This is a genomic window from Enterobacter quasiroggenkampii (assembly GCF_043972695.1).
Classification (GTDB): domain Bacteria; phylum Pseudomonadota; class Gammaproteobacteria; order Enterobacterales; family Enterobacteriaceae; genus Enterobacter; species Enterobacter quasiroggenkampii.
Map to the genome: position 1 here is coordinate 169,741 of NZ_CP143745.1, position 229,891 is coordinate 399,631.

Sequence of the window (229,891 nt, forward strand, 5' to 3'; positions counted from 1 at the left end):
TTCTACAGTTGGGCGAACGTTGTCGAGAGCGACTTCGAAAGCTTCCAGTTCATTTTTACCAGAACGCTGAGCCAGGGTCTCAAGCGCGCTGTATACGATTGCTTCTGCAGTAGATTTTTTACCATCTACCATCAGGATGTTGACAAATTTTGCCAGCAGTTCTGATCCGAATTTCGGATCTGGAAGAATTTTACGCTGACCAATGACGCGACGACGTGGCATGGGAATACTCCGTTGTTAATTCAGGATTGTCCAAAACTCAAAGAGTTTAGTGTGACATTAAGATAAATCAGTTTGGCCTTACTTAACGGAGAACCATTAAGCCTTAGGACGCTTCACGCCGTACTTGGAGCGAGCCTGCTTACGGTCTTTAACACCTGAGCAGTCCAGCGCACCACGAACGGTGTGGTAACGAACACCCGGAAGGTCTTTAACACGACCGCCACGGATCAGGATCACGGAGTGCTCCTGCAGGTTGTGACCTTCACCACCGATGTAGGAAGTCACTTCGAAACCGTTAGTCAAACGCACACGGCATACTTTACGCAGTGCGGAGTTTGGTTTTTTAGGAGTGGTGGTATATACACGAGTACATACGCCACGTTTCTGCGGGCAGGCTTCCAGCGCAGGCACGTTGCTTTTCGCAACTTTGCGTGCACGTGGTTTGCGTACCAGCTGGTTAACTGTTGCCATTAAATAGCTCCTGGTTTTAGCTTTTGCTTCGTAAACACGTAATAAAACGACCTCATACAATATGAGGACGCGAAATTTTAGGGCTACGTCGAAAAGGTGTCAAGAAATATACAGCGATCTCAAATCACCAGTTCATTTGACTGGCGTGCGTCACAGTAAGATTGACGAAATCAGTATAGCCAACCACGTCAATTTTGGCTGAAATTTGACCAGAAAGACCCCGCGCATCCAGATCGTCTTTCAGCGCAGAGACTGTTATGGGGGCATTCGTGAGAATTTCAACGAAACGACTGCCTTCAAGTGCGGCAAGCACGCCGTCCTGAATCAGCAGCAGATCATCACCGTCGCGCAGCATACTCAGTAACGCGTCGATGTCACATTGCCATGGTGAATGGCTCAGAGTATGGAGCATGGCAGCCTCAGAAAGTCAGAACGGTGTCGTAGTGGGAAAGGTGTTCGCGCAATGCCGCAGAAGACACGACGGTCACATCCAGCACGAAAGGCGTCTTCTCATCCAAACCGCGAGCGGCCAGCGAATCGGCGCAGACATACAGGGTTTCAATGTCGTACAGCGGCAGCACTTTGAAGGTCGCGATGTAATCCCGCGCCAGAATGGCCTGTGGCTGCTGATCCGCCAGAAGCTGAAACACCCCGTCCCCCAAAAAGAAGACGCCGATATCTTCGGTCAGCGCGGACGTCGCAAGTAACGCATCCAGCCCTTCTCGGCCTGAAGCGCTACCGTGCGGCGCAGACGTAAACACAAATGCCACGCGCTTCATCAGAATTGCACCACTCTGTCGCAGGTTAACGCCGCCTGTGCCAGCGCGCCCAGGCCACTTAACGAAAAACCGGGCTGCAGGTTAGAACCCGATAGACCAAGACGCGCGGCTTCGGTTGCATCTGTCACGCCGCGGCGCAGTGCCGCCGCGACGCAGATATGCAGTTCTACGCCCTGCTTTTCGTTTAGTGCCTGCCAGCCGCGCACCACGTCAAACTCATCGCTCGCCGGTGACGTAAACTGGTTCGCGTTATACACCCCTTCCCGATAGAAGAAGACGCTCGCCAGCTCATGTCCGGCTGCCAGCAGCGCATGCGCAAACTGCAGCGCGCTGCTGGCCTGCTGAGTCCCGTACGCCGGGCCGGTCACCATTAACGCAAAACGCATTACTTGTCTTGTCCCAGGAAATCACCGCTTTTGAACTGGCGAATATAGAGATAGACCGTGTGCTTGGAGATGTTCAGACGATCGGCCACCTGGTTGATGGCGTCTTTAATATCAAAAATCCCTTTTTCATAGAGATTGAGCACGATCTGACGATTCTTGGCGTTGTTCGAGACGTTGCGGTCAGCATTCACCTCTTCAATGGTGAACTCCAGCGTCTGCGTCACAAGATCTTCGACGGAAGAGGCAAAGTTAACAGAAGAGCCAACATCCGGCGTTTCGGGTGGAATAAAGGTGCTCATGATCTGCGAGAATGGCACATCAAGGTTCATGTTGATGCACAGCAGCCCAATCACGCGATGCTCGCGGTTTCGAATCGCGATGGTTTCTGACTTCATCAGCACGCCGCTTTTGGCGCGGGTGAAATAGCATTTGGAGACGCTGCTGTCCGCGCCGGTCATGTCATGCAACATACGCAATGCAAGGTCGGTAATTGGCGAACCAATTTTACGGCCAGTATGCTCACCATTCGCAATGCGGATGGCGGAACACTTCAGATCTTGCAGGGAGTGCAAGACGATTTCGCAGTGGGAGCCAATGAGCATCGCTAACCCGTCCACTACCGCTTCATAGGATTTCAGAATATCGAAGTCGGTCTGATCGAAAGGACGTTGATCCAGTAAATCAAGTTCACTGGTTTCGTTGGTTAAAAGCGACCTGGACATGAAAAAAACACTCCTTTTCAGGAGCCTGTCGTTAGGTTTTCAGGGCAGGCTCATTATCTACACGGACAACTAAATTAATACAGCGTGCCTAACGCTTTCCAGTGTTAATTATACCTGCCCCACAATAAAAAACCGCCGCCTTAAAGGCGGCGGTTTTTTTTCAGCATTACTTCTTAGCGGCAGCGGCTTTATCGTCAGCCGGTGCGTCTGCCTTGGCATCCGCTTTCGGTGCCGGTTTGATGTCCAGCAGCTCTACGTCAAAGACCAGGGTAGAGTTGGCAGGGATACCTGGAACGCCGGTTTTGCCATAGGCCAGATCCGGTGGAATAACCATCTTGATCTTGCCGCCTTTCTTGATGTTTTTCAGGCCTTCAGTCCAGCCAGGGATCACACCATCCAGACGGAAGGAGAGTGGCTCACCACGGGTGTAAGAGTTATCAAACTCTTTACCGTCGATCAGCGTACCTTTGTAGTTCACAACAACCGTATCGCTGTCTTTAGGCGCATCGCCGGTGCCTTCTTTCTCAACTTTGTACACCAGGCCAGTCGAAGAGGTTTTCACACCCTTCTCTTTAGCAAAGGCATCGCGGTAGGCTTTGCCTTTCGCTTCGTTGTCTTTAGCGTCCGCGTCCATCTTGGTCTGCGCGGCGCCCTTCACACGCGCTTCGAACGCCTGCAGAGTCTGTTCAATTTCCTGGTCAGACAGCTTGCTCTTATCGGCAAATGCGTCCTGAACGCCCGCGATAAGCTGAGCTTTATCCAGTTTGATGCCCAGTTTCTCTTGTTCTTTCAGAGAGTTTTCCATGTAACGACCCAGAGATGCGCCCAGTGCGTAGGCGGATTTCTGGTCGTCATTTTTGAACGCCGCTTTGCTGTCTGCAGTGGCAGCAGGCTTCGCAGCAGTATCAGCAGCGAATGACAGCGGCGCGTTCAGCGCAACAGCCATCGTCGTCGCCAGCAGCGTTACTTTAAACAGTGATTTCATCCATATCTCCAGGGCCTGGGGACTCTCACCCCAGCGTTAAACGTAAATGAGTGACGTACTATAAAACGTTGCAGAAGAAATCTACAGACAGACACGTCCAATTCTCGCCACTTTTCAGACTATTTTTGTTTAAATAAGTTTCTTGCCAGAGGGATGCGAACTGTACTTAAGGATAAACTCAGTTAAACTGCGCCGCCGCTGGGCCATTATGGCGAATCTGAAATAAACGAGGTGAATGATGAAGGATACAACGATAGAAGCGAGAATGGCTGAGCTGGAAAGCCGCCTGGCTTTTCAGGACATCACCATCGAAGAGCTAAACCAGACCGTGACCGCACATGAGCTCGAAATGGCGAAACTGCGGGATCATATGCGCCTGCTGACGGAAAAGCTGAAGGCTACGCAGCCGTCGAACATTGCCTCTCAGTCGGAAGAGACGCCACCTCCTCATTATTGAGGCGTAAAAAAAGCGGGATTATCCCGCTTTTTTATTTTCCGCATGACGGAATTAGTGGCAGCCGCAACCGCCGTTACCGCAACCACCTTTACCGTGGCCGTGGTCATGACCATGGTCGTGGCCGTGACCACCGCAGCAGCCATCGTGGCCGTGATCGTGGTCATGGTCGTGACCGTGCGCACCGTGAACGTGGCCATGAGCCAGCTCTTCTTCGGTCGCTTCACGGATCGCAACAACTTCTACGTTGAACTTCAGGTTCTGGCCAGCCAGCATATGGTTGCCGTCAACCACGACGTGGTCGTCTTCCACTTCGGTGATTTCAACCGGAACCGGGCCCTGGTCGGTTTCTGCCAGGAAGCGCATGCCAACCTGCAGTTCGTCAACGCCCATGAACACGTCTTTAGGAACGCGCTGAACCAGGTTGTCGTCATACTGACCGTAAGCGTCGTTCGCGCCTACAGCAACGTCAAATTTGTCGCCAACTTCATGACCTTCCAGCGCGTTTTCCAGGCCGGAAATCAGGGAACCGTGACCATGCAGGTAGTCAAGCGGCGCACTCACCGGAGACTCATCAACCAACACACCGTCTTCTGTACGTACCTGATAGGCCAGGCTGACCACCAGGTCTTTTGCTACTTTCATGATATCTCCTGAGCGTGGGAAAATTGCTGGCGCAGATTGTAGCGGAAATCTGCACCTGTGTACCCTTTAGCTTAAAAAAACTCAGGGCATATCGCTAGTCCGGATGAAAAATCCCGATAACTTGCTCTTCTTTGCGAACGTGATCGCGGGCCTCTTTGTCGGCCTCACGCATCTGGTGACCGCACTTAACACACTCAACAACATCAATATTATTTTCCCGCCACATCGCCAGGGTATCTTGTGCCTGGCAGGTCGGGCATTTTGCACCCGCGATAAAGCGTTTACGTACAACCATTTTTCGTTACCCTTTATTCAAATTCATCCCAGCCATCGAGCTGGCGTCGTTCCTGCTGCATCTCACGCTGGAAGATCTCCTCCAGCTCGCGACGCGCTTCCCGCACGCGGGAGATCTGCGCCGTATCGGTATGTACCGGCATCAGCTCGCGCAGCATCCGCATATCCAGCCGGCGGAAGTGCATCTGGGCACGCTGCGCCTGATGCGGATGCATGCCAAGCGAGATCAGCGCCTTGCGCCCCAGCTCCAGCGCACTGGAGAACGTCTCACGGGAGAAGTGTTTCACACCCGCCTGCAATAATTCGTGAGCTTCAACACGTCCCCGCGCACGCGCCAGAATATGCAGATGCGGGAAATGCTGCTGGCAGAGATCCACCAGCTTCATCGTGTCTTCCGGGTCGTTACAGGTAATGACGATGGACTCTGCCGCCTCTGCCCCCGCCGAGCGCAGTAGCTCGAGCTGGGTCGCATCGCCGTAGTAAACCTTGTAGCCGTATTTGCGCATCAGGTTGACCGCGCTGATATCCCGCTCCAGCACCGTAATGCGCATTTTGTTCGCCATCAGCAAACGCCCGATCACCTGTCCAAAGCGGCCAAAGCCCACCACGATCACCTGGGGCTTATCATCCTCCACCCACGGCGCTTCGTCTTCATCGTCTGTCGGGTTCAGGCGGCGCGACAGCAGTTTATCCACCAGCTTCATCAACAGCGGCGTGGTCATCATTGACAGCGTGACCGTCACCAGCAAAAGCGCCATCTGATCGTCTTTAAACAGCTTCTGGGAGGAGGCGGTAGAGAACAGCACAAACGCGAACTCGCCTCCCTGACTCAACACGCTCGCAAACTGCATGCGTTCCGAACTGCGCAAGCCGTAAATGCGCGCCATGACGTACAGCACCAGCGTTTTCACCGCCACCAGGATGGCCACGCTCACCACAACCCACAGCAGATGTGTATAGAGCACGCCAAGGTTGAGCGCCATCCCCACCGAAATAAAGAACAGGCCTAACAGCAGCCCTTTAAAGGGATCGATGGCAATTTCCAGCTCGTGCCGGTATTCACTTTCCGCCAGCAGCACCCCGGCGATAAAGGTCCCGAGCGCCATCGACAGCCCCAGCGCATCCATAAACAATGCCGACCCCAGCACCAACAGCAGCGTCGCGGCGGTAAACACCTCGCGCACGCCGGATGCGGCAATAAAGCGGAACACCGGACGTAACAGGAAACGTCCGCCAATCAGCATCCCCGCGAAGGCCAGCACCTTCATCGCGATTTTCGCCCAGTCGAAGTGGTCGTCGCCGGAGCCCGCCAGCAGCGGCACCAGCGCCAGCGCCGGGATGACCGCCAAATCCTGGAACAGCAGCACCGAAAAACCCAGTTGACCGGCTTCGTTGCGGTTCATCCCCTTGTCGCGCATTAGCTGCAGGGCCATCGCCGTCGACGACATCGCAAGGCCTATCCCGCCTATCACCGCCGCCTGCCAGGAGAAATTCGTCAGCATTAACAGGCCACCCAGAATCGCGGCGCTGAACACCACCTGCGCGGCACCCACGCCAAAGATGGAGCGTCGGAGCTGCCACAATTTAGAAGGGTTGAGCTCAAGGCCGATGATGAACATCAGGAACACCACGCCCAGTTCGGAGAAGTGAAGAATTTCATCTACATCGCTGATGAATCCCAGTCCCCAGGGGCCAATCGCGATCCCCGCCAGCAGATACCCCAGTACTGCACCGATACCAATACGCGCAGCAAGCGGCACCGCGACGACGGCCGCAAATAAAAACAGCACCCCGGCGAGGAGCAAATTCGATCCTTCCATTAACGACCTCCTGCCGGAATCGGTGACGCCAGCCATTCACCATAGGCTCTGGCGTGGCTGGCCAGTTCTTTCGGATCCTGACGTCGGGCCCAGTAGACAATAATCGGGCTCATCCAGTGCATACGGCACATCGCCGCCGTCAGCTCGAAAGGCCGCAGAATGTCGCTCATCGGATAGCGGTTCAGCCCGTCGTGGCGGTAAGCGCTTTCGGGTTCACCGGTCGTAATCACGCTACGCCAGTACTTTCCCGCCAGCTGGTTGCCCCCTACCCCGCTGGAGAAGCCCCGGCTCAGCACGCGGTCCAGCCACTCTTTGAGCAGCGCCGGACAGCTGTAGGTATAAAGCGGATGCTGGAACACAATCACGTCATGCTGACGCAGCAGTTCCTGCTCGTAAGGAATATCAATAAAGAAATCAGGATAGTGCGCGTAGAGATCGTGCACCGTCACGTTACTGAGCTGTGTGGCCGGCTTAAGCAGCACCCGGTTTGCCACCGAGTCCTGAGATTCCGGATGGGCATACAGCAGCAGCACTTTTGCTGTCTGAGACATCATTCCCCTCCCGGTCTTGTTTCTGTTTTTGTGTATCGTTGTTGTTTTGGGCTACCATGGCGGCCCGGTGCGGAAAATGGCCCACACCTTACATTATCATAATGACAAATTAACATAGTCGGAACATACGGCGCTTCTATGATTGTTTTCTCCTCGTTACAAATTCGTCGCGGCGTGCGCGTCCTGCTGGATAACGCCACTGCTACCATCAACCCAGGCCAAAAAGTGGGTCTGGTCGGCAAAAACGGCTGTGGTAAATCCACGCTGCTGGCGTTGCTGAAAAACGAGATTAGCGCGGATGGCGGTAACTTCACCTTCCCGGGGAACTGGCAGCTCGCCTGGGTGAACCAGGAGACGCCAGCCCTGAGCGAACCGGCACTCGACTATGTTATCGACGGCGACCGGGAATACCGTAAGCTCGAGGCGGAACTTAACGCCGCTAACGAGCGCAACGACGGTCACGCCATCGCCACCGTTCACGGCAAGCTGGACGCCATTGACGCGTGGACCATTCGCTCCCGCGCCTCCAGCCTGCTTCACGGCCTGGGCTTCAGCAATGAACAGCTGGAACGCCCGGTCAGCGACTTCTCCGGTGGCTGGCGCATGCGCCTCAACCTGGCGCAGGCGCTGATCTGCCGCTCTGACCTGCTGCTGCTCGATGAACCGACTAACCACCTCGATCTCGATGCAGTTATTTGGCTGGAGAAGTGGCTCAAGAGCTATCAGGGCACTCTGATTCTGATCTCCCACGACCGAGACTTCCTCGACCCGGTGGTGGATAAAATCATTCATATCGAACAGCAAACGATGTTCGAGTACACCGGCAACTACAGCTCCTTCGAGCGCCAGCGCGCGACGCGTCTTGCCCAGCAGCAGTCCATGTACGAAAGCCAGCAGCAGCGCGTGGCGCACCTGCAGAGCTTTGTGGATCGCTTCAAGGCCAAAGCGTCAAAAGCAAAGCAGGCCCAGAGCCGCATCAAGATGCTGGAGCGCATGGAGATGATCGCCCCGGCGCACGTCGACAATCCGTTCCACTTCAGCTTCCGCGCCCCGGAAAGCCTGCCAAATCCGCTGCTGAAAATGGAAAAAGTCAGCGCGGGCTATGCCGACCGCATTATTCTCGACTCCATCAAGCTCAACCTGGTGCCGGGTTCACGTATTGGTCTGCTGGGACGCAACGGTGCCGGTAAATCGACGCTGATCAAACTGCTGGCGGGCGAGCTTAACCCGGTCAAGGGTGAAATCGGCCTGGCGAAGGGCATCAAGCTGGGTTACTTCGCCCAGCATCAGCTGGAATTTTTACGCGCGGATGAATCCCCGATTCAGCACCTCGCGCGTCTGGCGCCGCAGGAGATGGAGCAGAAGCTGCGCGACTACCTCGGCGGCTTCGGCTTCCAGGGCGATAAGGTCACCGAAAACACCGAGCGTTTCTCGGGCGGTGAAAAAGCCCGTCTGGTGCTGGCGCTGATCGTCTGGCAGCGCCCGAACCTGCTGCTGCTCGATGAACCGACCAACCACCTGGATCTCGATATGCGTCAGGCGCTGACCGAAGCGCTGATTGAGTTCGAAGGCGCACTGGTGGTGGTTTCGCACGACCGTCACCTGATCCGTTCCACCACGGACGATCTCTACTTAGTGCACGATGGCAAAGTCGAACCGTTCGACGGCGATCTGGAAGACTACCAGCAGTGGCTGACGGACGTGCAGAAGCAGGAGAACCAGCCGGAGGAGTCGGCGAAAGACAACGCCAACAGCGCGCAGGCACGTAAAGACCAGAAGCGCCGTGAAGCGGAGCTGCGCACTCAGACGCAGCCGCTGCGTAAAGAGATTGCCCGTCTCGAAAAAGAGATGGAAAAGCTCAACGCCACGCTTGCCGCTGTTGAAGAGAAGCTCGGTGACAGCGGTCTGTATGACCAGAGCCGTAAAGCCGAACTGACGGACTGCCTGCAAACGCAGGCGAAGACCAAATCCAGCCTCGAAGAGTGCGAGATGGCGTGGCTGGACGCGCAGGAACAGCTGGAAGCGATGCTGCAGGCTGACTGATCCACCGGGAGGGCTATGAGTTTCGATAACACGAGCGAGATTACATTCCGCAAACTCAGCATCTTCATGACGTTTATGGAGAAGGGGAATATCGCGCGTACCGCCGAAACTCTGGGCCTGAGCGGCGTCAGCGTTCACCGTGCGCTGCACACGCTGGAAGAGAACGTGCGCTGCCCGCTCTTTACCCACAAGGGGCGCAACCTGATTGCTCTCCCTTCCGCCTGGACCTTGCTGGAATATTGTCAGGAAGTGATGCAGGTGATGGAGCGCGGGCTGGAAGCGTCGCGCAAAATTGCCGGGATCGGCCAGGGGCGGCTGCGCGTGGGCACGCTCTACTCGCTCACCCTGGAAACCGTGCCGCGCCTGATTATGGGCATGAAGCTGCGCCGTCCGGATCTGGAAATGGATCTGACGATGGGCTCCAACGAAACCCTGCTGCACATGCTGGATGAAGGCTCGCTGGACGCCATTCTTATCTCCATTTCCGAGAGCGATATCGACCGTAACAGCCTCGAAGTGCTCCCCCTGTTCCACGACGATATTTTCCTTGCCGCACCGGCCTCCGCGACGCTCAATACCCGCGGCCCGGCCGATCTGCGCGACTATAAAGATCGGAAATTTGTCTCTCTTGCGGAAGGGTTCGCCACCTATGCAGGCTTCCAGGAGGCGTTTCATATCGCCGGGTTCGAGCCGGAGATTGTTACCCGTGTGAATGACATTTTCTCCATGCTCAGTCTGGTGCAGGCGGGAGTGGGCTTTACGCTGATGCCGGGCAGGATGAAAAAGGTCTATGAGAATTCCGTGCAGCTCCTGAAGCTTGCCGAGCCATACCAGATGCAACAGCTGATCGCCATCGTCTTTGCCCGCAACCGCGAGCAGGATCCAAGCCTGCGGGCGCTGGCCGCCGAAGGGCGGATGTATGCCCGCAGTTTGCAGGACGGAGCCTGAGGTCGTGCCGGGTGACGACGCGTCGCGTCTTACCCGGCCTACGTTCGTGCAGTTGTAGGCCCGGTAAGGCGCAGCCGCCACCGGGCTAAACCATCACGCACGGAGTCGCTTAGCCAGATGTACTGCCACGTCCACCCCGCTGCGCTCCAGCGAAATGGTCTCTCCTTCCCACGGTGCCTGACGCGTCAGGCAGGTCAGTACGCCGCCGGGGGGCATCTCGATCGCCAGCCGGGCTTCGCGTTCATTCGCTGAAATCATCGCCTCCTGCCAGCGCACCGTGCGCGCCATGTTCATCGCCAGATCGTCGGCGATCTTTTCCGGCTGCCACAGCACGCGCCCGGTGCTGCCACTCAGGTAGGCGCAGCGTGGGCGTGAAAGCGTGACCGATTCGAACGCCGTTGCCAGCTTTTGCGCGGGTGCTGTCAGCAGTTCGCAATGCGACGGCACGCTGATCGCCAGCCGTTTGGCCTTGCTCGCCCCTTTCGCCAGCGCGCGCGACGCCGCCTCCGCCATCCCTTCATCGGTTCCGGCAATCACGATCTGCGTTTCGGCATTCAGGTTGGCAATGTAGGTCCCGGTGCCCTGGATAAGGTCTTCCACCTGCGGCAGAGTGAGCCCCATAATTGCCGTCAGGCCGTAGCCGTGCGGATACGCCTGCTCCATCAGATCGCCACGCAGCGCCACCAGCTTCAGCGCATCCGTGAAGTCCAGCGCGCCTGCGATGACCGCCGCCGGATAAGCGCCGATGGACAGCCCGCTGACGATATCCGGCGCCACGCCGCGCCGTTCCAGCTCGCGCGCCCAGGCCACGCCTGCAATTAGCAGGCAAAGCTGAACCGCGCGGGTATGGCTTAACGCGTCTGCGCTATCCAGCGTATCCACTTCGGTGCCAAGCACCTCACGCGCCTGAGCCAGTTCCGTTCCCGGCAGGTTTTGCAGCATGCCTTCGTGCTGCGTGCCCTGCCCCGGAAAGGTAAACACTATTTTCATCACTCCTCCCTGCGCCACGGATCCGCCACCAGGCGCGGTCCACGGCGGGTTTTCAGCAGCGTTTTGCCGTCACGCAGCCACTCCGCCAGCGCGAAACCGCCCTCGGGCGTATCCACCTGCGTATCGGCACGACACAGCGCACGGCTTAACCGGGACTGCCACGTCGTCAGGGCGTCCGGTGAGATTGGCAGTGGAGCGCGGATAAGCAGATCGAGATCGCTGTCGGCATGGATCACCGGGATACCGGTCGCCAGCGCGTAGCCGGTACTGCCGGTAATGCCCCATGTCCACGGCCACGCCTGCTGAGAAAGCTGAAGCGCCACCTGAACGGGTGGCTGAGTCACAAAGGGCGAGCGCAGCAGTTCGGCCGCAACGCTCAGGTCTTCCGGTGAAACCACGCGTAACACGTTTTCGGGCTTCACCCATCCGGCCGCCCGCTGGTCGCGACGTAAACCGCGTACGCCAACGGGGATCCGGCCTTCGCTATCCACATCACGCCGCACCACCACCGGCAGGCCGGTATGCCAGGCGGCCTCCACCCAGGATTCAGTGATGCCTTCCAGCGCATCGCGGGCAGTAAGCCAGATAAGGTCGTGCGGGCGTAATGGGGTAGTCATGGTTACATTCCTGAAGTCAGCGAGATAAACAGCGGCAGCGACAGGATACACAGGACGGAGCTTAACAGCAGCACGGCTTCTGCATCCGGCGACTGCACGCCAAAGCGGTTACCGAACACAACGCCGAAGAAGCCCGCAGACAGCGCAATCATCAGGATAGCGGTGATCGCCACGGAGCCGTGCAGACCGAAGAGTAAGACGATACCCCAGGCAATGGCTGGCTGAATCAGCAGCTTAGCGATCGTGGAGGTGATGACCATGGTATTAATCTGCAGCTTACGGGCAGAGAGGATCACCCCGGTCAGGAACAGCGCCGCAGCGGTCGCGGACAGTCCCAGCGGTTTGATCGCCGCCAGCACCAGCTCCGGCATTTTGATGCCAATGGCGGACAAAATCACGCCCAGCAGCGGGCCCATCACGATCGGTTTTTTAATGGAGCGCCACATCAGCACCGGCAGCATTGAGAGCGTTGAGCCGGAGCTATTGCCCTCAGCGCGCGCTTTTTCACGCTCCAGAATGAGCAGGCAGAACGGGGTCATCAGCACCGAACCGCAGGCGATGGAGACCGCGACGGAGAGCGACGTAGAGGAGCCTTCGCCCAGCACGCTGCCCAGAATCGGCAGACCCAGCGCTGCATAGTTGGGCAGCGCGACGGTGAGCGTCAGCACGGCCGCATCCTGTGGCGATTTCTTAAAGACGCCGGTGGCAAGGAAGTAGATGACCGCATAGGTGATCCACATCGCCAGCGTCAGCACCAGGATCAGCGGCGACTGGGCAACGATGCCGGTCCACGGGGTTTGCACGGTGGCACTGAACAGCGCGGCAGGCAGTGCAAAATCCATTACGAAGATATTAAGCAGGGAAACATTTTTGTTATCGACCATCTTTGCCTTGCCGGCCCAGAATCCCAGCAGCATGATGACGAAAATCGGTGCAAGAGCATGAACAATTACGTAAGTCATAAATCACCTGTAGTAAAAAAGTTTTAGCACTGGCGCGATGATTATTATTTTCAGGATGCAGGTTCCCGCGTGGGCGCTGTCACGCGCCCACGGGTTGATGCATCTGGCAGGTCTCTTTTTACTTACCAGCTGGCTCGCATACGTTCGCGTACGAGCGCCGAGCTGCGGCGATTGTCAGCACCCAGACGGTTTTTCAACGTGGTGTCCTGACGAGCGTCACTGATGGCCTGTTGCAGGGTGGATTTCACCAGCGTCAGATCGTTATCGGAGGGGGCATCCGGGTTGCTGATATCCAGCAGGTTAGAGAGCAGCCCCAGCGTGGCGTAGTTGCTGATGTCGTACGCCATGGGCGGAATGGTCGCCGCCAGTTTTTCCAGCGCCTCGACGGTACGCAGCGTGATGCGCGCCGCAGACTCTTTGCCCATCGCGTGGATCAGCACGCCTTTATCGTTAAAGGCGATCAGGCGGTTGGCCTGGTAGCCGTGCGCCAGGAACGCGCCGGACATCGCCTTGCCGACGATAAGCCCAATCACCGGGTGACCGGCCAGGCGGGCATTCGCATAGGCTGCTGCCGCACCGGCCAGCGCCTGATGAATCCCAAACGCCTCTTCGCGTCGGCCATAGGCCTGGCTTGGGACGTCGATCACCGCCACAATCGGGCGCTTCACGGCTTTATCGGCATCCGCCGCGACGGTTTCACTGACCACTTTCGCCAGGGTCCAGCCTTCCAGCAGACCGACTTCCCCTTTCGCCGCGCGCGGGAAGTGGTTGTTGGCATCCGGCACCACGGCAACAAAACGTACCGCCTCGCCGTTTAGCTCACCGTCTGCCGCCTGGACGGACGGGCATAGCCCCTCGATACGTTTGGCGTTCGGGGCGAGGATGTCCAGCCAGCGTTCGCCACGGCTTATTGCGTTACTCATCATTTCACCTCCCGGGCAAAAAGCGCGTTAATTTGTTCGGCATCAGCCTGTTTGCGGGTGTCGAAATTCGTCAGACGGTTCAGGTAATCGTCGTAGTTATCGGTGCGATGTTTTGCCGGCACGCCTTTGGCGATCGCCTCGTTCATCGCGGCTTTCACCGCGTTGATGCCATCACCCACCAGGGCATCCACCAGCCCGCTTTGATAGCGCACTTCACCGCCGGTCATGCTCCAGATAAACGGACGATCGCGGGAGTCGTACTCCTCAATACCCGCTTCCTGTTCGATAACCTGCGGGCCGTTGAGGCCAAGACGCGCTTCGCGGGTCACGATCAGGTAGCTGCACAGCGCCGCCGCGATGGACATCCCGCCGAAGCAGCCCACGGTTCCGGCCACAATGCCAATAACCGGCGTGTAGCGACGCAGGTCCACAATCGCCGCGTGAATATCGGCAATCGCCGCCAGGCCGAGGTTCGCCTCCTGCAGACGCACGCCGCCGGTTTCGAGGCACAGCACCGCCTGAGTCGGAATGCCGTTGCGGTTATCTTCCGCCGCCAGCTCCAGCGCCGCCGCCATTTTGGCGCCGGACACTTCGCCCATGCTGCCGCCCTGGAACGCGCCTTCAATCGCCACGACGACGGCAGGCTTACCGTTGATGGTGCCCTTCGCCACCACCATGCCGTCGTCCGCCTGCGGCACAATGCCCTGTGGCCCAAGCCACGGAGAAATAATGCCTTCAAACGGATCCTGCAGTTCGCGGTAGCTGCCCTCGTCGAGCAGGGCCTGCGCGCGCTGGCGCGCTTTCAGTTCGATAAAGCTGTTGTCATCACGCATGGCTCACCCCCTCAAAAACCTGTTCGATGCGAATGCGCGCCACGCCCGGCGTCGCGCCGAAGTCGTGGATGGTCAGCTTCCCTGCGGGCAGGCTGCTGACGGTTTGCAGACGGTTGAACAGCGCCTCCCAGCGCCCCCGGCTGTTGTCCACGGAGGTGGTGATATCAATGGTTAACGTCTGACCCGGTTCGGCGGTGAAGAGCACCTCCATATCCCCGGAACCGACTACCCCTGCCAGCGCCCTGCCGCTTAACGTGCGGCTGGCTGGCACGGTCAATGTGATTTTTTCCATAACATCCTCTTAATGCTTTGAATTTGGCGTTTCGACGCGGTCGAGAAACAGCGTGGCGGCAAGCAGGTCGGCAGCGCCGCCCGGTGAGGCGTTGAGCGCCAGCATCTGACGGTCTAACCTCGCCAGCGCCTGCTGGCCCGCAGGCGTTGCGCTGCCGCCGGCATTCAGCACCGCACGGGCGCCGTCCTGCATAGCATCAAGCCCTTCCATTCCGGCACGTGACAGCACGCAGGTGTCGGTGAGTGAGGTCATGATGGCCATCAGCGCGTCGAGCCTGGCGTGCGTTTCGCTGCTGCCGTTGAGGCGGCTCAGACGAAGCTGCGGCAGCGCGCGCTGCATAACGTGCGGGAACGCCTGCTGCGCCTCTTCACGCGCGCCCGGCACGCGGTAACGGTGCGTGGCGCGCAGGCCTTTACTGAACACCTTCGGCGCCGCGTCGTCCGGCAGTCTCGCCAGCTGCGCGGCAGTGCGGGCGACGTCTTGCGCCCTCGCATCACCGCCGAGCATCGCCACCGCGCTGACCAGCAGCCCCAGCGCCCAAATCGCGCCGCGATGGGTGTTTACGCCACCGGTTGCGACCATCATCTGCTGCTCGCCTTCGCGACCGAGTCGCCCGACGGTTTGCCGAAGTGCGATATCTGCCGGGCGCTGCCAGCTTTGCAGCGCCAGCGCCTGAAACGTGGAGGTCAGGCTGTGCGCAGAGCGCTCCATCAGCGCAAGGGATAAATCGTGATGCGCGCCGTTCCCCCGACTGTCCACCAGACCGGGTTTCGGGCTTAAACGTGCTTCGTCAATCAGACACTGCGTGGCGGTTCGCGCCAGCCATTCGGCACCGCCTTCAACCTGAACCTGGGGGAGAAGTTTCATTACCAGCTCCGGAATTTCGCAGGTGGGTTATAGAGACCGCCGGACCATTCCACGAGATCAGACACGCTGCCTGCCGCCAGCAGAGAGCGGGTGGCATCAGTGCGGCGAATCCCCATATCTTCCGGATAGAGCACCTTGCCGCTCTGACGCAGTTCCGCCACGCGTTTGGCATCCACGCCCAGACCGATGTCGGTGATCCCCGCGACGGCAGCGACCATGGCGCGACGCTCTTCCAGATCTTTCGCCCGATAGAGGTAGGCAATCCCCTCTTCCGTCAGCACGTGGGTGACGTCATCGCCGTAGATCATCACCGGTGCCAGCGGCATACCGGAGGCTTTCGCCACGTCAACGGCATCGAGTTTTTCCACGAAGGTCGGCTTCACGCCCGCCTGGAAGGTTTCCACCATCTGCACGACCAGTTTTTTGCCGCGCTGCATTGGGTCAGGTTCGGTGATCATGTTCAGCCAGGCTGGCGTGGCGTGGCGACGACCGTGCGGGTCGTGACCCATGTTTGGCGCACCGCCGAAGCCGGACAGACGACCACGGGTCACGGTTGAGGAGTTGGCGTAGCCGTCCACCTGCAGCGTAGAGCCGATGAACATATCCACCGCGTACTGACCTGCCAGCTGGCAGAACGCGCGGTTGGAGCGCATGGAGCCGTCGGCACCGGTAAAGAAGACGTCCGGACGCGCGCGGATGTACTCTTCCATCCCCAGCTCGCCGCCGAAGCAGTGCACGCTCTCGACCCAGCCGCTTTCGATGGCCGGGATCAGCGTTGGATGCGGGTTCAGCGTCCAGTGTTTACAGATTTTGCCTTTGAGCCCGAGCTGTTCACCGTAGGTAGGCAGCAGCAGCTCGATCGCCGCAGTGTTAAAGCCGATCCCGTGGTTCAGGGACTGCACCTGGTGTTCCGCATAAATACCCTTGATGGCCATCATTGCCATCAGGATGTGTTCCTGTTTAATCAGGCGCGGGTCGCGGGTAAACAGCGGTTCGATAAAGAACGGCTTATCGGCAACCACCACGAAGTCAATCCACGAGCCCGGAATATCCACGCGCGGCAGGTCACACTCGTCATCCACCAGCTCGTTCACCTGCGCGATGACGATGCCGTCATGGAACGCGGCGGCTTCCACCAGCGCCGGGGTATCTTCGGTGCTCGCCCCGGTATAGAGGTTGCCTTTGCGGTCAGCTTTAAAGCCGGCAATCAGCGCCACGTTGGGCGACAGGTCGACGTAGAGACGAGAATAGAGTTCGATATAGGTATGAATCGCGCCGATTTCGAGCTGACCATCCTCGAGCAGTTGGGAGATGCGCAGGCTCTGCGTCCCGGAGAAGGAGAAATCCAGCTTGCGGGCGATGCCTTTCTCAAAGATATCCAGATGTTCGCTACGGCCAACGCTTGGCATGATCATATGCAGGTCGTGGACGATCTGCGGGTTCACTTCGGCCAGCGAGCGGGAAAGGAAATCGGCCTGCTTCTGGTTGTTACCTTCCAGCACGACCTTGTCGCCTGGCGCGATCAGTTTTTCCAGCATGGCGACGAGATCGCCGGTTGGCAGTACCTTGCCCTGCACCGGTACGGAGGCCAGACGACGCGCTTTTTCGCTGCGTCGCGTGTTCCATTGCCGGGTGGGTGTTTGCCCAGATAACATTATTAACCTCCTGATTCAGCTAATCATTTTGATTTGCTTAACGTTGAGTAAAGTGTGCGCTCTGGTGAGAAAGGCATCAATTAAGCGTAGAGCTGAATCATTAGCCTGAGAGTAATAATCAAGGTAAATATTTGTGATCGGGATCAGTTCATGTTTCGGAAAACCAGGCTAAACGGGGTACAATTCGGAAAGTATCGTTAATTTCTGACAAGAATCAGCATCGCGCTTATGACCCAAATCATTCCATCAGGCTTCGGGATTGCAGCCGAAGACAGCACTGAGTTCGTGCCTATGCGCGGCGTCGCCAATCGCCATTTGCAGACCATGCTGCCGCGACTGATCCGCCGCAAGGTGCAATTCACCCCACACTGGCAGCGGCTAGACCTGCCAGACGGTGACTTTCTGGATCTCGCCTGGAGCGAAGCACCGGATCAGGCTCGCCATAAGCCGCGGCTGGTGGTTTTTCACGGTCTGGAAGGCAGCCTTCACAGCCCGTATGCGCACGGGTTAATTGAGGCGGCCAAAGCGCGCGGCTGGCTCGGCGTGGTGATGCATTTTCGCGGCTGCAGCGGCGAACCGAATCGTCAGAAACGCATCTATCACTCGGGTGAAACCGAAGACGGCACGTGGTTTTTACACTGGCTGCGGGACAACTTCGGCACCGTGCCCACCGCGGCCGTAGGCTACTCGCTGGGCGGCAATATGCTGGCCTGCCTGCTGGCTAAAGAGGGGGAAAGCGTCCCGCTGGATGCCGCCGTCATCGTCTCCGCCCCGTTCATGCTGGAGCAGTGCAGCTACCACATGGATAAAGGCTTTTCCCGCGTCTATCAGCGCTACCTGCTCAACCTGCTGAAGGCCAACGCGGCGCGTAAACTGAAGGCCTACCCGGACACCCTCCCGGTCAGCCTGCGCCAGTTGAAAAAAGTGCGCCGCATTCGCGAATTCGACGATCTGATCACCGCGAAAATTCACGGCTTCGCCGATGCGATTGACTATTATCGTCAGTGCAGCGCCATGCCGCTGCTCAGCAAGATCACGCAGCCGACGCTGATCATTCATGCCAAAGATGACCCGTTTATGGATCATCACTCGATTCCCGCTCAGGAATTCCTGCCCGACAACGTTCACTATCAGTTGACCGAGCACGGCGGCCACGTCGGGTTTATCGGCGGCACGCTGCGCCGCCCGAAAATGTGGCTTGAGACGCGTATTCCTGACTGGCTAACCCCTTATCTGGACGGTGCAACATGATTATTCCCTGGCAGGATCTGGCTCCCGAAACGCTCGATAATCTGATTGAAAGCTTTGTATTACGCGAAGGCACCGATTATGGTGAACAGGAACGCTCGCTTGAGCAAAAGGTCAACGATGTAAAGCGCCAGCTGAAAAGCGGCGACGTGGTGCTGGTGTGGTCAGAACTGCATGAGACGGTCAATATCATGCCCCGCAACGCGTTTCACGGCTGATCTTCCACCCTTTTCAGTCAGGGAGTTGCTATGTCTGCCAGACATCCGGTTATTGCCGTTACGGGGTCGAGTGGTGCGGGAACCACCACCACCAGCCTCGCATTTCGCAAGATTTTCGCCCAGCTGAATCTCCGTGCGGCGGAGGTCGAAGGCGACAGCTTTCACCGCTACACGCGTCCGGAGATGGACATGGCCATCCGTAAGGCGCGCGATCTGGGAAAACATATCAGCTACTTCGGTCCGGAAGCCAATGACTTCGGCCTGCTGGAACAAACCTTTATTGAGTACGGTCAGAGCGGCAAAGGGCAGTCTCGCAAGTATCTGCATACCTATGATGAAGCCGTTCCCTGGAATCAGGTGCCGGGTACCTTTACCCCCTGGCAGCCCCTGCCGGAACCCACCGACGTGCTGTTTTACGAAGGATTACACGGCGGCGTGGTCACGCCGCAACACGACGTGGCGCGCCAAGTGGACCTGCTGGTTGGCGTGGTGCCTATCGTTAACCTGGAGTGGATCCAGAAGCTGACGCGTGACATGAGCGAACGCGGCCATTCGCGAGAGGCGGTGATGGACTCGGTGGTGCGCTCCATGGAAGATTACATCAACTTCCTGACGCCGCAGTTCTCCCGCACCCATATCAACTTCCAGCGCGTGCCGACGGTGGACACCTCCAACCCGTTCGCGGCCAAAAGTATCCCATCCCTGGATGAGAGCTTTGTGGTGATCCATTTCCGCAATCTCGAAGGCATTGATTACCCCTGGCTGCTGGCGATGCTACAGGGCTCGTTTATTTCTCACATGAATACATTGGTCGTGCCGGGCGGAAAAATGGGGCTGGCGATGGAGCTCATCATGACGCCGCTTGTGGAGCGGTTGATGGAAGGAAAGCAGATTGCGTGACGTCTGTTGCCGGATGACGCTTCGCTTATCCGGCCTACGTTCGTGCAGTTGTAGCTTTTGTAGGGCGGGTTAGCGAAGCGCCACCCGCCAAAAGATTAAGCCTCGATCACTTCATACGAATGGGTAATTTTTACCGCTTTTTCCAGCATTAACGCCACAGAGCAGTACTTCTCGGCAGACAGGTCCACCGCACGTGAAACCGCCGCGTCTTTCAGCGCCTTACCGGTAACCACAAAGTGCAGATTAATGTGGGTGAACAGGCGTGGCGCCTCTTCGCGACGTTCTGACGTCAGTTTCACCTCACAATCCGTCACGTCATGACGACCTTTTTGCAGAATCGACACCACGTCAATGGCGCTGCATCCCCCTGCCGCCATCAGCACCATTTCCATTGGGCTGGGCGCTTTATCGCCGGAGTTACCGTCCATCAAAATCTGGTGCCCTGACGCGGATTCGCCCAGGAACGTTAAACCTTCAACCCACTTCACGCGCGCTTGCATATTCTTAAACTCCAACGTTGCATTTTTGGTGACAGATTACGCGTGCGTTACATTTCTCGCAATGGAAGGCGACCTGCATCATGCTGAAGCGAGACACCAGGAGACACGCGGCGAAAGCTATGCTAAAACACTCAGGATGCTACAGTAATACATTGACGTTACACATGTATGCAGAGGACATCAAACTTTACTGGCTGCGAAACGTTACGGTAGCCGACTTCCCAGGGTATGGGTAAGAATTCGATTGCAACCCCAGAGTCCGGATGCATCTGATGACTCTGGTGACAGCTTATAACAGAGGATAACAGCGCATGGTGCTTGGCAAACCGCAAACAGACCCGACTCTCGAATGGTTCTTGTCTCATTGCCACATTCATAAGTACCCATCGAAGAGCACGCTGATTCACCAGGGTGAAAAAGCGGAAACGTTGTATTACATCGTTAAAGGCTCGGTGGCAGTGCTGATCAAAGATGAAGAAGGGAAAGAGATGATCCTTTCTTATCTGAACCAGGGCGATTTCATCGGTGAACTGGGCCTGTTTGAAGAGGGCCAGGAACGTAGCGCCTGGGTTCGTGCAAAGACAGCATGTGAAGTGGCTGAAATTTCTTACAAGAAGTTCCGTCAGCTGATTCAGGTTAACCCTGATATTCTGATGCGTCTCTCTTCCCAGATGGCGCGCCGCCTGCAGGTCACCTCAGAGAAAGTGGGCAACCTCGCCTTCCTGGACGTGACGGGCCGCATCGCACAAACTCTGCTGAACCTGGCGAAACAGCCGGACGCCATGACCCACCCGGACGGCATGCAAATTAAAATTACCCGTCAGGAAATTGGTCAGATCGTTGGTTGCTCCCGTGAAACAGTGGGCCGTATCCTGAAAATGCTGGAAGATCAAAACCTGATTTCCGCCCACGGTAAAACCATCGTGGTCTACGGAACGCGTTAATTCCGCTCAAACGGCGTGCCATCGCAAGGTGTCACGCCGTTTTTGTCTCTACTCCCCATGTGGCGCAGGCTGATTTATCACCCGGAAGTTAACTACGCACTGCGACAAACGCTGGTGTTGTGTCTACCCGTGGCCATAGGCCTGATCCTCGGACACCTTCAGCAAGGCCTGCTGTTTTCCCTCGTGCCCGCCTGCTGCAACATCGCCGGTCTGGACACGCCGCATAAGCGCTTTTTCAAACGCCTGATTATTGGTGGCTGCCTGTTTGCCGGCTGTAGCCTTGCCGTACAGCTGTTACTGGCTCGTGATATCCCGCTGCCGCTGATCCTGACCGTGCTGGCGATGACGCTCGGCGTCACGGCGGAAATCAGTTCGCTGCACGCTCGCCTGCTTCCCGCTTCGCTGATTGCGGCCATCTTTACGCTAAGCCTCGCCGGGAATATGCCGGTGTGGGAGCCGCTGCTGATCTACGCCCTGGGGACACTGTGGTACGGGCTGTTCAACTGGTTCTGGTTCTGGCTGTGGCGGGAACAGCCGCTGCGCGAATCCCTGAGCCTGCTCTATGTGCAGCTAGCAGAGTACTGCGAAGCCAAATACACCCTGCTGACCCAGCATACCGATCCGGAAAAAGCCTTACCGCCGCTGCTGACGCGCCAGCAGAAGGTGGTGGATCTGATAAGCCAGTGCTATCAGCAGCTGCATATGCTCGCCGCCAACAAGAACCACGAGTACAAACGGCTGCTGCGCACCTTCCAGGTCGGGCTGGATCTGCAGGAGCATATCTCCGTGAGCCTGCACCATCCGCAGGAGGTGCAAAAGCTGGTCGAGCGCAGCCACGCCGAAGCGGTGATCCGCTGGAACGCGCAGACCGTTTCGGCACGTCTGCGGGTGCTGGCAGACGATATTCTTTACCACCGCTACCCCATGCGATTTAACATGGAAAAACAGCTCGGCGCGCTGGAGAAAATCGCCCGTCAGCATCCGGATAACCCGGTCGGCCAGTTTGCCGCCTGGCACTTCAGCCGCATCGCCCGCGTGCTGCGCACCCAGCGCCCGCTCTATCCGCGCGACCTGATGGCGGATAAACAAAAACGGCTGCCGTTATTGCCCGCGCTCAGGAGCTATCTGTCGCTTAAATCGTCCGCCCTGCGCAACGCCGCACGAATTAGCGTGATGCTCAGTACCGCCAGCCTGATGGGCATGGCGCTGCATCTGCCGAAACCCTACTGGATCTTAATGACTGTGCTGTTTGTCACCCAGAACGGCTACGGCGCCACGCGGGTACGTATTCTGCATCGGGCGGGCGGCACCATGGCCGGGCTGATCATTGCGGGCGTGACGCTGCACTTCCACGTGCCGGAAGGCTACACCCTGGCAGGGATGCTGGCGATCACGCTGGTGAGTTACCTGATTATCCGCAAAAACTACGGCTGGGCGATGGTGGGCTTCACGGTGACGGCGGTTTACACCCTGCAACTACTCACGCTCAATGGCGAACAGTTTATTGTAGCCAGGCTGATCGATACCCTGATCGGCTGCCTGATTGCCTTCGGCGGTATGGTCTGGCTCTGGCCGCAGTGGCAAAGCGGACTGCTCAGGCAGAACGCCCACGACGCGCTGGAAGCCGACCAGCAGGCCATTCGCCTGATCCTGAGCGACGACCCGCAGCCCTCCCCGCTGGCGTATCAGCGCATGAAGGTTAACCAGGCGCACAACGCCCTGTTTAACTCGCTCAACCAGGCGATGCAGGAGCCGGGCTTTAACTCACACTATCTGGCCGATATGAAGCTCTGGGTGACGCACAGCCAGTTTATCGTCGAGCACATTAACGCTATGACCACGCTGGCGCGCGAGCACACGATGCTCACGCCGGATCTGGCGCAGCGCTATTTGCAGTCGTGTGAAATTGCGTTGCAGCGGTGTCAGCAGCGTCTGGAGTATGACTCGCCGGGTGAGTCGGGGGATTCAAATATTCTGGAAGCGCCGGAAACGCTGACCCACGGCCCAATGAGCACCCTGGAACAGCATTTACAGCGCGTGCTGGGGCATCTGAACACCATGCACACCATTTCGTCGGTGGCATGGCGTCAGCGTCCGCATCATGGGGTTTGGTTAACGCGCGTGTTGAAACGAACGCCGTACTAATTCTGCTGGACGATCTTCGCAACCGCCGCGGCAAAGCGGGTTAATCCGTCTTCAATATCCTTATCTTCCACCACCAGCGACGGCGCAAAGCGCATGACGTCCGGCCCGGCGTTGAGCACCATCACCCCTTCGCGAGCGGCGGCGTGCAGGAAATCACGCGCGCGGCCCTTGTACTGCGGCTTCAGCTCAGCGCCAATCAGCAGCCCCATCCCACGGATCTCGCTGAACACGTCGTACTGCTCATCAATCTTTTTCAGGTGTTTCACAAACAGCTCGCGCTTCGCGCTAACGCCGTTCAACACCTCTGGTGTGTTGATGATGTCGAACGCGGCACCCGCCACGGCGCTCGCCAGCGGGTTACCGCCGTAGGTTGAGCCGTGAGAACCGACGTGGAACGCGGAGGCGATCTCCTGCGTCGTCAGGACCGCACTTACCGGGAATCCACCGCCGAGCGCTTTCGCGCTGGTCAGAATATCCGGCGTCACGCCGTAGTGCATATAGGCAAACAGGTCCCCGGTACGTCCCATTCCGCACTGCACTTCATCAAAGACCAGCAGCGCCTGATGTTCGTCGCACAGCGCTCGCAGCCCTTTCAGGAACTCCTGGGTTGCCGCGGTCACGCCGCCTTCCCCCTGAATAGGTTCCACCACCACCGCGCAGGTGTGGTCGTCCATCACCGCTTTCACCGCGTGCAGATCGTTAAACGGCACGTGGACGATGTCGGCCGGCTTCGGGCCAAACCCGTCGGAATACTTCGGCTGGCCGCCAACGGAGACGGTAAAGAAGGAGCGCCCGTGGAAAGCGTTATGGAAGGCGATGATTTTGGTTTTATACGGGCTGTGGCGCGTAGTCGCGTAGTAGCGCGCCAGCTTAAAGGCGGTTTCGTTGGCTTCGGTGCCGGAGTTCATAAACAGCACGCGCTCGGCAAAGGTCGCCTCAATGATCTTGCGGCCCAGGCGCAGCGCTGGCTCGTTGGTAAAGACGTTGCTGGTGTGCCACAGGGTTTCGCCCTGGGTTTTCAGCGCCTCCACCAGCGCGGGATGGCAATGACCCAGCGCCGTGACCGCAATTCCGCCCGCGAAATCCACATACTCTTTACCCTGCTGATCCCAGACGCGGCTGCCTTTCCCCTTCACCGGGATAAACTCAGCCGGTGCATAAATCGGCAGGATTACTTCATCAAATGTTGCGCGGGTAATTGCTGGTTGTTCAGTTGCCATGTCATGCCCATCCATTTTATGTCACATTAATTGTGAAAATATAATCACAAAATATGCATAAAAAATCACAGCAAGGCAACAGATATTCAGCGATGGAGGAAATTTGCCAGCAGCGCGTGCCCCTGCTCGCTGAGGATACTTTCCGGATGGAACTGCACGCCCTCGAGATCCCATTCGCGATGGCGAATCCCCATGATCTCCTGCGTATCGCTCCAGGCGGTCACCTCAAAGCCGTCAGGCAGCGTCGGCGGGTCAATCACCAGCGAGTGGTAGCGCGTCACGGTTAACGGATTATTGAGCCCCGTGAACACCCCGGTGCCCACGTGCGTGACCGGCGAGGTTTTACCGTGCATCACTTTGGCGGCCCGCACGATGGTAGCACCAAACGCCTGGGCAATCGCCTGATGACCCAGGCAGACGCCCAGGATCGGCAGCCTGCCAGCATAGTGCTGGATAACCTCCAGCGAAATACCCGATTCCGACGGCGTGCAGGGGCCGGGTGAAATCACGATTTTCTGCGGAGCCAGCGTCTCGATATCGGCGAGCTCGATCTCGTCGTTGCGACGAACAACCACCTCTGCACCCAGTTCGCAAAAATACTGGTAAAGGTTCCAGGTGAAGGAATCGTAGTTATCAATCAGCAGAATCATGGCGGCTCCCGAAAAAAATGCCGCCCTATTCTACTCAGATTCCCGCGCTTCGCTCACTACTTTGGCAAAGATAGCGTTTAGCGCGGTTAAATCCCCCGTTGCGCCGCTGCGGTTAGCGGTCACCCACTGCTCAGGATCGATATCGCGCCAGTCCAGCGCGTAACCCGCGTGAAGCGCCAGCTGCTCGAAGAACACCCGTTGGGCAATGCCATTGCCGCGCATAAACGGGTGCAGCATGTTGATTTCGCAGTAATAGTGGCTAACCCGGTCAACAAACGCCGCTTTCTCAAGACCCACAAGATACTTTTCGCTTTCCAGCGCCGCCATCAGTTCATTCCCCATCTTCTCGATGTATTCGAAATGGCAGAAGGGAATATCCCCCTTGAAAATATCGTCGGTACGGAACTCCCCTGCCCGCTTCATCTCTCTGCGGTAGAGATGGCGGTGAATAAGGCACAGATGGGGTAACCCGGGCGCGGAAGGCCCAAGCTCCAGGGTCTCAATGTCGGGATCCGATGGACCATTACCTTTCTCAAGGAGACAACTGGCCTGAAAGTTAACGCTACGCTGCTGCTCCCAGAGACGGGATTTTTGCTTGTCGGTGAGTTTTTTCACTTAACGCCTCCCTGAATAGTCCGTTTGCCACAAGTATAAGCAGCAAAACGCGCTTTCGCAGGGAGGGCGACATCACGCGGGCAGGAGAAGCCCGCGTTCAGAAGAATTACGGCAGAACTTTTGCGGAGAGGATCACGACAGGTTTTGACGGCACATTCTGGTACGGACCGACGTCGTGAGTAGGCACCTGAGAAATCTTGTCGGCGACGTCCATCCCTTTCACAATTTTACCGAAAACGGCATAGCCGAAGTCGCGCTGACCGTGGTCGAGGAAGGCGTTATCCGCCACGTTGAGGAAGAACTGGCTGGTCGCGCTGTCTTTGTCCGCGGTACGCGCCATAGAGATCGTGCCGCGCTTATTCAGCAGGCCGTTATCCGCTTCGTTTTTGATTGGCGGGTTCGGCTGTTTCTGCTGCATCTGCTCGTTGAAGCCGCCGCCCTGAATCATGAAGCCCGGGATCACGCGGTGGAAGGTGGTGTTGTTGTAGAAGCCGCTGTTCACATAGTCGAGGAAGTTTTTCACAGAAACCGGAGCTTTCTGGCTATTCAGTTCCAGCTCAATATTCCCGGCGGAGGTGGTCAGCAGAACGTGAGGGTCCCCTTTTGCTGCCAGCGCAGCAGGGGAAACGGCAGAAAGAGCAAACACAGCTGCGACAGCCGCCAGTGTTGATTTGAGCATGAGAATTCCTTAACAAAGCGCAGTATAAAAAGCGAATGGCTTGATTCTAAAGAGCAGTATGAACGGAGACCAGCCTTTTACCTAATTTTACGAAATTGAAACAGTTGTAACCACGCAAACGATTGGTTTTATCACCTTTTTATGTGATAGAGATCACATAAAAACCTGCAATGAACTTCTAATTTCTCTTAAAAGATATGAATAGATCACTTTAATGTCTAAAATCTGCCCGCTCTCAGCGCCCGATGGGCGCTTTTCTTTTTCTGAACAGGCCAGACATGACTAACAGCAATCGCATCAAGCTCACATGGATCAGCTTCTTCTCCTACGCCCTGACCGGTGCGTTGGTGATCGTCACCGGGATGGTGATGGGAAATATCGCAGACTACTTCCAGCTGCCCGTTTCCAGCATGAGTAACACCTTCACCTTCCTCAACGCGGGGATCCTGATCTCTATCTTCCTGAATGCCTGGCTGATGGAAATCGTGCCGCTGAAAACCCAGCTTCGCTTCGGCTTTGTGCTGATGGTCGCCGCCGTGGCGGGGCTGATGCTGAGCCACAGCATCGCCCTGTTCTCTGCCGCCATGTTCGTGCTCGGCCTGGTTAGCGGGATCACCATGTCGATCGGTACATTCCTGATTACCCATATGTATGAAGGCCGCCAGCGCGGCGCGCGCCTGCTGTTTACCGACTCCTTCTTCAGCATGGCCGGCATGATCTTCCCGATGGTCGCGGCCGTTCTGCTGGCCCGCAGCATTGAATGGTACTGGGTCTATGCCTGCATTGGTCTGGTCTACGTGGCGATCTTTATTCTGACCTTCGGCTGCGAGTTCCCGGTACTGGGCAAGAAAGCGCAAACCACGGCAGAGCCTGTGGCGAAAGAGAAATGGGGTATCGGCGTGCTGTTCCTCTCCATCGCCGCCCTGTGCTACATCCTGGGCCAGCTGGGCTTTATCTCCTGGGTACCGGAATACGCCAAAGGTCTGGGCATGAGCCTGAACGATGCGGGTAAACTGGTGAGCGATTTCTGGATGTCTTACATGTTCGGTATGTGGGCGTTTAGCTTCATCCTGCGCTTCTTCGACCTGCAGCGCATTCTGACCGTGCTGGCAGGTCTGGCGACCGTGCTGATGTATCTGTTCATCAACGGCTCCCCGGAACATATGCCGTGGTTCATTCTGACCCTGGGCTTCTTCTCCAGCGCGATCTACACCTCGATCATCACCCTGGGCTCCCTGCAGACCAAAGTGGCCTCGCCGAAGCTGGTTAACTTCGTTCTGACCTGCGGCACCATCGGCACCATGCTGACCTTCGTGGTGACGGGCCCGATCGTTGCCCACAGCGGCCCGCTGGCCGCGCTGCACACCGCGAACGGTCTGTACGCCGTGGTGTTCATCATGTGCTTCATCCTGGGCTTTGTGACCCGCCACCGCCAGCACAACGCGGCAGCGGCATCGCACTAAACCCTGCGCCCCTTTGCATTATGCAGAGGGGCTGTTTCTGGCGAAACTGACCTCTTCTCCCCCGGTATCCATCTGGATCCAGGTCTGCGCCAGCTGCGTGGTGGCGATAATCCGCCCCTGACGAATCGACCAGCGCACCGGCACCTGACAGCGCACCGCTTCAAACCCGCTCTCCGCAGGCAAAATAATCAGGTTTGCCGGGTTTCCCGTTTCAATACCGTAATCGCTCAGGCCGAAGGTACGGGCGCTGTTATGGGTGATCAGGTTCAGGCCGCTGTCGATATGCGGATAGCCCATCATCTGGCAGACGTGTAGCCCCATATGCAGCACCTGCAGCATGTTGCCGGTGCCGAGCGGGTACCACGGGTCGAAGACGTCGTCGTGACCGAAGCAGACGTTAATGCCCGCCTCCTGCAGTTCTTTCACGCGGGTGATGCCGCGACGCTTCGGATAGTCATCAAAGCGCCCCTGCAGGTGGATGTTGACCAGCGGGTTAGCAACGAAGTTAATCCCCGACATCTTCAGCAGACGGAAAAGCCGCGAGGTGTAAGCGCCGTTGTAGGAGTGCATGGCGGTGGTGTGGCTGGCCGTCACGCGCGGGCCGATGCCGGCCTCATACGCCAGCGTGGCCACCGTCTCGACAAACCGCGACTGTTCGTCGTCAATTTCATCGCAGTGGATATCCAGCGGTCGGTCATACTGCTTCGCCAGTTCAAAAGCGATGTGCAGCGACTGGACGCCATATTCGCGGGTAAATTCGAAGTGCGGTATCGCCCCCACCACGTCGGCTCCCAGTTTTAACGCCTCTTCCAGCAGCGCCGCGCCGTTCGGGTAAGAGAGAATACCTTCCTGCGGAAACGCAACGATTTGCAGCGTTACCCACGGCGCCACCTCCTGCTTCACCTCCAGCATCGCCTTCAGGGCGGTGAGCATCGGGTCAGAGACATCCACATGGGTACGAACAAACTGGATGCCGTTGGCAATTTGCCACTTCAGCGTTTTCCAGGCGCGTGCTTTCACATCCTCATGGCTGAGCAGCGCCTTGCGCTCCGCCCAGCGTTCAATGCCTTCGAACAGCGTGCCGGACTGGTTCCAGTTCGGCTCCCCCGCCGTCTGGGTGGTATCAAGATGAATATGCGGCTCGATGAACGGTGGGAGAGCGAGACCACCGCGCGCGTTCAGTACCTCATAACTTTCGGCGTGGGTATCGTCCATGGGGGTGATGTCACCAAATCGCCCGTTCTCGATGGCAAGTTGCCACAGCCCATCCCGACCCGGTAAACGCACATTCTGAACAAGCCATAACGGTGATGTAGACATACCTTTCCCCTCATAAACGCAGCTGATATTCAGGCGTATCGATTTTTGCAAAATCGCCCCTGAGTTGTACACAAATTCAACGAACACGAAAAGCCTGCGATTTCCGCTACTTATAAAAATCCTGACAAATCAGTCATATACCACCTAAGGAGTAGGCGAAGACGTATTTGATTTGCATCAATAAGCGCCCCTGCTGAATCGTTAAGGTAGGCAATAATAGAAAAGAAATCGAGGCAATAATGAGCAAAGTCAGACTCGCTATCATCGGTAACGGTATGGTCGGCCACCGCTTTATTGAGGATCTTCTCGATAAGGCCGATGCTGAGCAGTTCGATATTACCGTGTTCTGTGAAGAACCCCGCAAGGCGTACGATCGTGTGCACTTGTCTTCCTACTTCTCCCATCATACCGCCGAAGAGCTCTCTCTGGTGCGCGAAGGTTTCTACGAGAAGCATGGCGTAAAAGTGCTGGTGGGCGAACGCGCTATCACCATCAACCGTCAGGAAAAAGTGATCCACTCCAGCGCTGGCCGTACGGTTTTTTACGACAAGCTGATCATGGCGACAGGCTCGTACCCGTGGATCCCGCCGATTAAAGGCTCGGAAACACAGGATTGCTTCGTTTACCGTACCATTGAAGATCTCAACGCTATCGAATCCTGTGCGCGTCGCAGCAAACGTGGTGCGGTGGTGGGCGGCGGCCTGCTGGGTCTGGAAGCGGCAGGCGCGCTGAAAAACCTCGGCGTGGAAACCCACGTCATCGAATTTGCCCCGATGCTGATGGCAGAACAGCTCGACCACATGGGTGGTGACCAGCTGCGTCGTAAAATCGAAAGCATGGGCGTGAAGGTTCACACCAGCAAGAACACCAAAGAGATCGTTCAGGAAGGAACTGAAGCGCGCAAAACCATGCGCTTTGCCGACGGCAGCGAGCTGGAGGTGGACTTCATCGTCTTCTCCACCGGTATTCGTCCGCGCGACAAGCTGGCGACCCAGTGCGGTCTGGCCGTCGCGCAGCGCGGCGGGATCATGATTAACGACACCTGCCAGACCTCCGATCCGGATATCTACGCCATCGGCGAATGCGCCAGCTGGAACAACCGCGTATACGGCCTGGTGGCGCCGGGCTACAAAATGGCGCAGGTCGCCGTGGATCATATCCTCGGTAACGAAAACGCCTTCACCGGCGCAGACATGAGCGCCAAGCTGAAGCTGCTGGGCGTGGATGTAGGCGGTATTGGCGATGCGCACGGCCGCACCCCGAATTCCCGCAGCTACGTCTATCTGGACGAAAGCAAAGAGGTCTACAAACGACTCATCGTCAGCCAGGACAACAAAACCCTGCTCGGCGCGGTGCTGGTGGGCGACACCAGCGACTTCGGTAACCTGCTCCAGCTGGTGCTCAACGCCATCGAGCTGCCGGAAAACCCGGACGCGCTGATCCTCCCGGCGCACGCCTCCAGCGGCAAGCCGTCCATCGGCGTGGATAAACTGCCGGACAGCGCGCAGATTTGCTCCTGCTTCGACGTGACCAAAGGCATGCTGATCTCCGCGATCAACAAAGGGTGCCACACCGTTGCGGCGCTGAAAGCGGAAACCAAAGCCGGTACTGGCTGCGGTGGCTGTATTCCGCTGGTCACTCAGGTGCTGAACGCCGAACTGGCGAAACAGGGCATCGAAGTGAACAACAACCTGTGCGAGCACTTCGCGTATTCTCGCCAGGAGCTGTATCACCTGATCCGCGTGGAAGGCATTAAGTCCTTCGACGAACTGCTGGCGAAGCACGGCCAGGGCTACGGCTGTGAAGTGTGTAAACCGACCGTCGGCTCCCTGCTGGCCTCCTGCTGGAACGAGTACGTGCTCAAGCCCGAGCATACGCCGCTGCAGGACACCAACGACAACTTCCTGGCCAACATCCAGAAAGACGGCACCTACTCCGTGATTCCACGCTCGGCGGGTGGTGAAATCACGCCGGAAGGGCTGGTCGCGGTGGGCCGTATCGCACGTGAATTTAACCTCTACACCAAAATTACCGGCTCCCAGCGTATCGGCCTGTTTGGCGCGCAGAAGGACGACCTGCCGGAAATCTGGCGTCAGCTGATTGAAGCGGGCTTCGAAACCGGCCACGCGTACGCCAAAGCGCTGCGCATGGCGAAAACCTGCGTGGGCAGCACCTGGTGTCGCTACGGCGTCGGCGACAGCGTGGGCTTCGGCGTAGAGCTGGAAAACCGCTACAAAGGCATCCGTACCCCGCACAAAATGAAGTTCGGCGTCTCCGGCTGCACCCGCGAATGTGCGGAAGCGCAGGGTAAAGACGTGGGTATTATTGCCACCGAGAAAGGCTGGAACCTGTATGTGTGCGGCAACGGCGGGATGAAACCGCGCCATGCGGACCTGCTGGCGGCGGATCTCGATCGTGACACGCTGATTCAGTATCTCGATCGCTTCATGATGTTCTACATCCGTACCGCCGATAAGCTGACCCGTACCGCCTCCTGGCTCGATAACCTCGAAGGCGGCATCGACTACCTGAAATCGGTCATTATCGACGACAAGCTGGGCCTGAACGAACATCTGGAAGCGGAGATGGCGCGCCTGCGCGAGGCGGTGATCTGCGAGTGGACGGAAACCGTTAACACCCCGGCGGCGCAGACGCGCTTCAAACACTTTATCAACAGCAGCCAGCGCGACCCGAACGTACAGGTTGTACCGGAGCGCGAACAGCATCGTCCGGCGACGCCGTATGAACGTATTCCGGTCACGCTGGTGGAGGAAAACGCATGAGCCAGTGGGTAAACATCTGCAATATTAACGACATTCTCCCCGCCACCGGCGTCTGTGCGCTGCTGGGCAACGAGCAGGTGGCGATTTTCCGCCCTCGCCACGATGAACAGGTTTTTGCCATCAGCAATATCGACCCGTTCTTTGAGGCCAGCGTGCTCTCCCGCGGCCTGATTGCCGAGCACCAGGGTGAACTGTGGGTCGCCAGCCCGTTGAAAAAGCAGCGTTTCCGCTTAACCGACGGACTCTGCATGGAAGATGAAAGCTTCTCGGTCAAACACTACGACGTCCGCGTGAAGGACGGCGAGGTGCAGCTGAAAGCGTAACCCCTCGCCTTTTCAATAGGAAAGGCTTATGACCCCTTATGGGTAACGGCAGGAAAAACCGTATGTTCTGTACGATTCCTGCTGTTATCCTGACGTCAATTCTTCCCCCGCCATGAATGCTGTGAGGTAACGTCGTGGATCACCTGCCGATTTTTTGTCAATTACGCAACCGCGACTGCCTGCTCGTGGGCGGCGGCGACGTGGCCGAGCGCAAAGCGCGCCTGCTGTTAGAGGCTGGCGCCCGCCTGACCGTGAATGCCCTGTCCTTCGCCCCCCAGTTTGAGGTTTGGGCTCAGGAAGGGATGCTCACGCTGGAACAGGGCGCGTTTAATGAATCCCTGCTGGATACCTGCTGGCTGACCATTGCCGCGACGGATGACGATGAAGTGAACCAGCGCGTGAGCGACGCCTGCGAAGCGCGCCGTATCTTCTGCAACGTGGTGGATGCGCCGAAAGAGGCCAGCTTTATCATGCCGTCGATTATCGACCGCTCGCCGCTGATGATTGCGGTCTCGTCCGGGGGACGTTCGCCGGTTCTCGCGCGTCTGCTGCGGGAAAAACTGGAAGCCCTGTTGCCCCAGCATCTTGGCCAGATTGCGCATTATGCCGGGCAGCTGCGTTCACGCGTGAAGCAAACCTTCGCGACCGTGGGCGAGCGCCGTCGCTTCTGGGAAAAATTCTTTGTGAACGACAGGCTGGCGCAGTCGCTGGCGAATCAGGACACCAAAGCCGTTGAAGAAACGACCGAACAGCTGCTGAGCGAACCGCTGGACCATCGCGGCGAAGTGGTGCTGGTGGGCGCAGGCCCCGGTGATGCGGGCTTGCTGACGCTGAAAGGGCTACAGCAGATCCAGCAGGCGGATATCGTGGTGTACGACCGTCTGGTGTCCGATGACATCATGAATCTGGTCCGTCGCGATGCCGACCGCGTCTTCGTGGGCAAACGGGCGGGCTACCACTGCGTGCCGCAGGAAGAGATCAACCAGATCCTGCTGCGCGAGGCGCAGAAAGGTAAACGCGTAGTGCGCCTTAAGGGCGGCGATCCGTTTATCTTTGGGCGCGGCGGCGAGGAGCTGGAAACCCTGTGTGACGCAGGCATTCCGTTCTCTGTCGTGCCCGGCATTACGGCGGCATCCGGCTGTTCAGCGTACTCTGGCATTCCGTTGACCCATCGCGACTACGCCCAGAGCGTGCGTCTGGTGACGGGCCACCTGAAGACCGGCAGCGAGCTGGACTGGCATAACCTGGCCGCCGAAAAGCAGACGCTGGTGTTCTACATGGGGCTCAATCAGGCCGCCACGATTCAGGCGAAGCTGCTGGAGCACGGTATGAATGCGGATATGCCCGTCGCGCTTGTCGAAAACGGCACCGCCATTACGCAGCGCGTGGTGGATGGCGTGCTGACGCAGTTAGGCGAGCTGGCGCAGCAGGTTGAAAGCCCGGCGCTGATTGTGGTGGGCCGCGTGGTTGAACTGCGCGACAGGCTGAACTGGTTCTCGAATCACTAACGCATATTCTTCCTTCCTGGAGTAGTCCTTAAGCGGACTACTCCCCTCTTACGCCTACCGATAACATACCGCCCGCATAGTGGAACTTTTCCATTTATTCCCTCGTATTACATCCATTTTTTAGACAAGGAATGCATATGTTCAAACTGGCAAAAGCCGCCGTTCTGGTTGGCCTGTTATCGACGCTGACGGCCTGCACCGGTCACGTACAGAACACCAAAAATAATTGCAGCTACGATTATCTGCTGCACCCGGCGATCTCCATTTCGAAAATCATCGGTGGTTGCGGCCCGGCAGCGCAGCAGTAAGCGTTTTACAGGCGTAAAAAAACCGGGGTGTCCCGGTTTTTTAGTTTTGGAGAGTGTGTTTTTGTCGGGTGGCGGCTTTGCCTTACCCGACCTACACGATCCTGTAGGCCGGGTAAGCGTTAGCGCCACCCGGCAAGCAGACTCAAGGCTTCGCAACAAACCCAATCGCGTTGTACACCGCTTTCAGGGTTTCGGACGCGCGCGCGCTGGCTTTTTCCGCGCCCTCTTTCATCACTTTCTGCAGGAAAGCTTCGTCGTTACGGTAGCGGTGATAACGCTCCTGCAGCTCGGTCAGCATGCCGGAAACGGCATCTGCCACTTCGCCTTTCAGGTGGCCGTACATCTTGCCTTCGAAGTGTTTTTCCAGCTCAGGGATGCTCTGGCCGGTGACGCCGGAGAGGATATCCAGCAGGTTGGAGACGCCCGCTTTGTTCTGCACGTCGTAGCGCACAACAGGCGGCTCGTCGGAATCGGTCACCGCACGCTTGAGTTTTTTCACCACCGATTTCGGATCTTCCAGCAGGCCGATAACGTTGTTGCGGTTATCGTCAGACTTGGACATCTTCTTGGTCGGCTCCAGCAGCGACATCACGCGCGCGCCGGACTTCGGAATGAAAGGCTCAGGCACTTTAAACACATCGCCGTAGATCGCATTAAAGCGCTGGGCGATATCGCGGCTCAGCTCCAGGTGCTGCTTCTGGTCTTCACCCACCGGGACCTGGTTAGTCTGGTACAGCAGAATGTCTGCCGCCATCAGCACCGGATAGTCAAACAGACCGGCGTTGATGTTTTCAGAGTAGCGCGCGGATTTATCCTTGAACTGCGTCATGCGGCTCAGCTCGCCGAAATAGGTGTAGCAGTTCAGCGCCCAACCCAGCTGCGCGTGCTCCGGCACGTGAGACTGAACGAAGATGGTGCTCTTCTCTGGATCAATACCGCAGGCCAGGTACAGCGCCAGGGTGTCCAGCGTGGCTTTGCGCAGCTTCTCAGGATCCTGACGCGCGGTAATCGCATGGAGATCGACGATGCAGTAAATGCAATGGTAGTCATCCTGCATGCTGACCCACTGACGTAACGCACCCATGTAGTTACCAATGGTCAATTCACCTGAAGGCTGTGCGCCACTAAAAACGATGGGCTTAGTCATTATTCAATTCCTGATGTTCACTGTGCGAAAGCCCGAGTGCGGGCAACAAATCTTTGAAGTGGTCGAAAACGACGTCCGGCTCACTCAGCGTGATGGCTTCACCGTAGTTGTAGCCATAGGTTAACCCCACGGAAGGACACCCGGCCGCGCGGGCAGCCAGAATATCATTGCGTGAATCGCCGACAAAGAGCAGCTCCGCAGGCGTTAAGGATAATTTTCCTGCCACCAGCAGCAGCGGTTCCGGATGAGGCTTTTTGTTTTGCACATCGTCGCCGCCCACAATCACGGAGAAAAACTTCGCGATATCGAGCGCGTCGAGCAGCGGTGCGACAAACGGCGTGGGTTTGTTGGTCACCAGACCCAGCGGGATGCCCTTCGCGTGCAGCGCACTCAGCGTTTCCTGAACGTCCGGGAACAGGAAGCTGCCCTCCTCGACGGTCTCTTCATAGAAACGATCGAACAGTTTGCGCAGAATACGCAGCTGCTCTTCCTGCGGGATGTCCGCGTGATCGACGCTCGGTTTCCCCTGGGCGGAACGCTGTGACGCACGCTCCTGACGCGCCCACGTCAACGCGCGCTCCATCAGAACATCGGCGCCGTTGCCAATCCACGTGACGACACGCTCTTCACCCGCAACGGGGAGTTCAAGTGCATACAGCGCCTGGTCAACGGCGCTCGTTAAGCCCGGCGCGCTGTCAACCAGCGTGCCGTCGAGGTCGAATGCCACACCCCGAATAGCCTGTAATTTATCCATGACTTACCTTCGCCAGCTCGCGGCGCATTTCATCGATGACTTTTTTGTAATCCGGTTGGTCGAAAATGGCTGAACCGGCAACGAACATATCCGCGCCTGCCGCCGCAATTTCACCAATGTTATTCACTTTCACGCCGCCGTCCACTTCCAGACGAATATCGTAGCCTGACTCGTCAATACGACGGCGGACTTCACGCAGCTTATCCAGCGTGTGAGGGATGAATGACTGGCCGCCAAAGCCCGGGTTAACGGACATCAGCAGGATCACGTCCAGCTTGTCCATGACATAGTCGAGATAGCTCAGCGGCGTGGCTGGGTTAAACACCAGACCCGCTTTACAGCCGTTCTCTTTGATCAGCTGCAGCGTGCGATCCACATGTTCAGAGGCTTCCGGATGGAAGGTGATGATGCTGGCACCCGCCGCGGCGAAGTCAGGCACGATGCGATCAACCGGTTTCACCATCAGGTGAACGTCGATCGGGGCGGTAATGCCATAGTTACGCAGCGCCTTGAGCACCATCGGACCGATGGTCAGGTTTGGAACGTAGTGGTTATCCATCACGTCGAAATGGACGACATCCGCGCCAGCCGCCAGTGCGTTGGCAGTGTCTTCACCCAGGCGGGCAAAATCGGCCGACAGAATTGAGGGAGCAATCAAAAACTGTTTCATCCGCTTCTCCTTGAAATGTGTTTACCGGCGGGCAAAACGGCTCAGGGGCGATAAAGAGCCAGGAGTTCGTCCACCTTTTTACGTGTGCCGCCGTTGCTGCTAATGCTACGCCGCACCTTAACCTGAAAATGCTTCGCGGCTTTGTACCATTCGCGCGTATCAGGCGTGTCGTGATTCGAAATTAACACCGGAATTCTTTTGCTGACCAGCTTTTCCGCCATCTCCGCCAGGCGCGCCTGCTCGGCAGGGCTAAAGCTGTTAGTGTGATAGGCGGTGAAGTTCGCCGTCGCAGACAGCGGCGCGTATGGCGGGTCACAGTAAACCACCGAATTTACGCCAGCCAGTTCCATACACTCTTCATAGGAGAGGCAATGGAACTCCGCGTTCTGCGCTTTTTCGGCAAAGTGATACAGCTCGTCCTGTGGGAAATACGGGCGCTTATAGCGGCCAAACGGCACGTTAAATTCCCCACGTAGATTATACCGGCACAGGCCGTTGTAACCATGCCGGTTGAGATAGAGGAACAGCAGGGCTCTGCGGAACGGATCCTGGCTTTGGTTAAACTCCGCGCGGAACTGGTAGTAAACGTCCGGATTATTGTTCTCGGGCGTAAACAGTTTGCGCGCCTCGGCGACATACTCATCGGTACGCAGCTTAACGATGTTATAGAGGCTGATAAGGTCGCTGTTGATATCCGCCAGGATATAACGAGAAAAATCGGTGTTGAGAAACACCGACCCCGCACCCACGAAAGGTTCGATAAGGCACTCGCCTTTAGGCAGGTGCTTTTTAATATCATCGAGCAGGGGGTATTTCCCCCCTGCCCATTTCAGAAAAGCGCGATTTTTTTTCATGCTGACTAACTGATTACACCTTCTCCGGCTGTGGAGAAAGCTCCGACAGCATCCTGCGCTTTAAACATTACTTCAGATCGGCCTGAACCTGATGAATCGGCTTCGCCCATGGGTTCTTCGCCTGAACGTCAGCTGGCAGCGCCGCTACGGCACGTTTTGCTTCATCTTTGGACGAATAAACACCGCTCACCAGCACATACCACGGCTGACCGTTACGGGTCGTCTGATAAACAACGTAGTTTTTCAGATTTGATTTCTTCGCCCAACTGTTGAGGTTGTCATAGTTGGACGAACTGCTCAGCTGCAGCGTGTAGTTGCTGGATGGCGCTGATTTCAGCGATCCAACGTTGCCTGCCGTTTTACCTGCCGCGCTGCTGGAGGCTGTTGCCGTCGCTGCTGGCGCCGCTGTGGCAGCCGGTGCCGTGGTGGTCGCCGTGGCTTTCGGCGCAGTCTGCGTGACGGGCGCTTTAGCAGGCTCGCTCACTGCAGCCGTTTCAGTGTGTTTCGGCTGCGCCGGAACAGCTTTCACTTCAGGCGCTTTCACCACTGCCTGAGGTTTGGTTTCACGCTTAGGCTCAATCACCGCCTGCTTACGTTCAGGACGTGTCGCAGTCTGCGTCTGGCGCGGTTTGGTTTCCGTCGCAGCCGTTTGCGGCTGAGCGTTACCACCGCGAACCGGGGCAACGGTTGCAGGTTCAGTTGGCAGCGTAGAGTTAACCACGACGTTATCAACCTGCTGCTGGTTCTGCGGCTGCGTCAGCGCATTATTCAGGTCTCCCTGAACTTCCACACGCTGCTGACCTTCAGGCGCAGCAGATGCCTGACCCTGAGCAGGGGTTGAAGAAACAGGCGGCAGAGAAACATCCTGCGGCGCTGTGGTGTTCCCTGCGGTCTGCTCAGCAGAAGTGGCACCCGGCGCTGGCTGTGCACCATTCGCCTGGTCGGACGCATCGTTACCGGAAAGGTTGATGCTCTTCTCAGCGGAAGCCGTTTGCTCGGTTGTGTTCGTTGACGGTGCTTTAAGCGCGGAGCCAATGCCGACAATCAGCAGCACAAGCACCAGAACGCCAAGGCCCATCATAATATACTGGCGGGAAGCCGGTTTTGGCGCAGCGGCTTTTTTACGTTTACGCGGGCGACGCTCTACAGGCTGTTCGTCCATTGAATCTTCTTCGGACTCATAATCCTCTTCTGCTCGCTCTTCGTGCGCGTTGCGGCTGCGCGAAGGACGACGATCGTCTGCATCCAGATCAACATCGTCAAAGTTGATCTGCGGCTCGTTATCACGTTCTGAAGATTGACGAGAACGACCAGTACGACGATCGCTGGGATCGGGTTTCAGCTCGTCTTCTGGTTTGAATTCATCCATTTAACACCCCACTCAAAGGCTTATGCCAACGACTTTGCATTTCACCTGAAGCTAAACGACCACCTGCGACAGTGGCCTGACCTTTCTAGTTGTTACGCCTGCTGACAGTCAGCGATAGCGCCAAGAACGACATCGTGCGGCACTCCGCCGCGTACTTCACTCTTCCCTATTGCAAGCGGGAGTACAAGACGCATCTCACCTGCCAATACTTTTTTATCGCGCATCATGTGGGGTAAATACGCTTGCGCCGACATCTCCTGCGGCCCGGTCACCGGCAAACCAGCACGCTCAAGCAGCGCAATGATACGTGCCGTCTCTTCCGGTTTGAACTGTCCGAGACGTTCAGAGGTGCGGGCAGCCATCACCATGCCGGCCGCGACGGCTTCACCGTGCAGCCAGTTGCCGTAGCCCATTTCGGCTTCAATCGCGTGACCAAACGTATGCCCAAGATTCAGTAAAGCACGTAAGCCCGTTTCACGCTCGTCTGCGGCAACAACTTCTGCTTTCAGCTCACAGCAACGACGAATGCAGTATGCCAGTTTAGCCTCATCGAGGCCCAGCAACGCATCCATATTCTCTTCAAGCCAGCTAAAGAACTCACCGTCCAGAATAATGCCGTATTTGATCACTTCCGCCAGACCCGAAGCCAGTTCGCGCTTCGGCAGCGTTTTCAGACAGTCGAGATCCACCACCACCGACGCGGGCTGGTAGAACGCGCCAATCATGTTTTTACCGAGCGGATGGTTCACTGCCGTTTTGCCACCGACAGAGGAGTCGACCTGGGACAGCAACGTGGTTGGAATTTGAATAAAACGGACGCCACGCTGATAGCTTGCGGCCGCAAAGCCGGTCAGATCGCCCACAACACCGCCGCCCAGGGCAAGCAGTGTTGTATCGCGACCATGCGGTTTTTGCAGCAATGCGGTAAAGACGGTATCCAGTACCGTCAGGCTTTTATACTGCTCGCCATCGGGGAGAATCACACTGTCGACTTTTACGCCCGCCTGCTCAAGCAGGTGGCGCACACGGTCGAGATAAAGCGGAGCCAGCGTCTCATTGGTGACCAGCATCGCCTGATCACCCGCTTTCAGTGGTAAAAAGGAAGCTGGGTCGTTAAACAAACCAGCCGCGATGGTGATAGGGTAACTACGTTCCCCGAGAGTAACTGTAATCCTCTCCATGACGCGACATCCACCTTTAATGCTTTTACCCGCAGGCGAGTGTATATAAAGCCAGAATCAGTTGCTTTCCAGCATATGAATAATCTGGTTTGCAACCACTTTAGCGCTCTGGTCGTCAGTACGAATGGTCACATCAGCAATCTCTTCATACAGCGGATTGCGTTCATCGGCCAACGCTTCCAGAACTTCGCGTGGTGGCGTTTCAACCTGCAGCAGCGGGCGCTTTTTATCGCGCTGCGTACGTGCCAGCTGTTTCTCAATGGTCGTCTCAAGATAGACCACTACGCCACGGGCGGAGAGACGGTTGCGGGTTTCGCGAGATTTCACAGAGCCGCCGCCTGTTGCCAGAACGATGCCCTGTTTTTCCGTGAGTTCGTTGATCACTTTTTCTTCTCGGTCACGGAAACCTTCTTCGCCTTCTACGTCGAAAACCCAGCCCACATCAGCTCCGGTTCGTTTCTCAATCTCTTGATCAGAATCGTAAAATTCCATATTGAGTTGTTGAGCTAACTGACGCCCAATAGTGCTTTTGCCGGCACCCATAGGCCCAACCAGAAAGATATTGCGTTTCTCTGCCATTTTATCGGTACTACTAAGACTATTCGTTAATGGTAATCCCCGCTTCGCAGACACCCGGCGTAGCAGGACATGAACTGAAACCTCATATGCAATAGAGCGAGAGTCAGACTAAAAATTATCTCAATACTCCGGCTTGTTTGGCAACTGATTAAATCACCGCGCCGGGCGCATAAGGTAATAAGACGTAAGTCCAACTCAAATCGGTACTCCTTGTATGCTAATTCATGCCCCACGTCAAACATCTGCAACAAACTGAATGCAAAATCATTGCGGGGATCGTTACCCGTCAGCGAATACCGACCAGACGTGGTGTAATAAACACCACTAATTCACGCCGTTCGTTGTCTTTCCCGTCATGACGAAAAAGCGACCCAATCCAGGGGATGCTTCCCAGACCGGGTACGCTGTCACTGCCGGTTTTGTTCTTCTGGGAAAAAATTCCGCCCAACGCCAGCGTTTCTCCACTTTTTACCTCCACCTGGGTTTCTATCTCCTGCTTGTCGATAGCCAGCGTTTCGCCATCGGCCTGCTGCAGAACCTGTCCCGGCATATTTTCGCTGATGTGTAGTTTCAGGCGCACGCGTCCCCCCGGTAAGACCACCGGTGTGACCTCCATTCCGAGTACCGCCTCTTTAAACTCAACGGAGGTGGCGCCGCTTTCCCCGCTTGAGACCTGATACGGAATCTCGCTGCCCTGCTTGATACTGGCCGGTTGCCCGTGCGAGGCCAGCAGCCGCGGGCTGGCGATGATATCGACCTGCTGTTTTTGCTCCAGCGCTGAGAGCTCCAGATCCAGCAGCCGACCATTGATCCTCCCGATATTAAAACCCACGTGGCTGGCGGCGCTGGCGACGGAAAGATCGCTGCCCAGCGTCGTGAGCTGTCCAACCTTGCCCGCGTCGGTCGCGTCGGCGAGATTCCACTTCACCCCCAGCTCACGCAGGCTTTTTTCGTTAATGGTCACAATATGCGCCGCCAGCTCGACCTGCTCGATGGGAATATCCATCTGGGCGGCCCAGCGCTGCAGCGTTTCCACCACCGTCTGGTTATCGCGGATCAGCAGACGGTTGGTACGCGTGTCGACAGACAAACTCCCCTTTGGGCTCAGGAGTTTTTCCGCGGCTTTTTGCAGCTCCCCGGCATCGGCATAGGAAAAGGGAATGCCCTGAGTGACCAGCGGGGCATCAAGCTGTCGACGCGCCTGTTCCTGATCTGAACGCTCCCGCTGCTCACGCTGCCAGGCCGCGGTATGCACATAAAAAATGCCGCCTTCCTCGCGCAAGACGAGTCCGGCACTGGTGACAACCGTCCGTAGCGCCTGCCGCCAGGGGACACGCGTCAGGTTTAGCGAAAGCGTGCCGCTGACATCAGGCGATACCACCAGATTACGATTCTCCTGTGCGACCAGGGCCTGTAACACCTGAACCACAGGAACGTCATCCACCACCAGCGTGACCGGTTTTGGCTCGGCGGCCCACAGGGGATGGCTGAACGCCAGCAGCCACAGCATTATCCGTAAATTCATTTTTGTCCGTTCCTTCTCGTTGCCACGTCCATTTTCCCGGGTCACAGGTGTCACCCACATCAACTGCCAGCTCCGCTGCATTGATGGCTGTTATCCTCCAGCCTGACGGGAAGCGCTCATGCGTTTTCAGCCGGTACCAGCGCTTTTGCCCATCCTGTAAAATGCCGATAGTCTCCTGCCCTTCCACCATGCCGCGAAAGTGCCACTGCGCCAGCTCGCCAATGGCGCAAGGATCGTCCGGGGGACGAAACGGATCGCGCATACCGGTTAATAGCAGCACTGAGCAAACCAGCAAAAATCGCGCGCTATTCCGCATGTTCCAGCTCCAGCCGCAGGCGTAACGCCGAACCTTGTGGCGAAATCGTGAAAGCCGCGATCTGCACATCCTGCTGTGCCAGCCGGGAAAAAAGCTCAGGAATGGCCTGCCACTCCGCATCCAGCGCCAGCTCCCCTCCATTTTGCAGCGGCTTCCAGTGAACCAGCGTCGTCTCATCGCCCTGAAAATCGAGGGGGGAGAACGGCGTCAGCGCCCGTGCTTTTACAGCGTCCGGACGAAACGGCACCTTTCTGACGGCAGGCCATAACGCCGCGTTCGTCCTCACATCTTCAATCAGCTGGCGTTGTTGTTCAGCACACTGCTTGTCTACCGGTCTGAGCAACGACCCCCACGCGACCAGTCCTGCAAGGAGACTCCCCAGGCACCAGCAGAGTACCCGATGCCGGGAACGGCTTTCGCACCAGCGTTCTACCAGGGTATCCACGCGTTACTCCTCGCTTTTGAGATGCAGCGTAAACAGCCAGTGCCCCCGACTATCCTGTCGAAGCTCGCCCGCCGTCCCGGACGTAAAGCCCGCGAGTTGTCCCAGCCTATCGCGCAGGGCAGAAAGGGCCGGCAGGGTGATGGCATAACCGGTCAATATCAGCGCAGGCGGCTGATAGCGCAGCTCTGTCAGCCAGACCTGTGCCGGAATGGCGCTGGAAAGGGAGGACAGCACCGGTTGCCATGCGCGTCGTTGCAGGGTCTGCACGGGCATTTGCGCCTGTGCGGTCAGTCTTTGTCGGGCGACAAGCGCGTGCTGCACGGTCTGCATTCCCGTCAGATCCGTTTGCAGCGCGCGCAGCCTCACGAGATGGTTCATCCGCAGACAGAAAAAGACCACGAACAGCAATAGCACTGTGCCGACACACATTGCGCCCCAGAAACGCAGGCATCGCGTGCGCCGCTGCTGTCGCCAGGGCAGAAAGTTCAGGATGCTCATTCGGGCACCTCGCTCATGGCCAACGCCAGCGCAACGGTATAATCAGCGCCGCATTCCGGCAGCGGAGCATGACAGCGCGCCAGGATTTCCCACGGGTCACGTTGGCGATCAAACAGCGCGATGTCATTTGGCCCCAGAGCCAGCAGCGCCGCCAGTTCGGCCACGTTTTCTGCTTCGGTAGTTAAGCGGCGTCCCCACTGGTGGCGCATTGCCCAGAGCCACTGCCGATCGTCCCGCCAGGCGACGCACTGCGCCGGTGCCAGCGCAGGAAGAAGATTCGTCAGCGCGCTGGCATCCGGGGTAATGGTCACCAGCCGCAAACGCAGCGTTTTCGCCAGCGCCAGAAGGGTGTCGACCTCGTTGTTTTGTGCGGCCGTCACCTGAAAGGTATTGCTGAAAGTATCCTGCGCGTAATCGAAACAGAGCGTATCGGCAGACATCTCCAGCTCGCGGGCGAGCGCGGCGCCAAGCCATGAGAGCTGCTCGCTGTCGCGCAGCGCAACGGTTGGACGGGGAAGCGACCGCTGCAGGGTGCGTGCTGCCGGAAAAGAGAGGAACACCCGATGGGCGTGCGGCAGCGTTTTTCGCCAGTCGCGTAACGCATCAACCAGCTGTTCTGGCTGACAAATTTTGCCGTCACGAATGATGTTTTTGGCCAGCGGGATTGCCCACCAGCGCCGCAGGCGCCAGCCGGACTTCTCCCGGGCCAGCGCCACGATCAGCACCCTATCCTGTTGAATATGAACGCCCGTTTGCCATGTTTTGAAGGCCATGCTTCACGATCTCCTTATCGCCCGTCGCCCTGACGGCTATATCAATGAATCAGGCTTGCCTTTATACTACCGCGCGATTGTTTAGAAACTGCCCAAGTGAAACCAAATGGGAAATCTCCGGTGAAGTTCGTAAAGTATTTATTCATCCTTGCAGTCTGTTGCATTCTGCTGGGAGCAGGCTCGATTTACGGTTTGTACAAATATATTGAGCCACAGCTACCTGATGTCGCCACGCTTCGCGATGTGCGACTCCAGATCCCGATGCAGGTCTATAGCGCCGATGGCGAGCTCATGGCGCAGTATGGCGAGAAGCGTCGTATTCCGTTGACCTTAAACCAAATCCCTCCGGTGATGGTGAAAGCCTTTATCGCCACGGAGGACAGCCGTTTTTACGAGCACCACGGTGTCGATCCGGTAGGGATTTTCCGTGCCGCGAGCATTGCGCTGTTCTCAGGTCACGCCTCTCAGGGGGCGAGCACCATTACGCAGCAGCTGGCGCGTAACTTCTTCCTCAGCCCTGAAAAGACGCTGACCCGTAAGATCAAAGAGGTGTTCCTTGCGATCCGTATTGAGCAGCTGCTGAGCAAAGACGAGATCCTTGAGCTGTACCTCAACAAAATCTACCTGGGCTACCGTGCCTATGGCGTGGGGGCGGCCGCGCAGGTGTACTTCGGTAAGCCTGTTGAGCAACTCACCTTAAGCGAAATGGCCACCATCGCCGGTTTGCCAAAAGCGCCGTCCACGTTTAATCCGCTCTACTCGCTCGACCGCGCCACTGCCCGTCGTAACGTCGTCCTGTCACGTATGCTGAGCGAAGGCTATATCAGCCAGAGCGAGTATGACCAGGCACGCAACGACGTCATTGACGCTAACTACCACGCCCCGGAGATCGCCTTCTCAGCGCCTTACCTGACCGAAATGGTTCGCCAGGAGATGGTGAATCGCTATGGCGACAAGGCCTATGAAGATGGCTATCGCGTGTACACCACCGTCACCCGTAAAGTGCAGCAGGCGGCGCAGGAAGCGGTACGCAACAACGTGATGGACTACGATATGCGTCACGGCTATCGCGGCCCGTCAAACGTGCTCTGGAAGGTGGGCGAAAGCGCGTGGGACAGCAAAAAAATCACCAGTACGCTGAGAGCGCTGCCTACCTACGGTCCGCTCCTTCCTGCGGTGGTGACGCAGGCCGATCCTCAGGAAGCCGTTGCAACGCTCGCGGACGGTACGTCCGTCTCCCTGCGCATGGACGGTATCCGTTGGGCGCGTCCGTACCGTTCGGATACCCTTCAGGGCGCCACGCCGCGTAAAGTGACCGATGCGGTACAGACCGGGCAGCAAATCTGGGTGCGCAAGGTCGGCGAATCCTGGTGGCTGGCGCAGGTGCCGGACGTCAACTCGGCCCTGGTTTCTATCAATCCGCAGAACGGCGCTGTACTGGCCCTGGTCGGCGGGTTCGATTTCAACCAGAGTAAATTTAACCGCGCCACCCAGGCGCTGCGTCAGGTCGGTTCCAATATCAAACCGTTCCTCTACACGGCCGCGATGGATAAGGGGCTGACTCTCGCCAGCATCCTCAACGACGTGCCGATCTCCCGCTGGGATGCGGGTGCGGGTTCCGACTGGCAGCCGAAGAACTCCCCTGCGGAGTATGCCGGCCCGATTCGCCTTCGGCAGGGTCTGGGACAGTCGAAAAACGTGGTGATGGTGCGTGCCATGCGCGCGATGGGCGTCGACTATGCCGCAGAGTATCTGCAGCGCTTCGGTTTCCCGGCGCAGAACATCGTTCGCACCGAGTCGCTGGCGTTAGGCTCAGCCTCCTTTACGCCGCTTCAGGTCGCGCGCGGATACTCGGTGATGGCCAACGGCGGCTTCCTGATTGACCCGTACTTCATCAGCAAGATCGAGAACGATCAGGGCGGCGTGCTGTTCGAGGCGAAGCCGAAAATTGCCTGCCCTGACTGCGATATTCCGGTCATTTATGGCAATACGCCGAAATCCGAGGTGCTTGAGAATAAGGACATGGAAGACCCTGCCGTGTCGCAGGAGCAGCAGAACGGCGTGGTGCCGCAGCCGCAGCTCGAGCAGGCGAACCAGGCGCTGGTCGCGCAGACCGGCGCGCAGGAGTACGCCCCGCATGTGATCAACACGCCGCTGTCGTTCCTGATCAAGAGCGCGCTGAACACCAATATCTTCGGTGAGCCAGGCTGGCAGGGTACCGGCTGGCGCGCAGGGCGCGATCTGCAGCGCCATGATATCGGCGGTAAAACGGGGACAACCAACAGCTCGAAAGACGCGTGGTTCTCCGGTTACGGTCCCGGCGTGGTGACCTCGGTCTGGATCGGCTTCGACGATCACCGCCGCGATTTAGGGCGTACCACGGCATCCGGCGCGATTAAAGATCAGATTTCCGGCTACGAAGGCGGCGCGAAGAGCGCGCAACCGGCCTGGGACGCCTACATGAAGTCCGTTCTTGAAGGCGTTCCGGAGCAGCCGCTGACGCCACCGCCGGGCGTGGTGACGGTCAATATCGACCGCAGCACGGGCCAGCTCGCCAACGGCGGTAACAGTCGCGAAGAGTATTTCATTGAGGGCACCCAGCCAACCACACAGGCGGTGCACGAGGTGGGTACAGAGATTATCGATAACGGCGAAACGCACGAGCTGTTCTAAAAATAAAAATGCCCGGTAAAAACCGGGCAAAGCATCGTAGGCCGGGTAAGGCGAAGCCGCCACCCGGCTTTTTTTATGGCCTACAGTCGCCCCTGCCCCTTCAACCACTCCCGTACCAGGAACAGCGCGCTCACGTTGCGAGCCTCATTAAAGTCAGGGTCTTCCAGCAGATCCATCAGGTGCGCCAGCGGCCAGCGAACCTGCGGCAGCGGCTCCGGCTCATCCCCTTCCAGCGATTCAGGATAGAGATCTTCCGCCACCACGATATTCATTTTGCTGGAAAAATAGGACGGCGCCATGCTCAGTTTTTTCAGGAATGAAAGCTCATTCGCCCCGAAGCCCACCTCTTCTTTCAGCTCGCGGTTGGCCGCTTCAAAGACGGTTTCACCCGGGTCAATAAGCCCTTTCGAGAACCCAAGCTCGTAAGATTCCGTTCCCACCGCGTATTCGCGGATCAAAATCAGATGATCGTCGACAATCGGCACAATCATCACCGCTTCGCGCGACGAGGGGCGCATACGTTCATAAACGCGACGCACACCGTTGCTGAACTCCAGATCCACACTTTCGACATTAAACAGGCGCGATTTGGCGACAGTTTCAACATTCAGAATGGTGGGTTTTTGTAGTGGTTTGCTCATCTTGATGGGTCTTAGCAGTGAGAACTGGGGTTATTGTGCGATACGCCGCACGGTTTCGGCAATGTCAATTGTTCTTTATTTACATTTATGCAACTTATTTGGGATCAATCCTCAATTCAAAACAAATGTCAAGAGGTTGAAATGTTTCCAGGAATTTGCTGATATCGCGCCATAACAGGCTTTGCTATCATCACCGGTCACTGGGATGCGCTTCAGAATGCTCAAGTTCGACTCCATACTTGCCGATAGCCAACCACAGACACTCATTCAATGTAAAGGTGCTACTGACTACACCTGTAAGAAGATAAGTAAGATGGGGAAAGCATGAGCACCATTTTGATTGTTCTCGCTGCTATGCTGGCCGGCGCATTGGTTGCAGGGTGGTTGTACAGGCGTCGCGTACAGCGACGTTATCGTCTGCCCTTTTTAAATGCATTTGCGGGCGCGACCACGCGTAAACTCACGCAAGAAGAGCGCGATGCAGTTGAAAACTATCTCGAAATCCTGAACCGTTCTCAGCTCACGCCTGGGCCAACGGGAGCCACCACTGCGCCCGTCGCGCTAAAGCTTAATGCGCAAAGTGACACCGTGCTCTGCGTGACGCGTTCCATCACGCGCTACGGCATTACTACTGATGACCCCAACAAATGGCGCTATTACCTGGATTCCGTCGAAGTGCATCTGCCTCCGTCATGGGAGCAATACATTAATGACGAAAACAGCGTTGAGCTGATTCACACCGATTCGTTGCCTCTGGTTATCTCGCTTAACGGCCACACGCTGAATGAATATCTTCAGGAAGCCCCGCGTTTTGCGCTGGAACGCGCCAGTTCAACGCAGGCCTCCATTCGTGGCGAAGAGACAGAGCAGATTGAACTGCTGAACATTCGCCAGGAAACCCATGAAGAGTACGCCCTGAGCCGACCGGACGGTATTCGTGAAGCTCTGCTGATCGTCGCCGCTTTCCTGCTCTTTTTTATCTGCCTGCTGACGCCGGATGTGTTTGTCCCCTGGCTGGCGGGCGGTGCGGTGCTGCTGCTGGCGGGCGGACTTTGGGGGCTCTTTGCTCCACCGGCCAAAACCTCGTTGCGCGAGATCCACTGCCTGCGCGGTACGCCAAAGCGCTGGGGTCTGTTCGGTGAAAACGATCAGGAACACCTCAACAATATCTCGCTCGGAATTATTGACCTGATCTACCCGCGCCACTGGCAACCGTGGATTGCGCAGGATCTGGGCCAGAAAACCGATATTGATATCTACCTTGACCGCCACGTTGTGCGTCAGGGGCGCTTCTTATCCCTGCATGATGAAGTGAAAAATTTCCCGCTTCAGCACTGGCTTCGCAGCACGGTCATTGCCGGAGGCGCGGCGCTGGTCTTAGTCATGCTGCTGCTTTTCGTGCCGCTGGATATGCCCATCAAATTCACCCTGTCGTGGATCAAAGGGGCGCAAACCATTGAAGCGACCAGCGTCAACAAGCTGGATGAAGCCGGTGTCCGCGTGGGGGACACGCTGCGCCTGAAGGGAACCGGGATGTGTAATATTCACACGCCGGGGGCGTGGAACACGCGCCAGAACTCACCGTTCATGCCGTTTGATTGCTCGCAAATTATCTGGAACGACGCACCGCCGCTGCCGCTGCCGGAATCCGAAGTGGTGAATAAAGCCACGGCCCTTACCCAGACGGTTAACCGCCAGCTGCATCCGAAACCGGACGATGATTCGCGCGTCAGCCCCGCGCTGCGCTCGGCCATTCAAAAATCAGGCATGGTTCTGCTGGATGATTTTGGTGACATTGTTCTGAAAACGCAGGATCTCTGTTCTTCGCAGGATGAGTGCATACGTCTTAAAAATGCCCTGGTAAACCTGGGGAACAGTAAAGACTGGGACTCGCTGGTGAAACGCGCCGAAGCGGGACGGCTGGATGGCGTCAACGTGCTGCTGCGTCCGGTGAGCGCTGAATCGCTGGATAACCTGGTCGCCACTTCCACGTCGCCGTTCATGATGCGCGAGACCACCCGAGCGGCTCAGGCGCTGAACAGCCCGGCACCGGGCGGGTTTGTGATTGTCAGCGATGAGGGCAGCGACCTGGTCGATCAGCCTTACCCGCAGGTTGCGCTTTACGACTACCCGGCGCAGGAGCAGTGGAGTCAATTCCAGCGCCTGGCGCAGATGCTGATGCAAACGCCGTTCAGTGCCGAAGGGATCGTCACAAGCCTCTACACCGACGCCAACGGCACTCGCCATATCGGCCTGCACCGGATGCCGGATAGCGCAGGGCTGTGGCGTTACATCGGCACCTCTCTGCTGATGACCGCAATGCTAATCGCCATTTTCTGGAACGGCTTTATGGCACTGCGCCGCTACCAGCGCTCGCGCACCCGGCTTGCCGAGATCCAGCAATATTACGAAAACTGCCTCAATCCTAAGCTGATCCCCTCCTCTGAGAGCCTGATCTGATAACGTCGTTGCGCGACAAGATGTGCTACCCTGTCGCGCACGTTTCTTCTGGCTGGAGTTCCCCTTATGCATCTTGATATCGCCTGGCAGGAGGTTGATACCGTTCTGCTGGATATGGACGGCACGCTGCTCGATCTCGCCTTTGATAACTATTTCTGGCAAACGCTGGTTCCAGAAACCTATGGCGAGCAGCAGGGGATCTCCCCGGCAGAAGCGCAGGCATTCATTCGTTCGCAATATAGTGCCGTGCAACATACGCTAAACTGGTACTGTCTTGACTACTGGAGCGAGCGCCTCGGTCTGGATATTTGTGCCATGACCACCGCCCAGGGTCCACGCGCCGTGCTGCGCGAGGATACGGTTCCGTTCCTGGACGCGCTGAAAGCAAGCGGCAAGCGCCGCATTTTGCTGACCAACGCGCATCCCCATAACCTGGCCGTGAAGCTGGAGCATACGGGTCTGGCATCACACCTTGATTTATTACTTTCCACCCACACATTTGGTTATCCGAAAGAGGATCAGCGGTTGTGGCATGCGGTGAAGGAAGAGACGGGTTTGCAGCCGGAACGCACGCTGTTCATTGATGACAGTGAACCCATTCTGGATTCCGCGGCTAAGTTTGGCATTCGCTATTGTCTGGGCGTCACCAATCCTGACTCTGGCCTGGCTGAAAAAAGCTATCTGCGCCATCCGGGACTGAACGACTATCGCCAGATGATCCCCTCACTGACCGTGAAGGAGAGGCCATGAAAGAAAAACCCTCTGACGGGGTAAGACTGGATAAATGGCTGTGGGCGGCGCGTTTTTATAAGACGCGCGCCCTTGCCCGCGAGATGATTGACGGCGGAAAAGTGCATTACAACGGCCAGCGCAGCAAACCAAGCAAGCTGGTTGAGCTGAATGCCACCTTAACGCTGCGTCAGGGCAACGATGAACGTACGGTAGTGATTAAAGCCATTACCGAACAACGACGGCCCGCAGCCGAAGCCGTACTGCTTTATGAAGAGACGGCGGAAAGCATAGAAAAGCGCGAGAAGACCGCGCTGGCGCGCAAAATGAATGCGCTGACCATGCCCCACCCGGACCGGCGACCGGACAAAAAAGAGCGCCGCGATCTGATGAAATTTAAACACGGTGAGACCGAGTAACCCTCACCTGCACGAGAGACTATTATGGCCCAACACGACCAATTACACCGCTATCTGTTTGAACAATTCGCCGTGCGCGGCGAGCTGGTCACCGTATCCGAAACCTGGAAACAGATTCTGGAAAACCACAACTACCCGCTGCCGGTGAAGACCCTGTTGGGCGAACTGCTGGTTGCCACCAGCCTGCTGACGGCGACGCTGAAATTTGCCGGTGATATCACCGTGCAGCTGCAGGGTGACGGCCCGATGACGCTGGCGGTCATCAACGGCAATAACCAGCAGCAGATGCGCGGCGTGGCGCGCGTTCAGGGCGACGTGCCTGAGAATGCTGACCTCAAAACGCTGGTGGGTAATGGCTACCTGGTGATCACCATCTCCCCAGAGGAAGGTGAGCGCTATCAGGGCGTGGTGGGTCTGGAAGGCGATACCCTCGCAGCCTGCCTGGAAGATTACTTCATGCGTTCTGAACAGTTGCCGACGCGCCTGTTCATCCGCACCGGTGAAGTGGACGGCCAGCCTGCTGCGGGCGGGATGCTGCTGCAGGTTCTGCCTGCGCAGGACGCGCAGACCAATGATTTTGAGCACCTGGCGACGCTGACCGAAACCATCAAAGCGGAAGAACTGTTCAACCTGTCGGCGACCGACGTGCTGTGGCGTCTGTACCACGAAGAAGAAGTGACCGTCTACGACCCGCAGTCTGTAGAGTTTAAGTGCACCTGCTCCCGCGAGCGCTGCGCTGGCGCACTGAAAACCCTGCCGGATGAAGAGATCGACAGCATCATGGCGGAAGACGGCGAAATTGATATGCACTGTGACTACTGCGGTACGCACTATGTGTTCAATTCGATGGATATCGCTGAGATCCGCAATAACGCCTCCCCGGCGGATCCGCAGGTTCACTAAACCTCTCTTCCCCTCACCTTAACCTTCTCCCCAAAGGGGAGAGGGCTGGGTTGAGGGGCAAAAAAAACCACCCAAGCTGAATCGTTTTCCCAATGTAACTCTTACGTAATTTTCTTACGTGTATGCGATTACATTCACATTCTTTCCGATAAAATCACCAGCCTTTAACCTTTTCGGAACATTTTCCCCAACCAAAAAGCGATTCCTGCGATAATCCGCCTGCGCTGTGACTGGAGTCGCAGCGTTTTCCGTTAGTAAGGGTTTTGTCCAGATGCGTGAATCTATGAGCCCCGTCGCGGTAAACAACCTCAGAAAAACCCTACAATTTCAGGCAGTACATATTGGCTAAGGAGCAGTGATATGCGTGTTACTGGTTTAACCCCGCAAGATCTCAAGGCTTATGGTATTCACGACGTCCAGGAAGTCGTCTACAACCCCGACTACGATACGCTGTATCAGGAAGAGCTCAATCCAGCACTGGAAGGATACGAGCGCGGTGTGTTGACGAATCTTGGTGCTATCGCCGTCGATACCGGTATCTTTACCGGTCGTTCGCCGAAAGATAAGTATATCGTCCGAGACGAAACCACCCGCGATACGCTGTGGTGGGCTGACAAGGGCAAAGGGAAGAACGACAACAAACCGCTCTCTCCGGAAACCTGGCAGCACCTGAAAGGGCTCGTCACCCATCAACTTTCCGGCAAGCGTTTGTTTATTGTCGACGCTTTCTGCGGCGCTAACGCCGACACCCGTCTCTCCGTACGTTTTATCACCGAAGTGGCCTGGCAGGCGCATTTCGTGAAAAACATGTTTATCCGTCCAACCGACGAAGAGCTGCAGAACTTCACCCCTGATTTCATCGTGATGAACGGCGCGAAATGCACCAACCCACAGTGGAAAGAGCAGGGTCTGAACTCCGAAAACTTTATTGCCTTCAACCTGACCGAGCGTATCCAGCTGATCGGCGGTACCTGGTACGGCGGCGAAATGAAGAAAGGGATGTTCTCGGTCATGAACTACCTGCTGCCGCTGCGGGGCATCGCCTCCATGCACTGCTCGGCTAACGTCGGTGAAAAAGGCGACGTGGCGGTCTTCTTCGGCCTTTCCGGCACCGGGAAAACCACCCTGTCTACCGATCCAAAACGTCGTCTGATTGGTGATGACGAACACGGCTGGGATGACGACGGCGTATTCAACTTTGAAGGCGGCTGCTACGCGAAGACCATTCGCCTGTCTGAAGAGGCTGAGCCGGATATCTTCCACGCGATCCGTCGCGATGCGCTGCTGGAAAACGTCACCGTGCGTGCCGACGGCTCCATCGACTTCGACGATGCGTCGAAAACAGAAAACACCCGCGTCTCTTATCCGATTTACCACATCGACAATATCGTGAAGCCGGTGTCGAAAGCGGGTCATGCCACGAAGGTTATTTTCCTGACGGCGGATGCGTTCGGCGTGCTGCCTCCGGTGTCTCGCCTGACGGCCAGCCAGACGCAGTACCACTTCCTTTCCGGTTTCACCGCCAAGCTGGCGGGTACCGAGCGCGGCGTGACGGAGCCAACCCCAACCTTCTCCGCCTGCTTCGGCGCAGCCTTCCTGTCGCTGCACCCGACGCAGTACGCTGAAGTGCTGGTGAAACGCATGCAGGCATCCGGCGCGCAGGCATACCTGGTGAACACCGGCTGGAACGGCACCGGCAAACGTATCTCCATCAAAGATACCCGCGCCATTATCGACGCCATTCTGGATGGTTCTCTGGACGACGCCGAAACCTTCACGCTGCCGATGTTTGATCTGGCGATCCCAACGTCGCTGCCGGGTGTGGATACGCATATCCTCGACCCGCGCAATACGTACGGTTCGCCGGAGCAGTGGCGTGAGAAAGCGGAATCGCTGGCGAAGCTGTTTATCGAGAACTTCGAGAAGTACACCGATACCCCGGCGGGTGCTGCGCTGGTGAGTGCGGGTCCAAAACTGTAGTCCATGTCGGGTGGCGGCTTCGCCTTACCCGACCTGTAAAAAAGGGTGGCTCGTGCCACCCTTTTTTCAACTCTCTTTCACCTGCCCCCGCGTCACCGGAACCGGCAACCAGGCGCGAATGCTCAACCCACCCCGCTCGCTGGTACCAATCTCCAGCAACCCGTTATGGTTATCCACAATACGCTGCACAATCGCCAGGCCTAAGCCTGTACCGCTGGTGCTGCGCGCGCTGTCGCCGCGTACAAACGGCTGGAACAGATGCTTACGCTGCTCGGGCTTGATGCCCGGACCGTCGTCTTCCACCTGGAACCAGGCGCGGTTGAGTTCAGAGCCGCTGCTGACCTTAATCCAGCCGTTGCCGTAGCGCGCCGCGTTAACCACCATGTTGGCCACCGCGCGCTTAATGGAGAGCGGGTGCATGCGTACCTGGATCTCGCCCGCCTGAAGGTCGGTATCAATCTCGCGCTCGTAGCCGCTTTCCGCCGCCACCACTTCGCCCAGCACCGCGTTCAGATCCGCCATCTCCATCGGCATCTCCTGACCGGTGCGCAGGTAGTCGATGAACTGCTCGATGATGGCGTTGCACTCTTCGATATCCTTGTTGATGGACTCGGCGAGATAACCGTCCTCTTCTCCCATCATCTCCGTCGCCAGACGGATACGCGTCAGGGGGGTGCGCAGGTCATGGCTCACGCCCGCCATCAGCAGCGTACGGTCATCCGCCAGCTGCTTCACGCCTGCCGCCATATGGTTAAACGCACGCGTCACCGAGCGGACTTCCGAGGCGCCATACTCGCGCAGCGGAGGAGGAATAATGCCTTTACCGACCTGCAGCGCAGCGTGCTCCAGGTCGACCAGCGGTCGGTTCTGTATACGGATAAACAGCCAGGCCCCACCTATCGCCAGCAGCATGATCGCCAGGGTATAGCGGAACAGCGGCGAGAAATCGCCCTGATGGATTTCGGTCAGCGGGACGCGCACCCAGATGTTGGGTGACAGCCAGGTTTTCAGCCAGACGACGGGCGAGCTTTTGTTGACCTCAACGCGCACTTCCGTCGGGCCACCCAGCTGTTGCGCCATCTGCTGGCTGAGGAATTCATAGTGCTGCGCCCAGCGCAGGCCCGCGTCTTCCGCCGCTTCATTCGAGTAGAGCGAGATGCCCAGTTCACGGTAGATTTCACGACGAAACGCCGGGGGAACGACGAGCTGCGTGCCGTCCTCCAGCTGCAGCTTATCGGTCATCAGCATACGCACTTCGTAGGCCAGGACCTTATTAAACTGCTGGAGGCTCGGCAGGATCGCAAAGTTCAGCACCACCAGGTAGGTCGTCACCAGGCTGACGAACAGCAGGGTGACGATCAGTAACAGGGTGCGGGCAAACGAGCTTCGCGGCGAGAAGCGCATTCGCCTCATGCTTTAGAGCCGTCCGGGACGAACACGTAGCCCAGACCCCATACGGTCTGAATATAACGAGGATGCGCCGGATCTTCTTCTACCATGCGGCGCAGGCGGGAGATCTGCACGTCGATAGAGCGTTCCATTGCGGAGTATTCGCGACCGCGCGCCAGGTTCATGAGCTTGTCACGGGAAAGCGGTTCACGCGGGTGGCTGACCAGCGCTTTCAGGACCGCAAACTCGCCGCTGGTGAGCGGCATCGGCTCGTCTTCACGGAACATTTCGCGCGTGCCGAGGTTCAGCTTGAACTTGCCGAAGGCAATAACGGCTTCTTCCTGCGACGGCGCGCCCGGCAGTTCGTTCGCCTGACGACGCAGTACGGCGCGAATGCGCGCCAGCAGTTCACGCGGGTTAAACGGTTTTGGAATATAGTCGTCGGCGCCGATTTCGAGGCCCACGATACGGTCAACTTCTTCGCCCTTCGCCGTCACCATGATGATCGGCATCGGGTTGCTCTGGCTGCGCAGACGGCGGCAGATAGAAAGCCCATCTTCGCCAGGCAGCATCAGGTCGAGAACCATCAGATGGAAAGATTCACGGGTCAGCAGACGGTCCATCTGCTCAGCGTTCGCGACGCTACGAACCTGGAAGCCCTGCTCGGTCAGATAACGTTCCAGCAGCGCACGCAGGCGCATGTCGTCATCCACGACCAGAATTTTGTAGTTTTCTTGCATTGTGTGTACTCCCAAAGGTTCGGATAGTCTTTGTAACAGCGTATTCTAAAAAAGTGCACGTATTCGACCAGTTAATTCTGGTATAAATTCTAGTCGAAATTGTTACAAAGCATATTTAACAGCAGCTTATCTGTTCATTTCATCACATAAATCATTATTAATCCTGTCTGTTACACTGTGTGGTACGTATTGTGCGCAAAACAGAGAACCGGCAGCAAAGGCAGCACCATGAAAACGCCCCTGATCACCCGCGAAGGGTACGAGAAACTTAAAAAAGAGATGGATTTCCTCTGGCGCGAAGAGCGTCCTGAGGTAACCAAAAAGGTGACCTGGGCCGCGAGCCTGGGCGATCGCAGCGAAAACGCTGACTACCAGTACAACAAGAAGCGGCTGCGCGAAATTGACCGCCGGGTACGCTATCTGACGAAATGCCTCGAAAATCTAAAAATTGTCGATTACTCCCCGCAGCAGGAGGGCAAAGTGTTCTTCGGCGCGTGGGTGGAGATTGAAAACGACGACGGTGACACCCTGCGCTTTCGCATTGTCGGCTACGATGAAATTTTTGGTCGTAAGGATTACATCTCCATCGACTCGCCGATGGCCCGCGCGCTGCTGAAAAAGGAAGTGGGCGATCTGGCCGTCGTGCAGACCCCAGCCGGTGAAGCCAGCTGGTACGTTAATGAGATCGTCTACGTAAAATAGTCCGAGAGCGCCCTCCCCGGCTGGCATTTTGCCGTGTCAGCCCGTATAACTATCCCCTGATTTTTTCGACTCAACAGATGATAAAGCCATGATGAAAGATTCGCTCTGCCGCATTATTGCGGGTGAACTTCAGGCCAGAGCCGAACAGGTAGAAGCTGCCGTTCGCCTGCTTGATGAAGGGAACACCGTGCCGTTTATTGCACGCTATCGTAAGGAAGTCACCGGCGGTCTGGATGACACGCAGCTGCGTAACCTGGAAACCCGTCTCGGTTATCTGCGCGAACTGGAAGAACGTCGTCAGGCGATCCTCAAATCCATCGGCGAACAGGGCAAGCTGACCAGCGAACTGGAAAGCGCTATCAATGGCACCCTGAGCAAAACCGAACTCGAAGACCTCTATCTGCCGTACAAGCCGAAGCGCCGCACGCGCGGACAGATAGCGATTGAAGCGGGTCTTGAGCCGCTGGCCGACCTGCTGTGGAACGAACCGTCCCACGATCCGGATACCGAAGCGGCGAAATTCATCGACGCCGACAAAGGCGTAGCGGACACCAAGGCCGCCCTTGACGGCGCGCGCTATATTCTGATGGAGCGCTTCGCCGAAGACGCTGCCCTGCTCGCCAAAGTGCGTGATTACCTGTGGAAGAACGCCCACATCGTCTCTACCGTCGTCGCGGGTAAAGAGGAAGAAGGCGCGAAATTCCGCGACTACTTCGATCACCACGAACCGATTTCCACCACCCCTTCCCACCGCGCGCTGGCAATGTTCCGCGGCCGCAACGAAGGCGTGCTGCAGCTCTCCCTGAACGCCGACCCGCAGTTTGACGAGCCGCCGAAAGAGAGCCACTGCGAGCAGATCATCATCGACCATCTCGGTCTGCGCCTGAACAACGCCCCGGCTGACAGCTGGCGTAAAGGCGTGGTGAGCTGGACCTGGCGCATCAAGGTGCTGATGCACCTCGAAACCGAGCTGATGGGCACCGTGCGCGAACGTGCTGAAGATGAAGCGATTAACGTCTTCGCCCGCAACCTGCACGACCTGCTGATGGCCGCCCCTGCTGGCCTGCGCGCGACCATGGGTCTCGATCCGGGTCTGCGTACCGGTGTAAAAGTCGCTGTCGTTGACGGCACCGGCAAGCTGGTCGCCACCGACACCATCTATCCGCACACCGGCCAGGCAGCGAAAGCGGCCGTCGTGGTGGCGGCGCTGTGCGAAAAATACAACGTCGAGCTGGTCGCCATCGGCAACGGTACGGCGTCCCGCGAAACCGAGCGTTTCTATCTCGACGTGCAGAAGCAGTTCCCGAAAGTGACGGCACAGAAAGTGATCGTCAGCGAGGCCGGGGCATCCGTCTACTCCGCGTCCGAGCTGGCGGCACAGGAGTTCCCGGACCTGGATGTTTCCCTGCGCGGCGCGGTCTCGATCGCTCGCCGTCTGCAGGATCCGCTGGCGGAACTGGTGAAGATCGATCCGAAATCGATCGGCGTGGGCCAGTATCAGCACGACGTGAGCCAGACTCAGCTGGCGCGCAAGCTGGATGCGGTCGTGGAAGACTGCGTAAACGCCGTTGGCGTTGACCTGAACACCGCCTCCGTTCCTCTGCTGACCCGCGTGGCGGGCTTAACCCGCATGATGGCGCAGAACATCGTCGCCTGGCGCGACGAGAACGGCCAGTTCCAGAACCGTCAGCAGCTGCTGAAGGTAAGCCGTCTGGGGCCAAAAGCGTTTGAGCAGTGCGCGGGCTTCCTGCGCATCAACCACGGCGATAACCCGCTCGATGCCTCCACCGTTCACCCGGAAGCGTATCCGGTGGTGGAACGCATCCTGGCCGCTACCCAGCAGGCGCTGAAAGATCTCATGGGCGACAGCAGCGCCCTGCGCAACCTGAAAGCCGTCGATTTCACCGACGACAAATTTGGTGTGCCAACCGTTACCGACATTATCAAAGAGCTGGAAAAACCGGGCCGCGATCCGCGTCCTGAGTTCAAAACCGCGACCTTTGCTGACGGTATCGAGACCATGAACGACCTGCTGCCAGGCATGGTGCTGGAAGGTGCGGTGACTAACGTCACCAACTTTGGCGCGTTCGTGGATATCGGCGTGCATCAGGATGGCCTGGTCCATATCTCATCCCTTGCCGACAAGTTCGTTGAAGACCCGCACACCGTGGTCAAAGCGGGCGACATCGTGAAGGTCAAAGTGCTGGAAGTGGACCTGCAGCGCAAGCGTATCGCGCTCACCATGCGTCTGGACGAGCAGCCGGGTGACACCAACGCGCGCCGCGGCGGCAACGGTGGGGGCCGCGAGCAGCAGCGTCCGGCCGCGAAAGCGGCAAAACCGCGTGGACGTGATGCCCAGCCTGCAGGCAACAGCGCGATGATGGATGCGCTGGCGGCCGCGATGGGTAAAAAACGCTAAGGTCATAAATGCCCGGTGGCGCTGCGCTTACCGGGCCTACGGTTTTGTAGGCCGGGCAAACGCAGTGCCGCCCGGCAAGCAGGCCGCAGGAAATTAAAATAAATAGTGTGTAGCCATATTTAAACCGCGAATTATCACCCCGTTAACAAATACTCCGCTTTTCGTTTTCCCGGCATTTCAGCAAATATTGAGCAAGGTCAAAAAGGCCGTAAATTAATATCGCAAACAACATTCCGTCACAGTTTTAATATTGCTGATAAAAACTATTCTCATTATCATCGCATAGTAGATAATTTAACCTTTCGTGGAATCAGGCGTTATGCAATTCACTCCAGACAGTGCATGGAAGATTACCGGTTTTACCCGCGAAATTAGCCCGGCCTATCGGCAGAAGCTGCTGTCGCTGGGCATGCTGCCCGGTTCGTCATTCCAGGTCGTACGCGTGGCGCCGTTAGGCGATCCGGTTCATATCGAAACCCGACGCGTGAATCTGGTCCTGCGTAAAAAAGACCTCGCGTTAATAGAAGTCGAAGCCTTATCCCGATAACAAGCCAGCGGTTTCAGTGAGTCTAAAAAAATGAAAAAGTTAACTATTGGCTTAATTGGCAATCCTAATTCCGGCAAGACCACGCTTTTTAACCAGTTGACCGGGGCTCGCCAGCGCGTGGGCAACTGGGCGGGCGTGACGGTTGAACGTAAAGAGGGCCAGTTCACGACGACAGACAACCAGGTGACGCTGGTTGACCTTCCCGGCACCTACTCCTTAACCACCATTTCGTCGCAAACCTCGCTCGATGAGCAAATCGCCTGTCACTATATTCTTGGCGGCGACGCGGATCTGCTGATCAACGTGGTCGACGCCTCAAACCTCGAGCGTAACCTTTATCTGACGCTGCAGCTGCTGGAGCTGGGTATCCCCTGCATCGTGGCGCTCAACATGCTCGATATCGCAGAGAAACAAAAGCTGCGCATCGACGTCGATGCCCTCTCCGCGCGCCTGGGGTGCCCGGTCGTTCCGCTGGTCTCGACGCGCGCGCGCGGTATTGATGCGCTGAAGCTGGCCATTGACCGTCACGCGGGAAATCGCGACGTTGAGCTGGTGCATTACGCGCAGCCTCTCCTGCGTGAAGCCAACGTGCTGGCGCAGGAGATGGATAACGCTATGCCTGCGAAACAGCGTCTGTGGCTTGGCCTGCAGATGCTGGAAGGGGATATCTACAGCCGCGCTTACGCCGGGCATGCGGCCGATAAGCTGGACGTAACGGTGGCCCGTCTTAGCGACGAGCTGGACGACCCGGCGCTGCACATCGCCGATGCCCGTTACCAGGCCATCGCCTCGATTTGCGACGTGGTCAGTAACGCGCTGACGGCGGAACCCAGCCGCTTTACGGCGGCAGTGGATAAGATTGTGCTTAACCGCTTCCTCGGTTTGCCCATCTTCCTGCTGGTGATGTACGTGATGTTCCTGCTTGCCATTAACATCGGTGGTGCACTGCAGCCGATTTTTGACGCCGGTTCCGTCGCGGTCTTCGTCCACGGGATCCAGTGGGTGGGTTACACCCTGCACTTCCCGGAATGGCTCACCATCTTCCTCGCGCAGGGGATCGGCGGCGGTATCAATACCGTTCTGCCGCTGGTGCCGCAGATCGGCATGATGTACCTGTTCCTCTCGTTCCTGGAAGATTCCGGCTACATGGCGCGCGCGGCGTTCGTGATGGATCGTCTGATGCAGGCGCTGGGCCTGCCGGGTAAATCCTTCGTCCCGCTGATCGTCGGCTTCGGCTGTAACGTGCCGTCGGTGATGGGCGCACGTACCCTGGATGCACCGCGTGAACGTCTGATGACCATTATGATGGCGCCGTTTATGTCCTGCGGTGCCCGCCTGGCAATCTTTGCTGTCTTTGCGGCAGCCTTCTTTGGCCAGCAGGGCGCGCTGGCGGTCTTCTCGCTGTATGTCCTGGGCATCGTGATGGCGATCCTGACCGGTTTAATGCTCAAGCACACCATCATGCGCGGTGAGGCGTCACCGTTCGTGATGGAGCTGCCGGTGTACCACGTCCCCCATCTGAAAAGCCTGGCGATCCAGACCTGGCAGCGTCTGAAAGGCTTCGTCCTGCGCGCCGGTAAGGTGATTGTCATCGTCAGCGTTTTCCTGAGCGCCCTGAACAGCTTCACCCTGAGTGGACAGGCAGCGGATAACATTAACGACTCTGCCCTCGCCTCCGTCAGCCGCGTCATCACGCCGGTCTTCAAACCGATTGGCGTGCATGAGGATAACTGGCAGGCAACCGTCGGCCTGTTTACCGGCGCGATGGCAAAAGAGGTGGTTGTCGGTACCCTGAATACGCTCTACACCGCCGAGAACATTCAGGAGCAGGAATTTAACCCGGCTGAGTTTCATCTCGGTGATGAGCTGCTGGGTGCCGTAGAGGAAACCTGGCAGAGCCTGAAAGACACCTTCAGCCTGAGCGTGCTGGCGAACCCGATTGAGGCCAGCAAAGGCGATGGCGAAATGGCGACCGGTGCCATGGGCGTGATGGGCGAGAAATTTGGCAGCGCGTCCGCGGCCTACAGCTATCTCATCTTCGTTCTGCTCTATATTCCGTGCATCTCCGTGATGGGGGCGATTGCCCGCGAGTCCAGCCGCGGCTGGATGGGGTTCTCCATCCTGTGGGGGTTAAACATTGCCTACTCGCTGGCGACGCTGTTCTATCAAACCGTTAACTTCAGCCAGCACCCACGCTACAGCCTGGTCTGCATTCTTGCGGTTGTGCTGTTCAACGTGGTCGTTCTCGGTCTGCTGCGGCGGGCACGCAGCCGCGTCGACATCGACCTGCTGGCAAACCGTAAAACCGCCGCAACCTGCTGCAACAGCCCGGCGGGCGACTGTCACTAAGGAGCACACATCATGGCATCGTTGATTCAGGTTCGTGATCTGCTGGCGCTGCAGGGGCGAATGGAGGCGAAACAGCTGAGCCTCAGCCTGCATACGCCGCAGCCGATGATCGATGCCATGCTGGAAAGACTGGAAGCCATGGGGAAAGCGGTGCGGATTCAGGAAGAGCCGGACGGTTGTCTGTCCGGCAGCTGTAAACATTGCCCGGAAGGAAAAGCCTGCCTCACGGAGTGGTGGTCACTTCGCGAATAAAGACGGTCAGCGCCGAACAAAACTCGTCAGGATGTGAGATAAACGGCGCGTGTGCCGCTTTAGCAACCACCATTGATTGGCTTTTCGGCCACAGATCATCCAGCAGCGGAGCCACTTTGCGCGGCACAATTCCGTCAAGGTAACCATAAATACGAAGATGCGGTATCGTCAGGGAGGCCAGCGGCGCGCGCAGGTCAACCGTTTTCAGCAGCTCAAGACCGCCATTAAGCACCTCCACCTCCGGCATCGGCAGCGACAGCACGGTTTGCTTCAGCGTACGGGCATCCTTACGGGCGGTTTCAGTTCCCATCGTCTGCAGGGCGAGGAACCGCTCTACGGTCCGCTGGAAATCTTCGCTCAGCTGCTGCTGGAAGCCCGCCAGTACCTCGGGTTTTATCCCCGGCCACGCGTCCTGCGCGCTAAAACAGGGCGACGATGCCACCGTCACCAGCGCTTTTACGCGGTCAGGCCGCGACAGCGCAATCTGGCTTGCCACCAGCCCGCCCAGGCTCCAGCCCAGCCAGACAGCGTTTTGTGGCGCAGCGTCCAGAACCTGCTGTGCCATCTCATCAAGCGACATGGCCCCAAAACCGCGGCTGCGGCCAAAGCCGGGTAAGTCCACCAGATGCAGCGTGAAATGCGAGGCAAGTTCCTCACGTATGCAATGCCATATCTCTGCATTCAGGCCCCATCCGTGCAGCAGCACAAGATGGCAATTTCCTGTCCCTACGGTCTGCCACCACAGCGTCTTCATCAGTTACTGTTCTCTTTTTTCACATGGAGGTTGCACATGCTAACAGTACCTGGGTTGTGCTGGCTATGCAGAATGCCGCTGGCACTCAGCGGATGGGGCATCTGCTCCGTCTGCACGCGATCGCTGCAATGGCGTATCGGGACCTGTCCACAATGCGGTTTACCGGCCACCAATCCCTCTTTGCCCTGCGGCCGCTGCCTGAAAAAATCCCCGCCGTGGAGTGCGCTGGTGGCAGTGGATGATTATGTTCCGCCGCTGAGCAGGCTGATTCACGCGCTGAAGTTTTCCGGCCAGAGTGCGCTGGCTCAGCCCCTTGCCCGACTGCTACTGCTGGCGGTTTTGCAGGCGCGGCGCTACCGCGCATTGCCGAAAATCGACAGGTTGGTGAATGTCCCCCTCTACCGACGTCGACACTGGCGGCGGGGCTATAACCAGAGTGACCTGATCTGCCGTCCCCTCGCCCGGTGGCTTGGCTGTCAGTATGATGCCCGCGCGCTGACACGTGTTCATGCCACCGCCATCCAGCATCAGCTCAGCGCCCGGCTTCGCAAAAGAAACCTCAAAAATGCCTTTCGCCTTGAATTGCCGGTCGACGGTCTCCATATCGCGATTGTGGATGATGTCGTCACCACAGGCAGTACCGTTGCTGAACTTTCCCGACTGCTTTTGCAAAGCGGCGCCGCGTCGGTTCAGGTATGGTGTCTGTGCCGTACCTTGTAGCCCTTCTTCAATGGGCGTATGATTATACCCAGGTAATTTAGTCAACTATTAGGCCAAAGCTATGATCCGTATTTCCGATTCTGCACAAGCGCACTTTGCCAAACTGCTGGCAAATCAGGAAGAAGGGACGCAGATCCGCGTGTTTGTGATTAATCCAGGCACTCCGAATGCAGAATGTGGTGTTTCTTATTGTCCTCCGGACGCTGTGGAAGCCACCGACACTGCCCTTAAATTTGAACAGCTCACCGCCTATGTTGATGAGCTGAGCGCACCGTATCTTGAAGATGCGGAGATCGATTTCGTCACCGATCAGCTGGGTTCTCAGCTGACCCTGAAAGCGCCGAACGCGAAAATGCGTAAAGTGTCTGACGATGCCCCGCTGATGGAGCGCGTTGAGTATCTGCTGCAATCCCAGATCAACCCACAGCTGGCTGGCCACGGCGGCCGTGTTTCCCTGATGGAAATCACCGACGAAGGTTTTGCCATTCTGCAGTTTGGCGGCGGTTGTAACGGTTGTTCAATGGTCGATGTCACCCTGAAAGAAGGGATCGAGAAGCAGCTGCTGAACGAGTTCCCGGAACTGAAAGGTGTGCGTGACCTGACCGAACACCAGCGCGGCGAGCACTCCTACTACTGATTCAGTGCCCGTCTGTATTGCCCGGTGGCGCGACGCTTACCGGGCCTACAAAACCCTGCTCCCCCTCTTCGTTCCCCTCTATATGTTGACCTGCGTCTCATAATTCACATTTTGCCTTCCAGGGTGATTCTCAATCACGCCATGTTACCCGTATCATTCTCATGGGCACTAAACACACTCATAACAGCCGACTAAACTTAATCGTTTAAAAGGCATCAGTATTAGTGCCGTTACTTCTCTGTTCCCAGTTGGGACAATCGGAATTTGTCGTTGAAACAATGACGTTACCCATAACAATTCAAAGGCCAGGTAAATCATGCCATTAGTCATCGTTGCTATCGGTGTTGTGTTATTACTGCTCTTGATGATCCGCTTCAAAATGAACGGATTTATCGCTCTGGTTCTGGTGGCGCTTGCAGTCGGTCTGATGCAGGGGATGCCGCTGGTGAAAGTTATCAGCTCGATTAAAGCCGGTGTCGGCGGCACGCTCGGCAGCCTGGCGTTGATCATGGGCTTCGGCGCCATGCTCGGTAAAATGCTGGCGGACTGCGGCGGTGCCCAGCGTATTGCCACCACGCTTATCGACAAATTTGGTAAGAAGAACATTCAGTGGGCAGTGGTGTTAACCGGTTTTACCGTCGGTTTCGCGCTGTTCTATGAAGTAGGCTTCGTATTGATGCTGCCGCTGGTGTTCACCATTGCGGCTGCCGCGAGCATCCCGCTGCTGTATGTCGGTGTGCCTATGGCCGCGGCGCTGTCCGTGACCCACGGCTTCCTGCCGCCGCACCCGGGTCCAACCGCTATCGCGACTATCTTCCACGCGGATATGGGTAAAACCCTGCTGTTCGGTACGATTCTGGCGATCCCGACGGTGATTCTGGCAGGTCCGGTTTATGCCCGCTTCCTGAAAGGGATTGATAAGCCTATCCCGGAAGGTCTGTACAGCGCCAAAACCTTCACCGAAGAAGAGATGCCTGGCTTTGGCGTCAGCGTCTGGACCTCTCTGGTACCGGTGATCCTGATGGCGATGCGCGCCGTGGCAGAGATGATCCTGCCGAAAGGTCATGCGTTCCTGTCCGTGGCGGAATTCCTGGGTGACCCGGTGATGGCAACGCTGATTGCCGTGCTGATCGCGATGTTCACCTTCGGTCTGAACCGTGGCCGCTCCATGGATCAGATCAACGACACGCTGACCTCTTCCATCAAAATCATTGCCATGATGCTCCTGATCATCGGCGGTGGCGGTGCGTTCAAACAGGTTCTGGTCGACAGCGGCGTGGACAAATACATCGCTGCCATGATGCATGAAACCAACGTGTCGCCGCTTCTGATGGCCTGGTCTATTGCCGCAGTTCTGCGTATTGCGCTGGGCTCTGCGACCGTTGCGGCGATCACCGCCGGCGGCATCGTTGCGCCGTTGATTGCCACCACGGGCGTGAGTCCTGAGCTGATGGTTATCGCCGTCGGTTCCGGTAGCGTGATTTTCTCTCACGTTAACGACCCGGGCTTCTGGCTGTTCAAGGAGTACTTCAACCTGACGATCGGTGAAACCATCAAGTCCTGGTCCGCGCTGGAAACCATTATTTCGGTGTGCGGTCTGGTCGGGGTGCTGCTGTTGAATATGGTGGTCTGATGCCCTAAGTCGGGTGGCGGCTACGCCTTACCCGACCTACATGAGCACTACCGGATAATAAAAAACCCGCCACTGGCGGGTTTTTTTATTACTTCTTCCCGGCAGCTTTTCGCCGCTTATCCAAATCCTTAATCAGCCTGTTCACCCCGTCATCGGCAAACATCGCCTCAAGCGTGGTGGACAGCTTGCGACGCCAGTTCTTGTACTGATAGCTGGTGCCCGGGATGTTCACCGGCTCCGCCATATCAATCCAGTCTTCCGGCTGCAGGCCCAGCAGGGCGCTATTGCTGTCGGCAATGTAACGCTGCAAACCACGGTTGAGCGTGGAGGTCATGGACATCAGCGACGCCTTATGCCCGGCACGTTTTGGCAGACAGCCCTGCTTGTGAAGCGCATCCAGCAGCCCCTGTTTGGAGAGTTCGCGATCCTGATACAGGCCGCGTAACACCTCTTCATCAGGATACAGGCCCAGCGTTTTGCCAAGGGTCAGATCGCCGCTTTCCCAATAGCCACGAAGCGTAGGAAGGTCATGCGTCGTCGCGACTGCCATTGACTGTTCAGGGTACGCTTGCGGCGCGCGGAAGGTTTTCTCATGGTCGTTTTCAAAATAGAGCACTTTATAGGAGTAGACGCCGCTGTCGCGAAGCTTGCTGACAATTTCCACCGGCACGGTACCGAGATCTTCACCGATCACCATGCACTGATGACGCTTGCTTTCCAGAGCCAGGATCGACAGCAGATCGTCAACCGGATACTGCACGTACGCCCCATGATCCGCCGTTTCACCGTACGGGATCCACCACAGGCGCAGCACGGACATCACGTGGTCGATACGCAACGCGCCGCAGTTCTGCATGTTCGCGCGCAGCAGGTCGATGAACGGCTCGTAGGCGCGCGCCGCCATGACGTGCGGATCCATCGGCGGTAATCCCCAGTTCTGGCCGAGCGGGCCCAGGATATCCGGTGGTGCCCCCACGGAGGCCTTCAGGCAGTACAGCTCACGGTCGCACCAGGTTTCCGCGCCGCCTTCCGCCACGCCCACGGCCAGGTCACGGTACAGGCCAATCGGCATTTTATAGCCCTGGCTCACCTGCCAGCAGGCGGCAAACTGGCTGTACGCCAGCCACTGCAGCCACAGGTAGAAGTCCACTTCATCGGCATATTTTTTACAGAACGCTTTCACTTCCGGCGTGTCGACGGATTGATACGCTTCAGGCCAGACCGGCCAGCCCCAGCGCATTTCGTCCTCTTTCACCTGATACGCGTGCAGCGCATCAAACGCCGCCTGCCAGTACAGGCTCTCGCCCTCCTGCGTCACAAACTGGCGGAACGCCGCCATCTGCTCGTCATCGCGCTGCGAAAAGCCTTTCCACGCCAGGCGCAGCGCGGCCATTTTCAGCGCCGTGACGGTGGAGTAATCCACCCAGTCGGCTTCGCGCGCCTGCTTCAGCGCCTGCTGCGTGGTGCTGAGTTTCCACCAGGCCTGCGCCTCCTGGCTGTTTTTGAAGTCATCTAAAGCGTTAACGTCGATATAAATCACGTTCAGCCAGCGACGGGACGACGGGCTGTACGGGCTGGCGCTCTCCGGGTTGGCCGGATAGAGCGCGTGGATCGGGTTGAGGCCGATAAACGCGCCGCCGCGCTCGCCCACGGATGCCAGCATGTTCTTCAGATCGCCAAAATCACCGATGCCCCAGTTGCTGTTGGAACGCAGCGTATAGAGCTGCACGCAGGCACCCCACAGCTTTTTGCCTTCAAGCAGCGCCTGCGGCTCGTAGCAGCGTTTAGGCGCGACGATCACCCGGCAGTGGAAACGCCGATCGTCCTGGGTGAGCGTCAGGGTGTGATAGCCCTCCGGCAGCTTCGCCGGAAGGTTTAGCGTTTTGCCGCCGGTGGCGTGGCCTTTGTGCTGATGTCCCTCTTCGGTCGTGAGCAGCCAGCTAAACTCGCCGCGCCCCTCCACCGCGAGCGGCATCTTTTTGCCTGCAGTGAATACCTTCACGTTCGGCACCGGCGCAGCCGACGCTTTCGCGTCGGTTTTGTGCATAGCGTCCAGCAAACGTCTTTTGGTGTCGGCGCCAATAGACTGTGGTTTGCCGTGAGCATTAATGTAACTGAGGCTAATTCCCGCCGCCTGCGCGGCACTGTCCAGACGTTTACTCTCCATCGCGCTTCCTTAGCGTTTTGCCTGCCAGATACGGGCCTGATAATCACGGATTGAGCGGTCAGAGCTGAACATACCGCAGCGCGCGGTGTTCAGGATGCACGCGCGGGTCCACGCTTCCTGGTCGCGATACAGCACGTCGACCTGTTTTTGCGCTTCAACGTAGGCCGTAAAGTCCGCCATCACCAGATACGGGTCACCGCCGTGTTTGTCCATGCTGTGCAGCATCTGGTCAAACGCGTGCTTGTCACCGTCGCTGTATTTGCCGCTCTCCAGCTCCTTCAGCACCGCGTCCAGCACTTTGTCTTTCTTACGCCACTTCACCGGGTCGTAGCCTTTGGCCTTGATAGCTTTCACCTCTTCCACGGTGTGGCCGAAGATAAAGATATTCTCTTCGCCCACCTTCTCGGCGATTTCAACGTTGGCCCCGTCGAGCGTGCCGACGGTCAGCGCGCCGTTCAGCGCCAGCTTCATGTTGCCGGTACCGGAGGCTTCTTTCCCTGCGGTTGAGATCTGCTCGGAGATATCTGCTGCCGGGATCAGCATTTCAGCCGCCGAGACGCAGTAATCCGGCAGGAACACCACCTTCAGCTTGTCGCCCACTTTCGGATCGCTGTTGATCGCCGCCGCCACTTTATTGATGGCGAGGATGATGTTTTTCGCCAGGTAGTAGCCCGGGGCCGCTTTCGCACCGAACAGGAACACGCGCGGGACGCGATCGGCCTGCGGGTTCTCGCGGATCTCTTTGTACAGCGCCAGAATGTGCAGCAGGTTCAGGTGCTGGCGTTTGTACTCGTGCAGACGCTTGATCTGAATATCGAAAATCGCATTCGGGTTGATCTCAATCCCGGTACGCATTTTCACAAACTCCGCCAGGCGAACTTTGTTCTCCAGCTTGATCGCCCGGTACTGCTCGCGGAATTTCGCGTCGTCAGCGTATTTTTCCAGGTTGATGAGCTGGTCCAGATCGTTGGCCCACTCTTTCTTCAGGGTCTTGTCCAGCAGGCCCGCCAGCAGCGGGTTGCACTGCTTGATCCAGCGACGCGGCGTGATGCCGTTGGTCACGTTGTGGAATTTGGTTGGCCACAGCTGGTGGTATTCCGGGAAGAGGTCTTTGACCACCAGATCCGAGTGCAGCGCCGCCACGCCGTTCACCGCAAAGCCGCTCACCACGCACATGTTCGCCATGCGTACCTGCTTATCGTGAACCACCGCCAGCTTCGCCCAGACCGCCTTGTTGCCCGGCCAGGTTTTATCCACGAGCTTTTTAAACTGGTCGTTAATCTTGTTGATGATCTGCATGTGGCGCGGCAGCAGCGTTTTCACCAGCTTCTCATCCCAGCACTCCAGCGCTTCTGGCATCAGCGTGTGGTTGGTGTAGGCAAAGGTACGGCTGGTAATGGCCCAGGCGTCGTCCCAGCTCAGCTGATGCTCGTCGATCAGCACGCGCAGCAGTTCCGGGATGGCAATGGTCGGGTGCGTGTCGTTGAGCTGAATGACTTCGAAGTCCGGCAGCTGCGCCAGCTTGCGGCCCGCCAGGTGATGGCGACGCAGAATGTCCGCCACGGAGCAGGCGCACTGGAAGTATTGCTGCATCAGGCGCAGCTTTTTACCGGCCAGGTGATTGTCGTTCGGATAGAGGACTTTGGTCAGCTTCTCGGCGTCGATGCCCTGCTGCTCGGCCCGCAGGAAATCGCCGTCGTTGAATTTAGTCAGGTTAAACGGGTGAGCGTGTTTCGCCTGCCACAGACGCAGCGGCTGCGCCACGCCGTTACGGTAGCCAAGCACCGGCAGATCCCAGGCTTCGCCGGTGATGGTGAACGCCGGTTCCCAGAGACCTTGTTTCGTCACTTTCCCGCCAATGCCAACCTGCACGTCAAGCTGCGCGTTATGGCGGAACCACGGATAGGTATTGCGATGCCAGTCGTCCGGCGCTTCCATCTGGTGGCCGTCAGCAAACGACTGACGGAACAGGCCGTACTGGTAGTTCAGGCCGTAGCCAATCGCCGACTGGCCGACGGTCGCCATGGAGTCAAGGAAGCAGGCCGCCAGGCGTCCCAGACCGCCGTTGCCCAGCGCCGGATCAATCTCTTCTTCCAGCAGGTCGGTCAGGTTAATGTCGTGTTCTTTAAGGACGTCACCGACCTCCTGATACCAGCCGAGGTTCAACAGGTTGTTGCCCGTCAGACGGCCAATCAGGAATTCCATTGAAATGTAGTTTACATGGCGCTGGCCTTTTACCGGTTTTGCCAGGGGTTGAGCATCCAGCTGCTCTGCGAGCGCACCGCTCACTGCCTGCCACCACTGGTGAGGCGTCATCTCGTTTGCAGCATGAAGGCCAAAACGCTGCCACTGACGCGTCAGGGCAGCCTGGAATTGAGCTTTGTTGAAGGTAGGCTGTGACATAGGGGATCGGCATCCTTTAGAAAGAAAACACAAGTTGGCGCTAGTGTGCCTGGCTCATTTCCCCTCTTCCTCCTCCCGAGGGGGATTAGACAGGGAGGAGTAGCGGGGATGAGCAGAAAAGTGTGATCAAGGCCACTCTCAGAGCATAGTTCGAGTGTGCCCGGAAGATAAAAAAGTAACCGAGGAGAATGTCAAAGAAATGAAATGCGGTTTCGGGTGAAATTAAACCCCGCCGAAATAATTACTTACGTAGAATAATATTGCGGCAATCGGGAAATCGCTAAGGAGATTATTAATCTCCCTTAACTTTACCAGAAGTATATTAAATTCGACGTCACTATCCCTTTCTGAAACCAGTTTCAGCGCAGCCGTAGCACAGCCATACAAGCCAGCATTGACGGGGCATTAAAGACCTTTTCAGAAAGTTCCCTCCTCTGCCTGAATGTTTTGTGACAGAGTGCAAATTCACAGCCACCAAATCCAGACATAACTTGCAATAGTTAACTTATTGGCCGACCTTATAACCATTAATTACGAAGCGCAAAAAAAATAAAATCTCTCGTTCCCCACAGTGAAGTGAAACCTATGTTGATTCCGTCTAAATTAAGTCGCCCGGTTCGTCTTGACCACACAGTGGTCCGCGAGCGTCTGTTGGCTAAACTTTCCGGCGCGCATAATTTCCGACTGGCGCTGGTTACGAGCCCTGCAGGTTATGGAAAAACAACGCTCATTTCGCAATGGGCCGCAGGTAAGAGCGATCTTGGCTGGTACTCTCTTGATGAGGGCGATAACCAGCAGGAGCGCTTTGCCAGCTATCTGATTGCCGCGATACAGCAAGCCACCCATGGACACTGCGTTGCCAGTGAGGTGATGGTGCAAAAGCGCCAGTACGCCAGCCTGTCCTCCCTTTTCTCTCAGCTGTTTATCGAACTGGCTGAATGGCATCGCCCGCTTTACGTGGTGATTGATGATTACCATCTCATCACTAACCCGGTGATTCATGAATCAATGCGTTTCTTCCTGCGCCATCAGCCGGAAAACCTAACGTTAGTGGTGCTGTCACGCAACCTGCCGCAGTTGGGTATTGCCAACCTGCGCGTACGCGATCAGCTTCTGGAAGTGGGTAGCCAGCAGTTGGCCTTTACCCACCAGGAAGCAAAACAGTTCTTTGACTGCCGCCTGACCTCACCCATTGAGGCCGCTGAAAGCAGCCGCCTGTGTGATGACGTCGCGGGCTGGGCCACGGCGCTGCAGCTCATCGCCCTCTCTGCCCGGCAAAACAACAGTCCAGCGCATCAGTCAGCGCGGCGTCTGGCCGGCATCAACGCCAGCCACCTCTCTGATTACCTGGTGGACGAGGTGCTGAACAGTGTCGATCCCTCGACGCGTAATTTCCTGCTGAAAAGCTCGCTGCTGCGCTCCATGAACGATGCCCTCATCGTGCGGGTGACGGGCTGTGAAAACGGTCAGCTGCAGCTCGAAGAAATTGAACGTCAGGGCCTTTTCCTGACGCGCATGGACGATCCCGGCGAGTGGTTTAGCTATCATCCGCTGTTTGGTAGCTTCCTGCGCCAGCGCTGTCAGTGGGAGCTGGCGGTTGAACTGCCGGAGATCCACCGCGCCGCTGCCGAAAGCTGGATGGCACAGGGCTTCCCGAGCGAGGCCATCCACCACGCGCTCGCTGCCGGGGATGCCAGCATGCTGCGCGATATCCTCCTCAATCATGCGTGGGGCCTGTTTAACCACAGCGAGCTGACGCTGCTGGAAGAGTCCCTCAAAGCCCTGCCGTGGGAAAGCCTGCTGGAGAATCCGCGTCTGGTGCTGCTGCAGGCCTGGCTGATGCAGAGCCAGCATCGCTACAGCGAAGTGAACACCCTGCTGGCGCGTGCCGAGCAGGAGATGGAAAGCGAGATGGATACCACCCTGCACGGCGAGTTCAACGCGCTGCGCGCTCAGGTGGCCATTAACGATGGCGACCCGGACGAAGCGGAACGGCTGGCGATGGTCGCACTGGATGAACTGCCGCTGGCCAACTTCTACAGCCGCATCGTGGCGACCTCCGTACACGGCGAAGTGCTGCACTGCAAAGGTGACCTCACGCGTTCGCTTTCACTGATGCAGCAAACCGAACAGATGGCGCGTCGTCATGATGTCTGGCACTACGCGCTGTGGAGCCTGATCCAGCAGAGCGAGATTTTATTCGCGCAGGGGTTCCTGCAGGCTGCCTGGGAAAACCAGGAAAAAGCGTTCCAGCTGATTCGTGAACAGCACCTGGAACAGCTGCCGATGCACGAGTTCCTGTTGCGTATTCGCGCTCAGCTGCTGTGGGCATGGTCGCGTCTGGATGAAGCAGAAAGCTGCGCCCGCCAGGGTGTGGATGTTCTTTCCAGTTTCCAGCCTCAGCAGCAGCTGCAGTGTCTGGCGCTGCTGGTGCAGTGCTCGCTGGCGCGCGGCGATCTCGATAACGCCCGCAACCATCTTAACCGCCTGGAAAACCTGCTCGGCAACGGTCAGTATCATAGCGACTGGGTGTCAAACGCCGATAAGGTCCGGGTGATTTACTGGCAGATGACCGGCGATAAAAAATCCGCCGCCAACTGGCTGCGTCAGACGCCAAAACCGGAATTTGCCAACAACCACTTCCTGCAGAGCCAGTGGCGCAACATTGCCCGCGCGCAGATCCTGCTCGGTGAATTAGAGCCCGCTGAGATTGTACTGGAAGAGCTGAACGAGAACGCGCGCAGCCTGCGCCTGATGAGCGATCTGAACCGCAACCTGCTGCTGCAGAACCAGCTCTACTGGCAGGCGGGTCGTAAAAACGATGCCCAGCGCGTGCTGCTGGAGGCGCTGCAGCTGGCAAACCGCACCGGGTTTATCAGCCACTTTGTGATTGAGGGTGAAGTGATGGCCCAGCAGCTGCGTCAGCTTATTCAGCTTAACACGCTGCCGGAGCTGGATCAGCATCGCGCCCAGCGCATTCTGCGCGAGATTAACCAGCATCATCGGCACAAGTTCGCGCATTTCGATGAGAACTTCGTTGAACGTCTGCTGAACCACCCGGAAGTGCCAGAGCTTATCCGCACCAGCCCGCTCACCCAGCGCGAATGGCAGGTTCTGGGGCTGATCTATTCAGGCTACAGCAACGAGCAGATTGCCGGCGAGCTGGCGGTGGCGGCGACCACCATCAAAACGCATATCCGCAACCTGTACCAGAAGCTGGGCGTGGCGCATCGTCAGGATGCGGTACAGCATGCACAGCAGCTGTTGAAGATGATGGGGTACGGAGTGTAATTCATTGCCCGGCGGCGCTACGCTTGCACGGGCCTACGGGTGTTGTAGGTCGGGTAAGCGCAGCGCCACCCGACACAACCGTTAGCACAATTCCAGCTGCAAATTATTATCTTTAATCACCTGCATGACGCCCGCCGGCGGCATCACGTCGGTATAGACCGCATCCACCATGCTGATGCTGCCCATGTTCACCATCGCGTTTCGGCCAAACTTCGAATGATCCACCACCAGCATCACGTGGCGTGAGTTTTCAATGATCGCGCGCTTGGTGCGTACCTCGTGGTAATCAAACTCCAGCAGCGAGCCGTCGCTGTCGATGCCGCTGATCCCCAGAATGCCGAAGTCGAGGCGGAACTGGGAGATAAAATCGAGTGTGGCTTCGCCGATAATTCCACCGTCGCGGCTGCGCAGCTCCCCGCCCGCGAGGATGATGCGGAAGTCGTCTTTCTGCATCAGGGTGTTAGCCACGTTCAGGTTGTTGGTGACCACGCGCAGGTTCTCATGATCCAGCAGCGCATGGGCGACCGCTTCCGGCGTGGTGCCGATATCAATAAACAGCGTCGCCCCGTTTGGGATCTGGCTGGCGACCTTGCGGGCAATACGCTCTTTCTCCGCCGTCTGCGTGGCTTTACGGTCGTGCCAGGAGGTGTTAACCGAGCTGGATGGCAGCGCCGCGCCACCGTGGTGGCGAAGAATACGGTTCTGATCGGCCAGGTCGTTCAGGTCACGACGGATGGTTTGTGGGCTGACGGCAAACTGCTCCACCAGCTCTTCGGTGCTGACGTATCCCTGTTTTTTTACCAGTTCGATAATGGCGTCATGACGTTGTGTTTGTTTCATCAATTATCCCTGAGAATTATGTTCGTTTTCGCGCATGGAGCGTGTCGGCAAAGGCCATCGCCAGCCCCACGGCCAGCCCGGCGACGTGCGCACCGTTGGCGATAGACATACCAAACAGATCAAACCATCCGGCAATTAGCCATATTAACGCAAAGGTTATTAATCCGCGTTGCAGATAGATGCCACTTTCCGGGTCGCGCTCCCCGCGAAGCCAGACGTAGCCCATCAGGGCATACACGACACCCGACAGCCCGCCGAACCACGGCCCGCTGAACTTGTGCTGCACGTAGCCGCTTAACAGGGCGCTGATGATGGTGATAACGATCAGCTTGCCACTGCCCAGACGCTTTTCAACGGCACCGCCGAGATACCACCACCAGAGCAGGTTAAAGAGGATATGCATCACCGAGAAGTGCATCAGCGCGTGGCTAAAGTAGCGCCAGACGTCAAACTCAAGAGACGGGTCATAGGGCCACGCCAGGGCAATCATTACGCTCTGGTCGCCGACCACGTTCATGATAATGAAGACAATGATGCAGGCCGCCATCAGCAGCAGCGTAAACGGGCCCGCGCGCTCGCGAATGGTGGCGAGGAAGGGAAAGCGGCTGTAGTGCAATCCGCTGCCGGTCTGGCCGGATTGCCAGCTGGCCGCGAGATAGCGCGGGTCGCCAGGGTTCTCAAGAAAACGCGCCAGCTCCTCGTTTACCCGCCCGGCCTGGCTCTCATCGGCCAGCCAGACGTCGGTCTGCGTATGTTGCTGAATAGTCAGAATAACGCCCTGCGTCGCCATATAGTCGACAAACGCCTGGGCGACGCGCGGGTTGGTAAAAGAGGTGATCATCAACATGGGCAGCGGTCGCTTATTTCCACACAAAAGGGGACAGTATAGCGGGATCAGCGCTCAAAAGCGTATTCCACTTCCGCCGGGAAATGACGATGCCAGGCATCGAAACCGCCGTCGACGCTGTAAACCGCGTCGTAACCCTGCTGAAGCAGGTACTGCGCCGCGCCTTTGCTGCTGTTGCCGTGATAGCACATGACCATCACCGGCGTGTCGAAGTCGTTATCGCGCATAAACGCGCCCAGCGTGTCGTTGGTGAGATGGAACGCGCCCGGCGTATGGCCCATCGCAAAACTCTGCGGATCGCGGATGTCCACCAGCACCGCTTTTCCCTGGTGCATCTTCTGGTGGGCTTCTTCTACGTTAATACATTCAAACTGATCCATGGTGTTCTCTTTACAGTGGTCAACGACAAGATTTTACCCCGTAGTGTACGTCCTGGCGGCGGGTAAACGCCATTATGTTATCCATATCACTCTAAATTGTTTTTTTGATGTTACCAAAAGCGCGTTCCTTTGCTATTATGAGCGATATCGAACATTTCTGAGCTTTAACGAAAGTGCAAGAGGGTGTTATGGAAACCAAAGATCTGATTGTGATAGGCGGTGGCATCAACGGTGCCGGTATTGCGGTCGATGCCGCAGGACGCGGTTTATCCGTACTGATGCTGGAAGCTAACGATCTCGCCTGCGCGACGTCGTCCGCCAGTTCCAAACTGATTCACGGTGGCCTGCGCTACCTGGAACACTACGAATTCCGCCTGGTCAGTGAAGCGCTGGCCGAACGTGAAGTGCTGCTGAAAATGGCCCCACATCTGGCGATTCCGATGCGCTTCCGCCTGCCCCATCGCCCGCATCTGCGTCCGGCGTGGATGATCCGAATTGGTCTGTTTATGTACGATCATCTGGGTAAACGCACCAGTCTCCCGGGTTCGAAAGGTTTGCGTTTTGGCTCAGAATCGGTCCTTAAGCCTGAAATCGTGCGCGGATTCGAATATTCCGACTGCTGGGTGGACGATGCCCGTCTGGTGCTGGCGAACGCGCAGATGGTTGAGAAGAAAGGCGGCGAGGTGAAAACCCGCACCCGCGCGACCTCTGCCCGCCGTGAAAACGGCCTGTGGATTGTCGAGGCGGAAGATATCGATACCGGCGAGAAATTCAGCTGGAAAGCGCGCGGCCTGGTGAACGCCACCGGCCCGTGGGTGAAACAGTTCTTTGACGAGGGCATGCATCTGCCTTCCCCGTACGGCATCCGCCTGATCAAAGGCAGCCACATTGTGGTGCCGCGCGTGCATACCCAGAAGCAGGCGTACATTCTACAGAACGAAGACAAGCGCATCGTGTTTGTGATCCCGTGGATGGACGAATTCTCGATCATCGGCACCACCGACGTGGAGTACAAAGGCGATCCGAAGAACGTTGAGATTGATGAGAGCGAAGTGAACTACCTGCTTAAAGTGTATAACGCGCACTTTAAGAAACAGCTGTCGCGCGACGACGTGGTCTGGACTTACTCCGGCGTGCGTCCGCTGTGCGATGACGAATCTGACTCACCGCAGGCCATCACCCGCGACTATACGCTCGATATTCACGACGTAGACGGCCAGGCGCCGCTGCTGTCCGTGTTTGGCGGCAAGCTCACCACCTACCGCAAGCTGGCCGAGCACGCGCTGGAAAAACTGGCGCCGTATTACAAAGGCATTGGCCCGGCATGGACCAAAGGCGCGGTACTGCCCGGCGGTGATATCGGCGATAACCGCGATGATTACGCCGCGAAGCTGCGCCGTCGCTTCCCGTTCATCACCGAAGGGATGGCGCGCCACTATGCCCGCACCTACGGCAGCAATACCGAGCTGTTCCTGGGCGATGCGAAGGACATTGCGGATCTGGGCGAGCATTTCGGCCACGAGCTGTACGAAGCCGAGCTGCGTTACCTGGTTGAGCACGAGTGGGTGCGTCGTCTGGATGATGCTATCTGGCGCCGTACCAAAGAAGGGATGTGGCTCAACGCCGAACAGCAGTCTCGCGTGGCGCAGTGGTTACTGCAACATGCGGGAAAGCGTGAGCTGTCGCTGGCGTCCTGATGTGAAAAAACGCCCGGTGGCGCTACGCTTACCGGGCCTACGGGATCAACCAGGCCGGGTAAGGCGAAGCCGCCACCCGGCTTTGTTTTTACAACCTCACCGGATCAATATGCCAGATCGTCTCGGCATACTCCTTGATGGTCCTGTCTGACGAGAAATAGCCCATATTGGCGATGTTGTACATCGCGGCGCTGGTCCATTTCTCCGGCTGGCGATACAGCTCGTCCACCTTGTCCTGACAGTCCACGTAGCTGCGGTAATCCGCCAGCACCTGGTAGTGATCGCCAAAGTTAATCAGCGAATCCACCAGATCGCGGTAGCGGCTCGGTTCATCAGGGCTAAACACGCCGGTCGCGATCTGCGTCAGCACCTGACGCAACTCTTCATCCTCTTCGTAATATTGACGCGGCGAGTAGCCTTTCCTGCGCAGCGCCTCCACCTCTTCCGTCGTATTACCGAAGATAAAGATATTGTCTTCGCCCACGTGCTCCAGCATCTCGACGTTCGCCCCGTCCAGCGTGCCGATGGTCAGCGCGCCGTTGAGGGCAAACTTCATGTTACTGGTGCCGGATGCCTCCGTCCCCGCCGTGGAAATCTGTTCAGAGAGATCCGCCGCCGGGATGATCAGCTGCGCCAGGCTGACGCTGTAGTTCGGAATGAATACCACCTTCAGCTTGTCGCCAATATCCGGATCCTGGTTAACCACCTTCGCCACGTCGTTGATGAGATGAATAATGTGCTTCGCCATGTAATAGGCCGACGCCGCCTTACCGGCGAAGATCTTCACGCGCGGAACCCATTCGGCCGTCGGATCGGCCTTGATGCGGTTGTAATGGGTGATTACGTGCAGCACGTTCATCAGTTGACGCTTGTATTCATGGATGCGTTTGATCTGAACGTCGAACAGCGCTTTCGGGTTTGCCACCACGTTGAGGTGCATTGCCAGCCAGACCGCCAGACGTTTTTTGTTCAGCAGCTTGGCTTCGCGCACGGCTTTGTTCACCGTCGGAAAATCAATATGCTGTTCCAGCTCGCTCAGCTGGCTCAAATCGGTACGCCAGGTGCGGCCGATATTCTCGTCCAGTACCTCAGAGAGCGGCTGGTTGGCCAGCGCCAGCCAGCGGCGCGGGGTGACGCCGTTGGTCACGTTGCAGAACCGCGTCGGGAAGATCTTCGCGAAGTCCGCAAACAGCGACTGCACCATCAGGTTCGAGTGGAGCTCGGACACGCCGTTGACCTTGTGGCTGATGACAACCGCCAGCCAGGCCATGCGCACGCGGCGACCGTTCGACTCATCAATGATGGACGCGCGGCTCAGCAGGCCGGTATCGTTCGGATACTGCTCCTGCAGCGTCTTGAGGAAGTAGTCGTTAATCTCAAAGATAATCTGCAGATGGCGCGGCAGGATTTTGCCGAGCATGTCCACCGGCCACGTCTCCAGCGCTTCGCTCATCAGCGTGTGGTTGGTGTATGAGAACACCTGACAGGTCACCTCAAAGGCGTCATCCCAACTGAACTTATGTTCGTCGATCAGCAGACGCATCAGCTCCGGAATAGAGAGCACCGGGTGGGTGTCATTAAGGTGGATCGCGGTTTTCTCCGCCAGGTTGGCGTAGGTTTTGTGCAGCTGATGGTGGCGGCTAAGGATGTCCTGAATGGTCGCCGAAACAAGGAAGTACTCCTGACGCAGGCGCAGCTCGCGGCCCGAGTAGGTCGAGTCATCCGGGTACAGCACGCGGGACACGTTCTCGGAGTGGTTTTTATCCTCCACCGCCGCGAAGTAGTCACCCTGGTTAAATTTCCCGAGGTTAATTTCGCTACTGGCCTGGGCACTCCACAGGCGCAGCGTGTTGGTGGCGTCGGTGTCGTAGCCGGGGATAATCTGGTCGTAGGCCACGGCCAGGATCTCTTCCGTTTCCACCCAGCGGGATTTTTTCCCTTCCTGCTGAATACGTCCGCCAAAGCGCACCTTATAGCGCGTGTTGTGGCGCTTAAACTCCCACGGGTTGCCGTACTCCAGCCAGTAGTCCGGGGACTCTTTCTGACGCCCGTCGACGATGTTCTGTTTGAACATGCCGTAATCGTAGCGAATACCGTAGCCGCGGCCCGGCAGCGCCAGCGTCGCCAGCGAGTCGAGGAAGCAGGCGGCGAGACGTCCCAGACCGCCGTTACCGAGGCCCGGGTCGTTCTCTTCGTCGATCAGTTCTTCTAAATCTAACCCCATCTCTTCCAGTGCGGTTTTGACGTCGTCATAAATACCGAGCGACAACAGCGCATTGGACAGCGTGCGGCCAATCAAAAATTCCATCGACAGGTAGTAAACCTGACGCGTCTCCTGCGAGAGCTGGGCGCGGTTTGAGCGCAGCCAGCGTTCAACCAAGCGGTCACGCACGGCAAACAAGGTGGCGTTCAGCCACTCGTGCTTGTTGGCAATAACCGGATCTTTCCCGATGGTGAACATCAGCTTGTAGGCGATGGAGTGCTTTAACGCCTCAACGCTGAGCGTGGGTGAAGAGTAGCTAAATGGAGCGTTCATATCAGTAACTTCGCCTCGTTACATCAAGCGTTGATAGAGATCGCGGTATGACTGCGCCGCGACATGCCAGCTAAAGTCCATGGACATCGCCTGACGTTGTACATAACGCCACAGCGATGGACGGGACCACAAGACGAAAGCACGCCGAATCGCCCGAAGCAGCGACCAGGCATTACTGTCCTCAAAGACAAATCCGCTGGCGATACCGTCCGCCAGGTTTTCCAGAGAGCTGTCGGATACGGTATCCGCCAGTCCGCCCGTGCGGCGTACCAGCGGCAGGGTGCCGTATTTCAGGCCGTACAGCTGCGTCAGGCCGCAGGGTTCGAAACGGCTTGGCACCAGAATGACGTCCGCGCCGCCCATAATGCGGTGCGAGAACGCTTCGTGGTAGCCAATCTGCACGCCTACCTGCCCCGGATGTTCCGCGGCGGCGGCAAGGAAACCTTCCTGCAGCACCGGGTCGCCCGCGCCGAGCAGCGCCAGCTGTCCCCCCTGCTCCAGTAAACCGGGCAGCGCCTCCAGCACCAGATCCAGCCCTTTCTGGCTGGTCAGGCGGCTCACAACGGCGAACAGCGGCACTTTGTCGTTCACCTTCAGGCCCATCGCAATCTGCAGCTGGCGTTTGTTCTCCGCTTTGTCTTCCACGGAATCACGACCGTAGCGCGCCGCCAGCAGGAGATCGGTTTCCGGGCTCCAGATCTGTTCATCCACGCCGTTCAGGATGCCCGACAGGCGGCCTTCGCGATGGCGCTGCTGCAGCAACCCTTCCATGCCGTAGCCAAACGCCGGCTGGGTGATCTCACGCGCGTAGGTTGGGCTCACCGCCGTGATGTGATCGGCGTAGTACAGCCCCGCCTTCAGGAACGAGATCTGCCCGTTAAACTCCAGACCGTGCATGTTAAAGAACGACCATGGCAGATCGATGTCATTCATGTGATGGGCGTAGTACATCCCCTGATACGCCAGGTTATGCACGGTAAAGACCGATTTCGCCGGGTGGCCGCGCGCGGCGAGATACGCCGGGGCAAGCCCGGCGTGCCAGTCGTGCGCGTGCACCACATCCGGCCGCCAGAACGGATCCAGCCCCGTCGCCATTTCGGCACCGACCCAGCCGAGCAGCGCAAAGCGCAGCACGTTGTCGGTGTAGGCGAACAGGTTCGTATCATGATACGGGCTGCCCGGGCGATCGTATAAATGCGGCGCGTCGATCAGGTAAATCCCTACGCCATTGTAATGTCCAAACAGCAGGGTAATGCGTCCGGCAAACGTTTCACGGCGGGTCACCACTTTCGCATCAGGTATACCGCGCCGGATATCCGGAAAGGCGGGCAGCAGGACTCGGGTATCCACGCCTCCGGCGATTTGCGCCGCCGGTAATGCGCCAAGCACATCTGCCAGTCCGCCCGTTTTTAATAACGGGAACATCTCAGAACATACGTGTAAAACCTGCATCATCGCTCCTGTTTGATCTGCAGCTTCCGCAACATTTCCCGTGTGACTAACACGATCCCCTCTTCCGAACGGTAGAAACGACGCGCGTCTTCTTCCGCATTCTCCCCAATAACCATCCCTTCAGGGATGACGCAGGCACGGTCGATCACGCAACGACGCAGACGACACGAGCGCCCTACCCAGACATCCGGCAACAAGACTGCCGAATCGATATTACAGAATGAATTTATCCGCACACGCGGGAACAGCACCGACTGCACCACCACCGAACCGGAGATAATGCACCCGCCGGACACCAGCGAGTTCAGCGTCATACCGTGGCTGCCGGAGCGGTCCTGGACGAACTTGGCCGGCGGCAGCGACTCCATATGGGTACGAATCGGCCAGTTCTGGTCATACATATCCAGTTCAGGCGTAACCGATGCCAGATCGAGGTTCGCTTTCCAGTACGCTTCCAGCGTGCCCACATCGCGCCAGTAGGGTTCCGCATTCGGGTCGGACTGCACGCAGGACAGCGGGAAAGGATGTGCATACGCCATGCCAGCTTTCGTGATTTTCGGAATGATGTCTTTACCGAAGTCGTGGCTGGAGTTTTCGTCTTTGTCGTCTTCTTCCAGCAGCTCATAAAGATAATCTGCGTCAAAGACATAGATCCCCATGCTGGCGAGTGATTTGGTGTCATCGCCCGGCATGGTTGGCGGGTTCGCCGGTTTTTCAACGAAGTCGATAATTTTGTCGTCGGCATCCACGTGCATGACGCCAAACGCCGTCGCTTCAGCAACGGGCACAGGCAGACACGCCACGGTGCAGCGCGCCCCTTTTTCGACGTGGTCGATCAGCATGTGGGAGTAATCTTGCTTGTAGATGTGGTCCCCGGCGAGGATCACAATGTATTCCGCGTTGTAGCGACGAATGATGTCGAGGTTCTGGGTCACCGCATCCGCTGTCCCGCGATACCAGTTTTCGCCGTGGACGCGTTGCTGCGCAGGAAGGAGATCGACAAACTCGTTCATCTCTTCGCTGAAGAATGACCAGCCGCGCTGGATATGCTGAACCAGCGTATGCGACTGATACTGCGTAATGACGCCGATGCGGCGAATGCCCGAGTTCAGGCAGTTGGAGAGCGCAAAGTCGATGATACGGAACTTACCACCAAAGTGAACAGCCGGTTTGGCGCGCTTGATGGTCAAATCTTTCAGACGGGTACCACGCCCGCCCGCAAGTATCAGGGCAACCGTTTTTAATGGTAGCTGGCGTGCCAACATTAAGGGATCGTTCTTCTCTAATCTAACCATGACTAACTCCTTTTTTATCATCTTTGGAATACGCACACTCCGTGCGCAGGCCCGTGCCAGACAGCCATTACTACCGGATTATCCGCTCCGGCAAAGGGAGGAACGGCGCGCCATTCCCCTTCAGGTAAAACAATCTCTGCGACGTCATCCGTCGCGTTCAGCGTGACCAGCCATTTATCCGACAGCAGGATTTGCAGGCGTGGTACGCCGTGTTGCCACTCTTGCGCGCTTAACGGTTGCGCGTCTTTATTCAGCCAGCGAACGTTGCCGTCACCCTCTTCCCACCAGCTGTTGGCAGTCAGCGCGGGGATCTGCTGGCGAAGATGGATCAGCGCAGCGGTAAAATGAATCAGCCCGCTGTTGGCTTCACCCCAGTCGAGCCAGGTTAAGGTGTTGTCCTGGCAATAGGCGTTGTTGTTACCGTGCTGGCTATGACCATGCTCGTCGCCTGCCAGCAGCATCGGCGTGCCCTGCGACAGTAAAAGCGTTGTCAGCAGCGCATGAACGCTGGCGCGTCGCCGCTCTATCACATCCAGACTTCCGCCTAACCCTTCTATACCATGATTGAAGCTATGGTTATTGTTAGTGCCATCGCGATTCTCTTCGCCGTTCGCCTCATTGTGTTTCTGATTGAAACAAACGCAGTCCCTGAGCGTAAAGCCGTCGTGCGCCGTCAACAGATTGACGGTGGCCGACGGGCGTTTGCCGTCGCGCTTAAAGAGATCGCTCGACGCGGCAAAGCGCCCGGCAAATTCCCCCAGCGACAGGTTCCGCTCCAGCCAGAAGCGGCGCACGGCGTCGCGGTAGTGGTCGTTCCACTCGGCAAACAGCGGCGGGAAATTCCCGACCTGATAACCGCCTTCACCGATGTCCCACGGCTCGGCAATGAGCTTCACCTGCGAGAGTACCGGGCAGTTTTTTATCGCCTCAAACAGCGGCGCCTGCTGGCTGAACGCCGGCGTGCGCCCCATCACCGGCGCCAGGTCGAAACGAAAACCGTCGACGTGGTACGTCTCTACCCAGTATTTCAGGCATTCATACGCAAAATGCGTGACCGCCGGATGGCTGAGATTGAGCGTGTTGCCGCAGCCGGTCCAGTTCTCGTAATCGCCATCCTGCCTGATCCAATAATAGCTACGGTTATCAATTCCGCGCATGGAGAGCGTCGGGCCGTCGAGATCGCTTTCTGCGCTGTGGTTCAGTACCACGTCCAGAATGACCTCAATGCCCGCCGCGTGGAGCGCCTTCACCGCATCGCGGAACTCGTCCCGCGCCTTTTCCGGATGGACGGCATAGCGCGGTTCTAGCGCGAACATCGCCAGCGGGTTGTAGCCCCAGTAGTTGCTTAGCCCCAGCCGCTGCAGGCGCGGCTCGCTGGCAAAATGGGCGACGGGGAGCAGTTCCAGAGCGGTGATGCCGAGGTGTTTCAGGTAGGCGATCATGGTGGGATGCCCGAGCGCCTTGTAGGTGCCGCGCATCTCTTTGGGGATCGACGGATGCAGGTAGGTCAGCCCTTTGACGTGGGCTTCATAAATAACCGTATTGCCCCACGGCGTGTGCGGCGGGGCATCGTCTTCCCAGTCATAAAGATCGTTCACCACCACGCTTTTTGGCGCGACGGGCGCGCTGTCGCGGTGGTCAGGCTCGCCGTAGCCCACGTGGAAGAGCGGGTCATCTTTAAATTCGCCGTCCACGCGGTGCGCGCACGGATCAATCAACAGCTTCGCCGGGTTAAACCAGTGCCCCTGCGCGGGATCCCACGGACCGTGAACGCGAAAGCCGTAGTGCATGCCGGGCCGCCCGCCGGACAGGTAGCCGTGCCAGGTATCCCCCGTGCGCGCGGGTAAATCGTAACGGTGCTCGTTACCTTCCCCGTCAAACACGCACAGTTCTACCCGCTCGGCGTGAGCGGAAAAGAGGGTGAAATTGACCCCCTTTCCGTCAAAATGCGCCCCGAGCGGTTCGGGTTTACCTGCCGTAAGCTGCGTCATTCGCCCTCCCGCATCAGCCAGATGGTGCCAAGCGGCGGCAGCGTCAGGCTCAGGGAGTTGGGTCGCCCGTGGCTTTCAATGGCGTCGCTCTGTACCAGCCCACCGTTACCGGCGTTGCTGCCGTGGTAGTGCATTGAGTCGGTATTCAGAATTTCACGCCATTTGCCCGGCTGGTTAATGCCGAAGCGGTAGTGTTCGCGCGGCACCGGGGTGAAGTTGCTGGCGACGATGATCTCGTTACCCGCCTTGTCACGACGCACAAAGACAAACACCGAGCGCTCATGGTCGTCCACCACCAGCCATTCAAAGCCGTACGGATCGAAGTCGAGCTCGTGCAGCGCTTTGTGGTGGCGATAGGTCAGGTTCAGATCGCGTACCAGACGCTGCACCCCGTGGTGCCAGTTGTCGCCGCTTTCCAGCAGATGCCAGTCGAGGCTGGCGTCATGGTTCCACTCGCGCCCCTGGGCGAACTCATTGCCCATGAACAGCAGTTTCTTGCCCGGGAAGGCAAACATCCAGCCGTAATAGGCGCGCAGGTTGGCAAACTTCTGCCACGCGTCGCCCGGCATGCGGTCGAGAATCGATTTTTTACCGTGTACCACCTCATCGTGCGACAGCGGCAGCATGAAGTTTTCGGTGTAGTTGTAGAGCATCCCGAACGTCAGCTTATCGTGATGATACTTACGGTGAACCGGATCCAGCTTCATGTAATCGAGCGTGTCGTGCATCCAGCCCAGGTTCCACTTATACCAGAACCCCAGGCCACCCAATGATGGCGGACGGGAGACACCCGCAAAGTCGGTGGACTCTTCCGCCATGGTCACGGCACCGTCCACCTGCTCGCCGATAATGCGGTTGGTATTACGCAGGAATTCAATCGCTTCCAGGTTTTCGCGGCCGCCAAACTCGTTCGGGATCCACTCCCCCTCTTTGCGGCTGTAGTCGCGGTAGATCATCGACGCCACCGCATCCACGCGCAGGGCATCGATGCCAAACCGCTCGATCCAGTACAGGGCATTCCCGACCAGGTAGTTTGAGACCTCACGGCGACCGTAGTTGTAGATCAGCGTGTTCCAGTCCTGGTGATAGCCTTCGCGCGGATCGCTGTGCTCGTACAGCTTCGTGCCGTCAAACTCTGCCAGCGCGAAATCATCCGCCGGGAAATGACCCGGCACCCAGTCGAGGATCACATTCAGCCCGGCGGCGTGCGCGGCATCAATGAAATAGCGGAAGTCGTCGCGGGTGCCGAAGCGGCGGGTCGGCGCATACAGCCCGGTGGGCTGATAGCCCCAGCTGCCGTCGAACGGGTGCTCGTTGACCGGCAGCAGCTCCAGGTGGGTAAAGCCCATCCATTTGGCGTACGGGACCAACTGGTCGGCAAGCTCCCGGTAGCTGAGCCAGAAGTTGTTATCGGTGTGGCGACGCCAGGAGCCGAGATGGACTTCATAGACGGAGATCGGCGCATCAAAGCGGTTAGCCTGTTTACGCTCCTCCGTCTGAACGACCTTCTCCGGCAGGCCGCAAATCAGCGATGCGGTATCCGGACGCATCTGCGCTTCGAAGGCATACGGGTCGGCTTTAATGCGCAGCTTGCCGTGGGCGTCAATCATCTCGAATTTATAAAGCTGCCCGTGGTGCGCCCCGGGAATAAACAGCTCCCAGATGCCGGTTTCCCGACGCAGGCGCATCGGGTGGCGGCGGCCATCCCAGTAGTTGAACTGTCCGACAACGGAGACACGCTGGGCATTGGGCGCCCACACGGAGAACCGCGTGCCGGTAATGCCGTCCATGGTATCGGCATGGGCACCCAGCGTTTCATAAGGGCGAAGATGCGTCCCTTCGGAGAGCAGCCAGGCATCCATCTCTTTAAGCAGAGGACCAAAGCTGTAGGGATCGTCAATCAGGTTTTGCTGACCGTGCCAGAGAACGGCGAGCTGATAGCGAAAAGGATTTTTACGACGGGGCATCACGCCCGAGAAGAAGCCACGGGAATCGAGGCATTCAAGGTTACCGACCTTGCGGCCGGTTTTGGGTTCAATCACCCAGACTTCTGTGGCATCCGGTAACAGTGCCCGAACTTCCAGACCGGCCTCAGTACGGTGCATCCCAAGCACAGAAAAGGGGTCAGCGAAATGACCCGCAATAAGCGCATTAATCACGTCTCTATCCACACGATCGGACATGGTATTCATCCTGTTTTTTATGTCGTCCTTTTTAAGCGCTCCGGGACGACTTTTAATGTGACCTGAACGGGACAGCACAAAAATGTGCATCCATTCTGCTCCGCTCGAACCTCAGGTAAGAAATGACTCTTCCTTAAAGCATAGCCAACGCTCTAGATGACTCCTGATAAAAAATAAGACATACGCGTGTTACTCCATGTAGTACGCAAAAAAAAGGGGTGAAAATCACCCCTGGTATTTAACAAATTATTACGCCAGCTGGCGCAGCATGCGGCGCAGCGGTTCGGCGGCGCCCCACAGGAGCTGGTCACCGACGGTGAACGCGGAGAGATACTCCGGCCCCATGTTCAGCTTACGCAGACGGCCAACCGGCGTGGTCAACGTGCCGGTTACCGCTGCCGGGGTCAGCTCGCGCATAGTGATATCGCGATCGTTTGGTACCACTTTCGCCCACGGGTTGTGCGCGGCCAGCAGCTCTTCCACGGTCGGAATAGACACATCTTTTTTCAGTTTAATGGTGAAGGCCTGGCTGTGGCAGCGCAGTGCGCCGATACGTACGCACAGACCGTCAACCGGAATGGTGTTCGCGGTATTGAGGATTTTGTTGGTCTCAGCCTGGCCTTTCCACTCTTCGCGGGTCTGGCCGTTATCCAACTGCTTGTCGATCCACGGGATCAGGCCACCGGCCAGCGGTACGCCAAAGTTATCCACCGGCAGTTCGCCGCTGCGGGTCAGTTGGGTCACTTTACGCTCGATATCCAGAATAGCGGATGCCGGGTTTGCCAGCTCGGTCGCAACGCTCTGATGCAGTTGGCCCATCTGGGTCAGCAGCTCGCGCATGTGACGCGCACCGCCGCCGGACGCCGCCTGGTAGGTCGCCACGGAGACCCACTCCACCAGATCCTGCGCGAACAGGCCGCCGAGGGACATCAGCATCAGGCTGACGGTGCAGTTACCGCCAACAAAAGTTTTCACGCCGTTGTTCAGGCCATCGGTGATCACGCCCTGGTTAACCGGGTCGAGAATGATGATGGCATCGTCTTTCATGCGCAGCGACGAGGCCGCGTCAATCCAGTAGCCCTGCCAGCCGCTTTCACGCAGCTTTGGATAGATTTCGTTGGTATAATCGCCGCCCTGGCAGGTCACAATAATGTCGAGCGCCTTCAGCGCTTCCAGATCGTAAGCATCCTGCAACGTGCCTGTGGTACCACCAAAGGACGGAGCAGCCTGGCCGAGCTGAGAAGTGGAGAAGAAGACCGGGCGGATAGCGTCGAAATCGCGCTCTTCAACCATGCGTTGCATGAGTACAGAGCCGACCATACCGCGCCAGCCGATAAAACCAACGTTTTTCATAGCATTTTTTTCCTGCTGAGGGTGTGTGCTGATTGTGCAAGCCAGTATTGAACTGGGATATGCTTCACATTACAAAATGCTGCCAAAGTCGCAAGCGAAATTAATCGATGATTGCCCGGCAATCAGAAATACAGCTAATTATCATAATAACCTTAGAGAGTTTCAGGGATAATTTACATGAGTGAAATCATTTCCGCCGCGGTTTTATTGATCCTGATTATGGATCCCCTGGGCAACCTGCCCATCTTCATGTCGGTACTAAAACACACCGAGCCGAAGCGTCGCCGGGCGATCATGATCCGCGAGCTGCTCATCGCCCTGCTGGTGATGTTTATCTTCCTGTTTGCGGGTGAAAAAATTCTCGCATTCCTGAACCTGCGTGCCGAAACCGTGTCGATTTCCGGCGGGATTATTCTGTTCCTGATTGCCATTAAGATGATTTTCCCGAGCGCGGAAGGTAGCAGCAGCGGCCTGCCTGCGGGTGAAGAGCCATTTATTGTGCCGCTGGCGATCCCCCTCGTCGCGGGCCCGACCATTCTGGCCACGCTGATGCTGCTGTCGCATCAGTATCCGAATCAGATGAGCCATCTGGTGATTGCCCTGCTGATTGCCTGGGGCGGAACGTTCATTATCCTGCTGCAGTCGTCCCTGTTCCTGCGCCTGCTGGGCGAAAAAGGGGTAAACGCGCTGGAACGCCTGATGGGGCTGATTCTGGTCATGATGGCAACGCAGATGTTCCTGGACGGGATCCGGGCGTGGATGAAGGGATGACGTTCTCCCTCTCCCTGGGGGCTGAAGGAGCCCCAGTCATTTTTTGACCTGAAGCGATGAACGTTTCTTCGGAAAAATTAATGACTTACAGCGACACCCTGGTCCGGCTGTAAATCGCCGAAGCGTTTCCGTAAGGCCGGGGCGAGGCGCAAGGATGCGCCGAGAGGGCGTGGCCTGCAGGGATGCAGGCTCATGCCCGACCCGATAGCCTGAAGGAATAAGCTGAGGGGACCGCGAAGCGGCGATTTACCGCCGGGAGCCCGGGTCGCCAGGGTGGTGGCGACTGAGCCACCCTGGCACGTTCACCGGTCATGTCGTTACAGAGTAGCAAGGAACATAAAGTGAACGGAATGACCTCCACAGCCGTATGTTCCCCCTCACCCCAGCCCTCTCCCTCAAGGGAGAGGGGGTCGTCCGTGCAGGCATTATTTTGTGGGGAACCCTCGGCCCACAGGGTGAGGGCATCAGGCCGCAGAAGCCGCCTACCTATCCCTTACGAATCAAATACCGGTACGGCAGCGCCTCAGTCTGCTGTGCCACCAGCTCATGCTCCATAAAGGTACAAAAACCGGGAATGTCGCGGGTCGTGGCCGGGTCGTCGGCGATGATCAGCAGCGTTTCACCAGTCTGCATGTTGCGCACGGTTTTACGTACCATCATTACCGGTTCCGGGCAGCGAAGGCCCTGGGCATCAAGGGTGTGGTCTGGGCTGGAAAACAGGTCGGTCATGATCTTCTCGGTCAGGTAAAAACGGCTGTAGTTTACGCCCGGTTGCGATCAATGCAAACCAGGTTAACGATTGCGTAAAAACTAACCATTGCAATGTCCCGCCAAAGCAGTATCATGCTGCGGTTTTTATTGGGTTCCCTCACCCCAACGTATAAAAAGGTCACAATATGACGCAGTTTTCTGAATCTCAGCGCGTAAAAGCGTTGTTCTGGCTTTCGCTTTTCCATTTGCTGGTGATCACCTCCAGCAACTATCTGGTGCAGCTCCCGATCTCTATCTTTGGTTTCCATACCACCTGGGGCGCGTTCAGTTTCCCGTTTATTTTCCTCGCCACCGATCTGACCGTGCGCATCTTTGGCGCACCGCTGGCTCGCCGCATTATTTTTGCGGTCATGCTCCCGGCGCTGTTCATCTCGTACGGGGTTTCGTCTCTGTTTTATATGGGAAGCTGGCAGGGTTTTGAGGCGTTAACCCACTTCAACCTGTTTGTCGCCCGTATCGCCGCAGCAAGCTTTATGGCCTACGCACTGGGGCAGATTCTCGACGTGCACGTGTTTAACCGCCTGCGTCAGAATCATCGCTGGTGGATGGCCCCCACCGCCTCCACGCTGTTCGGTAACGTGAGCGATACGCTGGCCTTCTTCTTCATCGCCTTCTGGCGTAGCCCGGATGCGTTTATGGCCGAACACTGGATGGAAATCGCGCTGGTGGACTACTGCTTTAAGGTGCTCATCAGCATTGTCTTCTTCCTGCCCATGTACGGCGTGCTGCTGAATATGCTGCTGAAAAGGCTGGCAGATAAATCTGAAATCACGGCATTGCAGGCAGGTTAAGGGTTCGCTTTATCAGTTGTGATAAGATGAACGAATGAGCCGTTATGGCCGTTTATCGAAAGGAAGAAGTCAATGCGCAATCTGGTTAAATATGTCGGGATTGGCCTGCTCGTTGTGGGTCTTGCAGCCTGTGATAACAGCGACACGAAAACGCCTGCTCAGGGCGCATCCGCAGAAAGCAATGCGACCGGCCAGCCGGTGAATCTGATGGATGGCAAACTCAGCTTCTCTCTGCCAGCCGATATGACTGACCAGAGCGGCAAGCTGGGCACTCAGGCGAACAACATGCACGTTTACTCCGACGCAACCGGGCAGAAAGCGGTCATTGTGATTGTGGGCGACGACACCAGCGAAGATCTGGCCGTCCTGTCCAAACGTCTGGAAGATCAGCAGCGCGGCCGCGACCCGCAGCTGCAGGTCGTGACCAATAAATCCATCGAGTTGAAAGGCCATAAGCTGCAGCAGCTGGACAGCATCATCTCTGCGAAAGGCCAGACCGCGTACTCCTCTGTCGTGCTGGGCAAGGTCGATAACAAACTCCTGACCCTGCAGATCACCCTGCCAGCGGAAGATCAGCAGAAAGCGCAGACGGCTGCTGAAAACATCATTAACACCATCGTGATCCAGTAACGTTTCACGATGATGACGTGGCCTCCGGTGCCTGCACCGGGGGCCATTTTTTTAGCCGCCACGTCAGCAGCAAGGCCACGATCACCAGACCCGCTGCGGCAAGATAGATCACCGGCACGCCTGCCCAGGCCATCACCAGCCCCGCCAGCGGGCCGGTAATGCCTAACGACATATCCATAAACACCGTATAGGTCGCCAGCGCGGCGCCCTGATTCTGCGGCGGCACGGCTTTTACCGCCACCACGCCCAGCGCCGGGAAGACCAGTGAAAAACCGGCTCCCGCGAGGAAGACGCCCACTTTCGCGACCCAGGGCACCATCGCTATTCCGGTCAGCAGCAGCCCGACAATTTCTATCGCAAAGCAGATCATCGCCACGTTCAGCCCACCCAGACGGTTGATGCCGTTAGGGAAAAGCAGGCGCGCGCCAACAAACGCACAGCTGAACAGGGTTAACGCAAAGGCCGCGCCGTCCCAGCCTTTGGCGTCATAGAACAGGGTAATGAAGGTCGCGATCACACCGAAGCCGGTGGTCGCCAGCGCCAGCGCCATGCCGTACGGCCAGACGCGCCCCAGCACTGCCCGAAACGGCAGCGGCTTGCCCTTGCTGGCCTTCACTTTCGGGCGCGGCAGCGCAAACAGAATCGCCAGCAGCGCGACTGCCATGATGGTGACGGCCAGCCCATACAGCCCGCCAAACGCATAGCAGGCCACGCCGAGCGGCGCACCGAGCGCCATCGCACCGTAGGTGACAATCCCGTTCCAGGAGATCACCCGGCCAATGTGCGGCGCACCGACAACCCCCACGCCCCACAGCGTCGAGCCGGTTCCCGCCAGGCTTTGCCCGATGCCGAGGATGACGCGGCCCAGGCAGAGGAGCGCCAGGCTGACCAGCGGCCAGTGGCTGGTTGTGGCAGCCAGCAGGTAGCTCAGGCCGCTGAGGAAGCAGCCGCACAATCCCACCACCACGATGCTTTTTGGACCGAACGTGTCCGCGTAGCGACCGGCATGCGGTCGGCTCAGGAGTGTCGCGAAATACTGCAGGCTAATCACCAGCCCCGCCCAGAAGGCACTGAAGCCCATCACGTCATGGACATAGCCCGGCAGGACCGCCAGCGGCAGGCCGATGGTGAGATAGCTGGCAAAGTTGAAAATAACAACGGAAACGATGCGCAGATTGAGGCGCAGTCCGCTCAGTGCCGTTTCAGCGGCAGGTTCGGGCATGAGGTTCTACCTGGATTTTTTACAACAGTGTTTCACTATTACCACGCCCCAATAAGAAAATCAGCACCGACTTTCAGATTAACGGTGCCAGACGAAGCGACGCCCGGGCACTACACTTACCGGGTCATCATTTTAAGGAACACGCATGATCGCTAACCCGTCCGACAAAGCAGGACTCCACATCTTATTAAAGCTCGCCTGTCTGGTGGTTATCCTTGCGGGTATCCATGCTGCCGCTGACATTATTGTCCAGCTCCTGCTGGCGCTTTTTTTTGCAATTGTGCTTAATCCTCTGGTCACCTGGTTTCTTCGCCGGGGCGTCAGCCGTCCGGTCGCCATCACCATTGTCGTCATCGTGATGCTGATTGCCCTGACGGCGCTCTTCGGCGTGCTGGCGGCATCGCTGAGCGAATTCTCCACCATGCTGCCGCAGTACAACAAAGAGCTGACGCGTAAGATTGTGGCGCTGCAGGAGATGGTGCCCTTTCTCAATCTGCATATCTCACCTGAACGGATGCTGCGCAGGATGGATTCCGAGAAGGTTATGACCTACGCCACCACGCTGATGACGGGGCTTTCCGGCGCAATGGCCAGCATTCTGCTGCTGGTCATGACGGTGGTGTTTATGCTGTTTGAAGTCCGCCACGTCCCCTATAAGCTGCGCTTTGCGTTGAATAATCCCCAAATTCATATCGCCGGGTTACACCGGGCGCTGAAGGGCGTCTCTAAATATCTGGCGCTGAAAACGCTGCTGAGCGTCTGGACCGGGGTGATTGTCTGGCTGGGGCTGATGCTGATGGACGTGCAGTTCGCGCTGATGTGGGGCGTACTGGCGTTTCTTCTCAACTACGTGCCCAATATTGGCGCTGTGCTTTCCGCCGTGCCGCCGATGATTCAGGCGTTTCTGTTTAACGGTTTTTACGAATGCATGCTGGTTGGCGCGCTGTTCCTCGTGGTGCATATGGTGCTGGGCAATATTCTCGAGCCGCGCATGATGGGGCACCGGCTGGGCATGTCGACGCTGGTCGTATTTTTATCCTTACTGATTTGGGGATGGCTGCTGGGCCCGGTCGGTATGCTGCTCTCGGTCCCCCTGACCAGCGTGTGTAAGATCTGGATGGAAACCACTAAAGGCGGCAGCAAGCTGGCCATTTTGCTCGGGCCGGGAAGGCCGAAAAGCCGGTTGCCCGGGTAGCTGACCTACCTTTATAGGTAGGTTTAAACCGCCAATAATCCGCCTTAAATTACCGCGTTCATAACCTGTCGCGGTATTTTTATTTGCGTTAAGGAAATATTAATTCTGTTTTTGTTTACGTCGGTCGCATTACGTTGAAACGCATATCATGATTTAACGCAAATTAAAAAAAATGAAATTGTTAATTATTTTCCATGTTATTATGCCCGCCTTCGCGTCAACGTAATGCAAACCTTAATATTGATTAAAAAAACATCTGGCACATAAGAAACGCCGGATGAATATTATTTGTAAAAACCACTACCTTTAATTGTTATTATTGATATGGAGTTGTTGATGAAAAAGATCGTTAAATGGTGTGCTGCCGCCGTATTCGTTGGCGCACTGGCAGGCTGTGCGCGTACTGCCCCAATCGCTCAGGTTCACTCTACTGTGAGCGCGGGTCATACCGCCGACCAGGTAAAAACAGCGATTTTGAAAGCAGGACAAAAACGTGACTGGATCATGACGGAAGCCGGTCCGGGCGTTATCAAAGGTCGTCTACAGGCGCGCGACCACTCGGTCGACGTTCGTATTCCTTATTCCGCAACAAGCTATTCCATTAACTACGAAAGCAGTATGAACCTGAAAGCGGCTGACGGTAAAATTCACAAAAATTATAACCGTTGGGTGAATAACCTCGACCACGATATTCAGCTGAACCTCTCCGCGGGCGCCCCACTGTAATATTTTTCTAAAGTCGGGCCGCATTTGGCCCGATAACCCTTATTTCTTGCCCTGAAAGGTTACGCAGCAATGTACGAAAAGGATACGCTCAGCGCACTGGATGCCATTACCGAAGCGCAACGCATCGCTTTTGCTCCGATGTTATTTCAGACCGCGCTTTGTCTGCGTAACTCAGGCATTCTCGCCTGGCTCGATAAACAAGGTAAAGAGGGTGCCAGCCTCGAGGAAATAACCGAACACAGCACGCTCGGCAGCTATGGCGTCAGCGTACTGCTGGATATGGGATTAAGCGGGCGGATCGTTACCCAACAGCATGGACGTTATTTTCTGGCGAAAGTGGGCCACTTTTTACTGCACGATGAAATGACCCGCGTAAATATGGATTTCACTCAGGACGTTTGTTACAAAGGGCTATTTCACCTGGCGGACGCCCTGAAGGAAGAAAAACCTGCGGGATTAGCGGTGTTTGGCAACTGGCCAACCATCTATCCGGCATTATCCCAATTACCGGCTCAGGCGAAAGAGAGCTGGTTCGCCTTTGATCATTACTATTCCGACGCCGCGTTTGACGCCGCTTTGCCATATATATTCGCAAGCTCGCCGACAAAATTGTACGATGTGGGCGGAAATACGGGTAAATGGGCGTTACGCTGCTGCCGCTATGACGAAAATGTTGCCGTGACGATCCTCGACCTGCCGCAGCAGATAGCGCTGGCGCAGGAAAACATCGCAAAAGCAGGTTTTTCTCATCGTATTGGATTCCATGCTGTCGATATGCTTAGCCCAGCAGCCTTGCCGGGTGAGGCCGACGTCTGGTGGATGAGCCAGTTTCTGGATTGTTTCTCTCCGGATCAGATTATCGTCATGCTGACGCGCGTCGCACAGGTCATGAAGCCAGGCGCACGTTTGTGCATCATGGAGCTTTTCTGGGATGCCCAGAAGTTTGAAGCGGCCTCTTTCAGCCTGAATGCCACCTCGCTCTATTTCACCTGTATGGCGAATGGCAATAGCCGGTTTTACAGCATAGAGGCGTTTTATCGTTACCTGGAGAGCGCAGGTTTCAGCGTTGAACAGCGTCTGGATAACCTTGGGGTCGGTCATACCCTGCTGATATGCACCAAACGTGAACAATAGAGCAGCTTAGCTGCCCGGGTGGCCAAGTCTGCCCTTTGAATACGGTTTTTTTTCGCGGACGCGCGTAGATGAAATTTTCACTGAACATTATCGACTGGCAGGCGAGAGCCCCAGGACTCAACGATGCCACAGAGTGGCAGGCGTGGTCACGCCTGCAGCTGCCCGTCGATCCAGCGGCCCCGCTTCCCCGGCTGACCGCTTTACCCATGATGACCGCGCGCCGCCTCAATTCAGGCAGTAAGCTGGCGGTGGACATTGGTCTCGCTATGCTACAACACCACGCCATTGATGCCGTCGTCTATTCCAGCCGCCACGGCGAGCTGGAGCGCAACTACCGTATTCTGCATGCTCTGGCGACGGGGCAATCCGTATCGCCTACCGACTTCGCCATGTCCGTGCACAACTCGGCGGTGGGCAATCTCACGATTACCGCACGCCAGGCTATCGTCTCGTCATCCATTTCTGCCGGGCTGGACACCTTCCAGCAGGCATTATGTGAAGTCCTGAGCCTGCTGCAGGCGGGCTACTCCCGCGTCTTGCTGGTCGATTTTGACGGCGCACTGCCGGAATTTTACCACCCGGCGTTACCGCACCAGATGCCCACCTGGCCCTACGCGCTGGCGCTGGTGATTGAATCCGGCAAGGAATTGCTGTGTGAAACCCGCAGCGGCAGCACAGGGGATGAACCCGCCCTTCCGCAAAGCCTGATGTTCCTGCAACGCTATCTCAGCGAGGCACGCCAGTTTGTGGTACCCGGCGAACGTTTGCTGTGGCAATGGACGCGCGCATGAACCGCCTGACTGCCCGAATTAACTGGTTATGGCGTCTGATGATGACCGGATTCTGCTTCGTGCTGTTTGGCGTGGGCGGGCTGCTGCTGTCACTGGTATGGTTCAACCTGCTGCTGATCGTCCAGCGCGACCGCACCAACCGCCGTCGCCTTGCGCGGCGCAGCATTGCGGCCAACTTCCGCTTCTTCCTGACCGTTGCCCGTGGCCTCGGGGTACTGGACTATCGCATTCACAATCTTGACGCCCTGCGCAACGATCGGGGTTGTCTGGTGGTGGCTAACCACCCCACGTTAATTGACTACGTGATTCTGGCATCGGTGATGCCAGAAACCGACTGTCTGGTGAAAAGCGCGCTGCTGCGCAATCCGTTTGTCAGCGGCGTCATCCGCGCGGCGGATTACCTGATTAACAGCGAAGCCGAGCCTCTGCTGGCTGCAAGCCAGCAGCGTCTGGCACAGGGCGACACGCTTTTAATCTTCCCGGAAGGCACACGTACCCGGTCTGGTGAAGCTATTTCCCTCCAGCGCGGCGCAGCAAATATCGCCGTGCGCTGTAACAGCGATCTGCGGGTGGTGCTGATCCACTGTAGCGAACATCTGCTGGATAAAAAAAGTCGCTGGTATGATGTGCCGCCAGAAAAACCTGTCTTCACCGTGGATGTCCGCGACCGCGTGAACATCGACGAATTTTACGATGCAAATGAACAAGAACCGGCGCTGGCGGCAAGGCAGTTAAACCGGCATCTACAGCATCGATTAACATCAGGCCTTCAATCTTTGTCAGGAATTAATGATGCAAGCGCTTTATCTTGAAATTAAGAATCTCATTATCACCACGCTGAATCTGGACGAGCTTACCGCAGAGGATATTGATACCGATGCCGCGCTGTTTGGCGATGGGCTGGGTCTCGACTCTATCGACGCGCTGGAACTGGGTCTGGCCGTGAAAAACCAGTATGGCGTGGTGCTTTCTGCTGAAAGCGAAGAGATGCGCCAGCACTTCTTTTCCGTCGCCACGCTGGCGTCCTTTATCAACGCTCAACGCGCCTGAGATGTGATCACGATGACCGAACAAGAAACCATTTATCAGGAAGTCTGTGGCCTTCTGACCCGACTGTTTGAAATCGACCCGCAGGATATTACCCCTGAAGCCCGTCTTTACGAAGACCTGGAGCTGGACAGCATTGATGCGGTGGACATGATTGTTCATCTGCAGAAGAAAACGGGCAAGAAAATCAAGCCGGAAACCTTCAAATCGGTTCGTACCGTTCAGGATGTGGTAGACGCCGTCGAACAGCTTCTGCGCGAAGAGTAAGACGTCGTGCGCGGCGGACGGACATTCCCGATCATCCCACTTCTGACGGGGTTGATGCTGCTGGCGTGGCCCTTCCTGGTTGGATTTGGGCTGGCGCATAACAGCCTGCAGTGGCTATTACCCTTGATGGCTCTGGTGTTACTGCTGCGGCTGCGTCAGGCGCAGCGGAACACAAGCCCGATGCGGTATGTGGTGCAGTGCGTGGCGCTGGCGGGGATCGCCCTCTGCACGGCAAGCTACCTGCTGAAAGCCCACCAGTGGCTGCTGCTCTACCCGGTGGTCGTCAACCTTGTCATGCTGGCCGTGTTTGGCGGTTCGCTGTGGACAGCGATGCCGCTTGTCGAACGACTGGCGCGCTTGCGCGAGCCAAACTTGCCCCCGGAGGGCGTGCGCTATACCCGTAAGGTGACCCTCGTCTGGTGCGGTTTTTTCGTCGGCAACGGCACGATGGCGCTGTTTACCGTCCTCCACGGCGACATGCATCTGTGGACGCTATGGAACGGTATGGTGGCTTACATCCTGATGGGGATGCTGATGGCAGCAGAGTGGCTGGTGCGCCAGCGGGTGATAAAAAAAGAGATGCACAATGACTAACCCCCTTCCGCTGGGCCAGTGGTTAAATGCGCCGCGCCCTGACGACACGCCTGTTGCCTGGCTCGACGATCGTACCTGGACGCTGGGCCAGTTGCGCCACGATGTAACCTTACTGGTCGAGACCCTGCGTCAGCAGGAAGGCGAGCGCTGGGCGCTGTGCTTTGAAAACAGCTACCTGTTTATTGTTGCGCTGCTGGCCTCGCTGCACGCCGGTAAAACACCGGTCATTCCCGGCCATAGCCGCGTCTCGCAGCTTGAAGAACAGCAATCTTTGTTTAGCGGCGTTCTGAGCGATCGAACTCTTGGTTTTCATGGGAAACAGATTGTGGTGGCCTCCAGCCACCAGACAGCCAGCCACTGGGTGCCTCTGCCGGCCATTGACGAAAACCGCTTCGTTGAACTGTTCACCTCAGGCTCCACGGGCACGCCGCGCCGGGTGGTTAAGCACATCGTCAGTCTGGATCGCGAAGCCCGCCTGCTGGCTAACCGCTTTGGTGAGCGTCTGGCCGGATGCAGCATTGTGGCCTCGGTCGTACCGCAACATCTGTATGGCCTGACATTCCGTATCGTCTTGCCGATGGCGCTGGGCCTGCCGCTGCATGCCGCGATGCTCTATTACGCAGAACAACTGGCCGCCCTGCCTCCGGACAGGCAATACCTGTTCATCAGCAGCCCGGCGTTCCTGAAGCGCCTGGATACCGAGCTTGCCGCGCCGCCCGTCAGGATGCTGATTTCAGCAGGTGGAATGCTGCCCTGGCGTGACGTCTCGACCACCTCCGGCTGGCTTAACCTTTGGCCGGATGAAATTTATGGCAGTACCGAAACCGGGATCCTCGCCTGGCGCCATCGTCAGGAGGATAACGTGCCCTGGCTACCGTTCCCCGGCGTCATCTTCCATCAGGAAGATGACGCCTGTCGCGTTACGTCGCCACTGATCCATGAGCCAGAAGGGCTCCAGCTCGACGATATCCTGCACTTCGACAGCGAGGGGCTTTTCAGCATCGCCGGTCGCCGCGGGCGGGTGGTCAAAATTGAAGAAAAACGCATCTCGCTTAACGAGATCGAACGCCGCCTGCTGGAGCTCGACGGTATTTGCGAAGCGGCCGCACTGCCGGTCACGCGCGGGGGTCGTCAGGGGATTGGCGCCCTGCTGGTTCTGGATGAAACGGCCCGTCAGCGCGGGTATGTGCAGAATAAAAAAGCGCAGGAGTTCGCCTGGCGTCGCGCCCTGCTGCCGTGGCTTGAACCTGTCGCGGTGCCGCGCTACTGGCGCATAGTTGATGAAATGCCGGTAAACAGTATGAACAAGCGTGTCTATGCGCAGTTAGAGGAGTTATTTCATGAAAATTCATGAAATTGAGCGCCACCAGACACAGCCGGAGAAGCTGGAGATCGTTTTGCATCTCGACGCAACGCTGTTCTGGTTTCAGGGCCATTTCGCCGTACAACCACTGCTGCCCGGCGTTGCGCAGCTTGACTGGGTGATGCACTACGCCACGACGTTACTGGCACCGGGCTATCGCTTTCACAGCATTCAAAACGTGAAGTTTCAGGCACCACTGCTGCCGGAAACCACGGTGACGCTGATGCTTGAGTGGCATGCCGAACGTCAGATGCTGACCTTCAGCTATCAACGCCATGCCGGGGCTGAGCGCCACACCGCCAGCAGCGGGAAAATTCGTCTATGTCAGTAATCTTTCGTCCCTGCGTGCTGATCCCGTGCTACAACCACGGCGCGATGATTGCCCGCGTGCTGTCACGTCTCGCGCCGTTCGGCCTGCCGTGCATGGTAGTGGATGACGGCAGCGACGCAGTCACCCGTCGGGAGCTTGAGCGCCTGGCGGCGGAGCAGCCGCAGATGACGCTGGTTCGTCTGGCGCAAAACGCAGGAAAAGGTGCCGCGGTCATCAGAGGGCTGGAGGAGTGTGCGCGGACGGGCTACACCCACGCCGTGCAGGTGGATGCGGACGGCCAACACGCCATTGAGGATATCCCCAAACTGCTGGCGCTGGCGGAGCGCCACCCGGACGCGCTGATTTCCGGCCAGCCCATTTACGATGACTCTATTCCGCGCTCCCGACTTTACGGGCGCTGGATCACCCACGTTTGGGTGTGGATTGAAACCTTATCGCTGCAGCTTAAAGACAGCATGTGCGGCTTTCGGGTCTATCCGGTTTCACCCACGCTGCGGCTGGCAGCGCGCGAACCGCTCGGCAAGCGGATGGACTTTGACACCGAAGTGATGGTTCGTCTCTACTGGCAGGGCAACACCAGCGTCTTTCTGCCCACGCGCGTGACCTATCCGCAGGACGGTTTGTCCCACTTCGACGCGCTAAAAGATAACGTGCGGATCTCCCTGATGCATACCCGGCTCTTCTTCGGCATGCTGCCCCGCATGCCCGGCCTGCTTTTCCGTCGACGCCGCCAGCACTGGGCGCAGCAGGACGAGGTCAAGGGTCTGTGGGGGATGCGCCTGATGCTGCGCGTCTGGGAACGGCTGGGTCGGCGGGCCTTTACCGTGCTGTTGTGGCCGGTTATCGGCGTGTACTGGCTTATCGCGCGTCCGGCGCGGCAGGCCTCGCGGCAGTGGATGGCGAGAGTGAAGCAAGAACTGCGTCAGCGGAGCATGCCTGTTCCCTCACGGCTTAACAGCTTTTTCCATTTCATGCGCTTCGGCAACGCGATGCTGGATAAAGTCGCCAGCTGGCGCGGCGAGCTGAAGCTTCATCGCGATATTGTCTTTGCCCCCGGCGCGAGCGAAGCGTTAAACATCGCGGCTCCACAGGGCAAACTGCTGCTGGCCTCGCACCTTGGCGACGTAGAGGCCTGCCGGGCCCTGGCTCAGCTGGAAGGCAGTAAAATCATCAACGCCCTGGTTTTCAGCGAGAACGCCCAGCGCTTTAAGCAAATCATGAGCGAAATGGCGCCCGAAGCTGGCGTGAATTTGATGTCGGTCACCGACATCGGCCCGGATACCGCCATTGCCATCAAAGAGAAGCTTGAGCGCGGTGAATGGGTCGCGATTGTGGGGGATCGCATCGCGGTGAATCCGCAGCGCGGCGGCGAATGGCGCGTGATCTGGAGCCGATTCATGGGCCAGCCTGCACCGTTCCCACAGGGGCCGTTTATCCTGGCCTCCATCCTCCGCTGCCCGGTGGTGCTGATTTTCGCCCTGCGCCAGCAGGGTAAGCTCGTCCTGCACTGCGAGCCGTTTGCCGACCCGCTGCGCCTGCCGCGCGGTGAACGCCAGCAGGCACTGCAAGATACCGTCGATCACTATGCGCAGCGGCTGGAACATTACGCCCTCATGTCGCCGCTCGACTGGTTTAATTTTTTCGATTTCTGGCATCTGCCAGAGTCCAGTGAGAAGGAGTAAAGGGTGCTGACCGATCCCCGCTTTACGACTGAAGTCGAGATCACCGTTCCGTTCCACGACGTCGATATGATGGGCGTGGTCTGGCACGGTAACTATTTCCGCTACTTTGAGATCGCCCGCGAGGCGCTGCTCAATCAGTTTGATTATGGCTATCGCCAGATGAAGGCCTCCGGCTACGTCTGGCCCGTCGTCGACACCCGGGTGAAATACCGCGATGCGGTGACCTTTGAGCAGCGTATTCGCGTCCGCGCGCATATTGAAGAGTATGAAAACCGCCTGCGCATTGCCTATCAAATTTTCGATGCGCAGACCGGCAAACGCACGACCACCGGTTACACCATTCAGGTGGCGGTGGAAGAAGCGACCCGCGAAATGTGCTTTGTGAGCCCGGCAATACTGTTTGAACGTATGGGAGTAACACCATGAAATGGTTGCCTTTACTGGCGCTGATCGTCAGCCCGCTGGTCAGTGCCGTGACGCTGGATGAGCTGCAGCAGCGCTTCACCGAGCAGCCTGTGGTGCGCGCGCATTTCGAACAGGTTCGCACGATAAAAGATATGCCGCAGCCGCTGCGTTCGCAGGGCGAAATGCTGATCGCCCGCGACAGCGGCCTGCTGTGGGATCAAAAAGCGCCGTTTCCGATGACGCTCCTGCTGGACGACAAGCGGATGGTGCAGGCGATTAACGGCCAGCCGCCGCAAACCATCACTGCCGACAATAATCCGCAAATGTTCCAGTTCAACCATCTTCTGCGCGCCCTGTTCCAGGCCGACCGTAAGGTGCTGGAAGAGAACTTCCGCATCGATTTTAAGGACCTGGGAGCGGGCCGCTGGTCGCTGGTGCTTACGCCAAAAACGACGCCGCTGGACAAGATTTTCGCCACCCTCGATCTGGGCGGCGCGACCTATCTGGAAACGATTCGCCTCAACGACAAACAGGGCGACCGTACCGATATCGCCCTTTCTCGCCACCAACTGACGCCCGCCAGCCTGACCGATGACGAACGCCAACGCTTTGCCGCACCGTAAATTCCTGCGCCCGGCGCTGCTGTGGGCCACGCTATGCCTGATTCTGCTGGGCGTGTTGCTGTCGCTGCTGCCCGGCGCGCGACTGAACAGCAGCGTGCTGGCCATGCTGCCGAAGCAGACGCTGGGGGCGATCCCGCCGGCGCTCAACGACGGGTTTATGCAGCGTCTCGACCGCCAGCTGGTCTGGCTGGTCAGCCCCGGCAAAGAGCCGGATCCGCGCGTGGCACAGCAGTGGCTGGCGCTGCTGCAAAGCACTGATTCGCTCAGCGAGGTCAAAGGCCCGATGGACGCCGCCGGGCAAAAGGCCTGGGGAGAGTTCTTCTGGCAGCACCGAAATGGCCTGATTGACCCCGCCACCCGCGCCCGCCTGCAAAACGGCGGAGAAGCGCAGGCGCAGTGGATTTTATCTCAGCTCTACTCGGCCTTTTCCGGCGTCAGCGGTAAAGAGCTGCAAAACGATCCCCTGATGCTGATGCGCGGCTCGCAGCTCGCTCTGGCGCAAAACGGCCAGAAGCTGCGGCTGATGGACGGCTGGCTGGTCGCAAAAGATGAGGCGGGAAACTACTGGTATCTGCTCCACGGCGAGCTGGCGGGCTCATCATTTGATATGCAGCAGACCCACCGGCTCGTGACGACGCTTAACGCGCTGCAGGAGACGCTGAAAGCCCGCTACCCTCAGGCACAGCTGCTTTCCCGCGGGACCATGTTCTACAGCGATTACGCCAGCCAGCAGGCCAAACGTGATGTTTCGACGCTGGGTATCGCCACCCTGCTTGGCGTGTTCCTGCTCATCGTGGCGGTGTTCCGCTCTCTGCGCCCGCTGCTGCTGAGCGTGCTCTCCATTGCCATCGGCGCGCTGGCGGGGACGGTGGTGACGCTGCTGCTCTTTGGCGAGCTGCACCTGATGACGCTGGTGATGAGCATGAGCATCATCGGAATTTCGGCAGACTACACGCTTTACTACCTGACTGAACGGATGGTACACGGCGCGGAGCATACTCCCTGGCAAAGCCTGGCCAAAGTTCGCAATGCGCTGCTGCTGGCGCTGCTGACGACCGTCGCCGCCTACCTGATTATGATGCTGGCCCCCTTCCCCGGGATCCGCCAGATGGCGGTGTTCGCTGCCGTGGGACTCAGCGCCTCCTGCCTGACGGTGATTTTCTGGCATCCGTGGTTGTGCCGCGGGTTACCGGTGCGCCCGGTTCCCTTTATGGTCCTGATGCTGCGCTGGCTGGCCGCCTGGCGACGCAGTAAAAAAATGTCAATTGGTCTTCCCGTCGCGCTGGCGCTGCTCTCCGCCGTGGGAATAAGCACGCTGAAGGTGGACGACGACATCGCCCAGTTGCAGGCGCTGCCGAAAGATATTCTGGCGCAGGAGAAGGCCATTACCGCCCTGACCGGACAGAGCGTGGATCAGAAATGGTTTGTGGTTCATGGCGCTTCGCCTCAGCAAACGCTGGAGCGGCTGGAAGCCTTTACCCCGGCGCTGGCAGAGGCGCAGAAAGCGGGAGAAATTACCCGCTGGCGCACCCTGCCGCTGAACTCGCTGGCCCGTCAGAAAAGCGATCTTACGCTGCTGCAAAACGCCGCGCCTGCGGTAACGAACGTGCTGAAAAGCGCAGGGCTCAACGCCGTCTCCCCGAATCTGGACGCCATGCCGGTCAGCGTGGACGCGTGGCTTAAAAGCCCGGCCAGCGAAGGCTGGCGTCTGCTCTGGCTGACCCTGCCCGACGGTCAAAGCGGCGTGCTCGTACCGGTGGACGGCGCAAAAAACAGCGCGGCCCTCGGCGAGCTGGCCGCGCGCCATGACGGTGTCGTCTGGGTCGATCGCAAAGCCAGTTTTGACACCCTGTTTGCCCTCTACCGCACGCTGCTGACGGGGCTTCTGTTTGCCGCGCTGGCGGTGATTGCCTGCGGGGCGATGCTGCGCCTCGGCTGGCGTAAGGGGCTGATAAGCCTGGTGCCGTCCGTGCTGTCGCTGAGCTGCGGACTGGCGGTACTGGCCGCAACGGGCCACCCGGTAAACCTGTTTTCACTGCTGGCGCTGGTGCTGGTGCTCGGCATTGGCATTAACTACACGCTGTTTTTCAGCAACCCGCGCGGCACGCCGCTGACCTCGATGCTGGCGATTACGCTGGCGATGATGACCACGCTGATGACGCTGGGCATGCTCGTCTTCAGCGCCACGCAGGCCATTAGCAGCTTTGGTATCGTGCTGGTGAGCGGTATTTTTACCGCCTTCCTGCTGGCGCCGCTGGCGATGCCGGATAAGAAAGAGAGAAAACGTAAATGAACGCTTTTTACCGCGCCGCCGCGCTGGCTGCGGCGCTGCTGCTGGCAGGCTGCAGCCATTCGACCGATACCCAAGAGACGCGTCCCCAGGCCTGGCTCCAGCCGGGAACCCGCGTTACGCTCCCGCCGCCCGGCATTAGCCCGGCGGTAAGCTCTCAGCAGCTGCTGACCGGCAGCTTTAACGGGCAAACGCAGTCCCTGCTGGTGATGCTCAACGCGGATGCGCATAAAGTGACGCTGGCCGGGCTCTCTTCCGTGGGCATTCGTCTGTTCCTGGCGACGTACGATGAGACCGGTATTCATACCGAGCAGTCGATCGTTGTGCCGCAGTTGCCGCCCGCCAGCCAGGTGCTGGCCGACGTGATGCTCAGCCACTGGCCGATTAGCGCCTGGCAGCCGCAGTTGCCGAAGGGCTGGACGCTGACTGACACGGCCGATCGGCGCGAACTGCGTAACGCCAGCGGCAAGCTGGTGACGGAGATTGTCTATCTGCAGCGTAAAGGCAAGCGCGAGCCGATCAGCATCGAGCAACACGTTTTTAAATACCACATCACCATTCAATATCTGGGTGACTGAGATGATTTATATTTCCGCTGTTGGCATGGTCAACGCGCTGGGCAACTCGCATGATGAAATCGCTGCTAACCTGATGACGGGCGTAGCGCCGGGTATGCATGCCCGAACCGGCTGGTTACAGGATTCACCCGATGCCGTGCTGGGCGGTGTGGAAGGCGAACTGCCGCCCATCCCGGAAACGCTGTCCGCACACCGCACCCGCAACAACCAGCTTCTACTGGCCGCGCTGGCGCAGATTCAGTCGACCGTCGACGAGGCTATCGCCCGCGTCGGCCGCGATCGGGTGGCCGTGGTGCTGGGGACCAGCACCTCTGGGCTGGATGAAGGCGATGAGCACGTGCAGCGCATGACCCATGGCGAAGCGAGCACGCACTGGCAGTACCCGCAGCAGGAGCTCGGCGATCCGTCCCGCTTCCTCGCCAACTGGCTTCAGCTCGAAGGCCCGGCCTATACGATCTCGACAGCCTGCTCTTCCAGCGCGCGGGCGATGATCGGCGGCAAACGTCTGATTGAAGCCGGGCTGGTGGACATCGCCATTGTTGGCGGAGCAGATACCCTGAGCCGGATGCCCGTCAACGGGTTTAACAGCCTTGAATCCTTCTCCCCTACGCTCTGCGAGCCTTTTGGTCGCGACCGTCGGGGGATCACCATCGGTGAAGCCGCCGCGCTGATGGTGCTTAGCCGTGAGTCCGCGGACGTGGCGCTGCTCGGTACGGGGGAATCCAGCGATGCGTACCATATCTCCGCTCCGCATCCGCAGGGCGAAGGGGCGATCAGGGCCATCACGCAGGCGCTCAACGAAGCGGGTATGCAGCCGGAGGATATCGGCTACATCAACCTGCACGGCACGGCCACGCCGCTTAACGATCAGATTGAATCGCAGGTGGTACACGATCTCTTTGGGGAAAGCGTGCCCTGTAGTTCTACCAAACACCTTACCGGCCATACGCTGGGCGCTGCCGGTATCACCGAAGCGGCCCTGAGCTGGCTGATTCTGACGCGCGATCTGCCCTTACCGCCGCAGGACTTCACCCGCTACGCACCGGACGACACGCTGGCGCCGTGCGGTCTGCTGCACCAGCGCACCGCGCTGACAAAGCCGGTCATTCTGTCTAACTCGTTCGCGTTTGGCGGCAACAACGCCAGCATTCTGCTGGGGAGAGCGTCATGAGCTACTTATCACCCGAAGCCTATTTGCCGCACGATGCGCCCATGATGTTGCTGGAGTCCGTTGAGAATGTGACGGACGACATGGCGGTATGCCGCGTCGCGATAGATAGGCAAAGCGTGCTGGCACCATTTCTTAATGCCGATGGCGACCTGCCGGGCTGGTACGCGCTCGAGCTGATGGCGCAGACCGTCGGCGTCTGGTCCGGCTGGCATCGCCAGCAGCAGGGGCAGGAGCATATTGCGCTGGGCATGGTGCTCGGCGCGCGTGAACTGATCTGCGCCAGCGGGCGTTTCGCCGCAGGCTTGACGCTGGACATCACCGTTAAGCTGCTGATGCAGGACGAACGCTTCGGCAGTTTTGAATGCGCAATTTCCGCTAATGAAGAGACGCTGGCCACGGGCCGGGTCAACACCTTCCAGCCAAGCGCAGAAGAATTAACCTCGCTTTTTAATCAGGGATCTAACGCATGAGTCGTTCCGTACTGGTCACCGGGGCCAGCAAAGGCATAGGGCGCGCCATCGCCCGCCAGCTTGCCGCCGACGGGTTTACCGTAGGCGTGCATTACCATCGTGATGCCGCAGGCGCGCAGGAGACGCTGGACGCCATCACGCAGGCGGGTGGCAACGGCCGTTTACTCTCGTTTGATGTGGGCAACCGCGAACAGTGCCGCGAGGTGCTGGAACAGGATATTGAAGCCCATGGCGCATGGTATGGCGTGGTCAGCAACGCGGGTATCACCCGCGATGGCGCCTTTCCGGCATTGAGTGAAGACGACTGGGACAGCGTGATCCACACCAATCTCGACAGTTTTTATAACGTCATTCACCCCTGCATTATGCCGATGATTGGCACCCGTAAAGGGGGACGCATTATCACCCTATCGTCCGTTTCCGGCGTGATGGGTAACCGCGGGCAGGTGAACTACAGCGCGGCAAAAGCGGGCATTATCGGTGCCACCAAAGCGCTGGCGATTGAGCTGGCAAAACGCAAAATCACCGTGAACTGCATTGCGCCGGGGCTGATTGATACCGGAATGATTGAAATGGAAGAGGCCGCGCTGAAAGAAGCGATGTCCATCATTCCAATGAAACGCATGGGCCAGGCTGAGGAGGTCGCCGGGCTGGCAAGCTATCTGATGTCAGATATTGCGGGTTACGTCACCCGCCAGGTCATTTCCATTAACGGAGGAATGCTATGACGCGTCGCGTGGTGATTACGGGCATGGGCGGCGTGACCGCCTTTGGCGAAAACTGGCAATCCGTGTCCAGCAGGCTGCTGGCGTATGAAAACGCGGTGCGTAAAATGCCGGAGTGGCAGGTCTATGATGGCCTGCACACCCTGCTGGGCGCGCCGATTGATGACTTCACGCTGCCGGAACATTATACCCGCAAACGGATCCGCGCCATGGGCCGCGTGTCGCTGATGTCGACCCGCGCCACCGAGCTGGCGCTGGAGCAGGCGGGGCTGATTGGCGAGACGGTGCTCACCAATGGGCAAACGGGTATCGCGTATGGCTCATCCACAGGCAGTACCGGGCCCGTCAGCGAATTCGCCACTATGCTCACCGAAAAGCACACCAATAACATCACCGGCACAACCTACGTGCAGATGATGCCGCACACCACCGCGGTGAATACCGGACTGTTCTTCGGATTACGTGGCCGCGTCATCCCGACCTCAAGCGCCTGTACGTCCGGCAGCCAGGCAATTGGCTACGCGTGGGAGGCGATTCGCCACGGCTATCAGACCGTTATGGTTGCGGGGGGCGCTGAGGAGCTGTGCCCGTCTGAAGCGGCGGTGTTTGACACGCTGTTTGCCACCAGCCAGCGTAACGATGAACCCAAAACCACCCCTTCGCCATTTGATACGCAGCGCGATGGTCTGGTGATTGGGGAAGGCGCGGGCACCCTGATACTCGAAGAGCTGGAGCATGCCAAAGCGCGCGGAGCCACTATCTACGGCGAAATCGTGGGCTTTGCCACTAACTGTGATGCGGCCCATATCACCCAGCCTCAGCGTGAAACCATGCAGATTTGTATGGAGCAGTCGCTGGCCATGGCGGGATTAAGCGCCCTGGATATGGGGTATATATCCGCACACGGTACTGCCACCGATCGCGGTGATATTGCTGAAAGCCAGGCCACTGCCGCTATCTATGGTGACAACGTGCCGATTTCATCGCTGAAGAGCTATTTTGGCCACACGCTCGGAGCCTGCGGCGCGCTGGAAGCATGGATGAGTTTACAGATGATGCGTGAAGGCTGGTTTGCCCCGACGCTCAATTTAACGCACCCGGATGAGCAATGCGGTGCTTTAGATTATATTATGGGGGAAGCCCGCCAGATCGATTGCGAGTATCTGCAGAGCAATAACTTCGCGTTTGGCGGCATCAACACCTCGATTATCATTAAACGCTGGGCGTAACTATGTACCAGTTTGTACTGGGAAAGATCTCCACCCTTAGCGCGGACCCGCTGGCGTCAACGCTCGCAGACAGGGCACCTCAGGGTGCCCGACATGCCTCCTGGCTGGCCGGGAGGATGCTGCTCGCCAGAGCGTTATCCCCTCACCCGCTCCCCGACATCATTTACGGTGAGCAGGGGAAACCAGCCTTTGCGAAGGGGCATCCACTGTGGTTTAACCTGAGCCACAGCGGTGACGATATCGCCTTACTGATGAGCGATGAAGGCGAAGTCGGCTGTGATATCGAAGTGATTCGTCCAAGGAAGAACTGGCAGGCGCTGGCTAATGCGGTATTCAGCGTGACAGAGCATGATGAGCTGGAGCGTGAAGCGCCCGAGGAACGGCTTTCTGCGTTCTGGCGTATCTGGACACGGAAAGAAGCGATTGTGAAACAGCGTGGCGGCAGTGCCTGGCAGATTGTCAGCATCGACAGCACTGCGCAGACACACGCGGTCAGTCAGCTACAGGTCGGCTCGCTGAGCCTTGCCGTCTGCACATCGACCCCTTATACCCTGACCAACGAGTCGATTATTCACGTTGGGACGTTCGGGGCAGAAAAATCACTAACACACCCAGAATAATAAACCCGACCCCCACCAGCCCGTGCCAGGAGAAACGCTCTTCCCAGCCCGGCAGCAGGATCGCAGCGCCCCACACCAGGATATAGCTAAGGCTCAGCAAGGCATACGCTTTGCTGAGCGCCATGCGATGCAGCGCCAGGTACCAGCAGCCCATCGAGGCCACATATCCCATCAACCCCAGCAGCAGCGCCCCCGTGCCGGATGAGAAGTGCCACAGCGCGGAAATAAGCGCCAGAACATCGCTGACCGGCGGCAGTGCCTGCATCGCACTGCGCAGCAACAGCTGCGCGGCGCTGACTAACAGCACGCTGCATAAGGCCCAGAACGCCCCTTTCACAGGCTTCCTCCCAGGATAACAATCCCAATGATGATCAACCCTACCCCCAGCCAGTGATGCGATGCGACGGTTTCACGCCAGAATACCTTCGCCGCCAGCGTCACCCAGACAAAATTGAGGCTCAGCATAGGGTAGGCAATGCCGACAGGCAGGCGCTGCAGCACCACCAGCCAGACCAGCATCCCGCTGCCCAGCGCCAGCAGAGCCAGGCCAAGCCACAGCGCGATATGCACGCCACGCCGCCCGGCTTTCGCCGGACGGGTAGCCTGTTTCTGGCACAGCTGTCCTGCACAGCTGAGCAGGCTTGCCAGTACCAGCCAGATCCAGGTCATCACTTCGGCAGATACTGCAGGTAGGCCAGACGGCCCTGGATATACAGGCTGTCCGGTTCTGGCAGATTAGCCCGCGAAAGGTCATCGCGTTTTGACAGCAGGATAACCAGCGATACGCGTCCCTGCTGACGGTGCTCTGCCAGCCACTGCGCGAAGTCATCTTTACCGACAAAACGATCTTTCACATCAGGATAATCCAGCCCGTAGCGCAGTTCGCCACTCTGACCATACAGCGTGATGTCATTGCGCTTCAGCTCCCACGCCAGGCCAGCGGCCACGCCCACGTTATTGGCCAGCACGTAACGGCTGTCCTGAAGCGGCTCGCGCACGGTGTCGACCAGCGACTGCGGCTGTTTGGAATCCACCACCAGGTTAGGAATGGCGAAACCAATCAGCAGCGCCAGGCCCGCAGGGCAGAACGCCGCCAGCCACCAGCGCTGCTGACTCTGCCTGAACGTAAACCAGCCTACCGCGGCCCAGATGAGGAACGCGACCACCGCGCAGAACACTTTATACAGTTCGACCGAGGTCCAGACCGGATGCTTAGACAGTCCCCACGGGGAGACCACCAGCGCCGCCACCACGCCGATAACGCCAAACGCCAGGTTAATCCCGCCGTTAATGCGCAACGCTCTGGCGCCTTTCTCCGCCGCGAGGCAGGCATAGCGCGCCATCAGGATCGCCAGCGGGGCAAAGCACGGCAGGATATAGGTCGGCAGCTTGCCTTTGGCGATGCTGAAGAACAGCAGCGGCATCACCACCCATCCCAGCAGATAGAACCCGCCGCCCGCGTTTTGTCGGTCATTCCAGCCGAGACGAAACGCGCCGGGCAGCAGTGCCAGCCACGGCAGGCTACCCGCAATCAGGAACGGTATGTAGTACCAGAACGGGGCTTTGTGCTGCGCGTCGCTCTGGGCGAAACGCTGAATATGCTCCACCCAGAAGAAGTAACGCCAGAAGTCAGGCTCACGCTGCGCAATGGCCAGCCCCCATGGCAGAACAATCAGCACGCAGCTCAGGATCGCGAGCCAGCCCAAAATCAGCACCTCTTTCCAGCGCTTCTGGGCGATCACCCACGGCAGCACGCCAATCACCGGTACCGCCAGTGCCAGGAAGCCTTTGGTCATCACCCCCATCCCGCAGGCCAGCCCAAGCAGCACATAGCCGCCCGCTTTTCCGGCAACGGTTTGGGCCTGTGACGCCAGCCAGAAGCTGCACATCGCCGCCACCAGCCACAGGGTGATGATAGGATCCAGCACCGCATACGTGCCGATGCCATACACCAGGAACAGGGTCAGGAAGATCAGGCCGGAGAAAATGGCTGTCCGCTTATCCCGCCAGAGACGCCAGGCCATCCAGATAACCAGCAGCGCGGCTAAACCGGTGGAGAAGATGGACCCGGCGCGCACGGCGAGGTTCGTGTGCCCGAACAGCATCTGCCCGATGCTGTTGATCCAGTAGCCAGCAATTGGCTTTTCAAAGTAACGCAGCCCCAGGAAATGCGGGACAACCCAATCTCCGGAGGCCAGCATTTCGCGGCTGATTTCCGCATAGCGCGTTTCATCAGGCTGCCAAAGCAGGCGGATATCGACCGGAATGAGGTAGTAAACGATAAACAGTGCGAGAAGCGCTAAGCCATAACGGGCTGTTTTCATGGGACCGGACTCACGGTTTGTTGATAACCAAGCCAGCCTTCCCGGCCAGCCAGTTCATTACGGACAACTTTGCCCACGGGCAGGGTGCTGAGGTCGTCTGGCAGCAGCTCGCTCAATGGGCAGAATTCGATGCCCTCCTGAGCGGCCATCGTCAGCAGTTCATCGAAATCATGCTGATACGCAATCCCTTCCACTTCGGCATGGATGGTATACACCGGCGTACCGGTGTCACGATGAATGCGGTCCAGAATGTAGCGATTGAACTCATCCGCCTTTACCTCGCGTCCGACCACTTCATCCCAGGTGGGAAGCGTGACCGGAATTTGCACCGTACCGTAGCGATTTTCGCCTAACAGCGGCAAAAAGGGCCCGGTTCCGCGGCAATCGCTGTTGTAGCGAAACGCGAAGGCCTCTTTGGCCTTCACCACGCGCTGATCCGCACGCCATCCCGCCACGGCGGAGCAGTGCACGGGCTGACCGATAATGGCCTCCAGCTCCAGCATCCCACGCTCGACCTCACGAGACAGGCGCGGGATATCCCAGACGCCCGCCCAGGCTTGCCAGGCATGGTGATCCCAGGCGTGCAGACCCACCTCATGATGCTGCGCCGCCTCGCGGATAACCGCTTCATTACCCGCGCCGATGCGTCTGCCGGGCCAGGCGGTGCCGGCCAGCAAAATATCCCAGCCGTAGAGGGATGCTGCGCGCGAGCGCAGCATTTTGTACAGAAATGCCGGTTTAACCAGACGCCATAAATGGCGTCCCATGTTGTCAGGCCCCACGCTGAAGAAAATGCTGGAGCGCACACCGTGCTTGCTCAGCAGTTCCAGCAGTTTGGGTACGCCGTCACGCGTTCCCCTGAAGGTGTCGACATCAATGCGTAAACCGACTTTTTTCATGAGACCTGTTCCGACAGCTCCACGGTGCGCAGGAAGAAATCAAGCGTTTCATCAATGGTCTGTTCCATCTTCACGGTCGGCGTCCAGTTCAGGCAGCGCTTCGCATTGCGAATGCTTGGCTTACGGTGCTCAACGTCCTGATACCCTTTACCGTAGTAGCTGCTGCTTTCCACTTCGCGGAAACCGGCAAACGGCGGGAATTTATCGCGCAGCGGATGACGCTCAAAGCTGGCCAGCAGCATCTCGGCCAGCTCGCGAATGCTCGCTTCGTTGTCCGGGTTGCCGATGTTGATGATTTCACCGTTGCAGCGGTTATCTTTGTTTTCGATGATGCGGAACAGCGCTTCGATACCGTCGCTGATATCCGTAAAGCAGCGTTTTTGTTTCCCGCCTTCGATAAGCTTAATTGGCGAGCCTTCTACCAGGTTCAGGATCAGTTGGGTGATCGCACGGGAGCTGCCGATACGCGCCGCGTTCAGGTTGTCCAGACGTGGCCCCATCCAGTTGAACGGACGGAACAGGGTAAAGCGCAGGCCCTCTTTCTCACCGTAGGCCCAAATCACGCGGTCCAGCAGCTGTTTGGAGACGGAGTAAATCCAGCGCTGTTTGTTGATCGGCCCGACCACCAGGTTGGAGGTGTCTTCATCGAAGTTCTTATCGGTACACATGCCGTACACTTCAGAGGTGGACGGGAAGATGATGCGCTTGTCGTATTTCACGCAGTCGCGGATGATCTTCAGGTTCTCTTCGAAGTCCAGCTCAAACACGCGCAGCGGGTTACGGGTGTACTCGATTGGCGTGGCAATAGCGACCAGCGGCAGCACCACGTCGCATTTCTTAATGTGGTATTCAATCCACTCGGAATGGATGCTGATGTCCCCTTCCACGAAGTGGAAGCGCGGGTTGTCGAGGAAGCGGCTGATGGCATCAGAGCCGATATCCAGACCGTAAATCTCGTAGTTATCGTCCTTAAGCAGACGTTCGGTCAGGTGGTTACCGATAAAACCGTTCACGCCGAGGATCAGAACGCGGGTGCGGCGTTTGATGGCAACAACCGGTGCGCTGGTGATCAGTGCCCCGGCCACCAGGCCCAGAGACTGCGCCAGCTGTGTGCCCTGAACGTACAGACCGTTGTCGGTTTGTCCGGTAACGATCTCCAGCGCCTGCTCGCCGCAGCTCACAATCAGCGGGGAGACGGAGACGACGGTGCCCGGTTTTGCCGCCGGAATGTCGTCACGCACGCGGGATTTCCAGACGATGAATTTGCTTACGCCCGCAAAGCTGTAGGCGCCCGGCCACGGATCGGTTACGGCGCGCACCAGGTTGTGCAGCTGGCGAGCCGGTTTGTTCCAGTCCAGACGACCATCTTCCGGCGCGCGGCGGCCAAAGCAGCTTGCCTTGCTCTCGTCCTGTGCGGTTTCGCTGAAGGTGCCGCTAAGGATGCCCGGCAGCGCATCACGCAGCAGCGTCTGTGCCGTCGTGTTCAGCTTCTGATGCAGCTGCAGCGCGGTGTCGTCCGCATCAATAGCGACCTTCTGCTGTGCCACGATAGCGCCCGCATCCGCACGGCGCACCATGCGGTGCAGCGTCACGCCCGTTTCCGTTTCACCGTTCACCAGCACCCAGTTCAGCGGGGCGCGGCCACGGTAGGCAGGTAGCAGAGAACCGTGAAGATTAAAGGCGCCTTTTGCGGCCAGGCCTAAGATCTCGTCAGAGAGCAGGCTGCGATAGTAGAACGAGAAAATCACGTCAGGCGCGAGGGCACGGATGCGCTCCACCCACAGCGGGTGGTTAACGTCGTCCGGCGCATAAACCGGGATACCGCGCTCGGCGGCGATACGCGCCACGGAGCCGAAAAAGTTGTTTTCTCCAGCCGTGTCCGGATGGGTAAAGATTGCCGCAATGTCATAGCCCGCGTCCAGCAGGGCCAGCGTGCCCGTGCACCCCATATCGTGATAGGCAAATACAACAGCTTTCATGGGTGAATTTCCTCTTGAGATGCTTTGTGTTCCTGACGGACAACACGTTGAATAAAGTAGCGCGGACGCGCGCGAACATCGTTATAGATACGGCCAATGTATTCACCGAGGAGCCCCATCCCGACAAACTGGGCGCCGATGAACATAAACAGCACGGCAAAGAGCATAAAGACCCCTTCCGCCGCCCACTGCGGGCCAAAGACCAGGCGCAGTACCACCAGCAGGACAGAAATCGCAAAGCCCGCCAGCGCAATAATGCTGCCGAACACGCTCAGCAGACGCAGCGGCGTGGTGGTCAGGCAGGTGATGAGGTCATACATCAGGTTGATGAGACGCATAAAGCTGTACTTCGATTCCCCGTGCTCGCGCTCGGCGTGCAGAACCGGGATTTCCGTTGCCTTACGGGCAAAGGAATTCGCCAGAATCGGAATGAAGGTGCTGCGCTCGTGGCAATGCAGCATGGCGTCGACGATATGGCGGCGGTAGGCGCGCAGCATGCAGCCGTAATCGCCCATCGCTTTACCGGTCGTGCGCTGGATCAGACGGTTGATGGTGCGCGAGGCCAGCTTGCGGAACAGGCTGTCCTGACGGTTCTGACGGACCGTGCCGACCACGTCATAGCCTTCGTCGGCTTTGGCCACCAGGCGTGGGATCTCTTCCGGCGGGTTTTGCAGGTCCGCGTCCAGGGTGATGATCAGATCGCCCGTGACGTGGCTAAACCCCGCCATAATCGCCGAGTGCTGGCCGTAGTTACGGTTGAGCAGCACGGCTACGATGTGGCTGCCTTCAACCTGCGCGGCTTCGGTCAGCATCAGCGCGGAATTATCGCTACTGCCATCATCCACCAGCAGAATTTCGTAGGCCTTGCCCATCGTGTCACAGGCGGCCGTTGTACGGCGGATCAGTTCGGGCAGGCTCTCCTGCTCGTTATAAACCGGGATTACCACGGATACTTTTTGTACAGGCGGTGCACTGAACATATCAATGTCCTGCAAGCTGATGGAGTGCGGTAATGACGCGGGTTGTGTCGTCATGAGTCATGTCCGGGAAAAGAGGGAGAGAACAAATACGCGCGCTATTCCATTCAGAATTCGGGAGCGATACATCAGGAAAACGCTCGCGGTAGTATTTTTGCGTGTGGGCCGCGCGGAAATGGAGGCCGGTACCGATGCCTTTCTCTTTCAACGCCGCCATCAGGTTGTCGCGTGAGATCCCGCAGCGCGCTTCATCAACGCGAATAATAAACAGGTGCCAGGCGTGCACGTGCGGCCATGACGGAATAGTGAGCGGCTGGAACGGCGTATCGGCAAGCTCCCGCAGGTAGCGTTCAGCGATTTCCTGGCGGCGTTTGTTGGCCTCTTTCAGTTTGCCTAACTGCACCAGCGCCAGCGCGGCGTTGATGTCCGCCAGGTTGTATTTATAGCCCGGCGCGATCACTTCCGCCTGCGGCGCGCGGCCGTGCGTCTGGCGATCATAGGCGTCTACGCCCAGGCCATGGAATTTCAGACTGCGGATCCGCTGTGCCAGCTGCGCGTTATCGGTGACCACCAGGCCGCCTTCCGCGCAGGTCATGTTTTTAATGGCGTGGAAGGAGAAAATTGCCGTTCCTTTCCAGCCCACGTGACGGTTTTTGTAGTACGTTCCGGCGGCATGAGCCGCATCTTCAATCACCGGAATACCGTGACGTTCACCGATGGCATGGATAGCGTCGATTTCACACGGCGCGCCGGCATAGTGAACGGGAATAATGGCTTTAGTGCGCGGGGTAATGGCGGCTTCAACGGCTTCTGGCGTCACCATTAATGTGTCTTTATCCACATCAATCATGACTGGCGTGGCGCCCAGCAATACGATCATATTCAGCGTGGACACCCAGGTCTGGGAAGGGGTAATGACTTCATCGCCCGGGCCAATATCCAGCGCCATCAGCGTAACGTGCATGCCCGCGGTGGCGGAACAGACGGCAATCGCATGCTGATTCCCGGTAAGTTGACAGAATGCCTCTTCAAGCTCCTGATTCTTAGGCCCCGTGGTGATCCAGCCCGACATCAAAACGTCCTGAAGCGCCGCAATTTCCTCAGCGCCCATCGACGGTCGCGAAAAAGGCAGAAAATCACTCATTATTAATTTCCTTGCAATCAAAATGGCACGTTTTTGATATTAACCAAATGCTGGCCCGTTTATTTCAACGAACCATAAACTTATATCAAAGTATCTCTCTTTCCTTAGGGAAAAATTAAGACAGCGTTTACAACGCTATAAGACAACTAGCAGCCAATTGAAAAACAACAAGTTAATTTAATATTAAATATTTTTGATGTGATCTTCCGCAACATTTTGAAATGGGATCATTTAAACCATACATCAACAAACAAAAAAAATCCCGGCCATTTCAAAATAATATGAAATAGCCGGGAACTTTTCTTTTTAGTTAATTGTCGCGCTTATTACAGGTTATCTGGAAAGTTTTTCGGTAATTCACTGGCCGCACAGGCGATCACGCTTTCGTTATTGGCGCCGCAGTCACGTACAAAGGTGATAGTGGCAAATTCATCAATCACTTCCGTTGGATACGCCGGGCCCGCATCACGGTAGCTGTTCATCAGTGGAATATGATCGTTCTGGAAGCAGACGGTTTTTTCCGGGTTGTTCATGACCCAGCGCGGGAAGAAGATGGTGCCGTGGAACAGTTTGTCGCCCAGGTTCACAATCAAGCTGACGTCGGTACCGGTTGGCTCGGTCCAGGAAATTTTATAGATGCTCTCCCCTACCCGCACGATGTAAGCCTGCTGATCTTTCACCCAACGGTTTGCCACCAGACCGCTGTGAATACGGTAATCCAGGGTCGTCTCATTTTTGACGTAAATCTCGTAGTTCCAGCCGTTGTCGTAGGTATAAACAAGGTGTTTGCCAACGAAGCCGCTTAAGTCGTGTTTGTCGAAGGTGTTCATAAGATGTCTCCTTTGTTTTGATGAGACGATCGTACCCCTTCAAAAAATGAATGAATAACGCTATGTTTTAATCAAATTCATCCAAATTTTAGATAAATTATGCACAAGACGACGCTTGAACAATGGTCTTTACTGGCGAAAGTGGTCGAAGCGGGCAGCTTTGCCCGAGCGGCGGAAGAAACGCACCGCAGTCAGTCTTCCGTGAGCTATAACCTGTCGCTGCTGCAGGAGCGGCTGGGCGTGGCCCTCCTGGTGCCGGAAGGACGACGGGCGGTGTTGACGCCGGCAGGAGAACTGCTGCTCAACCAGGTTAAACCGCTGCTGAAAGCCTTTTCGTACGTTGAGACGCGCGCAGCGACCCTTCGCAACGGAATGCGCACGCGGCTGGATCTGGTGGTGGATTCCATTTTCCCCCGCCGCCGCCTGTTTGCCATTCTGCGCCAGTTCCAGCAGCAGTATCCGCAAACTCAGGTACGACTCACCGAGGTGCTGGAAAACACCCGGGACGATGCCATTAACGACGAAGCCGATGTGATGGTCCTCACCCGCCGCCAGGACATGACCGGGCTCGGCGAATGGCTGATGAATATCGACTTTGTTGCCGTGGCCCACCATCAGCACCCCCTCTTTGACCTCGACGCACCGCTTAACGACGACATGCTACGCCCGTGGCCGCTCATTCAGATTGCGGACAGCCAGCCCGCCGCGCGCGCGGCCGGTGAGTCATGGACCTTCTCCACCATCGATGCCGCCATTGAGGCCGTCCTCTCTCAGGTCGGCTACGGCTGGCTGCCGGAGGAACGCATCCAGACTCAGCTGGATCAAGGCATCCTGAAACGCCTGCCGCTGAGCCACGGTGCACGCCGAGCGACGCCGCTTCACCTGATTGTTAAGCGCTCCCTCGCCCCGCTTGACGAGCAGGTGGAGACGCTGCTGCGCCTTTTTAGCCAGGAGCCGTCATCCTCACCTGCTACGCTTTAAGGTCCGAACGTTAAAACGATAAGGAGCGGATGATGAAAATCGACTTTACGGGGAAAGTGGCGCTGGTGACCGCCTCAACCGGCGGGATCGGGTTCACCATCGCCAGAGGGCTGGCAGAAAGCGGTGCCGAGGTGATCGTCAATGGCCGCAGCACGGAATCGGTGAACAAAGGCATTCAGCAGCTGCAGCAGGTGGTGCCGGGCGTCCAGGTGCGCGCCGCGATTGCCGATCTCAGCACGGCGGAAGGGGTCGAGTCGCTGCTGAAGGTGGCGAATAACGTCGACATTCTGGTTAACAACGCCGGGATTTACGGCCCGCAGGATTTCTATTCCACCGACGATGAAACCTGGGAGCGTTACTGGCAGACCAACGTGATGTCCGGCGTGCGTCTGTCCCGCGCCTTGCTGCCAGGCATGGTGCAAAAAGGCTGGGGGCGGGTGGTGTTTATCTCCTCCGAGTCGGCCTGCAATATCCCGGCGGATATGATCCACTACGGGGTGACCAAAACGGCGCAGCTCTCGCTGGCGCGCGGGCTGGCGAAGTTCGTGGCGGGAAGCGGCGTGACGGTCAACAGCGTCTTGCCGGGGCCAACGATGTCGGACGGTTTCGCAGAGATGATGAAGGATGAAATCGAAAAAACCGGTAAATCGCTGGAGCAGCTGGCGAAAGAGTTTGTGATGGCCAACCGCCCCAGCTCGGTGATACAGCGCGCGGCCACGGTTGAAGAGGTGGCCAATATGGTGATTTATGTCTGTTCGCCCCAGGCTTCCGCCACCTCGGGCGCGGCGCTGCGCGTCGACGGCGGCGTCGTGGATGACATCATCTGAGGCGGTCAGGCTGCACTGCCTGCAACCCGACGGGCAGTAATGTAGTGCGCCTGCCAGTAAGCATCCGTCAGGGTTGAGACCGTGACGCCCTGGCTGCTTGAGGCATGAATGAACTGGCTATTGCCAATATAAACGCCGACATGCCTGCGGTTCGGACCCGTCTGGAAGAACACCAGATCTCCGGGCCTCAGGCGATATTGCGTCACCTGCACCCCGCGGTGGATCTGCTCGCCGGTCGTGCGCGGTAAATTAAGATGCGCCGCATCGCTGAACAGGTGCTGCATGAGCGCGGAGCAATCCACCCCGCGGCGCGTGGTACCGCCCCACTGATACTGGGTTCCCTTCCACTTTTGGTATTGATCGAGCATGCGCGAGCGCAGCGGGCCCGTATCCTGTTGCATCAGCGCAGATTTCGCTGGCGAGACTGCCAGTTCATGGTTCATCGATAACATCGACGCGGGAAGTTGAAAACTGAATGCAGAAAACGACGCAAAACTTAACGTAAGGATTGAAATAAACGATCTAAGAGTCATATCAAGAAAGAGGTAGTGAGTGAGTTTTTCCTTACCTGTGGGGGCCAAAGGGTTCCCCTAAATATCGTGCGATGTGGCGATAATATAGACAGATTGTTTTTTCACCAATTCTTATCGAGGCCAAAATTGGACTCACTTTGAGATCGCAAGATCGAGAAAAAAATGGTGGTGATGTAAGGACTGTCCTGGTAAAGCAGGTAAACTGATCCACAGAATGTGTATTTCAGCTAAGACGTATTTATGACCAATATGATTGCCGACGAGACGGTGGCGAAATCCAGCGTGCTCTCTGTCTTTGACTTTGATGGGACGTTAACGCACCACGACAGCTTTATCCCTTTCCTGCGCTTTGCCTTCGGGAAACGTTACTTCGCGGGCCGCCTGGTGCGCATGGCGCTGCCCACGCTCCACTGCGTGCGTCGCAAGCTGACGCGCGATGAGCTAAAGGAAGTGCTGATTAAAACGTTCCTGACGGGCGTGGATGAACACTGGTTGCGCCAGCAGGCGGAAGCGTTTTGCGAAAAATACTGGAACAAGCTGATGCGCCCCGAAGGGGTTCTGGCCGTGGCGGCCGAGGTGAATTCCGGTGCGGAGGTGACCATCTGTTCCGCGTCTCCGGCACTGGTGCTTCAGCCGTGGGCTGACAAACTGGGCATTAAGCTGATTGGCACGCAGCTGGAAGTGAAAAACGGCAAGCTGACGGGGCGCATCACGGGCCACAACTGCCGCTGCGCCCAGAAGGTGGCCAGGCTGGAAAAAGTGTATGGCGATCTGAACGCCTATCACCTGCGCGCCTGGGGAGACACCCGCGGCGATCACGAGCTGCTGGCAGCGGCGCAGGATCCGCACTGGCGGCACTTCCACCCGCCGCGCAAGCGCCGGAATTCACCGATTAAGGGTTAGGTGCGGTCTGGTGCCCTCACCCCAGCCCTCTCCCACAGGGAGAGGGAGAAAACCAAACTGTAGGCCCGGTAAGCGAAGCGCCACCGGGCGGAACATCAGGCCTCACGTTTCCCCGGGAACATCACGCTCGCAATAATTCCCAGCGCCAGCACGCCCAATACCACAAACAGGCTGGCCGTCGCGCCAATGCTGTACCCGTGATGCCAGAAGTGATCGGTGGCATTTAACCCCAGCTTAAACGCCACGAAGAACAGCAGCAGCACCACGGCTTTCTCGAGGTGCACCAGATACTGCTTCAGCGCTTCCAGCACGAAGTAAAGCGTACGCAGACCGAGAATAGCGAACATCATGGCGCTGTAGATAATCAACGGCTCGCGGCTCACGGCAATAATGGCCGGCACGGAGTCAAACGCGAACATCACGTCAGAGAGTTCGACCACGGCCACGCACAGCAATAGCGGCGTCGCATAGCGCTTCGCCTTCTTCACGCGTCCGACCATCACGTCCTGGTTTTCCGGCTTTTCAAGCTCCGCATCCACCTCTTTCTGCGTCAGAATAAAGGCATTGCTGCTGATTTTCGGCCAGACCGGATAGAAGCGTTTTACCAGGCGATAGGCGAGATGACCCGAGTAATCTTCCACTTCGTCACTCTCTTCATTACGTCTGAGCATCATCACCGCCGTCCAGCCGACGACCAGCGCGAAAATCACTTCGACGTAGGGCCCCAGGCTTAACAGGCTGGTGCCGATAGCCACGAAAATACCGCGGAAGACAATCGCCCCCAGCACGCCCCAGTAGAGCACGCGGTGACGGTACTTATCCGGTACGCCAAACCAGGCGAAGATCGCCATCATCACGAACAGGTTATCGACGGAGAGCACCTCTTCCAGCGCATAGCCGGTAAGGAACAGGCTCGCCATCTCGGCGCCGTGGTGAACGTACAGGAACCCGGCGAAGGCCATCGCCATCATGACCCAGAAGATGGACCACATTGCGGCGCTTTTCAGCGAGATCGGTTTGTCGTGACGGTGCATAAAGAGGTCGATAAACATCGCCCCAACGGCCATCACCACAAAGACAACAACGGTTTCCGTCGGGAAACCGAGATGAGCAGCAGACATACAAAACCCTTTTGGCAGACAAAACACAGAACCATGCAAACTGGCGTAAACCAGGAACGAAACAGGGCGGGCCGTTAATCAGCCTCTTCACCCTTAAAGCCGCAGCCCAATCGGCTACGCAAGGAGGGGGTACTTTACCTTACCAGGCGGGGATTGCGCATCTGCCGTTTAGGCGCTCATGCCACGCAAACGCTGCAACACCGCGACCAGAACCGCCACAGACCAGCCTACCATCAACGCGCCCACCAGTCCTTCTACCCCGCCGATGAGCCGCCAGTGCTGGGGTAACGTGACGTCGCCGTACCCTACCGTCGCATAGCTCACCAGCGAAAAGTAGAAGCTGGTGTTCCAGTCATTAAACGCGTCGATGACAAAATAAAACGCCGCAAACAGCCCGGCTTCCAGGAGATGGGCGAAAATCATAGAGATCACGATGCCGACATTGCGTAAAACAATGCGTACCGCAGAATCGACCTCTAACGTAATGAATTTTAAAACGCCAAACATCCACAGCGAATGAATCACCACGGTTAGGGTAAGCAAAATAATAATGCTGATTAGCTGCATGGTACGTGCTCTGACCAAAAGGAGTATGGCCCCGCGAACGCGGCAGGGCATCTGGTCGAAGCTTAGTCGAAGGGAGAGGAAAAGTTGGTGCAATAATTGCGTTACGTGATTATTTCTCTGCCAGCACGTCCGGCTTGCGGCAGGTCATCAGCCTTGAGCGATATCCGCAGCGCACTATCTGTGAGTCACCTCTTATTTACATCATTTAAACCTTCCATTAACTGGATAAAAAGAACGCGCCGTCGCTATAGTGGTTTTGTTTAATAAAACTAAGTTGTACCTAATAAAACAAAGAACACACCCTGCGAGGATACAATGACAGAACATTTACGTAACGGCGCGACCGCCACCGAGGACATAGAAAGAGAGACGATGCGGAAGGTGATCTGGCGTATTCTCCCGTTTCTGATTGTCAGTTACCTGGTCTCGATTATCGATCGCGGGAATATCGGCATGGCTTCGCTGCAGATGAATGAGGACCTTGGCCTCAGCAAAGCGGCGTTTGGCTTCGCCAGCAGCCTTTACTTCGTGGCCTATTTTTTGTTTGAGGTTCCCAGTAACCTGGCCATGCAGAAAGTCGGTGCCCGGCTGTGGATACCGCGCATTATGATCAGCTGGGGCATCGTCTCCATGGGCATGGCGCTGGTTCAAAATACCACCTCGCTCTATATCGTCCGCTTTCTCCTCGGGGCAGCGGAAGCAGGCTTCTTCCCGGGCGTCGTGCTGTATCTGACCTGGTGGATCCCTGCCCGCTACCGCGCGCGCATTATTGCGTCCTTTATGGTCGCCATCCCGCTCGCTAACTTCATCGGCTCCCCGCTTTCCGGGTTGATACTGTCGCTGGATGGCTGGCTGGGTCTTCGCGGCTGGCATCTGCTGTTCATTATTGAAGGCTTACCTGCGGTACTGCTGGGTATTGCGGCCTGGTTTATTCTCCGGGATCGCCCTCATCAGGCGAAATGGCTCGGTGATGAACAGAAAAAGTGGCTGGAAACCACGCTTGAGACCGAGCGGAGCCAGCAAAAGAACATTGGACATCAGACGACGTGGCAGTTGCTGAAGCATCGTCAGATCTGGCTGATGGCGCTGATTTACGCGGGCGCATCGTCCGCGGGCACCACGATCAGCGTCTGGTCTCCTCAACTGCTGAAATCCTTCCATCTCGATAATCTTGAGACAGGTCTGTTTAACGCTATCCCTTACGGTCTGGCATCGGTTCTGATGATTGTCTGGGGACGACACTCCGATCGCACCAACGAACGCCGCTGGCATACCGCGCTGACGCTGTTCATGATTGCCGCCGGCGTGTTCGCTGCCTTTGTAAACGTCTCGCTCTTTGCCACTATCGTGATCCTGAGCATTATCCTGACAGGTGCGTATGCTGCGAAAGGGCCTTTCTGGGCGCTGGCATCCGGCTGGATGAGCAGCTCCTCGGCGGCGGCAGGGCTGGCCGCGATTGGCGCCATCGCGAACCTGATTGGCGGGGTGGTCATGGTAAATGCCTACGGCATAATCAGCGAGCAGACGGGCAGCTACACGCTGGCTATGCTTCCGCTGGCCGCGCTGTGCCTGGCCGGGGGTATCGCGGTACTCATTATGGGACGGCAGGCCCGCAACGCTCAGCTACACGAAAAACAGGTCACGCATTCGTGATGACAGAAGCGGGACACGTGTCCCGCTTCTGCGTTTAAAGATTGTCTTCCGCCGCGTCGCTCGTTTCACCAAAGAACTGCTGACAGAAGGGCTTACTGGCTCCCATTTTCTGCGACAGACGGCTGGCCGCCACCTTCATCAAAGGCCCTATCTCCTTCTCACGACGATCTTCCGTCAGCCGTGAGATGGGGCCGGTCAGGGCTAACGCCGCAACCAGCTTGTCGTGAACGCCGAAGACAGGCATTGCAAACGCCGCGGTGTGGGGATCGCGTGCGCCTGACGTGTAGAAAGGGAGTTCAGCGTCTCCCTCCGGCAGGCTCTCATTGAGCCCCCAATGGCGCAAGACCTTACTGATGGCCGAATTATCGAGCGGGAACTGGCTGCCGGGAAGATTGCTGTGTCGCAGGCCGTGCGACGCTTCCGCGCGAAACAGGCAAAGGCGCTGCCCACCCTCCAGCACATACCAGCTGGCACTTTCCTGAGACGCCAGGGAGAGCGCCTGAAGCTCTGGCTGAACCACCCGCGAAAGATGGAAAGATTGTTCATACAGCTTGCCGAGGTAAAGCAGACGTGGGCCAAGCGCATAATTGCCGTCTTCATGCCTGACGACGTAATTCATCCGTTCAAGAGAATTCATCAAGCGGTAAACCGTGGTTTTGTGATAACCCGACAGCTGTGCCAGCGCGGTCAGCGTCAGGCTCTCATCCCCAGGACGGAAGCAATCCAGTAAAGCCAGCGCTTTTTCAACCGCTACAACGCCTTCATTCCCCATCATTATCTCCTTGTTAGCCCGGCAGTGAGTGTACCTCAAATTTTGTGAGTCACTTCGTGTTTACATCACAAACGCCACCTCGGGTCTGGCTAAAAGGAAAGCAACACCGCTATAGTTGTTTTGTTCTGTACACCTGAGTTGTACTAAGTAAAACAATATGGAGGCATTCATGTCCGTTTCTGAAAAAAAACCGATTAATCGCCAGTTCGAACGCGTTTCTGCCGAGGACGTTCGTCGGGCTGCCGAGTATCAGGCAGCCATTCTGGCCGACGTGGCTGGTCGCCGCGGTACGCTTCACGGTCGCATCAAACCGCTGGCTCCTCACATGTCCGTTGCGGGTCCGGCCATCACCGTGGAAGTCCGTCCGGGTGATAATCTGGCGATTCATGCCGCGATGGCGGTTGCGCAACCCGGCGATGTCCTGGTCGTCGATGGCAAAGGCGACCTGAGCTGCGCGCTGCTGGGCGAAATCATGGCCACTCAGGCTCAGGCGAGCGGCATTGCGGGCATCATTATTGACGGCGCTGTACGTGACGCCGATTCCCTGAGCAAAGGTCACTACCCTGTCTTTTCTGCCGGTCTGAACCCCTGCGGCCCGACAAAGTTAATTTCTGGCCGGGTTAATCATCCCATTTCAGTCGCCGGGGCGACGGTTCAGGCCGGGGATCTGGTTGTCGCGGATATCGACGGCGTGGTCGTCATCCCGCGCGATGAGGTTCAGCAGGTTATCGCGCTGGCAAAAGAAAAGCTGGAGATGGAGACCCGGCGTCTTGCCGCCATCCGTGAAGGCGATTTGCGTCCACACTGGCTTGATGACGCGCTTCGTAAGGCAGGTATGTTAGCTGACGGGGAGACGCTGTGATGGGGGGCAAAGACGTAGTTTTGGTTACCGGAAGCGACCTGGCGGAGCAGGCCATGGTGATGCTGCAGGGCTTTGAGGTGGTGTTTGCGGGCCGCCAGCCGACAGAAGATGACCTGATCGCGCTGTGTGAACGACACAATCCCGTGGCGATTCTGGTTCGTTACGGCCGGATCACCGCGAAAGTCATGGATGCCGCCCCGGCTCTGCAGGTTATTTCCAAGCACGGAAGCGGGATCGATGTGATAGACCAGACGGCAGCGGCCGAGCGCAATATCGCCGTCCGCGCGGCCCCAGGCGCAAACGCGGCGGCAGTGGCTGAACATACCTGGGCGCTGATCCTCGCCTGCGCAAAGTCCGTGGTGCCTCTGGACAAGCGGTTACGAGACGGGCACTGGGATAAGGCGACGCATAAATCCATTGAGCTGGAGGGATTAACCCTGGGGCTAATCGGATTGGGCGCTATCGGCTCGCGCGTGGCAACTATTGGTCATGCCTTCGGTATGAAGGTGCTGGCTTACGATCCTTATGCTAAGTCCATGCCCGCCCTGTGCGAACGCGCAGAGACGCTGACCGGACTTCTTTCCCGTTCCGATGTCATCTCTTTGCACTGTCCGCTAACCGATGAGAATCGGGGAATGATCAATAGCGAGACGCTCGCACACTGCAAGCGGAACGCCATTCTGGTCAATACGGCACGCGGTGGACTGATCCACAGTGAATCGTTACTGGCGGCGCTCCGGGATGGCACGCTGCACAGCGCAGCGCTGGACAGCTTTACCCACGAGCCGCTGACGGCGCCGCACCTCTGGCAGTCCGTAGAAAACGTGGTTATTTCACCGCATATCGGCGGCGTTACCGCCGCGTCATACATCAAGATGGGGACCGTGGCCGCGAGCAATATTCTGGCCGTGACTGACGCCACCACCGTCAGCCCGTAAAGCCAAGCGTGACGAGTGGCAGCGCGCTGATGTCACTTGTCTTCTGCCAGCGCCTGAGCACATGCCCAGGCACTTGCCCATGCCCACTGGAAGTTGTATCCGCCGAGCCAGCCGGTCACATCCATCACTTCGCCAATAAAATAGAGCCCCGGCACGTTGCGCGCTTCCATGGTGCGGGAAGAGAGCTCGTTCGTGTCGACCCCGCCCAGCGTGACTTCCGCGGTGCGGTAGCCCTCCGTGCCGTTTGGCTGCACGCGCCAGTTTGTCAGGGTCTCCACCAGCGTCTCCTGTTCGCGGCTGTTAAGCTGCTTAAGCGACACGTCGGGGATCTGCCCCAGCACCTGCAAACACTCCACCAGACGCTTCGGCAGCTGCATTGCCAGCGTGTTTTTCAGGCTTTGATTCGGGTGCGCGGTACGCTGCTCGTTGAGGAACGCATCGAGATCGCAGTCCGGGAGCAGGTTAACCGTGACAAACTCCCCCGGCTGCCAGTAGCTGGAGATTTGCAGTACCGCCGGGCCGGAGAGGCCGCGATGGGTAAAGAGCAGGTTTTCGCGAAACACCGTGCCGTCTTCGGCGGTGATAACGGAGGGAACAGACACGCCAGACAGCGTCTGAAGCTGTTCCAGAAGCGGTTTATGCAGCGTGAACGGCACCAGCCCGGCGCGCGTAGGCAAAACGTTCAGGCCAAACTGTTCGGCAATCTTATAGCCGAACGGGGAAGCGCCCAGCCCCGGCATAGAGAGGCCGCCGCTGGCGATCACCAGATTATCGGCAATGACGGTTTCGCCGTTGAGCTGCAGCGTGTAGCCCTGGTCGTCGCGGGAAACCTCCAGCACCTCTGTGCGCAGGCGCATGACCACGCCGCCCTTCTCGCACTCGGCCACCAGCATATCGACAATCTGCTGCGCGGAGTCGTCGCAGAATAGCTGGCCCAGCGTCTTCTCATGCCATGCGATACCGTGCTTTCCCACCAGGTCGATAAAGTCCCACTGGGTATAACGCGCCAGCGCAGATTTACAAAAATGACGGTTTTGGCTCAAATAGGCCGCGGGTTCAACATACAGGTTAGTAAAGTTGCAGCGCCCGCCGCCGGACATCAGGATCTTACGGCCTGGCTTTTTACCGTTATCCAGCAGCAGCACGCGACGACCCGCCTGTCCGGCCATTGCCGCACAAAACATACCCGCCGCACCGGCGCCAATTACCACGGCATCAAACCTTTCCACGTCAAAACCCTCTTTGTTAACTGCCGCGGATTGTAAAGTTTCCTCTGTGGTCACACCAGCGTAAAAAGATATTACAAAGCCATTCCATTGAAATTTAAAGAATATCCTTTCAGGCACTTTTCTCAATTCAGGTGGTATGTCAAAAAAAGTCTATATTTCACTTTGCCCGTTGCGCATTTGTCCTGGATAATGCGCCGCGTTCATGTCCTCAAAATGGCGTAACGTCCTATGCTACATTTGTTTGCCGGCCTGGATTTACATACCGGGCTTTTACTCTTGCTTGCTCTGGTTTTTGTACTGTTTTACGAAGCGATCAACGGCTTCCACGACACTGCAAACGCAGTAGCGACGGTTATCTACACTCGCGCAATGCGATCGCAGCTTGCGGTTGTTATGGCGGCGGTATTTAACTTTTTTGGTGTCCTCCTGGGCGGACTGAGCGTTGCGTATGCCATTGTGCATATGCTGCCAACAGATCTGCTGCTTAACGTAAGTTCTGGCCATGGCCTCGCTATGGTGTTCTCAATGCTGCTTGCTGCAATTATCTGGAACCTCGGTACCTGGTATTTCGGCCTGCCTGCATCCAGTTCTCACACTCTCATCGGCGCGATTATCGGTATCGGGTTAACCAACGCCCTCATGACCGGTACATCGGTTGTTGATGCGTTAAATATCCCGAAAGTACTGGGGATCTTTGCCTCTCTCATCGTCTCCCCTATCGTGGGTCTGGTGGTGGCAGGCGGGCTGATCTTCATCCTGCGTCGTTACTGGAGCAATACCAAAAAACGCTCCCGTATTCACCTGACGCCAGCAGAGCGTGAAAAGAAAGACGGCAAGAAAAAGCCGCCATTCTGGACGCGTATCGCCCTGATCATTTCCGCTATCGGTGTGGCTTTCTCACACGGCGCGAACGATGGTCAGAAAGGCATTGGTCTGGTGATGCTGGTACTGATCGGCGTTGCTCCGGCAGGCTTCGTGGTTAACATGAACGCCTCCGGCTACGAAATCACCCGGACCCGTGATGCGGTCAACAACGTTGAAACCTATTTCCAGCAGCACCCTGAGCTGCTGAAAAAAGCGACCGGCGTTGACCAGTTGATCCCGTCTCCGGAAGCCGGTGCTACCACCGCGCCTGGCGAATTCCACTGCCATCCGGCAAACGCGATTAACGCGCTGGAACGTGCCAAAGGCATGCTGGGGAATATCGAAAGTTATGACAAACTGACCGTTGAGCAGCGTGGTCAGCTGCGTCGCATTATGCTGTGCATCTCTGATGTAACGGATAAAGTGGCGAAGCTGCCTGACGTGAATGCTGACGACCAGCGTCTCCTGAAGAAACTGAAAGGCGATATGCTCAACACCATTGAGTACGCGCCAATCTGGATCATCATGGCGGTCGCACTGGCACTCGGTATCGGTACGATGATTGGCTGGCGCCGTGTGGCGACCACCATCGGCGAGAAGATCGGTAAGAAAGGCATGACCTATGCGCAGGGTATGTCCGCGCAGATGACGGCGGCAGTATCTATCGGTCTGGCGAGCTACACCGGTATGCCGGTATCCACCACCCACGTACTCTCCTCGTCCGTGGCAGGTACCATGATTGTTGACGGTGGCGGCCTGCAGCGCAAAACCGTGACCAACATTCTGATGGCCTGGGTGTTCACCCTTCCGGCATCCATCCTGCTGTCTGGCGGGCTGTACTGGATTTCGCTGAAGCTGATTTAATCGGTTGAAGGCGACAAAAAAGCGGGTCAGGAAACTGACCCGCTTTTTTTATGCTCAGTGCCAAATCATCAATGCAATCATGCTGACCACGACCAGGCCACACAGGGCGCTGGTTAAAATGAACTGACGACGCAGGCGCTCGCAGCGACGGATAAACTCTTCATCGTGATGATCGCGGTAGCGCTGGTAGTAAATATATCCCACCAGACGCATCTGTTTGCTGGGCTGTCCATGCGAGGTGAAGAACCCTCCACCGTCCACATACTGATAAAGCAACGGATCGCAACCACGAAGTACCACTAACAGCGCACGTAACGATGAGAAGTAGCGCGCCATATTCACTATGCAAACCACGCATAACGCCCAAAACAATGCGACGGTGCTAATCATACATCCTCCCCGGCGTCCGCCCACGAAGCAAGGCTTCTGAGCTACCGCACCCCAATGCCCTGACAGACAGTTCAGTGAAAGAATGACCAAAAGTCGATCCGGTTCGCGTTTTAATATCCGAACGGCTCATTTAATAGTGTAGGAGATCCGTTAATTTTTTTGCCACAAGGTTAATCGTTATCAACACCAAAGCTTGAAAAATATGTTTAACTGGGCCGTAATGAAAGCATCAGACGACGGCTTTCCCATTTAGTCATCGATAACTTAAGGAAGGAGTAACACTATGGCTTACAAACACATTCTCATCGCGGTAGACCTCTCCCCGGAGAGCAAAGTGCTGGTTGATAAAGCGGTATCCATGGCACGTCCCTACAACGCGAAAGTTTCGCTGATTCACGTTGATGTGAATTACTCCGACCTCTACACCGGTCTGATCGACGTCAATCTGGGCGATATGCAGAAGCGTATCTCCGAAGAGACGCACCACGCCCTGAGCGAACTGTCCACTAACGCAGGCTACCCGATTACCGAAACCCTGAGCGGCAGCGGCGACCTGGGCCAGGTACTGGTTGATGCGATCAAGAAATATGACATGGACCTGGTGGTGTGCGGTCACCATCAGGACTTCTGGAGCAAGCTGATGTCTTCCGCGCGCCAGCTGATTAACACCGTTCACGTGGATATGCTGATTGTTCCACTGCGTGACGAAGAAGACGAGTAAGTGCAAAAAAGCCCGGTGGCGCTAACGCTTGCCGGGCCTACAAGCGGCACGAAATGTAGGCCGGGTAAGGCGAAGCCGCCACCCGGCTTTTTTTATTCCGGCGTGCCTGAGTAGATATCAAACCGGTGCCCTTTGGTGGTCACCGCATTGGTCGTGGCAACGTCCGCCAGCGGCGGCGCATAGTCAGGGCGCTTTACCACCACCCGCTTCGTCGCCAGCTGACGAGCCGGCGCCAGCAGGCCATCCGCATCCAGATCAGGCCCCACCAGAGACTGAAACACCCGCATCTCTTTCTTCACCAGCGCGCTTTTCTGCTTGTGCGGAAACATCGGGTCGAGATAGACCACCTGCGGGCGCGGGCTGATATCGGTCAGCGCCGTCAGGCTCGAGGCGTGGATCAGCTGCAATCGTTCCTGCAACCACGGGCCGATTTCCGGGTCCGCGTATCCACGGCTCAGACCGTCGTCGAGCAGGGCCGCCACCACCGGGTTACGTTCCAGCATCCGCACCCGACAGCCGACAGACGCCAGCACAAACGCATCGCGCCCCAGCCCCGCCGTGGCATCGACCACGTCCGGCAGATAGCTTCCTTTAATCCCAACCGCTTTAGCCACCGCTTCGCCGCGACCGCCGCCGAACTTGCGCCGGTGCGCCATGGCCCCACCGACAAAATCGACGAAAATCCCGCCGAGCTTCGGTTCGTCGCGCTTGCGTAACTCCAGATGCGCTGTGGTCATCACCAGCGCCATCGGGTTTTCATCATCGTGCTCCAGCCCCCAGCGGGCGGCCAGAACAGATAAGGCGCCGTCTCCGGCGCCCGTTTCATCCACTAAGCAGATCTTCACGTAACAATCAGCCTTTGATCCCGTAATGCTCAAGCATCGCATCCAGCTGCGGCTCGCGTCCGCGGAAGCGTTTGAACAGCACCATTGGCTCTTCGGAACCGCCGCGGGTCAGGATATTGTCGAGGAACGACTGGCCGGTTTCGCGGTTGAAGATCCCCTCTTCTTCGAAACGAGAGAAGGCATCCGCCGCCAGCACGTCGGCCCACAGGTAGCTGTAGTAACCCGCCGCGTAACCGCCTGCAAAGATATGGCTGAACGCGTGCGGGAAGCGGCCCCAGGTTGGCCCAGGAATAACGGCAACCTGCTTTTTAATCTCGGCCAGGGTTTCAAGAATTTTCGCGCCCTGCTCCGGGCTGAACTCGGCGTGCAGGCGGAAATCGAACAGGCCGAACTCCAGCTGACGCAGGATAAACATCGCCGCCTGGTAGTTTTTCGCTGCCAGCATTTTATCCAGCAGTTCTTTCGGCAGTGGTTCGCCGGTCTCATAGTGACCGGAGATAAACGCCAGCGCGTCCGGCTCCCAGCACCAGTTTTCCATAAACTGGCTCGGCAGTTCGACCGCATCCCACGGCACACCGCTGATGCCTGCCACGCCTGCGGTTTCGATGCGGGTCAGCATATGGTGCAGACCGTGACCGAACTCGTGGAACAGGGTGATCACTTCGTCGTGGGTAAAGAGCGCAGGTTTGCCGTTTACCGGACGGTTGAAGTTACAGGTCAGGTAGGCGACCGGCTTCTGCAGAGAACCGTCTGCTTTACGCATCTGGCCCACGCAGTCGTCCATCCACGCCCCGCCGCGCTTGTTCTCACGCGCGTAGAGATCGAGGTAGAAGCTGCCGCGCAGTTCGTTTTTCTCGTCATACAGTTCGAAGAAGCGCACGTCCGGGTGCCAGACGTCGATATCGGTACGCTCTTTGGCGGTGATGCCATAGATGCGCTTCACTACTTCAAACAGGCCGTTAACGGCTTTGTTTTCCGGGAAATACGGGCGCAGCTGCTCGTCGCTGATGCTGTAGAGGTGCTGCTTCTGTTTTTCGCTGTAGTAAGCAATGTCCCACGGCTGCAGCTCGTCCACGCCGAACTCCGCTTTCGCGAAGGCGCGCAGCTGGGCCAGCTCTTTTTCACCCTGTGGACGGGCGCGTTTCGCCAGATCGGTCAGGAAGTCGAGCACCTGCTGCGGATTTTCCGCCATTTTGGTGGCGAGGGATTTATCGGCGTAGTTTTCGAAGCCCAGCAGTTGGGCCAGCTCGTGGCGCAGGGCGAGGATTTCCGCCATGACCGGGCTGTTGTCCCACTTACCGGCATTCGGCCCCTGATCGGAAGCGCGGGTGCTGTAGGCGCGGTACATCTCTTCGCGAAGCGCCTGGTTGTCGCAGTAGGTCATTACCGGCAGATAGCTCGGGATATCCAGGGTTAGCAGGAAGCCGTCCTGCTCTTTCGCCTCGGCCTGCGCTTTTGCCGCCGCCAGAGCGCTTTCCGGCATGCCGGAAAGCTCCGCTTCGTCGGTGATCAGCTTCGTCCAGCCCATGGTGGCGTCGAGCACGTTGTTGCTGTACTGGTTGCCCAGCTCAGACAGGCGCGCGGCGATTTCACCGTAGCGGGTCTGCTTCTCTTTTGGCAGGCCAATCCCGGACAGCTCAAAATCACGCAGGGCGTTATCGACCGATTTTTTCTGCGCCGTGTTCAGTTCGGCATAATGGTCACCGTCGCGCAGGTCGCGGTAGGCTTTGTAGAGCCCTTCGTGCTGGCCGACCCAGGTGCTGTACTCAGAGAGCAGCGGCAGGGTTTGCTCGTAGGCTTCACGCAGCTCCGGGCTGTTTTTTACCGAGTTCAGGTGGCTTACCGGGGAGAAGATACGCCCCAGCACGTCGTCCACTTCGGCCAGCGGCTGACACAGATTTTCCCAGGTGTACGGCGCGCCCTGCGCTACCACGCTTTCTACCGCCGCGCGGCAGTTGTCCAGGGATTGCGTAACGGCTGGAACCACATGCTCGGGGAGGATTTTAGAAAACGGCGGCAACGAAAAAGGCGTCAGTAATGGATTGGTCATAAACGCTGTCCTGTTGAATAAGATGAATGAAGCGCGCATCCGGCGCTGTGCATATGCGATCTAGAATGGGGTTAAGTGTAGAGGATTTCAATGCCGGACGTTGTCGAAAAGAGCCCGGTGGCGCTGCGCTTACCGGGCCTACGGGTAATCTGCGCCGTTCTGCTGTAAACTGTGGCAAATCGTCAATTCAGCGGAATATCATTACCCATGCTCAGTTATCGCCACAGCTTCCACGCAGGCAACCACGCCGACGTCCTTAAACACACCGTTCAGAGCCTGATCATCGAATCGCTCAAAGAGAAAGAGAAGCCGTTTCTCTATCTGGACACCCACGCGGGCGCGGGCCGTTATCAGCTGAGCGGTGAGCATGCCGAGCGTACCGGTGAATACCTGGAAGGGATCGCCCGCATCTGGCAGCAGGACGACCTGCCTGCCGAGCTGGAGCCGTATATCGGCGTGGTGAATCACTTCAACCGCAACGGCCAGCTGCGCTACTACCCGGGATCCCCGCTGATTGCCCGCCAGCTGCTGCGCGAGCAGGACAGCATCCAGCTGACCGAGCTGCACCCGAGCGACTTCCCGCTGCTGCGCTCTGAATTCCAGAAAGACAGCCGCGCCCGCGTGGAAAAAGCCGACGGCTACCAGCAGCTGAAAGCCAAGCTGCCGCCGGTCTCCCGTCGCGGCCTGGTGCTGATCGACCCGCCGTACGAAATCAAAACCGACTATCAGGCGGTGGTGACCGGCATCCACGAAGGCTACAAACGCTTCGCCACCGGGACATACGCCCTGTGGTATCCGGTGGTGCTGCGTGCGCAAATTAAGCGCATGATCAAGGACCTGGAAGCCACCGGCATCCGCAAAATTCTGCAGATCGAGCTGGCGGTACGTCCGGACAGCGACCAGCGCGGCATGACCGCCTCAGGCATGATCGTCATTAACCCGCCGTGGAAGCTCGAAGCGCAGATGAACAACGTGCTGCCGTGGCTGCATAAAACGCTGGTGCCAGCCGGTACGGGCCATACCTCCGTCAGTTGGATCGTCCCGGAGTAATCGCAGCCATCGGTGGAAACTATTGATTTCAGGTATACAATCGCGGCAATTCACGATTAAGGACAAAAGCTATGACTAAGCATTATGACTACATCGCCATCGGCGGCGGCAGCGGCGGCATCGCCTCCATCAACCGCGCGGCCATGTACGGCCAGAAGTGCGCGCTGATTGAAGCCAAAGCGCTGGGCGGCACCTGTGTGAACGTGGGTTGTGTACCGAAGAAGGTCATGTGGCATGCGGCGCAAATCCGTGAAGCTATCCACATGTATGGCCCGGACTACGGCTTTGACACTACCATCAATCACTTCGACTGGGACAAGCTGATCGCCAGCCGTACCGCCTACATCGACCGTATTCATACCTCGTACGACAACGTGCTGGGCAAAAATAACGTCGACGTTATCCACGGTTTCGCTCGCTTTGTTGATGCGAAAACGATCGAAGTAAACGGTGAGACGATCACCGCCGATCACATCCTGATCGCTACCGGTGGTCGCCCAAGCCACCCGAACATCCCGGGCGTGGAATACGGCATCGACTCCGACGGTTTCTTCGAACTGCCTGCCCTGCCAAAACGCGTTGCCGTGGTGGGCGCGGGTTACATCGCGGTGGAGCTGGCTGGCGTGATTAACGGTCTGGGTGCCGAAGCGCACCTGTTCGTGCGTAAACACGCGCCGCTGCGCAGCTTCGATCCGCTGATTGTTGATACGCTGGTTGAAGTGATGAACACCGAAGGTCCAACCCTGCATACCAACGCCGTGCCAAAAGCGGTCGTGAAAAATGCAGACGGCAGCCTGACGCTGGAGCTGGAAGATGGCCGCAGCCAGACCGTCGATTGCCTGATCTGGGCGATTGGCCGTGAACCGGCTAACGATAACTTCAACCTGGGCGTGACCGGCGTGAAAACCGACGATAAAGGCTATATCGTCGTCGATAAATTCCAGAACACCAGCGTACCGGGCATTTACGCGGTCGGCGACAATACCGGTGCGGTTGAGCTGACCCCGGTGGCCGTTGCGGCGGGTCGTCGTCTTTCCGAGCGCCTGTTTAACAACAAGCCGGACGAGCATCTGGACTACAGCAACATCCCGACCGTGGTCTTCAGCCACCCGCCTATCGGCACCGTCGGCTTAACCGAGCCGCAGGCGCGCGAGCAGTATGGCGACGACCAGGTGAAAGTGTATAAATCGGCCTTCACCGCGATGTATACCGCCGTCACCTCGCACCGTCAGCCGTGCCGCATGAAGCTGGTCTGCGTCGGTCCGGACGAGAAGATTGTCGGTATCCACGGCATCGGCTTCGGCATGGACGAGATCCTGCAGGGCTTCGCCGTGGCGCTGAAGATGGGCGCAACGAAGAAAGATTTCGATAACACCGTGGCAATCCACCCAACGGCGGCGGAAGAGTTTGTGACCATGCGTTAAGGGCTTTTCGCAGGAAAGCACGTCATCAAAACTGGCCTTTGCGGGCCAGTTTTTTTATATGGCTCGATAATTTAAAGACAAAGCATCATCATCCCAGCGAATATAAAATCATCATCACGCTAAAAAGGAATTGAGATGAAAGCGCTTATCGGGTTGACCCTACTTCTTTTTTGCTTTGCTGCCTCCTCATCTGATCAAATCACCTTCTGGGATACCCCTCAGCACGGTGGAAACAGCTTTAACCGCCTGCCGCCCACACAGGAATACTATGATGCGCTGCGTGGCTATGGCGCGACGTGGGTTCGCCTCTCTTATGATAAATGGAAACCTGCCGGGAGAGATTTTCTTCTCGGCAACGCCGACGGTTACCGTGGGCTCGAGGCCGCAGACCTCGCGACGCTCAAAGCCTCCATCAGGAAAGCCCACGCGGCCGGGCTACAGGTCGTTATTGCCCCACTCTCTTTACCCGGCATGCGCTGGGCGCAAAATAACAATAACCAGTTTGATGACCGCATCTGGCAGGATAAAAAATACTGGCAGGAAGCCGCTCAGTTCTGGCGTGATTTGGCCCAGGCCCTGAAGGACGAACCGGGCATTGCGGCCTGGAACCTGGTCAATGAACCCGCGCCTGAAAAAAGAGGCAACATTAGCGAGCAGGCGTCGCCAGAGGCGTTAAGAACCTGGTATCAGCAGCAGCAAAGCACGGCGCGTAACCTTCCCGCTCTCTACAATCAGATTATTGCCGCCATCCGCGAGGTCGATGCCACCACACCGATTATGGTCGATGGAGGCTGGTACGCCTCCGCGCGTGGTTTTTCTGGCTGGCCGTCCGCGCTTGAGGATAAGCGGGTGCTCTACAGCTTCCACATGTACGAGCCCTATGATTTCACCAGTGCGCCAAATGCACGCCGCAAAGTGCCGTTCGACTATCCCGGCATGGTCACGTTCGGCGGTAAAAAGGTGAAATGGGACGCTACGGCCATAGAGAAATGGATGAACGCGCCCTTTGACTGGGCGAAACAGCACGGTATTCCGGCCAACCGGGTTGTCGCGGGAGAGTTTGGCTGCGTTCGCACGCTGCAGGGCTGCAGGCAGTGGCTTAATGATGTCCTGACCGTCCTCGACAAACATCATGCACACTGGGCATTTTATGCGTTTCGTGAAGATGCCTGGGACGCCATGGACTATGAGCTGGGGGAAAAACCGGTGCCGTGGTCCTACTGGAAAGCCATTGAGGATAACGCCCCTGATACGCTCAAGCGCCATTCCACCGAGGAATTTGAACCGATTGCTACGCGGCTAAAACAAGGCCTTTGATCCGGGATACTCGCCTCTTGTTCAGTAGCCTCTCCTGGAGAGGCTACTGTTAACATACATAAATCGTTGCAAAACGAATGCTCCGAAAATAGTGATCTACCGCACATATTCCTCCCCCTCTACCGAAGCGAATGTCTACGCTTATAAGACGCCCGGATAAACCTGTCTTTTGAACACACAACCGGAGGTCCTTATCACCATGTTCAACCAGAAACTACAGGCTACTGAGAACATCGAGTTCGAGATTGCAGAAGAACTGCGCTACGAGACCGATCCCTGCGAGTTGAAACTGGATGAAATGATTGAGGCGGAGCCGGAACCCGAAATGATCGAGGGGCTACCCGCCTCCGATGCGTTGACGCCCGCAGACCGCTATCTTGAACTGTTCGAGCATGTGCAGTCGACGCGGCTGTTTGCGGATAGCAAAACCTTCCCCGACTGCGCGCCGAAAATGGATCCGCTGGATATCCTGATCCGCTACCGCAAGGTCAGACGCCACCGGGACTTCGACCTGCGCCAGTTTGTGGAGAACCACTTCTGGATGCCGGAAACGTTCGGCACCGAGTATGTCTCCGACCCGGGCCTCTCCCTCAAGGAGCACATTGATAACCTGTGGCCGGTGCTGACGCGCGAGCCGCAGGATCATATTCCCTGGTCTTCCCTGCTGGCGCTGCCGCAGGCCTATATCGTTCCCGGCGGACGATTCAGCGAGACCTACTACTGGGATTCCTATTTCTCCATGCTGGGGCTGGCGGAGAGCGGTCGTAACGACCTGCTGAAGTGCATGGCGGACAACTTCGCCTGGCTGATTGAACGCTACGGGCATATCCCCAACGGCAACCGTACCTATTATCTCAGCCGCTCCCAGCCGCCGGTCTTTGCGCTGATGGTTGAGCTGTTTGAGGAGGACGGCGTGCGCGGTGCAAAACGCTATCTGGATCACCTCAAAATGGAGTACGCCTTCTGGATGGACGGCGCGGAGTCGCTGCTGCTTAACCAGGCCTACCGCAGCGCCGTGCGCATGCCGGACGGTTCATTGCTCAACCGCTACTGGGATGACCGTGATACCCCGCGCGACGAATCGTGGATTGAGGACGTGGAAACCGCGCGCCACTCAGGGCGACCGCCAAACGAGGTCTATCGCGACCTGCGGGCGGGGGCAGCGTCCGGCTGGGACTATTCGTCCCGCTGGCTGCGCGATCCGTCGCGGCTCGCCAGCATCCGCACGACGCAGTTTATCCCCATCGACCTGAACGCCTTCCTGTTCAAGCTGGAAAGCGCCATTGCCAACATTTCGGCGTCGAAAGGGGACAAAGAGACGGCCGACCTGTTCCGCCAGAAAGCCAGCGATCGTCGCGAGGCGGTGAACCGCTATCTGTGGGACGAGGAGAGCGGCTGTTACCGCGACTACGACTGGCGACGTGAAGAGCTGGCACTGTTTTCTGCCGCCAGCATCGTGCCGCTGTATGTCGGTATGGCGACCCATGAGCAGGCTGAGCGCCTGTCGGATGCGGTCAAGGCGCGACTGCTCACGCCGGGCGGGATTCTGGCGACCGAGTATGAAACCGGCGAGCAGTGGGATAAACCCAACGGCTGGGCGCCGCTGCAGTGGATGGCGATTCAGGGGTTCAAGCAGTATGGCAACGACTCGCTGGGGGATGAGATCGCCTGGAGCTGGCTGCATACGGTGAACCATTTTTATCAGACGCATCATAAGCTGATTGAGAAGTACCACATCGCCAGCAGCACGCCGCGCGAAGGTGGCGGGGGTGAGTATCCGCTGCAGGACGGTTTTGGCTGGACAAACGGCGTAGTGCGGCGGCTGATTGGGTTGTATGGGGAGCCTTGAATAGGGTGCGGTCTGGTGCCGTCACGCCGGCCCTCTCCCACAGGGAGAGGGAGGAGAAATCAGCGAATCACCTCATAAATGGCACTCTGAATAGACTGCCATTTTTTGGTGGTGGCATCCGGCTGTGACTTCGCACGCCGTGTAGCCATATCGAGATCGTGCTGCTGGCGTTTCACCACCGCAGGCACGGTGCAGAAAGCTTTGAGGTACTCTTTACGTACCGAGGTCAGAGACTCGCCGTTAGACATTGCGTGGCTGAGCGTGTTGATGAAGCGCCGACACGGCTTCTCCTCCACCATGTTTTGCCGGTAGCGTAACATCAGCTCCAGCACGTCGTCATAGCCTGCCGACATCGCCTCTTCGGTCCAGGAGAGCTTCCAGTCCATACCGCCCTGCAAAAAGAGCTGGGTCACGCGGGTGTCGTTGCGGTTAATGGCCGAGCGGAAATTATTCTCGTCCCAGGTCACTCCCATCCGCGTGAGCGTTTCACGCGAGGAAGGTGTTTCACGCATTTCCTGTGGTGGTGCCGCTTCAGCCGCGCTGACGGCTGCAGGCTGCGGTTTACTGCTGGTCACCAGCCAGAATCCCCCGGCCACGATGGCAATCACCATAACGCCAACTGCCCCCCATAACGCACCGGAAATGAGCTGCTCGCGTTGTTCGGGGGTGCGCGGCGCGCGCTGGGTCGGCTTTTCAATGGTGTCGCGGACTTCAAACAGATCCCCGCCGGTGACCCGATCCATTTTCTGCGCCTTTTCCCAGAAGGTATGCAGTTCGCTGGCATCTACCGCCATGAATCCCGCGGGATTGACGCGCGTTCTCCCCTCTTCAAACGCGCGTTGAACGGGCCGCGCGATCTGGGCGTAGTAGTTATCCAGCAGCTGAATTTGCGCCGAGCTCAACGTTTTCTGAACGGTGATGTTATTGCGAATTTGCCGGATGTCATCGAGGAAGGTTTGCAGTGTTTTACGCGGTTCAACCAGCAGCGTCAGCATGGACGGATCGCTGAACAGCGAAGCGTAATAGCGGCTGAACTCCTTTTTATCCACCAGCATCTGTGCCAGCTCGCTGAACATCATGCCGCTCAGCACATCGTTGATCTCGCCCAGCTTCAGCCAGCGCCGTACGCGATCGGCGTTAAACAAAGTCTTAAGATGGTTGTTCAGCTTGACCTGATCGGGCCAGGCCTGCTGGATGAGCCCTTTTATCATCAGCTCTATCGCCCGCACCTGCTTGTGCGCCTGCTGCTGCTGAAGTTCGCTGCCCGGAGACAGCTCTGTGCTGTAGGTCAACAGCGGCTGCTGCAGGCGAAGGTGCTCCAGCGCGGTGACAAAGCGCATCGCCGCAATCAGCTGGTTTTCACTCACATCCTGTCCGCTTTCATACTGCGGCACGCGCTGCTGCAGCAGGCGCAGCTGGAGCGTAAATTCCGACATCTCTGCATCATTCAGGTTGAGTTTTTTCGCCACGGCTCCCCAGCCGCCCAGGGCTAATCGCGCGCTGTCGAGCTGTTCCAGAAACCAGCGTGGATCTTTGCCCTCAGATGCATGTACATTCAGAAGAAGCAAAATTTCCACCGACGCATGGCGAATGACCGCCAGACAGTGTTCGAACTGTTCGCGAATATGATGTGATGTGCTGAGAGTCATTGTTTTCCTTAAGCGACAACGAAGACATCCGGAATGGGCACGAGACGGCCTTTTTTCTTTTTATTTATACGCGGTTAACCATACCTGACTTTCTGTTGAAATAAAGTGACAACCCTAAAATCATTTAAAAAGTGTCAGGAGAATCTGAATGCCCGTTTTAATTACCCCTCGCCTGAACTGCTCACCTTTGCAGGAAGAAGACTGGCCCTTTTTTCTGGCGCTACAGCAACATCCCGACGTCATGCGCTTTGTGGCGGAAGACCGCCCCGTCGCAGTTATTCGCGAGGCGTTCGATGCCCGTCTGACGCCCTGGACGCCAGGCAGCGCGCACTGGCTGTGCCTCGTCGTGCGTGACGCCGCCTCCCGGGCCCCGCTGGGCGTCACCGGGTATATTCATCGGGAGGCGGATTGCGCCGAAGTGGGTTTCCTTTTCGCCCCCGAGGCGCAGGGAAAAGGCTACGGCTTCGAATCCCTGCAGGCGCTTTGCCGCTATGCCTTTGAAGAAGGCGATATACGCCGACTTACCGCCACCGTCACGGCGGGCAATATCGCCTCACGACGTCTGCTGGAAAAAGTCCGCTTTCGCCTGGAGGGCGAATTACGCGAAAGCTATTTCCTTGCGGGGCATTGGCATAATGACTGGTTATTTGGTTTATTGCGGCATGAATATCTGAATAACAAGGCGTGATCAACAGCCATTTGGCGGATATTTCTCGTAAGCCGTTTCCTCTACAGTGTCGCCATTAAGAGGAAACGAATATGAAAGAGCATGGGCTGAAAATATCATCTGCCGCCATCGCGTTAATAAAAAAACATCAGGGTCTTTCTCTGGAAAAATATCGTGACGAACACGGATTATGGGTTATCGGCTATGGCCACGTTATCCGTGACCAGGAGCATTTTCACGGTCCTGTCACACCGCTGGAGGCAGACCATTTGCTGCATGAAGATATACGGCTATGTGAGACGCTGCTGCGGGAAAATCTGACACGTCCATTAACCCAACAGCAGCATGATGCGCTGGTCATGATGATATTCAGTTTCGGAGAGATAACGTCGCTCCCCGACGCGCTTATTCAGGCCGTCGCCCGGGTATAGTACATGGCGGCCTGCGTTCTGTTTTTCACGTCCAGCCGACGGAAAAGCGCCTCGAGGTGCGCTTTTACCGTGGCCGCACTGATGTTGAGATTGCGGCCAATCTCTTTATTTGACTCCCCCGCCGCCAGCAGTTTCAGCACTTCGCGCTGGCGCTCGCTTAAGGATAATAACGCCTGAGGCGACGTCGGCTCTCGGACCCACTCGCCGGGAAAACAGACCATCCCTCGGGCTACCGAATCCAGCACGGCGGAAAACCGTTCGGGACTGGCATTGCGGGGAATAATGGCCATGACGTTTCGCTGCCGCAGTTGCTCCACCCATCTGGCCTCTTTTTTCGCCAAAACCAGAATCACGCGTATCGCCGGAAAGCGATGCACGATCGCTTCCAGCAAAGCGCTCCCTTCGTCCTGAATTAAATTCCCATCAATCATGACGATAGCTGACGGCGAAGCAGAAGCCTGAGCCCATAAATCTTGTGCCTGACAGGTCCCTGTTATAGTTATTTCCGGGATTAGCGCCTGAAGACTGTGTATCGCTCCGTGAATAAAGAGTGACTGCCTGTCAAACATGATTACTCGCATCGTTTTTTCCCCTCTGAGAATAGCGAAGGGGGATTCTACAGAGGCGTTATTTAAGAAAAAACTCAACGAATGGAGCCGTTACAAATCCCCCGTGTTCTTTATATCTGTCAGTATCTGGACACATTCACCTTAAGGATTTCCTTAAGCGCAGATATCACAGGAACATGCCGCCTGAGACTTCAATACGTTGCGCAGTCATCCAGCCCAGTTTGTCGCTGAGCAGTGCCGCAATGGCATCGCCAATATCGTCCGGCAGCCCCACCCGTCCCAGCGCCGTCTGGGATGCCAGCATCTGGTTCAGATCCGCGTTGTCGCGCACGCGTCCGCCGCCAAAGTCGGTTTCGATCGCGCCAGGCGCAATGATATTGACGGAAATACCGCGCGCCCCCAGCTCTTTCGCCTGATAACGCGTCAGCACTTCCATCGCCCCCTTCATCGCCGCGTAGGTTCCCGAGCCCGGCTGGGTAAAACGGGCCAGTCCGCTGGAGACGTTAAGGATCCGTCCGCCGTCGTTAAGCAACGGCAGCAGGCGCTGGGTCAGGAAGAAAGGTCCTTTGAAATGAATGTTCAGCGCCTCATCAAACTGGGCTTCCGTCGTGTCGGTGTAGGGCGCATATAAACCCGTTCCGGCATTGTTCAATAAATAGTCAAAGGTTTCACGCTGCCAGACGGTTCGGAGGGTTTCCTGAAGCTGTCGGGCAAAATGATCAAAACTTGTGACTTCCCCGACGTTAAGCTGTATTGCCGCCGCGTTAACGCCTTTTTGCTGAATTTCATGCACAACCGCCAGCGCTTCCTGCTGGCTACGGTTGTAGGTCAGCACAATTCCCGTGCCGTCTGCCGCCAGCTTTAAGGCCGCGTTTTTACCCAAACCACGGCTACCACCCGTCACTAATGCGATACGTTCAGTCATCATAAACCTCGTTTTGGCTGTTATGGAGATTGAGTAAGAGCTTATTAGGTGATAGAAGATCAATAAAGGTGGGTTAAAACGCTTCACTGTTTCATCGAAAACAACAATGAGCTTCATCTATGGATAAAATTCACGCAATGCAGCTGTTTGTCCGCGTCGCGGAGCTGGAGAGTTTTTCCCGCGCGGCAGAAACTTTAACGCTGCCAAAAGGCAGCGTGTCACGGCAGATTCAGGCCCTCGAAAACCGGCTTGGCACCCAGCTATTGCACCGCACCACGCGTCGCGTCAGCCTGACGCAGGACGGCATGGTCTATTACGAACGGGCAAAAGATCTGCTGGCAAACCTTGATGAACTCGACGGGATGTTTCAGCACGATCCCTCCAGCATCAGCGGACGGCTTCGCGTGGATATGCCCGTCGCCGTTGCTCGAAATTTAGTCATCCCCAAACTCCCTGCGTTTCTGCAGCATTATCCGGGCATTGAGCTGGAACTCAGCAGCAGCGATCGTCTGGTGGATGTGATCCGCGAAGGGTTTGATTGCGTGGTACGCGTCGGCACGCTGAAGGATTCAGGGCTTATCGCCCGACCGTTGGGCAAGCTATCGGTGATTAACTGCGCCAGTCCGGACTATCTGGCGCGGTTTGGCTACCCGGACACGCTGGACGATTTAGGCTCGCACGCCGTCATTCACTACACCGCTATGCTGGGAACCCGTCCGCAGGGCTTTGAGTTTTATAACGGCAGTGCGACGCAGTGGATAAAAACGGGCGGGGTATTGACCGTTAACAGCACCGAAACCTACCAGGCGGCCTGCCTCGCCGGGCTGGGCATCATTCAGGTTCCACGGGTTGGGGTACGAGATTTGCTGCGCGCGAAGAAGCTGGTTGAAATCCTCCCGCAATACCGGGCCGAACCGATGCCTGTTTCCCTGATTTATCCCCACCGGCGCAACCTCTCCCGCCGGGTACATCTGTTCATGGAGTGGCTGACCGAACTCACAAAAGCTTACGTGGACTAGTCGCAAGCTATAATTCAATAACATCCAGCCAAACGAAAAGGAAAAGTCGCGTGACGCCGGAAAACAACCCGCAACGACCCACCCAACATTTAGAGTATGAGCCCGTCAAAAAGATGGAAACCGGGCCTGAAGAGACCAGGTCCCCTGGTACCGCCAGCAAAGCGCTGGGGACCGTCACCGGCATTGTCGCCAGAATTCAGCAGTTTCCCATGATTGCGCATCTGATACGCGCGACCGAACGCTTTAATGACCGCATGGGAAACCAGTTTGGTGCCGCCATCACCTATTTTTCCTTCCTGTCGATGATCCCGATCCTGATGGTGTCGTTTGCGGCGGCCGGTTTTGTGCTCGCCTCGCACCCGACGCTGCTGCAGGATATCTTTAATAAGATCCTGAATAACGTCAGTGACCCAACCCTTGCCAGCACGCTCAAAAGCACCATCAATACCGCCGTGCAGCAGCGTACTACCGTCGGTATCGTCGGCTTGCTGATTGCCCTTTACTCCGGCGTTAACTGGATGGGCAACCTGCGCGAGGCCATTCGCGCCCAGTCGCGCGACGTCTGGGAGCGTAAGCCGCAGGACCAGGAGAAAATCTGGGTTAAGTATCTCCGTGATTTTGTTTCGCTGATTGGCCTGCTCGTCGCGCTCATCGTGACGCTTTCCATTACCTCCGTGGCGGGCTCCGCGCAGCAGATGATCATCTCCGCGCTCTATCTTGATTACATCGAATGGCTGAAGCCCGCCTGGCGCAGCATTGGGCTGGCGATTTCTATCTTCGCCAACTATCTGCTGTTCTTCTGGATCTTCTGGCGCTTGCCCCGTCATCGTCCGCGCAAGAAGGCGCTGATCCGCGGCACGTTGATCGCGGCGATCGGCTTTGAGGTGATCAAAATCGTGATGACGTACACCCTGCCGTCACTGGTGAAATCCCCTTCCGGCGCGGCGTTCGGCTCGGTGCTGGGGTTAATGGCGTTCTTCTATTTCTTCGCACGTTTAACCCTGTTCTGCGCAGCATGGATTGCCACTGCCGAGTACAAAGACGACCCGAGAATGCCGGGTAAAACACACCGGTAACGCCACTCCCGGGCTGAAATTTCAGCCCAATTCATCATTTCAGCATATAAATCCAGTCCGTAACTTTTATTTAACCGAAAACCAGTTTTATTGACTGATATTTAAAATCTGTGAAGCATTTCATAGACGTGTTTTGGCTGGCCTGAAAATTATCCGCTTTTTGTTGCTTTTATCACCAGGTCGCGACTTTGTTACAGATTGAAATGTCGCTTTTGCTGTGCGTAATATGGCCTTTCGTTCGACAAAAATAAGAAAATATTATGCAAGCAACCGCCACCACACTCGACTCAGAAACGGAAAACGTTCCGGTAAATTCGCGCAATAAAGTTGTCGTCGCTTCGCTGATTGGCACCGCCATCGAGTTCTTCGACTTTTATATTTACGCCACCGCGGCGGTCATCGTCTTCCCGCACATTTTCTTCCCGCAGGGCGATCCGACGGCGGCCACGCTGCAGTCCCTGGCGACCTTTGCTATCGCGTTTGTTGCGCGTCCGATTGGCTCCGCGCTGTTTGGACACTTTGGCGATCGCATTGGTCGTAAAGTTACGCTGGTGGCCTCGCTGCTGACGATGGGGATCTCCACCGTGGCCATCGGCCTGCTGCCGACGTATGAGACCATCGGCATTCTGGCGCCGGTCCTGCTGGCGCTGGCGCGTTTTGGTCAGGGTCTGGGCCTGGGTGGTGAATGGGGTGGCGCGGCGCTGCTGGCCACCGAGAACGCCCCGGCGCGCAAGCGCGCGCTGTATGGTTCTTTCCCGCAGCTTGGCGCACCGATTGGCTTCTTCTTTGCCAACGGGACGTTCCTGCTGCTCTCCTGGCTGCTGACGGATGAACAGTTCATGAGCTGGGGCTGGCGTATCCCGTTTGTCTTCTCAGCCGTGCTGGTGCTGATTGGCCTGTACGTGCGTGTTTCTCTGCATGAGACCCCGGTTTTCGCGAAAGTGGCCGCGGCGAACAAGCAGGTGAAAGTGCCGCTGGGCACGCTGCTGACCAAACACGTGCGCGTGACCGTGCTGGGCACGTTTATCATGCTCGCCACCTACACGCTGTTCTACATCATGACCGTTTACTCCATGACCTTCAGCACCGCCGCCGCGCCGGTTGGGCTGGGTCTGCCGCGTAACGAAGTGCTGTGGATGCTGATGATGGCGGTGATCGGGTTTGGCGTGATGGTTCCGATTGCGGGGCTGCTGGCGGATAAGTTCGGTCGTCGCGCGAGCATGATTACCATCACCACGCTGATCATTCTGTTTGCTCTGTTCGTCTTCCCGCCGCTGCTGGGTTCAGGCAGCCCGGCGCTGGTGATGGCCTATCTGCTGATTGGCCTGAGCCTGATGGGGTTGACCTTCGGCCCGATGGGTGCGCTGCTGCCAGAGCTGTTCCCAACGGAAGTGCGTTATACCGGCGCGTCGTTCTCCTATAACGTCTCGTCTATTCTGGGTGCCTCCGTAGCGCCGTATATCGCCACCTGGCTGCAGGCAAACTATGGTCTGTTCTATGTGGGCGTCTATCTGGCGGCCATGGCGGCGCTGACGCTGATTGCGCTGCTGCTGACGCACGAGACGAAGCACCAGGCTCTGTAAGCTAATGCCGGGTGGCGGCTACGCCTTACCCGGCCTACGATTCAAATGTAGGCCGGGTAAGCGCAGCGCCACCCGGCAAAAACAGGCCGCACCTTACTTCTTCATCTGTGACAAAATGGTCCGGCACTGATTCGCCTCGCCCTCTGACGGCGATATCAACGCCAGCAGCGCTGCGGCTGGGGTAACCAGCGTCGCAAGCGCCGCAGCCACCGCACCACGCGCAATCAACGGTCCGGGCTTCACGCCCGCCTGCGGATTTTTGAAGGTCCCGCGGACGTACAGCGGCGAGCGCAGCGTGATAATACGGATCCCCTTACTCTCCGGGTCAATCGTCAGATCAAGCTGCTCGGAGGCCATGCTGGCGGTTCCGGTCACGTTAATCACCGCGTTTTCCGTGTCGAAGGCAAAAATCTGCGGACGCGCCACGCCGTTCACCAGATCCAGATTGGCCGCCGCACAGTTCACCCGTACCTCATCATCGCCGAAGATTTGCCCGATGATGTAGTTCCCGACGTTCAGCCCCAGGATCTCCATCAGGTTGCGGCTCACCAGCCCGTCGTTCATCAGCAGCTTCAGGTTGCCATTACCGCTGCCCAGCAGCGCCGCCACGGAGTTACCCACGCCGCGAATGTCGGCATCGCCGTTCATCTCGCCGAGGGTTTTCTGCATCAGCTCGACGTTCGGCATCAGCGCTTTCAGCTTAAGCCTGCGCGCCTGAATCTCCGCCCGGCCCTGCATCGGCTTTTTATCGCCTTCCAGGTGAATGTTTGAGGAAATCGTCCCGCCTGCCATGCCAAACTTCAGCGGCTGCAGGCGCAGGTCGGCGTTTTTGAGGATGATATGCGTCGAGAGATCGCTCAACGGCAACGTGCTGCCATGCTCAATTTTACGCCCTTTGAAGCGGACGTCCGCATCCATCACGTTCCACTTATCGGTTTCAAAGCGATCGTAAGGCAGCACTTTTCCCGCAGGCTGAATGTCCTTTTTCACCTCTTTTGATTTTGTGCCTTTGCCGGAATCCACGCCGATCAGCGGGCCGAGATCGGCCAGACGCAACTGACGGGACTCAACGTCCCCTTCCAGCTTCGGCCTCGGTTTTCCGGTGGTGTAGGTCAGCGAGCCGTGGATATCGCTGTCGCCGATGCGGCCATTAAAATCACGGTAGTCAAAAACAGACGCTTTTTCGGTATCGATTTTGGCGACCAGATGCCCGTCCGTTTCGAACGGCGGCGTATCCGGCAGCAGCACGCCGGTCAGCTCATACAGCTCGCCCAGCGAATCACCGGCAAATTTAAGCTGAAGATCGACGCCGCCCATGTTCATCGGGTCGTTGACCGTCCCCACAAACGCCACGCGGGTGTTACCGGAGCGGAAGTCCGCCTGCACCGGGAACGGCGTGCCTTCGCTCCGGAGCGCCAGCATGCCGCCTATTTTCCCTTTACCGCTGAGCGGCTGATCGTTGTAGCGTCCTTTTGCCGTCAGGCCGAAGACATAGTCGCCCACGCTTGCCGTGTCACCTTTGGCTTTCGTCCCCGTGACCTCGCTAAACGGCAGCGGCTTGCCCAGCGGATCGACCAGGATCTCCACGTCGGCCTTGCTGACTTTGTCGTCGATGGCGATCCGCCCGCGATCGAAGAGAATATTGTCGAGACGGAATGACCAGGAAGAAGGCTGGGCGTTCGGATCCTTTTCGCCGTCGCTGGCAAGGTTAAAGGTCCAGTTGTTATTTTTTTCTGAGAGGCGGATCAGGCGCGCGTCGGGCTGTTGAAGTTTGATCCACGGCAGATAAACAGTTTTGGTGAACAGCGCGAGCGGGGCCAGCGTGGCCTCAACGCGCGGCAGGTGGATCATGGTGACCGCCGGGATATCCGGCGGGTTGCCGAGAATGATGTCGTCGGCGTGGACGTGTGGCCACGGGATCCAGCTTCGCCAGCCGGGCTCCTCTTTCTGACGCTCCCACACGACCCCTAAATCACCGCGTATGGCGAAGGGGCGGTTCAGTTCGGTTGAGACTTTCTGGTTGATGGTCGGCTTAAGACGGTTCCAGTCAAACGTCGCGATAATGATGGCGACGACCACGATCAACAACAAGAAAATCCCTGCTGTCCAGGAGATTACCCTGGTTGTTCTTGTCATTTTTATCCCCTTTCCTGATGACCTGTCCTGTAAAACTATAGTCCAGACAAAGGGAAGCGGGCTTATCAGAGGGTAGTTATCACGCTATCGAGGCGATCCATGGGTACCGGACGGGAGAGGAAATAGCCTTGCGCCGCCGCGGCAGGCGAGCTTTGCACATCACGCCACTCTTCCAGCGTTTCCACACCTTCAACAATCACGCCCTGGCAATAGCGGTTCATCAGCTGCAATAGCAGCGTAAACAGGTTCCGCCCTTCCGGGGTCTGACGCAGCATAATGAACAGATCGCGGGCCACTTTGATGTAGTCATAACGCACTTCACTCAGGGCAGAAAAGTTCGCCATGCCGGTGCCAAAGTCATCCAGCCACAGCGGGCCGTATTCGCATATGGAGGCAAACGAGGAGTCCTGCGGCAGGCGAACATGCTCCACCAGCTCAAAACGCACCCACGGCAGGGTGGCAATCAGCTCCTGCAATTTCGCGTTCTGACGCAGCGCCAGCAGAGTGGGGCCATCAACATTCACGGAGGCGAGGATATCGTGCTGTTCGAAAAAGGGCTGCTTCGTTGCCAGCATATGGAGCTGCTCTTCCAGCACGTCCAGACGCTGGCGAACGGCAACTTCGGCAAAATAGCGATCCGGTGCGATGCGCTGGGTAGGGTTTGAGGGGTGCGTTACGACGGTCAAAATTTCAATGGCCATCAGTCGACCGTCTGTTCGGTATATCGGCTGATAAGTGTACGCACGCTCACATTGCAGCCAGTAGCGATGCTCCTGCAAGTTCTCAATACTTGCCTCAGGCGTGGTGCTCAGCCGCTGGATAACCTGCTCTGACTTCATTTCAGATGTCCTGTTGTTGGGATGGCCTTTCTGGACTCGTCACAGGATTATCGGCGCGACAATTGAGAACTTTATGTTCAATTCACCGGGAAAATGAAATTAAGATGACAGAAATGCGCAGGAACACGCGTTGGCTCAAATAAAATAATGGAACGTTGTTTTAATATAGTTGACCGGTTAATTCACTCAGCGCACACTGCTGTTAATTCTTCTGTTCAGGTTCACGATTATGTCTAAAAAAATTGCCGTGATTGGCGAATGCATGATTGAGCTGTCACAAAAAGGCGCGGAAGTGAGCCGCGGATTTGGTGGCGATACGTTAAACACGTCGGTTTATATTGCCCGTCAGGTTGCGCCTGAGGCGCTCACCGTGAACTATGTTACCGCTCTGGGCACGGACAGCTTCAGCCAGCAAATGCTGGAGGCCTGGCAGAGTGAACAGGTTGAAACATCGCTGATTCAGCGTATGGAAAACCGCCTCCCGGGGCTTTATTACATCGAAACCGACAGCACTGGCGAACGCACGTTTTATTACTGGCGTAACGAAGCTGCGGCCAAATTCTGGCTGGAGAGCGATGCCGCCGCGGCCATCTGCCAGGCGCTGGCGACCTTCGACTATCTCTATCTGAGCGGGATCAGCCTGGCTATCCTCAGCCCGGCCAGCCGTGAAAAGCTGCTCTCGCTGCTGCGCGCGTGTCGTGCCAACGGCGGTAAGGTTATTTTCGATAACAACTACCGCCCGCGCCTGTGGTCCAGCCGTGAAGAGACGCAGCAGGTCTATCAGCAGATGCTGCAATGCACCGACATCGCCTTCCTGACGCTCGACGATGAAGACGCCCTGTGGGGTGAGAAACCGGCAGAAGACGTGATTGCACGTACGCAGGCGGCTGGCGTGCGTGAAGTGGTGATTAAGCGCGGTGCGGATTCGTGCCTGGTCGCGATTGCGGGTGAAGCGGTAGTTGAGGTCCCGGCGGTGAAGCTGGCCAAAGAGAAAGTGATTGATACCACGGCAGCGGGTGATTCATTCAGCGCGGGCTATCTGGCGGTACGCCTGACGGGTGGAACACCGGAAGCCGCGGCACAGCGTGGGCACCTGACGGCCAGCACCGTCATTCAGTATCGCGGGGCGATTATTCCGCGCGAAGCGATGCCTGTTTAAGCCCTCACCTTTACCCTCTCCCACAGGGAGAGGGAATGTTTCCCCATTACTGCCCTTGCGGGATATCCGTCGCGTCCTGATGTAAATCATCAGCCGTCGCGGACTGCGTTGGCTGCGGCGCGGTGGCCATGATGGAATCCCAGGTCGTCTGAAGTTCCTTCATGTCATACTCCGGCTCGCCCTTCGGTTGCAGGAGAATCAACGCCATCTCCTGCGACAGCTGCTGGCGGAGCTCCTGGTTAAGCATATCGACGGTCAGACCGCTCAGGAAGTCCTGACGAAGCTTCTGGTACTGTTCCGGCGCAATGTCCACCACCTGGTTCTGCAGGGAGCGAATACGCTGGCTGATCAGAATGTCGGTATCGGCGCGCGCGTAGGTCGCGAACAGCTTCTGCAGCTCGAGTTTTTTCTGCGCCACAAGCGCGTTGAACTCCTCTTCAGAGAGCCCCTCTTTACGCACTTTTGCCAGCTCTTTCGCCACGACGCCCAGATTGGCATTCAGCTTATCGCCCGGTGATTCAACGTTAATGGCGCATTGCGCACGCTGGAACAGCACGCGGCAGTCAAAGCCAAGGCCGATATTCTTCACGTTGTTCTTACTGAGCGTCTGCTGAACGTGCCAGAACAGCGCTTCACGCGCCAGGTCGGCACGCCAGTAGCGCAACAGCGCCGCGGACTCACGGATGGGCTGCCAGGCGTTATCCCACATCACGGAGAGTCGGTCCTGACGCACGGTGTCCGTCATAATGCTGACAGGCTCTGCGCGCAGCGGGGAGAGTGTTGGAACAGGGGCAGGCGATTCACGCTTGCCTTTCAGATCGCCAAACGCTTTGTTGATCTGCTCTACCACCGCGCGGCTGTCCACGTTACCCACCACGATCAGCGTCATCGCGTCCGGGGTGTACCATTTCTGATAGAACGTTTTCACCTGCTCAGCATCCACCGGCTGTTTCAGCGGTTCGGCCGGGTCATGCCCCAGTAACGTCGAGCCTTTCAGGCGGTAACGCCACCAGCCCTCTTTGGTATCTCCAGGCCAGGTCGCCACCATGTCGCTGTTGCTCAACGCATAGTTGACGGTATCCGGCGTAATCGCCAGATTGCCAGAGGCATCGGAGAGATACGTCAGGGCTTCTTTAAGCAGATCGTTGCGGTTATTAGGCAGGCTCAGGTTAAACATGGTGTAGTCATACGAGACCACCGCCGGCGGGAGTGGGCGTTTTGGATCGATGGCCTGTTGCCAGAGCGAACGCACCTGAACCGCTTGCAGGCTGCCGCTCTGAGTGAGCGCCAGCCGGGGAATAAAGTGGCTGAAACCGGTTTGCTGGGTGCTTTCCGTGAGGGAACCGGTATTAACAGACAGACGGATTTCAATACGGTCACTGGGACGTTGCGGCGTGGCTAACACCTGCCACTGAAAACCGTTCGCTAATGTCCCTTGTTGCCAGGCCGGGTCTGGCTGGAGCGCATCTGCCTGCACATAACTGGCTGCTGCCATCATCAGCAAACCGCCGGTTAAGAGTCGAATTTTTGTGCCCTGCATGTGAACCCCTGATCAACATTCCTGGTTAAAAAAGAGTGCCTCGCGACGCGCTTCACTCTTAAAGATGACGATGAAAACACGTCGATTAGACCGCGCGTTCGGCAAAACGTCACGGTCCGAAGTGAAATATACCCAAAAAAAATCTTGTCGAATTATGACAGGTATGAACAGTTATTATGCGCAGGAGCCCGCATCCCCACAAGGGAATACGGGCATTTGTGACAAGATTAAGAGGATAAGCCAGGATTTTTGCTGTCAGTTGAACGATTATTCAGAGTATCGTCGAGCTTTTTGTGATCCAGCTCTTTCACCCATTTCGCCACCACCACCGTTGCCACGCCGTTACCCACCAGGTTGGTTAGCGCACGGGCCTCAGACATGAATCGGTCAATACCCAGAATCAACGCCAGACCCGCCACCGGCAGGTGACCCACAGCAGAAATGGTGGCGGCCAGCACGATAAAGCCGCTGCCCGTCACGCCTGCCGCGCCTTTAGAGGAGAGCAGGAGCACCACCAGCAGGGTAATCTGATGGAAAATATCCATATGGCTGTTGGTCGCCTGCGCGATAAACACCGCCGCCATCGTCAGGTATATCGAGGTGCCATCCAGGTTGAAGGAGTAGCCCGTCGGGATCACCAGCCCGACCACCGATTTACGACACCCGAGTTTCTCCATCTTATCGAGCATGCGCGGCAGCGCCGATTCTGACGAGGAGGTTCCCAGAACAATCAGCAGCTCTTCGCGGATGTAACGGATAAATTTGAAGATGCTGAAACCGGTCGCACGGGCGATGGAGCCCAGCACCACCACCACGAAAAGAATACAGGTGATATAGAAGCAGATAATCAGCTGACCCAGCTGGACCAGCGTACCGACGCCATACTTACCGATGGTGAAGGCCATCGCACCGAAGGCACCGATGGGCGCCAGGCGCATGATCATATTGATGATGCCGAAGATGACCTGCGAGAAGCTTTCGATCACGTTAAAGATAAGCTGACCTTTGCTGCCCAAACGGTGCAGGGCAAAGCCAAACATCACGGCGAACAGCAGCACCTGGAGGATGTTTCCGCTGGCGAACGCGCCTATGACGCTACCAGGAATGACGTCCAGCAGGAAGGCGACCACGCCCTGATCCTTCGCCTGCTCGGCATAGACCGCAACCGCTTTGGCATCCAGCGTCGCCGGATCGACGTTCATCCCCGCGCCTGGTTGCACCACGTTGACGATGATCAGACCGATAATCAGCGCAAGGGTACTGACCACTTCAAAATAGAGAAGCGCCACTGCACCGGTACGACCGACCGCCTTCATGCTTTCCATGCCAGCGATGCCCGTGACGACCGTACAGAAGATCACCGGCGCGATGACCATTTTAATGAGCTTAACGAACGCGTCGCCAAGCGGTTTCATTTGCGCGCCCAGTTCAGGGTAATAGTGACCCAGCAGAATACCGATGGCGATGGCTGTCAGGACCTGGAAATAAAGACTTTTGAAGAGTGAGGTTTTCATAAGGTGTCCTTGGGAAGAAAAACCACAGGCTTTGTAAGGTTATGGTTAACCTGCGGCTTTAAAATAACACCCACATAACAGGACAGAAATAAACTCAGTTCAAATTTGAAACACAAATGTTAAGAACTTTGAGCTGGCTCGCACAAGCCAGCAACAAAATTACGCTTTTGCGTGGTGATCGGCGCCAGAAAGGTATCGTTCTTCAAAGACATCCGAAGGGACTGCAGGGGCAAACAGGAAGCCTTGCCCGCTCTCCACGCCCGCCTCTGCCAGCCAGGCGCGTTGCGCGTCGGTTTCAATCCCCTCGGCAATAAGGTGCAGGTTGAGGCTACGCGCCATCTGGATAATCGCCTGCACCATGCTGCTGTCGCCCGGCAGTCCGTCGACAAACGCTTTGTCAATTTTGAGCACATCTACCGGAAGGGTCTTCATGTGCTGAAGCTGACGCAGCCCGGCGTACCCCATGCCAAAATCGTCCAGGGCAATACGAATACCGGCATTACGCAGCGGCTTGAGAATCGCGACCGCCTCATTGGGATCGTCGATGCGTCGGCTCTCCGTCACTTCCAGGGTTAACGTATCAGGCTTGATGCGGTAACGATGGATCAGCTCCAGCATCTCTGAAACCATGGTCGGGTGCATAAGCTGCAGGGCAGACAGGTTGACCGACAGCGGCAGCGTCACGCCACGCTCCTGCCAGGCGGCAAGCTGACGGCAGCACTCCTCCAGCACCCAGTAGCCAACGGTAACCATCAGGCCACAGGACTCGATGCGCTCAATCAGCCCTTCCGGCAGCTCCCATGAGCCATCCGGCTGCTGCAGACGCAGCAGGGCCTCGGCGCTTTTCACCTCTCCCGTCTGCAGGTCCACCTGCGGCTGCAGCCAGAGGGCAAACTGGCGGTTATCCAGCGCGGTCAGGATGTCGCTCTCTTCCGTCAGGCGCTGCTGCGCCTTTTCCATCTGCGCCGGGTCGAAGAACTGGATCTGGTTTTTGCCTTTGCGCCGGGCGGTAAAGGCCGCCGAGAAGGCGCGGCGATAAAGCTGTTCCGCGGTCAGATCGCCATAGAACATGGCAATCCCGATACTGGCGCTCGGGCGAAGCTGGATACCCTGAATCGGTAGCCGCTCATTAATGACAGTGAGTACTTGCTGACCTAACGTAATCGCATGCCAGGGCTCTTTGACGCCGTTGGCAATCACCACCAGGTCATAACCGCTGACCTGAGTCAGCACCATGCGCGGGGCAAGGACAGATTTGATCTTTTCCACCAGGGTGAGCAGCAGCATTTCGCGCTGGCTCTCCTGAAGCACGCCAGCCGTGTCCTGCAGGGTTTCGCAGGCAATGACCATCAGCGCGGTGGTTTGCTGGCGCTCAACGGTTTGCTCCAGCATCGCCATCAGGAAGGCTTTATTGGGGAGCTCCGATACCGGAAAACGGGTGGCGCTACTGTTCAGTTCATCCTGCTGACGCTGGATGCGCTGCTGGTTGAGGTTATAGCTGCGCACCAGCATGCCGATCTCATCGTCATGATGCAGACGCGGCAGCTCAAGCTGGTGTCCCATCTGATCCTGCGGGGCGAGCGTGTTCAGCTCGCGGGCGATACGGCGCAGGGGATGGACAATCAGCCGGTTGATGCACCAGGTGAGCGCCACGCTGAGAATAAGCGTCATAAGTAAGCAAGTGGTCACTAACGTAACCACCCAACTCATGACGAATTTATACATGCGGTAGGAGTCTGCCTGTAACACCAGGTAGGCCAGCGGCTGCGGATTCGCAGGGCGTTCAAGCGAATAGACGGGAAGCGAAATTTGCACCGGCAGTTCAAACAGGCGCATCACCATCATCGGGACGGGACGTTCCGGGATAAAGCTCATCCGCAGCGCCTGAAACTGGTTGGGGAGCACGACGTCCGCCCGGCTCACAACACCAGCCGGCTGAATGCGTTTCAATATGGTTTCCGCCTCGGGGATATCCCCTTTCAGGATGGAGGCAGACAACGGGCCGCGTACCGAGCGGGCGATGCTTTCTAATTGCGAAGCCGTGTTATAGCGATTCTGCTGTACGGAATGAAACAGCAAAATGACGCAGAAGAGCAGGACAAACAGCATGGTGACGGCAGAGACCATCGCCATCTGTTTGATTGTTAAGGAACGGCTGACACGCAAAATGACTCTCCACAAAACTCGAAGCGCAGGGCGCGCCAGGGTGTAAACCTGGCGCGCCTGAGTATACCCGATTGCCGCGCTATTAAGAGAGACTTACAAATGGATTAAGGAAAATCCGATTACCAGTCCGCGTAAGGGATAAGCGGCTGCGGCGGTAAGTCCATATCGCCCTGCCAGCCTGCAGCAGAGTAGCGCACATAGATCAGCGCGTGGCTTGGGGTATAGTCTTTCGCTTGCTGGATATCCACGCCCATGCCGACAAACCAGTTGGACGTGACCCGCCGCTCGATTATGGCCCGTGCGGTATAACCCGTACCAGAAGAACTGCTGCCGGTTTCCATCGCGCCCCGGTCGGTATAGCGGTCTGGCTCATCGGTCGGGATCAGATTCTGAATCGGGTAGCGCAGCTCGTCTTTGGTTTTGGAGTGGGACCAGGAGACCGAGCCCCCCAGCTCCCAGGACCAGTTTTCCGTGCGCTTACGCCATGTCACTGGCAAGGCGAAGGAGACATACTCCTGCGGGCTGTAATAGCCGCCCTGGCCCAGGGTATAACCGCTCAGGTCTTTGTCGTAGTGCCAGAGCATGTTGGACACGCCGACCGTCAGGCGCTCGTTGTTTTTATTAATGAGCTTGTAGTAGTAACCCGTCATCCAGCGGACGCGCCAGTTATCCTCCACATTTTTACCCGTCAGCGTTTCCGCGTTCAGGCTTGACCAGACGCCGTTCGCTTCCCCTTTGTCATAGCTCATACTTACGCCGCCACCGGTGGCGCGTACGCCGCCCCAGGTGGTGCCGGTATTGGTATCTTTTTGCCCGCCGAAGGCCAGGAGAGAGCTGGAGATTGGCCGACGATGGGCGTTAACGGTATAACCGATGGGCCCCAGATCGCTGCTGTAGCTGATGCCGCCCACCACGTCGACGACGTCAAAGCCCATTGGCGTGGTGCCAATATCCATCGCCCAGGTTTTATTCTGCCAGCCGACGGCAACGCTCGCGCCATTGTCTGACTGATGGGTGCTGCCGCTACACGGTGTTTCGTAGCAGGTTCCCCATTTAGGATCGTAAGTCCCGTTCCTGGTATCGAATGACCCGGCATCCATATTGACCAGATCGCTTCTGAAGAACATGCGCCCGTCAGAGAGCGGCGCATCCACCTGCAGCATGGTGGTATGCGCTTTCAGATCGGAATAACCGCCCGTGCCGCTGGAGCCCCAGTAATCGTGCTGCAGCGTGACGTTAACATCCTGCTGGCGGTACAACTCACCGGCATCACTGCGCACGCCGCGCTTCAGCCAGTCGTCTTTTTCATCGTTACGCGTCAGACGGGTGAAACTGTCGTTATCAGCCGGACGCGTCGTGGTGATACCCGTCGATACCATCGCATCTTTGTAGGTTTCCAGCGCCTGCTGAGGCTGGCCGTTCTGCGCCTGGAAACGTGCGGCATCACGCAGCACCAGCGCGTTTTCCATGGAGCCAGGCTGCGATTTAGCCTGCGGAATGATTTTATTGAAGGTCTGCTCTGCGGCAGCGGCATCGCCCAGACCCGCCTGCGCCATCGCGATGCGGCGCTGCATATTGAGCGACAGCGGCTGGCCGTTTTGCGCGGCGGGCAGCTTCGCCAGCTCCGCGCGCGCGGCATCTTTGTTACCCTGCGCGCTGTAAATCTCGGTCAGACCGAGGAGCGCGTCTTCATTCTGCGGCTCACGCTGCAGGACGGCGTTGTACGTCGTTTTCGCCGAGTCAAGATCGCCACGCTGCTGTGCCCAGTCCGCCAACGTGAGGTCGATACGGGTGGAGGTCGGCTGCTGGCGAAGAAGATTCTCTGCGTCCTGCTCTTTGCCGCTGTCGCGCAGGCGGTTGGCGGTTTCCAGCACCTGGTTGCTTTGCAGGCGGTCGGCAAGCTCCTGAATATTGCCGTTCCACTGGCTGCGCGGCAGCGTCTCCAGATGCGCCAGCGCGGCCCGGTCCTGATCGTTTCCGGAAAGGTAGAGCCCGTTAGCATAAACCTGATCCGGGTCGGACGGTTTCTGGTGGGCAAGCTGACGCATCAGGGTGTCCGCCTGGCTGCGCTGACCCGCGCTGTAGAGATCGCGCGAAAGACGATAGGTTATCCACACGTCGCCGGGAGAGAGCGCCAGACGACGACGCTGAATGTCTGCTGCCTGCGCGTATTTCCCCTGGTTCTCAAGCTGTTCGGCCTGGGCGGAGAGCTGTTCGTTGGTCAGGCTACGTTCAATATCGTCTATGCTACGGCGCTGGCTGGCGGAGAGAGACTGGATAAACTGCGAAGCCTTCTCCGGCGACTGCGCGCGGTAAATATTGGCCAGGCCGCGAACCGCATTGCTGTTGCCGCTGTCCATCCGCAGCGCCTGGCGATAGTAACGCTCCGCCGCGTCGTTATCTTTACGTGCCGCGGCGGCGTCGCCGAGCCCCAGCACGGCATAGCTGTCGGTATTGTCGATATTGCGTGCCTGCTGATAGTAACGCTCTGCCTGCGCCGGATTATTCGCCTTCAGCGCCGCATCGCCCTGCTGGATCAGCAGCCAGTAGCGGTTAACCTTCAGAAGACTGTCCCATTTACCCCGATTATCGCTCTGGGGATCGAGGGCAATCGCCTTTTCAAACTGTGCCACCGCGCGGGCGCGGTCGCCCTTCTGGGAATACGCCTGTCCAAGGGCGCCCACCGCTTCACTGTCGGCATGGTTTGCGCTGACGGCTTTTTGCAGCTCTGCCACCGCCTTACTTCCCTGCCCGGCATCCACCGCCGCCAGCCCTTCGGCTTTCGCGCGGAACGCCGGATCGGCGAGCTGTTTTTGCTGCGCTTCAAGCTGGGCACGCGCTGCCGCGACGCTATCCCCGTCGCTGAATACGCTCAGGTATTTTTGCAGCGCGCTGACACTGGCGCTGCTGGCAGGCTGGTCTTTGATTTGGTCATACCACATATCAGACGCCTGGCTGCGGCCATTGGTGGATTTGGCCATCTCCTGCAATACCGCAAAGGCTTCATCACGACGTCCGCTCTGGAACAGAAGCTGGGACAGCGTCGCCTGCAGCTGCGTATTTCCGGGACTGCTGCTGTTTATTTTCTTGAGCTGGTTAATGGCCGCGCCGCGGCGAGCAGGATCTTTTGCCACGACGTTCCAGTATTCCGTCGCCACGTCGCCACCCGGCGGGTTGCCGTCAAACAGCTTGTCATAGGCGGCAATCGCCTCCTGTGTGTGCCCCGTAGTGGCGAGCAGTCGCGCCTGCTGGAGCTGCTGGCGGCCATCCGGAGTAGAAAGCAGCATCGTGTTGCGTGATGACTGGTACGCACTCGAACCCGGCGCAATCCCTTTCAGACGATCCAGCTCTTTTTGCGCGCCGGCGTTATCGCCCTGACGCAGCAGGTAGCGAAAGCGTGCGGCAATCACGTCAGGGTTGTTCGGGTCAATCAGCTCAAGGCGATAGAGCGACTGACGAACCAAATCCTCACGCTGTGTCGATTCGCCCAGCCTCACCTGCTCCAGCAACTGTTTTTGCTGCGGAGAGTTAGCGGCCTGGGCCCACGGCATAAGCGCCAGGCCAAGCGATAAACTGAGTAGATTTACTGTGAACTTGCGCATTCCTGGCCCCAATCCGGTATTAATTCACCTTTTGCGGTGAAGCGAAAACGATGCTGATCCCATCCTTGCCCAAAAAGCGTCAGCACGTAGCTGTAATAGGCATTGTTATCGGGAAAATGGTCCGCAACGCGCTGGCGCTGAATCGCCTGGGCATCACGTTGTTGTAAAAACGGCAGCATAGCGGCAGAGAACCCGACCGGGCCGTCGCCGGTGCGTTTCCCCGTCGCCACATCCACTTTCTCCGGCGGCACACCCCATTTCATGGTCTTTGCCGCCATCGGCTGGAAGCGCGTCAGCAGCCGGGCTTTCTGAGGATCGTTATCACTCATCATGCCCACCCAGAGATACACGCGGATGGCGTCGTAGCCGCCCACCAGCGCTTTCTCCTGCTGTAACCGCCAGCCTCTGTTTTTCTGATACTGCACCCAGTCCGGCGAAAAGCCTTTCGGCGCACTCTCCAGCAGCAGGCGCAGATTGGTTTCACGAAGCTGGGGCCACGGGGAGCCAAACCGCGTGAAATAAGCCGCTAGCTGCGGAGGAAGATAGCTGGGGTTAAAGCGCCAGGCGTGTTCATCGGCAAAGCCGACTTTACCGGGAAGCAGCATTGCGCCAAGCCCCGGGACTTTCACCACCTCCTCGCTGACAATGCGTTTCAGCAGCGCTTTACCCGTGCGGGTATAGTCCGGATGCTTCCACAGCCGACCCGCTTCGAGCAGTGACCAGGCGATCCAGACATCAGCGTCAGAGGCGGAGTTGGTATCAATCACCGCCCACGTCTCTTTATCTTTCTGCCCCCATAGCCAGGCTGGCAGATGGTCGTTGAGATCGCCGCTGGCAAGATTATCGCGCGTCCAGGTCAGTAGCTGGTCAAAGGCCTGGCGATCGTTCGCCGCCAGGGCAAAGAACAGGGCGTAGCTTTGCCCTTCCGAGGTCGTAATTTTGCGCGTGTCACTGGGGTCAATGACACGCCCGCCCTCGCTGATGTAGTCCTTTTTAAACTGCTCCCAGGCAGGCCAGGTACAGGCGGCGCGAAGAGGAAGCGCCGCCAGCATCACCGCTGCTAATACACACCAGCGAAAGGCTTTCATCACATCTTACTCATCCGGGTTCAGACGACGACGGCTGATGATTCGCAGCAGACGCCATAGCACCCATGCCAGCAGGACCACGCTAACCGCAGCCAGGATAGCGAGCAGAACCGGATGGTTAGCCAGCGCATACCACAGGCGTTCAAACCACGGCAGATGGCCTACGTAGTACACATCGCCCACGCGCAGGCTATTGACGCCGGACTCACGGATCACCGACACGGAACCAAACATCGCGGCACGTTTACCGCTGTCGTTCATGGCCGTATTGAGCAGTTCATACCCGCGCGGGCTGTCCGCGAGGAGAGCCACCACGCTACGCTGTTCGTTGTAAGGTGACTGGAAGCCCACCACCGCAGCCATTGCCCCCTGAGACGTTATCGTCGTCTGCGCGCTGGCCTGACGGTCGTTCACATCCGGCATAATGCTCGGGAATTCGGTCTGGCGCAGCGGCGTGTTAACCCAGGACTGGGCCGCTTTCACCAGCAGATCGATACGTTTGTCATCCTTCAGCTTATCCGGAATGGTTCCGATCACCATGATGTCAGCGTCTTTGTTCTGAATCTGGCTGCCATCGTCCGTCAACGTGACGTTAATTGCCGGCAATCCTGTTTGTCCGCCAACGGTCGCCATGGCGTCCAGCAGGGTCGTGACCTGCCCTTCGTTTGGCGATTTTGGCATCACCACAATGGACTCAGAGAGATCGGCCATGCGGCTGAACGGGAAGCCCGCGTTAGCAAACGCGCGCAGGTCCGGCATCGCCAGGAAGTGATAGTACTTCGAGAAGTCGATGGTCGACTCATCGCCAATCACCACGTGGTTCTGCACCGGCTGGAAGGTGATGCAGTTTTCCGCCGAGCCGCCAGGCATTGGGTTCATGTACTGGAAATCAAAGCGCAGCTGGTTTATCGCGCCCAGCTTCAGTGCCGGGATGGAGACATCCGTTTTACCGTCCAGCAGCCCCTGCAGCACCGGCAGGCGAAGCATCAGGCGGTTCGTATCCTGCGTGCTTTGCAGGCTGAAGGATTGCAGGAACTGGTTGTTGAGGCTGATATCCATGCGCGAGCTGTCTTTGGTGGCTGGCGCGGTATAGCGGTAGTTCAGATTGATATCAATGCCGTTGGTGCGCAGCAGGTACAGATCCGGCGGCAAGTTCAGCGACAGGCTAATCGGCGCGGGCTCAAGCCCCGTCGCCTGCAGCTGTTCTTCATAGGTCTTCAGCTCGCCAAAGGTGACCGCACGGTCGGTACGCACCCAGTTTGGCGCATCGTAAGGTTTACGCGCCAGCAGCGGCTTGACCTCATCTATCACCACGCTGTTGCCACGGAACAGGACGTTGCCCTGGGCAATCGCTTTTGCTGCCTGCACCAGATCTTTATCATCACGACCAAAGACCACCAGCAGCTTCACGTACGGGTTTTCCGGGTGGCTTATCATCTCAACGGTCGGCGCGTTGACGTCCGGATGATCGCGCAGGAAAGCCGGGCGTTTCGCGTTGGTGGCAAACACAATGGCATTTCTGTCCGGCAGCTTGTCATACATCGCCGGGAAGCTCTGGCCGCGCCAGCCCGCGCGTGAACCAAACCAGGACGCCACAATGGTGGCCGCCAGCTGCTCGGTCACGTCCGGGGAAGAGGCAAACACCATCGGCAGCGTGAGCGGACGGTTATCACGCGGATCGAAGAACGGAACCGGGAAGGCTGAGAGATCGTTTTTCAGCGCCAGCGACTGGTAGGTCATCTGCAGCGAGGAGTTACGCCCGACGTCCATCCACAGCGTGTTGCTGGCCGGGTTTTCGCAGACATCGCGGTAGTGACCGACAAATTCCAGGCGAATACGGTTAAAGTCGGTGATGAACAGCGGGTTGATCGGCACCTGAGCCTGCGTTTTCTTGCCGAGCTGCTCTTTGGTGACCGGCAGAACGTCCATCAGCTCGTCATTCAGATAGACCTTCAGCTGAGACTGGGTCGGCAGCAGCGACGGTGACGGCGTGTATTCAAGGTTTAGCACCGCATTAGAGACAACCTCATCGCTGCGCATGCCAAATTCAATGCCGCCGTTAGGGTTGATGCCGCGCAGCACCATGCTGCCCGGAGGCGGCGCAATTTGCGCGAAGGTCAGCTTCACGTCACGCGACGGCGCATTGTCCGCAACGACGGGCGCATTCGCCCCGCGGACGCCCGGCATGACCTGCCCGATGACCTGGCCGTCTGCCGGCAGGGTATTCCCCTCCGTTGGCTGGTTCGGCAGGATGTTTTCCGTTTGACCGGGTGCCGCGGTGACAACCGGATCGGTTGCTTGCGCGACGACAGGTACGGTTGGCGCAGGCGTTGCCGCTGCGTTACCCGGGGCCGCGTTAGCCATTGTTGCGGGGAGCGCATTCATCCCCATTGCCACTGCACATAACCAGGAAAGTTTTGTTTTCATCGCGTTATCATCATTGTTGAGCCATAACCGGGTCCGCCTGCTTCGCCTCATCCCGCTCAGGACGACGAGGAATGAACGACACGACCCAGGAAACCAGCGAAGTAAGTGACCGGAAAATTAATTTCACCGACGACGGGGCAAATTCTGCAAGGTGACGATAGCCACGGAACCCCAGCTTCAGAATATCCAGCAGGCTTTCCAGAGGTTTATCTTCCGGGAAGCTGTCCTGCCAGAGAGCCCACGTATCCGCGCGGGCAAACGTACACTGCACAAAATCGATATGTTGCTTTTTAGTCAACGGCATCAGCTGCAGGCCGACTTCATTGCCCACCACGCGAACGACCTGCGTGGGGAAGACATACTCCTGCTGACCGCGCTTAAGCAGCAGGTTAACTTTCTGCCCTTCCAGCACCTTCGCCTGGCCGTTGATTTTGATCCCCAGACCGCCGTCAGAGAAGTCGTGCACGGTACAGGAGAAGAGATGACCATCTTCACGGGCAATCGCCGCTGGCATGCAGATTTCCACGCGATGCGCGCGACGAACCTGTTTGCTCTCCACCGACACCGCCACCGCGCCGCCGAGGATAATCAGGTTGTAGAAGACCCAGGCCATACTGACGAAGACGGTCAGGATTTCGTTTTCCGGACCGTAGAAGTAGCGCCAGATACCCGCAATGACGCCCACGATATTCAGCAGCACCAGGAAGATATACGGCCGGGAGATCACCCAGTCGACGTACTCCTCTTCTACCAGCCCGCCCTTCGCGGTGACGTTGAATTTACCTTTGTGCGGGTTGATCAGCGCCACCATCGTCGGCGGCGCGATGTACCAGGCCAGCACCGTTTCGTAGATTTCACTCCAGAAGGAGTGGCGGTATTTACCCTGTATCTTCGAGTTCGTCAGGCTCGCGTGGATCATGTGCGGCAGAACAAACAGCGCAATCATCAGCGCGGGAGCGTAGATGATATAAGCGTGAAGGAGCAGGAACGCCAGCGGCGCGGTCAGGAAGATCAGCCGCGGGATACCGGACAAGAAGTGGAACATGGCGTTGACGTAGCAGAGACGCTGCGCCAGCTTGAGTCCTTTCCCGATCAGCGGGTTATCGAGACGGAAAATCTGCACCATGCCGCGCGCCCAGCGAATACGCTGGCCAATGTGCGCCGACAGTGACTCCGTTGCGAGGCCAGCAGCCTGCGGAATGCGCATATAGGCTGAGGTATAGCCACGACGGTGCAGGCGCAGCGAGGTGTGCGCATCTTCGGTGACCGTCTCGACGGCGATACCACCAATTTCATCCAGCGGTTTACGGCGGATAACCGCGCATGAGCCGCAGAAGAAGGTGGCGTCCCACATGTCGTTTCCGTCCTGAACCAGGCCATAGAACAGCGTGCCTTCGTTCGGGGTCTTACGGAAACGGCCAAGGTTACGTTCAAACGGGTCCGGCGAGAAGAAGTGGTGCGGCGTCTGCATCATCGCCAGCTCTTTTTCCTTCAGGAACCAGCCCATGGTCATCTGCAGGAACGAGCGCGTCGGCACGTGGTCGCAGTCAAAGATCGAAACAAACTCCCCGGTGGCATACTTCAACGCGTTGTTGATGTTCCCCGCCTTAGCGTGTTCATGCGTCGGACGGGCGATGTATTCGACGCCGACCTCCTCTGCGAACTGGCGGAACGCCGGACGGTTACCGTCATCCAGAATCCAGACCTTAAGCTTATCTTTCGGCCAGTCGATGCCCAGCGCGGCATAGATGGTGTTCTTCACTACGCTCAGGTCTTCGTTGTAGGTCGGCACGAAGAGATCGACGGTTGGCCACTGGGTCGTGTCCTTTGGCAGCGGAACCGGCTGACGGTTGAGCGGCCAAATCACCTGGAAATAGCCCAGCACCAGCACAATCCAGGCATAGGTTTCAGCAAACAGCAGCACCAGGCCGCACACCAGACTCACCGGGTCGTCCCAGTTCAGCGTCGAGGTATAACGCCACCAGATGTAGCGGCAGGAGACAGTCAGCGACAACACGATCAGCATCAGCGCCGAGAAGCGACCCGGAATTCGGCGCACCAGCAGCGCCACGCCCCACAGCAGGATCAGGAAGGTGAACTGCGCCAGAGGGTTGAAAGGCTGCGTAATACAGACCAGCGCCAGAATGAGCGAGAACACAACGATCACGCCGAGGATAAAACGCCGCAAGCCCGGGTGGAGATGCCCGAGCTCTTTATGGTTATCCAGATGGCTGGTCTTATCGCTGACGCTGTTGGGCAGTCTGTCCAGCCACTGATGGTAGCGTTCACGTAACTGCTGCACGCGGGAGAAGCTCCGCCAGTGCGGCGTTTTTATCTCCGCGCGGGATGAGGTCGCCACCAGCCAGATGGCCTGAATGAGATAACGCGCCGGATCCAGTGGACGCGGCCGGTCAGGATTAATATGCGGATACAGTTCACTGTGCCGGGCACGTATGCGCTGCCAGCGCGGGTGTTCGAGTGGAATAAACATCCAGGCCAGAATCATCCAGAAACAGCCGAGCGCGGCGCTGAATGCCGACGCGCCGTGACGGCGAAAATGCCGGTAATGTTCGTTCAAACGCGAACTGACCGGTGGGATGAGTAACCAGCTGGCGAGACGACTCATACATCACTCCCTGCATGCTCCGCCCGGTTGGCGAAGTTCAGCAGACACCAGTTAGCCAGCGTCAGGATCTCTTCTGCCGCCAGTGAATCACTGCGGTATTCGCCTAGCGGCTGCTTCGATGCAAGGCATTCCGCCATGCCCTCATCACGATGGATGACAATGGGAAGCAGGCGGCGCTGGCTCTGCAGCCAGACCTGATACAGATCGTCCTGGATCTGGCTGCCTATGCGCAAATCGTTAATCAGGATATGGCCATTCTGAGGTAGCCCCTGCTGATGCAGGCGGATATGGCAGTTCGCATCGACGTTAACGATCGAGAGGACATGATCGCACTGCGCGATAAGCTGTCGGGTCAGCGTGCCGGCACCGTGCGGCAGATCCAGCAGGATCCACTTGTAGTGCCCCTTTTCTTTCAGGCTCTGCAGCGCCAGCGTAAATTGCGAAAACAGGCGCTGGTATGCGGCTTCATTTTCGCGTTCCGTGGTGGTCAGTTGACCAAACGGCAGCAGATCAAGAAGAGAGGTATAGCGCAAACCTGCATCCTGCCAGTCTTTATCGTCAAGCAGCGCGCGGGCCCAGCCCTCTTCGCGAGTAAAGTCGACGTTAAACGACATACGCAGTAAATTATCGGCGCAGGCGTCAATAACCAGCACCGATTCACCTAAAAGCTGTAATGACCACGCCAGTGCCGCGGTAACAGATGTGGTACCCACACCCCCACGGACACCCTGTAATCCGAGTATGGCCATCAATGGCTCCCTTATTGTTGATGGGCGAATTCAGCTAATAACGGCCAGCGTTTAATAGCCGCGGCCAACTGTTCCCGCTGGGAAATATCGGTGTAATCTATTTCAGGTAAAGAAAAGGCCTGCGTCAGCGCCAGAAAATCGTTTTGGAATGTGTAACCCAGGGTCGAGTCGACTGGGGTACCGGGTTCATTATTATCCATTCTTTTTCCATCCCTTTAAGGAAAATCGCACGCTAAAGAAGTTGCGGGGCTTCCTGCCCTGACAAATTTCATTTACATGCTAAATCTGATGTTCTTTAATTTCAATGTTAGGTTTATTTCTACGCTTTCGCTAGTAAACTGAGATACAGATAAATTAGACGAAAAGAGGGACACCGTGGACTCCATATTTTCTATTGGCATCCAGTCATTATGGGACGAATTGAGCCACATGCCAGTCGGAGGAGTCTGGTGGATTAATACGGACCGGAATGAAGATGCTATCAGTCTGGTAAACCAGACAATTGCTGCCCAGGATAAGGATTCCCGCGTGGCCGTCATTAGCATGGGCGAAGATCCGAAGAAAATTATCACGCTGGAAAACGATCGCGGGCCTCAGACGGTGCGATTATTTTCCATGACATCGGATGCCGATAGTCTATACTTTTTGTCCCGCGACGTTCAGTGCACTATTGATCCGGATCACTATTTGGTGATCCTTAAATGTGCAAATAACGTCCTGCAAAATATCCCTGCTGAAAAACTGCTGCCGTGGCTGGAAAAAATCAATAAATGGGCAAAATTTCAAAATTGCACGCTATTGATAGTCAATCCCGGCAGTAATAATGACAAGTTGTTCTCACTTTTAATGGGTGAATATCGTTCCCTGTTCGGTCTGGCAAGCGTTCGTGACCAGGTAGGCAGCTATCTCTACGATATTGCCTTCTGGTGTAATGAAAAAGGCGTGAGCGCCAGGCAACAACTTACGCTGAAACACATCGAGGGTAAGTGGCACCTGGCACAGCAGGAAGAAACCGTGGTGCAGCCGCGCAGTGATGAAAAACGCATCCTGAGCCATATCGCGGTTTTAGAGGGGGCGCCCGCCCTGTCGGAAAACTGGTCGCTATTTGAATCTAACGAAGACCTTTTCCACGAAGCCCGCACAACCCAGGCGGCAACCCTTATCTTCTCATTGATGCAGAATAACCAGATTGAGACGCTGGCAAGGCAGATCCACACCTTGCGCCGCCAGCGCGGAAGCGCGTTAAAGATCATCGTGCGCGAAAACAATACCAGCCTGCGCGCCACCGATGAGCGTCTGCTTCTGGGCTGTGGTGCAAATATGGTCATTCCCTGGAACGCGCCGCTGTCACGCTGCCTGACGCTGATCGAAAGCGTTCAGGGCCAGCAGTTTAGCCGCCATGTACCGGAAGACATTTCTACGCTGCTCTCTATGACGCAGCCGATGAAGCTGCGTGGATACCAAAAATGGGATACCTTCTGCGACGCCGTCGGCAACATGATGAGCAATACGCTTCTTCCTGCTGACGGAAAAGGGGTTATGGTTGCCCTGCGTCCTGTACCCGGTATCCGCGTTGAACAGGCTCTCACCTTGTGTCGCCCCAATCGTACGGGTGACATCATGACCATTGGCGACAATCGCCTGGTGCTGTTTTTGTCCTTCTGCCGGGTAAACGACCTCGATACGGCGCTTAACCACATCTTCCCCCTGCCTACCGGGGATATTTTCTCGAACCGTATGATTTGGTTCGAAGATAATACGATCAGCGCGGAGCTGGTGCAGATGCGTGCGCTCCAGCCTGAACAATGGGCTAAACCGCTCGCGATCAAGAGCGATGCGAAACCGATCCTCAATGCCAGACATGATGGACATGTCTGGCGTCGGGTTCCGGAGCCCCTTCGCTTATTAACGGACAACGCGGAGAACGCACCATCATGAATATCAGCGATATCATTCAACTGGTTATAGTCTGTGCGCTGATCTTTTTCCCGCTTGGCTACTATGCACGCCATTCCATACGTCGTATCCGTGATACGGCCAGAGTGCTGTTTATAAAACCTCGCTATGTAAAACCAGCCGGAACACTGACACGGGCATCACACGTCAAGGCAGACCGAAAACATGACTAATTCTACCTATACCGCTTCGTCACCCTCGCCGCTCTGGCAATACTGGCGCGGCCTTTCCGGCTGGAACTTCTACTTTCTGGTGAAGTTTGGTCTGCTGTGGGCAGGCTATCTGAATTTCCATCCCCTTCTTAACCTGGTATTTATGGCCTTCCTGCTGATGCCCCTGCCGAATATCAGGCTGCATCGCTTACGTCACTGGATAGCCATCCCTCTCGGCTTTGCGCTGTTCTGGCATGATACCTGGTTACCGGGGCCGGACAGTATTATGAGCCAGGGCTCACAGGTGGCGGGCTTTAGCGCCAGCTATATCCTCGATCTGACCGAGCGGTTTATTAACTGGCAGATGATAGGCGCGGTATTTGTGCTGCTGGTTGCCTGGCTGTTCCTGTCACAGTGGATCCGCGTCACGGTGTTTGTCGTCGCGATTATGATCTGGCTTAACGTGCTGACGCTGGCTGGGCCAAACTTTTCGCTGTGGCCTGCCGGTCAACCGACCACCACGGTGACCACCACCGGGGGAAGCGCGGCGGCCACCGTCACCACGGCAGGCGATACGCCTGTGGTGGGCGATATCCCAACCCAGACCGCACCGCCGACCTCCACAAACCTGAACGCCTGGCTATCCAGTTTCTATACCGCGGAAGACAAGCGACAGACGAAATTCCCGGATGCGCTGCCGGCGGATGCTCAGCCGTTTGAACTGCTGGTGATCAACATCTGCTCGCTCTCCTGGGCAGACGTGGACGCTGCAGGTTTGATGTCTCATCCGCTGTGGTCTCATTTCGACATTCAGTTTAAAGATTTCAACTCTGCCACCTCGTACAGCGGCCCGGCGGCCATCCGCCTGCTGCGTGCAAGCTGCGGTCAGGCATCGCATAAGAATCTGTATCAACCCGCCGGTAACCAGTGTTATCTGTTCGATAACCTCGCCAAACTGGGCTTTACGCAGCATCTGATGCTGGGGCATAACGGCCAGTTCGGCAACTTCCTGAAAGAGGTGCGCGAACAGGGGGGGATGCAGGCACCGCTGATGGATCAAACCGGTCTTCCTGTCTCTCTGCTGGGCTTCGACGGCTCGCCCGTCTATGACGATTCCGCCGTCCTGCAGCGCTGGCTGCAGACCATCGAAAAAGACAGTAATCCACGCAGCGCGACGTTCTTTAACACCCTGCCGCTCCACGACGGTAACCACTTCCCGGGCGTGAGCAAAACGGCGGATTATAAAGTGCGTGCGCAGAAACTCTTCGACGAGCTGGACGCGTTCTTTACGGAGCTGGAAAAATCAGGCCGTAAAGTAATGGTGGTCGTGGTACCTGAGCACGGTGGCGCGCTGAAAGGCGACAGAATGCAGGTGTCAGGTCTGCGTGATATCCCAAGCCCGTCGATTACCAACGTGCCTGCTGGCATTAAGTTCTTTGGGATGAAGGCACCCCATCAGGGCGCACCGATTGAAATCACCCAGCCGACCAGCTATCTGGCAATCTCAGAACTGGTTGCCCGTGCCGTTGACGGGAAGCTGTTTGTGGAAGATAGCGTGAACTGGGATCAGCTCACCAGCAAACTGCCGCAAACGGCAGAAGTCTCCGAGAACGCCAACGCGGTGGTGATTCAGTATCAGAACAAACCGTACGTTCGCCTGAACGGCGGGGATTGGGTACCGTATCCGCAGTAACTGATTTCCCCCTCACCCTAACCCTCTCCCCATCGGGGAGAGGGGATAGCCAGTGCGTTATTATTGCGCTGAAATCCACACCAGCATTTTCAGACTTGCCGAATAGTAGTCGTCTTTAGAGGTGATTTCGGGTTCTCCGGAAGGCTGCCCCATCGTTAAATCGCGTACAGCCAACAGGCCGCCTTCCATCATGTAAGGCGCATATTCGTTAGTGGTGACGTTAACCCAGGCGGGCGTTTGCTCCCGGGGGAATTGCCCAAACCACGCTTTCCACGGCGTCAGGAGCGGGCTTTGCTTATCAGACCAGGCAAGATACAGCGGAATACGAATCGCGTCATAGCTCATCCGCGGCGGCCAGCCTTTGGCCGGTTCCAGCTTGCCATCTGATGCCAGCGAGACCCAGTCAGCGGGCAGATTCGCTTTACCCGAGCCCATTTTCCCCAACAGGCGCTTCCCGTCCTTAATCAAATCGCGCCAGACCGGCAAATGACTGCGTCCGGCGAAGGCCTGCCAGGCCGGAAACACAAAATAGGAAGGATTAAGGACCACTTCACCGTCAAGCTTAAATCCCTGGACGCCGGGCAGCATCACGCGGTAACCCGCATAGCGGATGACGCTATGAGCAACCAGCGCTTTTGTAATGGCATCCGATGCGGCGCTGTAGCGTTTGTCATGCCAGCGGGCATCGGCTTTAAGCAGCGCCCAGGCAATCAGCACATCGCCATCGGCGGCGTTGTTTTTGTCCGCAACCGGGTTGGACTCTGCGGGGTTATAGCGCCAGTAAAACAGACCGTTCTCTTTGTTCTTCAGCTCACGGTTTGTCCATTGCCAGAGCTTATCGAACGTGGCTTTATCGTCGTTGGCGACTGCCATCAGCATGGCAAAGCCCTGACCTTCCGTATGCGACACGCCGCCATTGCCGGTATCGACAATGCGGCCTTCCGGTTTGAAAAAGCGAGCCTTGTAACTCTCCCAGGCCTGTCCAGCCTGAGAGAGGGGTGAGAACAACAAGCTCATCATGACGGCCAGCGTCGCGCAGACGGGTTTTCGCATCATTCACTCCATCCGGTTATTCGGCACTCCGCAGGGAAATCTCACCGCCCACCCAGGGTTTGATCACGCCATCCTGCTCCAGGAGCAGCGCGCCCTGAGCGTCAATACCGCGGGAAGTGCCGTAGATCTCTTTATCACCAATCAGCAATTTCACCGGGCGGTTGATAAAGTTATCCAGCTTTTCCCAACGCGACAGGAACGGTGCCAGCCCTTCCTGCTCAAAAAGCGTGAGCGAGCTGCGCAGCTCTTTAATCATACGTACGGCAAGGGTGTTACGATCGATGACGATCCCCGCCTCCTGGAGGTTAGTCCAGGCCTGATTTACCACGTCATTCTGGACATTGCGCATCACCATATTGAGGCCCGCGCCAATGACGATTTGCGCCGCATCGCCCGTTTTGCCCGTCAGTTCGACCAGAATCCCGGCAAGTTTACGATCGTTGAGGTACAGATCGTTAGGCCATTTAACACGCACTTGATCCGCACCCAGATCGTGCAGCACCTCTGCCATGACGATACCGATGACCAGGCTCAGGCCAATGGCAGCGGCCGGGCCCTGATCGAGTCGCCAGTACATGGACAGATAGAGGTTGGCGCCAAAGGGTGAAAACCACTTGCGGCCACGACGGCCGCGACCGGCCTGTTGATATTCAGCTACACAGGCATCGCCGGATTTGAGCTCAGGCAGACGATCCAGCAGATACTGGTTCGTCGAGTCAATCACCGGCAGCACCGCCACGTTGCCGTGTCCTATCTGGCTGCGGATCGCGTCTTCATTCAGCAACTGAATCGGCTCCGGCAGGCTGTAGCCTTTTCCGGGAACCGTAAATACATCAACACCCCAGTCACGGAGCGTCTGGATATGCTTGTTAATGGCGGCGCGGCTCATGCCCAGCTGCTCACCCAGCTGCTCGCCGGAATGAAATTCACCATCCGCCAGGATACCAATCAGGGTTAACGGGACCGTATTGTCCTTCATGCGATAGTCTCCACAGCGTTGACTTCACCTGTGCGACCAATGAAGCGGACTTCTGGCTCCAGCCAGACGTTAAATTTTTCGCCGACACGCTGGCGAACGTAGTGAGCCAGCTGTACCACATCGTCGCTAGTTGCATCGTGTTGGTTAATCAGCACCAGAGCCTGCTGTCGGTGAACGGCTGCCCCACCGACTGAAGTGCCTTTTAGCTGGCATTGATCGATAAGCCATCCTGCTGCCAGCTTCACGCTGCCATCCGCCTGAGGGTAATGTGGCGCGGTTGGCCACTCCTCCAGAAAACGTCGGGCATTTTCGCCGCTAATCACCGGGTTTTTGAAGAAGCTTCCTGCATTTCCGTTAACTTTGGGATCGGGAAGCTTGGTCATCCGCATATGGCAAACAGAGTCAAAAACGTCGCGTGCGGTAACGGTAGCCGGATCGAGACGCGTTAAATCCCCGTAGGTCAATACGGGCTGCCAGTTCTTCGACAGACGCAAACCCACGGCGACAATCACGTAGCGATCCTGATATTCATGTTTGAAGATACTGTCACGATAGCCAAAACGGCACTGTTCTGCGGTTAAACGCGTCGCCGTTCCGGTCGCCAGCTCGATGCAGTCGACATATTCACAGACATGTTTCAGCTCGATGCCGTAGGCGCCGATGTTCTGAATGGGTGACGATCCGGCGCAGCCTGGAATAAGCGCAAGGTTTTCCAGACCTGCCATCCCTTTTTCGAGGGTAAACTGCACCAGGTGGTGCCAGTTTTCACCGGCACCCACGTGCACGTGCCAGCTGTCGGCACGCTCTTCCACATCAATTCCCATGATGCGGTTAACGATCACCGTTCCCGCAAAATCATCGAGAAACAGGACATTACTTCCTTCGCCCAGAATCAGTACGGGTTCGTTTTTTTCTGTTGCGCTTTGCCATGCATCCAGCAGCTGCTGTGCAGTATCGGCACGTACAATTTGATTAGCATTGCGTTGAATGCCAAAGGTATTCCAGGGCTTAAGGGAGTGGTTCATAGACGCTATCCTGATGCAAAAACGCAGGTAGTTTACCGTATAAGCAGGGTGATGGGGGATCAGTTTGTGCAGCGTATAAACGCAAAAAGGCCATCCTTTCGGATGGCCTCTTCACTTAATTGATGCCTGGCAGTTCCCTACTCTCACATGGGGAGACCCCACACTACCATCGGCGCTACGGCGTTTCACTTCTGAGTTCGGCATGGGGTCAGGTGGGACCACCGCGCTAAAGCCGCCAGGCAAATTCTGTTTAATCTGTATCAGGCTGAAAATCGTGTCTGTCTCGTCGCCAAAACATCTTCGGCGTTGTAAGGTTAAGCCTCACGGTTCATTAGTATCGGTTAGCTCAACGCATCGCTGCGCTTACACACCCGACCTATCAACGTCGTCGTCTTCAACGTTCCTTCAGGAGACTTAAAGTCTCAGGGAGAACTCATCTCGGGGCAAGTTTCGTGCTTAGATGCTTTCAGCACTTATCTTTTCCGCATTTAGCTACCGGGCAGTGCCATTGGCATGACAACCCGAACACCAGTGATGCGTCCACTCCGGTCCTCTCGTACTAGGAGCAGCCCCCCTCAATTCTCCAGCGCCCACGGCAGATAGGGACCGAACTGTCTCACGACGTTCTAAACCCAGCTCGCGTACCACTTTAAATGGCGAACAGCCATACCCTTGGGACCTACTTCAGCCCCAGGATGTGATGAGCCGACATCGAGGTGCCAAACACCGCCGTCGATATGAACTCTTGGGCGGTATCAGCCTGTTATCCCCGGAGTACCTTTTATCCGTTGAGCGATGGCCCTTCCATTCAGAACCACCGGATCACTATGACCTGCTTTCGCACCTGCTCGAGCCGTCACTCTCGCAGTCAAGCTAGCTTATGCCATTGCACTAACCTCCTGATGTCCGACCAGGATTAGCTAACCTTCGTGCTCCTCCGTTACTCTTTGGGAGGAGACCGCCCCAGTCAAACTACCCACCAGACACTGTCCGCAACCCGGATTACGGGTCTACGTTAGAACACCAGCCATTAAAGGGTGGTATTTCAAGGACGGCTCCACGCAGACTGGCGTCCACGCTTCAAAGCCTCCCACCTATCCTACACATCAAGGACCAGTGTTCAGTGTCAAGCTATAGTAAAGGTTCACGGGGTCTTTCCGTCTTGCCGCGGGTACACTGCATCTTCACAGCGAGTTCAATTTCACTGAGTCTCGGGTGGAGACAGCCTGGCCATCATTACGCCATTCGTGCAGGTCGGAACTTACCCGACAAGGAATTTCGCTACCTTAGGACCGTTATAGTTACGGCCGCCGTTTACCGGGGCTTCGATCAAGAGCTTCGCGTTGCCGCTAACCCCATCAATTAACCTTCCGGCACCGGGCAGGCGTCACACCGTATACGTCCACTTTCGTGTTTGCACAGTGCTGTGTTTTTAATAAACAGTTGCAGCCAGCTGGTATCTTCGACTGATTTCAGCTCCACCCGCAGGGGCTTCACCTACATATCAGCGTGCCTTCTCCCGAAGTTACGGCACCATTTTGCCTAGTTCCTTCACCCGAGTTCTCTCAAGCGCCTTGGTATTCTCTACCTGACCACCTGTGTCGGTTTGGGGTACGATTTCGTGTTACCTGATGCTTAGAGGCTTTTCCTGGAAGCAGGGCATTTGTTACTTCAGCACCGTAGTGCCTCGTCATCACACCTCAGCGTTAAAAGGTACCGGATTTACCTGGAACCTCCGCCTACATGCTTAAACCGGGACAACCGTCGCCCGGCTAACATAGCCTTCTCCGTCCCCCCTTCGCAGTAACACCAAGTACAGGAATATTAACCTGTTTCCCATCGACTACGCCTTTCGGCCTCGCCTTAGGGGTCGACTCACCCTGCCCCGATTAACGTTGGACAGGAACCCTTGGTCTTCCGGCGAGCGGGCTTTTCACCCGCTTTATCGTTACTTATGTCAGCATTCGCACTTCTGATACCTCCAGCATGCCTCACAGCACACCTTCAACGGCTTACAGAACGCTCCCCTACCCAACAACACATAGTGTCGCTGCCGCAGCTTCGGTGCATGGTTTAGCCCCGTTACATCTTCCGCGCAGGCCGACTCGACCAGTGAGCTATTACGCTTTCTTTAAATGATGGCTGCTTCTAAGCCAACATCCTGGCTGTCTGTGCCTTCCCACATCGTTTCCCACTTAACCATGACTTTGGGACCTTAGCTGGCGGTCTGGGTTGTTTCCCTCTTCACGACGGACGTTAGCACCCGCCGTGTGTCTCCCGTGATAACATTCTTCGGTATTCGTAGTTTGCATCGGGTTGGTAAGCCGGGATGGCCCCCTAGCCGAAACAGTGCTCTACCCCCGAAGATGAGTTCACGAGGCGCTACCTAAATAGCTTTCGGGGAGAACCAGCTATCTCCCGGTTTGATTGGCCTTTCACCCCCAGCCACAAGTCATCCGCTAATTTTTCAACATTAGTCGGTTCGGTCCTCCAGTTAGTGTTACCCAACCTTCAACCTGCCCATGGCTAGATCACCGGGTTTCGGGTCTATACCCTGCAACTTAACGCCCAGTTAAGACTCGGTTTCCCTTCGGCTCCCCTATACGGTTAACCTTGCTACAGAATATAAGTCGCTGACCCATTATACAAAAGGTACGCAGTCACACCACGAAGGTGCTCCCACTGCTTGTACGTACACGGTTTCAGGTTCTTTTTCACTCCCCTCGCCGGGGTTCTTTTCGCCTTTCCCTCACGGTACTGGTTCACTATCGGTCAGTCAGGAGTATTTAGCCTTGGAGGATGGTCCCCCCATATTCAGACAGGATACCACGTGTCCCGCCCTACTCTTCGAGTTCACAACCTGTGTGTTTTCGTGTACGGGACTGTCACCCTGTACCGTGCGACTTTCCAGACGCTTCCACTAACACACAAGCTGATTCAGACTCTGGGCTGCTCCCCGTTCGCTCGCCGCTACTGGGGGAATCTCGGTTGATTTCTTTTCCTCGGGGTACTTAGATGTTTCAGTTCCCCCGGTTCGCCTCGTTAACCTATGTATTCAGTTAACGATAGTGCAACGAATTGCACTGGGTTTCCCCATTCGGACATCGCCGGGTCAAAGGTTCATATCACCTCGCCGGCGCTTTTCGCAGATTAGCACGTCCTTCATCGCCTCTGACTGCCAGGGCATCCACCGTGTACGCTTAGTCGCTTAACCTCACAACCCGAAGATGTTTCACTTCTGATTGCGAAAATTTGAGAGACTCGAACACACCATTAAAGATGTGTCGTTTCAATTTTCAGCTTGATCCAGATTTTTAAAGAGCAAAACTTCGCAGTGCACCTTTTCAGGTTCACTCTGAAGTTTTCTTGGGTTCGCAGTAAAAGATGGTGGAGCTATGCGGGATCGAACCGCAGACCTCCTGCGTGCAAAGCAGGCGCTCTCCCAGCTGAGCTATAGCCCCATCGTTTTGCAATCTCTGTACCGCTCATCCTTTAAAAGGAGTTTGGTAGGCCTGAGTGGACTTGAACCACCGACCTCACCCTTATCAGGGGTGCGCTCTAACCACCTGAGCTACAAGCCTGCAGAGATTTTTACTGCTGTTTTTTCATCAGACAATCTGTGTGAGCACTACAAAGGCAGGTTCTTTAAGGTAAGGAGGTGATCCAACCGCAGGTTCCCCTACGGTTACCTTGTTACGACTTCACCCCAGTCATGAATCACAAAGTGGTAAGCGCCCTCCCGAAGGTTAAGCTACCTACTTCTTTTGCAACCCACTCCCATGGTGTGACGGGCGGTGTGTACAAGGCCCGGGAACGTATTCACCGTAGCATTCTGATCTACGATTACTAGCGATTCCGACTTCATGGAGTCGAGTTGCAGACTCCAATCCGGACTACGACGCACTTTATGAGGTCCGCTTGCTCTCGCGAGGTCGCTTCTCTTTGTATGCGCCATTGTAGCACGTGTGTAGCCCTACTCGTAAGGGCCATGATGACTTGACGTCATCCCCACCTTCCTCCAGTTTATCACTGGCAGTCTCCTTTGAGTTCCCGGCCTAACCGCTGGCAACAAAGGATAAGGGTTGCGCTCGTTGCGGGACTTAACCCAACATTTCACAACACGAGCTGACGACAGCCATGCAGCACCTGTCTCAGAGTTCCCGAAGGCACCAATCCATCTCTGGAAAGTTCTCTGGATGTCAAGAGTAGGTAAGGTTCTTCGCGTTGCATCGAATTAAACCACATGCTCCACCGCTTGTGCGGGCCCCCGTCAATTCATTTGAGTTTTAACCTTGCGGCCGTACTCCCCAGGCGGTCGACTTAACGCGTTAGCTCCGGAAGCCACGCCTCAAGGGCACAACCTCCAAGTCGACATCGTTTACGGCGTGGACTACCAGGGTATCTAATCCTGTTTGCTCCCCACGCTTTCGCACCTGAGCGTCAGTCTTTGTCCAGGGGGCCGCCTTCGCCACCGGTATTCCTCCAGATCTCTACGCATTTCACCGCTACACCTGGAATTCTACCCCCCTCTACAAGACTCTAGCCTGCCAGTTTCGAATGCAGTTCCCAGGTTGAGCCCGGGGATTTCACATCCGACTTGACAGACCGCCTGCGTGCGCTTTACGCCCAGTAATTCCGATTAACGCTTGCACCCTCCGTATTACCGCGGCTGCTGGCACGGAGTTAGCCGGTGCTTCTTCTGCGGGTAACGTCAATTGCTGAGGTTATTAACCTCAACACCTTCCTCCCCGCTGAAAGTACTTTACAACCCGAAGGCCTTCTTCATACACGCGGCATGGCTGCATCAGGCTTGCGCCCATTGTGCAATATTCCCCACTGCTGCCTCCCGTAGGAGTCTGGACCGTGTCTCAGTTCCAGTGTGGCTGGTCATCCTCTCAGACCAGCTAGGGATCGTCGCCTAGGTGAGCCGTTACCCCACCTACTAGCTAATCCCATCTGGGCACATCTGATGGCAAGAGGCCCGAAGGTCCCCCTCTTTGGTCTTGCGACGTTATGCGGTATTAGCTACCGTTTCCAGTAGTTATCCCCCTCCATCAGGCAGTTTCCCAGACATTACTCACCCGTCCGCCGCTCGCCGGCAAAGTAGCAAGCTACTTTCCGCTGCCGCTCGACTTGCATGTGTTAGGCCTGCCGCCAGCGTTCAATCTGAGCCATGATCAAACTCTTCAATTTAAGTTTGATGCTCGTGAATTAAACTTCGTAATGAATTACGTATGTTCACTCAGAGACTTGGTATTCATTTATTGTCCGAAGACATTAAGAATCCATGTCACTTTGAGTGCCCACACAGATTGTCTGATAAATTGTTAAAGAGCAGTGCCGCTTCGTTTTCGCTGCGGCGCGGGGTGTGCATATTACGCTTTCCCGCTTCAGAGTCAAGCGTTTATTTTCGCTATTCTCTGCTGACCCGGCGGCGTGTGTGCCGTTGTTCCGTGTCAGTGGAGGCGCATTATAGGGAGTTATTCTGAAGTGACAAGCACAAAATACAAAAAACTTTTCGTTCGCTCACTTTTCAAACTTAACGCTTATTTATGTCGCGAATCGCCCGTTAAATGTGCGATTTCTCGCGCAAAACTGGCTACCTGCGACCAGTCGGTATAAACCACTTCTTTACGCGTGTCGGTTTCGCCCCCCGTCATCTTCATAATAAGACGGATCATAAAGCGGTCATACCAGCGGTAGCGAGGGTAGCGCAGCGCGCCGGCAAAGACGGCGCACAGTTCTGGCTGCCACGGCGAGTTGAGTAAAAACTTGCGCGTGTAGCTGTTGGTCTGCGGCGTGCGCTTCTCGGGTTTACGCGCGACCAGATTGACCGAGTAGAACGCGCCGGGCAACGTATTGAGCTTCGCCGTATGCTTTTTCACAAAGCGATCCAGCGCCGGATGGAAATGCCCGTAACGAATAGATGCACCAATCACCACGCGATCGTAATCCTGCCAGGTAATCTGATCCGCACGGTTCAGGTTTACCACATCCGAGTAAATCCCCAGCTCTTTGAGTTCAGATGCCAGATAGGCGGCAATCTCACGCGTTTGCCCGTCTCGCGTAGAGAAAAGAATCAGTGTTTTCATCAACGGCTCCTTACTCGCGCCAGAATGTAGGGGTGAACAGCACCAGCAGCGTAAAGACCTCAAGACGACCAAACAGCATATTGGCGATGAGGATCCATTTCGCGACAGGGTTCATACTGGCAAAGTTATCCGCCACCACGCCCAGGCCAGGCCCGAGGTTATTCAATGTTGCGACGACGGACGCAAAGGCGGAGAAATCATCCACTCCCGTCGCGATAATCGCCAGCATACTGACGATAAAGACCAGCGCATACGCCGAGAAGAATCCCCACACCGCTTCGAGGATACGTTCCGGCAGCGCGCGGTTCCCCAGCTTGATGCTGTAGACCGCGTTCGGGTGGACCAGACGCTTCAGCTCACGGTTGCCCTGCTTAAACAGCAGCAGAATACGAATTACCTTCAGACCACCGCCCGTCGACCCCGCACAGCCGCCGATAAACGCGGAACAGAGCAAAAGCACCGGCAGGAACAGCGGCCAGCGCGCGATGCTGTCCGTGGTAAACCCGGCGGTCGTCGCCATCGACACCACCTGGAAGAAAGCCTGGTTTAGCGTGGTCAACGCGGAGTTATAGACATCATGGAACCAGAGCACCAGGGTGCAGATGATCACCAGCGTCAGCTGGACGCCAATAAACATGCGGAACTCAGGGTCACGCCAGTATACCTTCAGGCTGCGCCCGCTCAGTAAAGAGAAATGCAGACCGTAGTTACAGCCAGAGATCAGCAGGAAAATGGCAATGATAGTGTTAATCGTTGGGCTGTCGAAGTAGCCGACGCTGGCATCGTGGGTGGAGAACCCGCCAATCGCAATCGTCGCAAAACTGTGCCCGATAGCATCAAACGCGGGCATCCCGGCAAACCATAGCGCCAGCGCACAGGCGACAGTCAGCAAGACATAAATCAGCCACAGGGTTTTTGCCGTCTCGGCAATACGCGGCCGCATCTTATTGTCTTTCAGCGGCCCGGGCATTTCGGCACGATAAAGCTGCATCCCCCCGACGCCCAGTATAGGCAGGATAGCTACCGCCAGGACGATGATCCCCATACCGCCGAACCACTGCAGCATCTGACGATAAAAGAGAATCGCGTGCGGCAGCGAATCCAGTCCTACCAGCGTCGTCGCCCCGGTCGTCGTTAAGCCGGAGAAGGATTCAAAGAAGGCATCCGTGATGCTCAGGTTAGGCTGTTCAGAGAAGATAAAGGGCAGCGAACCGACGCTCCCCAGCACCGTCCAGAACAGGACCACAATCAGAAACCCTTCGCGAGATTTCAGTTCACCTTTCTGACGACGGTTCGGCCACCACAGCAGGGAGCCGATCGCCAGCGCGACAAAGAAGGTCTGGGTAAATGCCCGCCCCGCGCCGTCCCGGTAGATAAGCGCCACCAATCCAGGGAGAATCATCGTCCCGGAAAAGAGTATGACCAGCAGTCCAACGATTCGGGTTATGGCACGAAAATGCATCTCTGCCGCTTCCTTTGGTATTCAAAAGTGAGGTGGGGATTATTCTTCAATCGGCAGCAATTGCAACGAACCACGACTAAAATCAGCGAGTTTTGCTGAAAAAGCAGCCAGTTCCGCCTGAGGAAGCGCCACGCGTAATTGCACCATTGCCTGATATTCACTGTGTGCGATGACACCGTTAAACTGCCGCAGCAGCGCTTCAATACCCGATAGCTGGGCGTAATCGCATAATAAAGTATATTCGGTAAGCGGCGTTTTGCGGGTAGTGACCAGCATATTAAGCGCCTGCTGCACGCCCCCGCCATAGGCTTTAACCAGCCCACCGGTGCCTAACAAAATGCCGCCGTAGTAACGCACCACCACAGCGGTTATTTCGCCCACGCCGCTGCCCATTAGCTGGGAGAGCATGGGTTTACCGGCCGTGCCCGCCGGTTCACCGTCATCGGAAAACCCCAGCTGCTGCGAATCGTCCGGCGGCCCTGCTACCCACGCCACGCAGTGGTGACGGGCGTCAGGATGCTCAGCCCGGACGGACTCGACAAACGCTTTTGCCGCCTCTACGCCGTCGGTATGCGCCAGCAGCGTAATAAAGCGACTTTTCTTGATTTCCTCAACAAAGGTGACCGGTTCAGCCGGTATTAGCCAACTTTCCATCAGGCCAGCTTCAGGTCTCGCGTCATATTCTCGATACCGTTTTCGTGAATCACCACGTTATCTTCGATACGAATACCGCCAAACGGCTTCAGCGCGTCAATTTTTTCCCAGTTGAAGTGCTTGCTGAACTGGCCTTCACGCCACGGCGCCAGCAGGGATTCGATAAAGTAGATCCCCGGTTCAATCGTCAGCACCATGCGCGGTTCCAGAATACGGGTGCAGCGCAGGTAAGGATATTTAGACGGTGCCGCCAGGTGCGTACCGGTATCATCCTGCATAAAGCCCGCAACGTCGTGCACCTGCAGGCCCAGCGGGTGACCGATACCGTGCGGCATGAAGGGCCCGGTCAGATCGTTCTCGACCATCGCCTCTTCGCTCATGTCTTTCACAATCTGGTGCTTACGCAGCAGTTTGGCGATGCGCTGATGGAACTGGATGTGGTAATCCACATAGCTGGTGCCCGCCTTCATGGTGGCAATCAGCACCAGCTGTTCATCGTTCACGTCTTTGATCAGCTGCGCGAACTCGGTGTCCGCATTCGCCGCCCAGGTGCGGGTCAGGTCGGCCGCGTAGCCGTTGTACTCTGCCCCTGCGTCCAGCAGGAAGCTGCGCATTTCCGACGGAACCTGGTGATCCAGTTTGGTGTAGTGCAGGACGGACGCGTGCTCGTTGAGCGCGACAATGTTGCTGTACGGCACGTCGGTATCGCGATGACCGGTGGCGGTCAGGTACGCCTGGTTGATATCGAACTCGCTCATGCCGGACTGGAAGGCTTCATGCGCCGCACGGTGACCGTTCACCGCGGTCTTTTGCGCTTCACGCATGCAGTAAAGTTCGTAGTCGGTTTTATACGCGCGGTAATAGTGGAGGTAATCCAGCACCCCTTTCGGGTTGAGTTTGTCTGCCGCAATATCCAGGCCCAATGCACGCTCCGGAACAGGGCCAATATAGGCGATGTTGCCACGTGCGGCAGGCAGCTGGCCGCCAATACCGTCCGCTTTTGGCAGCGCAATGACCTCAATCTCTTCCGTCCAGAAAGAGGTCGGCAGCGGCTCAACGTTGTGCCAGTAATCGACCGGCAGGTAGAACCACAGTTTCGGCTTGTTCACGCCATCCACCAGCAGCCAGCAGTTGGGCACCTGCGTCACCGGCACCCACGCCTTAAACTGTGGGTTCACCTTGAACGGATAAGCGTGGTCATCCAGAAAGGTATTCATCAGCTCGCCGGAGTGGATCAGCAGCGCATCCAGCTTAAAGCGGGCCAGTACATCGCGGGTACGTTCCTGTAGGGTAACGATATGATTTTTATAAAGCGAAGCCAGTGAGTCCATCATTATTCCTTTCGTTTTTTGACCTCAAGTCATCGCATCTTAGCACACCTCACTCCGCCTGCGTGATTTCCACCGACCGTGATCAATGCAGCAATTTCTTAATGAGTAATTTGCATTTTATTAACATAAATCCCACACTCCGATTCATCTGGTATGACCAGATCCAATTGCTGGATTCAGGAGACTGACATGCTCTACAAAGGCGACACCCTGTACCTCAACTGGCTGGAAGATGGCATTGCCGAACTGGTGTTCGATGCCCCCGGCTCAGTGAACAAGCTTGATACCGCGACGGTGGCCAGTCTTGGCCAGGCGCTGGATGTTCTTGAAAAACAACCTGAATTAAAAGGGCTGCTGCTGCGTTCGAACAAAGCGGCCTTTATCGTCGGTGCCGATATCACCGAGTTCCTTTCGCTGTTCCTGGTGCCGGAAGAACAGCTGAGCCAGTGGCTGCACTTTGCCAACAGCGTCTTTAATCGTCTGGAAGATCTGCCTGTCCCGACTATTTCCGCCGTTAACGGCTATGCGCTGGGCGGTGGCTGCGAGTGCGTGCTGGCGACCGACTATCGCCTGGCGACGCCGGACCTGCGCATCGGCCTGCCGGAAACCAAGCTGGGCATTATGCCGGGCTTTGGCGGCTCCGTCCGTATGCCGCGCATGCTCGGTGCCGACAGCGCGCTGGAGATCATTGCCGCGGGTAAAGATGTCGGCGCAGAACAGGCGCAGAAAATTGGTCTGGTCGACGGCGTTGTAAAACCGGAGAAGCTTGTTGAAGGCGCACTCGCCATTCTGCGTCAGGCCATTAACGGCGATCTGGACTGGAAGGCCAAACGCCAGCCGAAGCTGGAGCCGTTAAAACTCAGCAAGATTGAAGCCACCATGAGCTTCACCATCGCCAAAGGCATGGTGATGCAGACGGCGGGTAAACACTACCCGGCGCCAATCACGGCGGTGAAAACCATCGAAGCGGCTGCCCGTCTCGGACGCGATGAAGCGCTGAAGCTCGAAAATCAGAGCTTTGTCCCGCTGGCGCACACCAATGAGGCTCGTGCGCTGGTCGGTATCTTCCTGAACGATCAGTTTGTGAAAGGCAAAGCCAAACAGCTGACCAAAAACGTTGAGACGCCAAAACATGCGGCGGTACTCGGCGCGGGCATTATGGGTGGCGGCATCGCTTACCAGTCAGCCTGGAAAGGCGTGCCGGTGGTGATGAAAGACATCAACGAGAAATCCCTGACGCTGGGCATGACCGAAGCGGCCAAGCTGCTGAATAAACAGCTTGAGCGCGGCAAAATTGACGGTCTGAAGCTTGCAGGCGTGATTTCCACCATTCAGCCCGTGCTGGAATACAGCGGTTTTGATCGTGTCGACGTGGTGGTCGAAGCCGTCGTCGAGAACCCGAAGGTTAAAAAAGCGGTGCTGGCGGAAACGGAAGACAAGGTTCGCCCGGATACCGTGCTGGCCTCTAACACCTCCACTATTCCAATCAGCGAACTGGCGAGCGTGCTGAAGCGTCCGGAAAACTTCTGCGGTATGCACTTCTTCAACCCGGTACACCGTATGCCGCTGGTCGAAGTGATCCGTGGGGAAAAAACCTCTGACGACACCATCGCCAAAGTGGTGGCCTGGGCAAGCAAGATGGGCAAAACGCCGATCGTCGTTAACGATTGTCCGGGCTTCTTTGTCAACCGCGTGCTGTTCCCTTATTTCGCCGGTTTTAGCCAGCTGCTGCGCGACGGCGCGGACTTCCGCAAAATCGACAAAGTGATGGAAAAACAGTTCGGCTGGCCGATGGGACCGGCGTATCTGCTGGACGTTGTGGGCATTGATACCGCCCACCACGCCCAGGCGGTAATGGCGGCAGGCTTCCCGCAGCGCATGCAGAAAGACTATCGCGACGCGATTGACGCGCTGTTCGACGCTAACCGCTTCGGTCAGAAAAACGGTCTGGGCTTCTGGCGCTATAAAGAAGATAGCAAGGGCAAACCGAAGAAAGAAGAAGACGCGGCGGTGGATAGCCTGCTGGCCGATGTCAGTCAGCCGAAACGCGACTTCACCGACGATGAGATCATCGCCCGCATGATGATTCCGATGATCAACGAAGTGGTGCGTTGCCTCGAAGAAGGCATTATCGCCAGCCCGGCGGAAGCGGATATGGCGCTGGTATACGGCCTGGGCTTCCCTCCGTTCCACGGCGGCGCGTTCCGCTGGCTGGACACACTCGGCAGCGCCCGCTACCTCGATATGGCTCAGCAGTATCAGCACCTCGGCCCGCTGTATGAAGTGCCGGAAGGGCTGCGTAACAAAGCGCGCCATAACGAACCCTACTATCCCGCAGTTGAGCCAGCCCGTCCGGTTGGCGAGCTGAAAACGGCTTAAGGAGTCACAATGGAAAAGGTTGTCATTGTTGATGCGATTCGCACCCCGATGGGCCGTTCAAAAGGCGGCGCGTTCCGTAACGTGCGTGCGGAAGACCTCTCCGCGCACCTGATGCGTAGCCTGCTGGCGCGTAACCCGGCGCTGGATCCGGCTGCGCTCGACGATATCTACTGGGGCTGCGTGCAGCAGACCCTGGAGCAGGGCTTCAACATTGCCCGCAACGCGTCGCTGCTGGCGGAGATACCGCATTCGGTTCCAGCCGTCACCGTTAACCGCCTGTGCGGTTCATCAATGCAGGCGCTGCACGACGCGGCCCGCATGATCATGACCGGCGATGCTCAGGCTTGCCTGGTCGGTGGCGTCGAGCATATGGGTCACGTCCCGATGAGTCACGGGGTCGATTTCCACCCGGGGATGAGCCGCAACGTGGCGAAAGCTGCGGGGATGATGGGTCTGACCGCCGAGATGCTCTCCCGCCTGCACGGCATCAGCCGCGAAATGCAGGATGCCTTTGCCGCGCGTTCTCACGCTCGCGCATGGGCCGCCACGCAGTCTGGTGCCTTTAAGAACGAGATCATCCCTACCGGCGGCCATGATGCAGACGGCGTTCTGAAGCAGTTCAGCTACGACGAAGTCATCCGCCCGGAAACCACCGTCGAAGCGCTTTCCACGCTGCGTCCGGCGTTTGACCCCGTCACCGGTACGGTCACGGCAGGGACCTCGTCGGCGTTGTCCGACGGCGCCGCCGCGATGCTGGTAATGAGCGAAAGCCGCGCCCGCGAGCTGGGATTAACGCCTCGCGCTCGGGTACGCTCGATGGCGGTCGTGGGCTGCGATCCGTCGATCATGGGCTACGGCCCGGTTCCGGCTTCAAAGCTGGCGCTGAAAAAAGCGGGCTTAACCGCCAGCGACATCGATCTCTTTGAGATGAACGAAGCGTTCGCCGCGCAGATCCTGCCGTGCATTAAAGATCTGGGGCTGATGGAACAGATCGACGAGAAGATTAACCTCAACGGCGGCGCGATCGCCCTCGGTCACCCGCTGGGCTGCTCCGGGGCGCGTATCAGCACGACGCTGATCAACCTGATGGAACGCAAAGATGCCCAGTTTGGTCTGGCAACGATGTGTATCGGGCTGGGTCAGGGTATCGCGACGGTGTTTGAGAGAGTGTAAGGCTATAACGTAGGCCCGATAAGCATCGCGCCATCGGGCTTTTGCCGGGAGGCGCGGCGCTTTCCTGGCCTACGAGAGGTACCTCGCCGCCAGTCGTGTCACTGGCGAAGAGAAACAGTTTAGTTGCCGTTCTTCCCGCCTGTCAGGGGCGGGTTTTTTATTTAAATGAAGGCAAACGCATCGCCAAACAGGCGGTCTTCACGCGCATCACGTTCGTTACAGAACAGATCGCGGGCGATTTTCGCCATCTCGAAACGCCCTGCAATGTAGATATCATGCCCCGCCAGCGTACCGTGATCCTGCAGCACTGCCGTCAGCACCGTCCCGCTACGCCCGCGCCAGCCCTCTTCCGGCTGCTCAACCACCGGCTCAATGCGCAGGTTAGGATGGGTGACGCTCAGCGCTTCCAGTTCAGACAGGTCATACAGGTGTTTCTCTTCACGGCCACCCCAGTAGATCGTGATATCACGGTCGGGATTACGCGCCAGGGCGGTCAACAGAATGGAGCGTACGTAGGAGAAGCCTGTACCACCGGCAATCAGGATCAGCGGACGGTCTTCGTCATCGCGCAGCCACGCATCACCGTGCGGAATATCCACTACGATCTCGCGCTCTTTCAGAATGCGGTCCATGACGGCCATCGCATACAGGTTAAGCTCTGACGCACCGATATGAAGCTCAATAAATTCCTGCTCCGCTGGCGTGGAGGCCATGGAGAAAGGACGCTTATCACGCTCATCCATCACGACCATCAGATACTGACCCGCGCGGAAAGAGAATGGCGCTTCTGGCACTAAACGGACGCGATATACGGTGTCGGTGATGGCATCTACCGAGGTCACTTTACAGCTTAAGGTTGTCATTCGCTCTCTCTGTCGGGAAGTCTATAGGGCTTAACGGTCAGCTCAGGGTTTACCGTTATTCATTATGGCCAGCTCGTCCCAGATCGCGTCAATGCGCGCGGTCACAGCAGGATCTTTTTTGATCGGGCGACCCCATTCACGGTCGGTTTCGCCAGGCCATTTATTTGTGGCATCCAGTCCCATCTTTGAGCCAAGACCGGAAACCGGCGAGGCAAAATCCAGATAATCAATCGGCGTGTTTTCGACTAACACCGTATCGCGCGCCGGGTCCATTCGCGTGGTAATAGCCCAGATTACGTCATTCCAGTCGCGGGCGTTAACGTCATCATCGCAGACAATAACAAATTTGGTATACATAAACTGGCGCAGGAAAGACCACACGCCCATCATCACGCGTTTAGCATGACCTGGATACTGCTTCTTCATCGTGACCACCGCCATGCGATACGAGCATCCTTCAGGCGGCAGATAAAAATCAACAATTTCCGGGAACTGCTTTTGCAGGATCGGCACAAACACTTCATTCAGCGCCACGCCCAGTACCGCCGGTTCATCCGGTGGACGCCCGGTATACGTGGAGTGATAAATCGCATCTTCACGCTGCGTAATGTGCGTCACGGTAAACACCGGGAAGTTATCCACTTCGTTGTAATAGCCGGTGTGATCGCCGTAAGGGCCTTCCGGCGCCATTTCACCCGATTCAATGTAACCTTCCAGCACAATTTCTGCACTGGCCGGGACTTCAAGATCGTTAGAGATACACTTCACGACTTCGGTTTTCGTTCCGCGCAGCAGGCCAGCAAAGGCATACTCCGAGAGCGTATCCGGTACGGGCGTGACGGCCCCGAGAATGGTGGCCGGATCGGCGCCCAGCGCAACGGACACCGGGAAACGTTCACCCGGATGCGCAGCACACCACTCCTGGAAATCCAGCGCGCCGCCGCGATGCGACAGCCAGCGCATAATGAGCTTATTCTTACCAATCAACTGCTGGCGGTAAATACCGAGATTCTGGCGCTCTTTGTGCGGGCCGCGCGTGACGGTGAGTCCCCAGGTGATCAGCGGCGCGGCATCTTCCGGCCAGCACTGCATGATAGGGATTTTAGTCAAATCAACTGCATCGCCTTCCAGCACCTTCTGCTGGCACGGCGCGCCGCGCAGGCGTTTAGTGGGCATGTTCAGCACCTGCTTAAACTGCGGCAGCTTGTCGAACAGATCGCGGAAGCCTTTCGGCGGCTCCGGCTCTTTCAGGAAGGCCAGCAGCTTACCGACTTCGCGCAGGGCCGTGACGTCTTCCTGCCCCATCCCCAGTGCGACGCGACGCGGGGTACCAAACAGGTTGCACAGCACCGGCATGGCGTACCCTTTCGGATTTTCAAACAGTAACGCGGGGCCACCGGCACGCAGGGTGCGGTCAGCAATTTCTGTCATCTCCAGATAAGGATCAACAGGAAGTGTAATACGTTTGAGTTCACCCTGCTTTTCCAGCAGCGTCAGGAAGTCGCGGAGATCGTGGTATTTCATGCAGTTAATCATGGCCTCTCTGTAAGCGCTTCATTATACGGCGTAAGCCTGCTTGATGCTGTAATTTTGTTAAATTAGCGTGAAGTTATGCGTTCTGCCCCATTTTCGCCCATTATAATCAACTTAGCGATCCCGCCAGGGTTTTGATATGCTTGCGCCCCGAACTAAGGGAAAGAGTGATTATGCAGGCCTGGTATTTACTGTATTGCAAACGCGGGCAACTTCAGCGCGCGCAGGAACATCTTGAACGTCAGTCTGTCAATTGCCTGACGCCCGTGATCACGCTTGAGAAAATGCAGCGCGGGAAGCGCACAACCGTGAGCGAGCCGTTGTTCCCGAACTACCTGTTCGTGGAGTTCGACCCTGAGGTGATCCACACCACCACCATCAGCGCCACGCGCGGCGTCAGCCATTTTGTTCGCTTTGGCGCTCACCCCGCGACGGTTCCCTCATCGGTGATCCACCAGCTGTCGATTTATCAGCAGCCCGAAGGCCTTACCGACCCGGAAACGCCCTACACGGGCGATAGCGTCGTGATTACTGAAGGGGCTTTCGAAGGCCTGCAGGCGATTTTTGCCGAGCCGGACGGGGAAGCGCGCTCCATGCTGTTGCTTAATCTGCTGAACAAACAGGTGTTGCAGAGCGTTAAAAACACCGACTTCCGTAAACTTTAAACGTTTATCCCGAACAGCTTACGCACGTTGTCATCCGTCTGTACGGAAAGCCAGTGCGGATCCTCTCCGCGCCACGTCGCGACGCGCTCAACAATGTGCCCCAGATAAGCGGGCTCATTGCGTCGCGATGCCGGTTTGGGTTTCATATCGCGCGGCAGCAGATAAGGCGCATCCGTTTCAAGGAGCAACCGGTCAGCCGGGATCGCTGGCAACAGTTCCCTAAGCTCAAGCCCGCGGCGCTCATCGCAAACCCAGCCGGTAATCCCCAGATAAAGCCCGCGCTCCAGGCACTCCAGCGCCTCCTGCCGTGAGCCGGTAAAACAGTGCAGCACTGCGCCCGGCAGTTTCTCAAGCCACGGATCCAGCAGAGTCAGGAAACGCTCATGCGCGTCGCGGCAGTGCATAAATACGGGCATTTCAAGCTCTGCCGCCAGCGCAAGCTGGGCAGTGAACGCCTTTTCCTGCTCTTCTGGCGTGGAAAAGTTACGGTTGAAATCGAGGCCGCATTCGCCAATCGCCACCACTTCCGGTGTCTTCGCCAGCCTGCGCAGGATTTCACTGCTTTCCGGGATCCACTGGCTGCTGTCATGTGGGTGTACGCCCGCGGTAGACCAACAGCGTTCGTAGCGTTGCGCCAGCTGCTGCGCCTGCTCGCTCTCATGCAGGTTGGTGCCCGTCAGCAGCAGTCCTTTCACCCCGGCGGCAAACGCGCGCGCAACCACCTCATCGCGATCTTTCGCAAACTGCGAGCTGGTCAGGTTAAGTCCGATATCAAACATGCGAATCCCCATATAACAACCGCCCTGACGGGCGGCTGGTTTTACTCTTCAGTGGTCTTGTCGGACGTCGCGTCTTCGTCATCCGACCGACGCCCTTTACCCACGTAGAACCGTGAGAAGAAGACGCCGACCTCAAACAGGCAGTACATCGGTATGGCCAGCAGCGTCTGGGAGAACACATCCGGCGGTGTCAGCAGCATGCCGACCACAAATGCGCCGACCAGGATATACGGACGCTTCTTACGCAGGTCATCCGGCGTGGTGACCCCTACCCAGCAGAGCAGCACAATGGCCACCGGTACTTCAAAGGCCACGCCGAACGCCATAAACAGCGCCATCACAAAGCTGAGGTAGCTGGCGATATCCGTCGACACCTGGACGCCTTCCGGCGCGGTATGCGTCAGGAAGCCGAAGGCCAGCGGGAAGACAACGAAATAGGCAAACGCCATGCCGATATAGAACAGCAGCGAACTGGACACCAGCAGCGGGATGACCAGCTTACGTTCGTGCTTATACAGTGCTGGCGCCACAAAGGCCCACACCTGGTACAGAATCACGGGCGCAGAGGCAATCAACGACACCCAAAAGGTCAGCTTGATGGGGGTAAAGAACGGAGAAGCAACGTCTGTTGCAATCATCGTTGCGCCCAGCGGCATCTGCTTGATCAGCGGCGCAGAAACCACCTGGTAGATATCGTTGGCGAAATAGACCAGGCATAGAAAAATAACGAGAACCGCAATAATGCAGTTTAACAGGCGCTTACGCAGCTCTATGAGGTGCGTAATCAGCGGTTGAGTATCATCTACAGCCATGTTTACGCTTTATCACTCGACGAGGGGGATGATTCGGAAACGGGCGCGGCGGGTTTTGCCTCGGCAGCGTTAACCACGGGCTTTTCCGGCTGCACCTGCTTTTTCACTTCGGTTTCCTGCGGCGTCTGTTCAGGCGCAGCAGCCTGATGTTCAGCGCTGGCAGGCGTTACGCCTTCACGCTGCTCTTCGCTGCCCTTCACCACCGGGTTATGGATGGTGTTCGCTTCATCGCTCGCTTTTTCAGGATCGTTAATGCTGTAGGAGCGCTTCATGGATTCCGCCGCTTCGCGCAGCTCATCCATTGATGCTTTCAGTTCCGGCGTCAGGTTATCCATGCTCGCCTTCTCAACCTTTTTCAGGCTTTCCTGAAATTCCTGCAGCTTAAGCTCCTGAGCCAGTTCATTCTGAACGGTCGATGCCAGCGATCTCAGCGCACGAACCCAGCCCGCAACGGTTTTCACCGCCACCGGCAGACGCTGAGGCCCCAGCACGATCAGGCCAATCACAAAGACCAGCAGGAGCTCACTAAAACCAATGTCGAACACGACTTACACCTGCTCTTTATCGTGGCGTTTAGCGTCTTCCTTTTTGGCTTCTTCTTGCTTGTCGGAGATGGATTTAGCAGTAAAGTCAGCGTCCTGGCTGGTTTTATCCTGCTTGCTCTCATCATCGCTCATCGCTTTCTTGAAGCCTTTGATAGACGCGCCCAGATCGGAACCAATAGAACCGAGCTTTTTGGTGCCAAACAACAGCACGACGATGACGGCAATGATCAACAATTGCCAGATACTGATACCACCCATACACGTTCCTCAGGGATAGATGATTAATGAGTCAGGTCGCATTATACGTATGCGACCCGTCGATAGCGACGCAAACTCAGCGCGTTTTTCGCCATCCGGCAAGCCAGACAACCACCCCGGCGGCCATCAGCCAGGCGGGCATCATCTGCCACTCCGGGCGGTTGATTAGCAGCAGCGTACCGCTCAGCAGCAGCGTTGCGCCAATCCCAAAGAGATAGCGTGACTGCCCCTGACGAACACGGCTGGACTGAAGTTCGCGAGCGATTTTATCCATGCTGTGCTGAAGGTTCTTGCTCTGACGCAAACTGTCATAAACCAGTTCAGGAATTTCAGGCATTTTTTCTATCCAGAACGGGCCTTTCTCTTTCAGCGAGCGAACCAGCGCCGGAATACCCACCTGATCCTTAATCCAGGATTCAAGGAAAGGTTTCGCGGTCTTCCACAAGTCTAACTGAGGATAGAGCTGTCGGCCTACACCCTCAACGTAAAGTAATGTTTTCTGAAGTAAAACTAGCTGTGGCTGAACTTCCATATTAAAGCGGCGAGCCGTGTTGAACAGATTCAACAGCACATGTCCGAAGGAGATTTCCGCCAGCGGTTTTTCAAAAATCGGTTCGCAAACGGTCCGGATCGCAAACTCGAACTCTTCGACGTTGGTGTCCGGCGGCACCCAGCCGGAATCGACGTGGAGCTCGGCCACCTTACGGTAGTCGCGGTTGAAGAACGCGATGAAATTCTCGGCCAGATAGCGTTTATCTTCTTTATTCAGCGACCCCACAATCCCACAGTCGATACCGATATACTTCGGATCCTCAGGGTGCTCGTAGCTCACGAAGATATTGCCCGGGTGCATGTCCGCATGGAAAAAGCTGTCGCGGAACACCTGGGTGAAGAAGACCTGAACGCCACGCTCGGCCAACAGCTTCATGTTCGTTCCCTGCTTCTCTAGGGCCACCACATCCGAAACCGGAATACCGTAGATACGCTCCATCACCATCATGTTCTGGCTGCAGTAGTCAGAATAGACTTCAGGAACATAGAGCATCGGGCTGTTTTCAAAGTTGCGACGCAGCTGAATGGCGTTTGCCGATTCACGCAGCAGGTTAAGCTCATCAATCAGCGTTTTTTCATATTCCCGCACCACTTCCATTGGACGCAAACGACGTCCGTCCGGAAGCAGACGCGGCACCCAGCGCGCCAGACGATAAATCAGCTTCATGTCTGCTTTGATGATGGGCAGGATGTCCGGACGAATGACCTTAATAACCACTTCCTTGCCATTTTCTTTCAGGCGCGCGGTGTGTACCTGAGCGATAGAGGCCGATGCCAGTGGCTGAATATCGAAATCGTCAAACCAGGTCTCAATGGGAATGTTGCCCATCGCCTCTTCAATTTGCTTTTTCGCGCGCGCACCGTCAAACGGTGCGACGCGGTCCTGCAGCATCGCGAGTTCATCAGCAATCAGCGGCGGGAAGAGATCGCGGCGGGTCGAGAGCATCTGCCCGAACTTAATCCATACCGGACCGAGCTCCTGCAATGCGAGGCGCAGGCGCTCACCCAGCGGCTGACCTTTATGGCGATTAGGCATCCAGAAGAGCATCCGCCGCCAGATGCGAAGCGGCAGCGTGATACGCATTTTGGGGATAAGCTCGTCGAGCCCGTAGCTCAAAAAGGTGCGAATAATGAAATAGAGGCGCCGAATTTCACCAGGCGTCATTTGCCCTCCAGTTTTTCCAGCCGTTTGGTTAAGGCATCAACCGCACGTTCAACAGCCGCGGTCTCTTCCGCAAACCATGCCACTTCCAGTGGACCGGGCGCCATTCGCCACTCCTCCGTCAGCACTTCCGCCGCATAGCGTTGCTGACGTTGCAGGCTTTTACGCGCAAAGGAGGTGCCACCCTGAAGGACTTTCCCGATACCTTCAGCGGCAATGTCGCCGATAAAGGGCGCGAGCAGTTCTGCCGGGTCGAACTCCGCCAGATCGGTGAGCGCAACGAAGTTCTGCACGACCTGAATGTCGCCTTCCACTTCCAGCTCACCGCTGCGGATAAGCGCCGTTAATTGCTGGCGATCGCGCAGTTTTGGCAGCACGCTCATGTGCGTGATGACCGAGCAGTCGGCGTCACCTTCCCACGCCCCCAGAACGTCAAGCTGGCGTTCGCTGAAGACCAGCACAAGCGGCGTCGAGAACTCTTTTAAAACAATACGTAATACCTTCCCGTTTAGCCGCTGACGCGCTGCTTTAAGCGCCGGAGCACGATAGAGAAAAGCATTCAGTACGTTTTCGATACCTGCGGTGACTAAGGGTTTAAAGGGCACGGGACACCTCCACTCAGAACTTGTAACCGCGATGCAGCGCGACGACACCCGCCGTCAGGTTGAAATATTCAACGTTCTCAAATTCTGCATCCTGCATCATGGCTTTTAATGTGTCCTGATCCGGGTGCATACGGATAGATTCCGCCAGATAGCGGTAGCTTTCCGCGTCGTTGGCCACTAGCTCACCGATGCGTGGCAGAACGTGGAAGGAATAGGCGTCGTAAGCTTTGCTCAGCGGCTCAATAATCGGTTTGGAAAATTCGAGCACCAGCAGGCGTCCACCCGGCTTCAGCACGCGATACATGGAGCGCAGCGCTTTTTCTTTGTCGGTCACGTTACGCAGACCGAAGGAGATCGTGATGCAGTCAAAGGTATTGTCCGGGAACGGCAGCGCTTCGGCATTTGCCTGCACATATTCCACATTCCCCACCACGCCGATGTTACGCAGCTTTTCGCGGCCCATTTTCAGCATGGAGTCATTAATATCGGCGAGGACAACGCGCCCGGTTTCGCCCACCAGACGAGAGAATTTCGCGGTTAAATCGCCCGTACCACCGGCTAAATCCAGCACCGTTTGTCCGCGACGTACGCCGCTACAGTCAATGGTGAAGCGCTTCCACAAGCGATGAATGCCGAACGACATCAGGTCATTCATCACATCGTACTTCGCCGCCACGGAATGAAATACGTGGGCCACCATGTCAGCTTTCTGCGCTTTGGCGACAGTCTGAAAGCCAAAGTGCGTTGTGTCTTGTGAATCGTCAGCCATCTTAGAGCCTGCTTATCAGTAAAATGTTCGAGAAGTGTAACAGATTGGGCGCGTTTGCCCTACGTTTCAACCACCGCGAAAGAAACGCGCCGGAGTCTCGTCTGGTGATAAATCCACCGCTAACGTGTTGTCTTCACTGTTTGTCTTTTGTTCGTCCGCCCCTTCACGCAGGCGAAACTCGTCGTCCTGGGCGGTGGCCTGTTCCACCAATTCCGGATTAATCTCGCGTTTAACCTCTACCCCCAGGCTGCGGAATGATTCGGCCTGCGCCAGCAGATTGCCACGTCCCGAGGCGAGTTTTTTCATCGCCTGACGGTAGTTATCCTGCGCACGGTCCAGGCTCTGCCCGACGGAGGACATGTCGTCCACGAAGAGGCGCATTTTGTCGTACAGCTTGCTGGCGCGGTCAGCAATCTGCTGCGCGTTGCGGCTCTGGTGCTCATAGCGCCACAGGTTCGCAATGGTGCGTAAGGCCACCAGCAGCGTGGTGGGGCTGACCAGCATAATGTTATTTTTGAGCGCTTCGGTGATGAGTTCAGGCTGCCTGTCGAGTGCCAGCAGAAACGCGGGCTCTACCGGAATAAACATCAGGACATAGTCTAGCGATCGCAGGCCAGGCAGTTGCTGATAGTCTTTTCTGCCGAGCAGGCGAATATGATTGCGTACGGAGGCAATGTGCTCCTGCAGCGCCGATTCGCGAGTGTAGTCGTCCTCCGCATTGAAGTAACGCTCATACGCCACCAGGGTCATCTTGGCGTCAATCACCACATCTTTGCCCTGGGGCAGCCGCACGATCACATCCGGCTGCATTCGCGAGCGGGCATCATTTTCAATACTCACCTGCGTTTCGTATTCGTACCCTTCCCGAAGGCCTGAAGCTTCCAGGACGCGGGTCAGCACCACTTCTCCCCAGTTGCCCTGGGTTTTGTTATCCCCTTTCAGCGCGCGGGTCAGGTTGACCGCCTCCTGCGCCATCTGGGCATTCAGCTGCTGGAGATTGCGAATCTCATGCGCCAGCGTGTGCCGCTCGCGGGCTTCCTGACCAAAGCTGTCCTGTACCTGACGGCGGAAGCCGTCCAGCTGTTCACGCAGGGGCGTCAGCAGGCTGTTCAGGCTCTGGCGGTTCTGTTCGTCAACGCGGCGGTTGCTGTGCTCAAAAATGCGGTTTGCGAGGTTTTCAAACTGTTCGCTGAGGCGCTGCTCGCTGTTGATCATCTGGCGGATTTTATCTTCCGCATGCAGCTGAGTGGATTCCAGGCGGGTGGTCACTTCACGGAGATCGGCCTCCAGCGAGGTGTTGATATCACGGAGATTGCGCAGCTCGTTGTTGAGCAGTTCACACTCGTCGCGCCAGTGTTCACTCAGGGCAAGCTGCTGCCTGGCCGCGCTTAAATCGGCGACGATCTCTTCGCGTTCAGCCAGCTGATCGGCCTTCTGCTGCGCATGCTGATAGCTTGACATCAGCCAGCCTATCGCCACGCCCGCCAGCGCAATCACCGCATAAATCAGGATTGAGATATCCACAATGCCCCCTGCATCAACGTATTACCCGCACAATCTAAGATTGTGCTGTATAAACGTCCAGTTTGAAAGGGTTTTCCTGCGAGGCGTTACGCAAAAAATAAAGGCCGAACGTGTCGGCCTTTAATTTCGAAGGAAGAGGACTAGATCAGGCGACGCGCCGCTTCCACCACGATTTTCACTGCATGACTTTCGGTCTGCTTCATGGTTTCGGCGTTCGGGATCTCCTGCTGGGTACGGTTGACGATGACGCCAGCCACCATACCGGCACGCAGACCCTGGCTTGCGCACATGGTCAGCAGCGTGGCGGATTCCATTTCGTAGTTCATCACGCCCATCGACTGCCACTCTTCCATGGAGCCTTTGAAGCGGCTTACCACGCGGCCAGAGAAGGTGTCGTAACGCTCCTGGCCCGGGTAGAAGGTATCGGACGAAGCGGTCACGCCCACGTGGGTGGTGGCGCCCACGGATTTCGCGGCTTCAACCAGCGCGGTGGTGCACTCGAAATCTGCCACCGCCGGGAACTCCATCGGTGCAAAGTGGAGGCTTGCGCCATCCAGACGCACAGACGCGGTCGTCACCAGCACGTCGCCGACGTTGATATGCGGCTGAATAGCGCCAGTGGTACCGATACGCAGGAAAGTACGAATGCCCAGCTGTGCCAGCTCTTCAACAGCAATCGAAGTAGACGGGCCACCGATACCGGTAGAACACACGATCACGGCTTTACCATCCAGCTCTGCGCGCCAGGTGGTGAATTCACGATGGGCTGCCAGCTTAACCGGCTTATCCATCAGCGCGGCGATCTTTTCCACACGCTCCGGATCGCCAGGGACGATAGCGAGCGTAGCCCCTTGTAAATCGTTTTTAGTGAGGCCGAGATGAAAAACATCAGACTTAGACATAGGTGACTCCTCTGTGGGTCGGTTAGTCAGAAGAAGTAAAACGGTACTTTACAGAAGCAGTAAGCATAATTTCGTGACGCATCTCACCATGAATGAAAATGATTGCATCGAATTTCCATCAAAAAGTGATTTACATCACATTAACAAGTTATATCGTCAGGTGCTGCACAAAAGATAGACCGTTTAAGGCACTGTGAGTTGTTAACCTGGTGTCTATATTTACCTTTGCGCTAACTGATTGGTACGGAGAATGCCATGACTGAAAAAACCGGTTTTGCACCTGCTGCGGCCCCGCATGCCTCAACCATCGTCTCAACGTCTGAAGATGCCATCACCGCGGGTGAGACCTCTATTCCCACGCAGGGAGAGAACATGCCTGCTTACCACGCACGACCAAAATCGGCAGACGGCCCGCTGCCCATCGTGATCGTGGTTCAGGAAATTTTCGGTGTTCACGAACACATTCGCGACCTCTGCCGCCGGCTGGCGCTGGAAGGCTATCTGGCCGTTGCGCCAGAGCTCTACTTCCGTCAGGGCGATCCGAACGACTACAGCGATATCCCCACCTTGCTCAGCAACCTGGTCAGCAAAGTCCCGGACGCGCAGGTTCTGGCCGACCTCGACCACGTCGCCAGCTGGGCGGCGCGCAACGGGGGCGATCCCCATCGTTTGCTGGTCACCGGTTTCTGCTGGGGCGGACGCATTAGCTGGCTGTATGCCGCGCATAACCCGCAGCTCAAAGCCGCTGTCGCCTGGTACGGCAAACTGGTGGGTGAAAAAACGCTGAATTCACCAAAACATCCGGTTGATATCGCCACCGAGTTAAATGCCCCCGTGTTAGGGCTTTACGGCGGTCAGGACACCGGTATTTCGCTGGATTCGGTAGAAACCATGCGCCATGCGCTCCGCGCGGCAAATGCGAAGGCGGAGATCGTGGTATACCCGGATGCCGGGCATGCGTTTAACGCCGACTATCGTCCGAGCTATCACGCTGAATCGGCTAAAGATGGATGGCAGCGGATGCTTACGTGGTTCCGTCAGTACGGTGGTAAAAAAGGGTAAGCCTTTCCCATCATCATGACGTATAAGGAGTGCGTGTTATGGACAATTCCCTCGCGTTTCCACACGGTTTTTTATGGGGCGGCGCGATTGCCGCCAACCAGGCCGAAGGCGCATGGAACGTGGACGGCAAAGGGCCGTCCGTTGCCGACGCTGTCGCCTGGAAACCCAACCTCTCCGTGAAAGATTACAGCGGCCACATGGCCCTGACGGACGAAAATATTCGCGACGCGTTTGAAGGTAAAAATGATGCGCTGTACCCGAAACGCCGCGGCATCGATTTTTATCACCACTATAAAGACGACATCGCGCTGTTTGCTGAGATGGGTTTTAAGGTGCTGCGCGTATCCATTGCCTGGTCACGTATTTTCCCGACCGGAGAGGACGCCGAGCCAAACGAGGCCGGGCTGCAGTTTTATGAAGAACTGTTTCGCGAGCTGCGTCGTCATAACATCGAGCCGCTGGTCACCCTTTCCCACTACGAAATGCCGCTGGCGCTGAGCGAAAAATATAACGGCTGGGTGCATCGCAATGTGGTTGATGCCTTTGTTCGCTTCAGCAATGTTTGTTTCGACCGCTACAAAGAGCTGGTGCGTTACTGGCTAACCTTCAATGAAATAGACAGTATTCACCGCCATCCCTTTACGACCGCGGGCATTCGCGAAGAGAAAAGCGCACCGGGCAACGCGAAACAGGATATCTATCAGGGTCTGCACCATCAGTTTGTCGCGTCTGCACTGGTTACGCGCGACTGCCACGCCAAAATTCCGGGTAGCCAGGTCGGGTGCATGCTGACCAAACTGACGACCTATCCGCACAGCTGCCGTCCGGAAGACGTTGAAGCCACGCTGAAGAAAAACCTGGAAAACTATTTTTATGCCGACGTGCAGGTATTTGGCGACTATCCCCCGCTGATCCTGCGCGATCTGGAACAACGAAATATCCATATTGAAATGCACCCTGACGATCGGCGTATTTTAAAGGCGCATACCGTCGATTTCGTCTCCTTCAGCTATTACATGTCGATGACCGAATCCACTCAGCCTGACGCCGAACGCATTCCCGGGAATACCGTTCTCGGTGTGAAAAACCCGTATCTGCCTGCGTCCGAATGGGGATGGCAGATTGATCCGCTTGGGTTGAAAATCTCGCTGCTGGAGCTGTATGACCGTTACCGGAAGCCGCTGTTTATCGTTGAAAACGGTCTGGGCGCGAAGGATGTGGTCGAAAACGGCAAGATCCACGATAGCTATCGAATCGACTACTTCCGCGCACACTTCGCGCAAACGCTGGCCGCGATTAATGAAGGCGTCGAGGTGATGGGGTTCACCACGTGGGGCTGTATCGACATCATCAGCGCGGGCACCTCGCAGATGTCCAAACGCTACGGTTTTATCTATGTCGATCAGGACGATGAAGGCAACGGTACGTTGAAACGGCTGAAAAAAGACTCCTTCTGGTGGTACCAAAAAGTGATTGCCAGCAACGGCGCAGATCTGAACTAAGCATGCGCATTCCAGGCCGGGCAGACGCCCGGCCATCGCGCGTCACAATTATGCCTGACGCAAATTCTGTGCTGCCTTCACCATATTCGCCAGCGCGGCGCGGGTTTCCGGCCAGCCGCGGGTTTTCAGGCCGCAGTCCGGGTTCACCCACAGGCGCTCAGCCGGAATGCGCTGGGCCGCTTTTTTCAGCAGGGCTTCAATCCACTCCACGCTCGGCACGTTCGGGGAGTGAATGTCATACACGCCCGGCCCGATTTCGTTCGGGTACTCGAACTCTTCGAACGACTCCAGCAGCTCCATGTCTGAGCGCGACGTCTCAATGGTGATCACGTCAGCGTCCAGCGCGGCAATCGAATCCATGATGTCGTTAAATTCGCAGTAACACATGTGGGTGTGGATCTGCGTGTCGTCCTTCGCCACCGCGGCGTTGATGCGGAATGCCTCCACGCCCCACTTCAGGTAGGCACCCCAGTCGCTGCGGCGCAGCGGCAGACCTTCGCGCAGGGCCGGTTCGTCAATCTGGATGATGCCTATGCCTGCAGCTTCCAGATCTGCCACTTCATCACGCAGCGCCAGCGCGATTTGCTTCGCGATGGTTTCACGGGTTACGTCTTCGCGCGGGAAGGACCAGCAAAGAATGGTCACCGGACCGGTGAGCATACCTTTCACCGGCTTGTCGGTCAGAGACTGCGCGTATTTCGCCCACTCCACGGTGATCGCTTCCGGACGGCTGACGTCGCCGATCACCACCGGCGGCTTCACGCAGCGGGAGCCGTAGCTCTGCACCCAGCCATTCTGGGTAAACACAAAGCCGTCGAGATGCTCACCGAAGTACTCCACCATGTCGTTACGCTCGGCCTCACCGTGCACCAGCACGTCCAGCCCCAGCCGCTCCTGCTCGATAATCGCCTGCTTGATGTGTTCGGCGATACCGGTGCGGTAGTGATTCGCATCCAGGTTGCCCTTTTTGAAGTCCAGACGCAGGCCACGGATTTCGGTGGTTTGTGGGAAGGAACCGATGGTGGTGGTCGGCCACGCAGGCAGGTTGAAGCGGGCACGCTGCGCTTCGGCGCGCACCTCATATGGGCTCTGACGCTGGCTGTCCTGGGCGGTGATGGCCGCCAGGCGTTTTTCCACCGCCGGGTTATGCACGCGCGCAGAGTGACGACGTGCCTGGATCGGCGCGCTCCATGCGCTGATCGCCGCCGTGTCGCCGCTGTTCAGCGCATCGCGCAGCAGCGTCAGCTCTTCACATTTTTGCAGGGCGAAGGCAAACCAGCTTTTGACCTCAGCATCAAGACGGGTTTCCACGCTCAAATCGATCGGGCTGTGCAGCAGGGAGCAGGACGAGGCCACCCACAACTCACGTTTGCCGACGATGTCCTTAATCTGCGCGTATTTCTCGGTCAGATCGGCGCGCCAGACGTTACGACCGTTAACCAGACCCGCGGAGAGCAGCCAGTCTGCAGGCAGTCGCTTGTGCAGTTCCGCGACATCGTCTTTGCCGTGAACCAGGTCAACGTGCAGGCCCTGAACCGGCAACGCGGTAATGGTGTTCAGGTTCGGCGTGACGCCCTCAAAATAGGTGGTCAGCAGCAGCTTCACCTGCCCCACCAGCGCGTCATATGCCGGTTTGAAAGCATCAAGCCAAACCTTGGGCAGTTCGAGCACCAGCGCCGGCTCGTCGATTTGCACCCACTGAATGCCGCGCTTGCCCAACTCAATCAGCACCTGTTTATAGACCGGCAGAATATCCTTCAGCAGGCTGAGCCGGTCAAATTGCTCGCCTTTTACTTTGCCCAGCCACAGGTACGTTACCGGCCCAAGCAGCACGGGTTTCACCTGGTGGCCCAGCGCCAGCGCTTCGTCCACTTCATCCAGAAGCTGCGTCCAGGTCAGCCTGAACTGCTGACCCTTTACGAACTCCGGCACCATATAGTGATAGTTAGTGTTAAACCATTTAGTCATTTCCGCCGCTGCCGCTGGCTCACCCGTTGGCGCACGGCCACGGCCGATGCGGAACAGAGTATCGATATCTACCGATCCATCTTTGTTCTGATGACGAGCCGGCACGTTGCCAAGCAGCAGGCTGGTCGTCAGAACATGGTCGTACCAGGCGAAATCGCCCACCGGCAGCAGGTCAATTCCCGCCTGTTTTTGCTGATCCCAGTGACGGGCGCGCAGCTCGCGTCCCACCGCCAGCAGTTCTTCACGGGTGGCGTTACCCGCCCAGTAGCTTTCTTGCGCTTTTTTCAGCTCGCGACGCAGGCCAACGCGAGGGAAACCGAGTGTGTGATTGCGGATTGTCATGGTGTGCCCCTTATGAAATTCGTTATTTAGACGTCCAGATGTTTACACATCTATAATTGGCAGGTACTGTATATTCCTCAAGCGCAAAATGTTCATGGCGAAGTGAAGGACTTTCATGATCGAGATAAAACACCTGAAAACGCTACAAGCGTTGCGGAACTGCGGCTCGCTCGCGGCGGCGGCGGCCACGCTGCACCAGACCCAGTCCGCCCTTTCTCACCAGTTCAGCGATCTGGAACAACGCCTCGGCTTCCGTCTTTTTGTGCGCAAGAGCCAGCCGCTGCGCTTTACGCCCCAGGGCGAGATCCTGTTGCAGCTGGCGAATCAGGTCCTGCCGCAGATCGCCAGCGCGCTCCAGGCGTGCAACGAACCGCAGCAGACCACGCTGCGTATCGCCATTGAGTGCCATAGCTGTATTCAGTGGCTGACCCCCGCGCTTGAGAACTTCCGCCAGAAATGGCCGCAGGTGGAGATGGACTTTAAATCCGGCGTGACGTTCGACCCGCAGCCCTCGCTGCAGCAGGGCGAGCTGGACCTGGTGATGACGTCCGATATTCTGCCGCGCAGCGGCCTGCACTATTCGCCGATGTTTGATTATGAAGTACGCCTGGTGCTGGCGCCGGATCATCCGCTGGCGGCCAAAACGCGCATCACGCCGGAAGACCTGGCGACGGAAACGCTGCTGATTTACCCGGTTCAGCGCAGTCGTCTGGATATCTGGCGACACTTCCTGCAGCCCGCGGGCATCAGTCCGCAGCTGAAAAGCGTGGATAACACCCTGCTGTTGATTCAGATGGTGGCGGCCAGAATGGGTATCGCGGCGCTGCCGCACTGGGTGGTAGAGAGCTTTGAGCGCCAGGGTCTGGTGGTGACCAAAACCCTGGGTGAAGGACTGTGGAGCCGACTGTACGCCGCCGTGCGCGATGGCGAGCAGCGTCAGCCGATTACGGAGGCGTTTATTCGCTCAGCGCGGAACCACGCGTGCGACCATCTTCCATTTGTGCGGAGCGCGGAGCGACCCAGCGGCGATGGACCCACAGCGAAGCCAGGATCACCGCTCCCCCAATAAGGAAGCTCGGCCAGTGCGGCTGTTGCTGCCAGATGGCAAGGTTGACCAACAACCCAGCCGGGACATGCACGTTGTTCATGATCCCCAGCGTACCGGCGTCGACCTGCGTCGCGCCGTAATTCCACATGAAGTACCCCAACCCGGAAGCCACGACGCCCAGCCAGATCAGCACGCCCCACTGCACGGGGGTAGTCGGCAGCTTTTGCGGGTTACCGAGCATAAACCACGCCGCCACCGCGACCATCGCGGCCCCCAGGTAGAACCACGCGAACGCGTTATGCTGCGGCATCGGACGGGTTTCCATCAGGCGTTTGTAGCCCACCATGCCAATGGCGAAACTGATATTGGCGAGCTGGACGAACATCAGCCCGGTCCAGAAGTGATCGCTCACTTTGTCGTAGCGAATAATCGCCGCGCCGATCACCGCCAGCGCCGCGCTCAGCAGGTATCCCCAGCGCAGACGGCGTTTACTCAGCAGATCGTAAATCAGCGTGATGTAGAGCGGCGTCAGCACGGTAAAGAGCAGGAATTCCGAGACGGACAAATAGACGTAAGCCCGGAAGCTGAACAGGTACATGATGCCGAGCTGCATCGCCCCCACCAGCATGTACAGCACAATCGTTTTCAGCGACTGTCCGCGCGTGCGCAGAAACGGCAGGAACACCAGCGCCGCCAGCCCTACGCGCATCAGCACCGAGAAGTAGCTGTCGACTGAACCGGCAAGGTATTCGCCAATCAGGCTAAAGGAGAAGGCCCACAGGATAGTGGTGATAATGAGTAGCGCCACAATACTTGTCTCTCAGAAAGAAGGACAGGCATTGTAGCGAACTCTTTAGTTGACATCTGAGCAATAAACAATCAAATGAAGATTATTCAAGGAACAGCTTGCGCAGGTATTTCGGTACCGCGTTGTCAGCATTAGAACCAATCACCTCCAGTTCCGGGTGCAGATCTTTCAGACGCTGATGCGCGTTCTGCATGATGCAGCCCTTGCCCGCCATCGACAGCATTTCGGCATCGTTCATGCCGTCACCAAAGGCGATACAGTCTTTCAGCTCGAAGCCCAGACGTTTCGCGACCGCTTCCAGGGCGTGGCCTTTGGAGACACCTCCCGCCATCACTTCCAGACAGGTGAGCGTTGAGAAGCTGACGTTAACGCGATCGCCCCAGCGGGCGTTGATCGCCTGTTCCAGCGGGAGCAGTTCTTCGTGGCTGTCGCAGGTGAAGAACACCTTACTGATCCCCTCTGGCTCAAGAAGGCCCGGCTCGTACAGGGAGTAGTTAAATACCGCTTCTTTAAAGAAACGCATTTCATCCGGACGGTGGCGGTTCATGAACCAGTCGTCGTCACGGTAAACGTTGGTGACGATAGCCGGGTTGTTGTGCACCACGCCAAACAGATCGGCGGCAATATCGCGATCCAGGTTGTGGGTGAAGATCAGGTTGCCGTCGGTATCATGCACGCGCGCACCGTTGGAGGTGATCATGTACGATTTGATCTCAAGATTATCGCGGATCTGCCCCACGTCGACGTGGTGGCGGCCGGTGGCAAACACAAAGTTCACGCCCCGTGCCGTCAGCAGCTTTAGGGTCTCTTTCGCGTAAGGCGACAGGGTGTGGTCAGGGGAAAGCAGCGTGCCATCTAAATCAGATGCAACAACCTGGTACATAGGGATTTCAACCTCTGGTGGAAAACGATAATCAATTATGCCTGTTGAAAAATTCAACAATGGCGTTGAGCGCGACTGAGCGCATAGCGTCCTTTTCGAAAAGGATCTCATGGTAAGCGCCGTTGATGACCAGCGGTTTTCCCCCTTCGCAGGGGTGACCGGCGGCGGCGCGCAGTTCACAATAGCGGTCATGCATGCGGTTATCCACCACACGCTCTTCTTCCGCCTGGATCAGAAGCGTTGGCGTGTCATCATCGCCCACGCCTGCCAGCACCTGCTCACCGGCCAGAATACCTTCCCGCACCCAGTGCCAGGTCGGGCCGCCGACGCGTAAGCGTGGTTCATCGGCATAAAAGCGCAGGTTACGGCGATAACGCTGCCGACTGTGGGTTAAGACGTTGATGGCGAACGGCAGCGCGCGCCAGCGTCCGGTTCCGATGGCATAGCCTTCACGAATGCGCTGATGGCCCTCAGCCCAGTCAAGAAGATGGCGCACCATCCAGTCCGGGAAACGTATGACGATACCGTACATCGGCGCGGTCAGCGCAATCGCATCGCACTGGTGTTCATAACGCTGCAAAAACAGCGTCGATATCGCGCCCCCCATGGAGTGCGCAAGAATGTATCGCTTACGCCAGGGACCGGGCTGAACTTCCTGCTGCCAGAACGCGGCAAAATCGTCGACGTAATCGCTGAAGCGATCGACGTGCCCACGGTGCGTGTCCGGAAGCATGCGCCCGGACAGCCCCTGTCCTCGATGGTCGATGATCAGCACATCGAACCCCATATGGACCAGGTCGTAGGCCAGTTCGGCATATTTAACGTAGCTTTCAATACGCCCCGGGCAGACCACGATGACCCGATCATTTTTTTCATTACGGAAACGAACGAAGCGTACCGGGATGCCGCCGACGCCCGTAAACGCATCTTCCTCACGCTGGCGCCAGAAATCGGTCAGCGGCCCCATGGAGAAAGCAGCAAATGCGTTTTCTCGTGTTTCCCAGTCCTTTTTCTGCTGAAACATCGGGTTTCTACTCACCTAAGCCAAGGAATATCGTTTTTTCGTAACCGGTCACAAAATGACTCAACAATAGCGTATTGTGGCATAAAAACAGACGTTTCGGGAGTTTCAAATGACCTTCGAGTGGTGGTTCGCTTACCTACTGACATCCATCATCCTTAGCCTTTCACCGGGCTCGGGCGCCATTAACACAATGACCACCTCCATCAACCACGGCTATCGCGGTGCGGCGGCATCCATTGCCGGTTTGCAGACCGGGCTGGGCATTCATATCGTGCTGGTCGGGATTGGTCTGGGAACCTTGTTCTCCCGCTCCGTGCTGGCCTTTGAAGTGCTGAAATGGGCCGGGGCGGCGTATCTGATTTGGCTCGGCATCCAGCAGTGGCGCGCGGCAGGCTCCATCAACCTCAACACGCTCGCGCAGACGCAAAACCGCGGCCATCTGTTTAAGCGCGCGGTGTTCGTCAACCTGACCAACCCGAAGAGCATTGTGTTCCTCGCCGCGCTGTTCCCGCAGTTTATCGTGCCGCATCAGCCTCAGGTAATGCAGTACGTGGTGCTGGGCGCGACCACCATTATTGTCGATATCATCGTGATGATTGGTTACGCGACGCTGGCGCAGCGGATTGCGGCGTGGATTAAAGGGCCTAAGCAGATGAAGGCCCTGAATAAAGTCTTTGGTTCGCTGTTTATGCTGGTTGGCGCGCTGCTTGCGTCAGCGCGTCATGCTTAGCGAGAAATAATAAGATGAATGCCGAAGCCGGCGAACAGCGCGCCGGCGAAGCCGTCAATCCACTTCGCGATACGCTGGTAGCCACGGCGCATCGCCGGTAAGGCAAACAGGCTGGCCACGATGGTAAACCAGGCAAAGGTTTCCACAACGATCAGCAGGAAGATGCCCCAGCGTGCGCCCGCACCGACGCTATCCCCCACAAACAGCGAGAACACGGAGCCGAAATAGATAATCGCTTTCGGGTTCGCCAGGTTGGTCAGCAGCCCTTTTACAAAGCTGCGGCCGCCCGTTGCCAGCTCTACCTTTGGCTCTTCCGGTTTTTTCTCTTCTTTCTTCAGCGCCCCGCGCAGCATCTGGTAGCCCATCCAGCACAGGTACAGCCCGCCGCCAACCATAATGATGTTATGCAGCCAGGCCATCTTCGCCAGGATCAGGTTCAGACCAAGCAGCGCAACGGCCGCCCAGACCATAACGCCCATGGTGATACCGAGCACGCCCATCATCGCCTCTTTGCGGGAGCGGCTGACGGCCGTTTGTGACACGAAGAAAAAGTCAGGTCCCGGGCTCATCAGCGCAACAATGTGCACTAACGCCACGGTGAGAAATAGCATCAACATAATTAACTCGCGGGGAAATAATTCAGTGAGTCATCATCCTGGCACTTTTTCGCCCGGCTGACTACTCCTCATCATCACCGTCGGCGTGAGAACGGATGAGCGCCATAAACTCTTTACCGAAGCGCTCCAGCTTGCGCGTGCCGACGCCGTTGACGCTGAGCATTTCGCTGGCGCTGAGCGGCATCTGCTCGGCCATCTCAATCAGGGTCGCGTCGTTAAACACCACGTAAGGCGGGATATTCTCTTCATCGGCGATGGCTTTACGCAGCTTGCGCAGTTTGGCGAACAGCTTGCGGTCGTAGTTGCCGCCGTACGATTTTTGCATCACCCGCGGCTTGAGGGCGACCACGCGCGGCACGGCGAGCTTCAGTTCAACGTCACCGCGCAGGACCGGACGCGCCGCTTCGGTCAGCTGTAGCGCGGAGTGCTGAGCAATGTTCTGTGTGGCAAAGCCGAGGTGGATCAGCTGACGAATAATGCTGACCCAGTGCTCGTGGCTCTGGTCCTTGCCAATACCGTAGACAGGCAGCTTGTCGTGGCCCATATCGCGGATACGCTGGTTGTTGGCACCGCGCAGCACCTCCACCACATAGCCCATCCCGAAGCGCTGGTTCACGCGGTAAATGGTCGAGAGTGCCTTACGTGCGTCCATCAAACCATCGTACTGTTTCGGCGGATCCAGGCAGATATCGCAGTTACCGCACGGCTCCTGTCGCCCTTCGCCAAAGTAGTTGAGCAGCACCAGACGACGGCAGGTTTGCGCTTCGGCAAACGCGCCCATCGCGTTGAGCTTGTGGCGTTCGATATCCTGCAACTGCCCCTGCGGTTTTTCCTCCAGACAGCGGCGCAGCCACGCCATATCGGCCGGATCGTAAAACAGCATCGCTTCCGCAGGCAGGCCGTCACGCCCGGCGCGGCCGGTTTCCTGATAGTAGGATTCGATATTGCGCGGAATGTCGAAGTGCACCACAAAGCGCACGTTCGGCTTGTTGATGCCCATCCCGAACGCCACCGTCGCAACCACAATCTGCAGATCATCGCGCTGGAATTTCTCCTGCACATCGGCGCGGATGTGGTTCTCTAACCCGGCATGATAGGCGGCGGCGCTAAAGCCGCGGTTTTGCAGCCGCGCGGCGGTGTCTTCCACCTTCGCCCGACTGTTGCAGTAGATGATGCCGGACTTGCCGCGCTGCTCCTGGACGTAGCGCAGGAGCTGATCCAGCGGCTTGAATTTTTCCATCAGCATGTAGCGGATGTTGGGGCGGTCGAAGCTGCTGACCTGAATATAGGGGTCGTTCAGCCCCAGCAGACGAACGATGTCCAGACGGGTGGTATCATCTGCCGTGGCGGTAAGCGCCATAAACGGCAGCTCGGGGAAGCGCTGACGCAGCTGGCCGAGGGCGGCGTATTCCGGGCGGAAATCGTGTCCCCACTGGGAAATACAGTGCGCTTCATCCACCGCCAACAGGACCGGATTCCAGTGCGCGAGATGGTCGAGGAAGTTATCCAGCATCAGGCGTTCCGGCGCGATATACAGCAGACGGATCTGCCCGGTGCGACACCCGGCCATCACCTCTTGCTGCTGCTCCCGGGTTTGGGTCGAGTTAAGGCAGGCCGCCGCCACGCCGTTGGCGAGCAGCTGGTCAACCTGGTCTTTCATTAGCGAAATAAGCGGGGATACCACGACCGTCAGGCCGTTAAGCACCAGCGCGGGCACCTGATAACAGAGGGATTTACCGCCGCCGGTCGGCATCACCACCAGGCAGTCACGGCCTTCCAGCACCGTTTCAATAATGGTTTCCTGGCCAGGGCGGAACTGCTGGTAGCCAAAGGTTTCATGCAAAACCTGTTTAGCCAGCGACTCCTGATTCAATACTTCCGCCTGCGCCACATTAACCCCATATGCCTGAAATGAAACAGGCGCTATTTTCAGCGCCTGAGAGAGAAACTTCAACGTTTAACGCAAAAACATTCGAGCAACCTAGAGAATATCGTTCAGCATCACGCCCACGCCGACGCGGGTCTGGTTGAAGTTGTAATCGATAAGCGACTCGCCGTAGCCGCTGTAGACTTGAGTATAAAGGCGAACATGCTTGCTTACCGGATAGCTTAAGCCCACTTCCGCACCGCCGTAGCCGGTGTTCCAGTTGTACTGGCCTTTCGCACTCAGCACGGCATCACCTAGCTGGTAGCCGACTTTAAGCTGGTAGTAGCCCATATATTTGGTGATGTCCGGGTTGTCATCCGTGCTGCCGACCACATACCACGGCTTCACTTCCACCATCCAGTTACCGTTCTGCGCCATCAGGCGCGTATAGGCGCGGTTCCAGCTACGGGATGTCGGATCGGAACGGCCGTTAGAATCATGGTTAAAGCCCACTTCGACGTCGCGCAGCGTCCAGCCGGCAAATTCATAATCCGTTGCGAAGCCGAGGAACAGCTGCGGCTCATAGTTGGTTTCGCGGAACGGTGAGGATTCCCCGCTGTTAGAGAGCTGCCACCAGGACTTCTGCGTATAAGAGGCACCAAACACCGAGTTCGGCCCCAGAATGCCGCGCCAGAACGGGAAGGCGAGGCTGAGCTGGAACTTCACCTCATCTTTACGCGCATTATCAGACCAGTTATAGGAGCTTATCGCCTCTTTGTTGATATCGCTGGTCTGGGTATAAATCACGTAGTTGGTGTCATACGGATAGAGCGTGAACGGATTGTCATGCTCCTGAAGAAGGTTCGCGATAATGCTACCGTGAACGGCAGGCTTATCGTGCACCTCTTTGATTGTCGCTTCCTGCGCATAGGCTGTGAGGGGCAGCGAAACCGCCGCCAGTAACCAGGCCAGATACGTCCGCATCGGTGGTGTTCTCCTGCAAAAGAGTAAAATTGATTGAATAGTTATGTGGCGAACATTCTACAGACTTCTGCGACAACTGCTGCATCCTCGTTTCTGAAAGTGGCATTCCTCGTTGCTGAGGCATAAAATCAACATTTCGTTAACAATAAGGATGTGATGCCTCATGTCAGCCATGCTTACCGCCGAAGAAGTGTTAAAACTCGTGGGCGAGATTTTTGTTTACCATATGCCGTTTAACCGCGCGCTGGGACTGGAGCTGGAGCGTTACGAGAAGGACTTTGCCCAACTGAGCTTCAACAACCAGCCGATGATGGTAGGGAACTGGGCGCAAAGTATTTTGCATGGCGGGGTGATTGCCTCCGCGCTGGACGTGGCGGCAGGTCTGGTCTGCGTGGGCAGTACACTGACACGCCATGACACCATTAATGAAGACGAACTTCGCCAGCGTCTGGCGCGCATGGGCACCATTGATTTGCGCGTCGACTATCTTCGTCCGGGGCGCGGAAATCGCTTTACCTGTACCAGCAGCCTGCTGCGCGCGGGGAATAAAGTTGCCGTGGCGCGCGTTGAGTTACACAACGAAGAACAGGTTTATATCGCCAGCGCAACCGCCACTTATATGGTGGGTTGAGGCGGCAAAATCGGGTAAAATTGATTCACTTTTTTGTAACGGATTTTCCCGATGGATGCTAAACAGACGCGGCAGGGCGTTTTACTCGCCCTTGCCGCTTATTTTATTTGGGGTATCGCCCCAGCGTACTTCAAGCTTATCGCCTACGTTCCGGCTGACGAGATCCTCACTCACCGCGTCATCTGGTCGTTCTTCTTTATGATTGCGCTGATGAGCCTCAGCCGTCAGTGGTCGGGCGTCAAAACGCTGCTGCTGACCCCGAAGAAGATCTTCCTGCTGGCACTCTCTGCCGTGCTGATTGGTGGTAACTGGCTGCTGTTTATCTGGGCAGTGAATAACCATCACATGCTCGAGGCGAGCCTGGGGTACTTTATTAATCCGCTGGTGAATATTGTGCTGGGGATGATTTTCCTCGGCGAACGCTTCCGCCGGATGCAGTGGTTAGCGGTGATTCTGGCCTTCTGCGGCGTACTTGTGCAGCTGTGGACATTCGGCTCGCTGCCAATTATCGCCCTCGGCCTGGCGTTCAGCTTTGCCTTCTACGGCCTGGTACGCAAGAAGATTGCGGTGGAAGCGCAGACGGGGATGCTGTTTGAAACCCTCTGGCTGCTGCCGGTGGCGGCGATTTATCTCTTCGGCATCGCCGACAGCCCAACCAGCCATATGGGCAGCAACCCGTGGTCGCTGAACCTGATGCTGATGGCGGCGGGCGTGGTAACTACCATTCCACTGCTGTGCTTCACCGGTGCAGCGACGCGCCTGCGTCTCTCCACGCTGGGCTTCTTCCAGTACATTGGCCCGACGCTGATGTTCCTGCTGGCAGTGGTGTTCTACGGCGAAGTGCCGGGGGCAGATAAGATGGTGACGTTCGCCTTTATCTGGGTAGCGCTGGCGATTTTCGTTGCGGATGCGATTTATACCCAACGCAGAGTGCGTAAAGGGCTGTAGTGCCTTTTTGCCGGATGGCGGCTGCGCCTTATCCGGCCTACAGGATCTGTAGGCCCGGTAAGCGTAGCGCCACCGGGCGGATTCTTAAAGCCAGTTACGACGCTTAAAGTACAGATACGGCGCCAGGCCCGCGAGGATCATAAAGATAATCGCCCCCGGGTAACCAAAGCTCCATTTCAGCTCCGGCATAAACTCGAAGTTCATCCCGTAGCTGGAGGCCACCAGCGTCGGCGGCAGGAACACCACGGACACCACCGAGAAGATCTTGATGATGCGGTTCTGCTCGATGTTGATAAAGCCCATCGCCGCCTGCATCAGGAAGTTGACCTTCTGGAACAGAGATTCGTTGTGCGGCAGCAGGGACTCGATATCTCGTAAGATCTCACGCGCCTGCTCCAGCTGACCGCCCGGCAGACGCGCCTTGCGCACCAGGAAGTTCAGCGCGCGCTGGGTATCCATCAGACACAAACGCACCTTCCAGCCGATATCTTCCAGCTCTGCCAGCGTGGACAACGCTTCGTCGTACTCATCGCCCTGATGGCCTTCCATGATCACGCGGCTCAGCTTTTCCAGATCGCTGTAGATGTTTTCAATTTCATCCGCCAGCTGTTCAATTTTGGTCTCGAACAGATCGAGCAGCAGCTCGTACGCGTTGCCGTCTACCATCGCCTGGCTACGGGCGCGCATGCGGTAGAGGCGGAATGCCGGTAGCTCACGCTCGCGCAGGGTAAACAAACGGCCGTCGCGAATGGTAAACGCCACGGTGGAGTTGCCCGCGTGGTCTTCGGCATCTTCAAAGAAGAAGAAGGAGTGAATATGCAGACCGTCTTCGTCTTCAAAAAAACGCGCGGATGCTTCGATGTCTTCCAGTTCCGGGCGCGTTGCCAGGCTTTGCCCTAGCTCAGATTGTACGCGAAGGCGCTCATCGTCGTCCGGCTCGACCAGATCCACCCATACGGCATCAATGAGGGGCTGTGACTCTTCGGCTTCAAGCCGAGTCAGTCGGTTATTTTCGAGTTGAAATGCGCTCAACATGACCGGGACTCCCAATGCAAAAAATATCGGACAGTTCGGTGGGCACACAGAAACAAATTGGGTTTCAGACCATTAAACAGCCTGACTCAGCGCGACGGGAATAGAGCAGTCGCTGACAACCACTAAGGCCATCAGCAAGAGGAGATAGCCTTAGGAGTTGTTCCTGGATGACAGGGAATTGAGCCAGTATCTACTGGGTGTGTCCAAGGCGAATGTCCTCTTAGCGTAATCGTGCGCGCATGTTACGCCAGCTATAACTGTGGCGTCAACACGCAACGGAACGCTGAAGGGCATTAATTGACCTTCACTGTATAAGGCTAGCAGATTATTGCAAAATAATGATATTTTTCTGAATGTTAGACTGTTTCCAGCTTCGCGTAGGCCGCCACCAGCCATTTGATCCCCTGCCCCTGGAACGCCACCTGCAGGCGGCTGTGCTCGCCGCTGCCTTCCAGATTCACAATGGTACCTTCGCCAAACTTCGAATGGCGCACGCGCTGGCCCAGCTTGTAGCCGGTGTCGGTTTCCGCAATCGGCGAGCCCATGCGCTGATGGCTGACCGGGCGGCTGATGCTCGCCCGCAGACGTACCTCTTCGACACACTCTTCCGGCAGTTCACCGATAAAGCGCGACGGACGGTGATAGACCTCTTTACCGTACAGACGTCGGGTTTCAGCGTAGGTCAGCGTCAGCTTCTGCATCGCTCGCGTCACGCCCACGTAGGCCAGACGGCGTTCCTCTTCCAGACGTCCGCCTTCATCCAGCGACATCTGGCTCGGGAACATCCCCTCTTCCATGCCGACGATAAACACCTGCGGGAATTCGAGGCCTTTGGCAGAGTGCAGGGTCATGAGCTGAACCGCATCCTGCCAGGTGTCCGCCTGCCCTTCCCCCGCTTCCAGCGCGGCGTGAGAGAGGAACGCCTGCAGCGGCATCAGGTCTTCGTCTTCTTCGTTGTAGCTGAACTGGCGCGTTGCCGTGACCAGTTCCTCTAAGTTCTCAATACGGGTCTGGCCCTTCTCGCCTTTTTCCTGCTCGTACATGGTGCGCAGGCCCGAGTCTTTAATCACCCGGTCGGTCTGCACGTGCAGCGGCATGTCGGCGGTTTCCTGCGCCAGGGCGTCAATCAGCTCAAGGAAGCGCTGCAGGGCGCTGGCCGCGCGTCCGGCAAGGGCCTTTTCCTGCAGCAGCTCGCGGCACGCCTGCCACAGCGTCAGCTGGCGGTCGCGCGAGGCCTGACGCACCACGTCCAGCGTACGGTCGCCAATCCCGCGGGTTGGGGTGTTCACCACGCGTTCAAACGCCGCGTCGTCGTTACGGTTGGCAATCAGACGCAGATACGAGAGCGCATCTTTGATTTCCTGACGTTCGAAGAAGCGCATGCCGCCGTAAATGCGGTACGGCATGCTCACCTGCAGCAGCGCCTCTTCCAGCACGCGCGACTGGGCGTTGCTGCGATAGAGAATAGCGCACTGCTCCAGCGCGCCGCCGTTGTCCTGCCAGGTTTTGATGCGGTTGACCACGAAGCGCGCTTCGTCGAGTTCGTTAAACGCGCAGTAAATCGAAATTGGTTCGCCGTCTACGCCGTCGGTCCACAGCTTTTTACCCAGACGCCCGTTGTTGTTCTCAATCAGGGCGTTGGCCGCGCTCAGAATGTTGCTGGTTGAGCGGTAGTTCTGCTCCAGACGGATGGTCTGTGCACCCGGGAAATCGTTGAGGAAGCGCTGGATGTTCTCCACCTGCGCCCCGCGCCAGCCGTAGATCGACTGGTCGTCATCGCCCACGATCATCACCTTGCCGGTATCACCGGCCAGCAGACGGATCCATGCGTACTGGATATTGTTGGTATCCTGGAATTCGTCCACCAGGATATTGGTAAAGCGTTCACGGTAGTGCTGCAGAATGTGCGGCTTGTTGAGCCACAGCTCGTGGGCGCGCAGCAGCAGCTCGGCAAAATCCACCAGACCGGCGCGATCGCAGGCTTCCTGATAGGCCTTGTAAACATTCTGCCAGGTCTGCTCGACCGGGTTGCCGAAGCTCTGAATGTGGTGCGGGCGCAGCCCTTCGTCTTTCTGGCCGTTGATGTACCACATCGCCTGACGCGGCGGCCACTGCTTCTCATCGAGGTTCATCGCCTTGATCAGGCGCTTCAGCAGACGGAGCTGGTCTTCGCTGTCGAGGATCTGGAAATCCTGCGGCAGGTTGGCGTCCATGTGGTGCGCACGCAACAGGCGGTGCGCCAGACCGTGGAAGGTACCGACCCACATGCCGCCCTGGCTGGTGCCCATCAGCTGCGCGATGCGGTGGCGCATCTCCGCCGCCGCCTTGTTGGTGAACGTGACCGCCATGATGGAGTACGGCGAGCAGTTTTCCACGCTCTGCAGCCAGGCGATACGGTGAACCAGCACGCGCGTCTTACCACTGCCCGCTCCAGCCAGCACCAGCAGGTTGGTGCGCGAGGCGGCAACCGCGTCACGCTGTTTGTCATTAAGGCTGTCGAGCAGGTAAGAAACGTCCATTGGCACCGTCACGTCATGTCGGGCAGGCGAAGAGCATTCGCCAAAACCCTGTTAATTTATACAGAACAATTGATGATTATATCAGCGTCGTGAGGGATGCCAACCGCGAAATTTCCACGTGCGGCAGAAGACGGCTATCGGAGGCGATCATCAGGTCAGCGTTTTCCGGCTTGATCCAGCAGGCCTGCATGCCGCAGCGGATAGCGCCCGCCACGTCTGTGGTCAGGTCATCCCCCACGTGCAGGATCTCACCCAGCGGCAGGTTAAGCTTATCTGCCGCCAGATGGTACATGTCACTGAACGGCTTCGCGCGCCCGTGAGGACCCGCACGCAGCACGAATTCAAAGTAATCGCTCAGGCCAAACAGCTCTGGCTGGGCATTGCCGTTGGTGATGGCTACCAGCGGCCACTTTTCGGCAAGCTTCGCCAGCGTGTCGTGGGTTTCCTGCGGCACGTCGATACGGCTGCGCCATTTGGCGAAGTTTTCCATGGCCGCTTCCGCGCCAATGGCGGCATCCTGCGCGCTCAGGCCCACATTCAGCATCGCCTGCTCAACCGCGCGACGACGCCATTCGGTCACGTCGTGGTAAATGTCCGGCTCGGTCTCCCGCAGGGACTGGCGCAGCTTCTGGAAATCCTTGTTCTGTATCGCCTTCAGCGCGGGATGGTAGTTCTGCACAAACGCCAGGGACTCCTGCTCGGTACGCAGGATCACCTCGCGGTTGTCATAAAGAGTGTCATCAAGGTCAAACGTCAGGGCTGAGATCTGACCGAGTGGGCGGTAAAAACGCATTATTTCCCCCGTTTGGCGCGTGGATGCGCCGCGTCATACACCGAGGCAAGGTGTTGGAAGTCTAAGTGGGTATAAATTTGTGTGGTCGACAGGTTCGCATGGCCGAGCAATTCCTGCACGCCGCGCAGATCGCCGCTCGACTCAAGCATATGTGTTGCAAAGGAGTGGCGCAGCTTGTGCGGATGCACGTGGCTGTTAAGCCCCTGCTTAATGCCCCACTCCGCAAAGCGCTTCTGCACGTTACGCGCCGAGATCCGCTTGCCGAGTTTCGACAGGAACAGCGCATCTTCGTCGGAGCCAAACAGCCCGCGCAGGTCAAGCCAGTGCTCAATCCAGGAGACCGCATTGCGGCCAATCGGCAGGCGGCGCTCTTTGCTGCCCTTACCCATTACCCACACTTCGCCCGATTCCAGATCGAGATGCTTGAGATCAAGGTTGACGAGTTCAGACAGACGCAGCCCGGCACCGTACATCACCTCCAGCATCGCGCGATCGCGCACGGCCAGCGGATCGTTCAGATCGATATCCAGCAGGCGGTTTACGTCGTCAACGTCAATATTTTTAGGCAGATGGCGCGGCGCCTTCGGCGTGGCGATCCCTTTTGCCGGGTTGGCTTTTAAGCCCCCCTGGCTGACTAGCCAGTCGAAGAAGCTGCGCAGCGCTGAGAGCCTGAGCGCCAGGCTCGCCGGGCTGAGGTTTTTTTTACGGCTACGCACAACAAACCCGCGTACCGTCGCAGCATCACATTGTTGCCAGCTTTTCAGGCCGATTTCTTCGGCGATCTGCATGATGGCATCAAGCTGACGCTGATAGTTAAGCAGCGTAATGGGGCTAAGCTGACGCTCCACGCCGAGATAGCGCAGAAAGCGCGAGACGTCAGTGGCGAGCAGTCCGTCCGTCATACGCGCTCAATCCAGCGCTCCAGCAGCTCAGGCAGCATCAGGGCGATCTCCTGCAGCAGGTGCGTGGCTTGCCCCTGCTCATAGTGATGCGCGTCGCGGCTGGTAAATAAGATGACGCCCAGATCGCCATCGCGCCCCATCAGCGACATCGCCACCGAGCCAATCGCTTTTGCCTCCGGCAACACCACCAGCAGCTCAGGTCCATTAAGCGGCCCCAGATAGTGGTGCTCATGGCCCAGACGCTGAATGCGCAGCGGCTCAAACGCCTGACGGCTCAGTGCCAGATGGGTAAATCCCGACGGCGCGCCGATGCGCCAGCGGTCAGGGAAAAGACGAATCGTTGCGCCCGCCAGCCCCAGCTCGCGCGCCCAGCGGTGGAAGCGGCTGAGGAACTCGTCAAGGCTGTGCGCCGACGCCAGACGCGCCTGCAGATGCAGCAGACGATAGAACAGGCTTTCGTTGGTGCTGGCCTGCTCCATCAGCAGCGTCATGTTCTCTTCGAGCTGGTTGATGTGGTTGCGCGCGCGCGCCATGTGCCATTCCACCAGCGACACGGTCCCGCGAACCGGATGCGGCACGCGCATCTCTTCGACGACGCGTGCATTGCGAATAAAAAACTCAGGATTGCGCAGCAGATAATCAACAACAGCCCTGTCGTCCAGTTCCGTCACTGTTTCCTGCAGTTCTTCCCCTGGTTGTTTCATAGATGGATAAACCCGTCATAGACATGTGCCGCCGGGCCAGTCATATACAGTGGATGACCCGGTCCTTTCCAGGCGATATCAAGCCGACCGCCCGGTAATTCCACGCGAACCTCTTCTGCCAGTAGCCCCTGGGAGATGCCCACGGCCACTGCCGCACAGGCTCCGCTTCCGCAGGCCTGCGTCTCGCCCGCGCCGCGCTCATAAACCCGCAGACGAATGTGCTCGCGCTTCACCACCTGCATAAAACCGATGTTCGCGCGCTCCGGGAAACGTTCGTGGCTTTCCAGCACCGGGCCGAGCGTTTCGACCGCCGCGGTTTCCACATCATCAACCTGAATCACGCAGTGTGGGTTACCCATTGAGACGACGCCGCACAATACTGTCTGCTCGGCCGCCCGCATAATATAGGTCTTTTCCGCTTTGTTTGCGCGAAACGGCACGACGGAGGGCTCGAAGTTAGGTTCGCCCATGTTCACGCGCACCAGCTCATCATCGGTGACGCTGAGCACCATGCGACCATTGGCCGTGCTGACGCGAATATCACGCTTGTTGGTCAGCCCTTTCAGACGGACAAAGCGGGCGAAACAGCGCGCGCCGTTGCCGCACTGGTTAACTTCGCTGCCGTCTGCGTTAAAAATACGGTAGTGGAAATCGAGGTCGGGATCGTACGGCGGCTCAACCACCAGCAGCTGATCGAACCCCACGCCCAGATGCCGATCCGCCAGACGACGGATCAGTTCCGGGGAGAAAAACACATTCTGCGTTACCGCGTCGACGACCATAAAATCGTTGCCAAGGCCATGCATTTTAGAGAACTGCATCATTTGCTCCATTGCGCGGGTACAGAACGTTGTCGTCAGAGATTAACCTGAGTCGGGCCGCCGTTGTCGCCACGGTCGTTAGTGTTTGGCGTGGAAGACTCAATGCCGCTGTTAACCGGTTTCGTCGGCGGCGGTGCGGTTTTATCCGCAGGCGGAAAGTACAGTGGTCCCTTCAGTCCGCAGCCAGTCAGGCTAAACAGCGTGATGAGAACGGCAAGCGTTCGGAAAGCGTTTTTCATTATAAAGTTGCCCGTAAGTTCAAATCTGTTTCTATCATCGCAGGAGAAGACACAAAAGCAAGAGTTTGCCGCTTTCCTGCAACGGGAATTATTTAGGGTTATACTGCCGGCATCACGAAAAACAGGAACAAAACCATGAACGACAGTGAATTCCATCGCCTTGCCGACAACCTGTGGATGACCATCGAAGAGCGTATTGACGACTGGGACGGCGACAGCGATATCGATTGTGAAATCAACGGCGGTATTCTGACCCTGAGCTTCGAAAATGGCAGCAAAATTATTATTAACCGCCAGGAGCCGCTTCACCAGGTCTGGCTGGCCGCTAAACAGGGCGGCTATCATTTCGATCTGAAAGACGGGGAATGGGTTTGCGACCGCAGCGGCGTGCCGTTCTGGGATCTGCTGGAACAGGCCGCGACTGCACAGGCGGGTGAGGCGGTGAGTTTCAGGTAGTTTTGTCGCCCGGCAACAGCGACTCGAACCGTAGGCCGGGTAAGCGTAAGCGCCACCCGGCGAAAAGGCTCAGGAGAAATACTGCTGCAACAGCGGCGCGGTGTCCTGATTGGCAGGCGCGGCAGGCGTGACGGCCTGGGTGCGGAACGGAATCACCTGCGTACGACCGTCGACGTTCACAATCTGGTAGAACTGCGGCAGGTTAAAGTTGATAAAGCTTGAGCCGTAGGTAAAGCGGTCATGCGAAGAGGAGTAGAAGCGGCTGACGTCGCGCACCAGCTCCTCTTTACTGCCTTCACAGTGGTGATACACCTCGGCGCGGTTGGTCTCATCCAGAATGTAGATGTTAAACCCGGCGTTATCACCCGACTCTTCAAAGAAGAACTGAATAATCCCTTCACTGGCAAAGCCGTCCACCACCTGCGGAAGCTTAACGTGGTTGGTTTCCACCTGCACCGACAGGCCATGCAGCTTGTTATGCGAAATCGCGCCGTAGAATTCGATGGCGTTTTCCAGCTTCTGTACCGACACGTTGAGGCGTTCAAAGAACAGGCCCCAGGTCTGACCGGAGACGCGCAGCGCCTTAAAGCGCCCGGTTTCCTGACGGGTACTGGAGAGACGCAGTTCGATACATTCCGAGACCAGCTGCTGCACGCGGGTACGAATCAATCCACGCAGGTGCTGGCTGTAGCAGAACACTTCCACGCTGTCCGGCGGCGCGGCATCCTGGTGCATCTTGCCGAGAATGGTTTTCAGCGCCTCGATCATCGCCTGCTCGCCGTTGAAGTGCAGGGTACGCACTTCGTTCCACGAGTTGCGGTAGAGCAGGTCCACGCTGCCGACCAGGCAGTTTTGCTGCTCGCCAAAGCTAAAGACGTCCAGCTTGCGGAAGTCAAAATGGACCACCTGATTGCGGAAGGCCGCCGTCGGGTCATATTCCAGGTTGACGATGATCGCCAGATGGCGAATCTCGCACGGGCTGTAGAGGGCTTTTGGCGTCGGCGCAGGCAGACGCAGCGGGAAGTGGTGCGACACATCCGCGACCATCTCCTGCAGCTTAGCGAGATCGACCACCTCGTTGCCTTTGATGAACAGGCGCGTACGCGAGGTCAGCAGGCCGTTAAACCAGGCCCAGGCCACCAGCTTGTTCAGATAGCGGTTATATTCCAGCGGCTGATGGCTGATGATGGAATCCATGCTTGGCGCACGGTTGTACAGATACCACCCGGTGCGGTTCGCGCGGCCCGGCGGCACGTAGATAAAGGTCAGGTTCGGTTCTGACAGGTCAGGCGAAATCTGCGGGTTAACCAGCGTGACTTTACCCGGCAGCGCTTCAAACGCGGCGTACAGCTTACGGGTCAACACCCCGATGTCCTGCGGACTGGCGGAAACGCTGAGGTTGTTACGGCGCGCAAAGCGGATCAGGTTACGGTAGCTTTGCATCATCGCATCGAGCAGTTCGTTGTGCGCTTCACGCACCTGATCGATTTTCCAGTTGGCCCGGTTGTCGAGCATGGACAGACGCGCTTCGTCCCATCCCCACTCTTTGACTAACTGACTGACCACTTCACGACGCCAGCCCACGCAGGCGCGCTCGCGGCTCAACTTCTCACAGACTTTGAGATAGAAACATCGACGCACCAGGTCAAGACGCGTGGTGTCATCAATGGCTTTCAGATATTCGGTCACGCGTTCCAGCATCATGCAGTAGGCGTCGAGCCCGAAGGAGACAATTTCCCCGTCGTGCAGGCGCTGCTTGATGTCTTTCGCCAGCAGGCGCGGCGTCGGGTATTCCCAGGAATAGGCTTCAAGCAGCAGCGTTTTGAGCACCGCTTTGTACGGCGAGTCGATACTCTTATAGAGCTGCCAGAGGCTTGCGCCGAAGTACTCTTCCGCAGACAGAGAGCTGAGACCGCCGAGGTCCAGCCATTCGTTTGGCGTCAGTACGCCCTGCGCGTAAAGCGACATGACGTAATCGTCGTAATGCTCTTCCTCTTCACACGGGACCATATTCCACAGAATACGCTTCCCGGCCAGACGCACAGCAGTACGGTAGAATTCATCCAGCAACAGGATGTGCTGGGTCGAGCCGCAGTCCTCACCACCCAGACTGCCGCTTTCGTTATGGCGGAAACGGTTTTCATCAATCAGGAAGAAGCTCACTTCCACACCGAGCGATGCCGCCCAGCTCTCCAGCAGGCTGCATTTACGCTGCAGCAGCTGACGCTCTTCGTTATCGAGCCAGGACTGATGGCAGACCCAGATGTCCAGGTCCGAAGAACAGCTTTGCCCTACCGATGAGGTGCTCCCCATTGAGTAAACGCCGGTAATCGGCAGTTCACCTTTTGGGGACTCCTGCGGCGGCATGCCGCGGTAGAGTTCCAGCTCGTTCAAATAATGCTGTTGGGTTTCATCAGGCGTGAAAAGGCAAATGCCCTGGGGAACGTTACCATCAAGGTAGCCAGGCATCAGCGGGTGGTGATAGTGCAATAATGTCGGCAGCAGACTGTATACCTGCTGGAAAGCAGGGCCCATAGCAGCAAGCGCGCGATCCACACGCAGTTGATTTATGGCATCCAGTCTCTGTTTCAGAGTCTCAATATAGAGGTACAAGACGTATCGCCTGATGTTTCCGGGTGTCGCAGCTATTCAAAACACGAGTAACAACGGACCCGCAGTATTTCAAAAAGATAACCGTTACCCTTTTTCGCCCTTATCATTTTTGGTGGTACCGACGAAAAAATGGTCTAAAACGTGATCAATTTAACACCTTGCCGATTGACCGTAAAGAAAGATGCGCTACATACAAGTGTAGCACCGTTCTGTACGTGTAAATTCCTGAATACGGCTATGGCTGACGAATACGCCGCCTTGTCCCTCTCGCGCTTCATCAACCGTAAAACTGCCATCCCAGAGTCAACAATGTTAGGATGGTTAGCGATTGATAATGACGGTAACAAGCATGTTAGACAATGTTTTGAGAATTGCCACACGCCAAAGCCCTCTCGCGCTCTGGCAGGCACATTATGTGAAGCAGCGCCTGGAAGCCTGCCACAGCGGATTGCGCGTCGAGCTGGTGCCGATGGTCACGCGCGGTGACGTGATCCTCGATACGCCGCTGGCGAAAGTGGGCGGCAAAGGCCTGTTCGTCAAAGAACTGGAACTGGCATTGCTTGAGAACCGCGCCGATATCGCCGTACATTCGATGAAAGACGTGCCCGTCGAGTTCCCGGAGGGGCTGGGGCTGGTGACCATCTGCGAGCGCGAAGATCCGCGCGATGCGTTTGTCTCTAACCGCTATGACTCGCTCGACGCGCTGCCAGCGGGTAGCGTGGTTGGCACGTCCAGTTTACGCCGTCAGTGTCAGCTGGCGGAGCGTCGTCCCGATCTGATCATTCGCTCGCTGCGCGGTAACGTCGGCACGCGTCTGGGCAAGCTGGATAACGGCGATTACGATGCCATTATTCTCGCCGTTGCCGGCCTGAAGCGTCTGGGGCTGGAGGAACGTATTCGCGTGGCGCTGCCGCCAGAGCTGTCGCTGCCGGCTGTTGGTCAGGGTGCTGTCGGCATCGAGTGCCGCCTGGACGATGCACGTACCCGCGCGCTGCTTGCTCCACTGAATCATGACGAAACCGCTACCCGCGTAAAAGCGGAGCGGGCGATGAATACCCGCCTCGAAGGCGGGTGCCAGGTTCCGATTGGCAGCTATGCTGAATTGACGAATGGCGAACTGTGGCTGCGCGCGCTGGTAGGCGCCCCGGACGGTTCGCAGATGGTACGCGGCGAACGTCGCGGAAAAGCGCAAGATGCCGAGCAGCTTGGCGTGTCGCTGGCGGAAGAATTGCTGGATAACGGCGCCCGCGAGATTCTGGCTGACGTTTACAATGGAGAACCCCCTGCATGAGTATTCTCGTCACCCGCCCTTCTCCCGCAGGAGAGCAGTTAGTGAGCCGTCTGCGCACACTGGGGCAGGTGGCCTGGAGTTTTCCGCTCATTGAATTCTCCCCCGGTCGCGAGCTCTCTGCGCTCGCCGACCAGATGAATACCCTTCAGGACGGTGACCTGCTGTTTGCGCTGTCGCAGCATGCCGTGGAATTTGCCCACGCACAGCTGCAGCAGCAGGGACTGGCGTGGCCAACCGCCCCCCGCTATTTCGCGATTGGCCGTACAACGGCACTGGCACTTCATACCGTAAGCAGCGCGGACGTTCGTTACCCGTTAGATCGGGAAATCAGTGAAGTCTTGCTACAATTACCTGAATTACAAACTGTTGCCGGCAAGCGTGCGCTCATTTTGCGTGGCAATGGGGGCCGCGAGCTGCTGGGCGAAACGCTGCGTGAACGTGGTGCGAACGTGACGTTCGTTGAGTGCTATCAGCGCTGTGCAAAACACTACGATGGTGCGGAAGAGGCGATGCGCTGGCACGCGCGAGGCATCAATACGCTGGTGGTGACCAGCGGTGAAATGTTACAACAGCTTTGGGCGCTGATACCGCTTTGGTATCGCGAAAACTGGTTACTCCGCTGTCGGCTTCTGGTCGTCAGTGAGCGTCTGGCGAACCAGGCCCGGGAACTGGGCTGGCAGGATATTCGGATCGCTGATAACGCCGACAACGATGCGCTGCTGCGCGCATTACAATAACTCTCAAATGGGAAGCCATAATGACGGAACACGACAAATCCTCCGCCGTGGTTGAAGAGACCAGGGAGACTGTGGAGACGACGCCACAGCCAGAGACGACTGAGAAAACCGCTGAGAAGAAAAACGGCAGCAACAAAACAAGCCTCACGCTGAGCGCGATTGCCATCGCCATTGCGCTGGCAGCGGGGGTTGGCCTGTACGGGCTGGTGAAGCAACAGAGCGCTAACCAGACATCTACCAGCGACGCGCTGGTGAATCAGCTCACTGCCCTGCAAAAAGAGCAGGAGACGCAGAAAACCGAGCTGGAAGCCGTGATTAAGCAGCAGGCCGCGGCGCTCGCCGAAGCGAACAGCAAACAGGAAGAGCTGACCAAACAGCTGGGTGAAGTACAGCAGAAAGTCGCCACCATTTCCGGCACCGATGCCAAAACCTGGCTGCTCTCGCAGGCTGACTTCCTGGTGAAGCTCGCCGGACGTAAGCTCTGGAGCGATCAGGACGTCACCACCGCTGCCGCGCTGCTGAAAAGCGCCGATGCAAGCCTGGCGGACATGAACGACCCAAGCCTTATTACCGCCCGTCGCGCGATTACCGAAGACATCGCCAGCCTCTCCGCCGTCTCGCAGGTGGATTACGACGGCATTATCCTTAAAGTGAATCAGCTGTCGAATCAGATTGATAACCTGCAGCTGGCGGATAATAACGACGACGACTCCCCGATGGATTCCGACGGTACCGAGCTTTCAAGCTCCCTGAGCGAATGGCGCATTAACCTGCAAAAAAGCTGGCAGAACTTTATGGACAGCTTTATCACTGTCCGCCGTCGTGACGAAACTGCCGTACCGCTGCTCGCACCGAACCAGGACATCTATCTGCGCGAGAACATTCGTTCCCGCCTGCTGGTCGCTGCCCAGGCCGTGCCGCGTCATCAGGAAGAGACCTACAAACAGGCGCTGGATAACGTCTCAACGTGGGTACGCGCCTACTACAACACCGATGATGCGACGACCACCGCCTTCCTCGAAGACATTGATAAGCTAAGCCAGCAGAACATCACCATGAACGTGCCGGATAAGCTGGCCAGCCAGCCGATTCTGGAGAAACTGATGCAGACGCGCGTACGTAACCTGCTGGCACAGCCGGGCGTACCGGCAGAGCAGACGAGCGGAGCAGCACCTGCTCCGGCTCCTGCGCCTGAAAGCGCACCGCAGGGAGAGTAATGATGCTAAAAGTCCTCTTACTCTTCATCCTGCTGATCGCCGGGATCGTCCTGGGGCCTATGCTTGCGGGTCATCAGGGTTACGTCCTGATCCAGACCGATAACTACAACATTGAAACCAGCGTAACGGGTCTGACGATCATTCTGATCCTCGGCGTGGTGGTGCTGTTTGCGATCGAGTGGATCCTGCGCCGTATTTTCCGTACCGGTGCCCACACCCGCGGCTGGTTCGTTGGCCGTAAGCGCCGCCGCGCCCGTAAACAGACCGAGCAGGCGCTGCTTAAGCTCGCAGAGGGTGATTATCAGCAGGTTGAAAAGCTGATGTCGAAAAACGCCGACCACGCCGAACAGCCGGTGGTGAACTATCTGCTGGCGGCCGAAGCAGCGCAGCAGCGCGGTGACGAAGCCCGCGCTAATCAGCACCTGGAGCGAGCGGCTGAGCTGGCTCACGGCGACCCGATTCCGGTGGAAATCACGCGCGTTCGTCTGCAGCTGGCACGCAATGAGAATCACGCGGCTCGCCACGGTATCGACCGTCTGCTGGAAGTCGCGCCGCGTCATCCGGAAGTGCTGCGTCTTGCCGAGCAGGCCTATATTCGTACCGGCGCCTGGGGCTCACTGCTGGACATCATTCCATCAATGGCGAAGGCCGAGGTGGGCGACGATGAACATCGTGACGAGCTTCAGCGTCTGGCGTGGATTGGCCTGATGGATCAGGCGCGCGCTGACCTGGGCAGCGACGGTCTGAAAACCTGGTGGAAGAATCAGAGCCGTAAAACGCGCCAGCAGGTTCCTCTGCAGGTGGCGATGGCGGAACATCTCATCGAGTGTGACGATCACGACACGGCTCAGGAGATCCTCCTCGACGGTCTGAAGCGCCAGTACGACGATCGCCTGGTGATGGTGATCCCGCGCCTGAAAACCAACAATCCTGAGCAAATCGAAAAAGTGCTGCGTCAGCAGATTAAAACCGTTGGCGATCGCCCGCTGCTGTGGAGCACGCTCGGCCAGTCGTTGATGAAGCATGGCGAATGGCAGGAGGCGAGCCTCGCCTTCCGCGCCGCGCTCAAGCAGCGTCCGGATGCCTTCGACTACGCATGGCTTGCCGATACGCTGGACAAGCAGCATAAGCCGGAAGAGGCGGCCGCCATGCGCCGTGATGGGCTGTTGCTGACGCTGCAAAATAACGGTACGCAGCAGTAATTCATCAGGAGGCCAGATGGCCTCCTTTTTTTATCGCCTTTCTCCTGCTACATTCTTTACACCCGCATCTGCAAACGAACCCGCCAATGTAACGATGTCTTTTCATTAACTTTTTTTCACACACGCGCACTTGCTGCAGCGTGGACTAAATCGTTTTTGAAAGGAAATCGTCATGAACTCGCTTTTATATGCGCTAATTGAAGCGCTGCGCTGCCACCGCTGGCTGCGTCTGCTTGCCTGTGCTTTTATCTTTTCTTCGCTGGGGAATGGCTTAACCCAGGTTGTGGTCTTCGGCTTGCTGTTAGCGTGGTCAGCTCCGCCCGCTCTGCTCACCCTTGCTTTTCTTTTCGCGACGGTACCGGGATTTATCGGCAGTACGATCGGCGAAAAGCTATGCTCACGCTGGTCTCCGATATCCCTGCTGATACTGACCGAAGGGCTAGGCCTGCTCGCCCTGCTCTTTCCCCTGCTTGGTGTGGGTTATCACAGCGTTGCCGCGTTACTCGCCGTACAATCCACCGAGGCGCTGCTCAGCGGGATGAGCTGGCCCGCGCTGACGTTGCTCTTTAAGCGCGGACTTAGCGAAGCAGAGCTGCCTGCTGCGACCTGTCTGGAAAATGTGATTTTTGCTTCGCAGGTATTGTTAGGGACTGGCCTGGGCGTGGTGCTGTTCCAGAAGACGTCCGTGTTTACCCTGCTGGCCATTGATGCCGCCAGCTTTCTCGGGTCACTGCTCATGCTATGGCTGGCTGGACGCCGGTTTTCTGCGCCATCACTCCCGTCCTCCGGGGAAGAGGAAGCCTCTGCGGCATTACGCTGGCGGACGTTGACCGTTCGGCAGAAACGCAGTCTGCTCCTTCTGCCGTCGCTGGCGGCCGTCGGCTCACCGGCTATGGCGCTGCTTCCGGCGCTGGCACAGCAAATCCATCCTCAGGATGCGGCGGGCCTTGCTCTGCCGCTGCTTTTCGCAAGAAGCATGGGTCAGCTTTGCGGTCCCATGCTGCTAAAGAAAGAGAGCCTGACGCGTTTTGCCGCTCATACGCCGCGCATCATCGTTTGTCTCGGCATCTTTCTGGCCGCTTATGGAACGCTACCGTTGTTGTCCGGATGGATGGCATGTGCACTGGGGGCGATTTTTATCGCACATCTGGCCTCGAATATTCTCTTCGCAGCCGGGACGTTTGGGGTACTCAGTAGTTTTCATCTCACGCAAACCGCTTCAGCCAGTGGGAAAGCCTGGCGCTGGCAAACGCTCAGCGCCTCTCTTTTTACCGGCATCGCTGCGGCAGTGGCTGCCGGGTTTGGCTCAGTAGCGGCACTCTATGCTGTCTCGTCTGCGGCCCTGGTGATGGTTGCCCTGATCGTACGTCGGTATCAGGAATAAGGCATAAAAAAACGCCTGCTATAAAAGCAGGCGTTAAAACAGGTCTGTAAGACAACATATTTGGTGCTTCACTCAACGTTATGTCCATGGTGTCTGATGAGGCCGAAGCGACATCTGTCAGTGGACGATAAGCACCGTAAATGGCTCTGCGTCATTCCGGAGTTTATGAGGCACGAAGGCGAACATAAGAGATGGAATGAGCATCTACACGCATATTATTGCACGTAACGTGCCAGGTTCGCACCCAAAACGTTTACATGACGCAACATTTTAAGATAAAAGGAAATTATGCTGTTAAGCGCCGTCTTAAGCCCCACAATGTATCGGTAAGGACAGAATTCTGTCGCCAGGAGGAGACAGCAAAATGGAAGTATGAGTAATTCTTTTATTTTCAATGGATTGTATGTCGCTGAATCGCGACAATGAAACCGGACGCTGTCGGGGAATCACTACAGGGATGAAAATGACAGAAAACAAAAAACCCCGCCGAAGCGGGGTTCAAAATTGGTCGGCGAGAGAGGATTCGAACCTCCGACCCACTGGTCCCAAACCAGTTGCGCTACCAAGCTGCGCTACTCGCCGATGTACTGCTTTTTTGAATTTTTAGTTCAATTCATTTAAAAAGTCGTGGTGCGAGGGGGGGGACTCGAACCCCCACATCCTAAGGACACTAACACCTGAAGCTAGCGCGTCTACCAATTCCGCCACCTTCGCAATTCACAACTCTTTCAATAATGGGGTGGCTAATGGGATTCGAACCCACGAC

The 229,891-nt window shown here is 57.2% G+C and carries 206 protein-coding genes, 5 tRNA genes and 3 rRNA genes (2 of these 214 running past the window's edge); 88 read left to right on the forward strand and 126 right to left on the reverse strand.

What is annotated here, in order from left to right:
* The 7 genes from rpsG to fkpA form a co-directional block, all read right to left on the reverse strand.
* A protein-coding gene (gene rpsG / locus V1572_RS00920; protein ID WP_004106370.1) for a 30S ribosomal protein S7 crosses the window boundary here: on the reverse strand, positions 1-222 show its 5' portion. The gene continues 249 nt to the left of window position 1, outside the view; the window shows 222 of its 471 coding nt (coding positions 1-222); it begins with the start codon at positions 220-222; its stop codon lies beyond the left edge, outside the window.
* A gap of 96 nt (positions 223-318) precedes the next feature.
* A complete protein-coding gene (gene rpsL / locus V1572_RS00925) occupies positions 319-693 on the reverse strand; it encodes a 30S ribosomal protein S12 (RefSeq protein WP_000246815.1) in 375 nt (124 codons plus the stop codon).
* Positions 694-817: 124 nt separating this feature from the next.
* A complete protein-coding gene (gene tusB / locus V1572_RS00930) occupies positions 818-1,105 on the reverse strand; it encodes a sulfurtransferase complex subunit TusB (protein ID WP_045909310.1) in 288 nt (95 codons plus the stop codon).
* A gap of 7 nt (positions 1,106-1,112) precedes the next feature.
* The gene (gene tusC / locus V1572_RS00935) at positions 1,113-1,472 is read right to left on the reverse strand and encodes a sulfurtransferase complex subunit TusC (protein WP_063622727.1); all 360 of its coding nucleotides are present in this window, start codon (positions 1,470-1,472) and stop codon (positions 1,113-1,115) included.
* Positions 1,472-1,858, reverse strand: a complete 387-nt coding sequence (gene tusD, locus V1572_RS00940) for a sulfurtransferase complex subunit TusD (RefSeq protein WP_023294706.1) — start codon at positions 1,856-1,858, stop codon at positions 1,472-1,474. Before tusD ends, tusC begins: the two co-directional genes overlap by 1 nt.
* Positions 1,858-2,580: a transcriptional regulator gene (locus tag V1572_RS00945; RefSeq protein ID WP_003861697.1), complete on the reverse strand. Its 723-nt coding sequence runs from the start codon at positions 2,578-2,580 to the stop codon at positions 1,858-1,860. The genes tusD and V1572_RS00945 overlap by 1 nt, the downstream gene beginning before the upstream one ends.
* A 166-nt stretch (positions 2,581-2,746) precedes the next feature.
* Positions 2,747-3,565: an FKBP-type peptidyl-prolyl cis-trans isomerase gene (gene fkpA / locus V1572_RS00950; protein WP_008503008.1), complete on the reverse strand. Its 819-nt coding sequence runs from the start codon at positions 3,563-3,565 to the stop codon at positions 2,747-2,749.
* A gap of 238 nt (positions 3,566-3,803) precedes the next feature.
* Between fkpA and V1572_RS00955 the strand changes: the two genes are divergently transcribed.
* Positions 3,804-4,022 (forward strand): protein SlyX, encoded by a 219-nt coding sequence (locus V1572_RS00955; protein ID WP_008503009.1) that lies wholly within the window; start codon positions 3,804-3,806, stop codon positions 4,020-4,022.
* Positions 4,023-4,073: 51 nt separating this feature from the next.
* Here V1572_RS00955 and slyD read toward each other — a convergent pair whose 3' ends face one another.
* From slyD to kefG, 4 genes are all read right to left on the reverse strand, one after another.
* Positions 4,074-4,664 carry a peptidylprolyl isomerase gene (slyD, locus tag V1572_RS00960; RefSeq protein WP_008503010.1) on the reverse strand — a complete coding sequence of 197 codons (591 nt, stop codon included), beginning with the start codon at positions 4,662-4,664 and terminating at the stop codon, positions 4,074-4,076.
* Between the two features lie 94 nt (positions 4,665-4,758).
* On the reverse strand, positions 4,759-4,959 hold the full coding sequence (locus V1572_RS00965; RefSeq protein ID WP_395299629.1) for a YheV family putative zinc ribbon protein: 201 nt from the start codon (positions 4,957-4,959) through the stop codon (positions 4,759-4,761).
* 13 nt (positions 4,960-4,972) lie between these two features.
* The gene (gene kefB, locus V1572_RS00970; protein WP_045909312.1) at positions 4,973-6,778 is read right to left on the reverse strand and encodes a glutathione-regulated potassium-efflux system protein KefB; all 1,806 of its coding nucleotides are present in this window, start codon (positions 6,776-6,778) and stop codon (positions 4,973-4,975) included.
* Entirely contained in the window at positions 6,778-7,332 is a 555-nt protein-coding gene (kefG, locus tag V1572_RS00975; RefSeq protein ID WP_021242220.1) for a glutathione-regulated potassium-efflux system ancillary protein KefG, read from the reverse strand. The genes kefB and kefG overlap by 1 nt, the downstream gene beginning before the upstream one ends.
* A gap of 135 nt (positions 7,333-7,467) precedes the next feature.
* Here kefG and V1572_RS00980 point away from each other — a divergent pair, with 135 nt between their 5' ends.
* Together V1572_RS00980 and V1572_RS00985 are read left to right on the forward strand one after the other, a co-directional pair.
* Complete coding sequence (locus tag V1572_RS00980) at positions 7,468-9,372, forward strand: ABC transporter ATP-binding protein (RefSeq protein ID WP_136195929.1); 1,905 nt, start codon at positions 7,468-7,470, stop codon at positions 9,370-9,372.
* Positions 9,373-9,387: 15 nt separating this feature from the next.
* The gene (locus V1572_RS00985) at positions 9,388-10,320 is read left to right on the forward strand and encodes a LysR family transcriptional regulator (RefSeq protein WP_045909314.1); all 933 of its coding nucleotides are present in this window, start codon (positions 9,388-9,390) and stop codon (positions 10,318-10,320) included.
* 93 nt (positions 10,321-10,413) lie between these two features.
* Here the strand turns inward: V1572_RS00985 and mdcH are convergent, their stop codons facing one another.
* From mdcH to mdcA, 8 genes are all read right to left on the reverse strand, one after another.
* Positions 10,414-11,310, reverse strand: coding sequence for a malonate decarboxylase subunit epsilon (gene mdcH, locus V1572_RS00990; protein WP_196353015.1), 897 nt, complete (start codon positions 11,308-11,310; stop codon positions 10,414-10,416).
* Positions 11,310-11,927, reverse strand: a complete 618-nt coding sequence (locus V1572_RS00995; RefSeq protein ID WP_069720580.1) for a malonate decarboxylase holo-ACP synthase — start codon at positions 11,925-11,927, stop codon at positions 11,310-11,312. Before V1572_RS00995 ends, mdcH begins: the two co-directional genes overlap by 1 nt.
* Before the next feature lie 2 nt (positions 11,928-11,929).
* Positions 11,930-12,889 carry an AEC family transporter gene (locus V1572_RS01000; protein ID WP_063622731.1) on the reverse strand — a complete coding sequence of 320 codons (960 nt, stop codon included), beginning with the start codon at positions 12,887-12,889 and terminating at the stop codon, positions 11,930-11,932.
* A 122-nt stretch (positions 12,890-13,011) separates the two neighbouring features.
* Complete coding sequence (mdcE, locus tag V1572_RS01005; protein ID WP_126534908.1) at positions 13,012-13,812, reverse strand: biotin-independent malonate decarboxylase subunit gamma; 801 nt, start codon at positions 13,810-13,812, stop codon at positions 13,012-13,014.
* Positions 13,812-14,645 carry a biotin-independent malonate decarboxylase subunit beta gene (locus tag V1572_RS01010; RefSeq protein WP_395299630.1) on the reverse strand — a complete coding sequence of 278 codons (834 nt, stop codon included), beginning with the start codon at positions 14,643-14,645 and terminating at the stop codon, positions 13,812-13,814. The genes mdcE and V1572_RS01010 overlap by 1 nt, the downstream gene beginning before the upstream one ends.
* Complete coding sequence (mdcC, locus tag V1572_RS01015) at positions 14,638-14,937, reverse strand: malonate decarboxylase acyl carrier protein (RefSeq protein WP_023294711.1); 300 nt, start codon at positions 14,935-14,937, stop codon at positions 14,638-14,640. Before mdcC ends, V1572_RS01010 begins: the two co-directional genes overlap by 8 nt.
* 9 nt (positions 14,938-14,946) lie before the next feature.
* Complete coding sequence (locus tag V1572_RS01020; RefSeq protein ID WP_395299631.1) at positions 14,947-15,804, reverse strand: triphosphoribosyl-dephospho-CoA synthase; 858 nt, start codon at positions 15,802-15,804, stop codon at positions 14,947-14,949.
* Positions 15,804-17,459: a malonate decarboxylase subunit alpha gene (gene mdcA / locus V1572_RS01025; protein WP_021242210.1), complete on the reverse strand. Its 1,656-nt coding sequence runs from the start codon at positions 17,457-17,459 to the stop codon at positions 15,804-15,806. The genes V1572_RS01020 and mdcA overlap by 1 nt, the downstream gene beginning before the upstream one ends.
* 228 nt (positions 17,460-17,687) lie before the next feature.
* Here mdcA and V1572_RS01030 point away from each other — a divergent pair, with 228 nt between their 5' ends.
* From V1572_RS01030 to V1572_RS01040, 3 genes are read left to right on the forward strand one after another with little or no spacing between them, the layout of a single operon-like run.
* Positions 17,688-18,710: a hydrolase gene (locus V1572_RS01030; RefSeq protein WP_048027667.1), complete on the forward strand. Its 1,023-nt coding sequence runs from the start codon at positions 17,688-17,690 to the stop codon at positions 18,708-18,710.
* Entirely contained in the window at positions 18,707-18,925 is a 219-nt protein-coding gene (locus V1572_RS01035) for a YheU family protein (RefSeq protein WP_008503016.1), read from the forward strand. Before V1572_RS01030 ends, V1572_RS01035 begins: the two co-directional genes overlap by 4 nt.
* 30 nt (positions 18,926-18,955) lie before the next feature.
* Positions 18,956-19,825: a phosphoribulokinase gene (locus V1572_RS01040; protein ID WP_395299632.1), complete on the forward strand. Its 870-nt coding sequence runs from the start codon at positions 18,956-18,958 to the stop codon at positions 19,823-19,825.
* Positions 19,826-19,920: 95 nt separating this feature from the next.
* Here the strand turns inward: V1572_RS01040 and V1572_RS01045 are convergent, their stop codons facing one another.
* Positions 19,921-20,325, reverse strand: coding sequence for an OsmC family protein (locus tag V1572_RS01045; RefSeq protein WP_014885509.1), 405 nt, complete (start codon positions 20,323-20,325; stop codon positions 19,921-19,923).
* Between the two features lie 311 nt (positions 20,326-20,636).
* Here V1572_RS01045 and crp point away from each other — a divergent pair, with 311 nt between their 5' ends.
* Together crp and V1572_RS01055 are read left to right on the forward strand one after the other, a co-directional pair.
* Positions 20,637-21,269, forward strand: coding sequence for a cAMP-activated global transcriptional regulator CRP (crp, locus tag V1572_RS01050; protein WP_000242758.1), 633 nt, complete (start codon positions 20,637-20,639; stop codon positions 21,267-21,269).
* A gap of 57 nt (positions 21,270-21,326) precedes the next feature.
* Positions 21,327-23,414: a YccS/YhfK family putative transporter gene (locus V1572_RS01055; RefSeq protein ID WP_395299973.1), complete on the forward strand. Its 2,088-nt coding sequence runs from the start codon at positions 21,327-21,329 to the stop codon at positions 23,412-23,414.
* Here the strand turns inward: V1572_RS01055 and V1572_RS01060 are convergent.
* The 4 genes from V1572_RS01060 to ppiA form a co-directional block, all read right to left on the reverse strand.
* A complete protein-coding gene (locus V1572_RS01060) occupies positions 23,411-24,634 on the reverse strand; it encodes an aspartate aminotransferase family protein (RefSeq protein WP_395299633.1) in 1,224 nt (407 codons plus the stop codon). The two genes, V1572_RS01055 and V1572_RS01060, sit on opposite strands and share 4 nt — an antisense overlap.
* Before the next feature lie 86 nt (positions 24,635-24,720).
* Positions 24,721-25,284 carry an aminodeoxychorismate synthase component 2 gene (gene pabA, locus V1572_RS01065; protein WP_395299634.1) on the reverse strand — a complete coding sequence of 188 codons (564 nt, stop codon included), beginning with the start codon at positions 25,282-25,284 and terminating at the stop codon, positions 24,721-24,723.
* A gap of 30 nt (positions 25,285-25,314) precedes the next feature.
* The gene (locus V1572_RS01070; RefSeq protein ID WP_063622735.1) at positions 25,315-25,899 is read right to left on the reverse strand and encodes a putative adenosine monophosphate-protein transferase Fic; all 585 of its coding nucleotides are present in this window, start codon (positions 25,897-25,899) and stop codon (positions 25,315-25,317) included.
* Positions 25,900-26,005: 106 nt separating this feature from the next.
* Positions 26,006-26,578 (reverse strand): peptidylprolyl isomerase A, encoded by a 573-nt coding sequence (ppiA, locus tag V1572_RS01075; protein ID WP_014885514.1) that lies wholly within the window; start codon positions 26,576-26,578, stop codon positions 26,006-26,008.
* A 278-nt stretch (positions 26,579-26,856) separates the two neighbouring features.
* Here ppiA and tsgA point away from each other — a divergent pair, with 278 nt between their 5' ends.
* Entirely contained in the window at positions 26,857-28,041 is a 1,185-nt protein-coding gene (tsgA, locus tag V1572_RS01080) for an MFS transporter TsgA (RefSeq protein WP_021242206.1), read from the forward strand.
* Positions 28,042-28,059: 18 nt separating this feature from the next.
* Here the strand turns inward: tsgA and V1572_RS01085 are convergent, their stop codons facing one another.
* Positions 28,060-29,361, reverse strand: a complete 1,302-nt coding sequence (locus tag V1572_RS01085; protein WP_395299635.1) for a cytosine deaminase — start codon at positions 29,359-29,361, stop codon at positions 28,060-28,062.
* A gap of 239 nt (positions 29,362-29,600) precedes the next feature.
* On the opposite strand from V1572_RS01085, the gene nirB reads away from it, so the two are divergent.
* From nirB to V1572_RS01105, 4 genes are all read left to right on the forward strand, one after another.
* The gene (gene nirB, locus V1572_RS01090) at positions 29,601-32,144 is read left to right on the forward strand and encodes a nitrite reductase large subunit NirB (RefSeq protein ID WP_229226605.1); all 2,544 of its coding nucleotides are present in this window, start codon (positions 29,601-29,603) and stop codon (positions 32,142-32,144) included.
* Complete coding sequence (nirD, locus tag V1572_RS01095) at positions 32,141-32,467, forward strand: nitrite reductase small subunit NirD (protein ID WP_008503027.1); 327 nt, start codon at positions 32,141-32,143, stop codon at positions 32,465-32,467. The genes nirB and nirD overlap by 4 nt, the downstream gene beginning before the upstream one ends.
* Positions 32,468-32,601: 134 nt before the next feature.
* Entirely contained in the window at positions 32,602-33,975 is a 1,374-nt protein-coding gene (gene cysG, locus V1572_RS01100; RefSeq protein ID WP_008503028.1) for a siroheme synthase CysG, read from the forward strand.
* 137 nt (positions 33,976-34,112) lie between these two features.
* Entirely contained in the window at positions 34,113-34,283 is a 171-nt protein-coding gene (locus tag V1572_RS01105; RefSeq protein WP_008503029.1) for a YhfL family protein, read from the forward strand.
* A 142-nt stretch (positions 34,284-34,425) separates the two neighbouring features.
* On the opposite strand, the gene trpS is transcribed toward V1572_RS01105, so the two are convergent.
* From trpS to pilM, 12 genes are all read right to left on the reverse strand, one after another.
* Entirely contained in the window at positions 34,426-35,430 is a 1,005-nt protein-coding gene (trpS, locus tag V1572_RS01110; RefSeq protein WP_045909329.1) for a tryptophan--tRNA ligase, read from the reverse strand.
* On the reverse strand, positions 35,423-36,184 hold the full coding sequence (gene gph, locus V1572_RS01115; protein ID WP_045909330.1) for a phosphoglycolate phosphatase: 762 nt from the start codon (positions 36,182-36,184) through the stop codon (positions 35,423-35,425). Before gph ends, trpS begins: the two co-directional genes overlap by 8 nt.
* Positions 36,177-36,854: a ribulose-phosphate 3-epimerase gene (gene rpe / locus V1572_RS01120; RefSeq protein ID WP_008503032.1), complete on the reverse strand. Its 678-nt coding sequence runs from the start codon at positions 36,852-36,854 to the stop codon at positions 36,177-36,179. The genes gph and rpe overlap by 8 nt, the downstream gene beginning before the upstream one ends.
* A gap of 41 nt (positions 36,855-36,895) precedes the next feature.
* Positions 36,896-37,708, reverse strand: a complete 813-nt coding sequence (dam, locus tag V1572_RS01125) for an adenine-specific DNA-methyltransferase (protein ID WP_045909331.1) — start codon at positions 37,706-37,708, stop codon at positions 36,896-36,898.
* Positions 37,709-37,775: 67 nt separating this feature from the next.
* A complete protein-coding gene (gene damX, locus V1572_RS01130) occupies positions 37,776-39,077 on the reverse strand; it encodes a cell division protein DamX (protein WP_395299636.1) in 1,302 nt (433 codons plus the stop codon).
* A gap of 92 nt (positions 39,078-39,169) precedes the next feature.
* Positions 39,170-40,258: a 3-dehydroquinate synthase gene (gene aroB, locus V1572_RS01135; RefSeq protein WP_024907920.1), complete on the reverse strand. Its 1,089-nt coding sequence runs from the start codon at positions 40,256-40,258 to the stop codon at positions 39,170-39,172.
* 57 nt (positions 40,259-40,315) lie between these two features.
* Positions 40,316-40,837, reverse strand: coding sequence for a shikimate kinase AroK (gene aroK / locus V1572_RS01140; protein WP_003861630.1), 522 nt, complete (start codon positions 40,835-40,837; stop codon positions 40,316-40,318).
* A gap of 286 nt (positions 40,838-41,123) precedes the next feature.
* Positions 41,124-42,362, reverse strand: coding sequence for a DNA uptake porin HofQ (gene hofQ / locus V1572_RS01145; protein WP_395299637.1), 1,239 nt, complete (start codon positions 42,360-42,362; stop codon positions 41,124-41,126).
* Positions 42,274-42,678, reverse strand: a complete 405-nt coding sequence (locus V1572_RS01150; RefSeq protein WP_048226373.1) for a HofP DNA utilization family protein — start codon at positions 42,676-42,678, stop codon at positions 42,274-42,276. The genes hofQ and V1572_RS01150 overlap by 89 nt, the downstream gene beginning before the upstream one ends.
* Positions 42,668-43,123, reverse strand: a complete 456-nt coding sequence (locus V1572_RS01155; RefSeq protein WP_395299638.1) for a HofO — start codon at positions 43,121-43,123, stop codon at positions 42,668-42,670. The genes V1572_RS01150 and V1572_RS01155 overlap by 11 nt, the downstream gene beginning before the upstream one ends.
* A gap of 3 nt (positions 43,124-43,126) precedes the next feature.
* Positions 43,127-43,621, reverse strand: coding sequence for a PilN domain-containing protein (locus V1572_RS01160; protein WP_395299639.1), 495 nt, complete (start codon positions 43,619-43,621; stop codon positions 43,127-43,129).
* Positions 43,618-44,394 (reverse strand): pilus assembly protein PilM, encoded by a 777-nt coding sequence (gene pilM / locus V1572_RS01165; RefSeq protein WP_395299640.1) that lies wholly within the window; start codon positions 44,392-44,394, stop codon positions 43,618-43,620. Before pilM ends, V1572_RS01160 begins: the two co-directional genes overlap by 4 nt.
* A gap of 120 nt (positions 44,395-44,514) precedes the next feature.
* On the opposite strand from pilM, the gene mrcA reads away from it, so the two are divergent.
* The gene (mrcA, locus tag V1572_RS01170; protein ID WP_045909338.1) at positions 44,515-47,067 is read left to right on the forward strand and encodes a peptidoglycan glycosyltransferase/peptidoglycan DD-transpeptidase MrcA; all 2,553 of its coding nucleotides are present in this window, start codon (positions 44,515-44,517) and stop codon (positions 47,065-47,067) included.
* Between the two features lie 80 nt (positions 47,068-47,147).
* Here the strand turns inward: mrcA and nudE are convergent, their stop codons facing one another.
* Entirely contained in the window at positions 47,148-47,708 is a 561-nt protein-coding gene (gene nudE / locus V1572_RS01175) for an ADP compounds hydrolase NudE (RefSeq protein WP_008503041.1), read from the reverse strand.
* A gap of 324 nt (positions 47,709-48,032) precedes the next feature.
* Here nudE and V1572_RS01180 point away from each other — a divergent pair, with 324 nt between their 5' ends.
* From V1572_RS01180 to pckA, 5 genes are all read left to right on the forward strand, one after another.
* On the forward strand, positions 48,033-50,168 hold the full coding sequence (locus V1572_RS01180; protein ID WP_045909339.1) for an intracellular growth attenuator family protein: 2,136 nt from the start codon (positions 48,033-48,035) through the stop codon (positions 50,166-50,168).
* A 66-nt stretch (positions 50,169-50,234) separates the two neighbouring features.
* A complete protein-coding gene (gene yrfG, locus V1572_RS01185) occupies positions 50,235-50,918 on the forward strand; it encodes a GMP/IMP nucleotidase (RefSeq protein WP_048027692.1) in 684 nt (227 codons plus the stop codon).
* Positions 50,915-51,316 carry a ribosome-associated heat shock protein Hsp15 gene (hslR, locus tag V1572_RS01190; protein WP_063622743.1) on the forward strand — a complete coding sequence of 134 codons (402 nt, stop codon included), beginning with the start codon at positions 50,915-50,917 and terminating at the stop codon, positions 51,314-51,316. Before yrfG ends, hslR begins: the two co-directional genes overlap by 4 nt.
* Before the next feature lie 24 nt (positions 51,317-51,340).
* Positions 51,341-52,219, forward strand: coding sequence for an Hsp33 family molecular chaperone HslO (gene hslO, locus V1572_RS01195; protein WP_023309492.1), 879 nt, complete (start codon positions 51,341-51,343; stop codon positions 52,217-52,219).
* Positions 52,220-52,579: 360 nt separating this feature from the next.
* Positions 52,580-54,199, forward strand: coding sequence for a phosphoenolpyruvate carboxykinase (ATP) (gene pckA, locus V1572_RS01200; RefSeq protein ID WP_048226358.1), 1,620 nt, complete (start codon positions 52,580-52,582; stop codon positions 54,197-54,199).
* A 66-nt stretch (positions 54,200-54,265) separates the two neighbouring features.
* Here pckA and envZ read toward each other — a convergent pair whose 3' ends face one another.
* Both envZ and ompR read right to left on the reverse strand, forming a co-directional pair.
* Positions 54,266-55,612 (reverse strand): two-component system sensor histidine kinase EnvZ, encoded by a 1,347-nt coding sequence (gene envZ, locus V1572_RS01205; protein WP_008503047.1) that lies wholly within the window; start codon positions 55,610-55,612, stop codon positions 54,266-54,268.
* Complete coding sequence (ompR, locus tag V1572_RS01210) at positions 55,609-56,328, reverse strand: two-component system response regulator OmpR (RefSeq protein ID WP_001157751.1); 720 nt, start codon at positions 56,326-56,328, stop codon at positions 55,609-55,611. Before ompR ends, envZ begins: the two co-directional genes overlap by 4 nt.
* Positions 56,329-56,556: 228 nt before the next feature.
* Between ompR and greB the strand changes: the two genes are divergently transcribed.
* The 5 genes from greB (at position 56,557) to feoC (ending at position 62,597) form a co-directional block, all read left to right on the forward strand.
* Positions 56,557-57,030, forward strand: coding sequence for a transcription elongation factor GreB (gene greB, locus V1572_RS01215; protein WP_008503048.1), 474 nt, complete (start codon positions 56,557-56,559; stop codon positions 57,028-57,030).
* Between the two features lie 88 nt (positions 57,031-57,118).
* Positions 57,119-59,449: a Tex family protein gene (locus tag V1572_RS01220; RefSeq protein WP_025910299.1), complete on the forward strand. Its 2,331-nt coding sequence runs from the start codon at positions 57,119-57,121 to the stop codon at positions 59,447-59,449.
* 319 nt (positions 59,450-59,768) lie between these two features.
* Complete coding sequence (gene feoA, locus V1572_RS01225) at positions 59,769-59,996, forward strand: ferrous iron transporter A (RefSeq protein WP_008503050.1); 228 nt, start codon at positions 59,769-59,771, stop codon at positions 59,994-59,996.
* Positions 59,997-60,026: 30 nt separating this feature from the next.
* A complete protein-coding gene (feoB, locus tag V1572_RS01230) occupies positions 60,027-62,345 on the forward strand; it encodes a Fe(2+) transporter permease subunit FeoB (protein WP_048027698.1) in 2,319 nt (772 codons plus the stop codon).
* Positions 62,346-62,357: 12 nt separating this feature from the next.
* Positions 62,358-62,597, forward strand: a complete 240-nt coding sequence (gene feoC / locus V1572_RS01235; RefSeq protein ID WP_045909345.1) for a [Fe-S]-dependent transcriptional repressor FeoC — start codon at positions 62,358-62,360, stop codon at positions 62,595-62,597.
* Here the strand turns inward: feoC and bioH are convergent.
* Positions 62,569-63,351, reverse strand: a complete 783-nt coding sequence (gene bioH, locus V1572_RS01240; protein WP_069720566.1) for a pimeloyl-ACP methyl ester esterase BioH — start codon at positions 63,349-63,351, stop codon at positions 62,569-62,571. The two genes, feoC and bioH, sit on opposite strands and share 29 nt — an antisense overlap.
* 36 nt (positions 63,352-63,387) lie before the next feature.
* Here bioH and gntX point away from each other — a divergent pair, with 36 nt between their 5' ends.
* The 3 genes from gntX (at position 63,388) to gntT (ending at position 66,341) form a co-directional block, all read left to right on the forward strand.
* Complete coding sequence (gene gntX / locus V1572_RS01245; RefSeq protein ID WP_262778939.1) at positions 63,388-64,071, forward strand: DNA utilization protein GntX; 684 nt, start codon at positions 63,388-63,390, stop codon at positions 64,069-64,071.
* Between the two features lie 61 nt (positions 64,072-64,132).
* Positions 64,133-64,708, forward strand: coding sequence for a Fe-S biogenesis protein NfuA (nfuA, locus tag V1572_RS01250; protein WP_008503055.1), 576 nt, complete (start codon positions 64,133-64,135; stop codon positions 64,706-64,708).
* Positions 64,709-65,024: 316 nt separating this feature from the next.
* Positions 65,025-66,341, forward strand: a complete 1,317-nt coding sequence (gntT, locus tag V1572_RS01255; RefSeq protein ID WP_024907902.1) for a gluconate transporter — start codon at positions 65,025-65,027, stop codon at positions 66,339-66,341.
* 88 nt (positions 66,342-66,429) lie between these two features.
* On the opposite strand, the gene malQ is transcribed toward gntT, so the two are convergent.
* Both malQ and malP read right to left on the reverse strand, forming a co-directional pair.
* Positions 66,430-68,508: a 4-alpha-glucanotransferase gene (malQ, locus tag V1572_RS01260; protein ID WP_395299641.1), complete on the reverse strand. Its 2,079-nt coding sequence runs from the start codon at positions 68,506-68,508 to the stop codon at positions 66,430-66,432.
* 9 nt (positions 68,509-68,517) lie between these two features.
* Positions 68,518-70,911 carry a maltodextrin phosphorylase gene (malP, locus tag V1572_RS01265; protein ID WP_196365622.1) on the reverse strand — a complete coding sequence of 798 codons (2,394 nt, stop codon included), beginning with the start codon at positions 70,909-70,911 and terminating at the stop codon, positions 68,518-68,520.
* 585 nt (positions 70,912-71,496) lie between these two features.
* Between malP and malT the strand changes: the two genes are divergently transcribed.
* A complete protein-coding gene (gene malT, locus V1572_RS01270; protein ID WP_045909015.1) occupies positions 71,497-74,202 on the forward strand; it encodes an HTH-type transcriptional regulator MalT in 2,706 nt (901 codons plus the stop codon).
* An 81-nt stretch (positions 74,203-74,283) separates the two neighbouring features.
* On the opposite strand, the gene V1572_RS01275 is transcribed toward malT, so the two are convergent.
* The 3 genes from V1572_RS01275 to glpE are packed head-to-tail and all read right to left on the reverse strand — an operon-like array spanning position 74,284 to position 76,269.
* Positions 74,284-75,042 (reverse strand): DeoR/GlpR family transcriptional regulator, encoded by a 759-nt coding sequence (locus V1572_RS01275; RefSeq protein WP_008503060.1) that lies wholly within the window; start codon positions 75,040-75,042, stop codon positions 74,284-74,286.
* Positions 75,043-75,058: 16 nt separating this feature from the next.
* Positions 75,059-75,889 (reverse strand): rhomboid family intramembrane serine protease GlpG, encoded by an 831-nt coding sequence (gene glpG, locus V1572_RS01280; protein ID WP_028015659.1) that lies wholly within the window; start codon positions 75,887-75,889, stop codon positions 75,059-75,061.
* Between the two features lie 47 nt (positions 75,890-75,936).
* Complete coding sequence (gene glpE, locus V1572_RS01285; RefSeq protein WP_008503062.1) at positions 75,937-76,269, reverse strand: thiosulfate sulfurtransferase GlpE; 333 nt, start codon at positions 76,267-76,269, stop codon at positions 75,937-75,939.
* Between the two features lie 188 nt (positions 76,270-76,457).
* Between glpE and glpD the strand changes: the two genes are divergently transcribed.
* Complete coding sequence (gene glpD, locus V1572_RS01290; RefSeq protein ID WP_048027712.1) at positions 76,458-77,966, forward strand: glycerol-3-phosphate dehydrogenase; 1,509 nt, start codon at positions 76,458-76,460, stop codon at positions 77,964-77,966.
* A gap of 88 nt (positions 77,967-78,054) precedes the next feature.
* On the opposite strand, the gene glgP is transcribed toward glpD, so the two are convergent.
* The 6 genes from glgP to asd form a co-directional block, all read right to left on the reverse strand.
* The gene (gene glgP / locus V1572_RS01295; protein ID WP_025910282.1) at positions 78,055-80,502 is read right to left on the reverse strand and encodes a glycogen phosphorylase; all 2,448 of its coding nucleotides are present in this window, start codon (positions 80,500-80,502) and stop codon (positions 78,055-78,057) included.
* 18 nt (positions 80,503-80,520) lie between these two features.
* Positions 80,521-81,954 (reverse strand): glycogen synthase GlgA, encoded by a 1,434-nt coding sequence (gene glgA, locus V1572_RS01300; protein WP_008503065.1) that lies wholly within the window; start codon positions 81,952-81,954, stop codon positions 80,521-80,523.
* Positions 81,954-83,249, reverse strand: coding sequence for a glucose-1-phosphate adenylyltransferase (glgC, locus tag V1572_RS01305; RefSeq protein ID WP_008503066.1), 1,296 nt, complete (start codon positions 83,247-83,249; stop codon positions 81,954-81,956). The genes glgA and glgC overlap by 1 nt, the downstream gene beginning before the upstream one ends.
* A 17-nt stretch (positions 83,250-83,266) precedes the next feature.
* Positions 83,267-85,240: a glycogen debranching protein GlgX gene (gene glgX, locus V1572_RS01310; protein ID WP_252077848.1), complete on the reverse strand. Its 1,974-nt coding sequence runs from the start codon at positions 85,238-85,240 to the stop codon at positions 83,267-83,269.
* Positions 85,237-87,423 carry a 1,4-alpha-glucan branching enzyme gene (glgB, locus tag V1572_RS01315; RefSeq protein WP_395299642.1) on the reverse strand — a complete coding sequence of 729 codons (2,187 nt, stop codon included), beginning with the start codon at positions 87,421-87,423 and terminating at the stop codon, positions 85,237-85,239. The genes glgX and glgB overlap by 4 nt, the downstream gene beginning before the upstream one ends.
* 249 nt (positions 87,424-87,672) lie before the next feature.
* The gene (gene asd / locus V1572_RS01320; protein WP_024908885.1) at positions 87,673-88,776 is read right to left on the reverse strand and encodes an aspartate-semialdehyde dehydrogenase; all 1,104 of its coding nucleotides are present in this window, start codon (positions 88,774-88,776) and stop codon (positions 87,673-87,675) included.
* A 177-nt stretch (positions 88,777-88,953) separates the two neighbouring features.
* Here asd and yhgN point away from each other — a divergent pair, with 177 nt between their 5' ends.
* Positions 88,954-89,547 carry an NAAT family transporter YhgN gene (yhgN, locus tag V1572_RS01325; protein WP_003861574.1) on the forward strand — a complete coding sequence of 198 codons (594 nt, stop codon included), beginning with the start codon at positions 88,954-88,956 and terminating at the stop codon, positions 89,545-89,547.
* 486 nt (positions 89,548-90,033) lie between these two features.
* On the opposite strand, the gene tusA is transcribed toward yhgN, so the two are convergent.
* Positions 90,034-90,276, reverse strand: a complete 243-nt coding sequence (tusA, locus tag V1572_RS01330; protein WP_008503071.1) for a sulfurtransferase TusA — start codon at positions 90,274-90,276, stop codon at positions 90,034-90,036.
* Positions 90,277-90,443: 167 nt separating this feature from the next.
* On the opposite strand from tusA, the gene V1572_RS01335 reads away from it, so the two are divergent.
* On the forward strand, positions 90,444-91,109 hold the full coding sequence (locus V1572_RS01335; protein WP_008503072.1) for a 7-cyano-7-deazaguanine/7-aminomethyl-7-deazaguanine transporter: 666 nt from the start codon (positions 90,444-90,446) through the stop codon (positions 91,107-91,109).
* Between the two features lie 72 nt (positions 91,110-91,181).
* Positions 91,182-91,739, forward strand: coding sequence for a DcrB family lipoprotein (locus V1572_RS01340; protein ID WP_008503073.1), 558 nt, complete (start codon positions 91,182-91,184; stop codon positions 91,737-91,739).
* A gap of 4 nt (positions 91,740-91,743) precedes the next feature.
* Here V1572_RS01340 and V1572_RS01345 read toward each other — a convergent pair whose 3' ends face one another.
* Complete coding sequence (locus V1572_RS01345) at positions 91,744-92,961, reverse strand: MFS transporter (RefSeq protein WP_048027718.1); 1,218 nt, start codon at positions 92,959-92,961, stop codon at positions 91,744-91,746.
* A 145-nt stretch (positions 92,962-93,106) separates the two neighbouring features.
* On the opposite strand from V1572_RS01345, the gene V1572_RS01350 reads away from it, so the two are divergent.
* From V1572_RS01350 to acpT, 20 genes are all read left to right on the forward strand, one after another.
* A complete protein-coding gene (locus V1572_RS01350; RefSeq protein WP_045909021.1) occupies positions 93,107-94,156 on the forward strand; it encodes an AI-2E family transporter in 1,050 nt (349 codons plus the stop codon).
* Between the two features lie 336 nt (positions 94,157-94,492).
* Positions 94,493-94,882 (forward strand): hypothetical protein, encoded by a 390-nt coding sequence (locus V1572_RS01355; protein WP_045909022.1) that lies wholly within the window; start codon positions 94,493-94,495, stop codon positions 94,880-94,882.
* A gap of 69 nt (positions 94,883-94,951) precedes the next feature.
* Positions 94,952-96,016, forward strand: coding sequence for a class I SAM-dependent methyltransferase (locus tag V1572_RS01360; RefSeq protein WP_395299643.1), 1,065 nt, complete (start codon positions 94,952-94,954; stop codon positions 96,014-96,016).
* A 68-nt stretch (positions 96,017-96,084) separates the two neighbouring features.
* Positions 96,085-96,807: a beta-ketoacyl synthase chain length factor gene (locus tag V1572_RS01365; RefSeq protein WP_262751796.1), complete on the forward strand. Its 723-nt coding sequence runs from the start codon at positions 96,085-96,087 to the stop codon at positions 96,805-96,807.
* Complete coding sequence (locus V1572_RS01370) at positions 96,804-97,619, forward strand: 1-acyl-sn-glycerol-3-phosphate acyltransferase (RefSeq protein ID WP_045909025.1); 816 nt, start codon at positions 96,804-96,806, stop codon at positions 97,617-97,619. Before V1572_RS01365 ends, V1572_RS01370 begins: the two co-directional genes overlap by 4 nt.
* A complete protein-coding gene (locus V1572_RS01375) occupies positions 97,600-97,857 on the forward strand; it encodes a phosphopantetheine-binding protein (RefSeq protein ID WP_008503081.1) in 258 nt (85 codons plus the stop codon). Before V1572_RS01370 ends, V1572_RS01375 begins: the two co-directional genes overlap by 20 nt.
* Before the next feature lie 12 nt (positions 97,858-97,869).
* Positions 97,870-98,121, forward strand: a complete 252-nt coding sequence (locus V1572_RS01380; RefSeq protein ID WP_008503082.1) for an acyl carrier protein — start codon at positions 97,870-97,872, stop codon at positions 98,119-98,121.
* 54 nt (positions 98,122-98,175) lie between these two features.
* On the forward strand, positions 98,176-98,715 hold the full coding sequence (locus tag V1572_RS01385; protein ID WP_395299644.1) for a hypothetical protein: 540 nt from the start codon (positions 98,176-98,178) through the stop codon (positions 98,713-98,715).
* Positions 98,708-100,069, forward strand: coding sequence for an AMP-dependent synthetase (locus V1572_RS01390; RefSeq protein ID WP_395299645.1), 1,362 nt, complete (start codon positions 98,708-98,710; stop codon positions 100,067-100,069). The genes V1572_RS01385 and V1572_RS01390 overlap by 8 nt, the downstream gene beginning before the upstream one ends.
* Positions 100,056-100,409: a hydroxymyristoyl-ACP dehydratase gene (locus V1572_RS01395; protein WP_008503085.1), complete on the forward strand. Its 354-nt coding sequence runs from the start codon at positions 100,056-100,058 to the stop codon at positions 100,407-100,409. The genes V1572_RS01390 and V1572_RS01395 overlap by 14 nt, the downstream gene beginning before the upstream one ends.
* On the forward strand, positions 100,400-102,091 hold the full coding sequence (locus V1572_RS01400; protein WP_045909029.1) for a glycosyltransferase: 1,692 nt from the start codon (positions 100,400-100,402) through the stop codon (positions 102,089-102,091). Before V1572_RS01395 ends, V1572_RS01400 begins: the two co-directional genes overlap by 10 nt.
* 3 nt (positions 102,092-102,094) lie before the next feature.
* Entirely contained in the window at positions 102,095-102,517 is a 423-nt protein-coding gene (locus V1572_RS01405; protein WP_008503087.1) for an acyl-CoA thioesterase, read from the forward strand.
* A complete protein-coding gene (locus V1572_RS01410; protein ID WP_008503088.1) occupies positions 102,514-103,119 on the forward strand; it encodes a LolA family protein in 606 nt (201 codons plus the stop codon). Before V1572_RS01405 ends, V1572_RS01410 begins: the two co-directional genes overlap by 4 nt.
* Complete coding sequence (locus V1572_RS01415) at positions 103,088-105,412, forward strand: MMPL family transporter (protein ID WP_395299646.1); 2,325 nt, start codon at positions 103,088-103,090, stop codon at positions 105,410-105,412. The genes V1572_RS01410 and V1572_RS01415 overlap by 32 nt, the downstream gene beginning before the upstream one ends.
* Positions 105,409-105,987, forward strand: a complete 579-nt coding sequence (locus tag V1572_RS01420) for a DUF3261 domain-containing protein (RefSeq protein WP_395299647.1) — start codon at positions 105,409-105,411, stop codon at positions 105,985-105,987. The genes V1572_RS01415 and V1572_RS01420 overlap by 4 nt, the downstream gene beginning before the upstream one ends.
* A 1-nt stretch (position 105,988) precedes the next feature.
* Entirely contained in the window at positions 105,989-107,158 is a 1,170-nt protein-coding gene (locus V1572_RS01425) for a beta-ketoacyl-[acyl-carrier-protein] synthase family protein (RefSeq protein WP_395299648.1), read from the forward strand.
* Positions 107,155-107,628, forward strand: coding sequence for a 3-hydroxy-fatty acyl-ACP dehydratase (locus tag V1572_RS01430; RefSeq protein ID WP_008503092.1), 474 nt, complete (start codon positions 107,155-107,157; stop codon positions 107,626-107,628). Before V1572_RS01425 ends, V1572_RS01430 begins: the two co-directional genes overlap by 4 nt.
* Positions 107,625-108,356, forward strand: coding sequence for a 3-ketoacyl-ACP reductase FabG2 (locus V1572_RS01435; RefSeq protein ID WP_008503093.1), 732 nt, complete (start codon positions 107,625-107,627; stop codon positions 108,354-108,356). The genes V1572_RS01430 and V1572_RS01435 overlap by 4 nt, the downstream gene beginning before the upstream one ends.
* Complete coding sequence (locus tag V1572_RS01440) at positions 108,353-109,582, forward strand: beta-ketoacyl-ACP synthase (RefSeq protein WP_395299649.1); 1,230 nt, start codon at positions 108,353-108,355, stop codon at positions 109,580-109,582. Before V1572_RS01435 ends, V1572_RS01440 begins: the two co-directional genes overlap by 4 nt.
* 2 nt (positions 109,583-109,584) lie before the next feature.
* Complete coding sequence (gene acpT / locus V1572_RS01445) at positions 109,585-110,202, forward strand: 4'-phosphopantetheinyl transferase AcpT (protein WP_395299650.1); 618 nt, start codon at positions 109,585-109,587, stop codon at positions 110,200-110,202.
* Here acpT and arnF read toward each other — a convergent pair.
* The 8 genes from arnF to V1572_RS01485 all read right to left on the reverse strand — a co-directional run bounded on the left by arnF (position 110,150) and on the right by V1572_RS01485 (position 118,355).
* A complete protein-coding gene (gene arnF / locus V1572_RS01450) occupies positions 110,150-110,539 on the reverse strand; it encodes a 4-amino-4-deoxy-L-arabinose-phosphoundecaprenol flippase subunit ArnF (RefSeq protein WP_262797033.1) in 390 nt (129 codons plus the stop codon). The genes acpT and arnF overlap by 53 nt on opposite strands.
* Positions 110,536-110,871, reverse strand: a complete 336-nt coding sequence (gene arnE / locus V1572_RS01455; RefSeq protein WP_048226328.1) for a 4-amino-4-deoxy-L-arabinose-phosphoundecaprenol flippase subunit ArnE — start codon at positions 110,869-110,871, stop codon at positions 110,536-110,538. Before arnE ends, arnF begins: the two co-directional genes overlap by 4 nt.
* Positions 110,871-112,526 carry a lipid IV(A) 4-amino-4-deoxy-L-arabinosyltransferase gene (arnT, locus tag V1572_RS01460; RefSeq protein ID WP_395299651.1) on the reverse strand — a complete coding sequence of 552 codons (1,656 nt, stop codon included), beginning with the start codon at positions 112,524-112,526 and terminating at the stop codon, positions 110,871-110,873. Before arnT ends, arnE begins: the two co-directional genes overlap by 1 nt.
* Positions 112,523-113,425 carry a 4-deoxy-4-formamido-L-arabinose-phosphoundecaprenol deformylase gene (gene arnD / locus V1572_RS01465; RefSeq protein WP_395299652.1) on the reverse strand — a complete coding sequence of 301 codons (903 nt, stop codon included), beginning with the start codon at positions 113,423-113,425 and terminating at the stop codon, positions 112,523-112,525. The genes arnT and arnD overlap by 4 nt, the downstream gene beginning before the upstream one ends.
* On the reverse strand, positions 113,422-115,404 hold the full coding sequence (arnA, locus tag V1572_RS01470; protein WP_395299653.1) for a bifunctional UDP-4-amino-4-deoxy-L-arabinose formyltransferase/UDP-glucuronic acid oxidase ArnA: 1,983 nt from the start codon (positions 115,402-115,404) through the stop codon (positions 113,422-113,424). The genes arnD and arnA overlap by 4 nt, the downstream gene beginning before the upstream one ends.
* Positions 115,401-116,384, reverse strand: coding sequence for an undecaprenyl-phosphate 4-deoxy-4-formamido-L-arabinose transferase (gene arnC, locus V1572_RS01475; RefSeq protein WP_395299974.1), 984 nt, complete (start codon positions 116,382-116,384; stop codon positions 115,401-115,403). Before arnC ends, arnA begins: the two co-directional genes overlap by 4 nt.
* A gap of 1 nt (position 116,385) precedes the next feature.
* Positions 116,386-117,525, reverse strand: coding sequence for a UDP-4-amino-4-deoxy-L-arabinose aminotransferase (gene arnB, locus V1572_RS01480; protein ID WP_048027756.1), 1,140 nt, complete (start codon positions 117,523-117,525; stop codon positions 116,386-116,388).
* A gap of 326 nt (positions 117,526-117,851) precedes the next feature.
* The gene (locus V1572_RS01485; protein WP_008503103.1) at positions 117,852-118,355 is read right to left on the reverse strand and encodes a phenolic acid decarboxylase; all 504 of its coding nucleotides are present in this window, start codon (positions 118,353-118,355) and stop codon (positions 117,852-117,854) included.
* Between the two features lie 99 nt (positions 118,356-118,454).
* On the opposite strand from V1572_RS01485, the gene V1572_RS01490 reads away from it, so the two are divergent.
* Positions 118,455-119,336, forward strand: a complete 882-nt coding sequence (locus V1572_RS01490; protein ID WP_045909043.1) for a LysR family transcriptional regulator — start codon at positions 118,455-118,457, stop codon at positions 119,334-119,336.
* 32 nt (positions 119,337-119,368) lie between these two features.
* Positions 119,369-120,163: an SDR family NAD(P)-dependent oxidoreductase gene (locus tag V1572_RS01495; protein ID WP_395299975.1), complete on the forward strand. Its 795-nt coding sequence runs from the start codon at positions 119,369-119,371 to the stop codon at positions 120,161-120,163.
* Between the two features lie 5 nt (positions 120,164-120,168).
* On the opposite strand, the gene V1572_RS01500 is transcribed toward V1572_RS01495, so the two are convergent.
* On the reverse strand, positions 120,169-120,615 hold the full coding sequence (locus V1572_RS01500) for an NlpC/P60 family protein (RefSeq protein WP_175481451.1): 447 nt from the start codon (positions 120,613-120,615) through the stop codon (positions 120,169-120,171).
* A 321-nt stretch (positions 120,616-120,936) separates the two neighbouring features.
* Between V1572_RS01500 and V1572_RS01505 the strand changes: the two genes are divergently transcribed.
* Positions 120,937-121,599, forward strand: a complete 663-nt coding sequence (locus tag V1572_RS01505; RefSeq protein ID WP_074180434.1) for an HAD family hydrolase — start codon at positions 120,937-120,939, stop codon at positions 121,597-121,599.
* A gap of 95 nt (positions 121,600-121,694) precedes the next feature.
* On the opposite strand, the gene V1572_RS01510 is transcribed toward V1572_RS01505, so the two are convergent.
* Together V1572_RS01510 and V1572_RS01515 are read right to left on the reverse strand one after the other, a co-directional pair.
* Positions 121,695-122,720: a TerC/Alx family metal homeostasis membrane protein gene (locus tag V1572_RS01510; RefSeq protein ID WP_023616134.1), complete on the reverse strand. Its 1,026-nt coding sequence runs from the start codon at positions 122,718-122,720 to the stop codon at positions 121,695-121,697.
* A gap of 168 nt (positions 122,721-122,888) precedes the next feature.
* On the reverse strand, positions 122,889-123,287 hold the full coding sequence (locus V1572_RS01515; RefSeq protein ID WP_063622758.1) for a potassium channel family protein: 399 nt from the start codon (positions 123,285-123,287) through the stop codon (positions 122,889-122,891).
* 315 nt (positions 123,288-123,602) lie between these two features.
* On the opposite strand from V1572_RS01515, the gene V1572_RS01520 reads away from it, so the two are divergent.
* On the forward strand, positions 123,603-124,940 hold the full coding sequence (locus tag V1572_RS01520) for an MFS transporter (protein WP_111967789.1): 1,338 nt from the start codon (positions 123,603-123,605) through the stop codon (positions 124,938-124,940).
* 34 nt (positions 124,941-124,974) lie between these two features.
* Here V1572_RS01520 and V1572_RS01525 read toward each other — a convergent pair whose 3' ends face one another.
* Positions 124,975-125,712, reverse strand: a complete 738-nt coding sequence (locus V1572_RS01525) for an IclR family transcriptional regulator (RefSeq protein WP_126534909.1) — start codon at positions 125,710-125,712, stop codon at positions 124,975-124,977.
* Positions 125,713-125,881: 169 nt separating this feature from the next.
* Between V1572_RS01525 and V1572_RS01530 the strand changes: the two genes are divergently transcribed.
* The gene (locus tag V1572_RS01530; RefSeq protein WP_023345059.1) at positions 125,882-126,574 is read left to right on the forward strand and encodes an RraA family protein; all 693 of its coding nucleotides are present in this window, start codon (positions 125,882-125,884) and stop codon (positions 126,572-126,574) included.
* The gene (locus tag V1572_RS01535; RefSeq protein ID WP_048226311.1) at positions 126,574-127,512 is read left to right on the forward strand and encodes an NAD(P)-dependent oxidoreductase; all 939 of its coding nucleotides are present in this window, start codon (positions 126,574-126,576) and stop codon (positions 127,510-127,512) included. Before V1572_RS01530 ends, V1572_RS01535 begins: the two co-directional genes overlap by 1 nt.
* Positions 127,513-127,544: 32 nt before the next feature.
* Here V1572_RS01535 and V1572_RS01540 read toward each other — a convergent pair whose 3' ends face one another.
* Positions 127,545-128,741, reverse strand: a complete 1,197-nt coding sequence (locus V1572_RS01540; RefSeq protein WP_395299654.1) for an NAD(P)/FAD-dependent oxidoreductase — start codon at positions 128,739-128,741, stop codon at positions 127,545-127,547.
* A 228-nt stretch (positions 128,742-128,969) separates the two neighbouring features.
* Between V1572_RS01540 and pitA the strand changes: the two genes are divergently transcribed.
* Complete coding sequence (pitA, locus tag V1572_RS01545) at positions 128,970-130,469, forward strand: inorganic phosphate transporter PitA (RefSeq protein WP_008503116.1); 1,500 nt, start codon at positions 128,970-128,972, stop codon at positions 130,467-130,469.
* Between the two features lie 54 nt (positions 130,470-130,523).
* On the opposite strand, the gene uspB is transcribed toward pitA, so the two are convergent.
* Positions 130,524-130,859, reverse strand: coding sequence for a universal stress protein UspB (uspB, locus tag V1572_RS01550; RefSeq protein WP_003861224.1), 336 nt, complete (start codon positions 130,857-130,859; stop codon positions 130,524-130,526).
* A gap of 283 nt (positions 130,860-131,142) precedes the next feature.
* Between uspB and uspA the strand changes: the two genes are divergently transcribed.
* Positions 131,143-131,580, forward strand: coding sequence for a universal stress protein UspA (uspA, locus tag V1572_RS01555; RefSeq protein ID WP_003861223.1), 438 nt, complete (start codon positions 131,143-131,145; stop codon positions 131,578-131,580).
* 92 nt (positions 131,581-131,672) lie between these two features.
* On the opposite strand, the gene rsmJ is transcribed toward uspA, so the two are convergent.
* Positions 131,673-132,425 carry a 16S rRNA (guanine(1516)-N(2))-methyltransferase RsmJ gene (gene rsmJ / locus V1572_RS01560; protein WP_262778961.1) on the reverse strand — a complete coding sequence of 251 codons (753 nt, stop codon included), beginning with the start codon at positions 132,423-132,425 and terminating at the stop codon, positions 131,673-131,675.
* Positions 132,426-132,432: 7 nt separating this feature from the next.
* Positions 132,433-134,475 (reverse strand): oligopeptidase A, encoded by a 2,043-nt coding sequence (prlC, locus tag V1572_RS01565; protein ID WP_048027782.1) that lies wholly within the window; start codon positions 134,473-134,475, stop codon positions 132,433-132,435.
* Between the two features lie 207 nt (positions 134,476-134,682).
* Here prlC and V1572_RS01570 point away from each other — a divergent pair, with 207 nt between their 5' ends.
* The 4 genes from V1572_RS01570 (at position 134,683) to V1572_RS01585 (ending at position 140,115) form a co-directional block, all read left to right on the forward strand.
* Positions 134,683-135,525 carry a 23S rRNA (adenine(2030)-N(6))-methyltransferase RlmJ gene (locus V1572_RS01570; RefSeq protein WP_008503119.1) on the forward strand — a complete coding sequence of 281 codons (843 nt, stop codon included), beginning with the start codon at positions 134,683-134,685 and terminating at the stop codon, positions 135,523-135,525.
* Between the two features lie 71 nt (positions 135,526-135,596).
* Entirely contained in the window at positions 135,597-136,949 is a 1,353-nt protein-coding gene (gorA, locus tag V1572_RS01575; protein ID WP_262778962.1) for a glutathione-disulfide reductase, read from the forward strand.
* Positions 136,950-137,084: 135 nt separating this feature from the next.
* A complete protein-coding gene (locus V1572_RS01580; protein ID WP_395299655.1) occupies positions 137,085-138,266 on the forward strand; it encodes a glycoside hydrolase family 5 protein in 1,182 nt (393 codons plus the stop codon).
* A 199-nt stretch (positions 138,267-138,465) separates the two neighbouring features.
* Positions 138,466-140,115 (forward strand): alpha,alpha-trehalase, encoded by a 1,650-nt coding sequence (locus V1572_RS01585; protein ID WP_024908843.1) that lies wholly within the window; start codon positions 138,466-138,468, stop codon positions 140,113-140,115.
* Between the two features lie 59 nt (positions 140,116-140,174).
* Here the strand turns inward: V1572_RS01585 and V1572_RS01590 are convergent, their stop codons facing one another.
* Positions 140,175-141,764: an STY4199 family HEPN domain-containing protein gene (locus tag V1572_RS01590; RefSeq protein ID WP_045909052.1), complete on the reverse strand. Its 1,590-nt coding sequence runs from the start codon at positions 141,762-141,764 to the stop codon at positions 140,175-140,177.
* 148 nt (positions 141,765-141,912) lie between these two features.
* Here V1572_RS01590 and V1572_RS01595 point away from each other — a divergent pair, with 148 nt between their 5' ends.
* Together V1572_RS01595 and V1572_RS01600 are read left to right on the forward strand one after the other, a co-directional pair.
* Positions 141,913-142,452 (forward strand): GNAT family N-acetyltransferase, encoded by a 540-nt coding sequence (locus V1572_RS01595; protein WP_234085084.1) that lies wholly within the window; start codon positions 141,913-141,915, stop codon positions 142,450-142,452.
* A gap of 71 nt (positions 142,453-142,523) precedes the next feature.
* A complete protein-coding gene (locus V1572_RS01600) occupies positions 142,524-142,862 on the forward strand; it encodes a lysozyme (RefSeq protein ID WP_045909054.1) in 339 nt (112 codons plus the stop codon).
* Here V1572_RS01600 and V1572_RS01605 read toward each other — a convergent pair.
* Together V1572_RS01605 and V1572_RS01610 are read right to left on the reverse strand one after the other, a co-directional pair.
* On the reverse strand, positions 142,841-143,443 hold the full coding sequence (locus V1572_RS01605) for a helix-turn-helix transcriptional regulator (protein ID WP_048027792.1): 603 nt from the start codon (positions 143,441-143,443) through the stop codon (positions 142,841-142,843). The genes V1572_RS01600 and V1572_RS01605 overlap by 22 nt on opposite strands.
* Before the next feature lie 154 nt (positions 143,444-143,597).
* Entirely contained in the window at positions 143,598-144,356 is a 759-nt protein-coding gene (locus V1572_RS01610) for an SDR family NAD(P)-dependent oxidoreductase (protein ID WP_395299976.1), read from the reverse strand.
* A 119-nt stretch (positions 144,357-144,475) separates the two neighbouring features.
* On the opposite strand from V1572_RS01610, the gene V1572_RS01615 reads away from it, so the two are divergent.
* From V1572_RS01615 to V1572_RS01625, 3 genes are all read left to right on the forward strand, one after another.
* Entirely contained in the window at positions 144,476-145,375 is a 900-nt protein-coding gene (locus V1572_RS01615; protein WP_045909057.1) for a LysR family transcriptional regulator, read from the forward strand.
* A gap of 50 nt (positions 145,376-145,425) precedes the next feature.
* The gene (gene yhjD, locus V1572_RS01620) at positions 145,426-146,451 is read left to right on the forward strand and encodes an inner membrane protein YhjD (protein WP_262766589.1); all 1,026 of its coding nucleotides are present in this window, start codon (positions 145,426-145,428) and stop codon (positions 146,449-146,451) included.
* A 260-nt stretch (positions 146,452-146,711) separates the two neighbouring features.
* Positions 146,712-148,034: an MFS transporter gene (locus V1572_RS01625; RefSeq protein WP_023617091.1), complete on the forward strand. Its 1,323-nt coding sequence runs from the start codon at positions 146,712-146,714 to the stop codon at positions 148,032-148,034.
* Between the two features lie 93 nt (positions 148,035-148,127).
* Here V1572_RS01625 and V1572_RS01630 read toward each other — a convergent pair whose 3' ends face one another.
* Both V1572_RS01630 and pdeH read right to left on the reverse strand, forming a co-directional pair.
* Positions 148,128-150,170, reverse strand: a complete 2,043-nt coding sequence (locus V1572_RS01630) for an AsmA family protein (RefSeq protein ID WP_045909059.1) — start codon at positions 150,168-150,170, stop codon at positions 148,128-148,130.
* A gap of 65 nt (positions 150,171-150,235) precedes the next feature.
* Positions 150,236-151,009, reverse strand: coding sequence for a cyclic-guanylate-specific phosphodiesterase (gene pdeH, locus V1572_RS01635; RefSeq protein WP_045909060.1), 774 nt, complete (start codon positions 151,007-151,009; stop codon positions 150,236-150,238).
* A 229-nt stretch (positions 151,010-151,238) separates the two neighbouring features.
* Between pdeH and V1572_RS01640 the strand changes: the two genes are divergently transcribed.
* Positions 151,239-152,168 (forward strand): sugar kinase, encoded by a 930-nt coding sequence (locus V1572_RS01640; protein WP_395299656.1) that lies wholly within the window; start codon positions 151,239-151,241, stop codon positions 152,166-152,168.
* A gap of 46 nt (positions 152,169-152,214) precedes the next feature.
* Here V1572_RS01640 and V1572_RS01645 read toward each other — a convergent pair whose 3' ends face one another.
* The 9 genes from V1572_RS01645 to bcsR all read right to left on the reverse strand — a co-directional run bounded on the left by V1572_RS01645 (position 152,215) and on the right by bcsR (position 168,080).
* Positions 152,215-153,708, reverse strand: a complete 1,494-nt coding sequence (locus tag V1572_RS01645; RefSeq protein ID WP_048027805.1) for a pitrilysin family protein — start codon at positions 153,706-153,708, stop codon at positions 152,215-152,217.
* Positions 153,709-153,935: 227 nt separating this feature from the next.
* Positions 153,936-155,222: a dicarboxylate/amino acid:cation symporter gene (locus tag V1572_RS01650; RefSeq protein WP_045909063.1), complete on the reverse strand. Its 1,287-nt coding sequence runs from the start codon at positions 155,220-155,222 to the stop codon at positions 153,936-153,938.
* A gap of 159 nt (positions 155,223-155,381) precedes the next feature.
* Positions 155,382-157,388 carry a biofilm formation regulator HmsP gene (gene hmsP, locus V1572_RS01655; protein WP_048027807.1) on the reverse strand — a complete coding sequence of 669 codons (2,007 nt, stop codon included), beginning with the start codon at positions 157,386-157,388 and terminating at the stop codon, positions 155,382-155,384.
* Between the two features lie 119 nt (positions 157,389-157,507).
* On the reverse strand, positions 157,508-160,990 hold the full coding sequence (gene bcsC / locus V1572_RS01660; protein ID WP_395299657.1) for a cellulose synthase complex outer membrane protein BcsC: 3,483 nt from the start codon (positions 160,988-160,990) through the stop codon (positions 157,508-157,510).
* Positions 160,972-162,078, reverse strand: coding sequence for a cellulose synthase complex periplasmic endoglucanase BcsZ (gene bcsZ / locus V1572_RS01665; RefSeq protein WP_395299977.1), 1,107 nt, complete (start codon positions 162,076-162,078; stop codon positions 160,972-160,974). The genes bcsC and bcsZ overlap by 19 nt, the downstream gene beginning before the upstream one ends.
* A 6-nt stretch (positions 162,079-162,084) precedes the next feature.
* Positions 162,085-164,505 carry a cellulose biosynthesis cyclic di-GMP-binding regulatory protein BcsB gene (bcsB, locus tag V1572_RS01670; protein WP_048027812.1) on the reverse strand — a complete coding sequence of 807 codons (2,421 nt, stop codon included), beginning with the start codon at positions 164,503-164,505 and terminating at the stop codon, positions 162,085-162,087.
* A gap of 10 nt (positions 164,506-164,515) precedes the next feature.
* The gene (gene bcsA / locus V1572_RS01675; RefSeq protein WP_126534905.1) at positions 164,516-167,131 is read right to left on the reverse strand and encodes a UDP-forming cellulose synthase catalytic subunit; all 2,616 of its coding nucleotides are present in this window, start codon (positions 167,129-167,131) and stop codon (positions 164,516-164,518) included.
* Positions 167,128-167,880: a cellulose biosynthesis protein BcsQ gene (gene bcsQ, locus V1572_RS01680; RefSeq protein ID WP_045909069.1), complete on the reverse strand. Its 753-nt coding sequence runs from the start codon at positions 167,878-167,880 to the stop codon at positions 167,128-167,130. The genes bcsA and bcsQ overlap by 4 nt, the downstream gene beginning before the upstream one ends.
* A gap of 11 nt (positions 167,881-167,891) precedes the next feature.
* On the reverse strand, positions 167,892-168,080 hold the full coding sequence (gene bcsR, locus V1572_RS01685) for a cellulose biosynthesis protein BcsR (protein ID WP_008503237.1): 189 nt from the start codon (positions 168,078-168,080) through the stop codon (positions 167,892-167,894).
* A gap of 175 nt (positions 168,081-168,255) precedes the next feature.
* Here bcsR and bcsE point away from each other — a divergent pair, with 175 nt between their 5' ends.
* The 3 genes from bcsE to bcsG are packed head-to-tail and all read left to right on the forward strand — an operon-like array spanning position 168,256 to position 171,681.
* Positions 168,256-169,818, forward strand: a complete 1,563-nt coding sequence (gene bcsE, locus V1572_RS01690; RefSeq protein WP_045909070.1) for a cellulose biosynthesis c-di-GMP-binding protein BcsE — start codon at positions 168,256-168,258, stop codon at positions 169,816-169,818.
* Positions 169,815-170,009 (forward strand): cellulose biosynthesis protein BcsF, encoded by a 195-nt coding sequence (gene bcsF, locus V1572_RS01695; RefSeq protein WP_045909071.1) that lies wholly within the window; start codon positions 169,815-169,817, stop codon positions 170,007-170,009. Before bcsE ends, bcsF begins: the two co-directional genes overlap by 4 nt.
* Positions 170,002-171,681 (forward strand): cellulose biosynthesis protein BcsG, encoded by a 1,680-nt coding sequence (gene bcsG, locus V1572_RS01700; RefSeq protein ID WP_045909072.1) that lies wholly within the window; start codon positions 170,002-170,004, stop codon positions 171,679-171,681. Before bcsF ends, bcsG begins: the two co-directional genes overlap by 8 nt.
* Positions 171,682-171,741: 60 nt before the next feature.
* On the opposite strand, the gene V1572_RS01705 is transcribed toward bcsG, so the two are convergent.
* From V1572_RS01705 to pepQ, 12 genes are all read right to left on the reverse strand, one after another.
* Positions 171,742-172,734: a glycosyl hydrolase family 8 gene (locus tag V1572_RS01705; protein ID WP_045909073.1), complete on the reverse strand. Its 993-nt coding sequence runs from the start codon at positions 172,732-172,734 to the stop codon at positions 171,742-171,744.
* 16 nt (positions 172,735-172,750) lie between these two features.
* On the reverse strand, positions 172,751-173,713 hold the full coding sequence (gene birA / locus V1572_RS01710) for a bifunctional biotin--[acetyl-CoA-carboxylase] ligase/biotin operon repressor BirA (protein ID WP_063622776.1): 963 nt from the start codon (positions 173,711-173,713) through the stop codon (positions 172,751-172,753).
* The gene (gene murB / locus V1572_RS01715; RefSeq protein ID WP_045909075.1) at positions 173,710-174,738 is read right to left on the reverse strand and encodes a UDP-N-acetylmuramate dehydrogenase; all 1,029 of its coding nucleotides are present in this window, start codon (positions 174,736-174,738) and stop codon (positions 173,710-173,712) included. Before murB ends, birA begins: the two co-directional genes overlap by 4 nt.
* A gap of 124 nt (positions 174,739-174,862) precedes the next feature.
* Positions 174,863-174,978, reverse strand: a 5S ribosomal RNA gene (gene rrf / locus V1572_RS01720).
* A 70-nt stretch (positions 174,979-175,048) separates the two neighbouring features.
* Positions 175,049-177,952, reverse strand: a 23S ribosomal RNA gene (locus V1572_RS01725).
* Between the two features lie 171 nt (positions 177,953-178,123).
* A tRNA-Ala gene (locus V1572_RS01730) sits at positions 178,124-178,199 on the reverse strand.
* A gap of 43 nt (positions 178,200-178,242) precedes the next feature.
* Positions 178,243-178,319: transfer RNA gene (locus V1572_RS01735), tRNA-Ile, on the reverse strand.
* Between the two features lie 70 nt (positions 178,320-178,389).
* Positions 178,390-179,931: ribosomal RNA gene (locus tag V1572_RS01740) — 16S ribosomal RNA — on the reverse strand.
* Together the 16S, 23S and 5S rRNA genes with 2 tRNA genes alongside form the textbook arrangement of a ribosomal RNA operon.
* 353 nt (positions 179,932-180,284) lie before the next feature.
* Entirely contained in the window at positions 180,285-180,830 is a 546-nt protein-coding gene (gene hemG / locus V1572_RS01745) for a menaquinone-dependent protoporphyrinogen IX dehydrogenase (protein ID WP_045909212.1), read from the reverse strand.
* Between the two features lie 10 nt (positions 180,831-180,840).
* Positions 180,841-182,292 carry a Trk system potassium transporter TrkH gene (trkH, locus tag V1572_RS01750; RefSeq protein ID WP_023309600.1) on the reverse strand — a complete coding sequence of 484 codons (1,452 nt, stop codon included), beginning with the start codon at positions 182,290-182,292 and terminating at the stop codon, positions 180,841-180,843.
* Positions 182,293-182,331: 39 nt separating this feature from the next.
* Positions 182,332-182,946, reverse strand: a complete 615-nt coding sequence (locus V1572_RS01755; protein ID WP_024908007.1) for an IMPACT family protein — start codon at positions 182,944-182,946, stop codon at positions 182,332-182,334.
* Positions 182,946-184,277, reverse strand: coding sequence for a Xaa-Pro dipeptidase (pepQ, locus tag V1572_RS01760; RefSeq protein WP_395299978.1), 1,332 nt, complete (start codon positions 184,275-184,277; stop codon positions 182,946-182,948). The genes V1572_RS01755 and pepQ overlap by 1 nt, the downstream gene beginning before the upstream one ends.
* A 189-nt stretch (positions 184,278-184,466) precedes the next feature.
* Between pepQ and fadB the strand changes: the two genes are divergently transcribed.
* Together fadB and fadA are read left to right on the forward strand one after the other, a co-directional pair.
* Positions 184,467-186,656: a fatty acid oxidation complex subunit alpha FadB gene (fadB, locus tag V1572_RS01765; RefSeq protein ID WP_252078035.1), complete on the forward strand. Its 2,190-nt coding sequence runs from the start codon at positions 184,467-184,469 to the stop codon at positions 186,654-186,656.
* A 9-nt stretch (positions 186,657-186,665) separates the two neighbouring features.
* Positions 186,666-187,829: an acetyl-CoA C-acyltransferase FadA gene (fadA, locus tag V1572_RS01770; protein ID WP_008501515.1), complete on the forward strand. Its 1,164-nt coding sequence runs from the start codon at positions 186,666-186,668 to the stop codon at positions 187,827-187,829.
* A 161-nt stretch (positions 187,830-187,990) separates the two neighbouring features.
* Here the strand turns inward: fadA and fre are convergent, their stop codons facing one another.
* Positions 187,991-188,692: an NAD(P)H-flavin reductase gene (gene fre / locus V1572_RS01775; RefSeq protein WP_008501516.1), complete on the reverse strand. Its 702-nt coding sequence runs from the start codon at positions 188,690-188,692 to the stop codon at positions 187,991-187,993.
* Positions 188,693-188,734: 42 nt separating this feature from the next.
* Entirely contained in the window at positions 188,735-190,228 is a 1,494-nt protein-coding gene (ubiD, locus tag V1572_RS01780) for a 4-hydroxy-3-polyprenylbenzoate decarboxylase (RefSeq protein ID WP_048030771.1), read from the reverse strand.
* A gap of 170 nt (positions 190,229-190,398) precedes the next feature.
* Between ubiD and rfaH the strand changes: the two genes are divergently transcribed.
* On the forward strand, positions 190,399-190,890 hold the full coding sequence (gene rfaH / locus V1572_RS01785) for a transcription/translation regulatory transformer protein RfaH (protein WP_028015881.1): 492 nt from the start codon (positions 190,399-190,401) through the stop codon (positions 190,888-190,890).
* Here rfaH and tatD read toward each other — a convergent pair.
* The 9 genes from tatD to udp form a co-directional block, all read right to left on the reverse strand.
* Positions 190,887-191,669, reverse strand: coding sequence for a 3'-5' ssDNA/RNA exonuclease TatD (gene tatD, locus V1572_RS01790; RefSeq protein ID WP_395299658.1), 783 nt, complete (start codon positions 191,667-191,669; stop codon positions 190,887-190,889). The two genes, rfaH and tatD, sit on opposite strands and share 4 nt — an antisense overlap.
* A 41-nt stretch (positions 191,670-191,710) precedes the next feature.
* Complete coding sequence (gene tatC / locus V1572_RS01795) at positions 191,711-192,481, reverse strand: Sec-independent protein translocase subunit TatC (protein WP_045909218.1); 771 nt, start codon at positions 192,479-192,481, stop codon at positions 191,711-191,713.
* Positions 192,482-192,483: 2 nt separating this feature from the next.
* Positions 192,484-193,026, reverse strand: a complete 543-nt coding sequence (gene tatB, locus V1572_RS01800; RefSeq protein ID WP_008501521.1) for a Sec-independent protein translocase protein TatB — start codon at positions 193,024-193,026, stop codon at positions 192,484-192,486.
* A gap of 3 nt (positions 193,027-193,029) precedes the next feature.
* Positions 193,030-193,284, reverse strand: a complete 255-nt coding sequence (gene tatA, locus V1572_RS01805; RefSeq protein ID WP_020882874.1) for a Sec-independent protein translocase subunit TatA — start codon at positions 193,282-193,284, stop codon at positions 193,030-193,032.
* Between the two features lie 76 nt (positions 193,285-193,360).
* Positions 193,361-195,001, reverse strand: coding sequence for a ubiquinone biosynthesis regulatory protein kinase UbiB (gene ubiB / locus V1572_RS01810; protein WP_045909219.1), 1,641 nt, complete (start codon positions 194,999-195,001; stop codon positions 193,361-193,363).
* Positions 194,998-195,603 carry a ubiquinone biosynthesis protein UbiJ gene (gene ubiJ, locus V1572_RS01815; RefSeq protein ID WP_048030774.1) on the reverse strand — a complete coding sequence of 202 codons (606 nt, stop codon included), beginning with the start codon at positions 195,601-195,603 and terminating at the stop codon, positions 194,998-195,000. Before ubiJ ends, ubiB begins: the two co-directional genes overlap by 4 nt.
* A 13-nt stretch (positions 195,604-195,616) precedes the next feature.
* Positions 195,617-196,372, reverse strand: coding sequence for a bifunctional demethylmenaquinone methyltransferase/2-methoxy-6-polyprenyl-1,4-benzoquinol methylase UbiE (ubiE, locus tag V1572_RS01820; RefSeq protein WP_023309612.1), 756 nt, complete (start codon positions 196,370-196,372; stop codon positions 195,617-195,619).
* A 66-nt stretch (positions 196,373-196,438) separates the two neighbouring features.
* Entirely contained in the window at positions 196,439-197,896 is a 1,458-nt protein-coding gene (gene rmuC, locus V1572_RS01825) for a DNA recombination protein RmuC (protein WP_024907997.1), read from the reverse strand.
* Between the two features lie 140 nt (positions 197,897-198,036).
* Positions 198,037-198,798 carry a uridine phosphorylase gene (gene udp, locus V1572_RS01830; protein ID WP_003860792.1) on the reverse strand — a complete coding sequence of 254 codons (762 nt, stop codon included), beginning with the start codon at positions 198,796-198,798 and terminating at the stop codon, positions 198,037-198,039.
* 255 nt (positions 198,799-199,053) lie between these two features.
* Between udp and V1572_RS01835 the strand changes: the two genes are divergently transcribed.
* A complete protein-coding gene (locus tag V1572_RS01835) occupies positions 199,054-199,860 on the forward strand; it encodes a dienelactone hydrolase family protein (RefSeq protein ID WP_048226889.1) in 807 nt (268 codons plus the stop codon).
* Between the two features lie 38 nt (positions 199,861-199,898).
* Positions 199,899-201,362, forward strand: coding sequence for a family 1 glycosylhydrolase (locus tag V1572_RS01840; protein WP_196347444.1), 1,464 nt, complete (start codon positions 199,899-199,901; stop codon positions 201,360-201,362).
* Between the two features lie 48 nt (positions 201,363-201,410).
* Here the strand turns inward: V1572_RS01840 and metE are convergent, their stop codons facing one another.
* Positions 201,411-203,672, reverse strand: a complete 2,262-nt coding sequence (metE, locus tag V1572_RS01845) for a 5-methyltetrahydropteroyltriglutamate--homocysteine S-methyltransferase (protein WP_395299659.1) — start codon at positions 203,670-203,672, stop codon at positions 201,411-201,413.
* 115 nt (positions 203,673-203,787) lie between these two features.
* On the opposite strand from metE, the gene metR reads away from it, so the two are divergent.
* Positions 203,788-204,741, forward strand: a complete 954-nt coding sequence (metR, locus tag V1572_RS01850; RefSeq protein WP_024907993.1) for an HTH-type transcriptional regulator MetR — start codon at positions 203,788-203,790, stop codon at positions 204,739-204,741.
* Here the strand turns inward: metR and V1572_RS01855 are convergent.
* The 3 genes from V1572_RS01855 to pldB form a co-directional block, all read right to left on the reverse strand.
* A complete protein-coding gene (locus V1572_RS01855) occupies positions 204,629-205,528 on the reverse strand; it encodes a carboxylate/amino acid/amine transporter (protein ID WP_196347446.1) in 900 nt (299 codons plus the stop codon). The genes metR and V1572_RS01855 overlap by 113 nt on opposite strands.
* 82 nt (positions 205,529-205,610) lie before the next feature.
* Positions 205,611-206,411, reverse strand: a complete 801-nt coding sequence (yigL, locus tag V1572_RS01860; RefSeq protein ID WP_021242854.1) for a sugar/pyridoxal phosphate phosphatase YigL — start codon at positions 206,409-206,411, stop codon at positions 205,611-205,613.
* Positions 206,412-206,442: 31 nt separating this feature from the next.
* Positions 206,443-207,435 (reverse strand): lysophospholipase L2, encoded by a 993-nt coding sequence (gene pldB, locus V1572_RS01865; protein WP_045417641.1) that lies wholly within the window; start codon positions 207,433-207,435, stop codon positions 206,443-206,445.
* A gap of 109 nt (positions 207,436-207,544) precedes the next feature.
* Between pldB and rhtB the strand changes: the two genes are divergently transcribed.
* The gene (gene rhtB / locus V1572_RS01870) at positions 207,545-208,165 is read left to right on the forward strand and encodes a homoserine/homoserine lactone efflux protein (RefSeq protein ID WP_008501533.1); all 621 of its coding nucleotides are present in this window, start codon (positions 207,545-207,547) and stop codon (positions 208,163-208,165) included.
* Here rhtB and rhtC read toward each other — a convergent pair.
* The 3 genes from rhtC to pldA form a co-directional block, all read right to left on the reverse strand.
* Positions 208,162-208,782, reverse strand: coding sequence for a threonine export protein RhtC (rhtC, locus tag V1572_RS01875; protein ID WP_010426287.1), 621 nt, complete (start codon positions 208,780-208,782; stop codon positions 208,162-208,164). The two genes, rhtB and rhtC, sit on opposite strands and share 4 nt — an antisense overlap.
* A gap of 61 nt (positions 208,783-208,843) precedes the next feature.
* On the reverse strand, positions 208,844-210,673 hold the full coding sequence (recQ, locus tag V1572_RS01880; RefSeq protein WP_032644788.1) for an ATP-dependent DNA helicase RecQ: 1,830 nt from the start codon (positions 210,671-210,673) through the stop codon (positions 208,844-208,846).
* A gap of 90 nt (positions 210,674-210,763) precedes the next feature.
* Positions 210,764-211,633, reverse strand: coding sequence for a phospholipase A (gene pldA / locus V1572_RS01885; protein ID WP_048226895.1), 870 nt, complete (start codon positions 211,631-211,633; stop codon positions 210,764-210,766).
* Positions 211,634-211,796: 163 nt separating this feature from the next.
* On the opposite strand from pldA, the gene yigI reads away from it, so the two are divergent.
* A complete protein-coding gene (gene yigI / locus V1572_RS01890; RefSeq protein ID WP_008501538.1) occupies positions 211,797-212,264 on the forward strand; it encodes an acyl-CoA thioesterase YigI in 468 nt (155 codons plus the stop codon).
* A 51-nt stretch (positions 212,265-212,315) separates the two neighbouring features.
* A complete protein-coding gene (gene rarD / locus V1572_RS01895) occupies positions 212,316-213,212 on the forward strand; it encodes an EamA family transporter RarD (protein ID WP_262802640.1) in 897 nt (298 codons plus the stop codon).
* Positions 213,213-213,296: 84 nt separating this feature from the next.
* On the opposite strand, the gene corA is transcribed toward rarD, so the two are convergent.
* From corA to lptM, 8 genes are all read right to left on the reverse strand, one after another.
* The gene (gene corA / locus V1572_RS01900; RefSeq protein WP_008501540.1) at positions 213,297-214,247 is read right to left on the reverse strand and encodes a magnesium/cobalt transporter CorA; all 951 of its coding nucleotides are present in this window, start codon (positions 214,245-214,247) and stop codon (positions 213,297-213,299) included.
* Positions 214,248-214,397: 150 nt separating this feature from the next.
* Positions 214,398-214,454, reverse strand: a complete 57-nt coding sequence (gene ysgD, locus V1572_RS01905; protein ID WP_212743980.1) for a YsgD/CorL family protein — start codon at positions 214,452-214,454, stop codon at positions 214,398-214,400.
* Positions 214,455-214,603: 149 nt separating this feature from the next.
* Complete coding sequence (uvrD, locus tag V1572_RS01910; protein ID WP_023333805.1) at positions 214,604-216,766, reverse strand: DNA helicase II; 2,163 nt, start codon at positions 216,764-216,766, stop codon at positions 214,604-214,606.
* Between the two features lie 76 nt (positions 216,767-216,842).
* Positions 216,843-217,559, reverse strand: a complete 717-nt coding sequence (gene yigB, locus V1572_RS01915) for a 5-amino-6-(5-phospho-D-ribitylamino)uracil phosphatase YigB (protein WP_045909227.1) — start codon at positions 217,557-217,559, stop codon at positions 216,843-216,845.
* Positions 217,559-218,461, reverse strand: a complete 903-nt coding sequence (gene xerC, locus V1572_RS01920) for a tyrosine recombinase XerC (RefSeq protein WP_395299660.1) — start codon at positions 218,459-218,461, stop codon at positions 217,559-217,561. Before xerC ends, yigB begins: the two co-directional genes overlap by 1 nt.
* The gene (locus V1572_RS01925; protein ID WP_032646075.1) at positions 218,458-219,165 is read right to left on the reverse strand and encodes a DUF484 domain-containing protein; all 708 of its coding nucleotides are present in this window, start codon (positions 219,163-219,165) and stop codon (positions 218,458-218,460) included. The genes xerC and V1572_RS01925 overlap by 4 nt, the downstream gene beginning before the upstream one ends.
* Entirely contained in the window at positions 219,162-219,986 is an 825-nt protein-coding gene (gene dapF, locus V1572_RS01930) for a diaminopimelate epimerase (protein WP_008501545.1), read from the reverse strand. The genes V1572_RS01925 and dapF overlap by 4 nt, the downstream gene beginning before the upstream one ends.
* Positions 219,987-220,021: 35 nt before the next feature.
* On the reverse strand, positions 220,022-220,225 hold the full coding sequence (gene lptM / locus V1572_RS01935; RefSeq protein ID WP_032646076.1) for an LPS translocon maturation chaperone LptM: 204 nt from the start codon (positions 220,223-220,225) through the stop codon (positions 220,022-220,024).
* A gap of 135 nt (positions 220,226-220,360) precedes the next feature.
* On the opposite strand from lptM, the gene cyaY reads away from it, so the two are divergent.
* Positions 220,361-220,681 carry an iron donor protein CyaY gene (gene cyaY / locus V1572_RS01940; RefSeq protein WP_045909228.1) on the forward strand — a complete coding sequence of 107 codons (321 nt, stop codon included), beginning with the start codon at positions 220,361-220,363 and terminating at the stop codon, positions 220,679-220,681.
* Positions 220,682-220,750: 69 nt separating this feature from the next.
* Here cyaY and cyaA read toward each other — a convergent pair whose 3' ends face one another.
* Entirely contained in the window at positions 220,751-223,294 is a 2,544-nt protein-coding gene (gene cyaA, locus V1572_RS01945) for a class I adenylate cyclase (RefSeq protein ID WP_045909229.1), read from the reverse strand.
* A gap of 349 nt (positions 223,295-223,643) precedes the next feature.
* Between cyaA and hemC the strand changes: the two genes are divergently transcribed.
* The 5 genes from hemC (at position 223,644) to V1572_RS01970 (ending at position 229,125) form a co-directional block, all read left to right on the forward strand.
* Complete coding sequence (gene hemC / locus V1572_RS01950; protein WP_164712111.1) at positions 223,644-224,585, forward strand: hydroxymethylbilane synthase; 942 nt, start codon at positions 223,644-223,646, stop codon at positions 224,583-224,585.
* A complete protein-coding gene (gene hemD / locus V1572_RS01955; RefSeq protein WP_048030787.1) occupies positions 224,582-225,322 on the forward strand; it encodes a uroporphyrinogen-III synthase in 741 nt (246 codons plus the stop codon). Before hemC ends, hemD begins: the two co-directional genes overlap by 4 nt.
* A 20-nt stretch (positions 225,323-225,342) precedes the next feature.
* Positions 225,343-226,539, forward strand: a complete 1,197-nt coding sequence (hemX, locus tag V1572_RS01960) for a uroporphyrinogen-III C-methyltransferase (protein ID WP_045417670.1) — start codon at positions 225,343-225,345, stop codon at positions 226,537-226,539.
* A 2-nt stretch (positions 226,540-226,541) separates the two neighbouring features.
* Complete coding sequence (hemY, locus tag V1572_RS01965; RefSeq protein ID WP_008501551.1) at positions 226,542-227,741, forward strand: protoheme IX biogenesis protein HemY; 1,200 nt, start codon at positions 226,542-226,544, stop codon at positions 227,739-227,741.
* Positions 227,742-227,913: 172 nt separating this feature from the next.
* Positions 227,914-229,125, forward strand: coding sequence for an MFS transporter (locus V1572_RS01970; RefSeq protein WP_395299661.1), 1,212 nt, complete (start codon positions 227,914-227,916; stop codon positions 229,123-229,125).
* Positions 229,126-229,630: 505 nt separating this feature from the next.
* Here the strand turns inward: V1572_RS01970 and V1572_RS01975 are convergent.
* The 3 genes from V1572_RS01975 to V1572_RS01985 form a co-directional block, all read right to left on the reverse strand.
* Positions 229,631-229,707: transfer RNA gene (locus tag V1572_RS01975), tRNA-Pro, on the reverse strand.
* Positions 229,708-229,753: 46 nt separating this feature from the next.
* A tRNA-Leu gene (locus V1572_RS01980) sits at positions 229,754-229,839 on the reverse strand.
* Between the two features lie 21 nt (positions 229,840-229,860).
* Positions 229,861-229,891: transfer RNA gene (locus V1572_RS01985), tRNA-His, on the reverse strand; it runs 45 nt beyond the window's last position.

What these genes read in the sequence shown, in the direction of transcription:
- rpsL (WP_000246815.1), bottom strand. Translation starts at nt 693, where the DNA reads ATGGCAACAGTTAACCAGCTGGTACGCAAACCACGTGCACGCAAAGTT.
- tusB (WP_045909310.1), bottom strand. Translation starts at nt 1,105, where the DNA reads ATGCTCCATACTCTGAGCCATTCACCATGGCAATGTGACATCGACGCG.
- tusC (WP_063622727.1), bottom strand. Translation starts at nt 1,472, where the DNA reads ATGAAGCGCGTGGCATTTGTGTTTACGTCTGCGCCGCACGGTAGCGCT.
- tusD (WP_023294706.1), bottom strand. Translation starts at nt 1,858, where the DNA reads ATGCGTTTTGCGTTAATGGTGACCGGCCCGGCGTACGGGACTCAGCAG.
- V1572_RS00945 (WP_003861697.1), bottom strand. Translation starts at nt 2,580, where the DNA reads ATGTCCAGGTCGCTTTTAACCAACGAAACCAGTGAACTTGATTTACTG.
- fkpA (WP_008503008.1), bottom strand. Translation starts at nt 3,565, where the DNA reads ATGAAATCACTGTTTAAAGTAACGCTGCTGGCGACGACGATGGCTGTT.
- V1572_RS00955 (WP_008503009.1), top strand. Translation starts at nt 3,804, where the DNA reads ATGAAGGATACAACGATAGAAGCGAGAATGGCTGAGCTGGAAAGCCGC.
- slyD (WP_008503010.1), bottom strand. Translation starts at nt 4,664, where the DNA reads ATGAAAGTAGCAAAAGACCTGGTGGTCAGCCTGGCCTATCAGGTACGT.
- V1572_RS00965 (WP_395299629.1), bottom strand. Translation starts at nt 4,959, where the DNA reads ATGGTTGTACGTAAACGCTTTATCGCGGGTGCAAAATGCCCGACCTGC.
- kefB (WP_045909312.1), bottom strand. Translation starts at nt 6,778, where the DNA reads ATGGAAGGATCGAATTTGCTCCTCGCCGGGGTGCTGTTTTTATTTGCG.
- kefG (WP_021242220.1), bottom strand. Translation starts at nt 7,332, where the DNA reads ATGATGTCTCAGACAGCAAAAGTGCTGCTGCTGTATGCCCATCCGGAA.
- V1572_RS00980 (WP_136195929.1), top strand. Translation starts at nt 7,468, where the DNA reads ATGATTGTTTTCTCCTCGTTACAAATTCGTCGCGGCGTGCGCGTCCTG.
- V1572_RS00985 (WP_045909314.1), top strand. Translation starts at nt 9,388, where the DNA reads ATGAGTTTCGATAACACGAGCGAGATTACATTCCGCAAACTCAGCATC.
- mdcH (WP_196353015.1), bottom strand. Translation starts at nt 11,310, where the DNA reads ATGAAAATAGTGTTTACCTTTCCGGGGCAGGGCACGCAGCACGAAGGC.
- V1572_RS00995 (WP_069720580.1), bottom strand. Translation starts at nt 11,927, where the DNA reads ATGACTACCCCATTACGCCCGCACGACCTTATCTGGCTTACTGCCCGC.
- V1572_RS01000 (WP_063622731.1), bottom strand. Translation starts at nt 12,889, where the DNA reads ATGACTTACGTAATTGTTCATGCTCTTGCACCGATTTTCGTCATCATG.
- mdcE (WP_126534908.1), bottom strand. Translation starts at nt 13,812, where the DNA reads ATGAGTAACGCAATAAGCCGTGGCGAACGCTGGCTGGACATCCTCGCC.
- V1572_RS01010 (WP_395299630.1), bottom strand. Translation starts at nt 14,645, where the DNA reads ATGCGTGATGACAACAGCTTTATCGAACTGAAAGCGCGCCAGCGCGCG.
- mdcC (WP_023294711.1), bottom strand. Translation starts at nt 14,937, where the DNA reads ATGGAAAAAATCACATTGACCGTGCCAGCCAGCCGCACGTTAAGCGGC.
- V1572_RS01020 (WP_395299631.1), bottom strand. Translation starts at nt 15,804, where the DNA reads ATGAAACTTCTCCCCCAGGTTCAGGTTGAAGGCGGTGCCGAATGGCTG.
- mdcA (WP_021242210.1), bottom strand. Translation starts at nt 17,459, where the DNA reads ATGTTATCTGGGCAAACACCCACCCGGCAATGGAACACGCGACGCAGC.
- V1572_RS01030 (WP_048027667.1), top strand. Translation starts at nt 17,688, where the DNA reads ATGACCCAAATCATTCCATCAGGCTTCGGGATTGCAGCCGAAGACAGC.
- V1572_RS01035 (WP_008503016.1), top strand. Translation starts at nt 18,707, where the DNA reads ATGATTATTCCCTGGCAGGATCTGGCTCCCGAAACGCTCGATAATCTG.
- V1572_RS01040 (WP_395299632.1), top strand. Translation starts at nt 18,956, where the DNA reads ATGTCTGCCAGACATCCGGTTATTGCCGTTACGGGGTCGAGTGGTGCG.
- V1572_RS01045 (WP_014885509.1), bottom strand. Translation starts at nt 20,325, where the DNA reads ATGCAAGCGCGCGTGAAGTGGGTTGAAGGTTTAACGTTCCTGGGCGAA.
- crp (WP_000242758.1), top strand. Translation starts at nt 20,637, where the DNA reads ATGGTGCTTGGCAAACCGCAAACAGACCCGACTCTCGAATGGTTCTTG.
- V1572_RS01055 (WP_395299973.1), top strand. Translation starts at nt 21,327, where the DNA reads ATGTGGCGCAGGCTGATTTATCACCCGGAAGTTAACTACGCACTGCGA.
- V1572_RS01060 (WP_395299633.1), bottom strand. Translation starts at nt 24,634, where the DNA reads ATGGCAACTGAACAACCAGCAATTACCCGCGCAACATTTGATGAAGTA.
- pabA (WP_395299634.1), bottom strand. Translation starts at nt 25,284, where the DNA reads ATGATTCTGCTGATTGATAACTACGATTCCTTCACCTGGAACCTTTAC.
- ppiA (WP_014885514.1), bottom strand. Translation starts at nt 26,578, where the DNA reads ATGCTCAAATCAACACTGGCGGCTGTCGCAGCTGTGTTTGCTCTTTCT.
- tsgA (WP_021242206.1), top strand. Translation starts at nt 26,857, where the DNA reads ATGACTAACAGCAATCGCATCAAGCTCACATGGATCAGCTTCTTCTCC.
- V1572_RS01085 (WP_395299635.1), bottom strand. Translation starts at nt 29,361, where the DNA reads ATGTCTACATCACCGTTATGGCTTGTTCAGAATGTGCGTTTACCGGGT.
- nirB (WP_229226605.1), top strand. Translation starts at nt 29,601, where the DNA reads ATGAGCAAAGTCAGACTCGCTATCATCGGTAACGGTATGGTCGGCCAC.
- nirD (WP_008503027.1), top strand. Translation starts at nt 32,141, where the DNA reads ATGAGCCAGTGGGTAAACATCTGCAATATTAACGACATTCTCCCCGCC.
- V1572_RS01105 (WP_008503029.1), top strand. Translation starts at nt 34,113, where the DNA reads ATGTTCAAACTGGCAAAAGCCGCCGTTCTGGTTGGCCTGTTATCGACG.
- trpS (WP_045909329.1), bottom strand. Translation starts at nt 35,430, where the DNA reads ATGACTAAGCCCATCGTTTTTAGTGGCGCACAGCCTTCAGGTGAATTG.
- gph (WP_045909330.1), bottom strand. Translation starts at nt 36,184, where the DNA reads ATGGATAAATTACAGGCTATTCGGGGTGTGGCATTCGACCTCGACGGC.
- rpe (WP_008503032.1), bottom strand. Translation starts at nt 36,854, where the DNA reads ATGAAACAGTTTTTGATTGCTCCCTCAATTCTGTCGGCCGATTTTGCC.
- dam (WP_045909331.1), bottom strand. Translation starts at nt 37,708, where the DNA reads ATGAAAAAAAATCGCGCTTTTCTGAAATGGGCAGGGGGGAAATACCCC.
- damX (WP_395299636.1), bottom strand. Translation starts at nt 39,077, where the DNA reads ATGGATGAATTCAAACCAGAAGACGAGCTGAAACCCGATCCCAGCGAT.
- aroB (WP_024907920.1), bottom strand. Translation starts at nt 40,258, where the DNA reads ATGGAGAGGATTACAGTTACTCTCGGGGAACGTAGTTACCCTATCACC.
- aroK (WP_003861630.1), bottom strand. Translation starts at nt 40,837, where the DNA reads ATGGCAGAGAAACGCAATATCTTTCTGGTTGGGCCTATGGGTGCCGGC.
- hofQ (WP_395299637.1), bottom strand. Translation starts at nt 42,362, where the DNA reads ATGAATTTACGGATAATGCTGTGGCTGCTGGCGTTCAGCCATCCCCTG.
- V1572_RS01150 (WP_048226373.1), bottom strand. Translation starts at nt 42,678, where the DNA reads ATGCGGAATAGCGCGCGATTTTTGCTGGTTTGCTCAGTGCTGCTATTA.
- V1572_RS01160 (WP_395299639.1), bottom strand. Translation starts at nt 43,621, where the DNA reads ATGAGCATCCTGAACTTTCTGCCCTGGCGACAGCAGCGGCGCACGCGA.
- pilM (WP_395299640.1), bottom strand. Translation starts at nt 44,394, where the DNA reads ATGGCCTTCAAAACATGGCAAACGGGCGTTCATATTCAACAGGATAGG.
- nudE (WP_008503041.1), bottom strand. Translation starts at nt 47,708, where the DNA reads ATGAGCAAACCACTACAAAAACCCACCATTCTGAATGTTGAAACTGTC.
- V1572_RS01180 (WP_045909339.1), top strand. Translation starts at nt 48,033, where the DNA reads ATGAGCACCATTTTGATTGTTCTCGCTGCTATGCTGGCCGGCGCATTG.
- yrfG (WP_048027692.1), top strand. Translation starts at nt 50,235, where the DNA reads ATGCATCTTGATATCGCCTGGCAGGAGGTTGATACCGTTCTGCTGGAT.
- hslR (WP_063622743.1), top strand. Translation starts at nt 50,915, where the DNA reads ATGAAAGAAAAACCCTCTGACGGGGTAAGACTGGATAAATGGCTGTGG.
- hslO (WP_023309492.1), top strand. Translation starts at nt 51,341, where the DNA reads ATGGCCCAACACGACCAATTACACCGCTATCTGTTTGAACAATTCGCC.
- pckA (WP_048226358.1), top strand. Translation starts at nt 52,580, where the DNA reads ATGCGTGTTACTGGTTTAACCCCGCAAGATCTCAAGGCTTATGGTATT.
- envZ (WP_008503047.1), bottom strand. Translation starts at nt 55,612, where the DNA reads ATGAGGCGAATGCGCTTCTCGCCGCGAAGCTCGTTTGCCCGCACCCTG.
- ompR (WP_001157751.1), bottom strand. Translation starts at nt 56,328, where the DNA reads ATGCAAGAAAACTACAAAATTCTGGTCGTGGATGACGACATGCGCCTG.
- greB (WP_008503048.1), top strand. Translation starts at nt 56,557, where the DNA reads ATGAAAACGCCCCTGATCACCCGCGAAGGGTACGAGAAACTTAAAAAA.
- V1572_RS01220 (WP_025910299.1), top strand. Translation starts at nt 57,119, where the DNA reads ATGATGAAAGATTCGCTCTGCCGCATTATTGCGGGTGAACTTCAGGCC.
- feoA (WP_008503050.1), top strand. Translation starts at nt 59,769, where the DNA reads ATGCAATTCACTCCAGACAGTGCATGGAAGATTACCGGTTTTACCCGC.
- feoB (WP_048027698.1), top strand. Translation starts at nt 60,027, where the DNA reads ATGAAAAAGTTAACTATTGGCTTAATTGGCAATCCTAATTCCGGCAAG.
- feoC (WP_045909345.1), top strand. Translation starts at nt 62,358, where the DNA reads ATGGCATCGTTGATTCAGGTTCGTGATCTGCTGGCGCTGCAGGGGCGA.
- bioH (WP_069720566.1), bottom strand. Translation starts at nt 63,351, where the DNA reads ATGAAGACGCTGTGGTGGCAGACCGTAGGGACAGGAAATTGCCATCTT.
- gntX (WP_262778939.1), top strand. Translation starts at nt 63,388, where the DNA reads ATGCTAACAGTACCTGGGTTGTGCTGGCTATGCAGAATGCCGCTGGCA.
- nfuA (WP_008503055.1), top strand. Translation starts at nt 64,133, where the DNA reads ATGATCCGTATTTCCGATTCTGCACAAGCGCACTTTGCCAAACTGCTG.
- gntT (WP_024907902.1), top strand. Translation starts at nt 65,025, where the DNA reads ATGCCATTAGTCATCGTTGCTATCGGTGTTGTGTTATTACTGCTCTTG.
- malQ (WP_395299641.1), bottom strand. Translation starts at nt 68,508, where the DNA reads ATGGAGAGTAAACGTCTGGACAGTGCCGCGCAGGCGGCGGGAATTAGC.
- malP (WP_196365622.1), bottom strand. Translation starts at nt 70,911, where the DNA reads ATGTCACAGCCTACCTTCAACAAAGCTCAATTCCAGGCTGCCCTGACG.
- malT (WP_045909015.1), top strand. Translation starts at nt 71,497, where the DNA reads ATGTTGATTCCGTCTAAATTAAGTCGCCCGGTTCGTCTTGACCACACA.
- V1572_RS01275 (WP_008503060.1), bottom strand. Translation starts at nt 75,042, where the DNA reads ATGAAACAAACACAACGTCATGACGCCATTATCGAACTGGTAAAAAAA.
- glpG (WP_028015659.1), bottom strand. Translation starts at nt 75,889, where the DNA reads ATGTTGATGATCACCTCTTTTACCAACCCGCGCGTCGCCCAGGCGTTT.
- glpE (WP_008503062.1), bottom strand. Translation starts at nt 76,269, where the DNA reads ATGGATCAGTTTGAATGTATTAACGTAGAAGAAGCCCACCAGAAGATG.
- glpD (WP_048027712.1), top strand. Translation starts at nt 76,458, where the DNA reads ATGGAAACCAAAGATCTGATTGTGATAGGCGGTGGCATCAACGGTGCC.
- glgP (WP_025910282.1), bottom strand. Translation starts at nt 80,502, where the DNA reads ATGAACGCTCCATTTAGCTACTCTTCACCCACGCTCAGCGTTGAGGCG.
- glgA (WP_008503065.1), bottom strand. Translation starts at nt 81,954, where the DNA reads ATGCAGGTTTTACACGTATGTTCTGAGATGTTCCCGTTATTAAAAACG.
- glgC (WP_008503066.1), bottom strand. Translation starts at nt 83,249, where the DNA reads ATGGTTAGATTAGAGAAGAACGATCCCTTAATGTTGGCACGCCAGCTA.
- glgX (WP_252077848.1), bottom strand. Translation starts at nt 85,240, where the DNA reads ATGACGCAGCTTACGGCAGGTAAACCCGAACCGCTCGGGGCGCATTTT.
- glgB (WP_395299642.1), bottom strand. Translation starts at nt 87,423, where the DNA reads ATGTCCGATCGTGTGGATAGAGACGTGATTAATGCGCTTATTGCGGGT.
- asd (WP_024908885.1), bottom strand. Translation starts at nt 88,776, where the DNA reads ATGAAAAACGTTGGTTTTATCGGCTGGCGCGGTATGGTCGGCTCTGTA.
- yhgN (WP_003861574.1), top strand. Translation starts at nt 88,954, where the DNA reads ATGAGTGAAATCATTTCCGCCGCGGTTTTATTGATCCTGATTATGGAT.
- tusA (WP_008503071.1), bottom strand. Translation starts at nt 90,276, where the DNA reads ATGACCGACCTGTTTTCCAGCCCAGACCACACCCTTGATGCCCAGGGC.
- V1572_RS01335 (WP_008503072.1), top strand. Translation starts at nt 90,444, where the DNA reads ATGACGCAGTTTTCTGAATCTCAGCGCGTAAAAGCGTTGTTCTGGCTT.
- V1572_RS01340 (WP_008503073.1), top strand. Translation starts at nt 91,182, where the DNA reads ATGCGCAATCTGGTTAAATATGTCGGGATTGGCCTGCTCGTTGTGGGT.
- V1572_RS01345 (WP_048027718.1), bottom strand. Translation starts at nt 92,961, where the DNA reads ATGCCCGAACCTGCCGCTGAAACGGCACTGAGCGGACTGCGCCTCAAT.
- V1572_RS01350 (WP_045909021.1), top strand. Translation starts at nt 93,107, where the DNA reads ATGATCGCTAACCCGTCCGACAAAGCAGGACTCCACATCTTATTAAAG.
- V1572_RS01355 (WP_045909022.1), top strand. Translation starts at nt 94,493, where the DNA reads ATGAAAAAGATCGTTAAATGGTGTGCTGCCGCCGTATTCGTTGGCGCA.
- V1572_RS01360 (WP_395299643.1), top strand. Translation starts at nt 94,952, where the DNA reads ATGTACGAAAAGGATACGCTCAGCGCACTGGATGCCATTACCGAAGCG.
- V1572_RS01365 (WP_262751796.1), top strand. Translation starts at nt 96,085, where the DNA reads ATGAAATTTTCACTGAACATTATCGACTGGCAGGCGAGAGCCCCAGGA.
- V1572_RS01370 (WP_045909025.1), top strand. Translation starts at nt 96,804, where the DNA reads ATGAACCGCCTGACTGCCCGAATTAACTGGTTATGGCGTCTGATGATG.
- V1572_RS01375 (WP_008503081.1), top strand. Translation starts at nt 97,600, where the DNA reads ATGCAAGCGCTTTATCTTGAAATTAAGAATCTCATTATCACCACGCTG.
- V1572_RS01380 (WP_008503082.1), top strand. Translation starts at nt 97,870, where the DNA reads ATGACCGAACAAGAAACCATTTATCAGGAAGTCTGTGGCCTTCTGACC.
- V1572_RS01385 (WP_395299644.1), top strand. Translation starts at nt 98,176, where the DNA reads ATGCTGCTGGCGTGGCCCTTCCTGGTTGGATTTGGGCTGGCGCATAAC.
- V1572_RS01390 (WP_395299645.1), top strand. Translation starts at nt 98,708, where the DNA reads ATGACTAACCCCCTTCCGCTGGGCCAGTGGTTAAATGCGCCGCGCCCT.
- V1572_RS01395 (WP_008503085.1), top strand. Translation starts at nt 100,056, where the DNA reads ATGAAAATTCATGAAATTGAGCGCCACCAGACACAGCCGGAGAAGCTG.
- V1572_RS01400 (WP_045909029.1), top strand. Translation starts at nt 100,400, where the DNA reads ATGTCAGTAATCTTTCGTCCCTGCGTGCTGATCCCGTGCTACAACCAC.
- V1572_RS01410 (WP_008503088.1), top strand. Translation starts at nt 102,514, where the DNA reads ATGAAATGGTTGCCTTTACTGGCGCTGATCGTCAGCCCGCTGGTCAGT.
- V1572_RS01415 (WP_395299646.1), top strand. Translation starts at nt 103,088, where the DNA reads ATGACGAACGCCAACGCTTTGCCGCACCGTAAATTCCTGCGCCCGGCG.
- V1572_RS01420 (WP_395299647.1), top strand. Translation starts at nt 105,409, where the DNA reads ATGAACGCTTTTTACCGCGCCGCCGCGCTGGCTGCGGCGCTGCTGCTG.
- V1572_RS01425 (WP_395299648.1), top strand. Translation starts at nt 105,989, where the DNA reads ATGATTTATATTTCCGCTGTTGGCATGGTCAACGCGCTGGGCAACTCG.
- V1572_RS01430 (WP_008503092.1), top strand. Translation starts at nt 107,155, where the DNA reads ATGAGCTACTTATCACCCGAAGCCTATTTGCCGCACGATGCGCCCATG.
- V1572_RS01435 (WP_008503093.1), top strand. Translation starts at nt 107,625, where the DNA reads ATGAGTCGTTCCGTACTGGTCACCGGGGCCAGCAAAGGCATAGGGCGC.
- V1572_RS01440 (WP_395299649.1), top strand. Translation starts at nt 108,353, where the DNA reads ATGACGCGTCGCGTGGTGATTACGGGCATGGGCGGCGTGACCGCCTTT.
- acpT (WP_395299650.1), top strand. Translation starts at nt 109,585, where the DNA reads ATGTACCAGTTTGTACTGGGAAAGATCTCCACCCTTAGCGCGGACCCG.
- arnE (WP_048226328.1), bottom strand. Translation starts at nt 110,871, where the DNA reads ATGACCTGGATCTGGCTGGTACTGGCAAGCCTGCTCAGCTGTGCAGGA.
- arnT (WP_395299651.1), bottom strand. Translation starts at nt 112,526, where the DNA reads ATGAAAACAGCCCGTTATGGCTTAGCGCTTCTCGCACTGTTTATCGTT.
- arnD (WP_395299652.1), bottom strand. Translation starts at nt 113,425, where the DNA reads ATGAAAAAAGTCGGTTTACGCATTGATGTCGACACCTTCAGGGGAACG.
- arnA (WP_395299653.1), bottom strand. Translation starts at nt 115,404, where the DNA reads ATGAAAGCTGTTGTATTTGCCTATCACGATATGGGGTGCACGGGCACG.
- arnC (WP_395299974.1), bottom strand. Translation starts at nt 116,384, where the DNA reads ATGTTCAGTGCACCGCCTGTACAAAAAGTATCCGTGGTAATCCCGGTT.
- arnB (WP_048027756.1), bottom strand. Translation starts at nt 117,525, where the DNA reads ATGAGTGATTTTCTGCCTTTTTCGCGACCGTCGATGGGCGCTGAGGAA.
- V1572_RS01485 (WP_008503103.1), bottom strand. Translation starts at nt 118,355, where the DNA reads ATGAACACCTTCGACAAACACGACTTAAGCGGCTTCGTTGGCAAACAC.
- V1572_RS01490 (WP_045909043.1), top strand. Translation starts at nt 118,455, where the DNA reads ATGCACAAGACGACGCTTGAACAATGGTCTTTACTGGCGAAAGTGGTC.
- V1572_RS01495 (WP_395299975.1), top strand. Translation starts at nt 119,369, where the DNA reads ATGAAAATCGACTTTACGGGGAAAGTGGCGCTGGTGACCGCCTCAACC.
- V1572_RS01500 (WP_175481451.1), bottom strand. Translation starts at nt 120,615, where the DNA reads ATGTTATCGATGAACCATGAACTGGCAGTCTCGCCAGCGAAATCTGCG.
- V1572_RS01505 (WP_074180434.1), top strand. Translation starts at nt 120,937, where the DNA reads ATGACCAATATGATTGCCGACGAGACGGTGGCGAAATCCAGCGTGCTC.
- V1572_RS01510 (WP_023616134.1), bottom strand. Translation starts at nt 122,720, where the DNA reads ATGTCTGCTGCTCATCTCGGTTTCCCGACGGAAACCGTTGTTGTCTTT.
- V1572_RS01515 (WP_063622758.1), bottom strand. Translation starts at nt 123,287, where the DNA reads ATGCAGCTAATCAGCATTATTATTTTGCTTACCCTAACCGTGGTGATT.
- V1572_RS01520 (WP_111967789.1), top strand. Translation starts at nt 123,603, where the DNA reads ATGACAGAACATTTACGTAACGGCGCGACCGCCACCGAGGACATAGAA.
- V1572_RS01525 (WP_126534909.1), bottom strand. Translation starts at nt 125,712, where the DNA reads ATGGGGAATGAAGGCGTTGTAGCGGTTGAAAAAGCGCTGGCTTTACTG.
- V1572_RS01530 (WP_023345059.1), top strand. Translation starts at nt 125,882, where the DNA reads ATGTCCGTTTCTGAAAAAAAACCGATTAATCGCCAGTTCGAACGCGTT.
- V1572_RS01535 (WP_048226311.1), top strand. Translation starts at nt 126,574, where the DNA reads ATGGGGGGCAAAGACGTAGTTTTGGTTACCGGAAGCGACCTGGCGGAG.
- pitA (WP_008503116.1), top strand. Translation starts at nt 128,970, where the DNA reads ATGCTACATTTGTTTGCCGGCCTGGATTTACATACCGGGCTTTTACTC.
- uspB (WP_003861224.1), bottom strand. Translation starts at nt 130,859, where the DNA reads ATGATTAGCACCGTCGCATTGTTTTGGGCGTTATGCGTGGTTTGCATA.
- uspA (WP_003861223.1), top strand. Translation starts at nt 131,143, where the DNA reads ATGGCTTACAAACACATTCTCATCGCGGTAGACCTCTCCCCGGAGAGC.
- prlC (WP_048027782.1), bottom strand. Translation starts at nt 134,475, where the DNA reads ATGACCAATCCATTACTGACGCCTTTTTCGTTGCCGCCGTTTTCTAAA.
- V1572_RS01570 (WP_008503119.1), top strand. Translation starts at nt 134,683, where the DNA reads ATGCTCAGTTATCGCCACAGCTTCCACGCAGGCAACCACGCCGACGTC.
- gorA (WP_262778962.1), top strand. Translation starts at nt 135,597, where the DNA reads ATGACTAAGCATTATGACTACATCGCCATCGGCGGCGGCAGCGGCGGC.
- V1572_RS01580 (WP_395299655.1), top strand. Translation starts at nt 137,085, where the DNA reads ATGAAAGCGCTTATCGGGTTGACCCTACTTCTTTTTTGCTTTGCTGCC.
- V1572_RS01585 (WP_024908843.1), top strand. Translation starts at nt 138,466, where the DNA reads ATGTTCAACCAGAAACTACAGGCTACTGAGAACATCGAGTTCGAGATT.
- V1572_RS01590 (WP_045909052.1), bottom strand. Translation starts at nt 141,764, where the DNA reads ATGACTCTCAGCACATCACATCATATTCGCGAACAGTTCGAACACTGT.
- V1572_RS01595 (WP_234085084.1), top strand. Translation starts at nt 141,913, where the DNA reads ATGCCCGTTTTAATTACCCCTCGCCTGAACTGCTCACCTTTGCAGGAA.
- V1572_RS01600 (WP_045909054.1), top strand. Translation starts at nt 142,524, where the DNA reads ATGAAAGAGCATGGGCTGAAAATATCATCTGCCGCCATCGCGTTAATA.
- V1572_RS01605 (WP_048027792.1), bottom strand. Translation starts at nt 143,443, where the DNA reads ATGCGAGTAATCATGTTTGACAGGCAGTCACTCTTTATTCACGGAGCG.
- V1572_RS01610 (WP_395299976.1), bottom strand. Translation starts at nt 144,356, where the DNA reads ATGACTGAACGTATCGCATTAGTGACGGGTGGTAGCCGTGGTTTGGGT.
- V1572_RS01615 (WP_045909057.1), top strand. Translation starts at nt 144,476, where the DNA reads ATGGATAAAATTCACGCAATGCAGCTGTTTGTCCGCGTCGCGGAGCTG.
- V1572_RS01625 (WP_023617091.1), top strand. Translation starts at nt 146,712, where the DNA reads ATGCAAGCAACCGCCACCACACTCGACTCAGAAACGGAAAACGTTCCG.
- V1572_RS01630 (WP_045909059.1), bottom strand. Translation starts at nt 150,170, where the DNA reads ATGACAAGAACAACCAGGGTAATCTCCTGGACAGCAGGGATTTTCTTG.
- pdeH (WP_045909060.1), bottom strand. Translation starts at nt 151,009, where the DNA reads ATGAAGTCAGAGCAGGTTATCCAGCGGCTGAGCACCACGCCTGAGGCA.
- V1572_RS01640 (WP_395299656.1), top strand. Translation starts at nt 151,239, where the DNA reads ATGTCTAAAAAAATTGCCGTGATTGGCGAATGCATGATTGAGCTGTCA.
- V1572_RS01645 (WP_048027805.1), bottom strand. Translation starts at nt 153,708, where the DNA reads ATGCAGGGCACAAAAATTCGACTCTTAACCGGCGGTTTGCTGATGATG.
- V1572_RS01650 (WP_045909063.1), bottom strand. Translation starts at nt 155,222, where the DNA reads ATGAAAACCTCACTCTTCAAAAGTCTTTATTTCCAGGTCCTGACAGCC.
- bcsC (WP_395299657.1), bottom strand. Translation starts at nt 160,990, where the DNA reads ATGCGCAAGTTCACAGTAAATCTACTCAGTTTATCGCTTGGCCTGGCG.
- bcsZ (WP_395299977.1), bottom strand. Translation starts at nt 162,078, where the DNA reads ATGAAAGCCTTTCGCTGGTGTGTATTAGCAGCGGTGATGCTGGCGGCG.
- bcsB (WP_048027812.1), bottom strand. Translation starts at nt 164,505, where the DNA reads ATGAAAACAAAACTTTCCTGGTTATGTGCAGTGGCAATGGGGATGAAT.
- bcsA (WP_126534905.1), bottom strand. Translation starts at nt 167,131, where the DNA reads ATGAGTCGTCTCGCCAGCTGGTTACTCATCCCACCGGTCAGTTCGCGT.
- bcsQ (WP_045909069.1), bottom strand. Translation starts at nt 167,880, where the DNA reads ATGGCCATACTCGGATTACAGGGTGTCCGTGGGGGTGTGGGTACCACA.
- bcsR (WP_008503237.1), bottom strand. Translation starts at nt 168,080, where the DNA reads ATGGATAATAATGAACCCGGTACCCCAGTCGACTCGACCCTGGGTTAC.
- bcsF (WP_045909071.1), top strand. Translation starts at nt 169,815, where the DNA reads ATGAATATCAGCGATATCATTCAACTGGTTATAGTCTGTGCGCTGATC.
- bcsG (WP_045909072.1), top strand. Translation starts at nt 170,002, where the DNA reads ATGACTAATTCTACCTATACCGCTTCGTCACCCTCGCCGCTCTGGCAA.
- V1572_RS01705 (WP_045909073.1), bottom strand. Translation starts at nt 172,734, where the DNA reads ATGCGAAAACCCGTCTGCGCGACGCTGGCCGTCATGATGAGCTTGTTG.
- birA (WP_063622776.1), bottom strand. Translation starts at nt 173,713, where the DNA reads ATGAAGGACAATACGGTCCCGTTAACCCTGATTGGTATCCTGGCGGAT.
- murB (WP_045909075.1), bottom strand. Translation starts at nt 174,738, where the DNA reads ATGAACCACTCCCTTAAGCCCTGGAATACCTTTGGCATTCAACGCAAT.
- hemG (WP_045909212.1), bottom strand. Translation starts at nt 180,830, where the DNA reads ATGAAAACACTGATTCTTTTCTCTACGCGAGACGGGCAAACGCGTGAG.
- trkH (WP_023309600.1), bottom strand. Translation starts at nt 182,292, where the DNA reads ATGCATTTTCGTGCCATAACCCGAATCGTTGGACTGCTGGTCATACTC.
- V1572_RS01755 (WP_024908007.1), bottom strand. Translation starts at nt 182,946, where the DNA reads ATGGAAAGTTGGCTAATACCGGCTGAACCGGTCACCTTTGTTGAGGAA.
- pepQ (WP_395299978.1), bottom strand. Translation starts at nt 184,277, where the DNA reads ATGGACTCACTGGCTTCGCTTTATAAAAATCATATCGTTACCCTACAG.
- fadB (WP_252078035.1), top strand. Translation starts at nt 184,467, where the DNA reads ATGCTCTACAAAGGCGACACCCTGTACCTCAACTGGCTGGAAGATGGC.
- fadA (WP_008501515.1), top strand. Translation starts at nt 186,666, where the DNA reads ATGGAAAAGGTTGTCATTGTTGATGCGATTCGCACCCCGATGGGCCGT.
- fre (WP_008501516.1), bottom strand. Translation starts at nt 188,692, where the DNA reads ATGACAACCTTAAGCTGTAAAGTGACCTCGGTAGATGCCATCACCGAC.
- ubiD (WP_048030771.1), bottom strand. Translation starts at nt 190,228, where the DNA reads ATGATTAACTGCATGAAATACCACGATCTCCGCGACTTCCTGACGCTG.
- rfaH (WP_028015881.1), top strand. Translation starts at nt 190,399, where the DNA reads ATGCAGGCCTGGTATTTACTGTATTGCAAACGCGGGCAACTTCAGCGC.
- tatD (WP_395299658.1), bottom strand. Translation starts at nt 191,669, where the DNA reads ATGTTTGATATCGGACTTAACCTGACCAGCTCGCAGTTTGCGAAAGAT.
- tatC (WP_045909218.1), bottom strand. Translation starts at nt 192,481, where the DNA reads ATGGCTGTAGATGATACTCAACCGCTGATTACGCACCTCATAGAGCTG.
- tatA (WP_020882874.1), bottom strand. Translation starts at nt 193,284, where the DNA reads ATGGGTGGTATCAGTATCTGGCAATTGTTGATCATTGCCGTCATCGTC.
- ubiB (WP_045909219.1), bottom strand. Translation starts at nt 195,001, where the DNA reads ATGACGCCTGGTGAAATTCGGCGCCTCTATTTCATTATTCGCACCTTT.
- ubiE (WP_023309612.1), bottom strand. Translation starts at nt 196,372, where the DNA reads ATGGCTGACGATTCACAAGACACAACGCACTTTGGCTTTCAGACTGTC.
- udp (WP_003860792.1), bottom strand. Translation starts at nt 198,798, where the DNA reads ATGTCTAAGTCTGATGTTTTTCATCTCGGCCTCACTAAAAACGATTTA.
- V1572_RS01835 (WP_048226889.1), top strand. Translation starts at nt 199,054, where the DNA reads ATGACTGAAAAAACCGGTTTTGCACCTGCTGCGGCCCCGCATGCCTCA.
- V1572_RS01840 (WP_196347444.1), top strand. Translation starts at nt 199,899, where the DNA reads ATGGACAATTCCCTCGCGTTTCCACACGGTTTTTTATGGGGCGGCGCG.
- metE (WP_395299659.1), bottom strand. Translation starts at nt 203,672, where the DNA reads ATGACAATCCGCAATCACACACTCGGTTTCCCTCGCGTTGGCCTGCGT.
- metR (WP_024907993.1), top strand. Translation starts at nt 203,788, where the DNA reads ATGATCGAGATAAAACACCTGAAAACGCTACAAGCGTTGCGGAACTGC.
- yigL (WP_021242854.1), bottom strand. Translation starts at nt 206,411, where the DNA reads ATGTACCAGGTTGTTGCATCTGATTTAGATGGCACGCTGCTTTCCCCT.
- pldB (WP_045417641.1), bottom strand. Translation starts at nt 207,435, where the DNA reads ATGTTTCAGCAGAAAAAGGACTGGGAAACACGAGAAAACGCATTTGCT.
- rhtB (WP_008501533.1), top strand. Translation starts at nt 207,545, where the DNA reads ATGACCTTCGAGTGGTGGTTCGCTTACCTACTGACATCCATCATCCTT.
- rhtC (WP_010426287.1), bottom strand. Translation starts at nt 208,782, where the DNA reads ATGTTGATGCTATTTCTCACCGTGGCGTTAGTGCACATTGTTGCGCTG.
- pldA (WP_048226895.1), bottom strand. Translation starts at nt 211,633, where the DNA reads ATGCGGACGTATCTGGCCTGGTTACTGGCGGCGGTTTCGCTGCCCCTC.
- yigI (WP_008501538.1), top strand. Translation starts at nt 211,797, where the DNA reads ATGTCAGCCATGCTTACCGCCGAAGAAGTGTTAAAACTCGTGGGCGAG.
- rarD (WP_262802640.1), top strand. Translation starts at nt 212,316, where the DNA reads ATGGATGCTAAACAGACGCGGCAGGGCGTTTTACTCGCCCTTGCCGCT.
- corA (WP_008501540.1), bottom strand. Translation starts at nt 214,247, where the DNA reads ATGTTGAGCGCATTTCAACTCGAAAATAACCGACTGACTCGGCTTGAA.
- uvrD (WP_023333805.1), bottom strand. Translation starts at nt 216,766, where the DNA reads ATGGACGTTTCTTACCTGCTCGACAGCCTTAATGACAAACAGCGTGAC.
- yigB (WP_045909227.1), bottom strand. Translation starts at nt 217,559, where the DNA reads ATGCGTTTTTACCGCCCACTCGGTCAGATCTCAGCCCTGACGTTTGAC.
- xerC (WP_395299660.1), bottom strand. Translation starts at nt 218,461, where the DNA reads ATGACGGACGGACTGCTCGCCACTGACGTCTCGCGCTTTCTGCGCTAT.
- V1572_RS01925 (WP_032646075.1), bottom strand. Translation starts at nt 219,165, where the DNA reads ATGAAACAACCAGGGGAAGAACTGCAGGAAACAGTGACGGAACTGGAC.
- dapF (WP_008501545.1), bottom strand. Translation starts at nt 219,986, where the DNA reads ATGCAGTTCTCTAAAATGCATGGCCTTGGCAACGATTTTATGGTCGTC.
- lptM (WP_032646076.1), bottom strand. Translation starts at nt 220,225, where the DNA reads ATGAAAAACGCTTTCCGAACGCTTGCCGTTCTCATCACGCTGTTTAGC.
- cyaY (WP_045909228.1), top strand. Translation starts at nt 220,361, where the DNA reads ATGAACGACAGTGAATTCCATCGCCTTGCCGACAACCTGTGGATGACC.
- hemC (WP_164712111.1), top strand. Translation starts at nt 223,644, where the DNA reads ATGTTAGACAATGTTTTGAGAATTGCCACACGCCAAAGCCCTCTCGCG.
- hemD (WP_048030787.1), top strand. Translation starts at nt 224,582, where the DNA reads ATGAGTATTCTCGTCACCCGCCCTTCTCCCGCAGGAGAGCAGTTAGTG.
- hemX (WP_045417670.1), top strand. Translation starts at nt 225,343, where the DNA reads ATGACGGAACACGACAAATCCTCCGCCGTGGTTGAAGAGACCAGGGAG.
- hemY (WP_008501551.1), top strand. Translation starts at nt 226,542, where the DNA reads ATGCTAAAAGTCCTCTTACTCTTCATCCTGCTGATCGCCGGGATCGTC.
- V1572_RS01970 (WP_395299661.1), top strand. Translation starts at nt 227,914, where the DNA reads ATGAACTCGCTTTTATATGCGCTAATTGAAGCGCTGCGCTGCCACCGC.